At 40.0% G+C, this 230,686-nt stretch carries 190 protein-coding genes, 2 pseudogenes and 1 other annotated feature (2 of these 193 running past the window's edge); of the genes and pseudogenes, 152 read left to right on the forward strand and 40 right to left on the reverse strand.

Translation table 11 applies throughout. From position 1 onward, the window contains the following. From atpF to thrB, 20 genes are all read left to right on the forward strand, one after another. Nucleotides 1-34, forward strand: the 3' portion of a protein-coding gene (atpF, locus tag ORH16_RS11825; protein WP_265459044.1) for a F0F1 ATP synthase subunit B. 491 nt of this gene lie to the left of the window's left edge; the window shows 34 of its 525 coding nt (coding positions 492-525); the start codon falls outside the window, past its left edge; the stop codon is at nt 32-34. Then, nucleotides 21-563, forward strand: coding sequence for an ATP synthase F1 subunit delta (gene atpH, locus ORH16_RS11830; protein WP_265459045.1), 543 nt, complete (start codon nt 21-23; stop codon nt 561-563). The genes atpF and atpH overlap by 14 nt, the downstream gene beginning before the upstream one ends. Nucleotides 564-580: 17 nt before the next feature. After that, on the forward strand, nt 581-2,137 hold the full coding sequence (gene atpA, locus ORH16_RS11835; RefSeq protein ID WP_265459046.1) for a F0F1 ATP synthase subunit alpha: 1,557 nt from the start codon (nt 581-583) through the stop codon (nt 2,135-2,137). A 14-nt stretch (nt 2,138-2,151) separates the two neighbouring features. Continuing rightward, nucleotides 2,152-3,042 (forward strand): F0F1 ATP synthase subunit gamma, encoded by an 891-nt coding sequence (locus ORH16_RS11840; RefSeq protein ID WP_265459047.1) that lies wholly within the window; start codon nt 2,152-2,154, stop codon nt 3,040-3,042. Between the two features lie 22 nt (nt 3,043-3,064). Next, a complete protein-coding gene (gene atpD, locus ORH16_RS11845; protein ID WP_265459048.1) occupies nt 3,065-4,471 on the forward strand; it encodes a F0F1 ATP synthase subunit beta in 1,407 nt (468 codons plus the stop codon). Nucleotides 4,472-4,484: 13 nt separating this feature from the next. Next, the gene (locus tag ORH16_RS11850) at nt 4,485-4,910 is read left to right on the forward strand and encodes a F0F1 ATP synthase subunit epsilon (RefSeq protein ID WP_265459049.1); all 426 of its coding nucleotides are present in this window, start codon (nt 4,485-4,487) and stop codon (nt 4,908-4,910) included. A 593-nt stretch (nt 4,911-5,503) separates the two neighbouring features. Beyond that, nucleotides 5,504-6,223 (forward strand): MIP/aquaporin family protein, encoded by a 720-nt coding sequence (locus tag ORH16_RS11855; protein ID WP_265459050.1) that lies wholly within the window; start codon nt 5,504-5,506, stop codon nt 6,221-6,223. 356 nt (nt 6,224-6,579) lie between these two features. Next, a complete protein-coding gene (locus ORH16_RS11860; protein WP_265459233.1) occupies nt 6,580-6,816 on the forward strand; it encodes a DUF1146 family protein in 237 nt (78 codons plus the stop codon). A 60-nt stretch (nt 6,817-6,876) separates the two neighbouring features. After that, nucleotides 6,877-8,175, forward strand: a complete 1,299-nt coding sequence (gene murA, locus ORH16_RS11865) for a UDP-N-acetylglucosamine 1-carboxyvinyltransferase (RefSeq protein WP_265459051.1) — start codon at nt 6,877-6,879, stop codon at nt 8,173-8,175. A 15-nt stretch (nt 8,176-8,190) separates the two neighbouring features. Next, nucleotides 8,191-8,364: a DNA-directed RNA polymerase subunit beta gene (locus tag ORH16_RS11870; protein ID WP_265459052.1), complete on the forward strand. Its 174-nt coding sequence runs from the start codon at nt 8,191-8,193 to the stop codon at nt 8,362-8,364. Nucleotides 8,365-8,498: 134 nt separating this feature from the next. Next, nucleotides 8,499-8,774 carry a membrane protein insertion efficiency factor YidD gene (gene yidD / locus ORH16_RS11875; RefSeq protein WP_265459053.1) on the forward strand — a complete coding sequence of 92 codons (276 nt, stop codon included), beginning with the start codon at nt 8,499-8,501 and terminating at the stop codon, nt 8,772-8,774. 240 nt (nt 8,775-9,014) lie between these two features. Next, nucleotides 9,015-10,526, forward strand: a complete 1,512-nt coding sequence (locus ORH16_RS11880; protein ID WP_265459054.1) for an MDR family MFS transporter — start codon at nt 9,015-9,017, stop codon at nt 10,524-10,526. Between the two features lies 1 nt (nt 10,527). Beyond that, nucleotides 10,528-11,283, forward strand: a complete 756-nt coding sequence (locus ORH16_RS11885; RefSeq protein WP_265459055.1) for a DUF4811 domain-containing protein — start codon at nt 10,528-10,530, stop codon at nt 11,281-11,283. A gap of 163 nt (nt 11,284-11,446) precedes the next feature. Then, entirely contained in the window at nt 11,447-12,826 is a 1,380-nt protein-coding gene (locus ORH16_RS11890; protein ID WP_265459056.1) for a hypothetical protein, read from the forward strand. 71 nt (nt 12,827-12,897) lie between these two features. Continuing rightward, nucleotides 12,898-13,833 (forward strand): thioredoxin-disulfide reductase, encoded by a 936-nt coding sequence (gene trxB / locus ORH16_RS11895; protein ID WP_265459057.1) that lies wholly within the window; start codon nt 12,898-12,900, stop codon nt 13,831-13,833. Nucleotides 13,834-14,085: 252 nt separating this feature from the next. Beyond that, entirely contained in the window at nt 14,086-15,813 is a 1,728-nt protein-coding gene (locus ORH16_RS11900; RefSeq protein ID WP_265459058.1) for a phospho-sugar mutase, read from the forward strand. Nucleotides 15,814-15,831: 18 nt separating this feature from the next. Next, a complete protein-coding gene (locus ORH16_RS11905) occupies nt 15,832-16,116 on the forward strand; it encodes an ArsR/SmtB family transcription factor (protein WP_265459059.1) in 285 nt (94 codons plus the stop codon). A gap of 152 nt (nt 16,117-16,268) precedes the next feature. After that, a complete protein-coding gene (locus ORH16_RS11910; protein WP_265459060.1) occupies nt 16,269-17,567 on the forward strand; it encodes a homoserine dehydrogenase in 1,299 nt (432 codons plus the stop codon). A 2-nt stretch (nt 17,568-17,569) separates the two neighbouring features. Next, the gene (thrC, locus tag ORH16_RS11915; protein ID WP_265459061.1) at nt 17,570-18,628 is read left to right on the forward strand and encodes a threonine synthase; all 1,059 of its coding nucleotides are present in this window, start codon (nt 17,570-17,572) and stop codon (nt 18,626-18,628) included. Then, on the forward strand, nt 18,625-19,488 hold the full coding sequence (gene thrB / locus ORH16_RS11920; RefSeq protein WP_265459062.1) for a homoserine kinase: 864 nt from the start codon (nt 18,625-18,627) through the stop codon (nt 19,486-19,488). Before thrC ends, thrB begins: the two co-directional genes overlap by 4 nt. Before the next feature lie 172 nt (nt 19,489-19,660). On the opposite strand, the gene ORH16_RS11925 is transcribed toward thrB, so the two are convergent. Beyond that, nucleotides 19,661-20,503, reverse strand: a complete 843-nt coding sequence (locus tag ORH16_RS11925) for a pyruvate, water dikinase regulatory protein (protein WP_265459063.1) — start codon at nt 20,501-20,503, stop codon at nt 19,661-19,663. A 119-nt stretch (nt 20,504-20,622) separates the two neighbouring features. Here ORH16_RS11925 and ORH16_RS11930 point away from each other — a divergent pair, with 119 nt between their 5' ends. The 16 genes from ORH16_RS11930 to ORH16_RS12005 all read left to right on the forward strand — a co-directional run bounded on the left by ORH16_RS11930 (nt 20,623) and on the right by ORH16_RS12005 (nt 38,794). Then, complete coding sequence (locus tag ORH16_RS11930) at nt 20,623-21,054, forward strand: Fur family transcriptional regulator (RefSeq protein ID WP_265459064.1); 432 nt, start codon at nt 20,623-20,625, stop codon at nt 21,052-21,054. Nucleotides 21,055-21,207: 153 nt separating this feature from the next. Then, nucleotides 21,208-21,384 (forward strand): 30S ribosomal protein S21, encoded by a 177-nt coding sequence (gene rpsU, locus ORH16_RS11935; RefSeq protein WP_002356740.1) that lies wholly within the window; start codon nt 21,208-21,210, stop codon nt 21,382-21,384. A gap of 21 nt (nt 21,385-21,405) precedes the next feature. Further along, nucleotides 21,406-21,852 carry a GatB/YqeY domain-containing protein gene (locus ORH16_RS11940; protein ID WP_265459065.1) on the forward strand — a complete coding sequence of 149 codons (447 nt, stop codon included), beginning with the start codon at nt 21,406-21,408 and terminating at the stop codon, nt 21,850-21,852. Nucleotides 21,853-22,054: 202 nt separating this feature from the next. Next, nucleotides 22,055-23,032 (forward strand): PhoH family protein, encoded by a 978-nt coding sequence (locus ORH16_RS11945; RefSeq protein WP_265459066.1) that lies wholly within the window; start codon nt 22,055-22,057, stop codon nt 23,030-23,032. A 21-nt stretch (nt 23,033-23,053) separates the two neighbouring features. Then, nucleotides 23,054-25,252: an HD family phosphohydrolase gene (locus tag ORH16_RS11950; RefSeq protein ID WP_265459067.1), complete on the forward strand. Its 2,199-nt coding sequence runs from the start codon at nt 23,054-23,056 to the stop codon at nt 25,250-25,252. After that, nucleotides 25,253-25,732 carry an rRNA maturation RNase YbeY gene (ybeY, locus tag ORH16_RS11955; RefSeq protein ID WP_265459068.1) on the forward strand — a complete coding sequence of 160 codons (480 nt, stop codon included), beginning with the start codon at nt 25,253-25,255 and terminating at the stop codon, nt 25,730-25,732. Further along, nucleotides 25,716-26,222, forward strand: coding sequence for a diacylglycerol kinase family protein (locus ORH16_RS11960; protein WP_416207860.1), 507 nt, complete (start codon nt 25,716-25,718; stop codon nt 26,220-26,222). The genes ybeY and ORH16_RS11960 overlap by 17 nt, the downstream gene beginning before the upstream one ends. Nucleotides 26,223-26,250: 28 nt before the next feature. Continuing rightward, nucleotides 26,251-27,150 (forward strand): GTPase Era, encoded by a 900-nt coding sequence (era, locus tag ORH16_RS11965; RefSeq protein ID WP_265459069.1) that lies wholly within the window; start codon nt 26,251-26,253, stop codon nt 27,148-27,150. 70 nt (nt 27,151-27,220) lie between these two features. Continuing rightward, nucleotides 27,221-28,075 (forward strand): DNA repair protein RecO, encoded by an 855-nt coding sequence (gene recO, locus ORH16_RS11970; RefSeq protein WP_265459070.1) that lies wholly within the window; start codon nt 27,221-27,223, stop codon nt 28,073-28,075. A 314-nt stretch (nt 28,076-28,389) separates the two neighbouring features. After that, nucleotides 28,390-29,310, forward strand: a complete 921-nt coding sequence (gene glyQ, locus ORH16_RS11975; protein WP_265459071.1) for a glycine--tRNA ligase subunit alpha — start codon at nt 28,390-28,392, stop codon at nt 29,308-29,310. Between the two features lies 1 nt (nt 29,311). Then, complete coding sequence (glyS, locus tag ORH16_RS11980) at nt 29,312-31,384, forward strand: glycine--tRNA ligase subunit beta (protein WP_265459072.1); 2,073 nt, start codon at nt 29,312-29,314, stop codon at nt 31,382-31,384. A 135-nt stretch (nt 31,385-31,519) separates the two neighbouring features. After that, nucleotides 31,520-31,789 carry a hypothetical protein gene (locus ORH16_RS11985; protein WP_265459073.1) on the forward strand — a complete coding sequence of 90 codons (270 nt, stop codon included), beginning with the start codon at nt 31,520-31,522 and terminating at the stop codon, nt 31,787-31,789. A 149-nt stretch (nt 31,790-31,938) separates the two neighbouring features. After that, nucleotides 31,939-35,076, forward strand: a complete 3,138-nt coding sequence (locus tag ORH16_RS11990) for an ABC transporter ATP-binding protein/permease (RefSeq protein WP_265459074.1) — start codon at nt 31,939-31,941, stop codon at nt 35,074-35,076. Nucleotides 35,077-35,290: 214 nt separating this feature from the next. Continuing rightward, the gene (locus ORH16_RS11995; RefSeq protein ID WP_265459075.1) at nt 35,291-36,973 is read left to right on the forward strand and encodes an Hsp70 family protein; all 1,683 of its coding nucleotides are present in this window, start codon (nt 35,291-35,293) and stop codon (nt 36,971-36,973) included. Further along, nucleotides 36,970-38,172, forward strand: a complete 1,203-nt coding sequence (locus ORH16_RS12000) for a hypothetical protein (protein WP_265459076.1) — start codon at nt 36,970-36,972, stop codon at nt 38,170-38,172. Before ORH16_RS11995 ends, ORH16_RS12000 begins: the two co-directional genes overlap by 4 nt. Before the next feature lie 67 nt (nt 38,173-38,239). Continuing rightward, the gene (locus ORH16_RS12005; RefSeq protein ID WP_265459077.1) at nt 38,240-38,794 is read left to right on the forward strand and encodes an HD domain-containing protein; all 555 of its coding nucleotides are present in this window, start codon (nt 38,240-38,242) and stop codon (nt 38,792-38,794) included. Between the two features lie 51 nt (nt 38,795-38,845). Here the strand turns inward: ORH16_RS12005 and ORH16_RS12010 are convergent, their stop codons facing one another. The 4 genes from ORH16_RS12010 to ORH16_RS12025 all read right to left on the reverse strand — a co-directional run bounded on the left by ORH16_RS12010 (nt 38,846) and on the right by ORH16_RS12025 (nt 42,136). After that, nucleotides 38,846-39,787, reverse strand: a complete 942-nt coding sequence (locus ORH16_RS12010) for an AEC family transporter (protein WP_265459078.1) — start codon at nt 39,785-39,787, stop codon at nt 38,846-38,848. A gap of 212 nt (nt 39,788-39,999) precedes the next feature. Beyond that, entirely contained in the window at nt 40,000-40,932 is a 933-nt protein-coding gene (yidC, locus tag ORH16_RS12015; RefSeq protein ID WP_265459079.1) for a membrane protein insertase YidC, read from the reverse strand. A 210-nt stretch (nt 40,933-41,142) separates the two neighbouring features. Further along, nucleotides 41,143-41,682 carry an isochorismatase family protein gene (locus ORH16_RS12020; protein ID WP_265459080.1) on the reverse strand — a complete coding sequence of 180 codons (540 nt, stop codon included), beginning with the start codon at nt 41,680-41,682 and terminating at the stop codon, nt 41,143-41,145. A gap of 175 nt (nt 41,683-41,857) precedes the next feature. After that, nucleotides 41,858-42,136, reverse strand: coding sequence for an acylphosphatase (locus ORH16_RS12025; protein ID WP_265459081.1), 279 nt, complete (start codon nt 42,134-42,136; stop codon nt 41,858-41,860). Between the two features lie 144 nt (nt 42,137-42,280). Here ORH16_RS12025 and ORH16_RS12030 point away from each other — a divergent pair, with 144 nt between their 5' ends. The 4 genes from ORH16_RS12030 to ORH16_RS12045 all read left to right on the forward strand — a co-directional run bounded on the left by ORH16_RS12030 (nt 42,281) and on the right by ORH16_RS12045 (nt 44,643). Further along, nucleotides 42,281-43,051 carry a TrmH family RNA methyltransferase gene (locus tag ORH16_RS12030; RefSeq protein ID WP_265459082.1) on the forward strand — a complete coding sequence of 257 codons (771 nt, stop codon included), beginning with the start codon at nt 42,281-42,283 and terminating at the stop codon, nt 43,049-43,051. A 240-nt stretch (nt 43,052-43,291) separates the two neighbouring features. Continuing rightward, nucleotides 43,292-43,786, forward strand: a complete 495-nt coding sequence (locus ORH16_RS12035) for an HD domain-containing protein (RefSeq protein ID WP_265459083.1) — start codon at nt 43,292-43,294, stop codon at nt 43,784-43,786. Nucleotides 43,787-43,909: 123 nt separating this feature from the next. Beyond that, the gene (locus ORH16_RS12040; RefSeq protein WP_265459084.1) at nt 43,910-44,293 is read left to right on the forward strand and encodes a fluoride efflux transporter FluC; all 384 of its coding nucleotides are present in this window, start codon (nt 43,910-43,912) and stop codon (nt 44,291-44,293) included. Then, complete coding sequence (locus ORH16_RS12045) at nt 44,290-44,643, forward strand: fluoride efflux transporter FluC (protein WP_265459085.1); 354 nt, start codon at nt 44,290-44,292, stop codon at nt 44,641-44,643. The genes ORH16_RS12040 and ORH16_RS12045 overlap by 4 nt, the downstream gene beginning before the upstream one ends. 65 nt (nt 44,644-44,708) lie before the next feature. Here ORH16_RS12045 and ORH16_RS12050 read toward each other — a convergent pair whose 3' ends face one another. The 6 genes from ORH16_RS12050 to ORH16_RS12075 form a co-directional block, all read right to left on the reverse strand. Further along, a complete protein-coding gene (locus ORH16_RS12050; RefSeq protein WP_265459086.1) occupies nt 44,709-45,911 on the reverse strand; it encodes a YdcF family protein in 1,203 nt (400 codons plus the stop codon). A 374-nt stretch (nt 45,912-46,285) separates the two neighbouring features. After that, the gene (locus ORH16_RS12055) at nt 46,286-47,596 is read right to left on the reverse strand and encodes a serine hydrolase (protein WP_265459087.1); all 1,311 of its coding nucleotides are present in this window, start codon (nt 47,594-47,596) and stop codon (nt 46,286-46,288) included. A gap of 211 nt (nt 47,597-47,807) precedes the next feature. Beyond that, entirely contained in the window at nt 47,808-47,939 is a 132-nt protein-coding gene (locus tag ORH16_RS12060; protein WP_265459088.1) for a hypothetical protein, read from the reverse strand. A gap of 390 nt (nt 47,940-48,329) precedes the next feature. Further along, nucleotides 48,330-49,514: an ABC transporter permease gene (locus ORH16_RS12065; RefSeq protein ID WP_265459089.1), complete on the reverse strand. Its 1,185-nt coding sequence runs from the start codon at nt 49,512-49,514 to the stop codon at nt 48,330-48,332. After that, nucleotides 49,501-50,634, reverse strand: coding sequence for an ABC transporter permease (locus tag ORH16_RS12070; protein ID WP_265459090.1), 1,134 nt, complete (start codon nt 50,632-50,634; stop codon nt 49,501-49,503). Before ORH16_RS12070 ends, ORH16_RS12065 begins: the two co-directional genes overlap by 14 nt. A gap of 12 nt (nt 50,635-50,646) precedes the next feature. After that, nucleotides 50,647-51,579: an ABC transporter ATP-binding protein gene (locus tag ORH16_RS12075; RefSeq protein WP_265459091.1), complete on the reverse strand. Its 933-nt coding sequence runs from the start codon at nt 51,577-51,579 to the stop codon at nt 50,647-50,649. A gap of 111 nt (nt 51,580-51,690) precedes the next feature. Here ORH16_RS12075 and ORH16_RS12080 point away from each other — a divergent pair, with 111 nt between their 5' ends. Next, nucleotides 51,691-52,809 carry a sensor histidine kinase gene (locus ORH16_RS12080; RefSeq protein WP_265459092.1) on the forward strand — a complete coding sequence of 373 codons (1,119 nt, stop codon included), beginning with the start codon at nt 51,691-51,693 and terminating at the stop codon, nt 52,807-52,809. Next, nucleotides 52,806-53,429, forward strand: coding sequence for a response regulator transcription factor (locus tag ORH16_RS12085; protein ID WP_265459093.1), 624 nt, complete (start codon nt 52,806-52,808; stop codon nt 53,427-53,429). Before ORH16_RS12080 ends, ORH16_RS12085 begins: the two co-directional genes overlap by 4 nt. A gap of 112 nt (nt 53,430-53,541) precedes the next feature. On the opposite strand, the gene ORH16_RS12090 is transcribed toward ORH16_RS12085, so the two are convergent. After that, entirely contained in the window at nt 53,542-53,781 is a 240-nt protein-coding gene (locus tag ORH16_RS12090; protein WP_265459094.1) for a hypothetical protein, read from the reverse strand. Between the two features lie 125 nt (nt 53,782-53,906). Here ORH16_RS12090 and ORH16_RS12095 point away from each other — a divergent pair, with 125 nt between their 5' ends. Further along, the gene (locus tag ORH16_RS12095) at nt 53,907-54,911 is read left to right on the forward strand and encodes a nucleoid-associated protein (protein ID WP_265459095.1); all 1,005 of its coding nucleotides are present in this window, start codon (nt 53,907-53,909) and stop codon (nt 54,909-54,911) included. A 67-nt stretch (nt 54,912-54,978) separates the two neighbouring features. Further along, a complete protein-coding gene (locus ORH16_RS12100) occupies nt 54,979-56,763 on the forward strand; it encodes a glycoside hydrolase family 35 protein (RefSeq protein WP_265459096.1) in 1,785 nt (594 codons plus the stop codon). A gap of 165 nt (nt 56,764-56,928) precedes the next feature. Here ORH16_RS12100 and ORH16_RS12105 read toward each other — a convergent pair whose 3' ends face one another. Next, on the reverse strand, nt 56,929-57,282 hold the full coding sequence (locus tag ORH16_RS12105; RefSeq protein WP_265459097.1) for a YxeA family protein: 354 nt from the start codon (nt 57,280-57,282) through the stop codon (nt 56,929-56,931). 349 nt (nt 57,283-57,631) lie between these two features. Between ORH16_RS12105 and tuf the strand changes: the two genes are divergently transcribed. The 13 genes from tuf to ORH16_RS18905 all read left to right on the forward strand — a co-directional run bounded on the left by tuf (nt 57,632) and on the right by ORH16_RS18905 (nt 74,410). Next, on the forward strand, nt 57,632-58,819 hold the full coding sequence (gene tuf / locus ORH16_RS12110; protein ID WP_265459098.1) for an elongation factor Tu: 1,188 nt from the start codon (nt 57,632-57,634) through the stop codon (nt 58,817-58,819). A 175-nt stretch (nt 58,820-58,994) separates the two neighbouring features. Further along, complete coding sequence (rsxC, locus tag ORH16_RS12115; protein ID WP_265459099.1) at nt 58,995-60,320, forward strand: electron transport complex subunit RsxC; 1,326 nt, start codon at nt 58,995-58,997, stop codon at nt 60,318-60,320. Next, complete coding sequence (locus ORH16_RS12120) at nt 60,317-61,255, forward strand: RnfABCDGE type electron transport complex subunit D (RefSeq protein ID WP_265459100.1); 939 nt, start codon at nt 60,317-60,319, stop codon at nt 61,253-61,255. Before rsxC ends, ORH16_RS12120 begins: the two co-directional genes overlap by 4 nt. Then, on the forward strand, nt 61,245-61,793 hold the full coding sequence (locus ORH16_RS12125) for an FMN-binding protein (RefSeq protein WP_265459101.1): 549 nt from the start codon (nt 61,245-61,247) through the stop codon (nt 61,791-61,793). The genes ORH16_RS12120 and ORH16_RS12125 overlap by 11 nt, the downstream gene beginning before the upstream one ends. 18 nt (nt 61,794-61,811) lie before the next feature. Continuing rightward, complete coding sequence (gene rsxE, locus ORH16_RS12130) at nt 61,812-62,513, forward strand: electron transport complex subunit RsxE (RefSeq protein ID WP_265459102.1); 702 nt, start codon at nt 61,812-61,814, stop codon at nt 62,511-62,513. Continuing rightward, nucleotides 62,498-63,088: an electron transport complex protein RnfA gene (locus ORH16_RS12135; RefSeq protein WP_265459103.1), complete on the forward strand. Its 591-nt coding sequence runs from the start codon at nt 62,498-62,500 to the stop codon at nt 63,086-63,088. The genes rsxE and ORH16_RS12135 overlap by 16 nt, the downstream gene beginning before the upstream one ends. A 13-nt stretch (nt 63,089-63,101) precedes the next feature. After that, entirely contained in the window at nt 63,102-63,932 is an 831-nt protein-coding gene (locus tag ORH16_RS12140) for an RnfABCDGE type electron transport complex subunit B (protein ID WP_265459104.1), read from the forward strand. A 309-nt stretch (nt 63,933-64,241) separates the two neighbouring features. Beyond that, nucleotides 64,242-65,567 (forward strand): NlpC/P60 family protein, encoded by a 1,326-nt coding sequence (locus ORH16_RS12145; protein ID WP_265459105.1) that lies wholly within the window; start codon nt 64,242-64,244, stop codon nt 65,565-65,567. Nucleotides 65,568-66,501: 934 nt separating this feature from the next. Further along, nucleotides 66,502-68,847, forward strand: coding sequence for a hypothetical protein (locus ORH16_RS12150; protein ID WP_265459106.1), 2,346 nt, complete (start codon nt 66,502-66,504; stop codon nt 68,845-68,847). Continuing rightward, nucleotides 68,820-69,914: a SpaA isopeptide-forming pilin-related protein gene (locus tag ORH16_RS12155; RefSeq protein WP_265459107.1), complete on the forward strand. Its 1,095-nt coding sequence runs from the start codon at nt 68,820-68,822 to the stop codon at nt 69,912-69,914. Before ORH16_RS12150 ends, ORH16_RS12155 begins: the two co-directional genes overlap by 28 nt. After that, nucleotides 69,898-71,409: a SpaH/EbpB family LPXTG-anchored major pilin gene (locus tag ORH16_RS12160; protein WP_265459108.1), complete on the forward strand. Its 1,512-nt coding sequence runs from the start codon at nt 69,898-69,900 to the stop codon at nt 71,407-71,409. The genes ORH16_RS12155 and ORH16_RS12160 overlap by 17 nt, the downstream gene beginning before the upstream one ends. A gap of 5 nt (nt 71,410-71,414) precedes the next feature. Continuing rightward, on the forward strand, nt 71,415-72,983 hold the full coding sequence (locus ORH16_RS12165) for a SpaH/EbpB family LPXTG-anchored major pilin (protein WP_265459109.1): 1,569 nt from the start codon (nt 71,415-71,417) through the stop codon (nt 72,981-72,983). 221 nt (nt 72,984-73,204) lie between these two features. Beyond that, a complete protein-coding gene (locus tag ORH16_RS18905; protein WP_322597298.1) occupies nt 73,205-74,410 on the forward strand; it encodes a class C sortase in 1,206 nt (401 codons plus the stop codon). 59 nt (nt 74,411-74,469) lie between these two features. On the opposite strand, the gene ORH16_RS12180 is transcribed toward ORH16_RS18905, so the two are convergent. Further along, complete coding sequence (locus ORH16_RS12180; RefSeq protein WP_265459110.1) at nt 74,470-74,838, reverse strand: YxeA family protein; 369 nt, start codon at nt 74,836-74,838, stop codon at nt 74,470-74,472. A gap of 245 nt (nt 74,839-75,083) precedes the next feature. On the opposite strand from ORH16_RS12180, the gene ORH16_RS12185 reads away from it, so the two are divergent. Continuing rightward, a complete protein-coding gene (locus ORH16_RS12185) occupies nt 75,084-75,437 on the forward strand; it encodes a Spx/MgsR family RNA polymerase-binding regulatory protein (RefSeq protein ID WP_265459111.1) in 354 nt (117 codons plus the stop codon). A gap of 74 nt (nt 75,438-75,511) precedes the next feature. Here the strand turns inward: ORH16_RS12185 and ORH16_RS12190 are convergent, their stop codons facing one another. After that, a complete protein-coding gene (locus tag ORH16_RS12190; protein ID WP_265459112.1) occupies nt 75,512-76,228 on the reverse strand; it encodes a DUF554 domain-containing protein in 717 nt (238 codons plus the stop codon). A 19-nt stretch (nt 76,229-76,247) separates the two neighbouring features. Continuing rightward, nucleotides 76,248-76,604, reverse strand: coding sequence for a PaaI family thioesterase (locus ORH16_RS12195; RefSeq protein ID WP_265459113.1), 357 nt, complete (start codon nt 76,602-76,604; stop codon nt 76,248-76,250). A gap of 217 nt (nt 76,605-76,821) precedes the next feature. Here ORH16_RS12195 and menB point away from each other — a divergent pair, with 217 nt between their 5' ends. From menB to menC, 6 genes are read left to right on the forward strand one after another with little or no spacing between them, the layout of a single operon-like run. After that, nucleotides 76,822-77,637, forward strand: coding sequence for a 1,4-dihydroxy-2-naphthoyl-CoA synthase (gene menB, locus ORH16_RS12200; protein WP_265459114.1), 816 nt, complete (start codon nt 76,822-76,824; stop codon nt 77,635-77,637). Then, nucleotides 77,637-79,112, forward strand: a complete 1,476-nt coding sequence (gene menE, locus ORH16_RS12205; protein ID WP_265459115.1) for an o-succinylbenzoate--CoA ligase — start codon at nt 77,637-77,639, stop codon at nt 79,110-79,112. The genes menB and menE overlap by 1 nt, the downstream gene beginning before the upstream one ends. Beyond that, nucleotides 79,090-80,436 carry an isochorismate synthase gene (locus ORH16_RS12210; RefSeq protein ID WP_265459116.1) on the forward strand — a complete coding sequence of 449 codons (1,347 nt, stop codon included), beginning with the start codon at nt 79,090-79,092 and terminating at the stop codon, nt 80,434-80,436. Before menE ends, ORH16_RS12210 begins: the two co-directional genes overlap by 23 nt. Then, the gene (gene menD / locus ORH16_RS12215) at nt 80,433-82,157 is read left to right on the forward strand and encodes a 2-succinyl-5-enolpyruvyl-6-hydroxy-3-cyclohexene-1-carboxylic-acid synthase (protein WP_265459117.1); all 1,725 of its coding nucleotides are present in this window, start codon (nt 80,433-80,435) and stop codon (nt 82,155-82,157) included. The genes ORH16_RS12210 and menD overlap by 4 nt, the downstream gene beginning before the upstream one ends. Then, nucleotides 82,141-82,965 (forward strand): 2-succinyl-6-hydroxy-2,4-cyclohexadiene-1-carboxylate synthase, encoded by an 825-nt coding sequence (gene menH, locus ORH16_RS12220; RefSeq protein ID WP_265459118.1) that lies wholly within the window; start codon nt 82,141-82,143, stop codon nt 82,963-82,965. The genes menD and menH overlap by 17 nt, the downstream gene beginning before the upstream one ends. Nucleotides 82,966-82,975: 10 nt before the next feature. Beyond that, nucleotides 82,976-84,088 carry an o-succinylbenzoate synthase gene (gene menC, locus ORH16_RS12225; protein WP_265459119.1) on the forward strand — a complete coding sequence of 371 codons (1,113 nt, stop codon included), beginning with the start codon at nt 82,976-82,978 and terminating at the stop codon, nt 84,086-84,088. A gap of 75 nt (nt 84,089-84,163) precedes the next feature. Here the strand turns inward: menC and ORH16_RS12230 are convergent. Then, a pseudogene (locus ORH16_RS12230) lies at nt 84,164-85,687 on the reverse strand (AMP-binding protein). Nucleotides 85,688-85,862: 175 nt separating this feature from the next. On the opposite strand from ORH16_RS12230, the gene ORH16_RS12235 reads away from it, so the two are divergent. The 6 genes from ORH16_RS12235 (at nt 85,863) to ORH16_RS12260 (ending at nt 98,781) form a co-directional block, all read left to right on the forward strand. Then, nucleotides 85,863-86,741 carry a helix-turn-helix domain-containing protein gene (locus ORH16_RS12235; RefSeq protein WP_265459120.1) on the forward strand — a complete coding sequence of 293 codons (879 nt, stop codon included), beginning with the start codon at nt 85,863-85,865 and terminating at the stop codon, nt 86,739-86,741. A gap of 187 nt (nt 86,742-86,928) precedes the next feature. Beyond that, complete coding sequence (locus ORH16_RS12240) at nt 86,929-88,038, forward strand: ABC transporter ATP-binding protein (RefSeq protein WP_265459121.1); 1,110 nt, start codon at nt 86,929-86,931, stop codon at nt 88,036-88,038. A 994-nt stretch (nt 88,039-89,032) separates the two neighbouring features. Further along, nucleotides 89,033-93,529, forward strand: a complete 4,497-nt coding sequence (locus ORH16_RS12245) for a SpaA isopeptide-forming pilin-related protein (protein WP_265459122.1) — start codon at nt 89,033-89,035, stop codon at nt 93,527-93,529. Continuing rightward, a complete protein-coding gene (locus ORH16_RS12250; RefSeq protein WP_265459123.1) occupies nt 93,526-94,773 on the forward strand; it encodes a pilin N-terminal domain-containing protein in 1,248 nt (415 codons plus the stop codon). Before ORH16_RS12245 ends, ORH16_RS12250 begins: the two co-directional genes overlap by 4 nt. A gap of 27 nt (nt 94,774-94,800) precedes the next feature. Then, nucleotides 94,801-96,552, forward strand: coding sequence for a SpaH/EbpB family LPXTG-anchored major pilin (locus ORH16_RS12255; RefSeq protein WP_265459124.1), 1,752 nt, complete (start codon nt 94,801-94,803; stop codon nt 96,550-96,552). Nucleotides 96,553-96,765: 213 nt separating this feature from the next. After that, entirely contained in the window at nt 96,766-98,781 is a 2,016-nt protein-coding gene (locus ORH16_RS12260) for a class C sortase (protein ID WP_265459125.1), read from the forward strand. A 122-nt stretch (nt 98,782-98,903) separates the two neighbouring features. Here ORH16_RS12260 and glpO read toward each other — a convergent pair whose 3' ends face one another. Both glpO and ORH16_RS12270 read right to left on the reverse strand, forming a co-directional pair. After that, complete coding sequence (glpO, locus tag ORH16_RS12265) at nt 98,904-100,736, reverse strand: type 1 glycerol-3-phosphate oxidase (RefSeq protein ID WP_265459126.1); 1,833 nt, start codon at nt 100,734-100,736, stop codon at nt 98,904-98,906. Nucleotides 100,737-101,076: 340 nt separating this feature from the next. Beyond that, nucleotides 101,077-102,747 (reverse strand): annotated as a pseudogene (locus ORH16_RS12270) (oleate hydratase). 220 nt (nt 102,748-102,967) lie between these two features. Here ORH16_RS12270 and ORH16_RS12275 point away from each other — a divergent pair. The 5 genes from ORH16_RS12275 (at nt 102,968) to ORH16_RS12295 (ending at nt 109,385) form a co-directional block, all read left to right on the forward strand. Continuing rightward, nucleotides 102,968-103,669, forward strand: a complete 702-nt coding sequence (locus tag ORH16_RS12275; protein ID WP_265459127.1) for a GntR family transcriptional regulator — start codon at nt 102,968-102,970, stop codon at nt 103,667-103,669. Between the two features lie 195 nt (nt 103,670-103,864). Further along, the gene (locus ORH16_RS12280; RefSeq protein ID WP_265459128.1) at nt 103,865-104,986 is read left to right on the forward strand and encodes an amidohydrolase/deacetylase family metallohydrolase; all 1,122 of its coding nucleotides are present in this window, start codon (nt 103,865-103,867) and stop codon (nt 104,984-104,986) included. Beyond that, nucleotides 104,961-106,055, forward strand: a complete 1,095-nt coding sequence (locus ORH16_RS12285) for a DgaE family pyridoxal phosphate-dependent ammonia lyase (protein WP_265459129.1) — start codon at nt 104,961-104,963, stop codon at nt 106,053-106,055. Before ORH16_RS12280 ends, ORH16_RS12285 begins: the two co-directional genes overlap by 26 nt. 38 nt (nt 106,056-106,093) lie before the next feature. Next, the gene (gene dagF / locus ORH16_RS12290) at nt 106,094-106,834 is read left to right on the forward strand and encodes a 2-dehydro-3-deoxy-phosphogluconate aldolase (protein ID WP_265459130.1); all 741 of its coding nucleotides are present in this window, start codon (nt 106,094-106,096) and stop codon (nt 106,832-106,834) included. A gap of 352 nt (nt 106,835-107,186) precedes the next feature. Continuing rightward, the gene (locus ORH16_RS12295) at nt 107,187-109,385 is read left to right on the forward strand and encodes a heavy metal translocating P-type ATPase (RefSeq protein WP_416207861.1); all 2,199 of its coding nucleotides are present in this window, start codon (nt 107,187-107,189) and stop codon (nt 109,383-109,385) included. 115 nt (nt 109,386-109,500) lie between these two features. Here ORH16_RS12295 and ORH16_RS12300 read toward each other — a convergent pair whose 3' ends face one another. Further along, a complete protein-coding gene (locus ORH16_RS12300) occupies nt 109,501-109,680 on the reverse strand; it encodes a hypothetical protein (RefSeq protein WP_265459131.1) in 180 nt (59 codons plus the stop codon). A gap of 744 nt (nt 109,681-110,424) precedes the next feature. Here ORH16_RS12300 and ORH16_RS12305 point away from each other — a divergent pair. The 5 genes from ORH16_RS12305 (at nt 110,425) to ORH16_RS12325 (ending at nt 116,415) form a co-directional block, all read left to right on the forward strand. Next, nucleotides 110,425-111,519: a hypothetical protein gene (locus ORH16_RS12305; RefSeq protein WP_265459132.1), complete on the forward strand. Its 1,095-nt coding sequence runs from the start codon at nt 110,425-110,427 to the stop codon at nt 111,517-111,519. Between the two features lie 246 nt (nt 111,520-111,765). Beyond that, on the forward strand, nt 111,766-111,966 hold the full coding sequence (locus tag ORH16_RS12310; protein ID WP_265459133.1) for a cold-shock protein: 201 nt from the start codon (nt 111,766-111,768) through the stop codon (nt 111,964-111,966). 202 nt (nt 111,967-112,168) lie between these two features. Beyond that, entirely contained in the window at nt 112,169-113,026 is an 858-nt protein-coding gene (locus ORH16_RS12315; protein WP_265459134.1) for a helix-turn-helix domain-containing protein, read from the forward strand. A 232-nt stretch (nt 113,027-113,258) separates the two neighbouring features. Then, entirely contained in the window at nt 113,259-114,707 is a 1,449-nt protein-coding gene (locus ORH16_RS12320) for a PTS transporter subunit EIIC (RefSeq protein ID WP_265459135.1), read from the forward strand. Between the two features lie 16 nt (nt 114,708-114,723). After that, nucleotides 114,724-116,415: a glycoside hydrolase family 3 protein gene (locus ORH16_RS12325; RefSeq protein ID WP_265459136.1), complete on the forward strand. Its 1,692-nt coding sequence runs from the start codon at nt 114,724-114,726 to the stop codon at nt 116,413-116,415. 409 nt (nt 116,416-116,824) lie between these two features. Here the strand turns inward: ORH16_RS12325 and ORH16_RS12330 are convergent, their stop codons facing one another. After that, nucleotides 116,825-117,862, reverse strand: a complete 1,038-nt coding sequence (locus tag ORH16_RS12330; RefSeq protein ID WP_265459137.1) for a hypothetical protein — start codon at nt 117,860-117,862, stop codon at nt 116,825-116,827. A 227-nt stretch (nt 117,863-118,089) separates the two neighbouring features. Between ORH16_RS12330 and ORH16_RS12335 the strand changes: the two genes are divergently transcribed. The 4 genes from ORH16_RS12335 to asnS all read left to right on the forward strand — a co-directional run bounded on the left by ORH16_RS12335 (nt 118,090) and on the right by asnS (nt 124,057). Then, nucleotides 118,090-120,885: a helicase C-terminal domain-containing protein gene (locus ORH16_RS12335; RefSeq protein WP_265459138.1), complete on the forward strand. Its 2,796-nt coding sequence runs from the start codon at nt 118,090-118,092 to the stop codon at nt 120,883-120,885. Between the two features lie 64 nt (nt 120,886-120,949). Beyond that, nucleotides 120,950-121,453: a DUF5590 domain-containing protein gene (locus ORH16_RS12340; protein ID WP_265459139.1), complete on the forward strand. Its 504-nt coding sequence runs from the start codon at nt 120,950-120,952 to the stop codon at nt 121,451-121,453. A gap of 32 nt (nt 121,454-121,485) precedes the next feature. Further along, nucleotides 121,486-122,670, forward strand: a complete 1,185-nt coding sequence (locus ORH16_RS12345; protein ID WP_265459140.1) for a pyridoxal phosphate-dependent aminotransferase — start codon at nt 121,486-121,488, stop codon at nt 122,668-122,670. Nucleotides 122,671-122,758: 88 nt separating this feature from the next. Then, nucleotides 122,759-124,057 (forward strand): asparagine--tRNA ligase, encoded by a 1,299-nt coding sequence (asnS, locus tag ORH16_RS12350; RefSeq protein WP_265459141.1) that lies wholly within the window; start codon nt 122,759-122,761, stop codon nt 124,055-124,057. Between the two features lie 58 nt (nt 124,058-124,115). Here asnS and ORH16_RS12355 read toward each other — a convergent pair whose 3' ends face one another. After that, nucleotides 124,116-124,283: a DUF3042 family protein gene (locus ORH16_RS12355; protein WP_265459142.1), complete on the reverse strand. Its 168-nt coding sequence runs from the start codon at nt 124,281-124,283 to the stop codon at nt 124,116-124,118. 158 nt (nt 124,284-124,441) lie between these two features. On the opposite strand from ORH16_RS12355, the gene tsaB reads away from it, so the two are divergent. The 12 genes from tsaB to ORH16_RS12415 all read left to right on the forward strand — a co-directional run bounded on the left by tsaB (nt 124,442) and on the right by ORH16_RS12415 (nt 137,000). Further along, nucleotides 124,442-125,158: a tRNA (adenosine(37)-N6)-threonylcarbamoyltransferase complex dimerization subunit type 1 TsaB gene (gene tsaB, locus ORH16_RS12360; RefSeq protein ID WP_265459143.1), complete on the forward strand. Its 717-nt coding sequence runs from the start codon at nt 124,442-124,444 to the stop codon at nt 125,156-125,158. Then, nucleotides 125,142-125,681, forward strand: coding sequence for a ribosomal protein S18-alanine N-acetyltransferase (gene rimI / locus ORH16_RS12365; RefSeq protein ID WP_265459144.1), 540 nt, complete (start codon nt 125,142-125,144; stop codon nt 125,679-125,681). The genes tsaB and rimI (ORH16_RS12365) overlap by 17 nt, the downstream gene beginning before the upstream one ends. A 14-nt stretch (nt 125,682-125,695) precedes the next feature. Continuing rightward, nucleotides 125,696-126,175, forward strand: a complete 480-nt coding sequence (gene rimI / locus ORH16_RS12370; protein WP_265459145.1) for a ribosomal protein S18-alanine N-acetyltransferase — start codon at nt 125,696-125,698, stop codon at nt 126,173-126,175. Continuing rightward, nucleotides 126,154-127,170, forward strand: a complete 1,017-nt coding sequence (tsaD, locus tag ORH16_RS12375; protein ID WP_265459146.1) for a tRNA (adenosine(37)-N6)-threonylcarbamoyltransferase complex transferase subunit TsaD — start codon at nt 126,154-126,156, stop codon at nt 127,168-127,170. The genes rimI (ORH16_RS12370) and tsaD overlap by 22 nt, the downstream gene beginning before the upstream one ends. Before the next feature lie 60 nt (nt 127,171-127,230). Next, nucleotides 127,231-127,427: a binding site (T-box leader), on the forward strand. A gap of 74 nt (nt 127,428-127,501) precedes the next feature. After that, the gene (argS, locus tag ORH16_RS12380) at nt 127,502-129,193 is read left to right on the forward strand and encodes an arginine--tRNA ligase (RefSeq protein WP_265459147.1); all 1,692 of its coding nucleotides are present in this window, start codon (nt 127,502-127,504) and stop codon (nt 129,191-129,193) included. Between the two features lie 552 nt (nt 129,194-129,745). Continuing rightward, a complete protein-coding gene (abc-f, locus tag ORH16_RS12385) occupies nt 129,746-131,260 on the forward strand; it encodes a ribosomal protection-like ABC-F family protein (RefSeq protein ID WP_265459148.1) in 1,515 nt (504 codons plus the stop codon). A 374-nt stretch (nt 131,261-131,634) separates the two neighbouring features. Further along, entirely contained in the window at nt 131,635-132,432 is a 798-nt protein-coding gene (rpsB, locus tag ORH16_RS12390) for a 30S ribosomal protein S2 (RefSeq protein WP_265459149.1), read from the forward strand. Between the two features lie 117 nt (nt 132,433-132,549). After that, nucleotides 132,550-133,431 carry a translation elongation factor Ts gene (gene tsf / locus ORH16_RS12395; protein WP_265459150.1) on the forward strand — a complete coding sequence of 294 codons (882 nt, stop codon included), beginning with the start codon at nt 132,550-132,552 and terminating at the stop codon, nt 133,429-133,431. Between the two features lie 201 nt (nt 133,432-133,632). After that, on the forward strand, nt 133,633-134,352 hold the full coding sequence (gene pyrH, locus ORH16_RS12400; RefSeq protein ID WP_265459151.1) for a UMP kinase: 720 nt from the start codon (nt 133,633-133,635) through the stop codon (nt 134,350-134,352). Between the two features lie 2 nt (nt 134,353-134,354). Next, nucleotides 134,355-134,912 carry a ribosome recycling factor gene (gene frr / locus ORH16_RS12405; RefSeq protein WP_265459152.1) on the forward strand — a complete coding sequence of 186 codons (558 nt, stop codon included), beginning with the start codon at nt 134,355-134,357 and terminating at the stop codon, nt 134,910-134,912. A 481-nt stretch (nt 134,913-135,393) separates the two neighbouring features. Next, nucleotides 135,394-136,203 carry an isoprenyl transferase gene (locus ORH16_RS12410; RefSeq protein ID WP_265459153.1) on the forward strand — a complete coding sequence of 270 codons (810 nt, stop codon included), beginning with the start codon at nt 135,394-135,396 and terminating at the stop codon, nt 136,201-136,203. After that, nucleotides 136,200-137,000, forward strand: a complete 801-nt coding sequence (locus tag ORH16_RS12415) for a phosphatidate cytidylyltransferase (RefSeq protein WP_265459154.1) — start codon at nt 136,200-136,202, stop codon at nt 136,998-137,000. Before ORH16_RS12410 ends, ORH16_RS12415 begins: the two co-directional genes overlap by 4 nt. Nucleotides 137,001-137,058: 58 nt before the next feature. Here ORH16_RS12415 and ORH16_RS12420 read toward each other — a convergent pair whose 3' ends face one another. Continuing rightward, the gene (locus tag ORH16_RS12420; protein ID WP_265459155.1) at nt 137,059-138,795 is read right to left on the reverse strand and encodes an adenine deaminase C-terminal domain-containing protein; all 1,737 of its coding nucleotides are present in this window, start codon (nt 138,793-138,795) and stop codon (nt 137,059-137,061) included. Nucleotides 138,796-139,484: 689 nt separating this feature from the next. Between ORH16_RS12420 and rseP the strand changes: the two genes are divergently transcribed. From rseP to ORH16_RS12540, 23 genes are all read left to right on the forward strand, one after another. After that, entirely contained in the window at nt 139,485-140,756 is a 1,272-nt protein-coding gene (gene rseP, locus ORH16_RS12425; RefSeq protein WP_265459156.1) for an RIP metalloprotease RseP, read from the forward strand. 39 nt (nt 140,757-140,795) lie between these two features. Continuing rightward, nucleotides 140,796-142,505, forward strand: coding sequence for a proline--tRNA ligase (locus ORH16_RS12430; RefSeq protein ID WP_265459157.1), 1,710 nt, complete (start codon nt 140,796-140,798; stop codon nt 142,503-142,505). Nucleotides 142,506-142,637: 132 nt separating this feature from the next. After that, the gene (locus ORH16_RS12435; protein WP_265459158.1) at nt 142,638-146,990 is read left to right on the forward strand and encodes a PolC-type DNA polymerase III; all 4,353 of its coding nucleotides are present in this window, start codon (nt 142,638-142,640) and stop codon (nt 146,988-146,990) included. A gap of 326 nt (nt 146,991-147,316) precedes the next feature. Then, on the forward strand, nt 147,317-147,790 hold the full coding sequence (gene rimP / locus ORH16_RS12440) for a ribosome maturation factor RimP (RefSeq protein ID WP_265459159.1): 474 nt from the start codon (nt 147,317-147,319) through the stop codon (nt 147,788-147,790). 20 nt (nt 147,791-147,810) lie between these two features. Then, nucleotides 147,811-149,040, forward strand: coding sequence for a transcription termination factor NusA (nusA, locus tag ORH16_RS12445; RefSeq protein WP_265459160.1), 1,230 nt, complete (start codon nt 147,811-147,813; stop codon nt 149,038-149,040). A gap of 27 nt (nt 149,041-149,067) precedes the next feature. After that, nucleotides 149,068-149,361, forward strand: a complete 294-nt coding sequence (rnpM, locus tag ORH16_RS12450) for an RNase P modulator RnpM (RefSeq protein WP_265459161.1) — start codon at nt 149,068-149,070, stop codon at nt 149,359-149,361. Further along, complete coding sequence (locus tag ORH16_RS12455; protein WP_265459162.1) at nt 149,351-149,659, forward strand: YlxQ-related RNA-binding protein; 309 nt, start codon at nt 149,351-149,353, stop codon at nt 149,657-149,659. The genes rnpM and ORH16_RS12455 overlap by 11 nt, the downstream gene beginning before the upstream one ends. Nucleotides 149,660-149,672: 13 nt before the next feature. Next, complete coding sequence (gene infB / locus ORH16_RS12465; protein WP_322597299.1) at nt 149,673-152,576, forward strand: translation initiation factor IF-2; 2,904 nt, start codon at nt 149,673-149,675, stop codon at nt 152,574-152,576. A 27-nt stretch (nt 152,577-152,603) separates the two neighbouring features. Beyond that, a complete protein-coding gene (gene rbfA / locus ORH16_RS12470; RefSeq protein ID WP_265459163.1) occupies nt 152,604-152,954 on the forward strand; it encodes a 30S ribosome-binding factor RbfA in 351 nt (116 codons plus the stop codon). A gap of 146 nt (nt 152,955-153,100) precedes the next feature. Further along, nucleotides 153,101-154,012, forward strand: a complete 912-nt coding sequence (locus tag ORH16_RS12475; protein WP_416207862.1) for a cation diffusion facilitator family transporter — start codon at nt 153,101-153,103, stop codon at nt 154,010-154,012. Nucleotides 154,013-154,133: 121 nt separating this feature from the next. Continuing rightward, a complete protein-coding gene (truB, locus tag ORH16_RS12480; protein ID WP_265459165.1) occupies nt 154,134-155,072 on the forward strand; it encodes a tRNA pseudouridine(55) synthase TruB in 939 nt (312 codons plus the stop codon). 13 nt (nt 155,073-155,085) lie between these two features. Continuing rightward, entirely contained in the window at nt 155,086-156,021 is a 936-nt protein-coding gene (gene ribF / locus ORH16_RS12485) for a riboflavin biosynthesis protein RibF (protein ID WP_265459166.1), read from the forward strand. Between the two features lie 1,167 nt (nt 156,022-157,188). After that, entirely contained in the window at nt 157,189-158,196 is a 1,008-nt protein-coding gene (locus ORH16_RS12490) for an ABC transporter ATP-binding protein (RefSeq protein ID WP_265459167.1), read from the forward strand. Next, complete coding sequence (locus ORH16_RS12495; RefSeq protein ID WP_265459168.1) at nt 158,196-159,140, forward strand: ATP-binding cassette domain-containing protein; 945 nt, start codon at nt 158,196-158,198, stop codon at nt 159,138-159,140. The genes ORH16_RS12490 and ORH16_RS12495 overlap by 1 nt, the downstream gene beginning before the upstream one ends. Further along, on the forward strand, nt 159,141-160,103 hold the full coding sequence (opp4B, locus tag ORH16_RS12500; RefSeq protein ID WP_265459169.1) for an oligopeptide ABC transporter permease: 963 nt from the start codon (nt 159,141-159,143) through the stop codon (nt 160,101-160,103). A 24-nt stretch (nt 160,104-160,127) separates the two neighbouring features. After that, a complete protein-coding gene (locus ORH16_RS12505) occupies nt 160,128-161,030 on the forward strand; it encodes an ABC transporter permease (RefSeq protein WP_265459170.1) in 903 nt (300 codons plus the stop codon). Nucleotides 161,031-161,053: 23 nt separating this feature from the next. Continuing rightward, nucleotides 161,054-162,841: an oligopeptide ABC transporter substrate-binding protein gene (locus ORH16_RS12510; RefSeq protein ID WP_265459171.1), complete on the forward strand. Its 1,788-nt coding sequence runs from the start codon at nt 161,054-161,056 to the stop codon at nt 162,839-162,841. Between the two features lie 332 nt (nt 162,842-163,173). Further along, nucleotides 163,174-163,731 carry a GNAT family N-acetyltransferase gene (locus tag ORH16_RS12515; RefSeq protein ID WP_265459172.1) on the forward strand — a complete coding sequence of 186 codons (558 nt, stop codon included), beginning with the start codon at nt 163,174-163,176 and terminating at the stop codon, nt 163,729-163,731. Continuing rightward, nucleotides 163,724-164,776, forward strand: coding sequence for a S66 family peptidase (locus ORH16_RS12520; protein WP_265459173.1), 1,053 nt, complete (start codon nt 163,724-163,726; stop codon nt 164,774-164,776). Before ORH16_RS12515 ends, ORH16_RS12520 begins: the two co-directional genes overlap by 8 nt. Nucleotides 164,777-164,918: 142 nt before the next feature. Continuing rightward, nucleotides 164,919-165,791: a cation diffusion facilitator family transporter gene (locus ORH16_RS12525; protein WP_265459174.1), complete on the forward strand. Its 873-nt coding sequence runs from the start codon at nt 164,919-164,921 to the stop codon at nt 165,789-165,791. A 304-nt stretch (nt 165,792-166,095) separates the two neighbouring features. Continuing rightward, nucleotides 166,096-168,048 carry a hypothetical protein gene (locus tag ORH16_RS12530; RefSeq protein WP_265459175.1) on the forward strand — a complete coding sequence of 651 codons (1,953 nt, stop codon included), beginning with the start codon at nt 166,096-166,098 and terminating at the stop codon, nt 168,046-168,048. Next, nucleotides 168,049-168,732 carry an ABC transporter ATP-binding protein gene (locus tag ORH16_RS12535; RefSeq protein WP_265459176.1) on the forward strand — a complete coding sequence of 228 codons (684 nt, stop codon included), beginning with the start codon at nt 168,049-168,051 and terminating at the stop codon, nt 168,730-168,732. Further along, nucleotides 168,729-169,928, forward strand: coding sequence for an ABC transporter permease (locus ORH16_RS12540; RefSeq protein ID WP_265459177.1), 1,200 nt, complete (start codon nt 168,729-168,731; stop codon nt 169,926-169,928). Before ORH16_RS12535 ends, ORH16_RS12540 begins: the two co-directional genes overlap by 4 nt. A 214-nt stretch (nt 169,929-170,142) precedes the next feature. Here ORH16_RS12540 and ORH16_RS12545 read toward each other — a convergent pair whose 3' ends face one another. Next, nucleotides 170,143-170,463: a hypothetical protein gene (locus ORH16_RS12545; protein ID WP_265459178.1), complete on the reverse strand. Its 321-nt coding sequence runs from the start codon at nt 170,461-170,463 to the stop codon at nt 170,143-170,145. A gap of 243 nt (nt 170,464-170,706) precedes the next feature. Between ORH16_RS12545 and ORH16_RS12550 the strand changes: the two genes are divergently transcribed. The 10 genes from ORH16_RS12550 (at nt 170,707) to ORH16_RS12595 (ending at nt 181,917) form a co-directional block, all read left to right on the forward strand. After that, nucleotides 170,707-171,648, forward strand: a complete 942-nt coding sequence (locus ORH16_RS12550) for an AAA family ATPase (RefSeq protein WP_265459179.1) — start codon at nt 170,707-170,709, stop codon at nt 171,646-171,648. Between the two features lies 1 nt (nt 171,649). Further along, nucleotides 171,650-172,699, forward strand: coding sequence for a DUF58 domain-containing protein (locus tag ORH16_RS12555; protein ID WP_265459180.1), 1,050 nt, complete (start codon nt 171,650-171,652; stop codon nt 172,697-172,699). Beyond that, nucleotides 172,692-174,863, forward strand: a complete 2,172-nt coding sequence (locus tag ORH16_RS12560; protein ID WP_265459181.1) for a DUF4129 domain-containing transglutaminase family protein — start codon at nt 172,692-172,694, stop codon at nt 174,861-174,863. The genes ORH16_RS12555 and ORH16_RS12560 overlap by 8 nt, the downstream gene beginning before the upstream one ends. 13 nt (nt 174,864-174,876) lie before the next feature. After that, entirely contained in the window at nt 174,877-175,761 is an 885-nt protein-coding gene (locus tag ORH16_RS12565) for a LysR family transcriptional regulator (RefSeq protein WP_265459238.1), read from the forward strand. A 66-nt stretch (nt 175,762-175,827) separates the two neighbouring features. Beyond that, nucleotides 175,828-176,337, forward strand: coding sequence for a flavodoxin (locus ORH16_RS12570; protein WP_265459182.1), 510 nt, complete (start codon nt 175,828-175,830; stop codon nt 176,335-176,337). Nucleotides 176,338-176,358: 21 nt separating this feature from the next. Continuing rightward, nucleotides 176,359-176,763: a cupin domain-containing protein gene (locus tag ORH16_RS12575; protein WP_265459183.1), complete on the forward strand. Its 405-nt coding sequence runs from the start codon at nt 176,359-176,361 to the stop codon at nt 176,761-176,763. 33 nt (nt 176,764-176,796) lie between these two features. Beyond that, nucleotides 176,797-177,111: a carboxymuconolactone decarboxylase family protein gene (locus ORH16_RS12580; protein WP_265459184.1), complete on the forward strand. Its 315-nt coding sequence runs from the start codon at nt 176,797-176,799 to the stop codon at nt 177,109-177,111. 266 nt (nt 177,112-177,377) lie between these two features. Further along, on the forward strand, nt 177,378-179,081 hold the full coding sequence (locus ORH16_RS12585) for a hypothetical protein (protein ID WP_265459185.1): 1,704 nt from the start codon (nt 177,378-177,380) through the stop codon (nt 179,079-179,081). An 81-nt stretch (nt 179,082-179,162) separates the two neighbouring features. After that, nucleotides 179,163-179,906: a MarR family winged helix-turn-helix transcriptional regulator gene (locus ORH16_RS12590; RefSeq protein WP_265459186.1), complete on the forward strand. Its 744-nt coding sequence runs from the start codon at nt 179,163-179,165 to the stop codon at nt 179,904-179,906. A gap of 274 nt (nt 179,907-180,180) precedes the next feature. Beyond that, nucleotides 180,181-181,917 (forward strand): ABC transporter ATP-binding protein, encoded by a 1,737-nt coding sequence (locus tag ORH16_RS12595; protein ID WP_416207863.1) that lies wholly within the window; start codon nt 180,181-180,183, stop codon nt 181,915-181,917. Nucleotides 181,918-182,067: 150 nt separating this feature from the next. On the opposite strand, the gene ORH16_RS12600 is transcribed toward ORH16_RS12595, so the two are convergent. After that, on the reverse strand, nt 182,068-182,883 hold the full coding sequence (locus ORH16_RS12600; RefSeq protein WP_265459188.1) for an aldo/keto reductase family protein: 816 nt from the start codon (nt 182,881-182,883) through the stop codon (nt 182,068-182,070). A gap of 80 nt (nt 182,884-182,963) precedes the next feature. Next, nucleotides 182,964-184,127, reverse strand: coding sequence for a radical SAM family heme chaperone HemW (gene hemW, locus ORH16_RS12605; protein WP_416207858.1), 1,164 nt, complete (start codon nt 184,125-184,127; stop codon nt 182,964-182,966). Nucleotides 184,128-184,364: 237 nt separating this feature from the next. Here hemW and hrcA point away from each other — a divergent pair, with 237 nt between their 5' ends. The 5 genes from hrcA to ORH16_RS12630 all read left to right on the forward strand — a co-directional run bounded on the left by hrcA (nt 184,365) and on the right by ORH16_RS12630 (nt 192,380). After that, complete coding sequence (gene hrcA / locus ORH16_RS12610; protein ID WP_265459190.1) at nt 184,365-185,399, forward strand: heat-inducible transcriptional repressor HrcA; 1,035 nt, start codon at nt 184,365-184,367, stop codon at nt 185,397-185,399. Nucleotides 185,400-185,426: 27 nt separating this feature from the next. After that, nucleotides 185,427-185,969, forward strand: a complete 543-nt coding sequence (gene grpE, locus ORH16_RS12615; protein ID WP_265459239.1) for a nucleotide exchange factor GrpE — start codon at nt 185,427-185,429, stop codon at nt 185,967-185,969. Between the two features lie 54 nt (nt 185,970-186,023). Then, nucleotides 186,024-187,853, forward strand: coding sequence for a molecular chaperone DnaK (gene dnaK / locus ORH16_RS12620; RefSeq protein WP_265459191.1), 1,830 nt, complete (start codon nt 186,024-186,026; stop codon nt 187,851-187,853). A 253-nt stretch (nt 187,854-188,106) separates the two neighbouring features. Beyond that, the gene (gene dnaJ, locus ORH16_RS12625; protein ID WP_265459192.1) at nt 188,107-189,294 is read left to right on the forward strand and encodes a molecular chaperone DnaJ; all 1,188 of its coding nucleotides are present in this window, start codon (nt 188,107-188,109) and stop codon (nt 189,292-189,294) included. A gap of 407 nt (nt 189,295-189,701) precedes the next feature. Next, on the forward strand, nt 189,702-192,380 hold the full coding sequence (locus ORH16_RS12630; RefSeq protein WP_322597300.1) for a cation-translocating P-type ATPase: 2,679 nt from the start codon (nt 189,702-189,704) through the stop codon (nt 192,378-192,380). Between the two features lie 131 nt (nt 192,381-192,511). Here the strand turns inward: ORH16_RS12630 and ORH16_RS12635 are convergent, their stop codons facing one another. Together ORH16_RS12635 and ORH16_RS12640 are read right to left on the reverse strand one after the other, a co-directional pair. Beyond that, complete coding sequence (locus ORH16_RS12635) at nt 192,512-193,249, reverse strand: amino acid ABC transporter ATP-binding protein (protein ID WP_265459193.1); 738 nt, start codon at nt 193,247-193,249, stop codon at nt 192,512-192,514. A 3-nt stretch (nt 193,250-193,252) separates the two neighbouring features. Then, a complete protein-coding gene (locus tag ORH16_RS12640) occupies nt 193,253-194,695 on the reverse strand; it encodes an amino acid ABC transporter substrate-binding protein/permease (RefSeq protein ID WP_265459194.1) in 1,443 nt (480 codons plus the stop codon). Nucleotides 194,696-194,903: 208 nt separating this feature from the next. On the opposite strand from ORH16_RS12640, the gene uvrB reads away from it, so the two are divergent. Next, on the forward strand, nt 194,904-196,898 hold the full coding sequence (gene uvrB / locus ORH16_RS12645; protein ID WP_265459195.1) for an excinuclease ABC subunit UvrB: 1,995 nt from the start codon (nt 194,904-194,906) through the stop codon (nt 196,896-196,898). Between the two features lie 171 nt (nt 196,899-197,069). After that, nucleotides 197,070-199,895, forward strand: a complete 2,826-nt coding sequence (gene uvrA / locus ORH16_RS12650; RefSeq protein WP_265459196.1) for an excinuclease ABC subunit UvrA — start codon at nt 197,070-197,072, stop codon at nt 199,893-199,895. Between the two features lie 102 nt (nt 199,896-199,997). On the opposite strand, the gene ORH16_RS12655 is transcribed toward uvrA, so the two are convergent. Continuing rightward, a complete protein-coding gene (locus tag ORH16_RS12655) occupies nt 199,998-201,515 on the reverse strand; it encodes a helix-turn-helix domain-containing protein (RefSeq protein ID WP_265459197.1) in 1,518 nt (505 codons plus the stop codon). Nucleotides 201,516-202,409: 894 nt separating this feature from the next. Between ORH16_RS12655 and rapZ the strand changes: the two genes are divergently transcribed. Genes rapZ through whiA form a run of 3 tightly spaced genes read left to right on the forward strand, consistent with a single transcriptional unit; the run spans nt 202,410 to nt 205,247 of the window. Beyond that, on the forward strand, nt 202,410-203,294 hold the full coding sequence (gene rapZ / locus ORH16_RS12660) for an RNase adapter RapZ (protein ID WP_265459198.1): 885 nt from the start codon (nt 202,410-202,412) through the stop codon (nt 203,292-203,294). Between the two features lie 14 nt (nt 203,295-203,308). Next, nucleotides 203,309-204,301 (forward strand): gluconeogenesis factor YvcK family protein, encoded by a 993-nt coding sequence (locus ORH16_RS12665; protein WP_265459241.1) that lies wholly within the window; start codon nt 203,309-203,311, stop codon nt 204,299-204,301. A gap of 13 nt (nt 204,302-204,314) precedes the next feature. Continuing rightward, on the forward strand, nt 204,315-205,247 hold the full coding sequence (gene whiA / locus ORH16_RS12670; RefSeq protein WP_265459199.1) for a DNA-binding protein WhiA: 933 nt from the start codon (nt 204,315-204,317) through the stop codon (nt 205,245-205,247). 85 nt (nt 205,248-205,332) lie between these two features. Here whiA and ORH16_RS12675 read toward each other — a convergent pair whose 3' ends face one another. Next, nucleotides 205,333-205,854: a thioredoxin domain-containing protein gene (locus tag ORH16_RS12675; RefSeq protein ID WP_265459200.1), complete on the reverse strand. Its 522-nt coding sequence runs from the start codon at nt 205,852-205,854 to the stop codon at nt 205,333-205,335. Between the two features lie 406 nt (nt 205,855-206,260). Between ORH16_RS12675 and cdaA the strand changes: the two genes are divergently transcribed. Genes cdaA through glmM form a run of 3 tightly spaced genes read left to right on the forward strand, consistent with a single transcriptional unit; the run spans nt 206,261 to nt 209,673 of the window. Continuing rightward, on the forward strand, nt 206,261-207,148 hold the full coding sequence (gene cdaA, locus ORH16_RS12680; protein ID WP_265459201.1) for a diadenylate cyclase CdaA: 888 nt from the start codon (nt 206,261-206,263) through the stop codon (nt 207,146-207,148). Next, complete coding sequence (locus ORH16_RS12685; RefSeq protein WP_265459202.1) at nt 207,145-208,284, forward strand: YbbR-like domain-containing protein; 1,140 nt, start codon at nt 207,145-207,147, stop codon at nt 208,282-208,284. Before cdaA ends, ORH16_RS12685 begins: the two co-directional genes overlap by 4 nt. A gap of 30 nt (nt 208,285-208,314) precedes the next feature. Continuing rightward, on the forward strand, nt 208,315-209,673 hold the full coding sequence (glmM, locus tag ORH16_RS12690) for a phosphoglucosamine mutase (protein WP_265459203.1): 1,359 nt from the start codon (nt 208,315-208,317) through the stop codon (nt 209,671-209,673). Between the two features lie 139 nt (nt 209,674-209,812). Here the strand turns inward: glmM and glmS are convergent, their stop codons facing one another. Next, the gene (gene glmS / locus ORH16_RS12695; RefSeq protein ID WP_265459204.1) at nt 209,813-211,621 is read right to left on the reverse strand and encodes a glutamine--fructose-6-phosphate transaminase (isomerizing); all 1,809 of its coding nucleotides are present in this window, start codon (nt 211,619-211,621) and stop codon (nt 209,813-209,815) included. A 447-nt stretch (nt 211,622-212,068) separates the two neighbouring features. Between glmS and ORH16_RS12700 the strand changes: the two genes are divergently transcribed. The 5 genes from ORH16_RS12700 to yihA all read left to right on the forward strand — a co-directional run bounded on the left by ORH16_RS12700 (nt 212,069) and on the right by yihA (nt 217,128). After that, nucleotides 212,069-212,362: a hypothetical protein gene (locus ORH16_RS12700; protein WP_265459205.1), complete on the forward strand. Its 294-nt coding sequence runs from the start codon at nt 212,069-212,071 to the stop codon at nt 212,360-212,362. Nucleotides 212,363-212,434: 72 nt separating this feature from the next. Then, on the forward strand, nt 212,435-213,397 hold the full coding sequence (locus ORH16_RS12705) for a hypothetical protein (protein ID WP_265459206.1): 963 nt from the start codon (nt 212,435-212,437) through the stop codon (nt 213,395-213,397). A 266-nt stretch (nt 213,398-213,663) separates the two neighbouring features. After that, the gene (gene tig, locus ORH16_RS12710; RefSeq protein WP_265459207.1) at nt 213,664-214,950 is read left to right on the forward strand and encodes a trigger factor; all 1,287 of its coding nucleotides are present in this window, start codon (nt 213,664-213,666) and stop codon (nt 214,948-214,950) included. A 205-nt stretch (nt 214,951-215,155) separates the two neighbouring features. After that, nucleotides 215,156-216,403 carry an ATP-dependent Clp protease ATP-binding subunit ClpX gene (gene clpX, locus ORH16_RS12715; RefSeq protein WP_265459208.1) on the forward strand — a complete coding sequence of 416 codons (1,248 nt, stop codon included), beginning with the start codon at nt 215,156-215,158 and terminating at the stop codon, nt 216,401-216,403. 134 nt (nt 216,404-216,537) lie between these two features. Further along, a complete protein-coding gene (gene yihA / locus ORH16_RS12720; RefSeq protein WP_265459209.1) occupies nt 216,538-217,128 on the forward strand; it encodes a ribosome biogenesis GTP-binding protein YihA/YsxC in 591 nt (196 codons plus the stop codon). Nucleotides 217,129-217,218: 90 nt separating this feature from the next. On the opposite strand, the gene ORH16_RS12725 is transcribed toward yihA, so the two are convergent. Beyond that, the gene (locus tag ORH16_RS12725; protein WP_265459210.1) at nt 217,219-217,371 is read right to left on the reverse strand and encodes an SPJ_0845 family protein; all 153 of its coding nucleotides are present in this window, start codon (nt 217,369-217,371) and stop codon (nt 217,219-217,221) included. A gap of 160 nt (nt 217,372-217,531) precedes the next feature. Here ORH16_RS12725 and ORH16_RS12730 point away from each other — a divergent pair, with 160 nt between their 5' ends. Beyond that, the gene (locus ORH16_RS12730; protein ID WP_265459211.1) at nt 217,532-218,863 is read left to right on the forward strand and encodes a hypothetical protein; all 1,332 of its coding nucleotides are present in this window, start codon (nt 217,532-217,534) and stop codon (nt 218,861-218,863) included. A 14-nt stretch (nt 218,864-218,877) separates the two neighbouring features. Continuing rightward, entirely contained in the window at nt 218,878-219,297 is a 420-nt protein-coding gene (locus tag ORH16_RS12735) for a hypothetical protein (RefSeq protein WP_265459212.1), read from the forward strand. 46 nt (nt 219,298-219,343) lie between these two features. Here ORH16_RS12735 and ORH16_RS12740 read toward each other — a convergent pair whose 3' ends face one another. Genes ORH16_RS12740 through ORH16_RS12750 form a run of 3 tightly spaced genes read right to left on the reverse strand, consistent with a single transcriptional unit; the run spans nt 219,344 to nt 222,963 of the window. After that, nucleotides 219,344-221,284, reverse strand: a complete 1,941-nt coding sequence (locus ORH16_RS12740; protein WP_265459213.1) for a PTS fructose transporter subunit IIABC — start codon at nt 221,282-221,284, stop codon at nt 219,344-219,346. A gap of 12 nt (nt 221,285-221,296) precedes the next feature. Beyond that, nucleotides 221,297-222,214 carry a 1-phosphofructokinase gene (gene pfkB, locus ORH16_RS12745; protein WP_265459214.1) on the reverse strand — a complete coding sequence of 306 codons (918 nt, stop codon included), beginning with the start codon at nt 222,212-222,214 and terminating at the stop codon, nt 221,297-221,299. After that, on the reverse strand, nt 222,211-222,963 hold the full coding sequence (locus tag ORH16_RS12750; RefSeq protein ID WP_322597301.1) for a DeoR/GlpR family DNA-binding transcription regulator: 753 nt from the start codon (nt 222,961-222,963) through the stop codon (nt 222,211-222,213). Before ORH16_RS12750 ends, pfkB begins: the two co-directional genes overlap by 4 nt. 165 nt (nt 222,964-223,128) lie before the next feature. Between ORH16_RS12750 and ORH16_RS12755 the strand changes: the two genes are divergently transcribed. Further along, the gene (locus ORH16_RS12755) at nt 223,129-223,677 is read left to right on the forward strand and encodes a GNAT family N-acetyltransferase (RefSeq protein ID WP_265459216.1); all 549 of its coding nucleotides are present in this window, start codon (nt 223,129-223,131) and stop codon (nt 223,675-223,677) included. A gap of 100 nt (nt 223,678-223,777) precedes the next feature. Then, entirely contained in the window at nt 223,778-225,256 is a 1,479-nt protein-coding gene (locus tag ORH16_RS12760) for an alpha-amylase (protein ID WP_265459217.1), read from the forward strand. Nucleotides 225,257-225,420: 164 nt separating this feature from the next. On the opposite strand, the gene ORH16_RS12765 is transcribed toward ORH16_RS12760, so the two are convergent. Together ORH16_RS12765 and ORH16_RS12770 are read right to left on the reverse strand one after the other, a co-directional pair. Next, a complete protein-coding gene (locus ORH16_RS12765; RefSeq protein WP_265459218.1) occupies nt 225,421-226,296 on the reverse strand; it encodes a helix-turn-helix domain-containing protein in 876 nt (291 codons plus the stop codon). A gap of 56 nt (nt 226,297-226,352) precedes the next feature. After that, complete coding sequence (locus ORH16_RS12770; RefSeq protein ID WP_265459219.1) at nt 226,353-228,143, reverse strand: sensor histidine kinase; 1,791 nt, start codon at nt 228,141-228,143, stop codon at nt 226,353-226,355. Between the two features lie 46 nt (nt 228,144-228,189). On the opposite strand from ORH16_RS12770, the gene ORH16_RS12775 reads away from it, so the two are divergent. Continuing rightward, the gene (locus ORH16_RS12775; protein ID WP_265459220.1) at nt 228,190-228,894 is read left to right on the forward strand and encodes a response regulator transcription factor; all 705 of its coding nucleotides are present in this window, start codon (nt 228,190-228,192) and stop codon (nt 228,892-228,894) included. Here the strand turns inward: ORH16_RS12775 and citG are convergent. The 3 genes from citG to ORH16_RS12790 all read right to left on the reverse strand — a co-directional run. Next, a complete protein-coding gene (gene citG / locus ORH16_RS12780) occupies nt 228,891-229,748 on the reverse strand; it encodes a triphosphoribosyl-dephospho-CoA synthase CitG (RefSeq protein WP_265459221.1) in 858 nt (285 codons plus the stop codon). The genes ORH16_RS12775 and citG overlap by 4 nt on opposite strands. Beyond that, nucleotides 229,741-230,436: a GntR family transcriptional regulator gene (locus ORH16_RS12785; protein ID WP_265459242.1), complete on the reverse strand. Its 696-nt coding sequence runs from the start codon at nt 230,434-230,436 to the stop codon at nt 229,741-229,743. The genes citG and ORH16_RS12785 overlap by 8 nt, the downstream gene beginning before the upstream one ends. 221 nt (nt 230,437-230,657) lie before the next feature. Next, nucleotides 230,658-230,686 carry the final stretch of a CitMHS family transporter gene (locus ORH16_RS12790; RefSeq protein WP_265459222.1) on the reverse strand. Its footprint extends 1,318 nt past the window's final position, so the window shows 29 of its 1,347 coding nt (coding positions 1,319-1,347); its start codon lies beyond the right edge, outside the window — the gene reads right to left on this strand; it ends in the stop codon at nt 230,658-230,660.

Raw genomic sequence — 230,686 nt, forward strand, 5'->3', positions numbered from 1 at the left:
CGAAGGCCTAGGCTCAGCAAATGAAACTAGATAAATTTACAGTTGGCAAACGCTATGGCAAAGCCTTGTTCGAATTGGCGACAGAACAAAATGCTGTAGAAGCAATTTATCAAGACTTGCTTGAGTTACGCAAAGTCTATGAAATTTTGCCGGATGTCGGCAATATTTTAAGCGATGCCCGCTTGGAGCCTGACGGAAAAAGAAAAATTATGGATTCGCTGGTGAATAATTTCTCCGGAACTATTTATAATTTTTTGGAAATTGTCTATAACTACAATCGGATGAATGATTTACCCTTAATGATTGATGAATTTGAAAGACGCTATGATGAGATGCAGGGCGTGATTTTAGGAACGGTAACAACTGCTGTTCCCTTAAATGATGCGGATAAAGTCAAAATTGAAACGAAAATTGCGACGATTTTAGGATATCAAAAGGCGGAATTAACCGCCATTGTGAATCCCAGCATTTTAGGTGGCGTTGTCGTTGAAGCTGAACACAAAGTAATTGATGGCAGTATTCAAACGAGATTGGAAAACATCAAGAACCTATTAAGAAAATAGACACAGAGGTGAAAGAAATGGCCATCAAAGCTGAAGAAATCAGTGCCTTAATAAAAGAGCAGATTCAAAACTATCAGCACGAACTGTCAGTGGAGGAAGTCGGCACTGTCACCTATGTTGGTGATGGGATTGCCCGTGCCCACGGTTTGGAAAATGCCATGAGTGGCGAACTTCTTGAATTTTCAAATGGAAGCTACGGCATGGCACAAAACTTAGAAACAAATGACGTCGGAATTATTATTCTTGGCGATTTTGAAACCATTCGTGAAGGCGATAAAGTCAAACGAACAGGTAAAATTATGGAAGTACCAGTCGGCGATGGGTTAATCGGCCGGGTAGTAAATCCATTAGGCCAGCCAGTTGACGGCTTAGGAGAAATTAAATCTGACCGGACTCGGCCAGTAGAAGCCTTAGCGCCAGGGGTTATGCAACGGAAGTCCGTTAATGAACCAATGCAAACAGGTTTAAAAGCGATTGATGCTTTAGTTCCAATTGGTCGTGGCCAACGGGAATTAGTTATCGGTGACCGGAAGACTGGGAAAACTTCGATTGCGATTGATACAATTATCAATCAACAAGGGCAAGATGTAATTTGTATTTATGTTGCCATCGGCCAAAAAGAATCAACGGTCCGTTCACAAGTAGAAACATTGCGCAAATATGGTGCACTAGATTACACCATCGTTGTGACAGCCAGCGCATCACAACCAGCACCATTACTTTATATCGCTCCATACGCAGGTACTGCGATGGGGGAAGAATTTATGTATAACGGCAAACACGTTTTGATCGTCTTTGATGATTTATCCAAACAAGCGGTTGCTTATCGGGAATTGTCTTTACTATTAAGACGGCCACCAGGTCGGGAAGCCTATCCAGGAGATGTTTTCTATTTGCATTCTCGTCTATTAGAACGGGCGGCTAAATTAAGCGATGAACTAGGCGGCGGTTCAATGACTGCTCTACCTTTCGTTGAAACTCAAGCCGGAGACATCTCTGCTTATATTCCAACAAATGTGATTTCGATTACCGACGGCCAAATCTTCTTGGAAAATGATTTGTTCTATTCTGGCACACGACCAGCCGTTGATGCGGGACTTTCCGTTTCACGGGTTGGTGGTTCAGCTCAAATTAAGGCAATGAAAAAAGTTGCTGGTACGCTACGTTTGGACTTAGCCAGCTATCGGGAATTAGAAGCCTTCACGCAATTTGGTTCTGATTTGGATGCAGCCACTCAAGCAAAATTAAATCGTGGTCGGCGGACTGTGGAAATTTTGAAACAAAAATTGCACGCACCACTACCCGTTGAAAAACAAGTGGTCATTTTATATGCTTTGACCCACGGCTTTTTAGACAGTATTCCAGTCAATAAAATTTTAGAGTTTGAATCAGCTTTATTTGAATACTTCGATGCCAATCATGCAGATTTATTTACAACGATTCGAGAAACTAAGGATTTGCCGGAAGAAGCTCAGTTAGATGCAGCGATTAAGGAATATCGTGATATTTTCACCGCCTCTAATACGAAGACGCAGACAGCTGAAGACAAATTAAAATCAATTCAAAATTCATAGAGAGGTGAAAACAAATGGCCTCATTAAATGAAATTAAACAACGAATTGCTTCTACTAAAAAGACCAGCCAAATTACCAGAGCCATGCAAATGGTTTCGGCGGCTAAGTTAACCAAGTCGGAAGCCTCTTCGAAAAAGTTTCAAGAGTATGCTTCTAAGGTACGGGAAATTGTGACCCATCTATCTGCGCAAGCATTGACAGATTTAGGGGACACCTCCAGTGATACTGTAAATGCGATGCTCAATGCTCGGCCAGTTAAAAAGACCGGCTACATTGTCATCACTTCTGACGGTGGTCTTGTGGGCGGCTATAATAGTTCAATTTTGAAGCAGACGATGACGATGTTAAATGACGATCACGATTCACAGGATGAGTACGTTTTGATTGCCATCGGCGGAACCGGCGCTGATTTTTTCAAAGCCCGTGGCTATAATCTAGCTTACGAATTACGTAATCTAACTGACCAACCAAGCTTTGAAGAAGTGCGTAAAATTGTCTCAATGGCAACTAGCATGTATCAAAGTGAAGTTTTCGATGAATTATATGTCTGCTACAACCACCATATCAATTCTTTGACCAGTCAATTTCGTGTTGAAAAAATGCTGCCGATTTCCGATTTGGACCCGGGTGAAGCACAAAAATATGAGCAAGAATATATTTTTGAACCTTCAAAAATTGCCATTTTAGAAGAATTGCTACCGCAATATGCGGAAAGTTTAATTTACGGGGCAATTGTCGATGCCAAAACTGCTGAACATGCGGCTGGCATGACGGCGATGAAAACCGCCACTGATAATGCCTCAAATATTATTGGTGATTTAACAATTTCCTATAACCGTGCCCGACAAACAGCAATCACGCAAGAAATCACCGAGATTGTTGCTGGTGCGGCTGCCTTAGAATAACGTTTGGAATGGAGGATGAGTCATGAGCTCAGGAAAAATTGTCCAAGTAATCGGCCCCGTTGTAGACGTGGAATTTTCTTTGGATCAATCTTTACCAGATATTAATAATGCCCTTGTGGTCTATAAAAATGATGCAAATAAACAAAAAGTTGTCCTAGAAGTTGCCCTAGAACTAGGGGACGGCGTGATTCGTTCCATCGCCATGGAGTCCACCGATGGATTGCAGCGGGGAATGGAAGTAATTGACACAGGCAAATCAATTACTGTGCCAGTGGGCAAAGATACTTTAGGCCGCGTCTTTAACGTTTTAGGTGAAACCATTGACCTGCAGGAACCTTTTCCAGCAGACGCAAAACGAGATGGCATTCACAAAACGGCGCCAACTTTTGAAGAATTAAGTACTAGTAGCGAAGTTTTAGAAACTGGGATTAAAGTAATCGATCTGTTAGCTCCTTATTTAAAAGGTGGTAAGGTTGGTTTATTCGGTGGTGCCGGTGTTGGTAAAACCGTTTTAATTCAAGAATTAATTCATAATATTGCCCAAGAACACGGTGGGATTTCCGTATTTACCGGTGTTGGTGAACGGACCCGTGAAGGGAATGATTTGTATTATGAAATGAAAGACTCTGGCGTCATTGAAAAAACAGCTATGGTTTTTGGTCAAATGAATGAGCCACCCGGTGCCCGGATGCGGGTTGCTTTAACCGGTTTAACCATTGCTGAATATTTCCGTGATGTTGAAGGCCAAGACGTGCTTTTATTTATTGACAATATTTTCCGCTTCACGCAAGCTGGTTCCGAAGTTTCGGCCCTATTAGGTCGGATGCCATCAGCTGTTGGGTATCAACCAACCTTGGCAACTGAAATGGGTCAATTGCAAGAACGGATTACTTCAACTAAAAAAGGTTCGATTACCTCAATCCAAGCGATTTATGTACCGGCGGATGATTATACTGATCCGGCGCCGGCAACGGCCTTCGCCCATTTAGATGCGACGACAAATTTGGAACGTAAATTAACTGAACAAGGGATTTATCCAGCCGTTGATCCATTGGCTTCCTCCTCTAGTGCCTTGGCACCAGAAATTGTCGGTGATGAACATTATCAAACAGCGACCGAAGTCCAACGGGTTTTACAGCGCTATCGTGAACTGCAAGATATTATAGCCATCTTAGGGATGGACGAATTATCCGATGACGAAAAAGTTTTAGTTGCCAGAGCTCGCCGGATTCAATTTTTCTTATCACAAAACTTTAATGTGGCAGAACAATTTACCGGTCAACCCGGTTCTTACGTGCCGGTTGCTGAAACAGTCAAAGGATTCAAAGCAATTTTGGATGGACAATATGATGATCTACCTGAAGAAGCTTTCCGCAGCGTCGGCAAAATTGAAGATGTTGTTGAAAAAGCCAAAACTTTAGGCTACTAGAAAGAGGTGCCCCATGAGTGACAATTTTTTAACCGTCAATGTGGTAACCCCGAACGGCATTGTCTATGACCATCACGCTGTTATTGTCGTTGCCAGAACCACTGAAGGGGAACTGGGGATTTTGCCGAATCACGTTCCGATTATCGCTCCTTTAGCGATTGACGAAGTGCGGGTGAAGCGGACGGACTCTGATAGTCATGTGGACTGGATTGCCGTTAATGGTGGAATTTTAGAATTCCGTGACAATGTTCTCTCGATTGTGGCCGACAGTGCCGAGCGGGAGCGAGACATTGATGTTTCACGGGCTGAACGGGCTCGTCAGCGGGCTGAGAAACTTATCGAGGAAGCCAAGGCCCATGAAAACATCGATGAACTCCGCAGAGCAACGGTCGCTTTGCATCGAGCTATCAATCGGATTAATGTTTCAAAACATAGTTAATTCTTAATAAAACTGCTGCATCAGCTAAAATAAAATTGAGGTGCTCAACTTGTCAGTGTGTTTGACTTCTGATATTAGTGGGAATTGCTAAAAATTTTATTTTCAAAGGCTGTTGCAGTATTTTTTTTAGTTAATAATAAATTGTCAATCTGTTATCTTATCTTCTCAAATAAAATGATTTTTACAGCTATCTCTGAGATAAATTACCCCCTTCAAAAAATTCTTCTAAGAGAAAAAAGCTGTAGGGTAAGGGTTTGGTGACGAAGTACGGCTCATTTTGAAAAAAATAGTCCTCTGAAAATTAGAAAAAGACTGTTTTTTTTAAACAAATGAACTGCAAACGTTTTCAAAGGAGTGGAATCAATGCTATAATATTCTGGTAAGGACTGATGAAAGGCTAAAGGAAATCTCATCCATCAGGCAGGTAATTGGATTTGCAGTTAAAAAGGAGGAAAGGGAAAAGTTAATTGCCATTATTTCAATGGGTGTTTTCCGAATTTTCAAATGGGGGAGGCTTGCAGCAAAATATTCGTAACGGACTTTTTAGGTAATTTTTTGATGGAAATATTATTTAATTGAGGAGGTTATATATTATGAATAGTCCTGTATTTGGTGAATTTATTGGAACCTTTGTCCTGATTTTATTTGGGTCAGGCGTCGGAGCTTCCACATCTTTAAAGAAAACCTTAGCAAAAGGTGCAGGCCATGATTGGTTGTATGTGGCATTTGGCTGGGGGGTTGCCGTTATGTTAGGGGTTTATACCAGTGGCTTCTTCGGATCACCTGGCCATTTAAATCCGGCAGTAACCATTGGCTTCGCTGTTAATGGAACATTTGAGTGGGGACAAGTTGTACCATTTATTTTAGCTCAAGTTGCTGGAGCTTTCGTTGGTGCCCTCCTGGCAGCAATTCAATTCTGGCCACACTTTAAAGAAACCAAAACAGATGAAGGCAATAGTGTCGGTATTTTTGCAACTGGACCTGCAATTCCTAATACTTTATTTAATTTACTGAGTGAAATTATCGCAACTTTCGCCTTCGTGTTAAGTATTCAAATTTTACCTGCCAGTGATATGCCGGTGGGATTACAGCCGCTTGTGTTAGTCTTTGTCTTAGTCGCAATTGCGTTGTCATTAGGGACTACGACTGGCTATGCAATTAACCCTGCCCGTGACTTTGGTCCGCGGTTAATGTATGTGCTAATGCCGATTCCAAATAAAGGCGGTGCCAATTGGGGTTATGCTTGGATTCCAATTGTTGGTCCAATTGTGGGTGCCTGTTTAGCGACATTGTTAATCGCAGCACTTAGTTAGTCGAGACTGACAAGAAAAAAACTGCTGATTAACACTGGTATTGAGCAAGAATGCCCAACACAAAATCGGCAAATATCATTTGATTTATTAGCCCTTTTAACTAAGGGCTTTTTTATTTTCATAAGAAAGTTTAAATTTTTGTATAACGCTTCACAAATTACCTTCAATAATTTCTTGTAAAAAAACTGTAAAAAAGATAAAATACTGCTTCTCTTATCACAATTATTAAAATATTTGTGAATAATTTGTAGAATTATAGTGGAAACTATTAGGAGAAGAAACAATTTTAATTTTTTTCAATTTATGTTATTATGCTAATGTTAAAGTTTTTTAAAAGAGATTGAGGTGAGTCGATGTTGCAGGTTTACGGGATTGATGCGCTAGTGAGAATAATTTCCCATATCGCATTTATTTACCTGACTTTTTGGGCATTAGGTTCACTGAGAATCGATCATTTTTTTAAGGCTTACCAAACCACTCAAGTTAGAATGGTAATTGTTCTTTTTTCAATTGTCATCGGCTACCAAGCGAGCTTTTTTTTTCTAGAGGTCATTGCATTGTGCCGTAATATTTTTTTGAGTGGACTAAGTTAATTAAATTTGTTGCCAGAAATGGCTTAGATTCAGTGATGAGTCTCTTTGGAGGGAATTTAGATGGAACAAATTTTTGTTCAAGGTGGAAATCAATTAAAAGGTAATGTGAAAATCGAGGGAGCAAAAAATGCCGTGTTGCCAATTCTAGCGGCAACTTTGTTAGCAGAAGAAGGCCAAACGACTTTAAGAAATGTACCAATTCTTTCAGATGTTTTTACCATGAACCAAGTGATTCGTCATTTAAATGTGGATGTAGACTTTAACGAAGCTGACAATGAAGTAATCATTGATGCTAGCCGTCAATTAGAAATTGAAGCACCCTACGAATATGTTAGCCAAATGCGGGCTTCAATCGTTGTGATGGGACCTTTATTAGCTAGAAATGGTCATGCCAAAGTTGCTATGCCTGGTGGCTGCGCTATCGGCAAACGACCAATTGATTTACACTTGAAGGGATTTCAAGCCCTAGGAGCAAAAATTGTTCAAAAGAATGGCTACATCGAAGCCATCGCTGATGAATTAATCGGCAATTCAATCTATTTAGATTTTCCAAGTGTCGGCGCCACGCAAAACATCATGATGGCAGCTGTCAAGGCCAAAGGCACGACAATCATTGAAAATGTCGCTAGAGAACCAGAGATTGTTGACTTAGCGAATGTCTTAAATAAAATGGGGGCTCGCGTTTACGGCGCCGGTACTGAAACAATGCGGATTGAAGGCGTTGAACATTTACACGCAGTTCAACATTCAATCGTGCAAGATCGAATTGAAGCGGGTACGTTTATGGTTGCTGCGGCAATGACAGAAGGCAACGTCTTAATTGAAGGCGCAATTTCTGAGCATAATCGTCCACTGATTTCAAAATTAACTGAGATGGGTGCTTCAATTACCGAAGAAGAAGATGGCTTACGGGTCATTGGACCAAAAGTTATTAAAGCGACGGATGTAAAAACGATGCCTCACCCTGGTTTCCCAACTGATATGCAAGCACAGATGACAGCAATCCAACTAGTTGCTGAAGGTGTTAGCACAGTCACAGAAACTGTTTTTGAAAATCGTTTCCAACACTTAGAAGAATTGCAACGCATGAACGCTCATGTACAATTTGATGGCAATTCAGCCATGATTACTGGCGGACATCAACTGCAAGGGGCAGAAGTTGCTGCCACTGATTTAAGAGCGGCTGCCGCTTTGATTTTAGCTGGCTTGCGGGCTACTGGTGTAACTCGTGTGCGCAATTTAAACTATTTGGACCGGGGTTATTATAAATTCCACGAAAAATTACAAAAATTAGGTGCGAATGTTGAACGGGTGGATCTAGATGCACCGGCAACAACGAAAACAACGGTTACCGTCTAAGAATAGGAGTATCACATGAAAGTTAGAGGATATATCATCTCAACGCTATTGAAAATTATCTTAGTGATTGTTTTGATGGCTGTCTTTTTCGCAATAGGTGCCATGATTGGGTTTGGACCAATCGGCGGCAGAAATGCGACAGGAGTCTTCAGTGGAGATTTATGGAACCACATCCTAGCTTTTTTCTAAGCGACTTTTAGCTGTCTGCGGTCCCTGACTGATTTTAAAAGGCAAGCCTTCTATATATAAAGTAGAAGAGCGTGATTGCACATTTTGAAATTAGTTATAGGCGGCCGCAGTTTTTTTATGAAGAAGGGATTGCAATGAAAAAAATCTTAATTGCTTTAGTTCATGGCTATCAGCGATTTATCTCGCCGCTAACGCCGCCTAGCTGTCGATATTATCCGACCTGCTCTAATTATATGATTGAAGCAGTCCAGGTCCACGGCACTTTTAAAGGATTTTTGATGGGAATGTCACGGATTCTGCGGTGCCATCCTTTCCATAAGGCTGGTTTTGATTATGTTCCGCAAAAATTTTCCCTTAAACAAAACCTTGTTGATCGGGAACGTCCGGATTATCAGCAACACAAGCATTAACTCTCTGCAAAAATTGCAGAGAGTTTTTTTGGCCAATTTTTACTAGGGTCATTTAAAAAAAATTTCTGAGAGAGGCAAACTCAAAATAAAAATTCATCTTCTCGATAGGAGAAAAATAGTGAAAATTCTCCTGATTAAATAACGTTAGTTATAATAAGCGTTTAGGTTTTTATTTTCAGAAAGAATATGATATATTTTCATTTGTGACTTTATCGAGGAAAAGTGAAAGAAGGAATAATTTTGAGTTCAGAACTTAATTTAGATATTCATGGAAAACCGTATCGCAGAGGCATTATTCTTGCCTTGATTTTATTTGCGACGTTTTCTGGGGTATTGATGCAAACATCTTTGGGAACGGCGCTGCCGACTCTGATGCAGGATTTTGATATTAACTTGAGCACAGCTCAACAGGCAACGACGTGGTTTTTACTTGCAAATGGGATGATGGTGCCATTATCGGCTTATTTAGCAACTAAAATGTCAACCAAGTGGCTGCATTTTATTTCCTATGGAATTTTGATGGCGGGCTTAATTTTGACGGCCGTGACGCCAGCTGAAAAAAATATGTGGGTGATGTTTATTGCCGGTCGGGTACTGGCGGCAATCGCTGTCGGTATCATGCTGCCATTGATGCAAATTGTGATTTTGAATATGTTTAAAAAATCAGAACGCTCTGTTGCAATGGGCTTAAGTGGTTTAGTCGTCGGAATGGCACCAGCCATTGGACCGACTTTATCCGGTTGGATTTTAGATCGAGACCATACGATTCTCGGCTTAACGATTTCTAGTTCTTGGCGGACGATTTTTGTTGTACCACTGATTGTTATCGTGATTGCGTTTATTTTGACGCCCTTTGTGATGAAGGATATTATTCCCAATAAAAAAATCAAATTGGATATTTTGTCTTTAATTTTATCTGTCGTCGGTTTTGGTTTATTTTTATGGGGCTTTACCAATGTTGCTGGCGATGGCTGGACTGATTTCACTAATGTATTATTGCCGATTGGTGTTGGTTTATTGGTGATTATTATTTTTGGTCTGCGTCAATTAAAATTAGACGAACCATTTTTAAATATTCGCGTCTTTAAAAATCGCGATTTTACGATTCCTTCAATTGCGATTATTTTAGTAACGATGGCGATGTTTGGCGTGGAAATGATGCTGCCGACTTATCTGCAAAATGTTCACGGCGATTCGACTTTATCCTCTGGACTGACTCTCTTGCCTGGAGCTTTGATGATGGGAATTATGTCACCAATTGCCGGTGTTTTATATAATCGTGTGGGCATCCGTTCACTGGCTCTTGTCGGGTTTTCAGTACTGTTATTAGGAACAGTGCCTTTTGTATTTATTACTGAAACAACGCCGACTGCCTTAATTGTTGTGCTGTACGCTATTCGTATGTTCGGGATTGCCTTAACGATGATGCCATTGACCACCAGTGCCATGTCGGCGATTCCACTTGATGAAGTGACCCACGGGACAGCGGCGAATAATACTGTTCGCCAAATTTCTTCTTCAGTTGTGGTGGCCTTGTTGACCTCTGTAACACAAAATATTATTAACACCAATACACCGGCTGCTAGTTTGCAAACAGAAAATCCTTTGGCGTATGGCAGTAAAATTATTGCTGCTTCAATGGACGGTTTCCGAGCATCCTTTGCTATCGGTTTAAGTTTTGCAGTGGCAGGGGTGCTCTTTGCAATCTTCCTGCACAATAAACCAGGTAAAATCACCAAGGGGGCAAATTAATATGATATTAGTTTTATTAGTGGTCTTTACCTTAATGCTCTTTGGCAGCTGGCTATTGATTAAAGGCCAGCTGCTGCGGCGAATTGCTGGTATCATCAGCAGTTTGTTGTTAGTGGCGACAATTGTTTTGGTCGCTTTGCATCTTCAAAATCATTTGGGAATGAAAGAGGTAACCACTACAACCGAAAATGAGATTTACACGGCTGGTGATACAGCTTCACCTGCCAATCTTTTGATTGTTTCTGAAATTGGCACAGCTTCTGACAATTATGCGATTGTCTATCGCGATAGTGCTGACGCTGAGGCAAGTGAAACGCATTTTGTTCCAGATGAGTCGGATATCGTGAATGCTGTTAAACTAACAGCCAGTTATCAAACAGCCGATACTACCCAAGCAGTCGCTGAGACTAAAACGACCAAATGGGATTTTAGCTCTAATTTTTACAAGGCTTTATTCAGTTTTGAAAATCAAGCAGATGAAATTATTTCTGAAAAGGTAACCGTTACAGTGCCGGAAAAAACTTGGGTTGTCTTAACTAGTGACCAGGCGCAACAATTGCAAGACAGCCAAAGTTCCTTAACAGCTGAGGAACAAGCAGCAGCGCAAGCTAATCTGCAGGCGGCCGTTCAGACTGCTGTTAGTAATTATCTAATGGAAAATCCGACTGCGAGCCAAGAGGATATTCAAAATTTTACAACAGAAGCAACTGCTGAGGCGGCTGTTCAGGCAATCAAAGCACAGCTAGCAAATGCGTAAGCTCAAAACTTTAAGGAATAAGCAGCCCTTATTTCTTAAAGTTTTTTTCTGCGATTAATTTAAGCCGACTTGTTAAAAGACTGTAACGGTTTAGACATGCAGAAACTAAAATTTTTTTGTATACTTAGGGTTCTAAAAAAACAATTAACAGAAGGTAAGTAGCATGTTGACCTCCATAAAAAATTTCTTAAAGAACTTTACCACGACGACACCCTTTATCTTAAGCAACACCTTAATTATTGTACCTTACTTGCTTTTTTTACAATTAAGCGACGGTACTACGTGGCAAAGCGTGCTGCCCTTTGTCTTGTTTTATACGTTTCGCTTCACGGGGCTCTTTTTAATTCGTGGTCTCAGTACTCAGCTTGAAAGCTTTACTCTGTTGATGGCCGCCTTTTTACTAGGCGGCCTCGGCAGTGTCAGTGGTTTTTTGGGAATGCTTTTTCCTGGAGCCTATCCGTTGGCGGCGATTTTATTAGGCTTAAGTGCAAGTTGGCTCACACCGGCCAATATTACGGTCAATTATCAAGAAGCGCAACAGGGCTTTCACAATATGACCGCCAAAAAATACCCCTTTGCTTTGCTTGGCCTGTTGGGATTATTTTGGCTGATCAATCAAGATTTCCCCGCTTCAGTTACTGTGAGCCTAGTCTTAGCTTTATATGGGCTGTTTTTCGTAGCCGCCTATCACACATTGCGGCATTATCCGCATTTTGAAATAAATTTTGCCAGCACCTCAAAAAATTTTATCGCCTATCGTGAGCTAGTAATGTTCGCCATTTTCTTTTTGCTGCTGCTTTTATTACGCAGTGGTCGCCTCTTGTTTGATAGTGGGGAGATCGACATTGCTTTAATTGGCTTTATTCTGGTTTTCACCATTGCCATTTGGCTGTTGAGTCGCAAAAAAGCAAGTTTACAATTGCCCTTTTGGCTGAACTGGTTGAATTTTGTTAACGGTATGATTGGCAATTTTTTGTTTCTCTTTATTTCTTTGTACGTCAGTGGGACCAAAGGGATTGAGGCGGTTGCCAGTCAAGTTTATCTTCCTTATGTGTTAGGAATGGTAGCAGCGATGGTCTTAGGACCACTTTATTTACAGCACTTGACGAAAGTGGCTCCGGTTAGTAAACTGGTTTTTGGCCTATGCCTTAGTTTGTTACTGATTATCTGGCCGGCTACTTTTCTGCTGGGCTTTGCCCTGCTGTGCTTTTTTAAAAGTACGACTAGCTCATGGTTGAATCAGCAATATTATCAAAAAATCAGCTTTCCAGCTGGTAGTGGTGTACTAGCTAAATTTTCTTTGCAAAATAAAGGCAGTCTGACAGCACAATTTTTTATAATGGGTTTATTAGCCATTTTAGTTTTTGGTTTTCACGGAGATAATCGCCTTTTTTTAAGAATTCTGTCGAGTCAGGGAGTGTCGAGTAGTGGGCAGCAAATTTTAAATGACTGCCTGCTAGTTTTAGTCGGTCTGCTATTAATTTGCTTGGCAGCAGCTTGGTTTTTGTGGTGTAAAAATCCTTTACCAAAAACTAAAACTTAGGCAGAAAGATAGACTTTGTATAAGTTTCGCTGTAAAGTAAAGTCACTTGATAAAATGATGGAGGAAAGACTATGTATGATGTAATCGTAATTGGTGCAGGTCCTGCTGGCATGACAGCAGCCTTATACGCATCTCGTTCAAATTTATCTGTTTTAATGATTGAACGGGGAGCTCCCGGTGGCCAAATGAATAACACCGCTGAGGTAGAAAATTACCCTGGTTTTGAAACGATTATGGGACCTGAACTGGCTTATAAAATGTTTGAAGGTGTCACAAAATTTGGGACCGAAAATGCATACGGAATTGTCACAGATATTATCGATCACGGGACGCATAAAGAAGTCGTCTGTGAAGATAAATCTTACGAAGGTAAAACTGTTGTTTTAGCAACTGGCTGTGTACATCGTAAATTAGGTGTCAAAGGTGAAGAAGAATTCTCCGGTCGGGGAGTTTCTTATTGTGCCGTTTGTGATGGCGCCTTTTTCCGCAATAAAAAATTATTAGTTGTTGGTGGCGGCGACTCAGCAGTTGAAGAAGCGATTTATTTAACTCGCTTTGCTTCAGAAATTGTGATTGTTCACCGCAGAGACGAATTGCGGGCCCAAAAAATTATCCAAGATCGGGCGTTTGCCAATGAAAAAATTTCTTTCTTATGGGATTCTGTCTTAGAAGAAATCACCGGCAATGAAATGGCAGTGACCGGTGCTAAGGTGCGCAATGTTAAAACCGATGAAGTATCAGAAGTCGAAGCGGGCGGTGTCTTTATCTATGTTGGTTTGGATCCGTTAAGCGAACCCTTTAAAAAGGCTGGCTTAACTAATGCAGCTGGCTGGGTGGAAACAGACAATGATATGCGGACTTCAATGCCCGGCGTTTTTGCAGTAGGGGATTTGCGGGAAAAAACATTACGCCAAATTACTACTGCTGTCGGCGAAGGCGGAATCGCCGGCCAACAAGTCTACCTTTATTTAGAAGAAAATAATTTAACCGAAGCACCGACTGTTTAGTCGGTGTCAAAGTTTAAAAGAGTGTGCCGAAAGTGATTTGGCAGCTATGTGTCCATTTTTTTGATTGAGCTAGTTTGTGAGTTTAGCTAGCAAGATTTGATTTTATATTTGGATTCAGCTGCCTTAGCGCTTGCGGGCACTTTTTTTATTTTTTTCAAGATTCACTCGCGACTTTTATCAGTCTGCCTTTTATAAAAAAACTAAGAATGATATACTAATAAAGTACAAATTTCGAAAAAGAGGTGGCTAATTATGTCTTGGGAACAAGTCTATGAATTATGGAATAACGAAGAAAATCTAGATGAAGCCTTAAAAGCACAATTACAAATTTTAAAACAAAATCCTGTAGAGCTGGAAGATGCCTTCTACACGCAATTGGAATTCGGCACAGCTGGTATGCGGGGGATTTTAGGACCAGGCATCAATCGGATGAATATCTATACGATTCGTCAAGCAACAGAAGGCCTGGCTCGCTTTATGGACCAGCAAGATCCTGAGACCAAACGTCGCGGTGTGGCAATTGCTCATGATTCCCGTCACATGTCACCGGAATTTGCGATGGAAGCTGCCAAAACTTTGGCAAAACATAATATTCCGGCCTTTGTTTTTGAAAGTTTGCGGCCGACACCAGAGCTTTCCTTTGCGGTCCGCTATTTAAAAGCTTTTACTGGGATTATGATTACGGCTTCCCACAATCCAGCTGAATATAATGGCTATAAAGTTTACGGAGAAGACGGCGGGCAAATGCCGCCAGCGGATGCCGATGCGTTAACAAAATTTGTTCGTTCAGTTGAAAATCCTCTAAAAGTTGAAGTTCTATCCGAGGAAGAAGTTGAACACAGCGGCTTGATTAACATTATCGGCGAAGAAATTGATAGCGAGTATTTAAAAAATGTCAAATCAGTGACCATTAATCAAGCGTTGATTGATCAAATGGGCAAGGATTTAAAATTAGTCTATACGCCATTACATGGTACTGGAAAAATGTTGGGGGAACGGGCCTTAAAACAAGCCGGCTTTGAACAATTCGTCTTGGTGCCGGAACAAGCGATTCCCGACCCGGATTTTACCACGGTGAAATCTCCTAACCCAGAGGAACATTCAGCCTTTGAATATGCGATTCGCTTAGGAGAAAAAGAAGGTGCAGATTTATTAATCGCCACAGATCCGGATGCCGATCGCTTAGGGGCAGCTGTTCGTTTGCCGGACGGCACCTATCAAGTGCTGACAGGCAATCAGTTAGGGGCCTTGATGATTCAATATATTTTAACCGCCCATCAGACAGCTGGGACTTTGCCAGCCAATGCCACCGTGTTAAAATCAATTGTTTCCAGCGAATTGTCAACTGCGATTGCTAAAAAGTTTGACACCGATATGGTCAGTGTTCTGACTGGCTTCAAATTTATTGCTGAAAAAATTCAACAGTATGAAGAAGATCACACTAAGACCTTTATGTTTGGCTTTGAAGAAAGCTATGGCTATTTAGTGAAGCCTTTTGTAAGGGACAAAGATGCCATCCAAGCGTTAGTTTTATTGGCTGAAGTCGCGGCATATTATAAGCAACAGGATAAAACTTTGTATGATGGTCTGCAGGATATTTTTGAAGAGTTTGGCTATTATACTGAAAAAACAATTTCCGTGACAATGAGCGGTATCGAAGGCGCAGGCAAAATTGCAGCCTTAATGAAAAAATTCCGGGAAGAAGCACCATCTGAATTTGCCGGTGAGGCTGTCGTGCAAACGGAAGACTTCAAACTTTTAACCCGTGTTGGCTTAGATGGCCACTTGGAAAAATTAACAACCCCGCCATCTGATGTCTTGAAATACCAACTGGCAGATGAAAGCTGGATTGCGATTCGACCATCTGGAACGGAACCGAAAATTAAGTTTTATATCGCAGTTAAGGCTGAAAGCCAAGACGCAGCGAATCAAAAGGTCGTGGATTATGAAAACAGCATCAATGCAATAGTCAACGAATAAACTGGCAGGAGGAATTCAATGGAAGCGCAGGAAATAAAGGCTGTCAGTCAAATTTTTAAAGTTTTGAGTGACCCAAACCGCTTAAAAATTCTACTGCTTTTAAAAGACGGTGAAAAAAATGTTTCTACCCTGATTGAAAACTTAGGGATGGAGCAATCGGCTGTCAGTCACCAATTAAAGCTTTTGCGGGAGAATAAAATTGTTAAATCCCGCAAAGAGGGTAAAATCGTCTTTTATAGTTTGGATGACCATCATATTTTGGATATTTTGGAGCAAACCTTCCAACACGTTGAACATCGTTAGCGTTTAATGATAAAAAGATTAAAATGAAACTAGAACTTTTGGGGAATCTACCAGAAAGTTCTAGTTTTTTTTGTTGTTTTTCGTTATACTAGGGACATTATTAAAATAAAATGAAATGGATTTAATCTTTATATTATTTTTTGGAGGGCGTCATGGAAGAAGATAAGCTAAAAATTGGTTTGTTGGGCCTCGGAGTAGTTGGCTCCGGTGTGCCGATGATTTTAAAGGAACACGCAGAAAAAATTGCTCAGGTTACCGGAATGGATATCTCTGTTAAAACCGCTTTGGTGCGGGATGAAAATGAAAAAGCTCGCCAGGCAGAAAAATTTGATATTGAGTTAACAACAGATATTGATGATATTTTAAATGATGCCGAAATTCAAGTTGTCGTTGAGTTGATGGGAAAAGTCGAGCCGGCTAAAACTTATATTGAAGAAGCGTTGAAACGGGGCAAACATGTGGTCACCGCCAATAAAGATTTATTGGCTCAGCACGGCGGCAAACTTGTTCAGTTAGCCCAAGAAAATCATTGTGATTTATATTATGAAGCGAGCGTTGCCGGCGGAATTCCGATTTTGCGAACGATTGCCAATAGTTTAGCAGCCGACAATATCAATAAAATTTTAGGAATTGTCAACGGTACGACGAATTATATGCTGACTAAAATGGTTTCTGAAGGTTTGAGCTATGAGACAGCGCTATCGCAGGCTCAAGCGCTAGGCTTTGCGGAATCTGATCCCACTAATGATGTCGATGGCATTGATGCAGCTTATAAGATGATTATTTTGAGTCAATTTGGTTTTGGTATGAATATCAATTTAGATATGGTGACCATTAAAGGCATTCGTGGTTTGCCGATTGAAGATGTTAAGATGGCAGCCCGCTTAGGTTATGAAATCAAATTAATCGGTTCTGCAGAAAAACAAGGGGATTCAATTTATACTGAAGTCGGTCCGATGCTAGTCAAACGGGAGCATCCATTGGCTGCTGTGCGGGATGAATTTAATGCAGTCTTTATCGACAGCTCTGGCGTAGGAGAATCCATGTATTACGGCCCTGGTGCAGGAGCCAAGCCGACAGCCACCAGTGTTGTTAGTGATATTATTACCATCGCCAAAAATTTACGCTTAGGCACAACTGGACACATGTTTAATTCTTATAAACATAAAACGAAAATTACACCAGATAATCAAGTGATGGCCAAATATTATCTTTCATTAGAGGCGGCAGACCAGGAAGGGCAATTTTTAAAATTGGCCCAAATTATGACAGACGCAAATGTTGGTTTTGATCAGTTAGTCCAAAATCAAGAAAAAAATGAATCACAGACAGCACGAATAGTCGTGATTACCCATACTGTTTCAAAGGAACAGATGGCCGAAGTGATTAAAAATATTAAAGCAACAAGTGGTTTCAAACTATTAAATGTGATGAAAGTATTGGGGGATTAAACATGTACGAAGGCTTATTAAAACAATATAAAGAATATTTACCAATTACCGACAAAACGCCACAAATCGGTTTAGCAGAAGGTAACACACCCTTAATTCCTTTATATAATTTATCAAAGGAATTGGGCATTGAATTATATGGAAAATATGAAGGCTTAAATCCTACTGGCTCGTTTAAAGATCGCGGCATGGTGATGGCAGTTGCCAAAGCTGTCGAAGAAGGGGCTAAGGCAATTGTCTGTGCTTCAACGGGAAACACTAGCGCTTCAGCAGCTGCGTATGCAACACGGGTCGGTGTGAAAGCCTACGTGGTGATTCCTGATGGTAAAATTGCGATGGGAAAATTAGCTCAAGCGATTATGTATGGGGCGGATATTATTTCAATTCCGGGGAATTTTGACGAAGCTTTAAAAGCTGTGCGGGACATTGCTAAAACAGAAGCTGTTGCTTTAGTGAACTCAGTGAACCCTTATCGTTTAGAAGGCCAAAAAACCGCCGCCTTTGAAGTCTGCGAGCAATTAGGCAAAGCACCGGATGTTTTAGCAATTCCAGTGGGCAATGCCGGCAATATTTCCGCTTATTGGAAAGGGTTTAAAGAATGGCATGATGTGAAAGGGACGTTATTGCCAAGAATGCATGGTTTTGAAGCTGAGGGAGCCGCTGCGATTGTGCGGGGTGAAGTGATTGAACAACCAGAAACGATTGCGACAGCGATTCGGATTGGCAATCCCGCTTCTTGGAAATTAGCTGAAGCCGCCCGTGATGAATCCAAAGGCTACATTGATTCAGTCACCGATGAAGAAATTTTAAATGCCTATAAAAAAATTGCCGCTCAAGATGGTGTCTTTGTTGAACCCGGCTCAGCCGCATCGTTGGCCGGCGTTATTCAACATGTTAAAGCTGGCAAAATTAAACCAGGAGAAACAGTTGTCACAGTTTTCACTGGAAATGGATTGAAGGATCCTGATACAGCTATTAATGAAAGTGATGTGCAAATTTCTAAAATGAGTGACCTTGAAGCCATGCGTTTACATCTGCGTGAAGGAGTGGCAAAATTATGAAAATAAGAGTTCCTGCGACTAGTGCCAACTTAGGACCGGGATTTGACTCTTGTGGTATTGCTTTGTCTCAGTATTTGTACATTGAAGTCATCAAGGACAGCGATCAGTGGGTCATTAATCACAATCTCGGAGAAGATATTCCTAAAGATGAAAGCAATTTATTATTGCAGACGGCTTTAAAAATAGCACCAAAGCTGACGCCTAAGGTTTTGAAAATGACCTCGGATATTCCTTTAGCCCGTGGCTTAGGCAGTTCATCATCTGTTGTGGTGGCAGGCATTGAGCTGGCCAATCGGTTAGGCAATTTGAATTTATCTTTGCGGGATCGTGTACAAATTGCCACAGAAATTGAAGGCCATCCCGATAATGTCGCACCTGCGATTTGCGGTGACTTTGTCGTCGCTAGTTATGTTGACGGCGATGTCCGCTATGTCAAGCACCATTTTCCTGAGTGCGATGTGATTGCTTATATCCCCAATGAAGAATTGCTGACAACAAAAAGCCGCAGTGTGTTGCCGGAGACGATTCCTTTTCGGGAGGCGGTGGAGGCAAGTGCCTTAGCCAATGTTTTGATTGCCGCCATTTTAAATGGCAATTTACCATTGGCTGGTAAAATGATGGAAAAAGACAAGTGGCATGAAAAATATCGCCGCAGTCTCGTTCCTCACTTGGATCAAATTCGCACAATTGGTCATGAGGAAGGCGTCTATGGTGTCTATCTCAGCGGCGCCGGACCAACAGTTTTGATTTTAACACCAGCTGACGTTACCGACAGCATGGTCGCCCGCTTAAAAGAATATAATCACCAAGCCCGGGTGGATTTATTGAGTGTCGATCAAGAAGGAGTCCAGTTTTTTTAGAAAAACTAAGTCCAATTTTTAAACAAAATAGTAGCAAAATAAAACATCCTAAACTTCTTTTATCGTTTTGAAAAGACCCGTAAACGTTAGACTGAAAAGCTAACGTTTACGGGTCGCTTCATTTAAAAAAAGGTTTAGGATGTTTGTTGTAGATTTTTAGGAGTAAAGATTTTTATTCAACCGTTGTAAAATAACTATGGTCGACTAAATCCAAGGCGTCGAAAATCATCGAAGCTGTTTCTTCAATCGATAAAGAGGCAACGTTGATTACGACACAGCCAAGTTTTTCATAAAGGTCATTGGCGAAGGTCAATTCTTCTTTAATTTTATCAATGTCAGAGTAAGCGGTGTCGGGATTCATACCGTAGGCCCGCATCCGTTCTTTGCGGATATTGTTTAAAATTTCCGGGTCATTGGTCAGACCGACAATTTTTTTCGGGTCCACTTCAAAAATTTGTTTTGGAATATGGGCCTGAGGAATTAAAGGTAAATTGGCAACTTTAAAATTCTTATTGGCCAGAAAAAGACTTAAAGGCGTTTTTGATGTGCGGGAAACCCCTAATAAGACGATGTCGGCTTCTAAAAAGCCACGGGGGTCTTTACCGTCATCGTATTTCACAGCGAATTCCATCGCTTTAATTCTTTGGAAATAATTTTCGTTTAAATGATGTAAAGCACCTGGTTCCAGTGTTGGATCAATCCCAGTTCTGCGGGAGATTTCTCGCACTGGCGGATTTAATAAGTCCATATTAAACAAATCATTTTCATGGCAATATTGATCGGTTAATTTCGCCAAATCTTTATTGATGAGAGTATGGAGAATCAAGGCGTCTTCTAGCTTGGCATCCGCCAGAGCTTTCTTTAACGTATCTTCATCGTTGACAAAGGTGCGTCGGAAAATACAAAATTCCACACTCGGAAACTGAGCCATCGTCGCCTGAGCTAATTTTGACGCTGTTTCACCAGCGGAATCGGAAATCACAAAAATGGTGACAATTTGTTTTTCTTCACTCATTTTAAAAAACCTCACTTGCTTATTTTTGTAAATTATTATACCATAAAACAGAATTTAAAAATCGTAATGTTTCTGATTTACAAAAAACGAGTTGAAACGTTAAAAAAGAGGTGTGTCAGTTGGCTAAACAATCTGTCATTGAAGAAGCCCTGCAAACATTAAAGGAAAATGGTTTTAAATATACCAAAAAGCGGGCGACAATTATTGAGTTTTTAGCTAAAAAAAATCGCTATGTCTCTGCTCGAGAAGTGCATGAATTTATGAATCAGGAATTTCCTGGTGTCAGCTATGATACAGTTTATCGCAATCTGCATGATTTCAGTGACTTTGAAATTTTAGAGGAAACCGATTTAAACGGTGAAATGAAGTTCCGCATTCATTGTGGACATGGCGCTCATGAGCATCATCATCATTTTATTTGTACGGTCTGCGGCAAAACAAAAGAAATTCACATGTGCCCAATGGATTTTTTTGAAGGGCAGTTACAAGGGTGTTCGATTGAAGGCCATCGCTTTGAAATTTTAGGTCGCTGTGAAGATTGTCAAAAATAACAAAGAAAAATCGGGAGTTTTCAGATTTTTTTCTAGAACAGCTTGACGATGATTTTGCCATTCGATATAATGACATATGGACAGTGTTGTTTTTTGATGTATAGTCAATTGGCGAAACGGTTACTTTTAATGCTCGGAGGGAGGGGAATTATAATGTCAAAAACAGTCGTTCGTAAAAACGAATCTCTTGATGATGCTCTTCGTCGCTTTAAACGTTCCGTGTCAAAAGCGGGTACTTTGCAAGAATCTCGCAAGCGTGAATTCTACGAAAAACCAAGCGTGAAGCGTAAGAAAAAATCTGAAGCAGCTAGAAAACGTAAAAAATTCTAGTACTTTTGAGGAGCTGATAGCGTGTCACTACTGAATACGCTGAATGATGACATGAAAACGGCGATGAAGGCGAAAGACAAGGAGTCCTTAACTGTAATTCGCATGTTAAAAGCATCTATTCAAAATGAACAAATCAAAGTTGGCCATGAATTAAATGACGAAGAAGAATTGACTGTTTTAGCTCGTGAGATGAAACAGCGCCGTGATTCTTTGGCAGAATTTGAAAAGGCTGATCGCGATGACTTAGTCACAAAAGTTCAAGGTGAAATTGCTGTCGTGGAAAAATACATGCCGACCCAGCTGTCGGAAGCAGAAATCCGCGAGATTGTTCAAGGAGCGATTGCCAAAACCGGAGCCACTTCTAAAAGTGAATTTGGTAAAGTGATGGGGGCTGTGATGCCTGCTGTCAAAGGCAAAGCTGACGGCAATCAAGTCAATGCCATCGTAAAAGAGCTTTTAGCTGATTAATATTTTTTGAAAATTGAACTGTAGTTGGTTTTCCTGAGGGAAATCGGCTACAGTTTTTTGTTTGTAAAAAAACAAAAACTAATTTTCTGACTGGAACAAATTCTTTCCTGGGACAGTCACTTTACATAGTGTGCCTAATTTTTCCTTTTACTGATAGTATGGTAAAATACAATGAATGAAATACTGAAGGAGTGCGCAGCTTTTGCCAGATAACGAAACAACCTCAATTGAAATAAAATTGACGGAAACAGATGACGCCAGTGCTTTACTCGGTGCCCATGACAAACATATTAAATTTTTAGAAGATAACACCCACACAGAAATTCGTTCACGGGGTGAAATTATTCAAGTGATTGGAGACGCTGAAGAAGCAGAATTAGTGGTCTCTGTTATCAAAATGCTGCAGGCTTTAATTGCCCGTGGTATCAAAATTAATACACCAGATGTGGTGACCGCTTTAAAGATGGCCCGCAACGGTAATTTAGAGTACTTAACAGATATGTATAGCGAAGAAATTGTCAAAGATCGCAACGGCAAAGCTATCCGGATTAAAAATCTTGGCCAAAAACGTTATCTTGAAGCGGTGAAGCATCATGATGTTGTCTTCGGCATTGGACCAGCCGGCACAGGTAAAACTTTCTTGGCTGTTGTGATGGCGATTGCTGCTTTGAAAAAAGGTGAAGTACAACGGATTATCTTGACACGTCCGGCAGTCGAAGCCGGTGAAAATCTTGGCTTCTTACCAGGAGATTTAAAGGAAAAAGTTGCCCCTTATTTACGGCCGGTCTACGATGCTCTTTATCAAATTTTTGGTAGAGATCACACGAATCGCTTAATGGAGCGGGGCGTGATTGAAATTGCGCCGTTAGCTTATATGCGGGGACGGACTTTAGATGATGCCTTTGTTATTTTAGATGAGGCGCAAAATACTACTATCGCCCAAATGAAAATGTTTTTGACCCGTTTAGGTTTTAATTCAAAAATGATTATTAATGGCGATACGTCGCAGGTCGATTTACCTCGGGGCGTGACTAGTGGCCTAATGCATGCAGAACGAACTTTACGAAATATCAAAAAAATTGATTTTATCAATTTTGATTCCAGCGATGTAGTCCGCCACCCAGTAGTAGCGGAAATTATTGATGCCTATGAAAAGGATTCTTTACGGAGCGACACTTAATTTTGAATTGGGAGGAAAGAAATGCTCAGTAAATGGCTCACACAGTTTAGAGATGTTTTAGGGAAGTTCTTTTTCCCTGTAATTTTTGGTGTTTTTGGCTTAGCGGTTTTTGGGATTATTTTTTCCAGCGTGCAACAGCAATCTGTCGATTACCAAGAAGGACAAGTGGCTGAGGAAAATATCCGAGCGAATAAGACAGTTGAAAACACGACGGCCACCAATCAGCGGAAACAATTGGCTGCTGAAGCGGTGACACCGGAATACACTTATCAAGAAGATTTGATGACTGAACAAGTTGATACAGTCACCCAGTTATTTTCGTTAATTATTCAAACAAATACCGAAATCGACCAACAGTATCAAAAAGAAAAAGCTGCGGCTGCTGAAGGGGAAACCATCCCGCAGCCAACGATTGACGAACGAGTGGCGGCCTTAAAAACCAAATTTGAGTCCGCCACAGATGACCAACTGACTTTTTATCAAGATTTGCCTTCTCGTTTTTATGAAAGTATTTTTGCTATGACCAGCGATGAAATTCTGACAGTTCGTGACCAAGCGGTTGAAAGTATCGAAGGAGCCATGAATTCACGAATTCGTGACGATGATGTGGATGCGACTAGAGAAGAGGCTATCAGCCAGTTAACTTATTTGGATATCACTACCAGTCAACAGCAAGCCATTACTTATTTAATCAATGAAGGTATTGTCGCCAATGAATTTTTAAATGAGCGACGGACTGAGCAACTGCAGGCAGAAGCCGAAGCGGCGGTTCAACCGGTAATCATTTATCAAGGGGAAATTATTGTTCGTGAAGGTAATCAAATTGATACCGAAGCGATTGAAAAGCTTGATTTATTGGGGATGACCAGCTCTTCGACTTCGATTTTCCCAATCATTGCCTTGGCGATGGGGATTTTATTGCAAATTATTGTGCTGGTTTATTTTAGTCGCCAACTGGCAGAGCCCGTCAAAACGAATTTTATTATTTTCTATTCCTTTACGATGCTGATGAGCGTCTTGATGATTAAATTGTTCCAACTGTTTGACACGGGGGATTTGACTTATATTCCGCTGTTTTTCCCAGCGAGTTTTACACCGTTGTTGATGAGTTTCTTCTTTAATCGACGGGCGGGAATTATCAGCGCCATTTTCCAAGTGATTTTTACTCTTCTGATTTATTATGATTCTGCTGGCACCAACAGTTTAACAATTGTTTTGCTATTTTATGCCTTCAGTGGTCTTTTAGGTACTGTTGTCAAACGGACTCGAGTTTCTGAACAAGGCTTGCCTGCAACTATCTGGCTAATTGTTTTTCCAATGCTTTTAATGTTGACTCTAGTTGTCTACCAAGGGATGAGTTTTACTGAAGGGGCGACTTGGATGACGCTTTCTTGTGCTTTTTTCAGTTGTGCCTTAGCTTATTTATTATCAGTTGGTCTGCATCCTTACATCGAACAGTTATTTACAGATGACAGCGCAATTGTCTTAAATGATTTGAGCAATCCGAATCATCCGTTGTTGAAACAATTATTAGAAGAAGCACCGGGAACTTATCATCACAGTATGATGGTGGCTAATCTTTCGGCCAATGCCGTTGCTGAAATCGGTGGCCGCAGTTTGTTGACTCGAGTAGCTTGTTATTATCATGATATCGGGAAAATTAAACACGCTAACTTTTTCGTGGAAAATTTACCAGAAGGGGCCGAAAATCCCCATAATTTCCTATTGCCAGAAGACAGCTGCCAAATTATTTTTGGGCATGTTATTGACGGAGTTAGAATTTTAACAGAAGCTAAGATGCCGCAAATGATTATTGATATTTGCCAGCAGCATCACGGTACGACATTAATGAGCTATTTTTATATGAAGGCTGAGGAAAGAAATCCGGATGTTAAAGAAGCGGATTTCCGCTATCCTGGTCCCCGACCACAAACGAAAGAAGCCGGTGTAGTAAATATTGCCGACAGCTGTGAAGCAGCGGTGCGGGCGATGGATAATCCCACCAATGAAAAAATTCGTGAGTTTGTTCATAATTTGATTGAAACACGTATTAGTGATGGACAATTGGATGAAAGTGGCCTGACTTTAGGTGAAATTCGCATGGTGGAACAATCCTTAATCAATGGTTTAGCCAGCACCTTCCATTCTCGGATTAAATATCCGAAAATGCGTTCAGAAGCTGAAAAGATGAAAGAAGAACAAGAAAGAAGAGCAGAGTAAATGGATATTACCTTTATCGATGAAACAGCAGCGGTCACTCCTGAAAAAGTTCAGGAGATTGATGACCTGTTGCAGTTTGCGGCCGACTTTTTAAAATTGCCAGACAATACCGAAATGTCTGTGACCTTTATGGACAATGCTGCCATTCAAATTATCAATCGGGATTATAGAGGCAAAGATGCTCCTACGGATGTCATTAGTTTTGCCCTTGAGGAAGAAGGAGCCGATGAAATTCCGGTAGTCTTTGACGATGAAGAGTTGGCTGATTTTCCGAGGATGCTTGGCGATATCATGATTTCAACTGAAAGAGCCAAAGAGCAAGCCGCCGAATACGGTCACACGTATGATCGCGAGCTAGGCTTTTTGGCGGTTCATGGATTTTTGCACATCAATGGCTATGATCATATGACGCCTGAGGACGAAAAGGAAATGTTTGGTTTACAGAAAGAGATACTGGATGCCTATGGACTTAAAAGATAAGCAAGTAACTAAAAAAGGCCCAGCAAAAAAAGCTGAACAGGATGCCTTAAAGGTCTTTGATCCAGCCACGAAAAATTTGCCGGCTAACGATTCTGATGAGCCCAACATTAAAAAAAATCGCCAATTTATTTCTTCGTTAGAATTTGCGCTTCAAGGAATTCGTACTGTTTACAAAGAAGAAGCGAATATGCGCAAGCATACTTTATTAGGCACCTTAGCGATTTTAGCGGGAATTATTTTTCGGCTAAATGCTAGCGAGTGGCGTTGGCTGCTGCTGGTCATTTTTCTGGTAATCATTGTTGAAATAATTAATACGGCCTTTGAAAATGTGGTGGACATGGTTACGGATTTTCATTTTCATCCCATCGGAAAACGAATCAAAGATATGGCCGCCGGTGCAGTGTTAATTACGGCAAGCTTTGCAGTGATTGTCGGGGCCTTTATTTTCCTGCCAAAAATTTGGCAGCTTTTGCAAGCATGGTTCTTCTAAATTAATTTTATCTTGAAAGGATTTATCTATGTCTGAACATAAATCAGGATTTATTGCAATCATCGGCCGGCCCAACGTCGGCAAATCTACCCTCTTAAATCGCATCGTCGGTCAAAAAATTGCGATTATGAGTGACAAGGCGCAAACTACCCGTAATAAAATTCAAGGGGTTTATACAACACCAGATGTCCAATTGATTTTTATTGATACACCGGGAATCCACAAGCCAAAAAGTCGTCTCGGTGATTTTATGGTGGAGACCGCCTACAGTGCATTGAGGGAAGTCGATGCCATTTTATTTATGGTGAGTGCAGATCAAAAGCGGGGCAAAGGGGACGATATGATTATCGAGCGCCTGCGCCAAACAAAAGCGCCCGTCTTTTTAGTAATTAATAAGATTGATAAAATTCATCCGGATGAATTATTGGCGATTATTGATGATTATGCCAAGCAAATGGACTTCACTGAAGTAGTGCCGATTTCTGCGACTGAGGGCAATAACTTTGATAACCTGATGGCAGCCTTAATCAGCCATATGCCAGAAGGTCCTCAGTATTTTCCAGATGATCAGGTGACCGATCATCCAGAATATTTTATTGTCTCTGAATTAATTCGCGAAAAAGTTTTGTTTATGACCCGCGATGAAGTGCCCCATTCTGTAGCTGTGGTGATTGATTCCATGAAGCGAAATGAAAACGACAAGGTCCATATCCAAGCGACAATTATCGTTGAGCGGGATAGTCAAAAGGGAATTATTATCGGTAAAGGTGGCAAGATGCTGAAAAATATCGGTACTCAGGCCCGCAAAGATATTGAAAATCTTCTAGGCGACAAAGTTTTCCTAGAGCTTTGGGTAAAGGTCCAAAAAGATTGGCGGGATAAACAAACCTACCTGCAGGATTATGGTTACCGCAAGGATGAGTATTAAAATAACGAGTATCAAAATAAAGGTGAGAGTGACAGCTGCTGTTGCTCTTTTTTCTTGAGGAGGTGTTCAGATGGCAATTGCAGAATCCAAAGGCTTGATTCTTTTTGCCAGAGATTACAAGGAAAAGGATAAGCTGGTGAAAATTTTTACGGAATCAGCTGGGAAGATGATGTTTTATGTCAAAGGGGCCCATCGGCAAAACAATCCTCTGACACCGGCGATTCAACCCTTTACCGAGGCAGTCTATATCGGTCAATTCAAAAGCGACGGATTGTCTTTTTTAAACAGTGTCAAAGAAGTCCGCGCCTTTCGCAAAATCCGAGAAGATATTTTTATCAGCGCATATGGCACCTATATTTTAAGTTTGGTGGATGCGGCGATTGATGATCGAGTTTATGATCCAAACTTGTATCGTTTTTTGGAACAGTCCTTATCGATGCTGGAGGAAGGCTATGATCCAGAAATCATCACCAATATTTTTGAAATTCAGCTGCTCCATCGTTTTGGGATTTCACTGATTTGGGACCATTGTGTTATCTGCGGTCAAACCCAAGGCAAATTTGATTTTTCTTCGGCTTATAATGGTGTCCTTTGTGAAAAGCACTGGTACAAAGATGAGCGGCGTTATCATGCTGATCCTCGAGCGGTTCATTTTGCCCGGATGTTTTCCGCAATTGATGTTAAACAGATTGAAAATATTTCAATCAAAGCAGAGACTAAGGCGGCCATCAGGCAATTGCTAGACCAGCTTTACGAGGAATATGTCGGCATTCATTTAAAGAGTAAAAAGTTTATCGACCAGATGAAAAGCTGGGAGGATCTGCTGAAAATTCCTGAGAGAAAGCCAGCGGAAATGTCTTCAGAATTAGCACAAGATGTAAGTGCCGATGCAATTGAAAAGGACGAGGATTCACCAGAGTCTTAAGTGCTGACTTGCTTGAAAAAATTTTTTTTTGCAGAAAGAAGTTTGACTTTTCTTTTGTTTCAGACTATCATATAGCTAATCGAATCATACGTTTGAGCAAGCACAGTAAAAAATAGCGCAGTCAAAGCGAATCTGAGGCAGTGGAAGTCAGATACCAGCAATTTTTGAAGGGGCACTTGCAAGTATACTTAAATGAAGCTGCCGGAGATTTCCGGAAGTAGGGTGGAACCGCGAACTTATTCGTCCCTATGTCGTCTTAGTGATGGCATAGGGCTTTTTTGTTTTATTTTTTAAAATCGAAGGGAGTTTGACAGATGTCAAAAAAATTAACGATTCAAGAAATGATTTTAACCTTGCAAAAATTTTGGTCAGACAACGGCTGCCTATTAATGCAGGCCTATGATACAGAAAAAGGGGCCGGAACCATGAGCCCCTACACTTTTTTAAGAGCGATTGGACCTGAGCCGTGGAATGCAGCTTACGTGGAGCCTTCCCGCCGCCCTGCTGATGGCCGTTACGGTGAAAATCCTAACCGTTTGTATCAGCATCATCAGTTTCAAGTAGTGATGAAACCTTCACCAGAAAATATTCAAGAGTTGTATTTGGAAAGCTTACAACTTTTAGGCATTAATCCGTTGGAACATGACATTCGTTTTGTTGAGGATAACTGGGAAAATCCTTCAATGGGTTGTGCTGGTCTTGGTTGGGAAGTCTGGTTAGACGGTATGGAAATTACCCAATTTACTTATTTCCAACAAGTCGGCGGCCTACCTTGTAAACCAGTCACCTCAGAAATTACTTATGGTTTAGAACGTTTAGCTTCTTATATTCAAGAAGTCGAAAGCGTTTATGATTTGGAATGGTCGGCAGGCGTAAAGTACGGAGAAATTTTCAAACAGCCGGAATATGAACATTCAAAATATTCCTTTGAAATTAGTGACCAAGACTTACTTTTAGGCAACTTTGAACGCTTTGAAAAAGAAGCGAAGCGCTGTATTGCTGATAACTTAGTTCATCCGGCATATGATTATATTTTAAAATGCAGCCACACATTTAATTTATTAGATGCACGAGGAGCCGTTTCAGTTACTGAACGAGCTGGTTATCTGGCCCGCATTCGCAATATGGCCAAAGCGGTTGCCAAAATTTTCGTAGCGGAGCGGGAAAAATTAGGCTATCCATTATTAGACCGAAAAAAAGCTGAGGCTTTATTAGCGGCAAAGGGGGATAAATAAAATGACAGACTTTTTATTAGAGGTCGGCTTAGAAGAAATGCCGGCTCATGTGGTGACACCAAGTATCCAACAACTGCAAGCAAAAGTCACAACCTTTCTCGATGACAATCGCTTAAATTACGATTCTGTTTTAGCCTATGGCACCCCTCGTCGTTTGACTGTCAAAGTCCTCGGTCTGCCGGAAAAACAAGAGGACATCGAAGAAGAAGTCAAAGGTCCAGCCAAAAAAATTGCCCAAGATGCTGAGGGCAACTGGTCAAAAGCTGCCGAAGGATTTGTCCGTGGTCAAGGACTGACCACGGATGCTATCACCTTTAAAGAAATTAAAGGAGTGGAGTATGTTCACGTCACAAAACAGCTGGCCGGCAAGACAACCAAAGAAGTCCTGAGCGACTTGGCACCGGTTATTTTGAGTTTGACTTTCCCGGTGACAATGCATTGGGCAGATTATGATTTAGCTTATATTCGCCCTATCCACTGGTTGATTGCGTTGTTAGGAGAAGAAGTAGTACCCTTCAAGATTTTAGATATTGAAACTGGCAAAACAACTCGAGGACACCGTTTCTTGGGGGAAAACGTCACGATTAAGCATGTTGACGAATACGAAGAAAAACTTGCGGAACAATTTGTCATTGTTGATTCAACGAAACGCAAAAATTTAATTCGCCAACAAATTCAAGCGTTAGCTGAAAAAAATAATTTTGTGGTTGAGCTGGATGAAGATTTACTAGAAGAGGTCAATAATTTGGTGGAATATCCCACCGCTTTTGTCGGCAACTTCGCTGAAAAATATTTGGCTGTTCCAGAAGAGGTTCTGGTAACCTCGATGAAAGAACATCAACGATATTTTGATGTACGGAATCAAGATAATCAGCTATTGCCGCATTTTATCTCTGTGCGTAACGGTGACAGTGTAAAAATTGATAATGTGATTCACGGCAATGAAAAAGTTTTAGTTGCCCGTTTAGAGGACGCTGAATTTTTCTACAATGAAGATAAAAAATTAACGATTGCCAGCTGTGTAGAGAAATTAAAACAAGTCACCTTCCACGAAAAAATCGGTAGCATTTACGAAAAAATGCAACGAGTAGCGTTAATCGCCCAACTTTTAGGTAAACAAGTTGGCTTATCAGCAGAAGAATTAGCAGATTTACAACGATCTTCTGAAATTTATAAATTTGATTTAGTCACCAATATGGTGGGTGAGTTTCCTGAATTGCAGGGTATCATGGGAGAAAAATATGCCTTGTTACAGGGGGAAAAACCTGCTGTTGCGACAGCTATACGGGAACACTATCTGCCAATCAGCAGTGAAGGCGAGCTGCCTAAAACGGCTGTCGGGGCAGTTTTAGCTGTGGCTGACAAATTGGATAGCATCTTCAGTTTCTTTGCAGTCGGTATGATTCCAAGTGGTTCTAATGATCCATATGCTTTACGCCGACAAGCATACGGTGTGGTGCGGATTGTCGAAGCACAGGGTTGGAGCTTTCCATTGGTTGATTTACAAGCAGCCGCTGATCAGGCGATTAATGCGGACAAGCAAAAATTTGGTTTGTCATTAATCGATGGTCAAAAGGAAGCTGTCGACTTTATCAAAGGCCGTGTGCGCCAGTTCTTGTTAACAAAAGATGTGCGTCATGATGTGATTGATGCAGTTTTAGGTGCGAATCAAGCCGATTTAACCCGCTTATTTGGTTCAGCGAAAATTTTGAAGGAACATATGCAAGATGTTGATTTCCGACCAGCAATTGAAGCATTAACTCGGGTCTTAAATCTTGCCAATAAAGCGGAAGCTGCCGAGTTGACCGAAGTAAGTCCAGACTTATTTGAAAATGGCGCAGAGGATGATTTATTCCAAGCTGTTCAACAGGCCAAAGAAAAATTCTCAAATCAAACAATGGCGGAAAATTATGAAACATTGCGAAATTTACGACCATTAATTGAAACTTATTTTGACCAGACGATGGTCATGGCAGAAGATCCAGCTGTCCGCCGCAACCGATTAAATCAACTAGCACAAATTGCTGAGATGACTTTAGCATTAGGAAGTCTTGATAAATTAGTTGTGAAATAGATTCAGGAACTACCCTTGAGCTGCTCTTTTAAAAGGGCAGCTTTTTTATGTAATCATTTTTTTGAAAGAGTTTTCGCAAGACTTTTTTTAGCATCTAAGTATACTAGAGCTATCAAATGAAAAGGAAGTGGCGAGATGATTCATTTAAAAGATGTACAGGCGGCTTTGGCTGGCGGCGGCAAGCAGGCTAATCTACACAGTGAAAAGGGCAGCTACACATTGCGCTTTGGTGAGGATGCCAATACTGTGGAGGTGCTCAGTCCAGAAGGAGAAGTTATCGATACCTTCCACGGTAATTATGCGTTAGAAAATGCCGAGGATGTTCTCAATCACAAAAACCAAAGTGGCGCTGCCGATTTTATTACGACTCTAATCAATGATTATGAAGCGCAGCGTTGGCAATAAATAAGCAAATTTTAGAAAAGAAAATCCAATAAGGGTTTTCTTTTTTTATACCATTAATCTTTAAGGAAAGCGCCCTCAGCTAAATTAGAAACTGATATAATAAGGAGAACCCTGTAAAGTTTTTAAGGGAGTGGAAAAGGGGAAGGCTTATGTTAAAGCTAACAGATGTGCGGAAAGCATATAAGACAGTTGATTTTACGCAAACTGCTTTAGACGGTGTCTCAGTGGCTTTTCGGGATAACGAATTTGCGGCGATTTTGGGACCGTCTGGCTCAGGTAAAACAACTTTGTTAAATATTATCGGTGGTCTCGATCACTACGATGACGGTGATTTAGAAATTGACGGCATTTCTACTAAACAATATAAAGATTCAGACTGGGATACTTATCGTAACAATCGGATTGGCTTTGTTTTTCAAAGCTATAATTTAATTCCCCATCAAACCGTTTTAGCCAATGTCGAATTGGCTTTAACGCTAAGCGGAGTTTCCCGCAGTCAGCGGGAGGAGAGAGCAAAAAAAGCGTTGGCGGATGTCGGTCTGGCAGATCATATTCGCAAGCTTCCAAGCCAACTAAGTGGTGGACAAATGCAGCGGGTAGCGATTGCCCGAGCATTAATTAATGATCCGGAAATTTTATTAGCCGACGAACCAACAGGAGCGTTAGATACGACCACCAGTGAACAGGTGATGGACTTATTAACGAAAATTGCCAAAGACCGTCTGGTGATAATGGTGACCCATAATAATGAATTGGCGGAAGATTATGCCAATCGAATTATTGAACTTAAAGATGGGCAAATTCAAACCGACACCAATCCCTTTGATCCTGAAAAAGAAGAACAGCGGAGTGGGCGAGCGGCTAGAAAAGTCAGCATGTCATTTTTCACAGCAGTGGCTTTGTCTTTAAGCAATTTACTGACAAAAAAAGGCCGTACCTTCGTGATTTCCTTAGCTGGTTCAATAGGAATTATCGGCATTGCTGCTATTTTGGCATTGGCAAGCGGCATCAATGCATATATCAAAAATACTGAAGAAGAAACGATGAGCATTTATCCTTTGACCATTCAAGAAACCGGTCTAGATTTTTCCAGTTTTCTAGGGGATGGCGATGAGGCTGCAGAGGTAACGGTTGATTCAACGGCTGAAAGCAGTACAGAAGCTTCAAGTGAAGGACTGCGGGAACAAAAAATTGTCGAGACCCTATTCAACTACCGCAGTCAAAATGATTTAGCTTCGTTAAAAACCTATTTGGATGACCATCAAAGTCAGCTTACAGACTATGTAAAAAATGTGCAATATATTTACAATATCACGCCGCAGATTTATTTAGCAGATACGCAAGCTGGGGTCAATCAAGTCAATCCGGATACTCTATTAAATAGTTTTCTCGGTACCAGCAGCAATCTCAGTTCAATGTTTGGTTTTGGCTCAGGCTCTGGTATGAATGTGTTTCATGAAATGCCAGGCGAGATTGACATGTTCAGCGACCAATATGAAGTGCGAGCCGGTCGCTGGCCCCAAGCGGCAGATGAAGCTGTTTTAGTTGTCGGTCGTAACGATCAGATTTCCGATTACATTTTATATACGTTAGGTTTGCGAAATCGTGATGAATTGAAACGAATGCTGGAAATTTTTGCCAACGAACCAGACGCTGATATCGATATTGAAGAGGCGGGTCCTTTTGACTATCAGGATTTAATGGCGGCAAAATTAAAAGTCGTTAATCCTGCTGCCCGCTATGTTCACGATGAAACCTACAATATTTGGCTGGACCGTTCGGAAAATGCCGACTACATGAAGGAGCTACTTAATGACAGCATGGATTTAAAAATTGTCGGGGTTGTCAGAGCCCAGCAAGATGCCAGCGCAACTTCTTTGTCGATGGGCATCAATTACATGCCTGAGCTGATTACTCAATTGATGGAGGATGCAGCCAAAGAACCTATTATCAAACAACAGATGGCTAATCCTGAAGTCAATGTTTTTTCCGGCAAGACCTTTGTTGAAGAAAATGAGGAGAGTCAAAATGCGGCTATAGAATTTAGCGACTTTATTACGGTGGATGAAAGTAAAATTCAGGAGGCCTTCAATATTGATAGCTCCAAAATTAATTTAGATTTTTCTAACTTAGGGGCTTTTTCCGTTGATTTAAATAGTATTGCGGCACCCCAAATTGATTTAAATCAGTTGACCCAATCGCTGGAGGGACAGATTTCGATTCCGACAGATCAGCTGACAGGGGTGATTGTGACTGTTTTACAAAATTTTTTAGCAGAGGAAATTGCCAATGGTGTGACGGACTTTGAACAAATGGCTCAAGCCTTACCGGCCTATTTAGCTCGGGAAGATGTTCAGAGCACGATTACTGAAAACCTGAATCAAATTTTAGATGTCAGCCAATTGAACAACCAAATTAATACGGCTCTGCAAAGTTATATCCAAACGACTTTATCCAGTTATGTGACACAGGTGATGAGTAGTTTGCAGACACAGCTGACCACGCAGATTCAAAACCAGACGGCAAATCTACTGGCGCAATTGCCTCAGCAAATCCAAAATGCTATTTCGATTGACCAAACGGCGATTGCTTCAGCCTTTCAGTTGAACATGTCAGAAGACGACATTTTAGAATTAATGAACACAATTATGAATCCAATTCAAAGTACCTATGAGCAAAATTTGCAGCGTCTTGGCTATGCCGATCCGACAGCACCAGCTCAAATCAATCTGTATTCTCTGGATTTTAATGCCAAAGCTGAAGTCGAAAACTTTTTGCAAACTTATAACCGTCAGGTGGAGGCGGATGGCGAGAAAGAAAAAGTTATTCGATACACCGATTTAGTCGGGACGATGATGTCTTCTGTGACAGATATTGTAGATACAATTAGCTATGCATTGGTGGCTTTTGTTTCGATTTCATTAGTTGTTTCCTCAATTATGATTGGTGTGATTACTTATATTTCTGTATTAGAACGGAAAAAAGAAATCGGCATCTTGCGGGCAATTGGTGCCAGTAAACGGGATATTCGGCGGGTCTTTAATGCCGAAACGCTGATCATCGGCTTTATTGCTGGATTAATTGGTGTGACGGTCACTTATCTTTTAAGCATCGGCGCCAATCTGATTGTCTATGAGCGTATGGGTATTGAAAATATTGCCCAGTTGCCGATTGAAGCCGCGCTGATTTTAATCGGCATCAGTATGTTGCTGGCTTTTATCTCCGGATTATTCCCATCATCAGCGGCTGCCCGCAAAGATCCGGTGGAGGCTTTAAGAAGCGAATAGCGCACCTTTCAAGACTACCAAAAAAATACTGTTCAGACCTTGCTACTTCTGAGCTGGCGTTGGATTTTTCCATCATCAACAGAAAAAGTTGAGGTCTGATTTTTTACGCTGAAAAATTATTTTTTGTTTGAAAAAACAATGTTATACTTTTTTTGTAAAGCAATTGCTGGAAAATCAAAATAATTATTTAATATTTGAATAATGGGGTGGGGAAATGGCAGTTTTTGGCATTGATTTGGGCACGTCCAATAGTCTAATCAGTTTTTGGGATGGAGAAAAAGTACAAATTGTCCCTAATCAGCACGGCGAAGTTTTAACGCCTTCTGTTGTCAGCATTGATGAAAACGGGGAAGTCTTGGTGGGTGCGATTGCAAAAGAGCGCTTGATTACCCATCCGACGCAGACAGCCGCAGCCTTTAAACGATTTATCGGGACGCAAAAAAAATATCTGCTGGGGGAAAAAGAATTTAGCCCCGTCGAGCTATCGGCTTTAATCCTGCGCTCATTAAAGGCTTCAGCGGAGGCCTATTTGCATGAACCCTGTGAAGAAGCAATTATTTCTGTGCCGGCCTATTTTAATAATATTCAGCGGGAAGCCACGATGGAGGCTGCAAAATTAGCTCATCTCAATATCAAGCAGCTAATAAGTGAGCCAACAGCGGCAGCAGTAGCTTATGGCCAGCAGACGACAGATAAAATGATTTTAGTTTTGGATTTAGGCGGCGGCACCTTTGATGTTTCTCTGCTAGATTTATTTGATGGCATCATGCAGGTAGAGGCGATTTCAGGAGATAATTATTTAGGCGGTGAGGATTTTACTGAGCTGTTGATTAAAGATTTTCTGCAGGGCCATCCAAATTTAGCTTTAACACCAACAGAGCGAGGCGTTCTTTATCGCCGCATGGAAGCAGGAAAAAAATTACTCAGCAGTAACAGCGATTTTTCTACTGTCTTTCAATTCGGTGAAGAAGAATATATTTACCAGCAAACGCCAGCTGGTTTTCAAAAACTCTCAGAGCATTTGTTCAATCGCTTAAACTTGCCGATTATGCGGGTCTTAAAGGACGGCGGTATTAAGTTAAGTGATTTGGATCAGGTTATTTTAGTTGGCGGTGCCACCCGCAGTGATATGGTGCGGCAATATTTTGCCAAAATTTTGAAGCAGTTTCCCTTTAGTGAAATTAATCCCGATGAAGTTGTTTCTATAGGAGCCGCTATACATGGTGGAATAAAAAATCAAACCTTTAAAGAAGAGCTGATTTTAACAGACGTTAGCGCTCATTCCTTAGGCGTTGAGACTTCCCAGCAGACGGCAACCGGCTATCTCCATGATATTTTCTTTCCAATCATTGAAAGAAATACCACGATACCCGTTAGCATTCAACATCCTTTTGGTACCTTGAGGGAAAACCAAAAGACCATTCGTTTTGGAATTTATCAAGGGGAGAGTCCCAAAGCCAGTGAAAATTTGAAAATCGGCGAGCTAACGATTCCTTTACCAAAAGGGACGAGGGAGGACTATTTAGTGACTTGCCGTTTTACTTATGACAACAATGGTGTTTTAGAGGTTGTCGCTCAAGATCCAGCAACCGGTCGAGAAGTCACGACAGTGATTGAACAAAATCCTGGAAAACTTAGCGAAGCTGACATTCAAAAATCGTTGGAAAAATTTACCCAACTCAAAATTTTGCCACAGGACAAAGCAGAAAATCGTTTGCTAGTAGCTCGACTCGAGCGCTGGTATAGCGAAAGTTTAGGTGATGAGCGCCATTTTGTTCAGCAGATGCTGCTGGACTTTAACAGCGCCTTGATGGGGCAAAATCCGACCACTATTCGCAATCTTTATCGTAAAATCAGCAAAATTGTCGAAGAGTGGGAAGGAAGAAGTTTTCTATGACCGGCTGTAAAGATTGCTGGCAAATTCTTGAGATTGCCGCTACCACAGACGAGCGAGCTATCAAGAAAGCTTATGCAAAAAAATTAAAAGCAATCAACGTCGAGGAAAATCCGGATGAGTTTCAAGAGCTTAAAGCCGCTTTTGACGCTGCCCGCACGTATAACCCGACTGAAGAACTCGGTGAAGAATTTATCAACGAGTCTGATGAAATAATCGGGTTTACTGTTGAGAATTTTGAAGAACCTGACAATGCTGCCAACATTTCTTTGAGTGAGTTTGAAAATTTTCAAGTCGCGTTTCGAAGGTTTAAAGGCAATGAAAATTATTATCATGAGGTTATTTTTTGGCAAGTTTTTATTAAAGAAACTATGCCTCAGGAATTAGCCGCGATATCAAAAGTTCTCGAGTATTTAAGAAAATTTTTAGCAAGCGAATACTTGGTCTTATCGTCACCCGTTAGAAGATTTTTATTGAACCTGTGTCAAGATGTATCCGAAAAAAAGAACAAGCAGGCTGAACTTCAATGGAAGCAGGCTATTCTACATTTTCCTGATTTTGATTTCTCTTTTTATGCTGAGATACCTAAAAGTCAGCGATATTTATATGTTAAAAATCGCAGCCAGATTTATCTGCTATTTTCAGAAGAAAATCGGCTGGCTGAGATTGCTCAACTACTAACTGAGTGCCGAGAAATTTATGCTTGTGACTATCTATTAGAGGTCTATCAATGCTATTTATTACTTTTTGAAGACCACAGCTTTTTTAAAAAAAGTACATTTGATAAATTCTATCATCATTTAAAAAACTTGCCGGATTTTCCCGGCCGTAGACTAATTGTCGACTACATTCGCTACCATCATCACGGGGCAGCTCAAGATGTCAGCCGTCAGGAACGAGAAAAACAAACGAGAGCTTTTTTTCAGCCAGTTGTAGAGGAGCTACCAAAAACTATTTATGAACTTATTTTAGGCAGTGTTGCTTTTGAGAGTGATGACCGTCAGCGGGCAATTGCCTATCTTACACCCTTTAAAGATTATGACCCACCAGTCTTAACCAAATATGAATTAGCTTATTTAGAAGGCGGCAAACACCTTACAGGAGTTAGTGAACGAATACTACCAGAACAGTTTAAAAAAGGTCATCCCCTCCTGTTCTTTGGTGTACTCCTTCTTCTGTTCGTTATTTTTTGGTTTCTATAAAATAAAGAAATGGAGCAAAATTGTGGCGACACTTAATGAGTACCAACCAAAAGAAATTTTTCCTAACTTGATTCAAACGGTTGAAAAATATTTTTTTGAGTATAATAAACAAGAAATCTTTAAGCATTCCTGTGAAGTGGCAGAAACTGCTAAAGCTATTGCCGCAGACTTTAATTTGAATCCTACAGCCGCCTTTGAAACGGGGCTACTCCACGATATAAGCGGTGTGATTCCAAATGAAAAGAGACTTCAGATTGAAAACGCACTTGGTTATACTATTCACCCAGCAGAAAAGACTTTGCCGATGCTGCTCCATCAAAAACAATCCAGTTATTTAGCAGAAGCTTATTTTAATATAAGCAATCCTGCAACACTCAGTGCAATTGCTTGCCATACCACCTTGAAACCTTCAGCAACTCCATTTGATAAATGTCTTTTTATCGCAGATAAAATCAAGTGGGATCGTCCGCAGCCGGCACCTTATTTGACTGAGCTTGAAGCGGCTCTTAAAAATTCCTTAGATGCTGCTTGCATAGTTTATCTAGACTGGCTTTATGCAAATGATCTGAAAATTGAACATCCGTGGCTCAAGGCCGCTAAAGAAGAATTGATAAAAGCCTAAAAGAATAGCTAGCTTTCTGCGAATCTAAAAATGCAGAGAGCTAGCTGTTTTTTATAAAATAATTGCCAGTAAAATTGGGATATAAAACAGGTAAATCAGAACACTCCAGGTCATGCTACTGGCAGCGAACTCTGTATCGCCACCGTAGCTGCGGGCTAAAATCGGTACAGAATTTTGCACTGGCATGGAAGACTGCACAATGAAAACAGAGAGCATCAATGCTGGCACTTGGATAAAATGCCCTAACAAAATAACTAGTAAAGGAGAGATAACAAAACGGCCGATTAAAACGCCAAAGGTATCTTTAGTGAGACGAATATTTTTAATGCCGGTGAAGAAAATAATAATTCCAATAAAAAACATCGATAGCGGAGTCGTTAAATTACCCAGATAACTAAAAAAGGTCGTCGCCATTTGCGGTACCGGCCATTCTAAGAAAATCCAGAGTAAGCCAATCAGAAACCCCATTAACGGTGGCGTGAAAATCTTTTTTAAAGCGGCTGTCGGATGAAAAGAAACCGTTGCTGTTTCGATTTGTGGATTGTCTTTGGCAATCATAAACACTCCGATTGTCCAAAAAATTGTCGTGTTGACAATGTAATAAAGTAAAACATAAGGTACTGAGGCTTCTCCAAAAATAGCCAGATTGATCGGCAAACCAATAAAAATTGTATTGGAGCAGGTGAACATTGTCGAAAATGTTCCAAAGTGTTTTTTCTCAACCTTCATTATTTTGGCATAAAGCAAGCTAAAGCCGTAGGTAAGAAGCATTGAAAAAATCGGAATCACCATCCCCGAAAATAGATGTAGGAACTCTTCTCGGGAAAAACTACTCGTAATATTTAAAAACATATTGCAGGGGAGTCCGATATTTAAAATCAATTTAGAAAAGACATCCGCCGTTTGATTGTTAAACCATTGTTTATAAGACAAGAGATAGCCGATAAACATCAAAGCAAAAATAATCAAGATATTAACATATGCACTAACCAAAATTTTCAACCCTTTTCTACCAAACTGATTTTAGTTTAGCGGAAAATGAGGAGGGAGACAAGGGAAAACCAATTTTTAGCTGACGAATGGAAACTGAAGAAGGCTCCAAGAGTTCAATGCCGGATTTACCAAAATTGATATTTTAATTCAAAAAAAGCGCCGAAGACAGTAAGTCAACGACGCTTTTACAGTTTGCGTATGAATATAGTTTTTTACTTCCGCTGCTGCTTGCCAGCATTTCTGCCACGGCCATTCTTATCACTAGTGCCTGCATTGCGATTTTGAATCGGTTCTGCTGGTGTTGGCGTGACATCTTTTCTAGGTGTGACAACTTGTTTTGGCGGATTTTTCTTTAATTCTTCCTGAATTTGCGCTTTGATTTTTGGTCGCATCATTACATTGGTGATAAAAGATTGGATACAACTAAAGACCCCACCGACTACCCAGTACAATGTAACGCCGGCTGGAGCGCTGATAGACATAAAACCAATCATTAAAGGTGAAACAATCATCATTGAACGCATGGTTTTCTTTTGTTCTTCCGGCAAGCCAATCATCGAGATAAAGCTTTGGGCTAGATAAGAAAGGCCAGCAATCGCCGCTAAGACGTAACTAACGTCACCTAAATTAATACCGAAGAAAACAGAGCCGCTAATGCCCTCTGTATAACGCGCCGCAAAATATAGCGCAGAGAAAATTGGCATTTGAATAAGCAATGGCAAACAGCCGATGCCGCCAAACATACTCATGTTGTTGGCTTTGTATAATTCCTGCATTTCACGATTGGCTTCTAATTGTTCTTCTTGAGAAGTTGCCGCTTTAACTTTTGCGTTAATGGCATCCATTTGTGGTTTGATTGCTTGCATTTTTTCAGATTGAATCAATGATTTACGGGATTGATTGATTCCTAATGGCATGATGATAATTCGCACGATAATCGTGATAAAAATTACCGCCCAACCAAAGCCCCAGCCAAAATCATTGGCTAAGTATTGCATCAAGCTGCCCATCGGACGGACTAAGAAGCGATAAATTATACCGCTTGTATCGGGATTTCCATTTGAGTCTGTGCCGACACAGCCAGACAAAGCAAGTAGTAAAGTGACCATCCCGGAGCCAAGTAAGACATTTTTAATTCGATTCATTAGTTTCTTCCTCTACCTTAAATTTCACACTTTTTAACTATACTAAAAAAGTCGCCTGATTTCAATTCAACATTAAAAAATCAGGCGAAAGTCTTAGGTTTTTCTAAGAGTAGAAAAGGTGCAGGTTTTAATCTGATTTAAAACCTGAATTCGATTAATTAAACTATCAATTTTAATTGATGCAAACGGCGGACATTTTTCTATTCTTGACTAGTCTCCTAAAGAAGGAGGTAGAAACAAGCCGTCAAATTTGTATATTGAGCTGATTGCTGCTTTATACATTAGATAGCAGACCGTTGGATATATGACACGAATGCCTCGTTCCTTCAAGTCGGCTAATTTCTTTTCAAATTTTAAAGAATTTTTTATGCCAATACAGTTGAGGCGTAAGGTTACATCATACCCAAACTTAATTCCATCAACAGCACTGAAAGCTACACAAGAATTGCCATCCACTCCCACAATTTCAATCTGAGAAATATTGTTCTTGTTGAGGAGATTTATTAATTCGGCATTTGAGAAGGCACTTGGTTTTTCTTTATAAAAAATTTTGTCGGAAACGATCTTTAGAGTTTCAACAAAATCATAGGTTGTTGGCTCACTTCTTAGTTTTCTAACATTTTTAATGTAGATGACTAGCTCGTCATTTTCTGCAGCTTGCAGGATACTTCCGTTTATATCAGACATGAGAATCGACTCATATTGAGCCATGTATTCTTTTTGAACATCTATGACAATCAATGCTTTCATTTGCATGTTCCTTACGCTTCATCGTAATTTGCTTGATTTACGCTAACCTTTACAAATAATTTTACTGAGTATCAGCGCTATTAAGTGTTTGTTTTGATACAAATAATCTAAAGTAGTTGCCTTGATAGCATGTTGAATAAAATTTCCAAAAATAAAGACTGCTTACACCTAAAAACTATCGATAAGAAACATTAAATTTCTTTCCTTCTTTCAACTCAGGGGCTTCTTCCACGGTCATTTCAGAAACCTTGCCACTAGGGGAGGGGGAAGCTTTTAAGCGTTGCAAAAAAAGCTTCATCACAGCATCGTCTGCCACGGCTTCGATTGAAACGGAGCCGTCATCTTCGTTCCAAACGGCACCGGTCACGCCTAATTCATCGGCGACCATTTTGGTGGTATAGCGAAAGCCGACACCTTGCACACGACCTTTAATATTAATTTTTAATTTTTTCAAGGGGCACCTCTTTCTTAAAAAAGTTTTCTTGTTTCTATTATGAAAAAAAAGACTGTCGATTTCAAGTTTTTTAAAGGTAGGTCAGAAAATAATCTGCTTTTTTCTGGCAGGCCACTCATGCTATAATAACGCGAGGTGACGTTCATGAAGGAAATTTTATCCACTAAGAATACTTGGATTAAAGAATTAAAAAAATATCAAAAGAAAAAAGTGCGCCAAGCAGAAGGGAAATATCTGCTGGAGGGTTTTCATTTGATTGAAGAGGCCCAGAAAAATCAACAGGAAATATCTGCAGTTTTAGTCAATCAGCGGGGCCTGCAGGAATGGCAGGCTTGGCTAGCTGAATTCCCTACTGAGAAACTTTATTTTGTCAGTGATTCTGTGATGAATAGTCTATCAGAATTACCTACGCCTCAAGGAATCTTAGCGGTGATGGAATTAAAAAATAATCAGACCAATGATTTTAGCGGGCGCTGGTTATTATTGGCAGAGGTGCAAGATCCTGGTAATGTCGGCACAATGATTCGCACCGCCGACGCTGCTGGTTTTTCTGGAGTGATTTTAGGCGAAGGCACCGCTGATATATATAGCACTAAAGTTTTACGAAGTATGCAGGGGAGCAATTTTCATCTGCCGATTATTGAAAAACCAATTTTGGAAGCCATTGAGCTGTTTAAGTCAGCGGGTAGTCCTGTCTATGGGACGGAATTGAATGAGGCGGCTATCAGTATAACCGAGGTTAAGCCTTTAGAAAATGTGGCGTTAATCATGGGCAATGAGGGACAGGGTCTTCCTCAAGAAATCTTAAGTCAAACCAATCAAAATATTTATATTCCGATTTTGGGTCAAGCGGAATCCTTAAACGTAGCGGTCGCAGCCGGCATTTTAATGTATGCCTTAGCGCTGAAAAATTAATTTTTGTGAAAAGACTGTTGAAATAAAGTTGTAAAAAAATTTCAACTACAAGCTGAATTTTTACTGATTTAAAGCTCTTTACAAAAAGTTTAGTTCTATTTGCAGATTGATTTTCTTTACATTTTTCTTAAAAAGATTAAGGAATCTTAACAATCAAGACCGTTAGAAGTAATTTCATTGGGGGCGTGCTATACTGAATAAGTATTAGAATGATTTCAAAATTAAAGGTGGCCTTTGTGAATGACTTTAGCTTGGCAAGATGATAAAGAATATATGTCCTATGTGGAAGATTTATTAGCAACTGACGAAGTACAAAAACTGGCAACTTACAAACAACATGTGAATTCAACTCGTTTAGAACATTCTTTAAGTGTTTCATATTATAGTTATAAATTAGCTAAACGCTGGCACGGCGATGCTCGAGCAACTGCGCGGGCAGGCTTATTACACGATTTATTTTATTATGATTGGCGGACAACTAAGTTTGATGAAGGCTCTCATGCCTATATGCATCCACGGATTGCCGTCAAAAATGCTGAAAAAATTACAGAATTGTCTCCGCTAGAAAGAGACATTATTGTGAAACACATGTGGGGAGCAACGATTGCACCGCCTCGTTACAAGGAAAGCTACATTGTAACAATGGTTGATAAATACTGTGCAGTTAAGGAAGCTTCAGAGCCCTTTACGCAAAATATGCGGAGCAAGTGGCAGCACATTTTTGCCCGAAATTAAAAAGTTTACCGAGGAAAATCGAATGGGATTTTCCTCTTTTTTTCTATTTTGAAAATTCTTCCTTGAAAATTCCGATAAATAAGCTTAAGATGACGAAGAATTCAAAAGTTTGGAGGAATTATGGTGAAGCTTAATTATTTAATTGTGGCTGCTTTTGCCTTTATTGGCGGAAATGTGCGCTACTTAGTCGGCTTTATTTTCCCAAAAATTGGCGATTTTCCAATTGGCACATTGATGGTCAATCTTGTTGGCTGTTTTCTTTTTAGCTGGCTGGTAAAACATATTATGGTGGACCGAGATTGGAATGGTCGGTTAATCCTTGGCGTTGGCACCGGTTTTTGCGGAGCTTTGACAACTTTTTCTTCCTTTGCTTTAGATGCAGCACAATTATTGTCGGGCAATCATTATTTGTTAGCTGTGATTTATTTAGTGGCTTCAATTTTCGGGGGATTGTTGATGGCATTTCTCGGTGAATATGTGTATTCACCAAGGAGGCTTGCCCAATGAACTTTCTTTTAGTCGGCACTGGCGCTGCGATGGGGGCCTTGATTCGCTACAGTATTAATTTACTATTTGAAAAGCTGCCACATCCTTACCCTTTTGCTACCCAAATAATTAATCTTAGCGGTGCTTTTTTATTAGGTATTTTTGCAGGAATGAATTTGTCTAACAGCCTATATTTATTATTGGGAACTGGCTTGATGGGGGGCTACACAACTTTTTCGACGCTAAATTTTGAGCTGTTTATTTTATTAAAGGAAAACCGCAAATTATTTTATTGGTATTTTACGATTACGTATGTGGTGGGAATGGTCCTTTGCTTTGCCGGTTTAGTTGTTGGAAAAATCTTAGCTTAACATTTGAAAAATTTAAAAAACTAATCCCAGCTCGTATCAGATTCTTGATAAGGGCTGGGATTTTTTTATGAAAAGAGCAGACTGATAAGGGCGAAGAGTATGACGAAGGCTAAGAAAAATAAAAACACGATGATGTGGCGCTTTTTATGTAAAGCGACAATTGCGACAAATTCCCGCAAAAAAGCATTGGGGAGATAATAGCCAGCCGTTTTGGCACCGATGCCGTCTGCTTTAATTTTAGCTTGGCGGGCAAATAAACCCGCACGAAAAATATGAAAATTATTCGATGTGAAAATCGCATTGTAGGGCTGATCGGAACCAGCATCCATAATTTCTTTTGAGAACTTCATATTCTCCAAGGTTGTTCTTGAATTAGTTTCCATCAGGATATCTTCAGCTGCAATTCCTTGTTCAAGGGCATAGGCCCGCATCGCTTCAGCTTCTGAAACACTTTCATCACTGCCTTTACCCCCAGACATCAAAATCATTGGCGTCTTCATAGTCGCCCGCTTTTGAGCTTTATAAAACTGAATCGCCTTATCAATTCGCTTGGCTAATAGTGGCGTAACCGTTTTACCATCAATCAAACCGGCCCCTAAAACAATAATATAATCTTGATTGTATTTAGGACGGTTAAACTGATAAAGAACTGAAATTGTCAGGTAATTGTAAAAGACGACAAAGAAATAGCCCAGCATCAATGGCACAATGAAAAATAGAATCGCTAACCAATCTGGTAGATGGGAAAGAACAAAAAGTTCAATTAAAAGGTAAATTGTGAGACCAATTCCCAAAAGAAGCGTCAGCAGATTTGCTAAAGAAAAGGATTCTTTTTTTAAGACGAGATAGCTGTTCCAATATAAAAAGAGAATCAGGGCGTAAATACCAAAGGCTAAGGTAAATAAGATAGCCAAACCAATCACTGACAACAATCCACCGAGAAAAATACTTTGTGCCTCAAACATGACAAACAGCAGATAGCTACCAAAGCTCATCAAAAAAAAGTTGAAGAGCAGGCCGTTAATTAGTCGCCGTTTCTCCCTAAAATAGCTAATAGCAAAAATGCTGAAAAAGACTAGTGGCAGCAGAAAAAAATAGCTGCCCTCTCGATATTCTAAAAATAAAGTGTAGGCCAGCAGCGCGAGGCCTGAAAAAAGTAAAATATAAAAAAAGCTGCTATTTAATAGTTTCCTTCGCTGCCAAACATAAATGCCAATGACACCCAGCAGGTATCCGATAAAAAAGATAATTTCTAAATTAAAATTCATAACCAAGCTCCTGTACTCAATGAACTGACAAGCAGTTCTTTATCTGCTTTATAGTATAGCAAAAAATTCTTTGAAACGATAAAAAAGTGGTTGTGCTGCAAGTCTTTTTCCTGATGCCTTAACCTAAACGAATTGGCGGTATCTTTGTTACTGGAAATTTTGAAATTACATTCAGTGCTATTTGCCAAAACGTATAAAACTTGTTCGAAATTTTTTTTTAGTAGACTAGGATTAAGTCTTAGATTACAACTGCAAGGCCAACTAAATCTTCCGTGAAGTATTTAAGTTCTAGTGGCAAGGCAAAAAAACAGATAGCAGCTTATCAATCAAGCTTGCTACCTGCTTTCAATTTGTTAAAACTTAGTTTATTTCTTTTAACCAATTAAATCGTTGAGCCAGTTCGTAAGGCTGCGGGCGATTCTAATGAAAAAGTTTGCCTTAAGCACTTCTTGAGTGGTGACTAGTTCAACGGTTTGAACATTGTCCGCTTCGTTGAGATAACCAAGGGTGTCATCAGGGTTGCTAACAGTAGCAGTGCCGACTGTCAGGCCATTACTGACAGGAGCGGCTAATTCATTGTCAGTGACTAATGAGTCATCTAAGCTAACCTCATAAGCAACGTTACTTGAATCTGCGCCATTTTTTACCCATAAAGTTACGCTGCCTTCAACGGCAATCGGAACGGTCATTTCTTCGCCGTCAGGGACAGCCAAAGTTTCTAAGTCAGGAACTGTAGCATCTGCAAGACTTATTTCCTGACGGGACCAAGTGTTGTAGCAATAATCCATTAGCAGTCCCGTTTGAGTAAAACGGGCGCCGGTATCTGTATCAGTGCCACCGGCATTTAAAATGACGGTGATGACGCGAGTGCCATTTTGTTCCATGGTGCCGACAAAACATTCGCCGGCAAAATCAGTTGTCCCAGTTTTTAAGCCATCAACGCCGGCCTTTTCATATAAAAAGCCTGGCAGCATCCAATTCCAATTGGTCATTTCTGTTTCAGAAGCGGTGCCGGCGGAAAAAACCATTGAAGTTACCGAGGTGGTCTCTAAGACTTCCGGAAAATCATTAATTAAATGCTGGGCAACAATTGCCACATCTTTAGCAGACATCATATTTTCATCATCGGCAGCACTGCCGGGATAAATATTTTCTCCAAGATAAGAATTATTCAGACCTGAGCTGTTGACGATTTTTGCATCGTCAATGCCCCATTCTGTTAATTTTGCCTTCATCATGTCGACAAAATTCGACTCACTGCCAGCGATATACTCACCCATCGCGGCAACTGCGGCATTGGCCGAAGCGATCAAGCCCGCTTGATAAAGCTCTCGAACCGAATAAGTTTGATTGGTATACAAAGGAACATTTGACAGCTCCCAGTTTAAACTCAAGGCACCAGTGTATTCCGAAATCGGCACCTGATCTTCCCAAGAAATTGTGCCACTAGTCACACTCTCTAAAATTAAATAGGTACTTAAAATTTTCGTGACTGAGGCGATGCCCAGTGGGGTGTCCCCATTTTGATCATATAAAATTTTGCCGGTTTCGGCATCGATGGCAAGCGCAGCACCAGCATTGACGGAAAAATCATTTTCCTCCGCTTTGACAGCAAGCGGACTGACAAACAGTACCGTAACAAAGGCTAGTAACCAAGCAATAATTTTTATTTTTTTATGGGCCATTTCCAAACTCCTTAGACGAATCATGCCATTATTTTTTTTAGACAACGTACTTATTTTTAAAATACCGTTTTTAAGTGTATCAAAGCTGACAAGGCTAGGCAAGCCGTCAGAAGAAACTTAATAAAAAAGTTTGAGGGGGTGGGGGTAGAACACAAAAAAATCTGCAAATACGAGTAAAGCCGCATTTGCAGATTTTTATTCAATTTTTGTTTTAACGTTCATCTTTTTTAATTCTAACAGGTACTTTTTGACGTTGGCTTTCTTGATTGGTATACAGCACAAGTCCGAAAAGTGACAGGCCGCTTAACACAACTAAACTTAAGACACTAAAAATAATTTCCATAACTTTCCCTACTTTCTATCTTCCAGTGAATGCTTCACTAGTCCTTCATTTCTTATCTACATTATAACATGACTTTTGTTAACTCTATATGAATTTGCCCGTAATTTATGAAGAAAAAAGCGTTTTAACAAAATGTTAAGAATCCGTCTTAGAAAATAATTGTTACAAAAGAGATATTAAAGAGGCTAGCGATAGGATGGGTGCTAGCCTCAAAGGAAAATGAAAAAAGATAATTGGATTAGGTTGGGATTACCTATGTCAAAAGAATAAAACAAGGAGCTTAAATGAAACTTAAAATAAGTTAGTTGCGTAAAAATAATTCAAAAAAATTTTAAGGACAAGTATCCACCAAAAACTAGCGGGAACTTTTTATTTTTGAAAATGACAGAATTAAGCAACGTTATTCTTTAGGTTGGACCAAAGCTGCTGGTTTTTTTCCTTTTGCAACACACGGCTGATGACGACAAAGGCAATTGCAAAAGTGATTAAGATTAGACCATTGACGGCAGCGCCTTGATAAAAACTAGGACCATACTGACTGGTTTCGGCAATCTGACTGTTCAAATCAACAAACCAATAGGTCGGTGTGAACATCGCAATATTTTTGACAAAGCTTGGTAAATATTCCACTGGGACTAAGACGCCACTAATAAAACAGCTACCCAGAATATAGATATTGTTAACGATGGTAATTACCATATCTCTTTTAGAAAGCTGGGCAATTAATTGCGAGAAGGTGACCGCTGTTAAAAAGAACAGACCACTGCTTAAACAAAAAAGCAAAGTTGTGAAGGAAAATACCATACCAGTAATCACGAAGTTATAAGTTAAAAAGACTAATAGGGTAATCAGACTAAAGAGCAACAGGCCTTTTCCCAGCTGTCCATTAAAATTTTTAGCAGAGAGAGGGGCCAGTCGATTTCGTTCACGGATTTCTGGGCGGTTAAAACTTAAATAAATCGTAGCAATCCCAGAAAAGATTGTACCAAAAAGTCCATAAGCTAGAAGGTTATAAATATTGGCAGCAGTTTGACGCCAGTTGTTCTCAGCGTATGTCGAATCGCTGACCAGTGTTCCGGTAATTTTCAAATTTTCTGCTGTTTGCGTTAATAAAACAGAGAGTGTCTCCTCCTGCTGCATTTCATTGAAAGTTTGCAAAGTATTGAGATATTGATTGACTCGTGTTTCTAAAAGGCTTGTCCCAAAACTTCCAGGTTGCGTCTGGACTGCTAGTGTTGCATCAGTATTTCCCGACAGAAAGCTTTCACTAAAGTCGGCGGGAATCGTTAAAATATAATCTGTTTTTCCAAAATACAAAGCGTCATCACGGGCTTTTTGATTATCCGCCAAAGTAACTAGCCTGCTCTGGCTCGCTAGATAATCTGACAAGCTTTGGCCGATGTCTCCTTGATCGTGGTTATAAATGGAAATTTTTGAATTGGTTAAATCAAGGGTGGTATTGTCTGTAAAATTTCTTGCATTAAAACCAGAAATAGCCACATTGATTAAAACAATCAGCAGCAGACTCCAACGATTTTTTTTGATGATATAAAGCATGGCTTTAAAGATACTCATACTGTGCCCGCCTTTCAAAGAGAAATTCGCTGATGGAGAGCAAGGCTGCCAAAGCGATGAGGCAAAAGAGATTTATATAAAAGGAATCCAACGATTGATAGTAAAGCAATTGATAAAAGCTTTCGCTAATTAAGTTAACAGGGTTTAAATAGTTTAAAAATGGCAGATATTTGGCAATTAAATCCCGTGGATACGAACCGAACATACCGGCAAATAAGCTCATAAGCATTGTCAAGGCTAAGCCGACATTTTCTTGTTGAAGGAGGGGTATCTTCAAACGATTAGCAAGAAAGGCCCCTAAAACGAGGGCATTGTAGGAACCGAGAGCAGTAACCACTAAAATCCATTGCCAGCGGGAGCCAAAGTTGACTTGATAGACCAGATTGAAAAAGCCAATTACCAAAAGAATTTCTACAAAAAATATGGTAAAGGCAGCACAAGTGTTGGCAGTATTGACCAAAAGCTTATTGGCAGGAATTAGGGAAAAGCGAATGCCTCTAGCCGATTTATCGGCCTGCTCATCCACGCTATTCTTCAAGCCCCAGAGAAAGCCAAACATGCAGGCCATGCCAATCAAAGTAAAAAAGTAAAAACTTTTTTGGTCGTTGGCCGAAAGCTCCCCATCCGCCTGCAAATAATTTACTGGCTCCAAAAACTGAGCCAGCTGTTCATTAGAAAAAGTTTGACCAGTTGCGGTAATTTGTGCCAGTAAATCTTGTTGCTGCAAAAATTGATCTAAAAAAGCCTGCAGCAATTTTTGTGGTGTTTGATCGGAATTAATTTGCAGAGAAATTTCTTGATCAGAAAAATAATAAATCCCGCTGACTTCGCCTTCTTCTAAAGCTTGCAGCGCAGCTTTTTCGCTCATGGAAACCGGCTTGAACAATGCCGTCCCTTGATTGTCAATGCTGCCGAGGGCTTCAGCAAATTGGTTTTCTTCTGAGGTAGCTTGCCCGACAAAAGCAACGTCACTAGCAGTAACTACTTCAGCATTGTCAATATTACCAAAGGCCGCTTGGAAAAACCAACCGAGAATTAAGGGAAACATCAAAGTCCAAAACAGTAGGTCTCGTCGCTGTAATAAAATTTTTAAACGAAAGCGATATAAGTGCTGAAACATCTAATCCCCCCTTTAATCCCGCAAGGCTTTGCCGGTAATTTCTAAAAAGACATCGTTTAAAGTAACTTCTTGGGTATGAATACTGCCAAAATCCAGTTGCTGAGTGCTGAAAAAACTCAGCAGTTCCAATAAAGTTTTCTTTAAATGAGTAGTGTGTAACGTCAGAAAAATCTGGTCGTATTCTGTTTCGATAATATCAGGTTGGCCAGCTAAGTATTTTTTCAGTGAATCGCTGAAAAAGGGCAGCTCAATCACTAATTTTTCTGTGGTGCGAATCATTTGCTTCAGTTCTTCTTTGCTGCCTTCAGCAATAACTTCTCCTTGATCAAGAATCACAATATGATTGCAGAGGCTTTCGACTTCCTCCATATAATGAGTCGTGTAGACGATGGTCGCTCCTTGTTCATTTAAAATCCGAATGCTTTCGAGAATTTTATTGCGGCTTTGAGGATCGACAGCGACAGTCGGTTCATCTAAAAAAATTAATTCTGGTTTATGCACAATGCCACAAGCAATATTTAAGCGGCGCTTTAAACCGCCGCTAAGCTTAGCGGGAACAAAATTGCGAAATTCCTCTAAGCCGACTAACTCGATGACTTCAGCCACATGCTGTTTACGAGTTGCTTTATCCGCAATATAAAGCCCGCAGTAGTAATCGATATTTTGCTCGGCTGTCAGCTCTGAAAAAACTGCAACCTCTTGGGGAACCACGCCAATCCGTCGTTTTAAATCATATTTATCAGGGGCCATTTCTTCGCCAAATAATTTTATCGATCCCTTGTCGTAGCTTAAAAGCGAAAGCATACAGTTGATGGCTGTACTTTTGCCGCTGCCATTTGGTCCTAATAGACCAAGGCGTTCTCCTTTTTTGACCTTCAAGTTAAAATGGTTTAAAGCCATCAAAGAGCCGTAGCGTTTTACGAGATTTTCTACTTCAATAATCATTCGGCTGCCTCTTTTCTTTTTCTTGTTACTATGACTATAATAAATAAAATCAAGCTAGCCTAGTGTCTGTCGGCCAAACAGCAGGTGACAATTGTCACATTAAGGAGTCCTATGAAGCAGTTACCCTATCAAAATATTTGGGAAAATAGTTTTTTTCTGCTCTTTGCAGTTTTTCTATTAGTTGGACAAGTTGACGCAAGGGTCATTGTCCTGTGGTTGTTGGTAACCCTGATTCTTTGTGGACTAATTTATTTAAAGCCTGTGAACTTTCTAAAAGAAATTCTCGTTACTTTTTTTCTAGCAGTGGGACTTTTTTATCCGCTATTATTCGTTTTTTTGCCAACGGTGACCGGCTTTTATCTGACCGTCACTCCGCAAAAAAAATGGCAGCAAATTAGTCTTGTCCTGATTAGTGTTACAGTTTTGTTGGCCGATTTATCCAGTCAATTGAAAATTTTAGTTTTATTATTGATGGTAGCCAGCAGTTATCTAGCTTGGCACCGTTTGTTGCAAACAGATATGCAACAAAATTATTTACGGTTAAAAGACGACAGCTGGGAGCAACAGCATATCTTAACAGAAAAAAATAGCCAGCTGCTGTCCACCCAAGAACAGCTGATTGAATTGGAAATCACTAAAGAACGCAACCGTATTGCTAGAGATATTCATGACAATGTCGGCCACCTATTATCCAGTGCGCTATTGCAACTTGGAGCTATTCAGACTTTAAACCAACAGGAAACATTACAACAGCCCTTGTCATTATTGAATGACACAGTCAATCAAGGCATGTCTAGCATCCGCAATAGTGTGCACAATACTTATCAAATTTCTGTCACATTAGCTGACGGTCTACAGCTACTCCTGCAGGATTTTTATGGGGCTGAGGTGAAAGTTAGCGGCAATTTTCAAGATTTTCCGCAAGAGTATGCCCAGCCTTTGCTGATGATTATTAAAGAAGCTTTGGCCAATGTTATGAAGCACAGTAACGCTGACACAGTGAGGATTGAATTTAGTCAGCTGCCAGCGTTTTACAAGTGCACAATTCAAGATAATGGAACGCTGCAGAAAACGAGTCAGTCACAAGGTATTGGACTTTTGAGTATTCAAAAACGTTTGGAAGATTTTACCGGGCAACTGCATACTCACGCCAGTGAAAAAGGATTTTCGTTACAGGTTATCTTGCCGAAGCTGGATAAACCCAAAGAAAATGAGGAGGAAGTTGAATGATACAAATTGTGGTCGTTGACGATGATTATCTAGTCACTACTTCTTTAAAAACGATAGTTGAGGCTGAGGGCAAGATTCAGGTGGTAGCTAGCGGCCATTCTGGGCAAGAGGCTGAGGCGCTTTATCAAAAATGGCAACCAGATGTCCTTTTATTGGATATTCGGATGGCAGAAGGCAGTGGGATTCAAGCTGCTGAAAATATTTTGACTGCCAATCCGCAGGCAAAAATTTTATTATTGACGACTTTTTCGGATGAAGAATATATTCAAAAAGCTTTAGAAATTGGCGTCAAGGGGTATTTAATTAAACAAGATTTGTCCGCTATTGTGCCGGCAATTTTAGCTGTGGTCAATCAGCAGGTTGTTTTTGGTAGTCAGATTGTTGAAAAGCTGCCGAGTATTTTAAAACCGGCAGCGGCTAAACCTGATTTTTCTTTATCTGAACAGGAGGAAACAATTTTAATTCAAGTGGCCAACGGACTGAATAATAAAGAAATAGCCGCCGCCTTATTTCTCAGTGAAGGAACCGTCCGTAATTATATCAGTCGGCTATTGGATAAATTGAACTTGCGGGATCGCACGCAGCTGGCTGTTTTTTATTATCGAGAATACAGCAAATAAAAAAACACCTTAGAAATTTTACAAGACAGCGGACACGACCTCAACAGTGAGATAAAAAATCTAGCTGATTGAAGACAGGTAACTGCGTTGTAATTTCTGAGGTGTTTACTTGTTAGGGAACAATAATTTTGACAGTCTCGACTCCCGGCAATTCCACAATCCGGTAATTTTCCTTTTGGACAAAATGACCTTCCACACCAAAGCGCCTTTTTAAATCGCTCAAAATTTCTTGGTCGGTCCATTGGCGGGCGGGATAATGTTGGACTAAATTTTCATTGATAATAAAAACAAAGTCATGGTTTAAGGCAGTGGCAACTGCCTCAGGTAATTTTTCTAAGTAATTGGCTTGCATTGGACACCTCCATCTCAGTCTATTTTAACGGATATTTTTGCTTCTTGCACAAATTTTGCTGACAATCGCGCCTTTTTTCGGTACACTAGCTCTTAGGCAAAAAACAGAAAAGAAGGTCGTTCATTTTGGATATATATTTAAAAAAAGCAATTATGCATTTAATCGATAGAGAAAGTAATTTACCCGTGTTTTCTCAAGTTGAATTAGACTTGACCACCGAATATATTCGGGATTTTTTAACGAAAAAAATTACTAAGGTTTCTTCTGCCCAGACCAAAACTGGGATTTTAGCAGAAGACAGCGCAGTTGCAGAATTATTGCAAACTGTCTCAGAGGATTTTATCAGCGTCAGCGAAAAATTGACGGAGCGCTGGTTTGGCTTCTATGGACAGAGTGAAGATGGTCCCAGTGCCGATATTTTTGTCGTGCTCTATGAAGAAGACACTCAGCTTTATTTGGCTTTCTTGAAGGCCAACTATCACGAAGCTTATACCCATTATGTCGATAGCGAGACTGGGGCGATTGAAAATAAATTAATTTTAAATCGCGGTATATTGGGTTCCAAAACCCAAAAGGCGGATGAAGCGCTGATTGTCAACGTTAGCAATTTAAGTTTTGAGCTGATTGAAAAACGCTACACCTTTTCTGGCGAGAAAAAAGCCTATTTTTCGGAATCTGTGATTGAAACTCAACCAGCACCTTCCCTTGAAGAAAATACCGAAGTCATCAAAAAAGTTGCCAAGCAAATCGGTAAAAAATTTGACGAGGATGAATTTGAAATTTTAGCCGATGTCAAAGAAGCGATGTATGACAGCATCGAGGAAACTGGTTTTGTTGAAGCCGAAAAAATCGCTCAAAAAGTTTTCAAGGATAATATCTCTGCCCAAATGGCCTTCAAAGAAGAGGTTAAAGAGGCTGGCTTTGTTGAAGAATTACAGCCGGTCAAAGAGATTCAGGAAATTTCCGAAAAACGTTTTGGCAAACAAAAATTCAAACTCTCCAACGGAATTGAACTAATCGTGCCGGTGGATGTTTACCGCAATCCAGATTTCATTGAATTTATGAATAATCCAGACGGAACGGTTTCTGTCATGATTAAAAATGTGGATGAGGTTATTAATCGTTTGTAAGCAAAAGCTAGTTTGTTGTAAAAAAAAATTTTTATTTCATCAGGTCTGCTTGAGAAGGGGGATTAGCGTGGGAACATTTGAGATTAAAGAAGATTTTTTGTTGGATGGTCAGCCAATTAAACTGATCAGTGGGGCCATTCATTATTTTCGGATGACGCCGGGCCAGTGGGAAGACAGTTTATATAATTTGAAGGCGTTAGGGGCCAATACCGTAGAGACCTATATCCCTTGGAATTTACATGAACCGGTTGAAGGTCAATTTGATTTTTCTGGCTTAAAAGATGTGACGGCCTTTATTCAATTGGCGCAAAAAATGGAGTTGTTCGTCATCCTGCGGCCTTCGGCGTACATTTGTGCTGAATGGGATTTTGGTGGTCTGCCCTCTTGGCTACTAAACTATCCAGGAATTCGATTAAGATCAACAGATGCGATTTTTATGGAAAAAGTCAGCAATTATTTTTCCGTCCTTTTGCCAAAATTAGCGCCACTGCAAATTTCTGAAGGTGGCCCCGTAATTATGATGCAAATTGAAAACGAATACGGTTCCTATGGCATGGAAAAAGCTTATCTAAAAGAAACCAAAAAAATTATGACGGACAATGGTATCACAGTACCGTTATTCACTGCCGACGGAGATTGGCCAGAGGTTTTAGATGCCGGCAGCCTGATTGAAGAAGATGTTTTTGTCACGGGGAATTTTGGCAGTCACGCCAAAGAAAATGCTGCTAAAATCCAACAGTTTATGGCCAAGCACGGCAAAAACTGGCCAGTGATGTGCATGGAGTTTTGGGATGGCTGGTTTAATCTATGGGGCAATGAAATTATTCGGCGCCAGCCAGCTGAGGTTGCCGCCGAGGTGAAAGCAATGCTAGCAGTGGGCTCGATTAATTTTTATATGTTTCATGGAGGCACTAATTTTGGCTTTTATAATGGTTGTAGCGTCACTCAAGGAAAAGATTTTCCTCAAGTGACGAGCTATGATTATGATGCACTGTTGACGGAATGGGGTACGCCCACAGAAAAATATTTTGCAGTCCAAAAAGCGATAAAAGAAATTTGCCCGAATGTTTGGCAGGCAGAGCCCCGCAGTAAAACCTTTACTAATTTTGGTAGTTTTCCTGTGAAGGACAGTGTTTCCTTGTTTAACACAGTTACTGCGATGGCAACAGAGCAGCGTTCAGTTTATCCTTTAACAATGGAAGCAGCGGGCAGTGGCTTAGGTTATATCCTGTATTCTGCTGATTTAAAAAACTATCAGCAGGAAAATCGGCTGCAGCTAGTGGAGGCGAGTGACCGGGGACAAATTTTTATCAATAATCATTTTCATAGCACGCAATATCATGAAACGATGGGTGCAGAAATACGGTATCATAACAAGCAGCAAAAAGAGAGCACCAATGTAAAAATTTTGCTGGAAAATTTAGGCCGGGTTAATTACGGTTATAAATTAAATGCGCCCACTCAACAAAAAGGGATGCGGGGCGGATTAATCCATGATATTCATTTTCATCAAGGTTTTACTCAGTATGCATTGGATTTTTCTTTTGAACAATTGGCAAAAATTGATTTCACAGCCGCCGCTGATTATCGACAGCCTTCTTTTTATAAGTTTGAAGTAGAATTAGCTGAGCCAAAGGACAGTTTTATTGATTGCTCGGATTATGGTAAGGGGATAGTCGCTGTTAATGGATTCAATTTAGGTCGCTATTGGCAGCTTGGGCCGACTCAGTATCTTTATTGTCCAAAGGAGTTTTTGCAGCAGGGGTTAAACGAGATTATTGTTTTTGAAACAGAAGGAGTAAAAATTGACACCCTGAGCTTTAGCGACCAGCCAGTCTATGGAAAAGATTAATAAAAAAAGGCTGGTATGGTATTTTATTCTTCTTTTAGTAATAATCACACTAGGAAATTTTTGTCGTTTATTTTAAACCATGGAACTTTTTTGAGATAAATCAAACAATTGAAGGAAAACAAAAATGAGAGCTCCCACTTTTTTGGGTAGCTCTCATTTTTAGTATTAATTTAATTGTGTCAAAGCTTGATCCGGCACATCGTCTTGGCTGACTTCTTCCCAGCTGATAACGCCTTTGCGTTCATTGACTAATAATTTCAGGTAGGCATCTTTTCTTAACGGATTTTCCCGGCTTTCATGCAGGTTCACATCTTTTTCGGCACCATCTTGGTCGTAAGCCGCTTGATCATAATCGTAAAAGGTAAACGTTTCGCCGCTGTCGCTGGTTTCTGTTGATCTTTCACCATCTGTCACAATTTTCGTATAATAAGTATCGCCGCCGTAGTAGTAATTATAAGCAAAATAGCTGCCGCCAATAAAGACTGCTAAAATAGCGATAAAGCCAATTATTTTTTTCACATTCTTCACCTCGTACACTATTATAAACAAAGCATAGCGAAATGCCATCTTCTCAGCCTATTTTTGGCTAACAATTTTGTTAGATGAAAATAACTAAATTGTTTAGATTCTCTTATGGCGAAGGTCTTTAGTTTGTAGATTGGCGGCTTTGTGCTAAACTATGGACTGTAATCTTCTACTGTTGCTTTGAGGTTGTAAACGAAACAAAATTAGTGTCAGGTTTTGTTAAGAAGTCGTTTTAATTGACTCTGACTAGTTTTGACCTATAATAACATCATAAGCTTCATGTTACGGAGAGAAGCCAACCCTGATTCTTGAAGGAATCAATTTATAGGAGGTATTTTAGATCATGGCAAAAGAACATTATGATAGAAGTAAACCACACGTTAACATTGGTACAATCGGACACGTTGACCACGGTAAAACAACTTTAACAGCAGCCATCACGAACGCTTTAGCTAAAAAAGGTTTAGCGAGCGCACAAGATTACGCAAGTATTGATGCCGCTCCTGAAGAACGTGAACGTGGAATTACCATTAACACTGCCCACGTTGAGTATGAAACTGACAAACGTCACTACGCGCATATCGATGCACCAGGACACGCGGACTACGTTAAAAATATGATTACTGGGGCAGCCCAAATGGATGGTGCTATCTTAGTGGTATCCGCAACAGATGGCCCAATGCCACAAACTCGTGAACACATTTTGCTTTCTCGTCAAGTTGGTGTTAAATACTTAATTGTTTTCTTAAACAAAATCGATTTAGTGGATGACGAAGAATTAATCGACTTGGTTGAAATGGAAGTTCGTGAATTATTAACTGAATATGGTTTCCCAGGCGACGATATTCCAGTTGTAAAAGGTTCTGCTTTGAAAGCTCTTGAAGGCGATGCTGATTACGAAAAAGTTATTTATGACTTAATGGATATTGTGGATGATTACATTCCAACTCCAGAACGTGATACTGACAAGCCTTTATTATTACCAGTCGAAGATGTTTTCTCAATCACTGGTCGTGGTACAGTTGCTTCAGGTCGTATCGACCGTGGTGTGGTTAAAACTGGTGACGAAATTGAAATCGTAGGGATTGCTCCTGAAACTAAAAAAGCAGTTGTAACCGGTGTGGAAATGTTCCGTAAAACTTTGGATTACGGTGAAGCTGGTGATAACGTTGGGATTTTACTCCGTGGTATCCAACGGGATGAAATTCAACGTGGTCAAGTTATTGCAAAACCAGGTTCAATTACACCACATACTAAATTCTCTGCAGAAATTTACGTATTGACCAAAGAAGAAGGCGGACGTCATACACCATTCTTTAACAACTACCGTCCACAATTCTACTTCCGGACAACTGACGTAACAGGTAATATTATTTTACCTGAAGGCACTGAAATGGTTATGCCAGGCGATAACGTTACAATTGATGTTGAATTAATTCACCCAATTGCTGTTGAAAACGGAACAACCTTCTCAATTCGTGAAGGCGGCCGGACAGTTGGTTCAGGTATCGTTACTTCAATTGAAAAATAAAAATTTTTTATCCTGATTCCTTTATGGAGTCAGGATTTTTTTTGCCAAAAAGTAACAAATGTACTGCAAAATTTGTGAAATTATTTTTAAATTTTACTACTAAATCAGAAATCATAAGGATATAATAAAATAAAAGCGTTTACTCTTTTAAAAAAAGTTTGAAAGGGGTTTTAAGATGGGTAGTATTTTAAATACTCTGAAGATTTTTAAAGGCGGAGCAGCGGTTCCCCACAATAAAGAAACTGCAGAGTTTGCAACCCGTAAAATTGCGGCACCGGAGATGGTTATTCTCCCGTTACAGCAACATATTGGCGCAGCTTGTGAAGCAATCGTCAAGAAAAAAGATATCGTAGCTATTGGGCAAGTTATCGCCGAAAGTTCAGCGATGATTTCGGCACCAATCCATGCACCTATTTCAGGAAAGGTTAAACAAATTAAACCGATTTTATTAGCCAACGGTCAGAGCTGTGACGCCATTTACATCGAAAGTGATGGCGAAAATACTTTTTTTACTCCTGAACAACCGCAAAAAATCACAAACTTAGCTGAGCTACTCACCGCCGCCCGCAACAGCGGCATAGTTGGTATTGGCGGGGCTGGTTTTCCGCTCCATGCCAAATTAACAATTCCTAAAGAGCAGCAAATTGATTTTTTAGTGATTAATGGAGCCGAGTGTGAGCCATTTATTACTTCAGATTTTCGGGAAATGGTGGAGGCGCCAAACCAAATTATTCGGGGTATTGAAACGGTTTTGAAATTTCTTGAAATTCCCCAAGCAATTATTGGTATTGAAAAAAACAAACCGCAGGCCCTTGAGGAGTTGCAGGCGGCAGTTGATTTAGCAGGAGCCGAAAATATTTCGGTGATGGCTTTACCGAGCCGTTATCCCCAAGGGGCCGAAAAAATGTTAATCTACGTAACGACTGGTCGCAAAGTAGCGATGGGCAAGTTGCCCTCCCATGACGGCTGTCTCGTGTTAAATGTTTCCACCATCTCTCAGTTTCAACATTATTTAGAAACCAGTCAGCCCTTGACCAACAAGCGTTTGACGATTGCCGGTGACAATATAAAAAATCAACAAAATGTGCTGGTGCCTATTGGAATGAAGCTTGCCGATGTCATCGAAGACTGCGGCGGTATGTTGGAAGCAGAAGGCAAAATAATTCTCGGTGGACCAATGATGGGAATTGCTCAATATTCCTTGGAGTTGCCAGTGACTAAGCAAAATAATGCCTTGTTGGCTTTCAAAGAAAAATCCGCTGCATTACCGGAAGGATATCCCTGTATTCGCTGCGGTCGTTGCGGGCAAGCCTGTCCACTTTCTCTTTTACCAATGCAAATTGAACGAGCTGTCAAGCTCAAGGATGCTCCTGATTTGGAAAAATTACAGGTCGCAAATTGTATGGAGTGCGGTTGCTGTTCGTTTGTGTGTCCTTCCAATCGCAAACTAGTTCAATACATGCGTCAAGGGAAATTAGTGCAAAGGGAGGCGGTTAAATGAGTCAACTGCAAGTGTCAGCATCACCCCATATTCATAATGGCAGTTCGACCCCGACAATTATGCGGGACGTCGTGATTGCTCTCGTACCAGCCATAATTGCTAGCGGAATTATTTTTGGGCCACGGGCATTATTACTTATCGCTGTGACCGTTGCTGCCTGTGTGATTAGCGAATATCTCAGTCGCAAAATTTTAAAACGCAGTAATTCTATCAGAGATTTAACGGCGGTTATCACGGGAATTTTATTAGCTTTAAATCTGCCGGTCAGCTTGCCCTTGTGGATGGCAGCGTTAGGCGGTGTAATTGCAATTGTGATTGTTAAACAATTTTTCGGGGGCATCGGTCAAAATTTTGTCAATCCAGCGATTGCCGCTCGCATCATTCTCTTGATGTCTTTTGCCTCTCAGATGAGCGATTGGGTTGTTCCCTTTGAATATTCTCAACGAATCGACGTCACAACTACGGCGACTTATCTTTCGGGTGCAGAAAGTTCGTTGCCTTCGTTAATAGATATGTTCTTAGGTGTTCGCAGCGGTAGTTTAGGAGAAACTTGTGGGCTTGCGTTACTTCTCGGCGGGGCCTATTTGATTTTCCGCAAAGTAATTTCGCCGCTGATTCCCACAGTTTTTATTGGAACAGTTGCTCTCTTGAGTTTTTTATTGGGAGGCAATCCGCTCTATCATGTATTGGCTGGAGGTTTATTGTTGGGAGCCATTTTCATGGCGACTGATTATACCACATCGCCGGTCACTAGAAATGGCAAAATCATCTTCGCTGTCGGCTGTGGCGTAATCACCGTAGCAATTCGTTTTTTTGCCGCTTTGCCAGAAGGGGTTTCATACGCTATTTTATTAATGAATATTTTAGTGCCCCTGATTGAAAATCTGACGATTCCTAAGACCTTTGGACGGGAGGTAAAGCAGCGTGAAAACTAAAGACAGTAAATCAATTTTAACAGCCACAATCTGTCTGGTTACCATTTGTCTAGTGGTGACTCTTTGTGTCGCTGGTACTCGCTATGTTTTTGCAGAGCGCATTGCTGAACAGGAATGGCAGCAAAAACAAGCAGTGATGGCAGAATTAATTGCCGCATCTAGCTATGAAGAAATTATTTTAACAGATGGCGAAGTTGCCTATGAAGCCAAAAATGGTTCTGAGGTTAGCGGCTATCTTTTTGAAACCGCCGCTTATGGATATGGCAGTGATGTCTCCGTGATGACGGCAATTTATCAAGGTGAAGTATTAGGGGTTGCTGTCTTAGATGCCAGCAATGAAACCCCCGGGCTCGGTCAGAACGTCACAAATCTAAGTTTTTTAGAACAGTTTAATCAATTAAGCACCCGACCAGTTGTCACTAAGACTGGAAACGGCACTGCTGGCGAGATTGTGGCCGTGACAGGCGCTACAAAAACTTCAAATGCAGTGGTCGCTGCCGTTAACGAAGCTCTCGATTTATCTGAATTAATTCCCTAAAAGGGAGGAGGAAAGGTATTGGAAAAACAAAAATTATTTCCGATTTTTAGTAAAGGAATTATTAAAGAAAATCCTGTTTTAAAATTAGTTTTAGGTACTTGTCCTGCCTTAGCCGTAACAACCTCTGCATTTAATGGCTTGGGAATGGGAGTGGCGGCAACCGTTGTTTTATTAGGTTCCAATGTGGTAATTTCGCTGTTGCGGAAAGTTATTCCGCCGCAGGTTAGAATTCCCGCCTTCATCACAATTATTGCGGGCTTTGTGACAGTGGTTCAATTTTTAGTGAAGGCTTTAGCGCCTGCTTTAGATGCTACCTTGGGTATTTATTTGCCACTGATTGTGGTTAACTGCATCATTTTAGGACGAGCAGAAGCATACGCCAAAGACAATCCAGTTTTGTATTCGGCTTTAGATGGTCTTGGCATGGGGGTTGGTTTTACTGCAGCGCTCTTTTTAATGGGAGCCATTAGAGAATTAATCGGCAGCGGCACCTTGCTTGGCCTAACAATCGCAGCCAATTGGATTACGCCAATGACTATCTTATTGCTACCCCCGGGTGGATTTTTTGTTTTTGGGATGTTGGTGATGGTTGTGAATAAATACAGCAAATATCAAGCCCGCAAATTAGAATGTGCAAGTTGTCCGATTGCGGAAGTTTGCGATCCAAACGCGCTTCAAGAAAAACAGAATGGAGGGGATGACTCATGCAAGCCTTCGTAACGATTTTAGTAGCCGGTGTGCTCACGGATAATTTTGTCCTATCGCAGTTTTTGGGGATCTGTCCCTTCTTAGGAGTTTCCAAGAAATTAAATACGGCTGTCGGGATGTCGATTGCCGTGACTTTTGTCATGGTGATTGCTACACTCGCGACCTATCCGATTTACACCATGATTTTAGTGCCGGCCGGGTTAGATTATTTGCAGACAATCGTCTTCATTTTATTGATTGCCGCTTTAGTTCAATTGGTAGAGGTCATCTTAAAAAAATACATGTCTGCTTTGTATAATGCTTTAGGGATTTATTTGCCATTGATTACGACTAACTGTGCTGTATTGGGAGTATCGATTTTAAACTTCTCCAAAAGTTATAGCTATCTTGAATCCATTTTTAACGCCTTTAGTGCAGGTTTGGGTTTTTTAGTGGCGATGGTGATTTTTGCCGGTGTACGACAACGCTTAGAAGCAAATGATATTCCTGAAAACTTGAAGGGTCTGCCAATCACTTTGGTTTCAGCTGCTTTAGTATCCCTATCATTTTTAGGTTTCGCTGGTTTGGCGGAAGGATTATTCCAGTAGAGGAGGCTTGTCAATGTTTGAAAGTATTTTTTATCCGGTCATATTAGTCGGCCTGCTCGGTTTAATTGCTGGGGTTGGCTTGTCGATTGCCACGATTGTGTTCCGCACACCGGAGGATCCTAAAGAAACTGAATTGCGAGCGGCTCTGCCAGGAATTAACTGCGGTGCCTGTGGTTTTTCCGGTTGCGATGGTTATGCCAAAGCAATGGCAGCAGATGAAGCTGGTGGTGGTTTATGCACCCCAGGCGGAGCAGAAACGCAAGAAAAATTGGCGGCAATTTTAGGCGAAACGGCTGGCAGTTTCCAAAAGACCGCTGCCTTTGTTCGCTGCAATGGGCAGTGTCAATTTACCCAAACCAAGATGGATTATCAAGGGGCAAAAACCTGCTACGCTGCCAATCAAGTTTTCGGCGGTCAAGGGAGTTGTCAACAAAGCTGTCTAGGGTATGGCGATTGTCTTGTTAGTTGTGACTATGATGCCATTGAAATGATTGACGGTGTGGCAAAAATTAAGCCGAATAAATGTGTTGGCTGTTTGAAATGTATTAGCGCTTGTCCAAAGCTATTAATCAAAATGCTACCAGCCGAAAATACGGCAATTGTCACTTGCTCTAATACTGAGCGGGGCGGGGGCGTCAAGAAAATTTGTAGTGTCGGCTGCATTACCTGCAGCAAATGCGTCAAAGTATGTCCTGAAAACGCAATTGAAATCGTCGAGAATCTGGCGGTGATTAACCCTGATTTATGTACTAATTGCGGAGAGTGTGTGATCGCTTGCCCACAAAATTGTATTTTGCAAATGCAGGGGACAACTGCCGTCACAAAAGAAATTTTAGCTGGATAATTTGAAGGTCATTTTTTGCTCAATTTCTTTGTGAAGAAATTGAGCTTATTTTTTTGGCATTTTTTTCGCAAATGAAAATCTTCATCAATTTGAAAAGAAATTTTATTTTTTTGGGAGGAATTGTCTTAGGGAGGTCGATTTATTAAAATTTATTTGTGAATTTTTTAAGAAATTTTCATGACAGATTTGGTAAGATTTGTTATGAAATATGAATGTAATACTAGTTTTACTTTCATGACATAATGCTGTGATAGGGTTAAGTGTGTTCGTGAGAATGCAAAAATACAGTACATAAATGGAGGTAGGATTTTGAACAAAAAAGTTTTGTCAACTGTTATGGTATGCGCCGTTGCTTTATCAGTCGCTGCACCACTTGCGGCCTCTGCAGCAGACTATGATACGCAAATTCAAAATCAACAAGATTTGATTGACAGTTTATCTGATCAACAAACAGATATTCAATCACAAATTTCAACAGTACAATCTGAAGTGGATGATATTAATAGCCAAGCGGCAGATTTACAAGAGCAACAAACCGCTTTAACCCAAGAAGCTGAAGATTTACAAAATCAAATTGCTGATTTAGAAACACGGATTGAAAAGCGTCAAAGTACTATTGAAGAGCAAGCTAGAGATGCTCAAGTTAGTAATCAAAGCACCAGCTTAATCGATGCGGTGTTGGATGCTGATTCAATCTCAGATGCAGTATCAAGAGTAACTGCCATGACAACTTTGATGAGTGCTAATAACGATTTAGTCAACCAACAAAAAGCTGACAAAGACGCTGTTGAAGAAAAACAAGCGGAAGTTACAGCAAAGCAAACTGAATTAAACGAAACACAGGCTGATTTAGAAACCCAAAAAGGGAATCTTTTAAGCAAACAAGCTGAATTAGATGTTTTAACAACAACTTTAGCAGCTCAACAAGCCACTGCTGAACAGGACAAAGCTGCCTTGGAAGCTGAACAAGCTGCCGCAGAAGCTGCCGCTGCTGAATTAGCAGCTGAACAAGAAGCCGCTGCTCAAGCTGCTGCAGCTGAAGAACAAGCTGCTATCGAAGCAGCTGCGGCTACTGATGTAACTGCAACAGAAGATACAACTAGCTCAACTGCCGCAACTGATTCAACTAGTCAGTCTACAGGCACATCAACTGAGTCTAGCAGTTCAACTAACAGCACTAGTGAATCATCTGCTAGCAGTTCGACTAGCAATTCAACAAGCTCTTCTAGTTCATCAACAGGAAGCTCTAGCAGCACAAGCTCTGCTTCAACCTCAGAAGTGCGGAGTGCAATTGTTGCCTATGCCCAAACGTTCTTAGGAATTCCATATGTCTGGGGCGGTTCAACTCCTAGCGGTTTTGATTGCTCCGGCTTAACTTCGTACGTTTATTCAAATGCTGCCGGTATTAACATCGGTCGTGTGACGACTACCCAAGAATACGCAGGTACAATGATTTCTGTCTCTGAAGCACAACCTGGAGACCTAGTCTTCTTTGGTTCTCGTGGCGGTACGTATCACGTAGGAATTTATTTAGGTAACGGCCAGTTTATTCACGCACCACAAACAGGTGATGTCGTAAAAATTACTAGCACAGCTTATTACACACCAAGTTTTGCCGTGAATGTTTTAGGTTAAACCATTGGCAAATCATTTGGCCAAGCTAATATTACAGTAACATTTGAACAGCTTAATCTTTTCAAGGAGCCTTTATTAGTAAAGGTACAAGAGATTAAGCTGTTCTTTTTATTTTGAAAAAAACTTCTAAAAATGCTCTCTTCCCTTCGTCCTCTCTGAACTCATAGCACAATTTATTCTGCTGCTATGAACTCCTTCAAAATTAAATCAATGAACAAAAAATAATATTTCTGGTATATCTACTATATCGATTTGAAAGTGAGAGAAATCTCGCTTTTTTTTGCTTTTTAACAAATGATGTAGGTCTTTCGGTGATCGAAAGAATAAAAAATTCTTAATTTATTCACCTTTAAGTTAAAAAAAGTTAAAATTATGAAATTTTCGATGTTAATTATTAAGAATTCCTTAAGGGAAATTCTGGTTTTTTTAAGAATATCCCTTTCATTCATTCGTAAAGAAAATATTTTTAAGGGGATTTAGCAGAAAATAAGTTTCTTTTAAGTTAACTTTCATATCAGATAACGGAAAATTTGACGAAAATTCGGCAATTATCTATATCTAAGGATAACCATTTTAAGTAATTATAATTTGATAATCAAAATAAATTACTTTTCAGAGTTTCGTAAGTTGATAAGAGATTAGATAATTTTTTTCTACAAATAAAAATTAAAAAAGTCAGATTCGGTAAAAAAACTAGCTTTTCAAATTTAGTGTAGAAAGAAAATTTCATATTAAATAACGAATGTTCAATATTTTTAGCTACTAACAAAGTCCGATAAAAAAACAGACGAGTTATGCTGGTAAAGAGTCGAAAAAAATGAAAATAAAAATTGGTACGGTTGAATAGTTTTTTTGTGATCAGTAAAATAATCCACGAATTCATAGCTAGTTAAGGGTTTTGCGTTTTAGTTTTTGGTAGTTTGGAGGGGAATGAATGTTTAAAAAATTGCTACAATCTAGGTATTTAAATTTATTTTCTGTGATGATTATCCTGTTGCCTATCGGAATTTCAATGGTTTTTGGTTTGCAAGCCTTAGCAGTGGAAATCCCGGATAATAATCAAACGAAGTTATACAATGACGATGAAGGTAAAGGAACAATTTCTTATGAAATAACAGTTGAAAATAAAATTAATTGGACAATTAATTACACAACAACAGCATCAATTGAACAAAGGTTTGTAGGTTTTAGCCTTCTTGATAATCAAGGTAATTCAATTCAACCGACATTGGCAGAAGGAATGACGGATAATTTTTCCTATCAATTAACAACAGATGGTCAACAAACAGGTGAGCTGTTTCAAACGACTGCAAGCAGCATTGAAACAAAAGATGCTGTCTTAAAATTTACAACGGATTTTGTGTCAGATGTTCAGGTAGTCAGTGCCTTGTATCAAACTGATATTCAAGGCGGACAAACAAACTTACGAGAATCTGCAACACCGGTAACTTTGCAAATTGAAGCAACTACATCAACAACAGAATCTACCGATGAAACTAGTGGCGAAGACCAATCTTCAGAGCTGACTACCTCAGATAGTTCAACAACTAGCACCACATCAGAAAGCAATGTGGATTCAATTGATGAAGCGACTGAGAGTTCGACAGCTATTTCTGAAACGGAATCTTCCAACAATTTGATTTTGGGAGATGCCGGCGCCATCGACATGGGGAGCTTGATGGGAGAACAATTAGTTACAACTGCCGATGCAAGAAGTAATTTACGAGTTTATACTTCAGATGGTCTAGCTGGCGGCATTGACAAGGATGACTCAGATAGTTTCGCAACTGGCAGCAGCAGTCAAGGATCCAAGATTATTCCTTTAGTAACGACTGTGCCAAATGGCAATCTTTTTAACAATGCCAGCGAGTTTACTTCAAAACTCCGTAGTGTTTATATGGGGAGGAACGGAACAAATCCGAGTAATGGTATTTCGGTTATTTTCGGCTCAACCAAATTGACGAATCAAACGGTCCAAGTATTTTATGATAATGCTGGCAGTTTTATAGGCAGTGAGGTTTATGTGGATGCAAGTGGAGTAACTCAAACTAAACAAGTAACCCATCGCTTAGGGATTATGCTAACTTTATCAAACATTCAAACTAAGGGCAGCCAACCGCGGATTCAAGTCTCCAATAATTTTTATTCAGGGATTGAATACTATAATATTTCACAGATGTCTGCGGCCTTTAGCTTTTATGACATGAACGACACAGCAAATAACGGGAATTTTATTTCCTTAGCGGATATCACTGCAACTAATAATTCTTCACTGGCAGCCGCTATCAAGCAAGTTTTGCCTCAGCAAATGGCAATTAGCGACAGTAGTTCTGCTGCCTATATGACCTTTGCTTCTATGAATCATGCTACCGGCCAGTTGGAATACGTTGCTGCTGGAAATGGAGTTCAAGGAATTGTCAGTGACGCAGCTGGTGTCGGAACAAATATGAATTATTATGCCAACGGAATTGTTCCTGAAGGAAAAACTTCCTTCAATACTGGTGTGAAGGGTGTTTACGCTGCAACAATTAATGCAGCTTTCACCGATTACCTCGGTGGAGCGACTGCCGCCAAAAATGCTGTCTCTTTTGAATTAAATAAAGTTGGCAGCAGCACCAGCGGTTATTCTTTTATCTTAGGTTCTGAGTATGGTGAAGCATGGAGCACTTTTTCAACAAGTGCGATTTCTTCTCAGCAATCAGTCATTCAATCGGCTCCTACAAAAACAGTCGAAAGTTTAACAAGTTATACCTATGATTCAGCAACGAAAACCTACACTGAAAATAGCCAAACCACCAAGAATGCCAGTCATTATAACGATTTAGATCGCGCTTGGGATGCGGCTTATGGGACTAGTGACTGGGTTGCAGGACATTTTCCGACTAGCGAGGCCGCTGATGCTGGAATTGTTCCTCAAGCGGAACGTTATCTAACCAAAGGGGACAGTTTCTATTATTATATCAATCAAAAAATGATTGATTTAACCGGACAAAGTTTTATCACACCGACAGGAATCAGTCTGAGTGATGCTTGGCCCGCTGAAGTCGCTCTTCCCAGCAGCGAGGATATTATTGTTTATGATTTGCACGGGGCAGTTTTAGCTTCCAAATATTATTCAGTTAGCTTGCCTACTGAAAATAATAATCGACAATTGACGATTATGTTTACAACTGCTGGCGTGGCATTATTAAATGCCCAAAGCGGTGCCAAAGTGCTGGCAGTGACGATGCAAATCCGATTTATGGCGGTGAAGTGTCTGTTCAAATCAAGGCTCATTTAACTAGTGATGCACCGAGCTTGACGCCGATTACCAATACAGCAACTTCCGTCTTTTCCTTTGCCAGTGGAACAACTAGCACCTTAAGCTCCAATCAAGTTGAAATTCAAACGAAGGGTGCCTTCAATCTTGCTTTGTCAAAAGTCAATCAAGCCGGCAATCCTTTAGCGGATGCGACCTTTGCCATCTATCAAGGAACAACGGATGCAACTGATCCTCTAATTACTGCAAGCTCAAATGAGCAAGGCAGTTTAATTTTTAGTGGTGGTCTCTTGGAGATGGGCCAAAGCTATACTCTCAAAGAAATCGAAGCACCGACAGGTTTTGCTTTAGAATCTGCGACTTGGAAGCTAGAAATTACAGCAAATGGAGCTCTTTTAACGAACAATCTTAATGGCGAAACGAAATCATTAAGTATTTTTTCGGCTAGTGATGATCAGGGGGTTGTCACAATTTCAGCTGGAGAAAATGAAGATGGCACGCTGATGAATCAATTGAAAGCCTATCAATTGAACTTGACAAAGGTTGATGCCAATCAGGAAACAAGTTCTCTCGGCGGGGCCAATTTTGAACTCGGCACAGCAGTCGACAGTCAAGGGAAAGTGACCAATATTTTGGCGACGGCGACTAGCTCGGAAAGCGATGGGTCACTAGCGTTTATTGATTCGCAAACGCAACAGTCTTTCACATTGAGTTATGACACAGAGCTAGCCGAACAAAATCAAGGGACGATTTATTATCTAAAAGAAACTGCTGCACCTGCTGATTATCGACAATTACAAGGATATTTTGAATTAGTTATTTCTGCCGATGGGTCTGTTTCGGTGAGCTATGTCGGTGAAGATTATTCGGCTGGTTTTTCTGAAGCCCAAACCTCTGTAAGTTTGGCTGATAGTAAGAGGGCTACAAACACAATTGCTTTTACGATAAAAAATCAACGGAAGGTACCGTTACCGGCAACTGGCGGCAACGGAATTGGCATGTATCTAACCCTTGGAGTAATCAGTACGCTGGCTGCAGGAATTTATTTTTATCGGCGAGGGGGTGGCTCAGATGAAAAAATTAGTTAGGCTTTTGTTGATTTTGACAGTCGGTTTCTTTTTCTTCTTTGACAAATCAGCTGTCTATGCTGCTGAAGATGCCAATCAACAGGTGAACTTTGTTCTTCATAAAATTGTTTTTCCTGATGGGGCAGCTCCAGAATCGGAAATTTTGAATTCAGGTACCGAAGATGGTCAACTGGTCAATCTGTTGGAAGACTACCGCGGATTAAACGGGGTGACCTTTGACGTTTATGATGTCAGTCAGCAGTATTATCAACTGCGTTCACAGGAAAATCTAAGCGTAGCTGATGCCCAAAATCAGCTAGCCCAATTGGAGCCGACTACGATAACTTCTCAAAAAATTAGCTCAGGTGTTACGGCGACTGAGGACGGCCAAGATGGACTCGTTGAATTTTCATTACCAGCTAAAGCTTCTGATGGTACCGATAAAGTCTATTTATTTAATGAAAGTGCCCAACCGACTGGTGTTAAGACAACGGCTACTAACTTGGTAGTTGTGCTGCCGGTTTACGATGAACAGAACCAGGCTTTGACAACGATTCATCTATATCCTAAAAATGAAGAAACTGCTCACATCACGCCTGATTTAACCAAGACCATTACAGGGAAAAAAGATTATCAGTATGGCGATGCGATCGAATACACGGCAACCACGAGTATTCCGGCTGATATTTTAGATTATCAAAGCTATCAGATTAGTGATCAAGCCGGTGATTTTTTAGACTTAGATGAAGCTTCTTTAAAGGTCACGATTGATGGTCAGGATGTTTTGCCGCAGTTCACGCTGACCAAAAATCAACACGGCTTTAGTTTGACTTTGGCTAGTAATGCGGCGTTAAAATTTTTAGGTGCTGATGTTGGTAAGGAGCTGACTATTTCTTATCAGATGATCCTCAATAGCAATCAATTTGTTCCAGAAAATTTAGCGAATGTCGTGTATCTAAAAACCGATCATGAAAATCTGCAAAAAGAAGTAGACGCAGTCACCGGCGGCAAAGCTTTTGTTAAGGTGGATGCCAGTGATCAAAGTATTCCTTTGGCGAATGCGCAGTTTGAGGTGCTGAACCAGCAATCAGAATATTTAAAACAAACTGAGACAGGTTATGCTTGGACAAAGGATGCTGCTGATACGGGCATTGTAACTTTAACGTCAGGTGCTGATGGAGCCTTTGAAATCGCAGGCTTGGCCTATGACAATTATTATCTGAAGGAAGTTACAGCACCTACTGGCTACCAAATAAATAATGAGCTGGTGCCATTTACAGTGGATGCTTCAAGCTATTCAGAGGACCAAGCGCAGCAGACGCCATTAAAGGTTGTCAATATTAAAAATTCGACAACTACAACTAAGACGCCTGACACAAGCGGCAAGTCACCATTGCCGCAGACTAATGAGCTGACTCAAAAAAGCTTGATTGTGATTGGCGGGATTTTTCTTTTAGCATTTGGTTTTATCTTATACCGCCGCAAATCGGCAAAAAATAACTCGCATAAGGGATGAAGGATATGAAAAACAGCGTTCAGGGAAAAAAATTAGCAGTGATAAGTTTATTGACAGCATTTTTAGCAGTGATTATAGCATTTAGCAATGGGTCGGTTGTAAAGGCAGATGAGGCTGACGGCACCGCAAATATCACCCTGCACAAATTACAATACAGCAGTCAACAAGAGTCAGTTCAAAACACTGGTGGTCTTATGGAATTTGCCAACAGCACACCATTAAACGGCGCAGAATTTACTGTCTATGATGTGACAGCCGATTATTATAGTTTGCTGGCTGACAGCACAACGGATTCAAAAAATAAAGAAAAAGCCGCTATTCAAACTTTGGAAGATAAGTCAGCTACTTATGCCACTGCTGATAAAGTAGTGGGCGCTCCGCAGGTGACTGCTGATGAAGGAACAACCACCTTCAACAGTTTAGCATTGAAGGATGACACAGGTCGGGATAAAGTGTATTTAATTTTAGAAACGAAAACGCCCAATTCGCCAACTGTTACTGTCAAATCGGTTCCGTTAGTTGTTTCAATGCCTGTTTATCAAAACGAAAGCAATACAGCGATTAACTATGATATTCATTTATATCCCAAAAATATTGTAGCTACTGATAAAAAAGAAATTGATTTAAGTAATTTAACGGCTGTCGACGGTCAAGGAAATCATTATAGCGTTGATGGTACCAGTAAAATAAAATACAGCATCACCGTTAATGTGCCGGCGGATATCGAACTAAAGGATCGTTTTGATGTAATTGATGTACCCACAGAAGGTCTAAAGTATGTTGAAAAAAGCTTGGAGATTGCTGGTTTAACTGAGGGCACAGATTATACAATTTATGCCGGTCATCAATTGGCAGCTAACTTACCAGAAAACTATCAGACTTTGTATCAAGATGGTTTTGAAAATGGCTTCTATATAAAATTTAATAATAAAGATTCTGCGGCGATTCAAGCTTTAGCTGGAAAAGCTTTAGTCATCAGCTATCAAATGCAAATCGATAGCTCAATTGTGCCGGACCTGACTATCAACAATACCGCTTATGTCAGCTTTGACAATACAGTTGTACCCAACACGCCACTAACCCCAGGTGGAGAAATTGTTGTCGAAACCGGTGGCTATAAATTCCATAAAGTTGATTCTCAAACTGGCAAGTCTTTAGCTAAGGCCTCTTTTCTAGTAATCAATAAAGCTGGTCAATACGGCGCCTTTACTTTAACTAATGGCGAATATCTCTTAATTGATTGGAAAGATGCACTTGCTGAAGCGACAACTTTAGTCTCAACAAGTACGGATAAAAGCAATTTAGCTATTAAAGGCCTGAAGTACGGTGAGTATAAAATTCAAGAAACAGTTGCACCAGAAGGCTATGCGTTAGCAAAAGGCGCTGTCACCTTTGAAATTGCAGAAAATAGTTACACAGATGCTGGCCAAATTATGGAGATTGCCAACACACCTAAAGGTATTTTGCCATCAACTGGTGGTAGCGGTATTTATTTATTTCTAGCAGTTGGCGTTATTGCGATTGCCGGTGGAGCCTTTTACTTTACGAAAGGCCGTCGCAAGTTTGAAGCCTAGAGTTACGCTCTACTGAAAAGAAACAATAGTAGCCAAAAAATTTTTACTGAGATTGATTGTATAAATTGAAGTGAGATGAATGTTACTGTGGGCTAGAAAATTCGTGGTAAGAATTCAAGCCAATCAATGTAGTTTTATTGCAAAATATACAATAGTTTAAAACTAGATTTACTTTTTATGTTTAATTTTGACTTGAGAAGATTAGCAAAGGAGGCGAGGAGATGGCGGAAAAAAAGCAGCCCTCTTTTAAAAAGGGAAGACAAAAGCGAATTTTCCTAGATATTTTGATGATGCTTCTTTTAACAGTTGGTTTAATTTCCCTCGCCTATCCTTTTGTCAGTGATTCTTTAAATAATTTATTGGATCAACAGCTGATAAATTATTACCAAAAGCAGGCCAATCAAGAAAATCAAGCAGCTATTGAAAAGGCGCAAGCCGATATGACAGCCAGCAATCAAGAGTTGGCTGAAACGGGCAGCCAAATTGGAGCAGATCCTTGGTCAGAAAGTGATAATCAGACAACGACTAATGTTGACTCCAATTATTTTCAAGAGCATACGATTGCTGTCTTAAAAATTCCTAGTTTAAAGCTGGAACTGCCGCTTTTTGATACTACCAATGATTTATTGTTGGAAAAGGGGACGACCTTGGTCAACGGCACTTCTTTTCCGATTGGCGGGCCTTCGACTCATGCTGTAATTGCTGGGCACCGGGGCTTACCGGAGGCAGAATTATTTACGAATTTACCGGAATTGGCAATTGGAGATGTCTTTTATATTGAAATAAATGGCGAGACCCATGCCTATGAAGTTGATCAGACAAAGGTAGTTGAGCCGACAGAAACTACCGACTTACAGATTGTTGAGGGAGAGGATTTGGTTACTCTGCTAACCTGTACTCCTTATATGATTAATGACCATCGCTTGTTGGTGCGGGGGCATCGAGTGGCCTATGTTCCCGAACGAGATGATCAAGCGCTTGCTAGTGGCAGCACACAACGCTGGCTGAAAATTGCGGTGGTTCTTGGCGGAGCAGTACTGGTTGGGCTATTAGCTATCTATCTTTTTTACAAGTGGCTGCGAAATCTTATAGTGAGTGGCCGTAAATATCACCTTCATTTTGTTTTGCTATCTGAGGACGAAAAACCAATTGCCAATGCAAGATTTGAAGTGTATACCAAAAATGGCAAGCATCCGATTACCCGGGAGGGTATTGCAATCACCGCTCAAACCGATGAAACAGGAACTCTCCTCATTGAAGATGTTAAAGGTGGTGCGTATTTACTTAAAGGAGCCGATGGGAATCCACCACTTATTGCTAGAATAAAAAAAGTTCGCGGAACTGATTTTGCCCTTTTCTCCAAAAAAAGATTTTATTTCATTAAAAATGACGCTAAGCCGCCAATGGTTAAATTAAATAGCAAATAAAAACGATCCATGCTAGTCAGCGGATAATTCCGCTGGTCAACATGGACCGCTCTTTTTTTCTATTCCACTAATTTATCGGCGACGGTGTTAGGTAAATCACTTTCTTGAACTTCCTCCCAAGAGGTAACGCCTTTTTCATCGTTGACTACCATTTTTAAATAGGCACCGATTCTTAACGGGCTGTCACGATATTCCTTTAAATGAACGGTTTCTTCAACACCGTTTTCATCATAGGAAATTTGGTCGTATTCATAATAGGTCGAGCCGCTTTCAACACCAGTATTCACCGCATCTCCGGTAATCTTAGTGTAATAATTTGGGCCGCCATAATTTGTTTCCCAATATTTATCCATGGCGTATTTGGCGCCAAAACCAACAGCTAAAATAATAGCCAGAAAAGCTAGAACTCCGATTATAATTTTTTTCATATCACTCATCCTTTCAACACAGCTATCATAACGCAAAAGAGTTTTGTGGAAATCAAACTTTAGTCCTAGATAAAAATAACAGTTTTGTAAGTTCCTTGTAAGGCTAATTAAAAAACAGTTATCAGCAAACGTAGTTCTTTGAAAAACAGAAATTCTGTGAAATTTTTGTAAAAAATTAACCAAGAATGTTGCAAAAAAAGCCCTTGAGTGTCATGATGCATTCAATAACAAGAAAGAGGTCAATTATGATTACTTTATATACTAAACCAACCTGTAATCCCTGTCGCAAAGTGAAATCTTTATTAAATGAAGCTGATATTTCTTATGTTGAACGGGATTTTTTTTCAACCCCCCTTACTCCTCAAGAACTAGAGGACTTGATTGCGCTGACGGAAAACGGCGTAGAAGATTTGCTTCTAATCTACACAAAGATTCATGATAATCTTTATTTAGATTTTGAAGGTATGAGCACAGAGGAGTTAGCAACGGCGCTTGCTGAAAATCCCCGATTATTAAGACGACCGCTGATTGTTAAAGGTCAAGAATTGCTGATTGGCTTTGAAGAAATAAGCTGCAAGGCCTTTTGTGGGATTCACTAAAAAATAGTTATCAAATTTAAAACGGCTGTAATAGCTGCTCTTCTAAATGCTGAGCAACTGTTATAGCCGTTTCTTTAAAATAATGTTACCCAGAGCCAGCTAATCGGCATAACGAGAGCCATCGCCGGAATCATATCTGCTGTCGGAAACATTTTTAAGCACAACATGCGAAAACCAGTTGCTAACATCAAAACACCGCCACAGGCTCGAAAATCGTTAATCATGGCTGGTGTAGTTAAAGGGAAAATAATGCCTGCGAATAAAAAGAGAGTCATAAAAATGAAAAATTGCGGCAAAGCGATTACAGAAACTACATAGCCAAGATTACATGCAAAAATTGCTGCTGTAAAAAAATCCAGAATTGATTTGGCAATCAAAACGGAACTGTCACCGGTCATGCCAGCATCCAGGCTGCCGTAAATTCCGGTTCCGCTGGCACAAAATAAGACGATAATAGTTACCAGCTGACTTAAAAATTCATCGTGGGACAATCCCAAATGCTCAGATGAAACCAATTTGGCAATTGGTTTTTGCATCAAGCCGGCACCTTTATTAATCCATTCACCTAAGTGTAGGGCTAACCCTACTGATGTCCCCAAGACTACAGCAAAAATCACCGCTGCCATATTTTCCATTAAAATAATGGCGTTGACACCCATCGTCAAGGAACAAACGCCGAAAATCATCGTGATTTCCCGTTTGAAGTTAGCCGATAGTTTATTGCCTAAAAAGCCGCCACAAAGCCCGCCTAAAAAAACACTTGCGACATTTATAAAAATTCCACTCGGCACCTAATCACTCCTTTAATAATTACGATACAATCACTGTGCAGCGGCCCACCGCTGTTTTTTTCTCACCGTTAAAGATTTCCCCTTGCCAAACTTGAATTCGTCGGCCGACTTTGTCCGGGGTGGCAGTAACAATCAGACTACCGCTTGTGGCTGTCGCTAGGTGATTCACCTGTAAATCGACACCAAGAGCAGCTTTTCCTTCAGTCAAACTTAAATTGGCACCGACACCGGCAGCTGTTTCAATTAAAACACCGTTGATACCGCCGTGAACCACTCCAAAAGGCTGCATGACTTGTTCTGTGATTGGCATTTCTAAAATAACTTTATCAAGATCAGCGGCAATAATCTTGATTCCTAACTGTTCTACTAAGTTCATTTTGATTCCTCATTTCCTTTTTCTAGAGCTAGTATAGCAATTAATTTCTGAAAAACAAAACGGGTTCTTTTTTAAGAAGTTTTGTGTATAATTGTTGAGGATTATACTTCATTAACAGCAACTGATCAGTTTTATTTACTGGCGAAGTGATGCTGTTTTGGAGTAACCAGATGCCAGAGAAAATCTGACAAGTTTTTTAATATGAGGAGGCCTCTTAATGAGAGAATGGCAAACAATTAAAGAATACGACGAAATTTTATTTGAACAACACGGCAAGGTGGCAAAGATTACGATCAATCGTCCAGAGCGCCACAATGCTTTTACTCCTAAAACGGTTTTTGAAATGATGGATGCTTTTTCTATTAGTCGGGAAAAACAAGATGTCGGTGTCATCATCTTAACCGGAGCTGGTGATCAAGCCTTTTGTTCCGGTGGTGACCAAAAAGTCCGAGGCAACGGCGGTTACGTTGGCGAAGATCAAGTCCCTCGTTTAAATGTGTTGGATTTGCAACGTCTAATTCGAGTGATTCCTAAACCTGTGATTGCAATGGTCAAAGGCTGGTCAATCGGTGGTGGTAATGTGCTGCAATTAGTGTGTGATTTAACCATTGCCGCAGACAATGCTAAATTTGGTCAGACGGGTCCGAATGTCGGCAGCTTTGATGGCGGTTATGGCTCCGGTTATTTAGCTCGAGTGATTGGTCACAAGCGGGCCAAGGAAGTTTGGTTTATGACCAAGCAATATTCAGCTGAAGAAGCCTATGCAATGAATTGGATTAATACGGTCGTGCCTTTAGCTGAAGTGGAAGATGTGACGATGGAATGGGCTGAAGAAATGCTGAAAAAGAGTCCGATTGCTTTGCGCATGATTAAAGCAGCGATGAACGCTGATACTGATGGCTTAGCCGGTATTCAACAATTAGCCGGCGATGCGACGTTATTGTATTACACGATGGATGAAGCGCAGGAAGGCCGCGATGCCTTTAAAGAAAAACGGGAACCTGACTTCGACCAATTCCCTAAATTCCCATAATGACTAGCTGGTTAAAAAAACAAACGGCTTTACATCCTCAAGCACCGGCTTTGTATTGGCAAAATCAAAGCTGGTCCTTTGAGTTGCTCCTTGCTGAGGTGACCGCCTATCAAAATGAGTACCAAAAGCAATTTCAAAATTTTCCAGTTACACGAGTCGCCCTCTTTTCTGAAAACACGCCAGAAATGATTTTTACCATTCTGGCTCTTTGGGAAATGGGTTTAGAAATTCAATTTTTGAATACTCGTTTAACTAAAAGTGAATTGGCCTATCAATTGGCAGACGGTCAAGCAGAAGTTTTACTAAGTCAACCTGCAGGATTTTTAAAAATGAACCATGACAAGCTGTTGCCAATTCCTATGGCAACAGATATTAAGCGAATCCCATTAGAGGAAACTCCTGCAAGAGAGCCACAAGCTCATTATCAGCCAGAACAAATTGCTTCTATTATGTATACTTCTGGGACGACGGGTTTTCCTAAAGGCGTACCCCAACGATTTAAAAACCATTTTGCCAGTGCCCAAGCAACTGCCCAAAATATGCAGGTAACAGCTGACGATTGCTGGCTGTGTCCGTTGCCGTTGTATCATATCAGTGGCTTATCCATTTTACTGCGGAGCTTGGTGTTAGGAAATAGTCTAAAGCTCTATCCTAAATTCAGTCCAACCGAATTGACGACCGATATTGTAAACGGTCGAGGAACTGTGGCATCAGTGGTGACGAAAACTTTAACTGATTTGCTACCACTAATACCAGTTGAAGGATTCCCTAAAAGTTTTCGCTACTTTTTATTGGGCGGCGGACCAGTGACGACAGCAGTTTTACAAGAGGCGGCTGTAAAAAAAATTTCGGTCATCCAATCCTATGGAATGACCGAAACCTGTTCCCAGGTGATTGCTCTGCCACCGGAGGAAGCCTTTAGAAAAAGCGGCTCTGCTGGAAAGCCTCTGGGAGATACCCAACTGAAAATTTTATCAAACGGGAATGACTCAGCTGTGGGTGAAATTCTACTGAAGGGTGCTAGTGTTGTCGAGAGCTATTTAGCAAATCAGGCAAGTAGCAGCTGGGATTTGCAAGGCTGGTTTCATACCGGCGACTTGGGTTATTTAGATGAGGAAAAATATTTGTTTGTGGTGAGTCGGTTAAGTGAGCTAATCATTTCTGGTGGAGAAAATATTTATCCGGCAGAGATTGAAACACTACTATTGAGCAATCTGCAAATTTTAGAGGCTGCGGTAGTTGGTCAAACGGATTCCCGCTGGGGTCAAGTACCGGTGGCTTACTTAAAAATTACTCCGGAATTTGATGGAGCTGCTCTTAAAAAACTTATCGAGAAGGACTTAGCACGTTTTAAAAGACCGGCCGCCTTTTTCGTCGTTTCAGAGATTCCCAAAACCGGCAGCGGTAAACCTTTAAAAAGAATTTTTTTGACAGAGGAAAGAGTGAACTACATTGAGTACCAATTGGAATTATGAGACACCAAGGGAACAGCTACTTAGCTGGTCTTATTCCCTTGAGCAGCCTATAGATCTGCTAGAGCTTTTATCAAAAACCGAAATGTATCAGGGAACGCGCTTTTTTTGGCGTTCCGCAGATTTAAAGGAAAGTTTTTTAGGCTTAGGCACAGTATTAAGTATCAGTGAAACAGATTTTGCAAAAGTTTCAGCCTTTAAAAAGGCTTTAACCGAGCAGATTCAACTAGTTGACGATCAAAGTTCGGCACCAATTTTATTTGGCGGCTTTCCCTTTGATGTAAAGGGCAGCAAAGAAAGTTTTTGGAATAGCATGGAGGCCGGCTATTTTGTTTTACCGCAGATTTTATTTCAGCAACTGGATAATCAGTTGACTGTAACTTTAACAGTTAAAAAAACTGCAGAAAAACTTTTGAAAGAGCTGGCTAATCAAGTGGAAGAACTTTTGTCTGTAACGAATGAGCCTGCTGAAGAGGATAAAACGAGCTTTGAAAATACGGTGAGTTATCAAGAATTGCAATTACCGCAATGGTTGTCAATGGTTGAAACCGCAGTGGCAGAAATTAACAGTGAAGACTCAGCGCTACAAAAAATTGTCGCCGCGCGTCAGTTAGCAGTGACAGCTTCAAAAGAGTTTGTTCCTGCTGAGATTGTTGCAAATTTGGCAGCAGAACAACCGAATACTTATTTATTTTTACTTGAAAAAGGCGAGCATTTTTTTGTTGGTACTACTCCCGAACGACTGTTAAAAGCAGATGCCACAAAGTTTTACACTGCAAGTATTGCGGGAACGGCTCCAAGAGACAAAAATCCAAATACCGATAAGCAGCTTGGTCAAAAGCTGCTGGCTGATCCAAAAAACAGTCACGAGCATGGCTTGGTTGTGGCGGGTATTCAGGAGCAATTGGCAGAATTAATTGAAGGAGCTTTAGAATTAGGTGAGCGGCAGATTTTAAAAAATCGAGATCTGCAGCATATTTATTTGCCTTTAGCTGGTCAACGGAAAGCATCGATTTCCTTTTTGGCAGCTGTCCAAAAATTGCATCCAACTCCCGCTTTAGGTGGTCAGCCAAAAGCTCTTGCACTAGACTGGCTGGAGAAAAATGAAAAGCCAGGTCGCGGCTTGTACGGTGCGCCAATCGGTTGGCAAAGTTTGGCCACTGATGAAGGGGAGTTCGCCGTAGCAATTCGTTCAGGAATTTTTACAAGAAAACAGGGCTTGTTATACGCCGGTTGCGGGATTGTCGCAAAATCTGTGGCCGAGGAAGAAAGACAAGAGACGTGGAATAAATTTCAGCCGATGCTAAGGGGGATTCGTGGAAAATGAAAGAACAAGAATTGATGAGCCGCTATTTATTAGCATTTATTCATGGCTTGAAAAAAGCCGGGGTGACTCAAGCTGTGATTAGTCCCGGCTCCCGTTCAACTCCGCTGGCTCTTTTATTGTATCGAGATCCAGCAATTCAAACGCATATTCTAGTTGATGAACGGTCAGCGGGCTTTTTTGCCGTCGGTCTTGCAAAAAGCAGCAGTGAAGCAATTGCTTTAGTTTGCACTTCCGGAACAGCGGCTGCTAATTATTATCCAGCAATTTGTGAGGCCAAAGCCAGCAATCTGCCTTTGGTGGTTTTAACTACTGACCGGCCGCCGGAACTGCGAAACGTAGGGGCTCCACAAGCCATGGATCAACAAAATTTATACGGCAATCAGGTTAAACAGTTTAGCGAGTTGAATGTTCCAGAAGCCGGCGAGGATTTGCTGCGCTATAGTTATTGGCAAGGTTTTACCAATAGTTTAATTGCTCAAGAAGTACCAAAAGGACCAGTCCAGATTAATCTACCTCTGAGAGAACCGTTGTTGCCGGTGGAAGTCGAAATAAACGTTAATCAGTTTTCTACGGAAGTCTTTAAAAAGACTTCAGATAAAGTTGAATTAACGGGCACGCCTTTAGAAAAACTTTTCGAGAAAAAAGGCTTAATCGTAGTTGGTGGCAGCCAAACGATTGAAACAGCACAAAAGCTCTTGGCTTTAGCAGAAAAACTGAAGTGGCCGATTGTCGGTGACCCACTGACAAATTTAAATAATTGCGGCAAAATTAGTCGTCACTATCTGAAACATGCTGAGTTAATTTTCGATCAACTGGAAGCAACATTTGTTCCAGAAGTTGTTCTGCGCTTTGGCACTTTACCCGTGACGAAAAACGTAATGCTCTATTTAAAAAACTTAGCTGCTGAAAATATTTCTTGGCTCTATATTGATGAAAGTCACGAGAAAAAGGACCAGCTGCAGTTGACGAATTTGTTGATAGCAGCAACTGCTAGGGAATTTTGTGATGCGGTATTGAAGCTGTCTCTTCAATCAGTCAATGAAGCATGGTCTGAGGCCTTTTATCGGCGGGAGAAGCTAGCCATCAAAGCTCAACAGCAGACTTTTTTAAATACTGACTTTAGCGAAAGCCACGCCGCCAGAGAACTATCCAGTCATCTTGAGCAAGGAGAGCAGCTGCTAGTCGCCAATAGCAATGCCATTCGCTATTTTGACCGCTTTAGTCAGGTGTCTGAGAAAAAATATACAGTTTTTGGCAATCGGGGTGTCAACGGAATTGATGGTTTGGTTTCAACGACTGCCGGTCTTGCCGTCAATTCAAAGCAAACTTATTTATTAATTGGTGATTTGGCACTGTTTCATGATATGAATGGTCTACAGGCAATGCGTCAATTTAAGCAGTCAGTGACCATTATCTTATTGAATAATAATGGTGGCGGAATTTTTTCGCATCTTTCACAAACTCAATTGCCGCCAACTGAGTTTGATGCTCTTTTTGGCACACCATTGAATCTGGATTTTAAAAAAGCCGCAGCCCTTTACGATGCCAATTATCAAGCGGTTTCTACAGCTGCAGAATTTAAAGCTGCTCTTCAAAGGAGCCGCCAGCAGGGATTACAGCTGATTGAAGTTCAAGGTCAGCAAGCAGAGGGCTATCAGCTTTGGCAAAAAGTTTTAAAAACTTATCACGAGATGGTGGCTGCAAATGAAAAAGACAATTAAGGGTGCCGAGTATGCCTATCATTCGCTCAAACCGTATCAAGCGTCTTGGCCAACAGTCGTCTGTCTCCATGGTTTTACTGGTACTTCAGCGACGTTTAACCAAAGTCTAAAAACTACTGCTAAAATAAATTTTTTAACTATTGATTTAATTGGACATGGCAATTCAGCCGTCTATGTTCATCCCTACCGCTATCAGATGCCAACGTTGATTCGTGATTTAGAGGATTTAATGAAGGAATTGGCAATTCCAGATTATTTTCTTTTAGGCTATTCCATGGGGGGCAGGGTTGCTTTAGCATGGGCCTTAACTTTTCCTGAAAACAAACTGGGAATTATGTTAGAAAGTGCCTCGCCAGGCTTGAAGATATTACCAAAGAGAATTGCTAGAAAAAAGAGTGACCGCAAGCTAGCACTCCGCCTAGAACAATACGGCATTGAAAATTTTGTTGATTTTTGGCAGGAGTTGCCACTATTTGCTTCCCAAAAGAATTTAGCGCCGGAAATTCAAGCGAGGGTAAGGCAAGAACGACTGCAGCAAGCCCCTTTTGGTCTTGCTATGAGCTTGCTTTTCATGGGGACTGGAAGCCAAGCCAGCTATTGGACGGTATTGAAAAAAACCGACATCCCAATTTTATTTTTAGCGGGACAATTGGATTTGAAATTTAGCCAAATCGGTTTGCAAATGGCTCAGCAAGCTAAAAATTTCGCTTATCAAGTGATTCCAGCTGCTGGGCATTGTATCCATTTGGAGCAGCCGGAAAAATTCCAGCAAGCTGTCTTGTCTTGGTTAGCTGATCAGAAGGAATAGAGGAAAGCAGATGAAAATCAAAAAAATTGAAGCTTATCAAGTTCGTCTCCCTTTGAAGCAACTCTTCAAAACCAGTTACGGGCTTTTGCGGGAGAAGGCCTTTGATATTTTTATCATCACAAATGAACAGGGTCAGCAGGGGATTGGCGAACTGGTTCCCTTTGAAAATCCGGATTACATTGAAGAAACCCTAATGAATTCTCGGCAAATTATCGAAAATAATTTGCTTCCTCTATTAGTTCAGCAGGAAATTTTTGAACCTCAGACTATCACTGAAATTTTTAAAGTAGTCCAAGGAAACTATATGGCAAAGTCGGCTATAGAAACCGCCTATTGGGATTTATACGCCAAAGAAAATCAACAGAATCTCAGTTTTTATTTACACGGCAGCCGCCCAACGCTGCCTGTCGGTGTCAGTGTCGGGATGCAGCCATCGACCGAGCAATTGTTGGCGGTAGTTGCTGATTATCTGGAAGCGGGTTATCAGCGGGTTAAATTAAAAATTCAGCCGGGCTATGATTATCAGCCATTAGCCGCCCTTCGGCAAAAATTTCCTGAACTAACTTTGATGGCGGATGCTAATTCTGCCTATACGCTTCAGAACTTAGAGCAACTAAAACAATTGGACGAGCTGAATCTGACTATGCTAGAGCAACCCTTTAACCAAAGGGATTTTACTGAGCATGCTATTTTGCAAAAAGAAATGCAAACGGCAATCTGCTTAGATGAAAATATTCGCAGCTTAATGGATGTCAAAACTGCTGTCGCCTTAAACAGCTGTCGAGCAATTAATTTAAAGATTCCACGGGTGGGCGGTCTACAGGAAGCTCAAAGAATTTACGAATTTTGTCTTAATGAGGATATCCTTGTTTGGCTTGGGGGAATGTTTGAATCTGGGGTTGGTCGCAGTTTAAATCTGCAGTTTGCCAGTCAACCGGGTTTTAATTTCCCTGGTGACATCTCGGCTTCTGATCGTTATTTTGCTGAAGATATTGTCAAAGAGCCAGCAAAAATGATTGCTGGCAGTCTACCAGTTCCAAAGGGTGTGGGACTTGGGGTTGAATTGGATTGGGACCATTTGAAAAAATGGTCAACAGGCTATCAACTTTATTATAAAGCTTAAAAACTGCCGGCCATCTAGTCGACGATGCTCAATTTTTATTGGGCAAAAAACGACTAGATGGCCGGCAGTTAATTTTTATTTGTTTTTATAATCTCTTTCAATTTGCAGGCGTTGAACTTTCATGGTTGCCGTGCGGGGAATAGCGTCGTAATCCCAAATTTCTGGAGAATTCAGATGAGGTAAATCTGCAACTTTTTGCCACCAAGCATCCCAATTCATTTCTCTATTTGGTGCCAAAGCCAAGATTGGTTGCGGCATGTCTTCTTTGTCCCGAACAATTACAACTTCTGCTAAGAAATCCAACGTATCTAGTAAATAATCTTCAAGGGCCAGATTGCTATTAATATTTTCAATCAAATCGACTTGGCGATCCTTTAAAAATAAATGGCCTTGATCATTAATCATTCCCCAATCGCCAGTATCCCACCACGGACCATAAACATTTTCTTCAAAGCGAGCATCTTCTTTATAATAGGTTAAAGCTCGGCCCTTAGAAAGAAAATGAATGTGACCATCAACATTCTTACCTAAAACATTACCTTCAGGGTCGGCAATACGTGCTTGAGTCAGTCCTTCTAAACCAATGCCCATGTCTCTAGCATCATTAGTTTTTAAACTTTCTAAAGTGTGGGCCTTATAAATCATTGGACCGCATTCACTTTGACCGTAAATTTGTAAAAAGACTGGCCTTTCCTGTTGGGAGGCCTTCAAAAAAGTTGCCATCGTTTTATTATTAATAGCATCAAAGGTTGAATGCAAATAGCGAATGCTGGCAAAAGCTTCGGGGTGTTCTTCGGCAACAAAAGCCCATTGCACAAAATTATTTGGATGCGTTTCTAGAGCAATCGCTGGATATTGTTGCAGCATTTTCACAACATGGCTGCCAGAAGCATTCGCCAATGGCATCATCGGAAAGCCCATCGCCATTAATGAAGAAATACCGATGTTAAACCGAGAATGAACAGGTGAAATATGAAAAGCAATCAGTTCTTTAACCGGCAATTTTGTAAAGACTGTCCGCTGATAAAGCGTCCGCCAACCCATTGAGTGATAAGAATGGCAGATTAATTTTGGAATGCCAGTGGTGCCTGAGGTATGGGTCATATAGGCAATCTCATCATTGTCAAGCTCAACTTGTGGAACCGGCGCAGCTGTTTGCAAAACTAAATCCCGCACGGCAATCTGTTTTTCCGAGCTGCTGTTTTTAATTTTCTTCACACGACCTTCAGTGACTTCATCAAATACAATGAAAGGGTCGTCTAAGCGTTCGACAAAAACTTCCATCGTTGCTGTTGGAAAATGGTAGGAAATCATTACCGGCACAGCGCCTAAAAATGAAGCTGACACTGCTAAAAGATAGGTATCAAATTTGGGACTCTTAAAGATGATCACTTTATCACCAGCTCTGACTCCTAAGGCCGCCAACTGATAGGCCCGCTGTAAGATGGCAGTATGACTCTTTTGATAATTGCTTTCATAACCTAATTCTGGAAAAGCCGGCAAAATTTCATCGTGATAAATGGCCACGTCAGGCGTTGCTTGTGTGGCATCGCGAAAATTCGAATAAAGGTTTTAGGGCTGATAAACTAATGCTTCCAAAATAAAAATACACTTCCTTCGTCAAGATAAGTTACTTGGATATAATAACATATTTTAAAAAATATAGATGAACTTTTCACAATGAAAAAAGATATTTTCTAACCTTTTTAGAAAAATTAAAGATTGGCAATTTGGCTGTTTTTAGTTATGATAAAAAGGTAATGGAGGTCAAAACATGACACAGACAGATTTGAAAGCAATCTTTCCCACAGCGCAAATTATTGATTTCCCACCACAGGATTCGGGCTTTATCGGAGTGCCTTATCAAGAGAAGTTTCTGTGGCTGAAACGCAGCGAGCTGAGTGAGCGAGAGTTGGCTTTATTAGAGGCATTTCTACCGCAAAGTCAATTGGCTACTAGACAGATTCCTCATCAATGGTATGGTATTTTATTTGAAGGCACTCCATTGGCGCAAAAGGGTCAGCAGTTTCGGATTTTGCAAATCCGTGTGGCTTATCTGGAGGAGTTGAATGACTATCAAAAATTGTGGCAGGATAGCTTAAAAGAATTTTTCCCGAAGCTTGTCGATGGTTTTTTTATAACAGATCAAGAGTTTATCTTAGTAGAAGAAAAAAACAAAAATAGTTTTACATTAGATGAAATTGAAGGAGTTTTCACAACCTTAGATGATGACTTTTCACTAGAGTCGACGGTTTTTGTCGGTGAATTTTATCAAGACCAAGAGGATATTCCCGGACTTTTTAATGAGGAACGGCAAATGTTTTTAGAAGAGGTCCAGACAAAGCATGATCAACGCATTTTTCATTTTGCCGACGTAGCCCTGCATTACTACACTAAAGATAAGCTAGCGGTCAGTAAGCTTGCCAATTATTTTTCGAAACAAATGCTGCTGGCTGACGATTCATTTACTCAATTAGTTGAGATGATGTGGCGCTTTTCTGGCAATATTTCCTCCGTCGCAAAAGAAATGTTCACCCACCGCAATACGATCAACTATCGGGTGGAAAAGATTGCTGAGCAAAGTGGCATTAATTTAAAGAAGCCGGATGACTTGGCGTTCATGTATTTACTAACTTTAAAAAATCAAAAATAGCTAATGAAACTTCCCGTAAAAGCGCTTTTATGTAAAGTGCACAAAAATTGGGAAGTTTTTTTTGTGCACCTTTACATAGAATTGAAAGCGATTTTATCATAAACTGAATTCATCAAGAAGAAAGCTAATAAAACAACAAAAAAGTTTTCTTTAAAAATTGGACAGTTATAGAAAAGGATGAAGTGAAATGGTCGATATTAATTTAAAACACGTTTACAAGAAATATGACAATGCTGAAAATTATTCAGTAACAGATTTTAATTTAGATATTAAGGATAAAGAATTTATCGTTTTCGTAGGGCCTTCCGGCTGTGGTAAATCAACAACCTTACGGATGATTGCCGGCCTTGAAGATATTACAGAAGGCGACTTGGTGATTGATGGCACGGTCATGAATGATGTAGCACCAAAAGATCGTGATATTGCGATGGTGTTCCAGAACTATGCTTTGTATCCTCACATGACTGTTTATGATAACATGGCGTTTGGTTTAAAATTACGTAAATACGATAAAGCTGACATTAAAAAGCGGGTTGAAAATGCCGCTGAAATTTTAGGCTTAACCGAATATTTACAACGGAAACCAGCAGCTTTATCTGGTGGACAACGTCAGCGGGTTGCGTTGGGACGGGCTATCGTGCGGGATGCAAAAGTCTTCTTGATGGATGAACCTTTGTCAAACTTGGATGCCAAATTGCGGGTTGCAATGCGGGCTGAAATTGCTAAATTGCATCAATCAATCGGCACAACTTCAATTTATGTAACCCATGACCAAACAGAAGCGATGACGATGGCCGACCGGATTGTTATTATGAACGCTGGTTTCATTCAACAAATTGGTTCACCGTCAGAATTATACGATGAGCCAGTCAATGTTTTCGTTGCCGGCTTTATCGGATCACCTGCGATGAACTTCTTCAATGTTCAAATTAAAGACGGCTATGCTGTTGATAAAAATGGCCAGTTCTCTCTGAAAATTCCAGAAGGCCGCTATGCAGTCTTGAAGGATATGGGCTACGAAGGCAAAGATATGACCTTTGGTATCCGCCCAGAAGATGTTCACACAGAACAAATTATTTTGGATTCTAACCCTGAAGCAAAAGTAAGAGCAGAGGTTGTCGTATCTGAATTACTTGGTGCTGAAAGTATGCTGTATGTTAAAGTTGGCGCTCATGAATTTATTTCAAAAGTTGACGCCCGTGACTTCCACCGTCCTGGTGAAGTTGTTGAGATGGCCTTTGATATGAATAAGAGCCATTACTTTGACAAAGAAACTGAACAACGCATCACCTTTTAAACTTGTTTCTTCTTCGTTTTACCTCTAAATAACAAACCGAAAAAGAGTCTTTCCTTTTGGAGAGACTCTTTTTCGGTTTTTAAATGGTTTGAACTGAAACATTGATTTAAATTAGTCCAATTTATTCTCCGGCAGCCCAATAAAAAATCCTCAATATCCTCCTACAAAATTTTGGGAAATTTTGCCTTCATACACTTGCTCGTTAATTCCTCACTTTAAGCTTTCTAGATGGTAGGGATATTTTTAGAATTAAGCAAATATCTCTTTATAAATTATTCTATTTTTATGAAAACATTTATATTCACCTGATATAAAACAATGAAGTTAATTTTATTCCATTTTTATTATATGTTATTTTATAAATCGAATTGTTTAATTAAATAGCTATTTAAAAACTACTTTTCACTTTCGTTTTTCCATTTTGGAAATTTTTTTTTTAAAATTATAAATTTAAAATTGTGAAAAAATTAATTATAAGAGTCTGTAGCCATTGATAATAAAGAGATGTTCATTTTTTATTTTGATAAAAATACATATGTTTTTTTAAATTATCTATACTGATAAATAAAATTTCTTGTTTTTTGAAAAAAATGTATTGATAATTGTGAATGCGTAACATATAATTATTTTATGAAAAATAACTTAAGAATTTTGTTTAATTAATTCTTTTTAATGGTTACGAACTTCTAAAACGCTATTTTTGCGTAAAAATTACAAATTAATAAAGAAAATTTGTTGAGTTTGTTTTTCAAATTATAGTTATTACAAAAAAGTTCTATCATCGACGGCACATATCTGAAATATATAAGTTGAAGAAAATTGACGAATTAAAATGTGAGTGAAGATGTTTTTGCGTAATATATATTTGTGAAGAAAATGATTATAATGGTTCTTTTCATTATAATCTCAAAATTTTGTGGATTTTTTCGATTTTTGTTTTTTTATATTGTGGTAAATTGTTTGGGAGATTTTTCAGAAACAAAGGGGTGAGGGAATGAAAAAACGAATAGCGGCTTTTCTTTTAATTTTTGCTATCTTTTTACCTTATAGCCAAGGGATTGCTTCGGTAGTTTCCTATGAAAGGACTATTGCTGAAGAGCAGCTGACAATTCAAGTCGATTCGTCAGACAGTCAAACAGTTTTAGATGAGGATTACGCAACTGTGACCGCTTCTTTTATCGAGACAAAGACTGACTATCAATGGACAGTTGAGTTTGAAAAAAAGGCATCTAAAACTGCAGGTCGACTGCGGATAGCGATTGATAACAACGCCTTAGCAGACAGCGGATTTGGGTCAGTATCAAATATCCGTGGTGAAGGATTGATGACAAGTCAAGAAGATCATGAGCAGTTGGCAACGATGAAAGCCGCAAATGATGAAAGTGATTTAGATTGGTATTACAGTGAGGGATTTTCAACACTTACCAAAAAAGGCAAATTATATTTCACTTTAAGTAAAACGGTGACGGAAGGTGAATTACCTTTAGTAGTGGCAGTTGATCAAGAAGAAAGCCAGGTTGTAAAAGAATCTAAAACGGCAAGCACAGTTAAAGCTGAAACAACTACTGAAACAAAAGAAGATGAAACCCAGGTTGAAGGTCAAACGAAGTCTAGCATAGAAAGCAGTAGCGACCAAAATATTCAGCAAGATTTACAACAAAATTTAATTTTACCAACTAACTTGGCGCCATTTTCTGAGAGCGATCCTTTTCCATATCAATATGCTGAAGACGAGGGCAACAAGCAGCGACGCTATCCTTTGATTTCAACGAATAATTATGACACAGCAAATGATTTTAGCAAAGATGGGACTTATACAGGTATTCAAGGGGAGTTGTATAACATTCTAGGAGATATTGTCAGTGATGAGGACAGTATCACTGACAATACAATAGTCGCTGGCGGAGCAAATTGGCGAAACTATGATTATACAGCTAGTCAAGAAGCTGAAACAGCCAATGGTTTTGCCAAAAATATTCAACTGTGGGGTAGTGAGCAGACTTTTTCCAATAGCTATCTAGACTATGGCGGAGCTTACATGAAAAAGTGGGTTGAACCGATTACTGACCATGTCGCAGGTAATCAAGATGATACAACTATTTACAATGTTTATATCGATATTATCGGCGGTACCATCAAAGAACAGCTGCCAATTGATGTTGTTTTTGTTTTGGACCGTTCCTCCAGTATGGCGACAACCATTAACGGTGTGAGAAAAGATAACGCTATGAAAACGGCTCTCACTTCGACGATTACGAAACTTTTTAATACAGCTGGTTTAGATATTCGCGTGGGCTTAGTGGATTTTGGTAGTGAAGGAGTCGACAGGGTCAAATCATCAGAGCTGGCTTTAACCAATAACAGAGAAACTGTTTTGAAGTCTCCTGTTTTGACGAATCAAGCCTATAATAATTCAGGGACACCACTATCATTAGGAATCAATAAAGGCTATGAAGTTTTGTATCGGGACAATGGCTCAGCTGGTCGAAATCCAGAAAAAGTTTTGATAGTCGTTGGCGATGGTACACCAACTTTTTCTTACAGCGGGTTTCGAACAAATACCAGTAGTTCAGCTAGTTTTGATAAATGGACTGTAGCTGCGCAAGCGGCAAACTATTGGACCAATGATACTGGTAACAGTTTTATCAGAAATTATGAAACCCAAGCTAATAATAACTTAACCTCAAGTTTTGCAGCAAATGAACTTTATCCAACAGAGTTTGCTACCTCAGAAAGACCTAGTAATACCAATCGCCGGTATTATCGCTATGGAGAAGAAACAAACACTACGGTCTCCGGCTACTGGTACGGAAGCGGTAATGCCACTACTAATTCCTATAACAAAGCAAATGCCGTTCAGACCATTGCTTATCACCATTGGAAACGAGACAAAATGGCGGAGGAATATGGGATTACCCCTAGAGTCTACAGTATCGGAATTGGCTTAAATGGCAATCAATCTGGAGACAGTGGGATACAGGATGCGCTAGGATGCAATGTTTTGAAAAATATTGCTGATCTAAAACCCGAATCTGAAGTGACTAATGCCAGTGAGAACTCTTATTATTATGGAGCTGATTCGCAAGAGGAGTTAGTTGATGCACTAACACAAATTGTCTCAAAGTTTGAGACAACCATCACTAATGCTACTTTATATGATGCCACAGGTTTAAATGTTTCCTTGTACAACCCCGGTAATGCTTCTGAGATTACTTATTGGCATTTAGATGAAAATGATAACAACGGCGAAACGACAAAATACAAAGAACCAGTCGAATGGGTTGAAAGTCAGCACGGCATCCAACCAGATGTGGTTGCCCATCCCACCGCATATGAACCTGAAGGCTCAATTGAAAAAAATCATGCCTATCGATTTGATGGAATTTCATTAGGAGAAGGTGACATGGTGCGTATCAGGTATCAAGCGAAGCTTGATGACAGTGCCCAAAATGGTAATTTTTATACCGTTAATGATGAGGCCTATCTCGTGAATGAAAAAGATTATCAAAATGAAGAAACACAAAAGACTAATCGTATGTATATTCCGGCGCCGTCAATTCGCTTTATCGGGAAAGAACGGAACTTACATCTTAAGAAAACGGATGAACACGGCAATGGTATATCTGGTATTACTTTAGGCCTTTACGAAAAAAATGAGAAGGGTGAATACGAACTAATTGAATATATGCTGACAGACACTGAAGGTTTGGCCAGCTCAAAGAAACAATTTAGCTCAGAGGACAATCAAATTTATCCCACTTATTATGTGAAGGAAATTTCTGGTCCGGCTTATTATCAATTAATGGATGATTACCTAGCCTTTACCATTCGCAAAGAAATAGCTAGTGAAGGGGAAGTCTTAAATCATTTTGAGCTAGTTGAGCCAACTTCTGGAGAGTATGGCGAAGACGAAAATTCAGAAAATGTCTGGAAAGGTTACTACCAAGGTGACAATCATACTTTTACGATTGTTCAAACTTTGACAGATCCCACAGAAGGCGGCTATCAAGAGTTTGATCATTTGTATGTCAATTTGGATTTAGTTAATCAAATGAAACCGATTCAAATTGAAATTAATAAAGTGATTGAGGGAACTAATACTGGATTGCCAAATGCTGAGTTTGAGTTACTACAGGAAAATAAGGAAACTGGGGAATACAAGGTAATTGGAAAAGGAATCTCAGATGATCTTGGTAAAGTGACTTTTTCCAATGAGAATCAACCAGTTTATCTTAAAGAAGCTTTGAATGAAAAATTTACAAATTTCAGAATTGTGGAAACTAAAGCACCAGACGGCTATGCCAAACCGGGGCCGGATGATTATTGGAATGTTCGCTTGAATTATCAGGATAAACAAATTGAATATCAACAAAATGGTGCGGGTGAGAACGAGTGGGAAAGATCTAAATACGCAGATTTGCTTAATGAAGACGAATCACTGATTCAACTTAATTTTGATATTTCCAATCAAATGACTAATCGTGATTTTAAAATTCGTAAAGTTGATCAAAATGGCATAGCGATTACAGGAGTCGGCTTTGAGTTGGTGCGTAAAGAAGATGTTAATCAAGAATATTTCAAAGCCTATAGCGGAATCAACGGGTTTGATGATAGCAGTGGCTTAATACTCAATGAAACAGGAACAGGAGTTTTCTATGCTAAAAATCGTGAGACTGCCGAAAAGTATCGAGATTTAAATTTTGAAAGAAGACTTCAATTAATGCCTGGAACTTATACAGTTACAGAAGTTGATGGTCTCTTGGGCTATACGGTAGCCCAAACCGAATTTGAATTTACCTTAAATACAGACGGGACGTTTACTTTTAACGGAGACGCGACGCTTGGAGAGGGTTATCAGTATGAATTATCAACAGTAGAAGAGGAAAAAATCTTAACCCTCTCAGTCAAAAATGAGCTTCAGCTAGCCCTTGAATTTCAAAAAATTGACAGTCATACCCAACGACCTCTGGAGGGAGCAACCTTTGAATATGTCAGACTGACAGACAGCAATGAAGATTTAGGTAATCCGTCTCGCTTAACTAATCCGCCAGAAAATTCAGCCTTGCACCAATTGGAGCCGCTGGAACTTGGTAAATACAAAATTTACGAAGTGGCGACACCAGAAGGCTACCGAAGTGTTCCTGGTCATATCGTTTTAGAAGTGAGCCAACAGGAAAGTAATAAAATAGTTGACGGTGAACTTGTTGAAAAAGGTCAAATTAGTGGCAAGCTAACCTATTTTGATGACGCTGGCCTTGAAATCGAAAATAGTCAGCAGCTAGTCAATTTGACGGAGGTCACTGATGAGGTAGGTAATATAACTAAGTTAGTAGTTAGCTTTGATGTGGAGAATGATCCGACGTTCCCATTACCGGCTACCGGCGGAAACGGCAGGACAATATTTACCTTGATAGCTGCTAGTTTGTTTGGAGTAATGCTGCTGATAGGACTGTATTATGTGTATCGGAATCAAAGGAGGAGACGCTCATGAAAAAAATTCTTCGTTTTCTTTCCGTTTTGCTACTGAGTTTGACTATCCTTGGTGCTAAAGAAGCCATAGCTCAAGCAACCACAAATTATGATCAAGTGGAACTGATTTTGCATAAGTATATTGCCAGAGATATTGTTTCTGATGAGATTTCCGATTATCAAAACGATGGTCTGCCCATTGGTGAAGAGGATTGGGAAAGTGTTGATGTGGTGACTAAAGCCACACCTTTAAATGGGGCTAATTTTTTAATCTACAATTTAACCGATTATTACTATCAAGATGCTGATTCAGGAGCTGATTTTGTCGAAAAAATCAGTGGTTTAAATCAAAATCAAGTTCAAGCACTGATTGAAACCGAAAATCTGCAGCAAGTAATCGGTAGTCCAGTGACGACTGTTACTGATGATGAATATGGTCGGGGGACAGGCAGAATCTTTTTATCAAAAAAAAGCGGCGACTTAGATTGTGTGTATCTAGTTGTTGAAACAAAAGTTGATGCCAGTGTTGGCTTTAATGTCGACATTGATGCTAGAGCAATTCCGATTGCAGTTATATTGCCAATTATGGATCCCCGTGATCCACTAACAGAGCTTCAAGAAATTCACATTTATCCTAAAAATGTTGGCTATATTCGTGATCCTTATTTTTTTAAATTGGGACGGACTGCCGGCAGTGATGTCTTGACTCCGTTAGAGGGAGTCACTTTTGCACTTTATCAACTGGTAGATGGAAATAAGCTTTATCTCCAGCAAAGTCAAGTTAGTGATCTTCATAATCAATGGCTTGCTTCAAGTGATCCATTAACAGATTCTGAAGTGACAAAATTTATCTCAGATGAAGATGGAGTAGTAAGTACTAATGAACGCTATCTGCCTTCGGGGACTTATTATTTTGAAGAACTGACGACGGCTGCTGGTTACGAAATAACAGCTGCCGATAAAGAAATTGAAGTCGTCATTCCTGAGAGTTGGCAGGATGAAGAAGGAAATCCCTTATATGTTACTGTTAACGGTTATTCAATGGATGAATTGGCTTCGGGAAAAGTTCCCGATAGTGCCTATCAAAAGCTAGAACCGCGAGTTTATAACGAAAAAACGGTGATTCCACCAACAGAAGATGGTGGGAAACTACCAGATACTGGAGCAGTTAAATCACTAATGAGTATCTTTGGGATAATGTTGCTTGGTGTTGCTTGTTTTTTGAAGAAAAGACCAACTGGTATTAGAGATTCAAAAATAAAATAGATTATTTATCCATGAGGGGGAAAAGAGATGAAAAGAAAAAAATTATTGGGATCAATTGCTGCGTTTTTAGTGGCAGCACCGCTATTGGCGGGAATTATTGGGGCAGGGGCAACGACAGCCGAAGCGGCTGCAGTGACGGAAAAGCCAAGTGAGATTTCTTTTACACTGCATAAAAAAGTTTGGGATACTGAAACAGGAATTCCGTCCTCAACGCCAAACACCGGCTTAGAAATGGATTTTAGTGGTGCCGGCTTAAACGGAGTTGATTTTACTTTATACGATGTTACCAATATTTACTATAATGCTTTGCAGGACGATCCACAAACAGAAGCAGCGGGTGATGGCTTAAGTTCAGCAGATGCACTTCAAGCTATTCAAGATAATTGGAATGCTTCATGGGTAGTCAACGGGGCCACTGCACTAGAAACTAAAACGACAGCTAATGTCAATGGCGAAGATGGTCTGGTTGAGTTTACCAATGTTAGAACAACTGATGGCCTTAATCGGGATAAAGTATTGATGTTTGTCGAAACCTATTCTCCGGCAGATATTTCAATTATTGCTACGCCAATGGTCATTTTGTTACCAGTGATGATGCCAAGTATTACTGAAGGCAGCGCTTGGGATGGTTCGTTTTTAGATACCTTCAATAATGAAGTTCATCTTTATGCGAAAAACCAACAGCAAACACCAACCAAGAAAATTGCCGTTGACCCTAGTGAAATCACTGAGATTCAAGTGAAAGAGGGAGAGGGGACAACAACAGTTAAAGTCGTTGATTTAGAAAAAGGTGTGGTACTTCCTTATGAAATTACTTCGCCAATTCCTTATTTCATTCGAGATGTAAATACCGACCAGTCACCAGTCATCACTAATTTTACAATTGTCGATGTACCAACAGAAAACTTGAAGTACGTGACAGATTCATTAGAAGTCGTTGATACGACTAGTAATACCAAATTAGTGTTGAACACTGATTACATTATTACAGAAGAAAATGGTGGGTTCCTCTTAGAAATCTTGACTAAAAATGCTGAGACTGGATTTGCGAATACTGACACGCTAGCAAAATTAACTCCTGGTAGTACCTTAACCTTGAGTTATAACATGGTTTTAACGGCAACAGTTCAAGCGGATATGCTCCATGATAACCAAGCAACCATCACCATTGGTCGTGAAGGCGAAACTGGCTATCAAAAAGATATTATTCCAGAAGAAAAAGTTTTAACCGGTGGTCGTAAGTTCCAAAAAATTGACGGTTCTAGTCAAGACAATTTAGCAGGAGCAGAATTTATTTTATGGAATACTGATAGAAGCAAATATGCTGTGTTTTATAATGGGGCTGACGCAATGGAAAACTATTCTTCTGCTGCGACGAACATCAGTTGGAATGACCGAGGGACTGATGAAGATCCAGCTCCGAATGCTACTCATTTTATGGCAACAGCTTTTGATACAGGAAGTGGTAAGGACTGGTCCTTTGATGTAGTCGGCCTAGAATATGGCAACTATCAAATGCAAGAAGTTGTTGCCCCTGAAGGCTATGCTTTACCAAATGGCGAGAGTGCATATACGAACTTCAACGTTGCCTGGGGAACCTATGATAAAGAAGCTGTCAGCGTTGAAAAGGCTGAGAACGTGACTATTTCTAATACCAGAAAAGGGACTTTGCCATCTACTGGTGGCGCAGGAATTGTGGCCTTTCTAGTCATTGGAACAGGTATGATGATTGGCTCTTACCTTTGGTTTAAAAATTCTAAAAGAACCGTCAAAGCTTAAAAATAAACTTTAAGATAAATAAAAATTGAATGAAAACCGATAACCGGTCCAAAGGCGCAGAGCAAAGCTTGGACCGGTTATTTTTAAATGACAAACGAGCAAACGGAAGTCGTACATAGAATAAGTGAGACAATTTAATTTTCAGAAAAAAATTAAGTTTTGCCTAAAAATATGAAATGACAGTTAAAAGTTTAAAACACGGGAGGGTAGCTGATGAAAAAAGACGCTTCGATTAATTTCATTCTAAAATTATTGATGGCAGTGCTATTTTTATCAGGAGCTGCAATATTTGCTTACCCCTTTGTAGTGGATTCCTTGAACAATTTTATTGATCAGCAGCGGATTACTCAATATCAAAAAGAAGCTGAAACAAATCGGGAAGAACAGGCTGCCAAATTAGCTGAGCTGCAGAAAAAAAATACTGAGAATGCCAAGACCGCCGTGCCGGGACTCGGTTTGGTGGAAGACCCCTTTGAGGCGATCGTCAGCAAGATAGAAAACCCTGATAAAAGTTATTTAGAAGAACATTCTTTAGGCGCAATTTATATCCCGGCAATAAAGGTCAGTCTGCCGATTTTTGATGAGACTAATGAAACATTATTACAACAAGGTGCTACTCTGCTGCAGGGAACTTCATATCCCATCGGTGGGGTGGGCAACCATTCGGTGATTACCGGACACACTGGTTTAGCGGAAAAAAAATTATTTACGGATTTAGAGAAGCTGAAACAAGGTGATTTTTTTTACATCGATGTTTTAGGAGAACGCCTTGCTTATGAGGTAATGAATATCAAAAAAGTTGAGCCTACAGAGTTTACGGATTTAGAGATTGTTGAAAATAAAGATTTGGTAACCTTGTTAACCTGCACACCTTATGGAATAAATAGCCATCGCTTATTAGTCACTGGTTCTCGTATCCCTTATCAAGTGGAGATGAATCAAGCGATTCAACAGACGCAAAATTATCATCGTTATCGCTTGGTTTTAATTTTTCTGTCAATTTTGGCATTTCTTAGTCTGTTTGGCTGTTGGCTCTGGCGCAAAATTATTTTTTACCGGTCCGCGAGCCGCTGTTATAATCTGCGTTTTTTTGTTAAAAATAAGCGCAAAGCCATTTTTTTACTGACTGATCGTAAAGGACGTGTTCTACCAATTCCAGCGGCTCAGCAACGGATCAATTCCCAAGGTGAAGTGTTGTTTACTGAAATCCCCGGCGGTAAGTATTGGGTAGCACTGCAAGGAAAAAAGGAAACGCGACTAATCTTAAAAGCGAAAATAAGAAAGTTAGCCGATCAGGAATTTACTTTAAAGGGCAAACCTAAAAAGTATCTTGAAATAAAAAAAGGCTTACCACTTAAATATCTTTTACAGCAGGCTGCCTTCAAACAGGAAAAGGCCAGCTCTGTTAGATTCAATTTGCTGAAACAATTAGGAATTGGGCTGATATTTTTCACAGGCTTATTGGTGGCTTGCTATCCTTTTTATTCAGATGCTGTCAATAATCTGATTGATCAGCAACGTTTGGCCCGCTATCACAGTCAGCTTTCAAATGAACAAGAACAGCTGAATAAATTAGCAAAAGTGAATCAACGTTTAGCTGAAGAGGGCAATAATCCAGATAGTGACCCGTTTACAGCTGCTGAAAGTGGTAGTCAAACTGTTTATCAAAAACATTTATTAGGCACCATTTCGATTCCTAAAATCTCTGTGGAAATTCCGTTATTTGACACAACTAGTGATTCTTTATTAGACATTGGTGCAACGGTTTTGGGAGGTACCTCTCAGCCGGTTGGTGGAATCAATACTCATGCAGTCATCTCGGCTCATCGAGGATTGCCACAAAAAAAATTGTTTACCGATTTGCCGGAGTTGGTTGAAGGGGATGTCTTTGTCTTAAAGGTTTTAGGTGAAAAATTGGCTTATCAAGTTAATCAGATTGAAACGGTTTTGCCTGATGAAACTGAAAGCCTCCTGATTGTCCCGGGAGAAGATATAGTTACGCTAGTTACTTGTACGCCGTATATGATAAATTCCCACCGCCTTTTGGTCCGTGGGCATCGTGTACCTTATACTGAAGAAGTGGCTACCACTGTTGATAGTGCTACACAATTTAGACAAGCCAAAAATTATTTGTTAGTCGGCTTCTTAATTGTAGTGACAGTTGTATACTTGTATTTTATTTGGCGAACATGGCATAATTATCTGCTGCGAATTAAAAATTTGAAGTAGTCAGCCGACAAAAAAATTTCAAAGATACCAAAAAACCCAAGTACTTTATAATAGAAGAAATTCGTAGCAAGGATTATCTTCTATATAAAGCACTTGGGTTTTATTTTTAGTTCATTTAATTTTTAATTATTGGCTTTTAGTTCCTGTAAATCGGATTCAGCAATCACTGCGGAAAGTTCATCCTGATAAAAATTTTTTTCTTTTTCAGTCCAGTTAAAGTAGTCCGTTAGTGCATTTACTACTGGCTCAATTAACGCATCTAAGCTGTCCCGCATAAAGAGGATGTGGTTAGTACGCCGCAAGAGAAAATCAACTGGAGTTAAGACGGCTTCTTCCGCTAGAGCATAACGCAGGCTGATACTTTCTCTGCGATTTAAACCAGGAAACAGGTCGCCGTCATAGCTGAGGACAGTTTTCAGATTAGAGCCGTACAAATTAGCTAAGTAATTAGCATCAGCTGAAGAAAGGCCAATTTTTCCACCTAACTCCGCCAATTTTTCTAAATCCTCGTCAACATTTGCTGGGTCAAGCTGACCGCCGGACACTGGATAGTGAGTGGAATCAATTAATTCAACCGTTTGTTGATATTTTTCCTGTAGAATTTTTTTTATTAATTTCAAGGCGCCTTCAGCCATCAGTCGGTAATCAGTAATTTTGCCTCCGGATAATGTCACCAAACCATCTTCGGCTTCTGTCAAGTCACTGCCTCTAGATACCGCCGAAGGATTATCGCCGGCTGCGGCTTCACTTTCTTTTCCGTGGGCATCTTCCACGGCTTTTTCAACTAAATCACGTTTTTGTTGATCTTTTAAATAGGCTTCTACAGCTGAGACAACTGCTGTTAAACTTTCGTCGGACAAATGATTTTTAGTGCCGCCGTTATAATCAGAACTTCCATTGGCTGAAATGAGCGGCCGCAAGCCTGCCCAACTGCTTTCAATATCATGAATGGTTAAATCAGCATGGGGATAACGTTGGTTGACTATTTCTAAAAGATAGTCAACATCTTCTTGGGTGACAGTCGGATGGGCAAAGTCTCCGTGATAATCTGTATCGGTTGTTCCAAAGTAAGTTTTTTCTTCCCGGGGAATTACGAAGACCATCCGGCCATCATTTTTACCAGTATCAAAATAAGTTGGCTGAGGCACATTTAATTTTTCCCTATCAACAACTAAATGCACACCTTTAGTTGGTCGCAGGTGGCTGATTTTTTCAGCCTTGTCATCCAAATGACGCACTAAATCTGACCACGGTCCTGCTGTGTTGATGACAATTTTGGCGGTAATCTTAAATTCTTCTTTCGTCAAAATATCTTGAACAAGCGCGCCATCTACTTGACCGTTAGCATCATGGGTAATGCTTAGGACTTTAACTTTGCTGAGCAGATGGGCACCGTCTGCTGCGGCTTGTTTAATATTTTCAATCACCAGGCGCGCGTCATTGTTACGATAATCCAGATAGACGCCAGCGCCTAAAAGATTTTTGTCATTTAATTGTGGTTCACGTTTTAATACTTCAGCTTTGTCAATCATATAATTTTCATACTTTGTGCCAGTTACATTGGCCAAGCGGTCATATAAGTCCATCGCAATTTTAACAGAAAACATCGAAAACGTTGCATTGGGTTCATCATAAATCGGTAAAATCATCGGGTCGGGTTTTGGAATATGCGGGGCAATTTGTTGGACAATTGCCCGTTCCTTTACAGTATCTGCGACAACTTCTACATCAAAAGTTTTTAAATAGCGAATGCCGCCATGAACAAGTTTGGTAGAGCGGGAGGAGGTGCCTTCAGCAAAATCCTGCATCTCGACTAAAGCAGTATTGATTCCCGCCGCAGCTGCCTGAATTGCGACACCGGCACCGGTAATACCACCACCGATAATTAATAAGTCAACGGGATGTTCTTTTAAATAAGCGATTGAATCTGTTCGGGTCTTCTTTGAAAAAGCCATTACTATTCCGCCTTTCTAAAATGAAATCGTTTTCTATAGTGTAATACTTGCAAAGGATTGGGACAACTAATCGGCTTTGGTCTGAGAAAGTTTTTATAAAAAAAGTATCAGTGAATCAAGAGAATCTGCAACTGAATAGTTTTTTTAAACTGTTTAGCGACAGATTCTCGTTGAAAAACTGATACTTGACTAGCAAAAGCAAGCTAGTTTATTCATTTAACGAATCAAAATATTTTTTTGTCAAGACGGCGATGGTGATGGTCATGGCAGAACCAATGACTAGTGCCTTTGAAACGATTGCCAATTTTTTCATTTGGACACCTACTTTCTGAGAAAAAGTTTAACGGAACATTGTTTTTGTGGCCCGGGCCAAAATTTTTGGATCTTTTTCATAGTGATGAAGGGTTGTCAACTGACTTAACGGAATGCCTAAAAAAGTATACACGGCAACCTGTGCTGCTCGGATAGAATATTGTTCAGTAAAGACCATGTCAAAGGGCATTTCCACAAATTGACTGATAAAAGCCAAATTTTTCGAGTGAGTCGGCACGACAGCCGGACGATCACCGACGGCCCTTTGGTTGAAGAGGGCACTGGCATAAGGCATCATCACAGGAATCACATTGACGACTGAGTTCCAAATTTCTTCTTGATGGTTGCGTAGATTATCATTGCTGGGATCCACTGCAGCTAAATGGCCTAATAATTCCGTCAGCATTTCCCGACCAGTCATTTCAATGACTGGTTTTTACACATAATCACCGTTGCGACGAGGGTACATAAAGTAACCCCAAAAAACTGTTTCATTTGGCTTTTGCGCTTTAAAATGCGGTTGATGATGGACGACGATTGAAAGAAGCGGCGTACTATGGATAAAGGTATTCAGAGCATTACCAGGTTCTTGTTGGGTAATCCGGGAAATTTGATCAACGAGAAAATGATTATCGGTCGTTACAGTGAAACTCATCCATTCACTTTGGCTGCGGTCATTGAAAAATTTATCCGGTTGTCCTAAAGAATAAAATTTTTCAGTGGCTTTTTTCCAAAGCATAGCGCTTGGCGCATATTCAAAATTTTCTTTTACGGGAGTCTCTAAATCACCAATTGAAGAACTATCCGTAATTGAACCGTTTGTATCAAAAACCAAGTCAGTTTCAGCTACTGGAATTATTCCTGTTTCGCCATCGTCAACTTTTTGATAATGTAGGCCGGTCACGATGATATCATCCTGCAGTGGGGTATCCTTGAAATCCCAATCAGTAATTTTAATATTATTGACAAAGGTAACGCCCCGGTCTGTCAAATAGCTGCGCATTGGCAAAATAATACTTTCATATTGATTGTAAGGCGTGCGGGTGACGCCGGCTAATGTATTGATGCGGCTGAATTCTAAAATCATTCGGTTCATATAACGCCGCAGTTCCATGGCTGAGCTAGCCCGTTTAAAGGCAAAGGTCGTTTGCCACATATACCAAAAATTTGTTTCAAAAAAATGGGGAGAATTTTTAAACCATTCGCTGATGCTGATATTGTTTAAGGTTTGTTCATTGCTTTCAGGCATTAACATCAGCTTTGTCAGCAATGCTCGGTCCTTATTATTAAATTGCATGTGTTCATAATTATCTTTATTTGGTTTAGTCCGCGGACCAAATTGGTCAATCAAACGAGCCACATCATGGGTTGGATGAGCGTGATCAAAATTCAAAATATCATCTGTGACACTTTGACCGGGATGGTCTAAAGAAGGGACAGAGCGCAAAATATCCCAGAGATTTTCATAAGTTTCTTCGTTTAACATGCGGCCGCCCTTAGCTAAATAACCACGATTGTTGCTTAACGCTGAGTTGCTATATTCAGCTTCATAGGCCGCCACTGTGTTGCCATCATTAGCGCCATGGGTTTCCAACCCGTACATTGTAATTTGGCTGCCTTGAAAGCCGCCATCACGAATTAAATAAATGCCAGCTGCTAAATTTCCGATACCTGTTCCAATCATCAAAGCTTTTTGCATAAAGCATCCTTCTTTCTCTGATTCACTTAGATCATTGTCAGCAATTTTCTTTTGCTAAGTTAAGAGTAGTCCTGTGAGCATTTTATGGCAAATGATAGCCTTGTTGATTTTGACATATAGACCAATCTGTCAAAAAAATAAATTTTGAGAAAAATTTTGTGCAAGTTAAGGAAGATATTGTTATAATCTTTTATAAAGAAAAGAAGCTGGAGGTAAGCCGATGAAGCGCAATCGCGTTTTATATTTAGAAATTGCAGATGAGCTGCGGGAAGCCATCTATGCCGGAGTCTATCCTTTAAATAGTATGTTGCCGACTGAAACCGAGCTGGAAAAAAAATATCAAGTCAGTAAGATTACCATTCGTAAGGCGATTGAACTGTTGGCCGCCGATGAATATGTCGAAAAGAAAAGCGGTAAGGGCACGACCGTCATCAATAATCGCCCCTATAATAAATTGTCACGGGCGGCGAGCTTTACCGATATTTTAGAGCGTTCAGATAAAAATGTTGAAAAAAAGACGCTGGACTTTGAAACTTTAAAATTGACGAAAGACGATTCGCTGTTTCAATATTTTGGTGCCAAGGCTCTTTATCTAAGCCGGACTTATGCTATTGATCAACAGCCGTTTATCTACATCCAGCATTTTTTACCAGGCAATGTCAAAAAAATAGATCAGAAAAATTTTGCTGATTTTTCTTTGTATCGATTACTCCACAGCAATGGCTTTGAAATTGAACGCTTTAAAGATAGTTTTTCTGCAATTGTTTTGACGGAGGAGCAAAAAAAGATTTTGCAAACCGACAGCCAAATCGCTCTGCAGCGTAACCGCCAATCAATTGACTTTGACGGCAAAATTGTAGAATACTCCTTAGCAATTTACGATACGACGGCTTATCCTTATGAAATCGAATACGAAACCTAATCAGATACTATCCCATAATATTTTTTGGGATAGTTTTTTCTCGCTAAGATTTTCGCAATTTTAAGTAATAATTAAAATTTTTTCAGATTGCAAAACGTTTACAATCACAAAAAAATATGCTAAGCTAATAGCGTTGAAAGATTATAATGTTATAGAATTTTGATTTCTGGGAAAGCTGAAAGGAGTAAGTGACCCTTGCTAGATTTAATTATAAAAAATGCGCGGAATATTCATGAAGAAACAGTTGAAATTGGTGTTCAAGCAGGAAAAATTGCAACTGTTGCCAAAGAAATTACAGAGCCGGCGCTTCAAGAACTGCATCTGTCAGAAAATGAATATATTTCTGCTGGCTGGATAGATGACCATGTTCACTGCTATGAAAAAATGCAGCTCTACTATGATTACCCCGATGAAATCGGTGTGACTCAAGGCGTGACGACGGTAATTGATGCTGGTACAACCGGAGCAGAAAATATCGGTGATTTTGCGGAGCTTGCCAAGTGCACCAAAACAAATGTTTTTGCTTTATTAAATATTTCAAAGTGGGGCATTGTCGAGCAAGATGAATTGGCTGATTTAAGTAAAGTTCAGGCCGATTTGATTAACGAAGCGCTGGAAAATTATCCAGAATTTATTGTTGGGATTAAGGCTCGTATGAGTAAAACCGTCATTGGTGATAATGGGTTGACCCCTTTACAGATGGCCAAAAAAATTCAAAAAGACCACGCTCCTTTGCCATTGATGGTCCATATTGGTTCAGCGCCGCCGGAATTAGACGAGATTTTTTCTTTATTGGACCAAGGAGATGTAGTGACACATTGCTTTAATGGAAAAGCAAATGGAATTTATGACTGGCAAACCGGAAAAATTAAAGCTTTTGCTTGGGAGACCTTTAAGCGGGGAATTATTTTTGATATTGGTCACGGGACAGATAGCTTTAATTTTACGGTAGCTAAAGAAGCCTTTCAAGAAGGGCTGAAGGCGACGTCGATTAGTACAGATATCTATATTCGCAATCGTAAAAAAGGACCCGTCTTTAATCTGGCGACGACAATGGAAAAATTGCGAGTAGTCGGCTACAGCTGGCCAGAGATTTTAGAAAAGGTTACCGTTGCTCCAGCTAAAAATTTTAATTTAAACAGTAAGGGCGCCATCAAAGAAGGTTTGGATGCTGATTTTACGATTTTTAAATTTGTCGAGGCTGAGAAAGAATTAATTGATTCGAATGGCAATCAAGAAATTGCCAGTGAGCAAATCGTGCCGGTCAAGACAGTAATAGGAGGTCAGGTGTATGACAACGAGTTATCAAAAGTTTGATTTAAAGGAAGTAATCAATGCCTCCGGGCGGATGACAATCCTTGGCGTCTCAAAAGTTTCTGAAAATGTGTTAGCAGCTCAGAAATTTGGCGGTGAACATTTTTTTGAAATGGCCGACCTTAGCGAAAAAACCGGTGCCTACTTAGCCAACTTGCTAAAAGTGGCAGATGCTCAAATTGTTTCGTCGGCTTCTGCGGGCATTGCCCAAAGTGTTGCTGCTGTGATTGGTCAAGGTAGCCTATACCATATTTATCATCCTTATACAGAAAAAATTACGAAAAGAGAAATCATTTTACCTAAAGGTCACAATGTTGACTACGGTACACCAGTTGAAGTGATGGTTGCCCAAGGTGGCGGCCAAGTTGTTGAAGCCGGTTATGCTAATATGTGTACGCCAGAGCATCTGGAAATGATGATTTCAGAGAATACTGCGGCAATTTTATATATTAAAAGCCATCATACGGTTCAAAAAAGTATGCTGACAGTTGCTGAAGCTGCAGAGGTTGCCAAGCGCCATCAACTGCCATTAATTGTTGACGCTGCTGCTGAGGAAGATTTGTTTAAATACAGTGAAGCAGGGGCTGATTTGGTTATTTACTCAGGTGCCAAAGCAATTGAAGGGCCGAGCGCTGGTTTAGTTATCGGTGAAAAGCAATTGATTGAATGGGTCCGCCTGCAAGGGAAAGGAATTGGCCGGGCGATGAAAATTGGTAAAGATAATATTTTGGGCTTTACTCAGGCCGTTGAAGATTATTTGACAATCGGCTCGGAAGATGGTGCTTCGATGCAGGCTCGTTTAACGCCTTTCGTTGACGAATTGAATCAGATTCAAAATATCAACGCAAAAAGTGTGCAGGACAGTGCTGGTCGAGAAATTTATCGGGCGAGTGTAAAAATAACTGGACCAAAGAATGCTAAAGAAGTAATTAGCGAATTAAAAAGTCAAAGTCCGGCGATTTATACCCGTGAGTATCAGGCCAATAACGGCATTATCGAATTTGATATTCGTTCTGTTAATGCCCTTGAAATGAAGAAAATTATTCAGCGGCTGCAGGAAATTATGGCTTAGTGAAGCTTTAAAAGTTTAAACTTGAAAGGAAAGAAAAAATGTCATTACAACCCAATTATTTAGAAAATCGTTTGTGCTTAAATGTTTTAGCCAACTCAGTTGAAAATGCGCAGGCTTGTTACGAAGCAGCAGAAGGCCATGTGGTTTTAGGTGTGCTGTCAAAAAATTATGCCAGTGATGAATTGGCTATTGAAGATATGAAAAAATATCAAGCTGCTACAAATAACGCTTTGTCTGTCGGCTTAGGCGCCGGTGATCCTAATCAAAGTCAAATGGTTTCAAGAATTTCTGCTGTTTTGCAGCCTCAACACGTCAATCAAGTTTTTACTGGTGTCGGCACTTCCAGAGCACTCTTAAACCAAGAGGAAACCATCGTCAATGGCTTGGTTTCGCCAACAGGTAAAGTTGGCTTTGTTAATATTGCAACAGGTCCCTTAAGTTTGGCAGCGCCAGAGGGGATTGTTCCTATTGAAACAGCAATCAAATTATTGAAGGATATGGGAGGTAGCTCAGTAAAATACTTTCCGATGAAGGGCTTGGCCCACAAAGAAGAATATATTGCAGTCGCTGAAGCTTGTGCAGCCTATGACTTTTATTTAGAGCCAACTGGCGGAATTGATTTGGAAAACTTTACTGAGATTGTTCAAATTGCTGTAGATGCTGGCGTCAAAAAAATTATCCCTCATGTTTATAGTTCGATTATTGACAAAGAAACGGGCGATACCAAACCAGAAGATGTCAAAGCTTTATTAGGAATGATGAAAAAAACATTGCAATAAAATTTTTACGTAATTGAGTTTTAAAACTCTTGCAAATTTTGTTGCAAAAAATAATAGCTAAGCACCTTTATGACAGGCTAAAAGCCTAAAAGTCATGAAGGTGTTTTTGTGTTGTAAAAAATTTAGCAGTTTCTCAGTCGCTTTTATTTGACAGAAAAAATCTGCTTCGGTACACTGAAAAATGTAAAGATTACATTTGTAAACGAAAAGAGGAAAAATAATGAATAAAGCGGATGAAACGAAAAAAATGTCCAGCACTGAGCAACCTGTTGACAATGCTCAGCTGCAAAAAAATAATTTTAAAAATAATCTTGATGTCGAAATGCAAAAAGACATGCAAAACATGCAGGGAATGAATCATGATGATCATTCCAGTGAGCTGTCTAAAGATAATCACGAAGATAATAGCATGTCCATGCATCATCACATGCATCATGACGCAACAGAAAAAAATGCTAGCGTCTCTGCAGCAAAGGAAAATTTAGAAATGGATCACAACGCTCATCATCACGATATGAACGCAATGAATCACGCTGGTCATAAAATGAGCCATATGCATCACGGGGAAATGGCGATGGATGATATGGGGGGCATGGATCATTCAATGCACATGGGAAATTTTAAACAAAAGTTTTGGCTCTCGCTGATTATTGCTATTCCTATTCTTATTTTGTCTCCAATGATGGGGGTAACACTACCGTTTCAATTTACTTTTCCCGGTTCCAATTGGGTAGTGATGATTTTAGCCACTATTTTATTTTTCTATGGCGGCCAACCGTTTTTAAGTGGCGCCAAAATGGAATTGCAAATGAAAAGTCCCGGCATGATGACCTTGATTGCCATGGGGATTTCCGTTGCTTATTTTTATAGCATGTATGCTTTTGTTGTTGAATTAGTAACAGGGCAAATGTATATGGACTTTTTCTGGGAGTTGGCAACCTTAATTGTGATTATGCTGTTAGGCCACTGGATTGAAATGAGTGCCGTCAGCAATGCCGGCAATGCTTTACAAAAATTAGCTGAGTTGTTACCGAGTTCGGTAAAACGACTATTGAGTAACGGTCAAACGGAAGAAGTTCCACTAACGGCTGTCCACAATGGCGATATTTTATTAGTTAGCGCCGGCGACAAGGTGCCAGCTGATGGAGAAATTACCTCTGGCTCCACTAGCATTAATGAATCAGCTTTAACTGGTGAATCATTAGCCGTCGAAAAGAAAGTTGGCTCTAAGGTAATCGGCGGTTCTGTCAACGGCAATGGCGTTTTCCAAATGAAAGTTGCAGGAATCGGCCAAGACAGTTATCTGTCGCAGGTAATGGAAATGGTAAAAAAAGCCCAAAGTGAAAAATCCCGCTTGGAAAGTATTTCAGATAAAGTTGCCAAATGGTTGTTTTATGTTGCACTGGCTGCCGGTATTTTAGCCTTGATTATTTGGTGGATTGTCAGTGATTTTAGTATAGCATTAGAACGAATGGTGACAACCTTTATTATCGCTTGTCCCCATGCTCTTGGCTTAGCAATTCCTTTAGTTATTGCCCGTTCCACATCAATTGCCGCTAAAAATGGTTTGCTAATTAAAAATCGGAATGCCTTAGAACAAGCCAGTTCAATTGATATGGTTTTGTTAGATAAAACCGGTACCTTAACTGAAGGTAATTTTTCGGTGACAGGAGTCGAAATTTTTGCTGAAGATTATTCAAAAGAAGAAGTATTGAAGTATGTTGGAGGCTTAGAAGCGCAATCGAACCATCCGCTAGCAGAAGGGATTATGGACTACATTAAAAGTCAAAGCATTGACATCTATAGCGGCGGCACAGCGCAAGTTATAGCAGGTGTCGGGCTAAAAGGAGTCATTAATAATAAAAATGCCGCTATTGTCAATCAAAAAGAATTGGCAAAACGAGCTTTAAATGTGGATGAAACAGCTTTGACAGGTTATTTGAATCAAGGCAACACCATAAGCTTCTTGTTAATTGATGATCACTTGATTGCAGCGATTGCTCTAGGCGACACGATTAAACCGACTGCTAAAAACTTCATTCAACAGCTGAAAGCAAAAAATATTACGCCAGTGATGTTAACTGGCGATAATCAAAAAGCTGCAGCGGCTGTGGCAACTTATTTAGGTATGGATGTTTACCATAGTGAGCTGCTGCCAAATGACAAAGAAAAAATTGTCGCTGACTACGTTAAAGAAGGAAAAAAAGTGATGATGGTGGGAGATGGGATTAATGATGCACCAAGCTTAACCAGAGCAACCATCGGAGTAGCCATCGGTGCCGGAACCGATGTAGCGATTGATTCTGCTGATGTAGTTTTGACCGCCAGCAATCCGGACGATATTTTACGGCTTTTGGATTTATCAAAGAACACCCATCGGAAAATGGTGCAAAATCTTTGGTGGGCCGCCGGCTATAATATTGTGGCGATTCCTTTAGCGGCTGGTATTTTGGCGCCAGTTGGTTTCTTACTTAGTCCGGCGGTGGGGGCAATTATTATGTCCTTGAGTACTGTCGTTGTGGCTATCAATGCGCTATTGTTAAAATTATAAAAAGCAAAAAAAGCTGTAGACAACGTTTGGGCAGAAAGAATCTGCTTGAGTAGTTTCCAGCTTTTTTTGTAGATAAGGAAAAGAGAGTGATTAAGCACGTTGTAAGACCATGAAATTATTCAGGGTGTTTCAAACGGAGTTTAGCAACAGTTTTAAAAAAATATTCTTCAGCTTCTTCAAAGGTTAAAAACTTATAGCAACAATACTCTTCATCGGAAAAATGCACGACTAAATTTTGTAAACGAAGCAAAAAGACTGCTTCTTCATCTGTTTGAAATTCTTGAACTTCTTCCATAGGTCTCACCTCAAGGATTAGTTTAAGGCCTTAGCGAAAAAGACTCAATCTGCTCAATTTTCAAAAAAGTTAGAAATTTATTTATTTTTGAATAGATTAAAAAAGAATAAAGTAAGCCTCCAAAGAAAATTGATTTAACAAGGCTTTTCCAGTATGGTTTCTGTAAAAAAACAAATTTTTAAATAATTGCGGATGTTTAAATCCCAAAAAGAGTTGCCATAAAATTCTCCAGCCGCTAAAATTAAAAGTTTGTCAAAAGAGCTAAATCTGTAAAAAGTATTTGGCATTACTGTTAATAAGTTGAGTTAGATAATTTGAGACTGATTACAAATTTTTTCACTATCATGCATAAAGTAAATTGGCTTTCAAGTAATCGACAAATTTTTCAATTTAAAAGCTTCCGTCAATTGCAGCGAGTTTCTCGCTAAAAGGAAATCTTGGAAAAAGAAAATAAAAAAACCACCACATGGGAGTGTGGTGGAAATGAAGGTTGTTATTTACTCTTGTAGGAGTAAGTATGAAAAACCAATTCGGGATAATTGGTTAACATAACTATACAATAGAACAGCTGTGGAAACATTAATGAATAGTTTTGTTTCACTAAGTTTTTTATTAGAAAAGAATGAAAACGATTTTATGGATTTGAGATATTCCTCCAAAATAACAACCAAAACGTTTTAAGGATTCCCGAGACTGTGCTAAAATTGAGTTTGTAAGAGAATAATCATGAGGAGGTTTTTGTTTATGACAAAAGTTGGAAAAGAATTACTGGCTCAATTGACTTCTGGTGCGGTGGCGGGTCCTTTTGTGACCATCATGTTAAACACCCATGTGTCTCATCAAGATGTTGAGAAGGATCAATTGAAGTTTAAAAATTTTGCAAAAGATGCAAAAAAGAAATTCTTGAAGAAATATCCTGAAAAAGATTGGGGTATCTTCCAAGATAAGATTGATAGAATTCTTGCTGACAGCTCTTTTTGGCGGAGTGCCACCACGAGTGTGGCTGTCGTTTTAACTGAAACGGAAGATTTTGTCTATCGCTTATCAATCAGAGTCGACGACCAATATTATGTAGGCGATCGGGCTTACTTATTGGCGATTATCAAAAATGCTCAGTTTAATTATAATTACAAATTATTGGCTTTAACCCGTGATACCATGAAACTCTATGATGTTAACAATAAAGTTGTCTCTGAAGTAGCTCTACCTGCAGGTGCGCCAATTGATGTGGTCACGGCTTTAGGCGACGAATTGACTGGTGGCAGTATTAATTACAGCACGGCATCAGGTGTCTTCCATGGCGTTTCAACAAAAGATGAAGAAGTTGAAATTGACTGGGTAAATTATTACCAAGCGGTGGATGATTTCTTGAAGGGCTTTTTGGTTGACGATAAAACGCCGTTATTTGTTTATGGCTTACCAGAAAATCAAGCGATGTTCAAAAAAATCAGCAAGCTGAGTTTTTATGACCCTTCTGTGGCTATTACTGGCTCGCCAGTACAGGTAAACACGAAAGACTTGGCTGTGGAAACAGAAAAGATTACAGCAGCTTTAAAAGAAAAAGAAGTGGCAGCATACAATAAACTATTAAATCGGAAATTTATCGATCAATTGGTGGACATTGACCAAGCATCGACTCAAGGAAAAATCTCCCATCTCTTTATTTCCACTAGCAATTTAATTGATGGCTTTGGCGAAGACCCTGATACTGAATATGATCGGCGCCAAGTTTTAAATGATATTGCGTATAACACAATCAGTGGCGGCGGTGAAGTATTCATTTTAGACCAACAAGATGCGCCAGATGAAAAGAGTCTGGCAGCCATCCTCCGTTATTAATTTTTTAAAGGAAAAGTTTGTTTTTTATTATTTCTGAACTGTAATTTTTAAGAAAGTTAATTAAATGAGACTTTCCACATAATTTCTGTAAGCCTTTAGATTTTGCCTAGCCTTTGCAGGGTAGCTGTGTTACAATTTAAGTCGTAGTTTGTGTTAGGTAATTATGGTAGTTTGTTTCCTTTTAAACATCTCCTATATTGACTCAGCATGGAATTGCAAAAACATCTTTTAGGAGGAATTTTTTTCATGGAAACAGGTACAGTAAAATGGTTTAACGCAGATAAAGGGTTTGGATTTATTACAGCAGAAAACGGTAGCGATGTATTCGTTCACTTTTCAGCTATCCAAACTGACGGCTTCAAAACTTTAGAAGAAGGCCAAACTGTTAACTTCGACATCGAAGAAGGACAACGTGGACCTCAAGCAGCTAACGTTACTAAAGCTTAATTCAAGTAAACCTTTCAACCGGCGAGATTTTTCTCGCCGGTTTTTTAGTGTAAAATAAAGACGATAATCCAAGTTTTATCTTTTGAAAAAAATTACCTATAACCAAAAAAATAAAGTTAATTTATGCTTGGACATAAGCTTTACTTAGTCCGCAATATGCAAGTCTAACAGCTAGACTAAACCTATGGGAGGAGAGGTTAAAATGAAGGGTAAATATCAATATCATCAAATGAAAAAAAGTTATCCAATTGATGTGATTCCCCATGAAATTTTTTTAGAAGAAGGGCGCTCACATGAATCCTTGTCATTACATTGGCACCGCAGTATTGAGTTAGTCTTGGTTCAAGGCGATCCTATGACAGTCTGGAAAGAAGGAAAACATTATCTACTATCAGACGGAGATTTATTATTTATTAATAGTCAGGAAAGTCATGAGTTTATTATCGAAAAAGACCGAGATTATCACGGTGTCACGGTGATTGTAGCTTATGATTTTTTACAGCGGCAGATTGCCGATTTAACTTCTTATTATTTCTCATTTGCAGTGGATAGTTTAGTTCTGGAAAAAGTTCGCACGAATTTATGGCAGCTATTGAAGACCTTTCAGAATAATCAAGAGTGGAACACTTTTCAGTTGCATAGTTTAGCAGGTGAGCTGCTGTTTACCATCTTTTCTGACTGTATTTTCGATCGACAGTTTAAAAAATCTGATGAGGAAGAAAAGTATTCGAACCGCTATAAAACGGTTATTCGCTACATCAATGAGCATTTTTTTGAACCTGTGACCTTATCGGAAGTGGCCGAATTAGTACATTTAAATCCGGATTTTTTCTCCCGCAATTTTAAACAGTATATTGGAGTTTCCTTCAAGGATTACTTGAAAAAAGTTCGCTTGAATTTTGCGATTAATCTGATGTTGAGTGGTCAGAAAAATCTAGCGGATATCGCTCTGGAAAGTGGTTTTCCCGATCAAAAATCATTTATCAAAGCCTTTAAAGAAAGTTATCAGGAAACCCCAAGTAACTATCGTAAGAATTTTGGAAGTAAAAAAAAGGAATGAATTTCACGATAACAATCTAAAATAAATTGAATAAAGTAAGAAATTGGAAAGTTTAATCTCGAAAAAGGGAAAGACTTTCCTTCTTTGTTCCTCTATAATGAGAGCGCATTCAACTTGTTGTTTCGATTTAAAAAAAAAGTTTAATGAAAGCCGGCTAGACTTTTTTAAAATTTGAGCTACGCAGTTGTAACGCATTGGGCTGTTACTGACAAGCAACAAAGGAGGAAAATAAATGGCGACCAATTATAAAAATTTAGCCAAAATCATTATTCAAAATATTGGGGGTAAGGAGAATGTTCAATCCTTAACCCACTGTTTTACACGTTTACGTTTTGTGTTGAAAGACGAAGCGAAAGCCAACACAGATATTTTAAAAGGGACCGATGATATTGTGGATGTTATTCAACAAGGCGGACAGTATCAAATAGTAATCGGCATGAAGGTGGAAGAAGTTTATAACGAAATTATGCCGCGTTTAGGTTTGGCGGAGCAGGATTCTTTAGACGCAGAAGAGCAGCAGGACAAATCAGGCTTTAGTCGAATTATTGATACCATTTCAGGAATTTTTATGCCATTATTGGGTCTCTTAACGGCCTGTGGGATTATTAAAGGATTATTAGCAGTTTTAAGTGTCTCTGGACTCCTGCAAACAACTGACGGTACTTATGTCATCTTGAACGCAGTGGGTGATTCGTTATTCTATTTCTTCCCTGTTTTTCTTGGCTATACTGCGGCTAAAAAATTCAAGATGAATGAATTAGTCGGAATGGCTGTCGGAGCTTCTTTAATTTATCCGACAATTATCAGTTCTATTTCAGAAAATCCAATCAGCACTCTATTTAGTGGAACAATTATTGAATCTGGCGTACATCTGACCTTCTTGCAAATTCCAGTGTTGTTGTCTAATTATTCGTCAACCGTGATTCCTGCAATTTTAGCTGTTTGGTTTGCTTCAAAAATTGAAAAGCAGGTTAAAAAAATTGCCCCAGCTTCAATTAGAAACTTTTTTGTGCCATTATTCACTTTATTGATTGCTGTACCAGTGGTCTTTATTGTCGTAGGACCAATTGCGACTTGGGCCTCTGATATTGTCGGTGCTTTTGTTCAAGTGTTGTATAGTTTCAGTCCAGTTTTATTTGGAGCTTTTGTAGGTGGTTTCTGGCAAATTTTTGTTATGTTGGGTATTCATCAAGGCATGATTCCAATTGTTATCAATAATCTAGCGACATTGGGTTATGATACAATTTTTGCGGCCACTTGTACCGCTTCATTTACACAGTTGGCAATTTTAGTCGCAATTGTATTGCGAACGAAAAATAAACGCTTGAAAAATACAGCGACTGCCGCCATTTTCCCAGCGATTTTTGGAATTACTGAACCGGCGATTTACGGAGTTACTTTACCCCTTAAAAAACCATTCGTTATCAGTTGTGTGTCATCGGGTATCGGTGGTGCTTTAGCAATGGTCCTCGGTGTGAAATTTTACCAAATGGGTGGTCAAGGGATTTTTTCATTCCCTTGCTATTTAAATCCTGAATCTGGTAACTTTTCTCAGATTTTGATGAGTATTATTGCCATCGTGGTCGCAATGGCGATTTCGTTTATAGCAACTTTATTCTTATATCGAGACAAGCAAGCTACTGACGATAAGGTTGAACAAAAAGCCATTATTGAAAATTAATAGTCGAGGAGTCAATATGATTAATTTAACAGCAAAACCTTTTAACTTAAGTAAAGTTGCCGTAGCAGAAGTTAAACATTTAGTAGCCAATTTAACGATAGAGGAAAAAATTGGCCAATTATTTTGCCTCCACGGTGATTATCAAAATGAATCTGAAATTCGTGAAGTGATTCAAAATTATGCCCCGGGGGCAATTATGTATCGACCAGGAGACAGTCGTGAAATTCAAGAAATTCATCGCTTATTGCAGTCCTTCAGTAAAATTCCTTTATTGTTGGCCGCTAATTTAGAAGCGGGGGGCGATGGAATTGGCAATGATGGCACTTTTTTTGGTCGAGCCATTCAAGTTGCAGCGTCTGAAAATCCAAAGCATGCCTTTCGCTTAGGCAAAGTGGCGGCTGTTGAAGGTGCGGCTGTCGGATGCAATTGGTCTTTTGCACCGGTGATTGATATTAATTTCAATTTTGCTAATCCAATTACAAATGTCAGAACGTTCGGCTCAGATGGTCAGCGAGTGGCGGATTTAGCAACGGCCTACACAGAAGCTTGCCAAGCAGAAGACGTCGCTGTTTCAATAAAACATTTTCCCGGTGATGGCGTAGATGATCGTGATCAGCATTTACTGACCTCAGTCAATCATTTATCAACAGAAGAATGGGATGCAACCTTTGGTAAAGTTTATCAGCAATTGATTAATGCAGGAGCGAAAACGGTAATGGCTGGGCATATTATGCAGCCAGCTTATTCTAAAAAAATTAATCCAAATTTAGTGGACAATGAAATTTTACCAGCGTCATTATCCAAAGAATTACTGACGGATCTTTTGAGAAACCAATTAGGCTTTAACGGGCTGATTGTGACAGATGCAACCAATATGGCTGGCTTTAGTGCTTGTGGCAAGCGAGCTGATTTATTGCCACAAGCAATTAATGCTGGCTGTGATATGCTTTTATTTACACGAAATTTAGCCGAAGATTATCAGATTATCCGGCAAGCTGTCTTAGATCAAGTAATATCAACAGAACGCTTAGACGAAGCTGTGTTAAGAATTTTGGCCACGAAAGCGTCATTAAAACTGTTCACGAAAGCTGAGTTAGTGCCAACCGAGAGTGCTTTAAAAAAACTTAAATCTGCCGAGCATAAGCAGTGGGCCTATGAATTAGCTGATGAATCGATTACCTTGGTGAAAGACACACAAAAATTGTTACCTCTTACACCAAAAAAATATCCTAAAATTTTATTAATCGTTTTGGGGGATCTCGTTAGTGCGAGTGGCAAACCGCCAGTTAGTCAAAATTTTAGACAACATTTAGAAAAAGCTGGATTTTCAGTTGAAGTTTTTAATGAAAAGGACCATAAGGAGCTCTTCTTGAAGGGGACCGTTGCCGAGTTAACGGCTGCATATGATTTGATTCTTTATTTTGCCAATATTAAAACAGCTAGTAATCAGACAACCGTCCGTATCAATTGGATGCCACCGATGGGCGTGGATGTTCCTTGGTTTGTGGAGGAAATCCCGACAATGTTTATCTCTGTGGCCAATCCCTATCATTTACAGGATGTGCCAATGATTAAAACTTATATTAATGCCTATACCGCCAATGAGTTTAATCCTGAAACTTTAGTGGAGAAGATAACTGGCAAAACGCCATTTAAAGGTAAGAGTCCCGTGGATGTCTTTGCCGGTTATTGGGATGCAAAATTTTAACTGATTGGAATTTCTAAGTCTTAGGCTAGTATCGCATAGTTTTTTGATTCATGATTTTATGTAAAAGCATATACGAAATTACTCCGCCATTTAACTGAAGATGGCGGAGTATCTATTTTTAGTTGGAATATCATAAAGAAGTAAGAAAGTTGATTGCTAAAACTAGACAAATGAAAGTTTTTTTTCTGAAATATCTTTTTCTATTGACTATGTGGTCAGAGTTAGGTTTTAGTGAAACATGATGGAATAATTTTAAGCATCTCGAGTTTTCTTTTATGATCTTGCTTAGCATCTCAAATGGAAACTCGAAATGTTTATCTGTGCAAGAAAAAAAAGACTGATAGGATTTTTCCTATCAGTCCTAGATATGCAGAGCCTTGATAAACTATTTACTAAACCAATAGCTGATTTATGGGAAGCACTTTGCACATGGGGTTAAACCACGGGCTAAAGCCTCATCCAAGGTCGCTTCTGAATAATTGCCGTTCCCGCATTTATGGGTATGATATTTTTTGCCGGTGGGTGTCACCATTACCATTTGAGCGGTCGGCGTTTGGGCATTTGCATTTTCCTCTGCGGCCGCTGCGGCTTCGGCGGCGGCCGTTGCAGCCGCTTCTTCCGCAATTCTTTGCTCTTCTGCTTTTTTATTCGCAATCGACTGATTGACTTGTTCAATTCGATTTGTTAAGTCTGTATTAGTAGTTGGTAAGGCAGCCAACAAAGTGACTGCTTGATTATAATCCTCATCATTTAAAGATTGTTCGGCCTTTTCGACAGCAGCAAGGGCATCGGCAGTCTGCTTCTCTACTTCTTCTTTTTTAATCACATTTTCTTCGATGCTGGTAACACGACTAGTTAGAGCTGATTTATTAAGTGTTGCTTGCTCTAATTTTTCTTGAGCAATTGTTAAATTTGTTCTTGTCGGATCAGTCTCGGCAGCTTCAATCGCTGTAATAATCGGCAAATGCTCTTCAATAATCGCAAGTCGCTCACTAATATCTGAGTATTCTTTACTAAGACTAGCAATTAAAGTAAAGGCTTGGTCGTAATTTTTTTGATTTGGATTTTTCTCCGCTAATGCAAGCACCGTTTCGGCATCGGCTCGTTCAGTAGTTTCAATGAAGGTCGAAGAAGGGCGAACCAGGACTTCTTTTTTTAGTTCATCGCCGTTAAAGTCGATGGTGACGACAACATTTTTATCGGTTAAACTTGTTAAACTAATTTCATGGTTGAAGCTTCCATCGTCTGTTTCAATTGTTTTCTCATCAATTTTTACAGTGCTGTCAGGATTAGTTTCCCCACTAATCGTGGCAGTGCCGGCTTCACTCGTTGTGATGGAAGCTTTTTCTATCGTCAAAAAAGCTTCTTCGGCATTACAGCCAGTTAGTAAAGCTAAAAAGACAATCATCCCTAACCAAAAACTTTTCTTTCCCAAAATCTTTTTCATGACAGTTCCTCCCTTATTAAAAAATTTCCGCTTAACTTTTTTATTTTTGATAAATAGTTCTGCAATAATTATATCATTTAGAAGTAAACGTTTGCACAATATACTGAAATAAAAAGTCTTAAAATGATGAGTTGCGTAACTTAATTAAGAAAAAACTCTAGTCGTCTCCCTCTTACAATTTTTGATTTTTATAGTATAATTTTTGAGGATAACTAGGGAGGTTTCTGATGAAGTCAAGAACATATGCGGTTGTGGATATTGAAACAACCGGCACAGATCATAAAACAGATCGCATTATTCAATTTGGCTGTGTCTTAGTTGAGGATGGGGAAATTGTCTCCCGTTTTGCCACGGATATTAATCCGGATCAAAAAATTTCCAAACAAATCCAAAGTTTGACTGGCATTACAAATAGCCAGGTGCAAAAAGCGCCTTATTTTGAAGATGTTGCCTTAACAATTTATAACTTATTGGCGGATACCACTTTTGTGGCCCACAATATTTATTTTGATTATAACTTTTTAAATGCAGAATTAGTCCGCTGTGGTCTTCCGGAATTAGCAATTCCCGGCATCGATACCGTGGAGCTGGCGCAGATTTTTTTGCCGACCGAAGCGAGTTTTCGTCTCAAAGATTTATCCGATTCTCTCGGTTTGGTCCATGAAAATCCTCATCAAGCAGACAGTGATGCGGAGGTGACCGCCCAATTATTTATAAAGATTACTGAAAAAATCCGTTCGCTGCCGGTTGTGACCTTGCAGAAAATTTCCGAATTAAGTTCATTGACTGGGATGGAGACTAGTCAGTATATCAGTGAGTTAGCAGCTGATGTAGAAAATCAGGAACCTGAATTAGCAGAACATTTGGAAATTGTTGCCGGCATTGCCTTGCGGAAAAAAACGGTGAATTTATTTTCCTATAATCTTTTTGGCCAGCAGGAGTATCCTAAATCCAATGCCGCAAAACGAAAATTATTTAATCAGGATTTAGAATTGCGCAAAGATCAAGGCGTTTTGATGAATCAGGTCTATCGTCATTTCACAGATAAAGATAGTGAGAAAAATTTACTGGTGGAAGCCGCACTAGGTATGGGAAAGACGATTGGCTATTTATTGCCGTTGAGTTTTCTGGCAACACCGGAAAATCCAGCAATTATCAGTACAGCTTCCATTGTCTTGCAACAACAGATAATGGATAAGGATATTCCTTTGCTGAATCAAGTTTTACCCCAAGAGATTCAAGGGACTTTGGTTAAAAGTCCCCGCCATTTTTTAAATCTGCAAAGTTTTCAGGCGACCTTGGCATATCCGGTTTCACAAAAGCAATATGCCCTTTATCAGATGGCGGTGTTGGTTTGGCTGACTGAAACGGCGACCGGCGATTTTGAAGAGCTGCAGATGACGAATTTGAATCATGCTTTTTGGGAAGACGTGGCTCATCAAGGACTTAATTATTTAGCTGAAAGTCAAGAGCTCTATCAAGAGGATTTTCTTTTGCATCTGCATCGCAAAATGGCTCAAAGTAATTTTTTAATTGTCAATCATGCTTATTTGTCCTATGAGTCTTTAAGAAATTATTTCCAACTACCAAAAAGTTCGTATCTTCTAATCGATGAGGCCCATCATTTAGGCGATGATTTAGAAAAGGCCAGTCAGCAACGGCTATCACTGGGTTCCTTTCAGAAAAAAGCCCATCATCAACTTGCAGAAGGCCAATTTTTTGATGAGCTGCAAAAGCTGATTGCCAAAAGTCCAAGCTTTGCTGAGGCCGATCGGGATGTCTTTCAGTTGTATCGTCAAAGTGTTGAAGATTTGTTGGAGGAACAGCAGGATTTTGCTAAGGAATTGCTGCGCCTCGTTAAACGGCCGCAGCAGCGCTTTGCGGTTGAAGAAGTTATAACAGAAGAAGATTTTGAATTGCTGTCTGATTTTGGCTTTAGTAAATTGAAGTCTCTAAAGGCTCTTTATCAAGATATTTTACTTTTGCAGCAGCGTTTAGAAACCATTTTGCAGGACAATCTTGAACATTGGACTCTCTATCAACGGAAACTTTTTAGCACACTCGCTAATTTTTTTCAGCGGATTAAACAGCAGACTGAATTTTTTACCCTTTGGACGGAAAATTGGCAGGGGCGTTATGTTCACTGGTTGATTCGTGAGAAAAATAATAGTTTGAGTTTAATGCTTTATGATTATCAAGCGGCAGTTTTAAAAGAAACCAAATGGTACGAACGCTATCAAAAAATTCTTTATATCGGCGGAACAATTCGCGTCGGCAGTGATCGCCAATACTTTCCCAAGCGCTGGGGCTTAAACGATGCGAAAGTTAAAATTATTAAAAGTCCATATGATTACAGCCAGCAGGCCCGCTTGTTTGTGCCTAAGGAAGCTGTTTTTGCTAATCAGATTGAACAGGTCGATTTTATTAATTTTCTAGCAGAAACGTTATTGGAAATTGCCGACAATCAGCAGGAACGGATTTTAGTCTTGTTTACCTCCCATGAGGTTTTACAGCAGGTTTATTTCCGAATCCAAGGCCGCTTGTTAGATAAAGGGCGGGAATTATTTGCCCAAAATATTAATGGTACCCGGGAAAAATTATTGAAGCGTTTCTTTTTATCTGATTCTGGAATTCTTTTAGGGGCAGATAGTTTTTGGGAGGGCATTGATTTGCCTGGAGATACCTTGAAATTATTAATCGTTACTCGGCTGCCCTTTGATAACCCACGGCGGCCTTTGACCAAGGCCCGCAATCAGTATTTAGAGAGTCAGGGGATTAATCCTTTTTATCAGGAATCGCTGCCGAAAACCGCTTTAAAATTGAAGCAGGCTTTAGGGCGGTTGATTCGCTCTAAAAAAGATTACGGCGTGATGATTGTACTGGATCGCCGCTTGGTTTCTGCTAGCTACGGGAAACGGATTATCAAAGTTTTGCCGGAGGACTTGCCAATTGAAGAGTTGGCTTTGACGGATTTATTAAGTGCAACCAAGGATTTTCTAGAAAAAAAGAGTAAAAATTTCTAAAGCGCTAAAACTCCAGAATTTTTCTGGTATAATGAAACACAATTAAGCATTGAGGAGTTTTCTTTTGGAAGCAAAAATTAAACGTGATCGAAAAATTAACGGCATCGTCTTTAGCCTGATTCTACTCTTAATTTTATTTTTAGTTTTAGGAGCGATTTTTTTCATTCGGGCAACAAGACCTCAGCGGCAAGCAAAAGCGGAGGCGGCAGCCATCGCTCAAACTTATGCCAATGTCAGCACCGTCGATACCTTTTACTGGTTTACCTGGGGTGAAAGTTATTTCACCGTGCTGGGAGAAGATGCGGATAGCCAAGCGGTGGCCGTCATTATTTCGCAAGACGGTGGCAACGTGAAAGTCGTCAATCAAAGCGACGGCTATTCAGAAATGGAAATCCGTTCGATTGTCCAGCAGGATTACAATAATCCAACCATTTTAAAGGCCAATTTAGGCATGTATCAAGACCAAGTCGTCTGGGAGGTTATCACCCGCGACAGTTCACAGCAGTTAACTTATTATTTGCTAGATTTTACTACGGGAAGTGAAGTCAGTGTTGTCGCTGACGTTTAATTTCGAATAAAAAATTGAAGGGGACATGAGTTATGTTATCAAAACGTGCGGAGCAATTAGAACCATCCGTGACTTTTGCGGCTTCAGCTAAGGCTAAAGCGCTGAAAGCCGAAGGGAAGGATGTATTGAGTCTGACTGTGGGAGAGCCAGATTTTCAAACACCAGAAAATATTAAAACAGCAGCGATTCAAGCGATTAAAGATGGGAAAACGCATTACACACCATCAGCGGGAATTCCAGAATTGCGTCAAGCAATCGTTGACCATGTAAAAACTTATTATGGTTTGGAGTATCAGACAAAGGAAGTTATCGTAACCGATGGCGCAAAATTTGCGTTGTACGCTCTTTTTCAAGCCATCCTCAATGATGGCGATGAAGTGATTATTCCAGCACCTTATTGGGTGAGCTACGGTGAGCAGGTGAAATTAGCAGCCGGCAAACCAGTTTTTGTTGAAGGCCTCCATGAAAATTGTTTTAAAGTGACTGTTGAACAGCTGGAGTCTGCTAAGACTGAAAAAACCAAAGCGCTGATTTTAAATTCACCATCAAATCCAACGGGAATGATTTACACGAAAGAAGAATTGACGGCCATCGGATTATGGGCTGTTGAAAATAATGTCTTGATTATCGCAGATGATATTTACGGCCGCTTAGTTTATAACGGCAATCAATTTACACCGATTGCCACTTTAGGCGAAGCCATCCGCAACCAAACAATTATTATTAATGGCGTGTCAAAAACATATGCGATGACCGGCTGGCGCATTGGTTATGCAGTGGGTGATCAAGAAATTATTGCAGCGATGATTGATATCGCATCGCAATCCACTAGTAATCCAACCGCAATCAGTCAGTATGCTGCTTTAGAAGCTTTGACTGGACCACAAGAAACGGTTGAAGTGATGCGGGAGGCCTTTGAAGCCCGTTTAAATGAAATTTATCCACTGGTAGCCGCTTTACCTGGGGTGAAACTGGAGAAGCCCCAAGGCGCCTTTTATCTTTTTCCAAATGTGAAGGAAACTTTAGAAATCTGCGGCTATGACAATGTCACAAAATGGGTTGATGATTTATTAGCGGAAGGCTATGTTGCCTTAGTAACCGGCGAAGGCTTCGGCGCACCGGAAAATGTGCGGATGAGTTATGCCGCTGATTTAGAGACCTTGAAAAAAGCTGTCGAACGAATGGCAGCCTTCATCGAAAGTAAACGACAAAAGTAAGTTTTTAATTTTAGCTAAAAACAATTCGGGATAATTGTAGACTAGTTGAAAAGTTGAATTCATTTGACTTTGAAGAGGAGAGACAATCGTGAAACAAATATCAATTATTGATTCAAAAGATCACGTAGGAGAAACAGTCCAAATCGGAGCCTGGGTCGCCAATAAACGTTCCAGCGGGAAAATTGCTTTCTTGCAATTGCGGGATGGCACAGCTTATTTCCAAGGAATTGTTGTGAAGAGTGAAGTGCCGGAGGAAGTTTTCCAACTGGCAAAAAATCTGAATCAAGAAACTGCCATTTTACTAACCGGTGAAGTACGGGAAGATACCCGTTCAAAATTTGGTTATGAAATTGGGATTTCTGCTATTGAAGTCGTCGGCGAAAGTCATGACTATCCAATTACACCGAAGGAACACGGCACTGATTTTTTGATGGATCATCGCCACTTATGGCTGCGTTCATCAAGACAGCATGCCATCATGCAAATTAGAAATGAATTAATTCGGGCGACTTACGAATTTTTCAACAGTAATGGCTTTACCAAAATTGATCCACCAATCTTAACTGGTTCAGCAGCTGAGGGCACAACGGATTTATTTGAAACTAATTATTTCGATCAAAAAGCCTACTTGTCTCAAAGCGGCCAATTGTATATGGAAGCAGCTGCTATGGCCTTTGGTAAGGTTTTCTCATTCGGGCCAACCTTTAGAGCAGAAAAATCTAAAACGCGCCGTCATCTGATTGAATTTTGGATGATTGAACCAGAGATGGCCTTTATGCATCAAGAAGATAGTTTAGAAGTCCAAGAACAATATGTGGCCTTTTTGGTTCAAAGTGTGTTGGACAATTGTGATTATGCTTTAGATGTTTTAGAACGGGACAAAGAAGTCTTGAAAAAATACACTCAGTTGCCCTTCCCACGAATCAGCTACGATGAAGCAGTTGAATTATTACAAAAAAATGGCTTTGAAGATATCCAATGGGGGGATGATTTTGGTTCACCTCATGAAACATTTATCGCCAACTCCTTTGAGCAACCTGTCTTTATTTTAAATTATCCAAAAGCAATCAAACCGTTTTACATGAAGCCGCATCCAACAAGGGATGATGTTGTGATCTGTGCGGATATGATTGCTCCAGAAGGCTATGGCGAGGTAATCGGCGGCTCCGAGCGGGCAACCGACTTTGAATATTTGTTAGAACAAATCAAAGCCCATGGTTTAGATGAAGAAGAATATCAATGGTATTTAGATTTAAGAAGATATGGTAGTGTGCCTCATTCCGGTTTTGGCTTAGGCTTAGAACGGGCGGTAACTTGGATTGCCGGCATCGAACATGTCAGAGAAGCGATTCCGTTCCCACGTCTATTAAATCGGATTTATCCATAACAGAAAAAAGTGGAAACTCTCACCTTTGAGGGTCTCCACTTTTTTATTTTAAGAAAAATTAACGAGCTGAACTTTTACGGCGGGCTTTCCGACGATTTTCTTCAATCATCGCCTCTTTTTCAGCGATTGGATCAATGACTGTTTTTTTCACACTAGCTAAAAAGCCAGCTGCGACAGCCACTGTAGTTAAGCTGCCAAGGACAACGCCAGTTACAAATTTTTTCATAGTTCTCACCCTTTCAATTATTCTAGACATCTTTATTATGAAGGAAATCTAAAAAAAATACTAGTGAAAGGCAATTCGTAAGAAAAAAATTCTGAGAGCTTCTTTAAAAAAAGCAGATGTGCTACAATTAGCTGAATAACAAGAAGAAGGGGTCATTTATGATTACTTTAGGGATTGATACAGCCAATCAGCCCTTGGCAGTTGGGCTGATTCAAGACGGAAAAATTTTGGGAGAAATTCAAACAGCAGTCAAAAAAAATCACAGCATGACATTAATGCCAGCAATTGAAGAATTGACGGCTGCAGTTGGTTTGAAACCCGCAGAGATAGATCGGATTGGTGTAGCGCAAGGACCTGGTTCCTATACAGGATTAAGAATCGGTGTAACCATTGCCAAAACGTTAGCTTATACATTAAAAAAAGAATTAGTTGGCATCTCCAGCTTAAAAATAATTGCAGCCAATTGCCACAATGTAAAGGGCTGGCTAGTGCCATTATTTGATGCCCGTCGGGAAAATGTCTATGCGGGAATCTATCAGTGGCAGCAGGGAGAATTAATTGAAGTTTTAGCTGATCAACACATTGCTTTAGCGGAACTTTTGGAAAAAATTCCAGTAGAGCAAGAGGTTTATTTTGTTGGAATGGATACCGAAAAATTTTTAGGCAAGCTTGAGGGCAATCCCTTTTGGACTATAAATACCATTGCAGAATGGGATTTACCCAGAGGGACCGTAGCAGCCGCCTTGGCAGCAGCGGGAGAACCGGTAACAGATATCCATGGTTTCTTACCCGATTATTTGAAACGGGTAGAGGCCGAAGAAAACTGGTTGAAAACCCATCATGAGAACGGGGAAAGCTATGTTGAAAAAATTTAAAGAATTTCTTCAACTCTTTTTTTCCACACGGGAGCCACTGACTTATCCTGAGCAGCAGGTAACCATTCATGGGCAACTTTATTTAGCACGTCAACTTGAGGTTGTCGATGTGGATCAAGTTTTTGCTTTGGAGGGGGACGTTTATTTTAATGAGCATCCTTGGACACGAGGTACTTATATCCATGAGCTGCGCCAAAGCAAGAGTAAACTGTATTTAGGTTTATTTTTAGACAGCCAGCTATTAGGCTTTGTTGGTTGTCGGGTGGCCAGCGGTGATTGCCATATTACCAACGTTGCAGTCAAGCCAGCTTTGCAAAGTAACGGCTTGGGCTCTTGGCTGATTGACGAAGTCGAAAAATTTGCTATAATGTGGCAATGTGAGAGTATGAGTTTGGAAGTTAGAGTTAGCAATCTCAGCGCTCAGCGGTTGTATCGACGCAAAGGGTTTGTATCAAGAAAAGTTAAATACAATTACTATGATGACAGTGCTGAAGATGCACTGGACATGGTGAAATATCTTTAAGTGAGGGATTGGCAGTGTTAGTCAATAAACATTTTCTGCCGGCAGAAAAATTAGCTTCTAAGTTATGGCAAATGGCAGAAGCCAGCTATCAATTTGGAGCGCCGTGGCAGGAAAATGAATTTCTAGCTGATTTAAGTTTAGATCACAGTGAGTACGTAATCTTGGTGGAGGATGATGTGATGTTAGGTTTTCTCGGCTATCATTGGGTCGTTGAAGAAGCGGAGATTACTAATTTAGTTGTCAATCAAACAGAAAAGCATCAGGGTGTCGGCAATCGTTTAATTTGTGAGCTGATGGATCAGGTGGGCAGTAAAGGTGTCGAGCATGTCTATTTAGAAGTGCGGGCCTCCAATGAAGCCGCTCAGAAATTATACAAGAAAAATAAATTTGTTGCTGTGGGCAAACGAAAACACTATTATCAAAACCCTCAGGAAGATGGAATTGTGATGTCAGGAAAGGTGCGCATTGAAAAATGTCAGAAGTTAAGAGTTTAATTTTGGCGATTGAAAGCAGCTGCGATGAAACCAGCGTCGCCGTTGTCGAAAACGGCGAAAAAATTTTAGCCAACATTGTCGCATCGCAAATAAAAAGTCATCGCCGTTTTGGCGGCGTCGTGCCAGAAGTAGCTAGTCGTCATCATGTGGAGCAGATTACTTTGTGTATTGATGATGCGTTGGCGGAGGCAGAAATTGAACCGCAAGATTTATCAGCAGTCGCTGTAACTTATGGCCCCGGCTTGGTAGGCGCCTTACTGATTGGCGTGTCAGCTGCTAAAGCTTTTGCTTGGGCATATGATTTGCCGTTAATTCCAGTCAATCATATGGCAGGGCACATTTATGCGGCAAAATATGTGCAGCCGTTAAAATTTCCGCTTTTAGCTTTACTAGTCAGCGGCGGGCATACCGAATTAGTTTATATGGTTGAAGATGGTTCTTATGAAATCATCGGCGAGACCCGTGATGATGCCGCCGGAGAAGCCTACGATAAAGTCGGCCGCATTTTAGATCTGCCTTATCCCAGCGGAAAAGCTTTGGATGAATTGGCTCATCAAGGAAAAGATACTTATCATTTTCCACGGGCAATGCTGCAAGAGGACAATTTAGATTTTAGTTTTAGCGGTTTAAAGAGCGCCTTTATCAATTTAGTTCACAATGCGCAGCAACGGGAAGAAATGTTAATTCCTGAAGATTTAGCAGCCAGCTTTCAAGCCAGTGTGGTCGATGTCTTAGTCGGCAAAACTAAAAAAGCTTTAGCTAGCTATCCCGTCAAGCAATTAATTATTGCCGGCGGTGTTGCTGCCAACCAAGGTTTAAGAGCAGGCATGACTGAAATGATGGCTGAAAATTATCCGGAAATTGAACTGTTGATTCCGCCATTGCGTTTATGCGGTGATAATGCGGCTATGATTGGCGCTGCTGGCTATATTGAATTTAAAAAGCAGCATCTAGCTAATATGGCTTTGAATGCCAAGCCAAGTTTGACATTTTAAATTGAATGCTGCGGTTTTTCTAGAAATTTCCGCAGGAGTCTGCTATAATTTTGGCAGTTAAAAAAGTCTGTTACGACAAAAGAGTAACGATTACAGATTTTCACAGCGAGTTTAGATTTGGTGGGAGCTAAACAAAAATGTAATGGTGAAACGCCCTTGTCAGATTCTATTTGCAGACGGTAGCTACCGTTATCAGCATAAAGTTGGCCGCAATTGCGGCAATCAGAGTGGTACCGCGGGAAATTCTCGTCTCTAGTTCTGTCAGTTTTAGAGCTGACAGTCTTAGAGGCGTTTTTTATTTACTTATTTATTTTGTTAAGGGGAGAATTTTATGAACAATCAAGAAATCGTGGCAAAGGTCATCTTTGATGTTATCAAAGAACATTTGTCATTGGCAGAAGTCCAAAAATTATTGGAAACACCCAAGTCAGTTGATCATGGCGATGTAGCCTTTCCAGCCTTTGCTCTAGCCAAGGCTTTTCGCAAAGCGCCGCAGCAAATTGCTGCTGATTTAAAAGAGCAGATTAACGGGGAAGCCTTTGAAAAAATTGAAGTCGTGGGACCTTATTTAAATTTCTTTATGGACAAAGGCCAAGTCACTGAAAAAACGTTGAAGGCCGTGATTGAAGCCGGTGAACATTTCGGCGACAGCACAATTGGTGAAAATGGCAATGTCACGATTGACATGTCATCGCCAAATATTGCAAAACCAATCTCAATGGGTCATTTGCGCTCAACGGTTATCGGCAACTCCATCGCCTTAATCATGAAAAAAATCGGCTACAACCCGATTCGGATTAATCACTTGGGAGACTGGGGCACGCAATTTGGCAAATTAATTGTGGCTTATAAAAAATGGGGTAGCGAAGAGGCAGTGCGGGCAACACCGATTACGGAGTTGCTGCGTCTTTATGTACAATTCCACGAAGAAGCTGAAACAGATAAAGCGTTGGAAGATGAAGCGCGGGCTTGGTTTAAACGCTTAGAAGAAAACGACGAAGAAGCGTTGCGTCTATGGCAGTGGTTCAGAGAAGAATCTCTAAAAGAATTCAATAAAATTTATGACATGTTGGAAATTTCTTTTGATTCTTTAAACGGAGAGGCCTTCTACAATGATAAGATGGCTGAAGTTGTTACTTTGTTAGAGGAAAAACATCTATTAAAAGAAAATCAAGGAGCAGAAATTGTTGATTTGTCTGCCTATGACTTAAACCCAGCCTTAATCCGTAAATCTGATGGGGCAACTTTATATATTACTCGAGATTTAGCGGCGGCTATTTATCGTAAACGGACCTATGATTTTGCCAAGTCGTTGTATATTGTAGGGAACGAACAAAGCAATCACTTTAAACAATTAAAAGCCGTTCTCAAAGAGTTAGGCTTTGATTGGTCAGATGAGATGGTCCACGTGCCCTTTGGTTTAATTACTCAAGGTGGTAAGAAACTATCCACCCGTAAAGGTAAAATTGTTTTATTAGAAGAAGTTTTAAACGAAGCAATTGCGTCTGCTAATGAACAAATTACCGAAAAAAATCCTGACCTTGCTAACAAGGATGAAGTGGCCAAACAAGTTGGTGTTGGAGCGGTAGTTTTCCACGACTTAAAAAATGATCGTTTAAATAATTTTGATTTTAATTTAGAAGAAGTTGTCCGCTTTGAAGGAGAAACCGGTCCTTACGTGCAATACACTTATGCTCGGGCAATGAGCATTTTACGGAAGGCTGACTTTGTCGCAGATGCTGAGAAGTCATATACCTTGGCTGACCCTGAAAGCTGGGAAGTCGTAAAATTATTACAAAAATATCCTGAAACAGTTTTACAGGCGGCTAACAATTTTGAACCGTCAGTGATTGCTAAGCATGCGATTAAATTAGCGCAGGCTTTTAATCGATACTACGCCCAAACTAAAATCTTAGTCGATGACAATGAAAAAGAAGCTCGTCTAGCACTAGTTTATGCGCTGACAACCTTATTAAAAGAAGATTTGCGTTTGCTGGGTGTTCATGCACCGCAGGAAATGTAGGACATTGTTCAAGAGCGGAATATTCCGCTCTTTTTTGTATGAAAACAATTTCAAAATTCCTGCCCAGAATCTTCATAAGTTTTTCAAAAATTTTGTTTAAATTATTTTTAAGAAGACTGACGCTAATGGGAGTGGTGAGAATGACCAAATTAGAAATTCTTCAATTAATTGTGGCGGTTTTATTATCCGGTGGGATTATTTTAAAAATTAAACAGCTATCAGCTTTTTTAAGTGATATTTTTGAAAAAAATCGTTAACAATGTTTTACCATTGCTTTTTTAGGGAAAATCCGCTAGAATTTAAGTAATCAACAAAGGAGGTCTTCAGCCATTGAAATTTTAAGCCAATTTTTTAGAAGAGAACAGAAAATAATTGCTCCCTTTATAGGAGGAGTTTGTTCTTTTTCAGGATTGGTCTAAAGATGGGATGAAGACATCGCTTAATTTTTTGAGCAGTTTTTTAATCAACCCCTCAACCGTCTTGAATAGGCGGTTTTTTCACGTCTGCCTACAAAACTCTTACTTGAGCTGGGGCACAAGGAGGAGTTTTTTTATGGCAACAATTGAAATAAAAGACTTAAATTTTGCCTATGACGGCAAGGAACCACTTTTTGAGGATGTCAATTTGACGATTGACAGTCATTGGAAATTAGGAATTATCAGTCGTAATGGTCGAGGAAAAACCACTTTAATGAAGCTCTTGTTAGGTCAAGAGGAATATAACGGGCAAATTATTCATCAACAACAATTCGTGTATTTTCCTCAAACGGTCAATGATCCGACTAAATTGACGTATTATGTGTTACAGGAACTATCTGATTTTGAAGATTGGCAGGTTTTGCGGGAGCTGCATCAATTAGGGTTGGACGACTCTATTTTTTGGCGGCCCTTTGATACCTTAAGTGGCGGCGAGCAAACAAAGATTTTGCTAAGCCTGCTGTTTTTAGAAGAAGGCTATTTTCCGTTGATCGATGAGCCGACCAATCATTTGGATTTAGCTGCTAGAGAACAAGTCGCCGGATATTTGAAGAGAAAGAAAAATGGCTTTATCTTAATCAGCCATGATAGACAATTTGTCGATGAAACGGTGGACCATATCATTTCGATTGATAAAAATCGTTTGGTTTTGTATCAAGGAAATTATTCGACTTACGATGCTGAAAAAGAGCGGGAAGATAATTTTGAGCAGCAGCAAAATCAAAAGCTCAAGGGAGAAATTTCCCGTTTGAAAAAAACGGCCAAAGAAAAAGCTCAATGGTCACAAAGTCGTGAGACAGACAAATATGGCAAGCCGAATCAAAAAGGCAGCGGCGCCATTGGAGATACTGGCTTTATCGGTGCTCGGGCTGCTCGGGTGATGAAGAAGTCCAAGAATTTGGAACGGCGGATGGATAAAAACATCGCCGACAAGGAGCAGCTGTTAAAAAATATCGAATACATTGATCCGTTGACCTTAAATTATCAACCGGATTATCATCAGCGTTTTCTGACCTTAGAAAACGTTAGCTTAAATTTTGGCGCTGAGCCCCTTTTTGAAGCGGTCAATGTCGATTTGTTAAAGGGCCAGAAATTAGCGATTACGGGTGAAAATGGTTCTGGTAAATCCGCTCTATTAAAAGCGATTTTAGGGACCTTCACTGGTGAAATCAATGGGAAAATCAATTTGACGCAGGGAATTAAAATTTCTTATATTAAACAAAATTACGAAGCGAATCAAGGATACTTGAAGGATTTTGCTGAGACGGAGGGCTTAGATTACGAAAGTTTCCTGAGTAATTTAAAAAAATTAGGGATGGAACGTGATGTCTTCACCCAAAAAATTGAGACGATGAGTATGGGGCAAAAGAAAAAAGTGGAGGTGGCCAAATCCTTTTCTCAACCGGCGGCTTTATATGTTTGGGATGAGCCTCTAAATTATTTGGATGTCTTCAATCATAAACAATTGGAGGAACTGATTTTAAGTGTTGAGCCGACCTTGATTTTAGTCGATCACGATCAGCGTTTTATTGATGAAATTCAAGTGGACCACCAATTAAAACTAAAAAGAGTCTTGAAAACAGCTAAATAGGATTTTTCGAATTGAAGCTAAATTTTGAAAATAACAATATATGGTTGAGCATTATCAAGTGAAACAACTGCCATGAAGACTGTTTTTCGCAGCGTAAATGGCAGTTATTTCATTGGGGAATTACTTTTTTAGAAATTTTATACTTGTTTTACAATTAGATTGTAAAACAATCACAGTAAATACATGGGAATCAGTGATTTTCTATTGACTAATTACCTGTTGTACTATAAACTATTCAGAGTGTGTCAGGTAGACACAACTATCTCACATTCAAACATGTTTTTTAAAGTGGTGCTTTCTTTACTAGAGAGTTCTTTAAAAAGTTAAGTGTTTGGAGAGGGAAACAAAAAACCAAAAATTGGAGGAAACACAACATGGCAGTAATTTCAATGAAACAATTGCTAGAAGCCGGCGTTCACTTTGGTCACCAAACTCGTCGCTGGAACCCGAAAATGAAGAAATACATCTTCACAGAAAGAAATGGTATCTACATCATTGACTTGCAAAAAACAGTCAAATTAGTAGATGCAGCATACGACTACATGAAAGCTGTTGCTGAAGAAGGCGGCGTTGCTTTATTTGTCGGAACTAAAAAACAAGCACAAGAAGCAATCAAAGACGAAGCTATTCGTTCAGGTCAATACTATGTAAACCACCGTTGGTTAGGGGGAACTTTAACTAACTGGGATACAATCCAAAAACGTATTTCTCGTTTGAAACAAATCAATACGATGGAAGAAGATGGCACTTTTGAAGTGTTGCCTAAAAAAGAAGTTGTTGGTTTGAATAAAGAACGGGAACGTCTACAAAAATTCTTAGGCGGTATCGCTGATATGCCGAGAATTCCTGATGTAATGTACATCGTAGACCCTCGTAAAGAACGCATCGCTGTTCAAGAAGCTCACAAATTAAACATTCCAATCGTGGCAATGGTTGATACAAACTGTGATCCAGATGAAATCGATGTAGTGATTCCTTCAAATGATGACGCAATTCGCGCCGTTAAATTGATTACTGCGAAAATGGCTGATGCCTTTATCGAAGGTAACCAAGGGGAAGACCAAGTGATTGAAGAAGATTTTGTCGTTGAAACAGATGCAGACGGCGCAACTTCAATCGAAGAAATCGTTGATGTAGTAGAAGGCGACAACGCTGCTGAATCAGCTGAATAATTTTTAAAAATCGGAGCTGTTTCAAAGGCTAGGCTACAGGCCGCACTCTCCTTTGAAGCAGCTTTTTTTAGAGAAAATGATATCCAATAAAATTTATCATCAGGAGGAATTACTAAGATGGCAGATGTAACAGCTAAAATGGTAAAAGAATTACGGGAAAGAACTGGCGTTGGCATGATGGACGCTAAAAAAGCATTAGTTGAAGTAGAAGGCGATATGGATCAAGCAATCGACTTATTACGTGAAAAAGGGATGGCCAAAGCTGCTAAGAAAAATGACCGGATTGCAGCAGAAGGTTTAGCTTCTGTGGCTGTTAATGGTAACGTTGCAGCGATTGTTGAAGTGAACTCTGAAACTGACTTCGTTTCTAAAAATGAAATGTTCCAAGACTTAGTTAAAGAAATCGCTGAAGTAATTGCAGCAAACAAACCTGCTGACATGGATGCAGCAATGGCTTTAGAAACTTCTAAAGGCAAAATGGACGCTGCTTTAATCGAAGCAACACAAGTTATCGGTGAAAAAATCAGCTTCCGTCGTTTTGAAATTGTTGAAAAAACTGACGATGCTGCATTTGGCGCATACCTACACATGGGTGGCCGGATTGCTGTATTAGCTTTATTAGAAGGCACAACTGACGAAAACGTAGCCAAAGACGTTGCAATGCACGTTGCGGCTATCAACCCTCGTTATGTGAATGAAACTCAAATTCCTCAAGAAGAATTAGATCATGAAAAAGCAATCTTAACTGAACAAGCTTTAAATGAAGGCAAACCAGCTCAAATCGTTGAAAAAATGGTTGAAGGCCGCTTGAAGAAATTTAAAGCGGAAATTGCTTTAGTTGACCAACCTTTCGTTAAAGACCCTGACATGACAGTGGAACAATATGTTGCTTCTAAAGGCGCAACTGTTAAATCATTCACTCGTTTTGAAGTCGGCGAAGGTATTGAAAAACGTGAAGATAACTTTGTTGAAGAAGTTATGAGCCAAGTGAAAAAATAATCTGTTTATGATAACAGATGGGAACCCATGGAAATGGGCTCCCTTTTTTTGCAGTCAAACAGCCCCATGATAGCAAAAATTTCAATTATTTTACACAGACAGATTTTTTTATATTAAAAAATAACTGAAACTAAGAGATACTTTGGCAGTTGGTCCAAGACTATGATAAAATATCTGTTAGAAAGAGTTGGAGGAATACACATGAAACCGAAATATCAACGAGTCGTATTGAAACTTAGCGGAGAAGCTTTAGCTGGCAACGAAGGTTTTGGTATTAAGCCGCCGGTCATCAAAGAAATTATCAACGAGATTAAAGAAGTCCATGAATTAGGTGTTGAAATGGCCATCGTCGTTGGTGGCGGAAATATTTGGCGGGGGCAGATTGGTGCTCAAATGGGGATGGAAAGAGCCCAAGCGGATTACATGGGTATGTTAGCAACGGTGATGAACGCACTAGCTTTACAAGACACGTTAGAAAATGTCGGCGTACCAACCAGAGTGCAAACTTCAATTGAAATGCGACAAATCGCTGAACCGTATATTCGTCGTCGGGCAGAACGCCATTTAGAAAAAGGTCGGATTGTGATTTTCGCCGGCGGAACCGGTAATCCATATTTTTCAACGGATACAACAGCCGCATTAAGAGCAGCTGAAATTGGCGCAGATGTCATTTTAATGGCCAAAAATAATGTCGATGGTGTTTACTCGGCGGATCCTAAAGTCGATGCAAATGCTGTCAAATTTGAAGAGTTAACACATTTAGAAGTTATTTCTAAAGGCTTACAAGTAATGGATTCAACTGCAAGTTCGTTGAGTATGGACAATGATATTCCATTAGTCGTCTTTAACCTAAACGAGACTGGTAATATTCGCCGGGCAATTTTAGGAGAAAATATTGGAACAACTGTGAGGGGGAAATAATCATGGCAGATGCAATTATGGACAGTGCCAAAGAAAAAATGAAAAAAGCTGAGGAAGCTTTACAAAGAGAACTTGGACAAATCAGAGCAGGCCGGGCAAATGCCAGCCTCTTGGATCGTATTCAAGTAAATTATTATGGCGCACCAACGCCAGTTAATCAAATGGCTTCAATCAACATTCCTGAAGCACGGGTTTTAATGATTACGCCTTTTGACAAAACTACTCTTGGCGATATCGAAAAAGCGATCATGGCCAGTGACATCGGCATTAGCCCAACCAATGATGGCAATGTGATTCGTTTGGTAATTCCGCAATTAACAGAAGAACGTCGGAAAGAATTAGCCAAAGAAGTAAAAAAAGTTGCTGAATCAGCAAAAATCGTAGTCCGCAATGTGCGTCGTGATGCCCTTGATGACTACAAGAAACAACAAAAGAGCGGCGACTTAACTGAAGATGACTTGCGGGATATGGAAAAGCAAGTCCAAACTTTGACAGACAACAGCATCAAACAAATTGATCAAATCACTGCTGACAAAGAAAAAGAATTACTAGAAGTTTAATTTTAAGCAGACGAGCAGGCAAGCGCTGTGGCGCTGGTCTGCTCTTTTTTCGTCGTAAATTTTTTAAAAAGCAGTTAAGGACTGGTAAAACTCACGAATATTCATAGGCAAGGCCGCCAGTTATTGATATAATATTTGGGAATCTAGGAATGATAGGTAGAAAGTTCTTACTGCATCTTTAGAAAGATTAAGTACTTGAGATGAGTCAGTTCGTCAGTTCTGCTTTTCGCAGCAAACAATGAAGAAAAGTCTGTTCTGGTCTTGAACAAATTTAACGACACCAATGTATAGCAGAATGATATACGAATGAAGCTACTGACAGAGAAGGGAAGATTTCTCTGGAGGTCTTTATTTGAAATCTAAGTTTGTCAGTACGCATACGATTCGACTAATTGAAATTGTTTGGTTAAGTCGAACTCTCAAATCAAACTAAATTTCTCTAGAGAAATTTATTACCTTAGTACGAAGTAGGAGGAAAATCATGTTACGCTTTTTTCCACAAAAGAATAAATTTGTTCAGCCGGAAAGTGAGCAGATTTTTGATAGAGCCGGATTGATTCCAAATCATGTGGCGATTATCATGGATGGCAATGGCCGTTGGGCACAAAACCGCCGGCTGCCGCGGGTAGCTGGTCATAAAGAAGGCATGGAAAATGTGAAACGAATTACCAAGCACGCTTCACGAATTGGTGTCAAGGTGCTGACGCTTTATGCCTTTTCGACGGAAAATTGGAAACGTCCGGACTCTGAGGTTAATTTTTTGATGCAGCTACCGGTTGATTTTTTTGATAAATTCGTACCGGAATTAATTGAAGAAAACGTTAAGGTTGAGGTGATGGGCTATCGGGATGCTTTACCAGAGCATACCAAAAAAGCCGTTGCCGATGCCATCGAGCAGACAAAAAATAATACGGGCATGATTTTGAATTTTGCTTTAAACTATGGCGGTCGTGCCGAAATTTTATCGGCAGTTCAAGCGATTGGCGAAGAAATTGCCAGCGGTGAGCGCTTAGTGATGGAAATTACCGATGAAGCCATTGCAGATCATTTGATGACAGGCGTTTTACCAACGGACTACCGCGACCCTGAATTAGTGATTCGAACTAGCGGCGAAGAGCGAATCAGCAATTTTCTGTTGTGGCAAATTGCCTATAGTGAATTATTTTTTACTGAGGCTTTGTGGCCTGATTTTAACGATGAATTATTGGAACATGCACTCGCTTCCTATCAAAATCGCAATCGACGCTTTGGCGGTTTGGATGAAGCAGCAGACGAGGAGGATGAGCATTGAGACAAAGAGTGATCACTGCTGTAATTGCCCTGATATTTTTTATTCCAATTATAGCCTATGGGGGATATCCCTTAGATATAGTTGCGGCAGCCTTAGCGGTTGTTGGGGTTTATGAATTATTTAGAATGCGGGGGCTGACACTGCTAAGTTTAGAGGGTGGACTGTCAGCACTAGGCGCAATTTTGTTAGTGTTACCGGTGGAGCGTTGGTTCTTCTTTTTACCAAGCGGCATCAGCAATTTTACTTTATATTATTTAATTGTTATGGTTCTTTTAGGAATTGGGGTAATCTCCAATAATTCTTACACAATTGACGAAGCCGGTTTTCCCGTAATTGTTTCATTGTATGTTGGTGTTGGGTTCCAAAATTTAGTTGCGGCCCGTTCCCATAGTGTTCAAATGGTTATTTTGGCCCTATTTATTGTTTGGGCGACAGATATCGGCGCTTATATGATTGGTCGTCAATATGGCAAGCGCAAACTTTTACCAAGCATTTCACCGAATAAAACTGTTGAAGGTGCGTTAGGCGGTATCGGCTGTGCCATGTTTATCACGTTAATCTTTACGTTATTGTATCCAGCACAGCAATATTTTAACCACGGCTTATTGGCAATGATTATCTTTGCGGCTTTCTTCTCAGTCTTTGGTCAGTTTGGCGATTTAGTCGAATCGGCCATCAAGCGTCATTATGATGTGAAGGATTCCGGAAAAATTTTGCCTGGACATGGCGGCATTCTAGATCGCTTTGACAGCCTGCTATTCGTTTTTCCAATCATGCACTTATTTGGATTATTTTAAAAAGCTATCAAAAAAACTGCGGCCGACAAGAACTATTCTTGTCGGCTGTAGTTTTTTATTAACGAGGAACAGAAGGAATTAATAGCTGGTTTGCTTTCACATCGAAAATTCCCTTTGGTGTAATCCGAATAAACGGCAGGTGTGTCGCTGCTAAAAACATCAGAGCAAAACCAATGTCAGCAAAAGCAAATCCGTGGTCGGCCATTATTTTTTTAAGCTCTTTATCCTTTTGAATCAATTGTTCCATCGGTAACAAAGACATGCGACCGTCTAATTCTAACGGTAGTTCAAAAATGATTTCACCGTTATCAACTAAGACAAGGCCGCCGCCAATTACTTTTAAACGCTCAAAAGCTAGTGTCATGTCCTGCTGATTTTTACCGATTAATAAAAGATCCATCGTGCCAGAATAAGTGGTGGCCATGTTGCCCAAGGAATTGACAAATCCTTTAATGAAGGTGCTGACCCGCCATTTTCCTTGTTTGTCTAGTTTTACAATCAGCGCTTCATCAGCATCTAATTTCGCTTGACTAAAGGTGCCGGAAAATATTTTTTCATAAGGACGAGTAATTACATTGTTGATGACATGAATACCGACAGTTGTCTCTATGTCAAAATCATTTGCAGTTAAATCCCAATCCATTTTCGCTGGGCCGAAGCCAAATTCAGCCCAATTGAAATTCTGATAAGCCGTGGTTGTATCGGTACCTTTTTTAACCCACTGGCCCTTTGCTAAGACATGGACTGGTGTAGGATTTTTTTTATCCTGCAAGAAATTGATGTTGGCAATTCGACCAGTTGCCAGTGAGCCATATTGATCTTCAATATCATAATAGCTGGCTACGTTAAACGCCGCCATGTTATAAGCTTGAGTCTCAGGAATGCCTTTAGCCAAAACCATTTTAATTAAACGATCCGTGATGCCATTTTCATAAAAATAAGGATGACCACCATCTGTTGTCAGCATAAAGCGGCTAAATTCGTTGACACCCGCTGCAAGTAAATCGTCTAATAATATATCTAAATCCGGACGAATCGAAGAATCCCGCAAAGTCACCATGTAACCGTTCTGAATTCTCGCCATAACTTCAGCTCCAGTCATGGCCTCATGATCAGCATCAGCTCCCAGCAATTTAAGCTTTGCTAAAGTTTTTGCCGAAGAGCCGGGAAAATGCCCTTCAACTTTTTTGTTACGCTTTTTGGTTTCCAACATCCAACTAAGTAATTCATCATCGCCTTTTAATAGGCGGGGCCATGCGGTTAATTCTCCTGCTTGAATGACGTGTTCATTATCCAACCAATCCAGAATCATTTCTGTATTAAACAACTTGTCGCTTGGCAAAAGCTCTGTCTGGCTATCTAAACGTGACCACCAAAAAGTGGTTGTTGGTAGCTGACTAATCGATTCCATCATCGCAAACAAGTTTTTTGTTGGCTGTGTCATCAAGAAAAATAAATTGTCATTAATCAGCATTGTAGTCCCAAGTTTGGCTGCATATTCTGCCAGCGAAACGGGATTGTAAAATTGACTTGGATGGATATGTGGTTCAATATAGCCTGGGACTAAAAAAAGATCTGTACAGTCCATGATTTCGACATCCGTTAATTCTTCTGGCATTTCCTCACCGACATAAATTATTCTATCCTGATAAATCCAGAGATTACCTTGGTCCCACCGTCTCAAGTAAACATTTAGATAAGTCGCATTTTTTAACACCAAATTTGGTGAGCCTTGCCCATCTAATAGCGCAACTTGCTGCCGTAATTCATCAATAATTGACCAACGATTGTTCACAGTATTGCCTCCTTTTAAATAAGCGCTTTCATTAATTTTATTTTAGCATATTTCCGTATTGAACAAGTCACAGTTGATTCATTCTGTTTATCAGTTCCTGTTATGGCTACTATCAGAATTTTTTAGAGGCAAAGCTGAAAAAAAGTTTCAAACTAAACCGCTTATTTGAATTAGTTTTGTATTGTTTGAGGCAACTAAAAAAATAGTGATCAGATTAACACGAAAAATGATTTCAGAGTTGCAGAGAAGAAATCAAGCCGATTGGAATAAAAAACTGATTTATTCTGTAACAATAATTAAAATAGTCAGAAAGATTTTTCTTAGAAAAGTTTTAGGTGCCACTGTGATGTTGAGTCTTTTTATTTTCTTTTCGCTGAGACTGGAAAACTTTTAGTCTTTTTGTGAAATGCTGGCGTTACCTGTAGGGTTTTTGCATAGTGGCAAGGCTCATGCTAAGCCTTAGTAAATGACTCTAGACAAACCTGCCAGTTTTTTTAAAAATTTTAAAATTTCACAAAAAATTTAAAAGACTGATAGACCAATAAAAAACTGTTGGTTTTTGAGAGAAAATGGTCAGAAGCCCGCTAGTATGCTAAAATTAAGCTTGTTTTATAGAACAAACTTAGTGTAAACTCCTTACAAGGTTGAGAAAACTTTGTTAGAAAATGAAAACAAAGGAAGGATTTCAAATGAGAACAGTTATAACCTTTATTATTGTCTTTGGCGTAATCGTCTTAGTTCATGAGTTTGGTCATTTCTTTTTCGCAAAGCGCTCGGGAATTTTAGTCAGAGAGTTTGCGATAGGTATGGGACCAAAGATTTGGGGGTACCGGGATAAAACCGGAACTACCTATACATTGCGCTTGCTACCAATTGGTGGTTATGTGCGGATGGCTGGCAACGGCGAAGAGGAAGTTGAGATGACTCCTGGCATGCCGATTTCAGTTGAGCTAGATCAACACAATAAAGTTGTCAAAATCAATACCAGTAAAAAAGTTCAATTAACCCACGGCATTCCCTTAGAATTGACTGAGCATGATTTAGTGGATGCTTTAACGATTTCTGGTTATGTCAATGGTGATGAGTCTGAAGTGGTGACTTATAAAGTCGACCACGATGCGACAATTATTGAACCCGATGGTATTGAAATTCGAATTGCCCCACGGGATGTGCAATTTCAATCAGCAAAATTATGGCAGCGTTTATTAACGAACTTTGCCGGACCGATGAATAATTTTATTTTAGCGGTGATTTTATTTATTGTGGTTGCTTTTATGCGGGGTGGTGTCTATGATTCCAATTCAACAACCCTTGGAGACATTCAAGCAGATAGTGTTGCTGCTAGCGCCGGTTTGCAATCCGGCGATACAGTTTTATCAGTAGACGGAGAAGCCGTGACAACTTGGTCAGAAATGCAGACCGATATTCAAGCTAGTCCAGATGAAGAAATTTCGCTTGAAGTTGAACGAGCTGGCGAAGAACTGACAATTAATTTAACACCAGCAGCGACCGTCTCTGGTGATGAAACTTACGGCATGATTGGGGTGAGTCCAGCTTTAATTGAGACTAGTGTCTTCGATAAAATTGCTAGCGGTTTTTCTGCGACAATTGCCAATTCATTGAATATTTTTCAAGCTCTTGGTCGTCTGGTAACTAATTTTAGTCTAAATCAATTGGGCGGACCAGTTGCCATTTTCCAAATGTCTTCTGAGGCAGCTAATTCTGGTTTAATCACAGTCATTAGCTTTATGGCGATGCTATCAGTTAATCTGGGCATCATGAATCTATTGCCGATTCCGGCTTTAGATGGTGGGAAAATTGTCTTGAACCTGATTGAAGGAATACGAGGCAAGCCAATTAGTCCTGAAAAAGAAGGAATTTTAACTTTGATTGGTTTTGGTTGCTTAATGCTTTTAATGATTTTTGTAACCTGGAACGATATTCAACGCTTTTTATTTTAGCTAGTTGATGAACCAATCGTAAGACGAGGAGATTTAAAAATGAAACAGTCAAAAATGTTGATTCCAACCCTGCGGGAAGTTCCAGCAGATGCTGAAGCACTGAGTCATCAAATGCTGTTGCGGGGCGGTTTTATTCGCCAAGTGTCAGCGGGAATTTATTCCTACTTGCCTTTAGCCAATCGGGTCTTGGAGAAACTAAAGGGCATTATGCGGGAAGAATTTGCGAAAATCGATGCGATTGAAATGCTGATGCCGGCTTTATTACCGGCAGAGTTGTGGAAGGAATCAGGCCGTTATGAAACCTATGGGCCAAGTTTATATCGGTTAAGCGATCGCAATCAGCGGGATATGATTTTGGGTCCCACCCATGAGGAAGCCTTCACGGAATTAATCAGGAATGAAATCAATTCCTATAAACGTTTGCCTCTTTCCTTGTATCAAATCCAAACAAAGTTTCGGGATGAAAAGCGACCCCGTTTTGGATTATTGCGGGGACGGGAATTCATTATGAAGGACGGTTATTCTTTTCACGATTCTGAGGAAAGTTTAAGCGAAGGCTACAAAAGTTATGAGGCTGCCTATCATAAAATTTTTGAGCGCTGCGGCTTAGAGTTTCGGGCGATTATCGGTGATGGCGGAGCGATGGGGGGCAAAGACTCCAAGGAATTTATGGCGATTTCTGACATCGGTGAGGACACGATTTGCTATTCGACGGAAAGTGATTATGCAGCCAATTTAGAAATGGCTACGAGTGAATACTCGCCCAGCATCTCTAGGGAGTCTTTAAGCGAACTTGAAAAAATTGCGACACCAAATGTTAAGACGATTCAAGAAGTTGCGGACTTCTTTGAAGTTTCGCCAAAGAAAATTATCAAATCTGTTTTGTTTATGGCAGATGGTCAACCAGTCTTAGTTTTAGTCCGGGGAGATCACGAAGTTAACGAGATCAAATTAAAAAACTTTTTAAAGGTCGATTACTTAGAAGAAGCGGCGGAAGCAGACGTCAAAGAAAACTTTAACGCTGACTTTGGTTCGATTGGGCCGGTGGACATTGCTGAAAACGTGAAAGTCTACGCTGATTTATTTGTACAGGATATCTCCAATGGGATTGCTGGCGCCAATGAGACGGATTTCCATTACAAGAATGTTAATTCTGGTCGGGATTTTTCTGTTAGTGAGTATGCTGATTTGCGTTACGTGAAAGAAGGCGATCCTTCACCGGATGGTTCTGGTGCCTTAGCTTTTACCAAAGGAATTGAAATCGGCCATATTTTCAAACTTGGCACCCGCTATAGTGAAGCGATGGATGCAAAAGTCTTAGATGAAAATGGTCGAGAAAAAACAGTCACGATGGGTTGTTACGGTATTGGTGTCAGCCGGTTATTGGCGGCCATCGTTGAGCAAAATGCCGATGAAAAAAGTATTCACTGGCCAGCGGGAATCGCACCGTTTGATGTGCATATCATTCAAATGAATGTCAAAGATGAATATCAAAGCCGCCTAACCGCTGAAGTCGAAGAAGCGATGAAGCAAGTCGGCTATGAGGTGTTAGTGGATGATCGCAATGAACGGGCTGGCGTGAAATTCACCGACTCTGATTTAATCGGTTGCCCGATTCGAATTACTGTTGGTAAAAAAGCAGTCGACGGTGTCGTTGAAGTAAAAATTCAAAAAACTGGGGAAATGATTGAAGTCAGAAAAGATGAGTTGGCTTCAACTTTAAATATTTTATTAAATCCTAGTGAATAAGTTTTGAGAGAACATCAGCTGCCAGCTGGTGTTTTTCTCTTGTCCCAAAAATCCCCAAGAGTTTTTAATGAAAAAAACGACTAAAAAGGGTATACTGATAAGTACTGAATTTCAGATGAGAGAGGGATTATTTTGTCAGAAAAACGTGAATTATTTGAAAAATTATTAGGACAAATGCAATTGGATGCTGCAACCTTAGCGGAGCCGTTAATCGCTGCCGGGGAAATCGAAAGTGTTGTTGTCCATAAAAAATCCCGTCTGTGGGAATTTACGCTCCGCTTTCCTGCTATTTTGCCGGTGGCCCTCTATCAAAACCTGCAAACCAATTTAGCTTTAGCCTTTCAAGATATTGCAGCAACAACTTGTACAATTGTTGCTGATGATGCAAATTATACAGAAGAATTGCTGCAGGCTTATTGGCCTTTGGCATTGGCGGCCCAAGAAATTGACAGCCAGCTGGCCAAAAAAGTTGTCTGTAATCAGCTGCCGGTTATTCAAGACAAAAAAATAATTTTGCCGATTGAAGCCGTGGCGGTTGTTGATTATTTGAAACAGCAATATTTTCCCAAAGTTCAACAACAATATGAGAATTTCGGCTTTCAAAAATTCCAAATTATTCCTCAGATTGACGAGGAGCAAGCTCAAAGAGTGCAGAGTTTATTTGAAGCACGTCAACGGGAACAACAGGAAATTTTCCAACAGCAAGCAGCTGAGAGCCTAGCCAATCACGAAGAAAAACGCAAAGAGCAAAAATCTAAGGTTGCCGAGTTATCTGGACCAATCCAATTGGGTCGTAATATTCCAAGTGATGAAGTTGTGACGCCGATGGTGAATATTCAAGAGGAAGAACGACGGGTGACTGTTGAAGGTCTAATCTTCGATAAAGAAGTTCGCGAACTGCGGTCAAAACGGAAAATGCTTTTAATTAAAGTGACCGATTATACCTCTTCCTTTAGTATTAAAAAGTTTTCCAACAACGAAAAAGACGAACAAGTTTTTGATGCTATCAGTGTCGGCAGCTGGGTTAAAGTGCGGGGCAGCATTCAAGAAGACAGCTTTATGAAGGACTTGGTGATGAACGGCCAAGACTTAATTGAAGTTAAACACGCTCCTCGAAAAGATTATGCCCCTGAAGGCGAAAAAAGAGTGGAGCTGCATTTACACAGTAACATGAGTACGATGGATGCTACCAATAGTGTCAAGGACTTAGTTGCGCAAGCTGGAAAATGGGGTCATAAAGCAATTGCCATCACTGACCATGCTGGAGCACAGGCTTTTCCCGATGCCCACGCTGCTGGAAAAAAAGCTGGCGTTAAAATTTTATATGGAGTAGAAGCCAATGTTGTTGATGACGGTGTGCCGATTGCTTACAACGATGCTCATGTAAATTTAAGTGATGCCACTTACGTTGTTTTTGACGTGGAAACCACGGGGCTTTCTGCGGTTTATGATACGATTATTGAGTTAGCCGCAGTAAAAATGCACAAAGGAAATGTGTTAGAAACCTTTGAGCAGTTTATCGATCCCGGTCATCCGCTTTCCCAAACGACGATTAATCTAACTGGGATTACCGATGAGATGGTAAGGGGATCAAAATTAGAAGAAGAAGTGCTGCGGCTCTTTATGGAATTTTCTAAGGATACGATTTTAGTGGCCCACAACGCCTCCTTTGATATGGGCTTTTTAAATACAAGCTATGGCAAATACGAGATTCCCGAAGCCGCAAATCCGGTTATTGATACGCTGGAACTCGCCCGTTATTTGTATCCTGATTTTAAACGTTTTGGCTTGGGTGTCTTATCAAAAAAATTCGGCGTTAATTTGGAACAGCATCACCGCGCTGTCTATGATGCGGAGGCAACCGGACATCTAGCGTGGATTTTTGTTAAAGAAGCGATGGAAAATCATGAAATGTTTTTCCACGATCAATTAAATGAACATATCGGCGAAGGGGATTCCTATAAGCGGGCCCGACCTTTTCATGCGACAATCCTTGCTCAAACGCAGGCAGGTTTAAAAAATCTGTTTAAATTGATTTCGATGTCAAACGTCAATTATTTTGAACGGGTTCCGCGGATTCCCCGTTCCCAATTAAATAAATTACGAGAAGGCTTATTAGTTGGCTCCGCCTGTGACAAAGGCGAAATTTTTGAAGCGATGATGCAAAAAGGGATTGAAGAGGCCAAGAGCCGGGCAAAATTTTATGATTATATTGAAATTATGCCAAAGCCGGTTTACGCACCATTACTTGAACAAGAAATGATTAAATCTGAAAAAGATTTAGAAGAAATTCTCAGCAATCTCATCAGAATTGCTGATGAGTTGGATAAACCCGTGGTGGCGACCGGTAATGTCCATTATCTTGATCCAGAGGATGCCATTTATCGTAAGGTCTTAATAAATTCAATGGGGGGCGCCAATCCATTGAATCGCCACAGTCTACCGCAAGTTCATTTTAGAACAACGGATGAGATGTTATCCGAGTTTCAATTTTTAGGAACTGAATTAGCGAAAAAAGTTGTCGTGGAGACTCCAAATCAGATTGCTGAGATGTGTGACGAAGTAATTCCGGTTAAAGATGATTTGTATACGCCAAAAATTCCCGGCTCAGAAGAGGAAATTACAAATTTAAGTTATAACCGAGCGAAGGAACTGTATGGCGATCCCTTGCCGGAGATTGTCGAAAAGCGTTTGAAAAAAGAATTGGATTCAATTATCGGGAACGGCTTTTCGGTAATTTATCTAATTTCGCAAAAATTAGTGCATAAGAGTATGGAAGACGGCTACTTAGTTGGGTCTCGGGGGTCTGTTGGGTCAAGCTTTGTGGCAACGATGACCGGAATCACTGAGGTCAATCCATTAGCCCCTCACTATCATTGTCCAAATTGTCAGTACTCAGAATTTTTTGAAGATGGAACGTACGGCTCTGGCTTTGATATGCCAGAAAAAAATTGTCCGAATTGTGGACACCGCCTCTTTAAAGACGGTCACGATATTCCCTTTGAAACGTTTTTAGGTTTCCACGGGGATAAAGTTCCCGATATTGATTTGAACTTTTCTGGTGAATATCAAGCTGAGGCCCATAATTATACGAAGGTTCTGTTTGGTGAAGAATATGTTTTCCGGGCAGGAACTATCGGCACGGTTGCGGATAAAACAGCTTACGGATTTGTTCGGGGCTATGAGCGGGACAATAATTTACATTTGCGCAATGCTGAGATTGATCGCCTATCGAAAGGCGCAACCGGAGTCAAGCGGACAACTGGGCAGCATCCAGGGGGGATTATTGTTATCCCCGATTATATGGATGTCTACGATTTTACGCCGATTCAATTTCCAGCCGATGATCAAAACGCCGAATGGAAAACGACCCATTTTGATTTCCATTCAATTCACGATAATGTTTTGAAGTTGGATATTCTCGGACACGATGATCCGACAGTGATTCGGATGCTCCAAGATTTATCCGGCATCGATCCGAAAACTATTCCCACCGACGATCCCGAGGTTATGCGGATTTTTGCTGGACCGGATGTTTTGAATGTAGCCAGTGAACAAATTTTTTCAAAAACTGGTACGTTGGGAATTCCTGAATTCGGGACGCGTTTTGTTCGTGGCATGTTGGAAGAAACCCATCCGTCAACATTTGCTGAGCTGTTACAAATTTCCGGACTTTCCCACGGTACCGATGTTTGGTTGGGGAATGCGGAAGAATTAATCCGCCGAGGAGATGCCACGCTAGCTGAAGTAATTGGCTGTCGGGATGATATCATGGTCTATTTGATTCATGCCGGTTTAGATGACGGCATGGCCTTCAAAATTATGGAAACCGTGCGTAAAGGTCTCTGGAATAAAATTGATGATGATGTGCGGGACACCTATCTTAAAGCAATGCGGGAAAATAATGTTCCAGAGTGGTACATTGATTCTTGTTCAAAAATTAAATACATGTTCCCGAAGGCCCATGCGGCGGCCTATGTATTAATGGCGTTGCGGGTGGCATATTATAAAGTTTATTTCCCAATTCTTTATTACTGTGCGTACTTTTCTGTGCGGGCAGATGATTTTGATTTAGTAGCGATGGCGAAAGGCAAAGAGGCTGTCAAGGCCCGTATGAAAGAAATCAACGAAAAAGGTTTAGATGCCTCCACGAAAGAAAAAAATCTGTTAACGGTTTTAGAAATCTGTAATGAAATGCTAGAGCGGGGCTATCAGTTTGGTATGATTGATTTGTATAAATCAGACGCCGAAAATTTTGTAATTGATGGCGACACCTTGATTGCACCATTTAGAGCTGTGCCAAGTTTAGGCGCCAACGTGGCGAAGCAAATTGTTGCCGCTCGTGAAGAGCAAGCCTTCCTATCTAAAGAAGACTTGGCCAATCGCGGAAAAGTTTCTAAAACTTTAATCGAATACATGAATGACAATGGAGTCTTAAAAGATTTACCAGATGAAAATCAATTGTCCTTGTTTGATATGCTGTAAGTCTGGTTTTTTAAAATTTTGAAAAATGTTGCGGTGGCCTCAAGCGTAAGATGTTTAATCTAAGTCTTGAGGCTACTTATTTGAAGCTCTGCAACATTTTTCCTTACTAAATGTCAGATTTTTTCAATCCTGCAAGCACTTAGCAGAGCGGCTTTCATTAATTTTGAGGTTTTTCTAATGAAAAAGGGTGTAATTACGGTAAAAACTTGAAAATACATGAAAATCATGTTATATTATCTGTGGTAATGATACTTAGTCGAGTGAGGGATTTTTTCCCTCACTCTTTTTAATGGATTGAGTAACCCAAGTTGAAGGAGGCTGTGCAGTTGAGTAGCGTTGTGGAAACAGTAACTGATTTAGTGTTACCAATTGTTGACGAACAACATTTTGAATTAGTTGAAGTTGAATTTGTAAAAGAAGGAAAAAATTGGTTTTTAAGGGTCTATATTGACAAAGAAGGCGGCATTGATATCGAAGAATGTGTCTTTGTCAGTGAGCAGCTAAGTGAAAAATTAGACACCTTGGATCCTGATCCAATCCCCCAAGCCTATTATTTAGAAGTATCATCTCCCGGTGCGGAACGTCCATTGAAAAAAGAAGCTGACTATCAAAAAGCTGTTGGGAATTTTATCCATGTGAATCTCTATCAAGCAATCGACGGCAACAAACAAATAGAAGGAACCTTAGTGTCCCTTGATGAAGGCCAGCTGATTTTGAGTGTGCCAATTAAAACCCGCAAAAAAGAATTGACAATTGATCGAAAGAATATTGCCAAAGCTCGTTTAGCAATTCAATTTTAGATCGGTGGAGGAAAAATAAAATGAGCAAAGAAATGTTAAATGCCTTAGATGCTTTAGAAGCAGAAAAAGGAATCAGCAAGGAGATTGTCGTGGAAGCCTTAGAAGCAGCGTTAGTTTCTGCCTACAAACGCCACTACGGTCAATCACAAAATGTTGAAGTCGAATTCAACATGAAAAAAGGCGATATTCATGTCTATTCTGTTAAAGAAGTGACAGAAGAAGTGATGGACTCGCAATTAGAAGTTTCATTAGAAGAAGCCATCAAGATTAACGCCGCTTATGAATTAGGCGATAAAATCCGTTTTGAAGTCACGCCAAAGGATTTCGGTCGGATTGCTGCTCAAACGGCAAAGCAAGTTATTTTGCAACGGGTGAGAGAAGCTGAACGGACGATTATTTATAATGAATTCAGTGCCTATGAAAAAGATATTATGCAGGGGATTGTTGAACGGCAAGACCATCGTTATATCTATGTCAACTTGGGTAAGATTGAAGCTGTGTTATCTAAGCAAGATCAGATGCCAAATGAATTTTATCAAGCCCATGATCGGATTAAAGTCTACGTTTCTAAAGTGGAAAACACTTCAAAAGGGCCGCAAGTCTTTGTGAGCCGCAGCCATCCAGATTTATTGCGTCGCTTGTTTGAACAAGAAGTACCAGAGGTTTATGATGGAACTGTTGAAATTGTCAGCATTGCTAGAGAAGCAGGCGATCGTTCAAAAATTGCGGTGCGTTCAAATGATCCTAACATCGATCCAGTTGGTACCTGTGTAGGGCCAAAAGGTCAACGGGTACAAGCGATTGTCAACGAATTAAAAGGTGAAAATATGGACATTGTCGAGTGGGACGAGGATGCAGCAGTCTTTATTGCCAACTCTTTAAATCCCGCGCAAGTCATTGACGTTATTTTCGACGAAGAAAATCCGAAAGCTTGTACGGTTGTCGTGCCGGACCATCAATTGTCTTTGGCAATTGGTAAACGGGGTCAAAATGCTCGTTTAGCAGCTAAATTAACAAGCCACAAAATTGATATTAAGTCTGAAACGGATATGGCAGATTTCTATGCAGAACTAGATGCGGAAGAATATGCCGATGAAGCTGTTGCAGAAGAAATTTATGACGATGAAGTTCTTTCTGGCGCTGATCAATTAGAAATTGATCCAGAAGAAACTTTTGTGGAAACAGAAGCGGCAACTGAGGATGATGCAGTCGAAGTCGTTGAAGAAATTATTAACGAAGAAGACGAGTAGCTTTACTTAAAAAAGGAGGCGAGCCAGATGAAACAACGGAAAATTCCTTTAAGAAAATCAGTCGTCTCCGGTGAAATGAAACCGAAGAAGGAACTGATTCGCATTACCCGTTCCAAAGAGGGACAAGTTTCAATTGATCCTAGTGGAAAATTACCCGGCCGTGGCGCTTATGTGGCGATTGAGCCCGCAGAAGTTCAACAGGCTTGGGATAAACATATTCTTGATCGCGTCTTAGAGACGACTCTCGACGATGCCTTTTATCAAGAACTATTAGATTATGTGAGTCATCAAAAAGCAAGGAGAGAATTGTTTGGCAACTAATCAACAAGCGATTTTAAATCTCCTGGGCATTGCGATGCGTGCGGGAAAACTGGTGACAGGTGAAGAATTGGCGGTGAAAGCCATTCAAAAAGGTCAGGCAAAACTTGTGTTTGTAGCGGCCGATGCCAGTCAAAATACCATGAAAAAAATTAAAGACAAAAGTCTATACTACCAAGTTCTTGTGAATGATACATTTGACATGCTGACTCTCAGCAGCGCAATTGGCCGTAAGCGGTCAGTAATTGTCGTGGCTGACGAGGGGTTTGCCAAAAAATTTACAGAGCTAATCAAAGGTTAGGGAAGGTGATTGCATGGGGAAAAAAAGAATTTATGAACTTGCAAAAGAAATAGACAAAAGCAGTAAGGAAATAGTTGATAAGGCCAAGAGCTTAGGGATGGATGTGCAAAACCACATGAGTTCAATCTCAGAAGGTGATGAAGGAAAACTGAAATCAGCTTTGAACACAACAAAAGCGCCAGCTGCACCGAAAGCAGCAACCGCTCCAAAAGCACCAGCCCAAGCAACAACTAATCAAGATGCAAAACCAGCGAATCCCACAAACCCGCAAAGTCAAGGCGAAAAGAAAAAAATGAGAGGTCGTAGTTCTCTGAATAATCCAAATTTTGTTAATCGTAACCAACCAAAACCAGGAGTAGCTGGACAACAAGGCAATCAAAACCGCAATCAGGGCAACCGCGGTAATGATCAACGCTCTGGTCAAGGCAATACCAATAATAATCAAGGCGGTCAGCGTCAAAATCAAGGACAACGCCCGCAAAATAATCAAAACCGGACGGATGCGAATCAAAATCGCAACAACCAAAACCGCAGTCAAAATCCAAATCAAAACCGCAACAACCAAAATCGTGGCCAAGGTAATAATCCCCGCCAACAAGATCGCAATCCTAAAGTATTGCATGGTGGCGGTGCAAGTGCCTCAAGAATTGGTCAAGATAAATTAGCGGCAACCAAAGCAGCGATGAATGAAATTGCCAATGAAAAACCACAAATGCGTCAAAATAATCAAAATCGCAATCAAAGTCAAAACCGTAATCAACAAGGCGGCAACCGTCCGACTAATCCTAATCGGCCAGCTGGTAATAATACTGGTGGCAATCGCCCAACCGGCAATGCTCAAGGCGGACAAACGCAACAACGTCCGCAAAATCAAAACAGCAATCCAAACCGCCCGACGACTAATACTCGTCCGGCTGCGCAACAGCCAGCTGCAGATACAACACGGCAAGAAAATAAAAAACCGGAACGGACCAAAGTCTTCACGAAGGCTGATGCGGCTCCGGCTAATCAAAGAAATCGCGGCAAAGGCAATAATTATCGTGACGGCGGCTTTGGTAACAACCAAAATCGCAATCGCAATAAAAAGGGCAAGAAGGGCAGACAGCAACAAAATACGACGCCTAAAGCACCAATGCCACAACGTAAGTTTAGAGAATTACCAGAAGTGTTGGAATACACTGAAGGCATGAACGTAGCTGATATCGCTAAAAAAATCCATCGGGAGCCAGCAGAAATTATCAAAAAATTATTCCTGCTGGGTGTAATGGTCAATCAAAACCAAAGCTTAGATAAAGATACGATTGAATTATTAGCGACTGATTACGGTATGGAATCAGAAGAAAAAATTACTGTCGATATTGCTGACATTGATAAATTCTTCGAACCAGAAGAAGTCAACGAAGAAAAATTAGTGCCAAGACCACCAGTTGTCACAATCATGGGTCACGTTGACCATGGTAAAACAACATTACTAGATACCTTGCGTCATTCTCGAGTAACTAGTGGTGAAGCCGGCGGGATTACCCAACATATCGGGGCCTATCAAATTGAAATTGACGGCAAGCCAATCACTTTCTTGGATACACCAGGACATGCGGCCTTCACTAGCATGCGGGCTCGTGGTGCCAGCATCACTGACATTACGATTTTAGTTGTCGCTGCTGATGATGGTGTGATGCCGCAAACTGTTGAAGCAATCAACCATGCCAAAGCTGCGAAGGTGCCAATTATCGTTGCTGTCAATAAAATTGATAAACCAGGAGCGAACCCACAACATGTGATGCAGGAATTAAGTGAACACGAATTAATTCCAGAAGCTTGGGGTGGCGATACTATCTTCGTTGAAATCTCAGCGAAGTTTGGTCAAAACATTGAAGAATTATTAGAAATGATTTTACTAGTTGCTGAAGTGGAAGATTTGAAAGCTGATCCAACACAAAGAGCAATCGGGACAGTTATTGAAGCTCGTTTAGATAAAGGTAAAGGGCCAGTTGCAACATTATTAGTGCAAAACGGAACTTTAAACGTCGGTGATCCAATCGTTGTCGGCAATACCTTTGGTCGTGTGCGGGTGATGGCAAATGATTTAGGCCGCCGCGATAAAACAGCGGGACCAGCAACTCCAGTTGAAATCACTGGTCTTAGTGATGTACCGCAGGCCGGTGATCGCTTCGTGGTCTTTGAAGACGAAAAATCTGCCAGAGCAGCTGGTGAAGAAAGAGCGAAACGAGCATTGCTGGAACAACGGGCGATTACTTCTCGGGTTACTTTAGACAACTTGTTTGAAAGCTTGAAGGAAGGCGAACTGAAAGAAGTGAACGTCATCATCAAAGCTGACGTGCAAGGTTCTGCCGAAGCTTTAGCAGCTTCACTACAAAAAATTGATGTCGAAGGCGTTCGTGTTAAAATCGTTCACTCGGCAGTTGGTGCCATCAACGAAAGTGATGTTACGTTAGCTGCGGCAAGTAATGCGATTATTATCGGCTTTAATGTCCGGCCGACACCGCAAGCTCGTCAACAAGCGGAAGCAGAAGAAGTGGATATTCGTTTACACCGGATTATCTATAAAGCAATTGAAGAAATTGAAACAGCAATGAAGGGTATGTTAGACCCTGAATTTGAAGAAAAAATTACTGGTCAAATGATTGTCCGGGAATTATACAAAGTTTCAAAAGTTGGAACGATTGCCGGCTGTTACGTAACAGAAGGCTTGATTCAACGGGATAGCGGTGTCCGGGTAATCCGTGACGGTATCGTTATTCTAGAAGGTAAACTAGCCAGCTTGAAACGCTTTAAAGATGACGTTAAAGAAGTCCGCATGGGTTACGAATGCGGTGCGATGATTGAAAGCTTCAACGACTTGAAAGTTGATGATATCATCGAAGGCTTTGTTATGGAAGAAATCAAAAAAGACTAAATGAAAAAATTAAAGGAGGCCGTTCTGATGGCTAACTATCGTGATCGCAGAGTCGGTCAAGAAATTTTAAAAGAGGTCAATCAAATTTTACGTAAAAAAGTGCGTGATCCCCGGGTGCAAGACGTGAACATTACGGATGTTCACGTTACCGGCGATTTACAGCAGGCGACAATTTATTACAGCGTCTTGTCTGACTTAGCTTCAGACCAAGAAAAAGCTGCTGAAGGCTTGGAAAAAGCGAAGGGCTTAATTCGCCGGGAACTTGGCCATGCCTTAAGTTTGTATAAAACGCCCGAATTAATTTTCGAAGTAGATCAGTCGGTTAAATACGGCAATCACATTGATGAATTATTACGCAACTTGAATAAAGAAGATTAAGATTGATATCAAGCCGGCTGGAAAAGCAAATTCCAGCTGGCTTTTTTCTTTTGTAAAAGAGGCTCAGCTTTGCTTTTCCTAGTAAACTTTTCTATAATAAATTGTTGATGAAAGAAGGAATCTATTTGGAAGCAAAATCACAAGGCATGACAGCGGTCTTAGCCGCTTTAGCTGCGAATATTTTAGTGGCTATCAGTAAATTTGTCGGCTATATTTTCAGCGGCAGTGCTGCGATGTTAAACGAGAGCATTCACAGTGTGGTGGACTGCGCCAATCAAATTTTATTACTCTTTGGCGATAAAATAGCCAAGCGAGGTCAAAGCACCCTGCACCAGTTTGGGGAAGGTCGCGCAAAATATTTTTTCAGCACTTTAGTTGCGACGATGCTCTTTTTTGGTGGTGGCGCTCTCGGTGTGATGGAGGCGCTGGAAAAGATTTTTCATCCTAGTCATGAAGTTGAAAGTCTTTGGTTAGTGATGGGAATTTTAATCTTTGGGATGCTAGTTGAGGGCAGTTCACTGCGGGTCGCTATCAAAGAAATTAATGAGTTGAATACTGAAAAGCTGCCATTATTTAAATACCTGCACGAATCCCGCCACAGTGAGGTCTTGATTATTTTTACTGAAGATTTTTGTGCGATAATTGGCCTCTGTTTAGCTTTTGTCGGCACCGTGCTAACGGCAATCACTGGCAATGCGATTTTTGATGCAGTTAGCGGCTTGTTAATCGGTTTATTGCTAATGGGTGCGGCAATTTTCTTGGCCAAAGAATTTTATAGCTTATTAATCGGCGAAAGTGTCACAGAGCAGGACTTAGCCAAAATCCGGCAAGCCTTTCAACGGCCGGAAATTGCACATCTCTTGGATATTAAAACTGTTCATCTGAGTGCAGATGAAATCATGATTGCTGCTAAAATTGATATTATTCACGATTTAGAGGGAGAAGGCTATTTAATTATCAATGAGATTGAAAGAACTATTCGCCAAGCCTTGCCAGATAAAAAATGCTATATCTATATTGAAACTGATGAGTTTGATCCAAATTATCAAACGCACTAAAAGCATCCATTGATTCAACAGCAGAAACTGCCGGGTCAATGGATTTTGTGTTATAATGTTTAGGTTGGTTTACAATAAACAATCTAAAAAACGAGAAATTTTTAAAAAGCGGAGGGACTTCATGGAAGGGATTTTACCTTTGTGGAAGGAACGGGGCATGACGAGTCATGACTGCGTTTTTAAATTGCGTAAAATTTTACAGACAAAAAAAGTCGGTCACGGTGGCACGTTAGATCCTGATGTAGACGGTGTTCTACCGATTTGTGTCGGCAAAGGCACTAAGGTCATTGAATACTTGACAGATTCCGGCAAAACTTATGAAGGAGCCATTACACTAGGTTTTTCGACAACGACTGAAGATGCTAGTGGCGAACAGGTGGCTGTTGAAAAATTAGTGCAACCTTTTTCTGATGCAGAAATTGATCAGGCAATGGCAGCTTTTGTTGGTGAAATTACTCAAATTCCGCCGATGTATTCGGCAGTCAAAGTCAATGGCAAACGCTTATATGAATATGCCCGCAACGGTGAAGCTGTCGAGCGACCTGAACGCAAAGCGCTGATTGAAACTTTTGAGCGAACGAGCGAACCTTTGTTTGATGAGGTTGCTGGGACTCAAACTTGGCGCTTTAAAGTGGTTTGCGGTAAAGGCACTTACGTTAGAACTTTAGCTGTTGATACGGGAAAAAAATTAGGTGTACCCGCCCACATGTCGGATTTAACCCGCACAGCTAGCGGCGGTTTTACAAAAGAGCAAGCTTTAACTTTAGCACAGGTGCAAGAGTTGGTCAGCGAAAATCAGCTTGCAGCGATTTTTTTACCAATCGAAGCTGCCGTCAGCCAGTTTCCCCGTGTCGATTTAACGGATGAATTATGGGAGCAAGTAAAAAATGGTGTACCACAAACAAAAAAAGACTTTCACATTCCGTCAGAGTACCATGAGGAAGTTGCGGTTTTTTATCGAAAAAAATTAGTTAGTATCTATAAAGAACATCCCAGCAAACCATTTTTATTAAAACCAAGCAAAGTGATTCGCAATCAATTGAGCGAAATTATTGAATAAAGGACTGTCAATCATGGAAATTATTAAAATTCGTCACCCCTATCAACCAGAACAAATTCCTCAAGCTGATGTTGTTTTAGTTTTAGGGTTTTTTGATGGGGTTCATCTAGGACATCAAGCTGTTATCAATGAAGGCCGCAGATTGGCTGATCAGCACCAACTAAAATTGGCTCTCATGACATTCAATCAGCATCCGTCAATTGTTTTTCAAAAGATTGAAGCCGAGTCAATGAAATACTTGACCAGTAGCGAGCAAAAAGAAAGACTGATGGAGGACTTAGGCGTTGATTATCTTTATGAAATTGAATTTACTTCAGCTTTTGCCAGCTTGAAGCCACAAGACTTTGTCGATCAATATATTGTTGGCCTCCACGCAAAATATGCGGTTTCCGGCTTTGATTATACCTATGGTCCAAAAGATATTGCCAATGTGCAACATTTGCCGTTGTATGCAAAAGGTCGCTTTGAAGTTGTGACTATCGGCAAGCAGGAAAAAGATGGTGCAAAGGTCAGCTCAACTCGCATTCGGGAAATGCTTGACCAAGGAGATATGGAAGAAGTTACTCGCCTCTTAGGTTATATTTATGAAATTGACGGCACTGTGATGCATGGTGATGCCCGAGGTCGTGAGCTGGGCTTTCCCACTGCGAATATTAAATTGCGCAGTTCAGTCCGGTTACCTAAAGAAGGTGTTTATGTCTGCGAATTGCGCATCGGTGATAAATGGTATCCAGCTATGGGTTCAATCGGCCATAATGATACCTTTGGTGCAGGCCGGGGCTTGACAGTGGAAATTTATATTTTAGATTTCCATCAAGATATTTATGGCGAACAAGTATCTGTCCGTTGGAATCATTTTATTAGAGACCAAGTGGCCTTTAACGGAGCGGACGCTTTAATCACACAATTAAAGCAGGACGAATTAACCACTGCAAATTATTTTAAATAGACAATCAGCAGAGCCGAGGAGTAGGTGAAGTCTATGAAAGGTAAAAAGACTTTCAAAAGACTTTAGCAACCCCTGGGCTCTTTTTGTGTACAATTTACTAAAACAAAAAATTTTGTTTAAGACTCGTCAACCTCATTTTTATTTCTCTCTCCGTTCCCCTTGAAGAAGCGCTATGCTATTGCACACACTAGCTCTCCTTTTATGCTTATCACCAAAGTGCATCATCTGATATTGTTCTTAACATTATAGTCTGTTCAAAAGCTCTAACTATAAAAAAGAGTTTTCCTTTTTAACGTCCAAAATTCGACTTTTAAATTCGTTTTCAGGAAATGCTTGAGACTATTTTTAAATTAATTGAAAATTTGCAAAAAATTATAAATAGAAAAAAATTTTGAAATTAACAAATTCGTGTTAGGTTTCCAAATATTATTTTAGCTTTTTAATAACAACTTCTAAAAAGAAAAATTCAATAAATTTCCGAGTTTGTGGGACCAGTTTTTTTTATATGAAGGAAAAAAACTTTATTTAGTCACCTAACATGATATTCGTAAAAACCAATTGAATGTAACATTCCCACGGAAGGATTTATAAAATTATAAGAGCGCTCTTTTATTTTGAAGAACTGCTGGAATTGAGAAGATTTATAGCATTCAAATCTAAAGTGAGCAACTAAAATTTTTAAATCGATTTTGGTATACATAAAAAATTAATGAAAGTAGTAAGTTAGGTTAAACGAAATTGATACTTTAGAGGGGCTAAAGTTGAACTTCTTTGTGGGGATTTTTTATCGATTATCATTGATTAGAGTATGTGGAATTATATTCAAAAAAGAACAAGGGATATAAATAAAGTGACAAAAAAATTCAGATTCAATATCTAATAAAACCTGATAACAGTGAAAATAATGAGAAGATTATGAAAATTTATTTTACATTAAGCGTAACAAAAATCAAATTACATGGGCTTGTAACCGATGAAATTAAATGTGTTTGCAATTATTCTCGATTAGGTATTGAAATTTTCGAAATGTTTATGTAATATTGACAAATAAGTTATTAAAATTCTCTAATAGATTTTTAAGGGTTTTTAGTTGAATGAAGAGATTAATAACCGGCTAGAATTCCATTGATTTGCTGATTTTTAATAATGGAAGAAGGGGAGTAAGAAATGGAAAAGGAAGAAGTATTGTTAGATGTTACTCACTTACATACTGGTTTTCGAATCAAAGATGATTATTTTGATGCAGTGGATGATGTCTCTTTTTTACTGCAAAATAATGAGATATTAGCAGTTGTTGGCGAATCTGGTTGTGGTAAAAGTACATTAGCTACCACAATCATGGGTCTTCACGATGCCGATAATACTCGTATCACCGGAGAAATAATTTACCAGGATTTAGATTTAACCACTTTTAATGAGACACTTTATAATAAAGTTCGCGGAAACGATATTGGAATGATTTTTCAAGATCCTTTGTCGGCATTGAATCCGTTAATGCGTATTGAAGATCAGATTAAAGAAAGTCTGACTTATCATACAGATATGAACAAAGAGCAAAAACAAGCTCGTGTAATCGAGTTATTAACTCAGGTTGGAATTCCGGCTCCTGAGCGAGTGGCTAAGCAATATCCCCATGAGCTATCAGGAGGAATGAGACAAAGGGTTATTATAGCAATTGCGATTGCCTGCAAGCCACCGATTATTATTGCTGATGAGCCAACAACGGCTCTAGATGTAACCATCCAAGCACAAATTTTAGATTTGTTAAAGGACTTACAGGAAGAAACAAATGCAGGCATCATTTTAATTACGCATGACTTGGGTGTTGTTGCTGAAATGGCAGATCGAGTTGCCGTGATGTATGCAGGTCAATTTGTGGAAGTTGCAACAGCTGAAGAATTATTTACGAATCCTAAGCATCCGTACACTCGCTCTTTATTGCAATCGATCCCACAAGAAAATTCTGAAAACTCTGAACTGCATGTGATTGAAGGTGTCGTTCCTTCATTAAATAAGATGATTCGCAAGGGGTGCCGATTCGCTCCGAGAATTCCTTGGATTCCACAATCAGATCATGAAGCCGAGCCAGAATTACATGAAGTATCACCAGAGCATTTTGTCCGCTGTACCTGTTATCAGCATTTTCATTTTAGAGATGAACAGGGGGATATGTGATGACAGAGATTATTAAGATTAAAGACCTGAAAATTCACTATCCTATCCGAAGCGGTTTTTTCAATCGAGTTACTGATCATGTGCTAGCGGTAGATGGTGTTGACTTCATTATTGAAAAAGGTAAAACATATGGTTTAGTTGGTGAATCAGGCTCTGGTAAAACAACAACCGGAAAAGCAATCGTTGGCTTAGAAAAAGTGACGGGTGGACAAATTTTATACGAAGATCAAGACGTGACGAAAGCTCGTAATAGAAAATCGATTCAATATAACAAAGATGTTCAGATGATTTTCCAAGATTCGATGTCCAGTTTAAATCCAAAGAAACGAGTCTTAGATATCATTGCAGAACCTATTCGAAATTTTGAGCGACTAAGTGATCAAGAAGAAAAGAATAAAGTAAAATCATTATTGGATATTGTTGGGATGCCTGAAGATGCTATCTATAAATATCCCCATGAGTTCTCTGGTGGACAACGGCAACGCTTAGGAGTTGCTCGAGCTGTTGCAACGAATCCTAAATTAATCGTTGCAGATGAACCGGTATCAGCGTTGGATTTATCTGTCCAAGCGCAGGTACTGAACTTCATGAAAAATATTCAACAGGAATACGGCCTAAGTTACCTATTTATCTCTCATGATTTAGGGGTAGTGAAACATATGTGTGACAACTTAGCCATCATGTACAAAGGCCGCTTTGTTGAAATTGGGACAAGAGAAGACATCTATAATAATGCTCAACATATTTATACTAAGCGGTTGTTATCAGCGATTCCACAAATTGATGTAGCTCATCGGAATGAACATAAAGCTGAACGACGTAGAGTTGAAAAAGAATATATAGAACATCAAAAAGATTATTACGATCAACATGGCCGGGTTTATGATTTACAAAGCATTAGTGAAACGCATCAGGTAGCGTTGAAAAAAGGGGGAGACATCTAAATGTGGAAAACAATATTACGGCGGGTCTTGCTGATGATTCCGCAGATTTTTATCCTCAGTGTCTTAATTTTTTTATTAGCTCAAATGATGCCAGGAGATCCCTTTACTGGGTTGATTAACCCCAATACTGATCCAGCTGTGATTGAATCTATGCGGGAAGCAGCAGGTTTAAATGATCCTTGGTACACCCAATATATTCGGTGGATTGGTAATGTTTTCCAAGGGGACTTTGGTCAAAGTTTTATTTATAAGTTACCTGTAGCTAACTTGATTGGCAATCGAGCTACGAACACTATCTTGCTGTCACTATTGACCGTAATTATTATGTATGCAATTGCATTACCTTTAGGCTTATTAGCTGGTCGCTATCAAAACTCTATTTTAGATAAATTTGTAGTTATCTATAACTTTGTGAGCTTTGCGATTCCAGCATTTATTTTTGCTTTGGTTTTACTATTTATTTTTGGTTATCGTTTAGGATGGTTTCCAACAACCGGATCTGTCTCTAATGGTTTAGAGCCAGGGACATTCGCCTATGTTTGGGACAAATTTTACCACTTAATTTTACCGGCAATTACACAAGCAATTTTGACTACTACAATTACAATTCAGTATTTAAGAAATGAAGTAATTGACGCAAAGTCACTCGATTATGTGCGGACAGCTCGCTCCAAAGGAGTACCGACAAATAAAGTTTTTACCAGACATATTTTCAGAAATGCTTCTTTACCGATTGTCTCTCAACTAAGCTATGAAATAACTGGTTTAATCAGTGGTTCTGTTGTTATTGAGACAATTTTTGGATATCCAGGTATAGGTAAATTGTTTATTGATTCAATTGGCCAGCGGGATTACGCAGTCATTACTGCTTTAGTTTTAATCCTTGGTATTGCAACGTTAATTGGGAATCTAGTCTCCGATATTTTAATGAGTATCGTGGATCCACGGATTCGTATTCAATAATCAAATTACTCTGGAGGGATAAAAATGACGCAAAAAAAAGAAAATTTAGCTCTGAGTAATGAACATGTCCCACCAATGGGATTCAGAATGATTATCAGAGAGTTTAGAAAAGATAAATTGGCGATGTTCTCGTTAATTTTACTTATTATTATTTTATTGACAATATTTATCGGTGCAGTTGTGATTGACCAAAGTGAAATCATGAGGGTCAACATTTTAGATAGATATCTTCCACCGGGAGGGAATTACCTTTTAGGGACTGATGAGGGTGGTCGTGATGTCTTTGGTCAGTTAATCATCGGGGCGAGAAATTCGGTTGTCATCGGTTTTGCGATTACAATTATCACATCAATTATTGGTGTGAGTGTTGGGATTATTTCTGGCTATTACGGTGGAATGCTAGATAACATTATTATGCGTATTGTGGATTTTATTATGATCTTGCCTATCATGATGATTATTATCGTGTTTGTAACAATCATTCCAAACTACACAGTATTTTCATTCGTCTGGATTATGAGTGCCTTCTATTGGGTGGCAAAGGCTCGATTATTCAGAAGTAAAACTTTATCTGAAGGACGGCGTGATTATGTTAGTGCTTCAAAAACCCTCGGAACAAGTAATTTCAAAATTATGTTCCGAGAAATTATGCCAAACTTAAGCTCACTGATTATTACCAATTTAACGATTAATTTTGCTGGTAATATCGGAATTGAGACGACATTAACCTTCTTAGGTTTTGGTTTACCAACAAGTGTTCCAAGTTTGGGAACATTGATTGGTTATGCAAAGAGCGGGGAAATCCTTGCGAATAGATCATGGATATGGTTACCTGCATCATTACTAATTTTAGTCATGATGTTAAGTATAAATTATGTTGGCCAAGCGTTTAAACGCTCTGCAGATGCGAGACAGCGTCTAGGCTAAAAAACTGGGGAGGAAGAAGAAGTATGAAAAGAAGTAAGCATTTTGGTTTGCTGACCACTGCGGGAGCATTAACATTGCTATTGGCAGCTTGTCAGGGCGGGAACACGACAGATTCAGGGAGCCAAGAAAGTAACTCAAATGAAAACATCACCGAAAGCTTTACACAAACAGTTGTCAATGATGCTGACGCAATCGAAGGAGGAACCTTGGATGTTGCTGTAGCTTCTGATACACAATTTGTTGGATTATTTTCAGAAACATATTATACAGATGCGTATGATAATTATTATATGACACCATCTCATGAACCAATTTTTTCAAATGATGATGACTTTGTAATTACCGATGATGGTGTTGCAACGTTAGAGTTAGATGAAGAGAACAATACTGCTACAGTTACCTTGACAAAAGAACCAGTCTGGTCAGATGGTGAGCCTGTGACATCTGAAGACTTAGCTTATCCTTACGAAGTAATTGGTCATCCTGATTACACAGGTATTCGCTACGATTCTACTTATTCAAATATTGTAGGAATGGATGAGTATCATGCAGGAACAGCGGATACTATTTCTGGACTTACAATAGTTGATGATAAAACGATTCAAATCACATTTAAAGAAATGAATCCTAATATGTTGCAGTTAAGTGGTGGGATCAATGCTAGCGCAATGCCAAAACATGTTTTTGAAAGCATTCCAGTTGCAGATCAAGAACAAAGTGATGCAGTACGTACAAATCCAGTTACCTTTGGACCGTATTATATGAGCAGCATCGTAACAGGTGAATCTGTTGAATACTTACCAAATGAGTACTATTACCAAGGAACACCTAAATTGGATAAACTTGTGTTTACAAATGTATCAACTTCTTCAATTGTGGAGTCATTAAATTCTAAGACCTATGACTTAGTTTATTCAATGCCAACAGATAATTATCCAGATTACAGTGAAACAGATGGTTACCAAATGTTAGGTCGCGAGCAAATGGCTTATACTTACATCGGATTCAAATTAGGAACCTATGATACTGAAACTGGTGAAAATATTACTGATCCTAATGCTAAAATGTCAAATGTGAACTTACGCCAAGCGATGGGATATGCTGTAGATAACGATGCGATTGGTGAACGTTTCTATCACGGATTACGCTCTGGGGCCTCTACTCTAATTCCACCAGTTTTCCAAACTTTACACGATTCTAGTATTACAGGCTATACGTATGATCCTGATAAAGCCAATGAATTGCTAGACGAAGCAGGTTATGTTGATGTTGATGATGATGGAATTCGGGAAGATCCGGATGGTGAAAAGTTAACGATTAACTTCGCTTCAATGTCTGGTGGCGAAACAGCTCAACCATTAGCAGATTATTACATCCAACAATGGGAAGCTGTCGGTTTAGATGTTGAACTTACTTCTGGTCGTTTAATTGATTTCCAAGCCTTCTATGATCGTCTTGAAAATGATGACACTGAAATTGATGTGTTCCAAGGTGCTTGGAATACTGGGACAGCTCCATCTCCAGCTGGGTTATATGGCAGAACGGCTGCCTTTAACTACACTCGTTTTACTTCTGATGAAAACGATGAGCTTTTAGCTGCGATTGATTCACAGGCTTCGTTTGATGATGACGCCCGTGTTGATGCCTACTCAGCTTGGCAAGAATACATGGTAGAGCAAGCGGTTGTTATTCCAACGCTTTATCGTAACGAAATCTTACCAGTAAGTAACCGTGTTAAATCTTATACTTGGAACTACAATGAAACTGAAGATTACTTCACTATGGAACTAACTTCAGAAACACGCGACTAATCTATAATCTTTCAAATTCTAAAAGCTCGAAAGGAAATTTCTTTCGAGCTTTTAGTCTGCTCGGATAAGAAAAATCTGTGCTGAAGTATCAGTTGTTCTCGCATTGAAAAAAAATTAAAGATGTGTTGAAAATTCTCTGATTGATATTGAAAATTTTATAATCTAATATCGCTAAGTAAGATTTACCTAATATTTACAACTTTTGATTCAAAGCTAGTTGAACAAAAATCAGTAGAGATAGACTTGGATCACATACCTAAAAAAGAATCTCACAAGCTGCTGTTTAATCTTTAAACCAAGATAAAGTTCTTATGCTAAAAAGGAGAATCCCCATGTTTACCATAAAAATTGATAATGAGCTTACCTTAAAATTTCCTGACAAAAGTGATGCGGGCGGTTTGTTTGCCGTGGTTGAAGAAGACCGGCAAGAGTTGGGCCGCTGGATGCCTTGGGTTGCTGAAACTAAAACAGCAGCCGATGAGGAAAACTATTTAAAAATGTCTGCAAAAAAAATGATTGATGGCGAACTGTGGCTGGCGATTATTTTGGTGAATAATCAGCCGGTAGGCACTATCGATATCCACGGAATTGATTTGGTCAATCGCCAAGGGGAAATTGGCTACTGGCTTAGTCAAAAGGAGCAAAATCGCGGCATCGTCAGCCGAGCTTTAACCAAGGTCTGCGAAATTGCTTTTACCGAATTACAGTTACATCGTTTAGGGCTTATCACAGAAGCTGGCAATCTAAAAAGTCAAAGGGTCGCAGAAAAAAATGGCTTTGAATTGGAAGGAACTCTGAGAGGATTTATAAGAAATGAAACAGGCTTTGTCGATGCCCAATTGTTTTCAAAGATAAATTCTTTAGCGGTGGTGGTAGATGCGGATGCGTAAGCCTCAGCGCTTAAAACAAGGGGATAAAATTGCAATTGTCAGCTTGTCCTTTGGCATTTTAGGTGAACCAGAAGCAACTCAGCGGGTTGCAATTGCCACTGAGCGTTTAAAACAATTTGGTTTGGAACCGGTTTTTATGGAGCACGCCCTTAAAGGAATTGACTTTATTCAAGCTCATCCTGAAAAGCGGGCCGTCGATTTAAAGGCAGCCTTTGCAGAACCTTCTATTAAAGGGGTAATCTGTGCCATTGGTGGCGAAGATACCTTTCGGACAGTTCCCTTTTTACTAGAGGACGCAGAATTTAAAGAGTTAGTCACCAATCAGCCGAAAATTTTTTGTGGTTATTCTGATAGCACAATTAATCATTTGATGTTTTATAAATTAGGTCTGGAGACGTTTTATGGTCCGAGTTTCCTGAATGACTTAGGCGAAGAGACACCTGAGATGCTATCTTATACAAAAAGATATTTTAAAAACTTTTTAGCGGACTTTCCTGAAAGCAAAATGATTGAGCCCAGCCCAGTCTGGTATCAGGAGACCGATCCTAAATTGATAGAGCAAGCTGATTCCAAAGGCTTTGAGCTGTTACAAGGGGCAAAAAGTTTTTCTGGTAAGCTGTTAGGTGGCTGCTTGGACAGCTTAGCTGATTTAATCACAGGTGCCAATCAAGCCGAAGAAGCGGTTGTTAATCAAACTTATCAACTTTTTCCCGAGCTAAGAGAGTGGCAGGGGAAAATTTTATTTATTGAGATAGCCGCTGGTCAACCGAATCCCCAAGTGTTCACAGAAAAATTACAGGTACTCAAAGATTTCGGTCTGTTTCAAGTAATTGCGGGGGTGATTGTCGGTAAGTCGGCAAATGAATTTTTTTACGAAGAGTATCAAGCAAGTTTGAAAAAAATTGTCGCAAATCCGAAGCTACCGATTGTGACCAATGTCAACTTTGGTCATTGCGCACCTCGATGTGTTTTGCCATACGGGTTAGCGGTGAAGGTGGATACAGAAACGCAGAAAATTAGTTTTTTAGAAGAGACGTTTCAATAAAAACAGGTTTCCCAAAATTTTAATTTTAGGATGCCCAAAAAAATTTTTCTGAAAGCCAAAATGATTATATTTTTCAAATTTTCAACACTTGTTTCCAAAAAAGTAATACACTCTTAAAAGTTACTTTTTTTGGAGGGATTAGATGATTGAAGAACGCTCACGGGAATTGAGGCAGGCTGAGAAGGGTGCGATTATTAGTATTATCGCCTATATATTGGTCTCGATTGTCAAACTGGCAGTTGGAAATTTAGCAAATTCGGAGGCCTTACGAGCTGACGGTTTAAATAATGTGACGGATATTATTGCTTCGGTGGCGGTTTTAATCGGTCTGCGCTTAGCCCAAAAGCCAGCGGATGAGGATCATCGCTATGGCCATTGGAAGGCAGAAAATGTGGCTAGTCTAGTCACCTCGTTTATTATGCTGATGGTGGGGCTCGAGGTTTTTTATTCTTCCATCACTAATTTACTTTCTGGGAACACGCAAGCGCCAGACTTTGTGGCGGCAATTGTCGGTGTGGTCTCGGCTGTCTTTATGTATGGAGTTTATTTTTATAATAAAAAGCTTTCGCAAAAAGTTAATAGCTCGGCACTTTTGGCAGCGGCTAAGGATAATCGCAGTGATGCTTGGACAAGTATTGCAACAGCTGTGGCCGTGTTAGCCGCAACTTTTAATTTAGGTTGGATTGACAGTTTAGCGGCTGTTGGGGTAGCTGTTTTAATTTTAAAAACGGCCTTCGATATCTTTAAGGATAGTGTCTTTTCCTTATCTGATGGTTTTGATCAGACATTGCTGACTGATTATACCGAACGAATTGAAAACATTGTCGGGATTGAAGAAGTCTTGAATATTCGCGGTCGGTCTTACGGAGCCAATATTTTCTTAGATATCGTTGTGGCAATGGACCCGCAGATGACAGTGGCCCGCAGTCATCAAATCACGGATGAAATTGAAGAAATGCTGCGGCTAAACTGCGGTGTTTTTGATACAGACATCCATGTAGAGCCTTCAGAATAAAACTATAGATAACGATGAACTTGCTAGAGTGTGGAAAGTCTGTCAAGAAACTAGATTCGCAGTTTCTTGATAGCCCACTGCTCTAGCAATTTTTTTGAAAAAAATCTTAACACAATCAAACGACAACATAGCACAAAAAAACTAATTCCATGAAGAAAAATTTTCCTTGTAAAGTAGTCTACATTAAAAAAAATCTTTGGATCTGCTTTATTTTGTTGAAATTTTTCAGGAAAGATTGTTTTTTTAAAATAAAATGATAGGCTATAGGAGAGGGTTTGGAAAAAGCGTTTATTGGAGGAGAAAAATGAATCATTCAGAAAAGGTAGAAAGGTTTTTTAAGAAGACTAAAACTTGGAATATGGTGCTGTTAATTATTGTTGGTCTAAGTGCAATTATGGGAATTGCCAATATACCAACAACCTTAAATCCCCAAATGGCGGACATATCCAATCTACCAGAGGAAACCGTAGCTATCAGCGAGCAATTATTTGCTTTTCAAGATAGTCTTGTGGTAAAAGCTTATGCCATCATAACTTTATTAATCGATATTGCAGTTGTTGTGCTGCTGTTTAAAAATAATCGTAAACTAAATCAAGAAAAGTTGCCGAATACCATTCCTTATTATTTGCAGTTTGCTTTGGTCGTGGTGAATGTCATCTACACTTTAGTTTTAACTCCGCAAATTGATTTAGGAGATCCCAGCTTGAGTGGAGTCAGCAGTGTCTTGAGTATTTTTTCAGCAATTGGGGTTATCATTGGGTCTTTATTTGTGCTTGTCCCTGCCTTGATGGCTTTATTAAATTTGCGCAAGGTCAAAGGGGCTATTTTAGAAGCGGATATTTCCCGAGCTGAGCTAGAGGCTGAAAAAATTGTTCCAGAACCAGCGGCAGTTGTCGCAGCAGAAGAACTAAATGATGAGCTGAAAGCAGACGACAGCGTAACAGAAATTGTAAAAGAGTCTCAAGTAGAAGTTAAAACTGATGAGAAAGCGTCAGAACTAGCGGCTAAGACTAAACCAGCGAGCTCTCTAGCTGCGACTAGCGGAACTCGCAAAAAAGAGCCGCGTTTTTCGAAAAAGCAAAAAATAATTTTTGGTGTTTTGGCAGGAGTAGCTGCTATTGCGTTGCTTGTCGGTGGGATGATGGCTTTTATGGCTTCTCAAAATAATGAGGCTTCAGCGTTACCAAGTTATACCACCGCCGAGGTCACAATGGCTGACCCGTTAACCTTTAATGGGACTGTCGAGGCTGAACAAACTAGCGATGTTTATTTAGATGCAACTAAAGGCCGGATCAGTGAAATTTTAGTGGCAAATGGCCAAGAAGTTGCTGCTGGTACGCCCATCCTTTCTTATCAAAGTGATGAAGTGGCAGAACAAGTAAAAACAGCAGAACAGCAATTAAGTACTTTAAATTTACAAGCAACAAATGCGTCTGCTAGTCTGCAAAGTGCACAAACGCGAAAAAATGAAATTCAAGCTAATTTAACAACAGCCCGCAATCGTTTCAATGGGGCTGATGCGAATTCTCCTGAAGGCCAAGTGACTCGCCAAGAACAACAGGCTTTGATTGATCAATATACACAATCGATAACTGCTCAAGATGATGTCATTCAACAAGCGCAACAAGCAGTTGACGCTGCCAATTTAGAAGTCAGCAACGCGAACAGCAACGTCGAAGATTTGCGCAGTCGTGTAGCCACACAAGTCACTGCTGAAATTGACGGCATTGCGATTGTCAATGAAGAAGGTCAAATGAGTGCTACAGTACCTGTGATTCAAGTTGTCAGCAAGGCAACTGTCATTAAGACAACCGTTTCAGAATATGATTATCATCGGATTGTTGTTGGTAGAACAGTCACTGCTCGCGCTGTTAGCAGCGACCAATCGGTCAACGGTACAATTACCCAAGTTAATTTATTACCTGATGCAGCCGCGGCAGCCGCAGCTACGGGAGCGACTACCACAACAGCCAATTATACCTTCACGGTGAAACCAGAGAGTGACATGCAATATGGCTACAGCTGTCAAGTGACGTTACCGTTAGAAGAATTACGCATCCCTGCTTCAGCAGTTGTCACAGAAGGTGAGATGCAATTTGCCTATCAAGTGGTAGACGGTCAGGCAGTCAAAACGGCTATCACCGCAGAGGATCAATCTGGTGTGACTGTGGTCCGGGAAGGGCTAGAGCAAGGCGCACAAATTATCACCAATCCAGATGACCAGCTAACGGATGGTCTGGAAGTGATGGTGAATTAAATGATTGATTTAATCAATGTAAATAAATATTATAAAACCGACGAGGAAACACTCCATGTTTTAAAAGATATTAATCTACATGTTAACGCCGGTGAGATGATGGCGATTATGGGGCCTTCTGGTTCCGGAAAATCGACGTTAATTAATTTATTAGGTTTTATTGACCGGAAATTTGAAGGGGAGTACTTGTTTGAAGGGCAATCGTTGCTCTCGTCATCTGATGATGTCTTGTCAAAGGTTCGCAATCAGACAGTCGGTTTTGTTTTCCAAAATTTTAGCTTAATTGAAAATAATACGGTTTTTGAAAATGTTGAGCTGCCACTTTTATACAACGGCTATGGGCTGCATCAAACAAAGGAAAAAGTTTTGGCGGCTTTAGACAAAGTCGGCTTAAAAAATAAAGCCGACAAACATCCCAAACAACTTTCTGGTGGGCAGCAGCAGCGGGTAGCGATTGCACGAGCACTGATTAATCAGCCGAAATTTATTATTGCTGATGAACCGACGGGGGCTTTAGATACCCACACTTCAGCTGATATTATGAATTTATTCGTGGATTTGAATAAACAAGAGCAGTCCACGATTATTTTAGTCACCCACGACCCAGAACTAGTACCTTATTGCGATCGATTAATCAGCATTCGTGATGGTGCGATTATTGAGGATAAGGAGCTGATTCGATGAAATTTTACGTGAATTGGCGGACTGCCACCAAAGCGATTTTTAAAAATCGCAAACGCAGTATTTTGACGATGTTTGGGATTATTATCGGAATTGCAGCGGTTATTGCCATTTTAGCAATTGGTCGGGGCTTTGAGCGGGACACGATTCGTAGCCTGCAGGGCAATGATTCTGATCAGGTGACAATTCAAGTCAATTTTACTGCGACGGATGAAAGTATTTACAATAGCAATCTGAGTTTTTTTAATGACCAAGATCTCACGTTGATTGATAGTGTAGAGGGAGTTGCATCGGCAAAATTTCCTGAGCCGGATTATTCAATGATGCAGCAAAATTTAATGATTCAAAATGAAAGCCAATATAAAATGATTTCCTTAACGGAAGACAACAGCCGACCAGTCGAATTTGGCCGCAGCTTAACAAGCGAAGATGATCAAATTCGCAATAAAGTGCTAGTTGTTGATTCTCAAACTGCTGAGGATTTATACGGTAGTGCTGAAAATGCCGTAAACGGTGGAGTTACGATTAACGGTCAAGTCTTTACAATTGTCGGAGTCTTTCAAGCGGCGGAAACTGAAAGCATGTTTTCAATGATGGAAACCAATTTAGAAATTCCCCAAAGTAGCTATCTGTATTATTTTCCAGAAAATACAGATGCTTATGCGGTGAATGTCATCTTAGAAGACGGAGCAACTCCGGGAACTGTCACAACAGATGTTATCAAGCGTCTAGAAGACAGCGGCACGATGCGGCAATACGGCGACTATCAAGTTTTTGATACCGCCTTGCTGACAGATGGCGTTGGCCAAGTTTTAGGCACAATTACTTTATTTATTTCTGCTGTCGCCGGTATTTCTTTATTTATCGCCGGTGTGGGTGTTATGAATATGATGTATATTTCAGTCTCAGAGCGGACCAAAGAAATTGGGATTCGTCGAGCTTTGGGAGCCACCAAAAGATCCATTCGGATGCAATTTTTGTTGGAGGGGATGTCGCTAACCTTAGTTGGCGGGATTATCGGTTATATTATCGGGATTCTTTTGGCTTATTTAATCGGGTCATTAGTTGGGGTTTCGGTTTCGGTCGATTTATTTACCGTCACTTTGGCGGTAGGTGTCTCCAGTGCTATCGGCTTAATCTTCTCTGTGATGCCGGCTTCAGAAGCGGCCCGCAAAGATTTGATTGATATCTTGCGTTAATTCAAAAAAACTATGGCAAACAATTTTTCAAAATACTTTAACACTTGCTAGAAGATAATTTTTATTAGTAATGAAAATTATTACAAAACCACGCTAGCAGAGCTGACTTATGAGCTCTTTGTCAACAAGTTATTGAGGTATAAATTCAATAGAATCATGTAAGCGGCTAGTCAGCTTTGTTGCCTAGCCGTTTGTTTGTCCTTAGTTATAATCTTTAATTTATCTTAGCTAAAGTTTTGACACTGATGCTGCCTGGATGGCTTTGAAAATAGCTGTAAATAAAATTTTTCAACAGGCGCTCGTTCGCTGCATTTTGATATTCCGGCAGAAAAACCACTTGGCGAATATGGACAAAATTACCGGCATAGAGCTGAAGTGTCACTGCTGCAATCACCTTTTGTTCTTCTATAAGGGCAAAGGTCTGATACTTAGCTTCCCGATAAAAGTTTATCGGCTGGTGGAGGAGTTGCTTTCTTAAGGCAATAGCGGCAAAAAATTCTTGACTGTGGGGCTGACATTGAAGGGCGGTAATCATATGCATTCCTCCTCGCTAAATTAGTTTGTAGCTTAAAAAAATGGTACAGAACTTCCATGAAGAAAATAATGGTCAGACTTGTTTTTTCTATGAAGCTGCCTTAAGTTTTTCTAAAATTAAACCGTTATCGCTAATTTAATAAAAAATTATCGTCGATTTTTAGTTTATTAGTTGACTTAGAGTGAGGTTCATCAAGTAAAATAGAAGAGAAGAATTAATTCTGGGGAAATAGGGGGCGTTCGAATGGATGAGCAGATTTTTGATAAAATTCAGCAGTTAATTAATGAAGTGGAGAAGGTGGTCTTTGGTAAGCGGGAAATTATTCAAATGACGGTGGCTGCGTTACTGGCTGGTGGCCATGTACTATTTGAAGATATACCCGGCGTAGGAAAAACACAGTTGGTGAAGGCCTTGGCCAAGGCCGTTGAAAGCGATTATGCCAGAATTCAGTTTACTCCGGATTTATTGCCGAATGATATTTTAGGGGTTTCGATTTTTAATTCAGAAACCCATCAGTTTGAATTTCGTAAAGGCGCCATTTTTACCTCGATTTTATTAGCTGATGAAATTAACCGTACTACTCCTCGGACACAGGCCGCTCTGTTGGAGGCGATGTCTGAAGGTCACGTCACGATTGACAATCAAACCTATCCATTAAGTCCCCACTTTTTTGTTTTAGCAACGCAAAATCCAATTGAATATGAAGGTACCTTTCCTTTGCCAGAAGCACAACTGGATCGCTTTTTATTTCGTTTACATATTGGCTATCCTGATTATGAGAATGAGCTGCAGCTATTGTTAGGGGAAAAGCAGCAGTCTGTTGAGGATATCCGTCCGATTTTATCTGACCGAGCGCTGTCACAATTAAAAGAAACCGTTAAGCAAGTCTATATTGATGAGCAGGTTGCCCGTTATGCTCTTGATTTAGTTCGCAATAGTCGGCGCCACAATGCAGTGGAGCTCGGGATTAGTCCCCGTGGAGCGATTGCTTTTATTCAAGGTGCCAAAGCCTTTGCCCTGACCCAAAGCAGAATGTTTGTGACACCAGCGGACTTGCAAAAAATTATGCCTGCGGTCTTCGGTCATCGCCTTTTACTAAAAGGCGGGCTAGCCGCCAGCTCTGAAAAAAATGCTGAGGTGATGGAGCAAATTTTACAGCAGACAGCCGTTCCAGTGAGGCGCTAGTATGAAGTGGCTCAGGTTTTTCTTCAAACTGATTTTGACGCTGCTGCTTTTTGCTTTCTTGATTTTTTACGCAGCCGCCTTCAATACTCAAATCGGCTGGAGCCTGCTCTTTTTCTTTGGGCTATTGTTTTTGATTAATCTGTTGACGATTTTACCCTTTCTCAGAAAAATTACTTTCATCAGCCATGATTCAGTTTACAGTTACCGATTTCAGCCTTTAAAAATGGAAGTGCTCATCGAAAAAATGGGCAGTCGTTTGCTACCTTTTGGAAAATTGTTTATTAATTTTCCTGAGTGGAGTGATCAAACATGGCGAATCGTTGGCTACCGAGGTAAAAGACAACAGCTTGAAGTCACCATTCAAGCGAAAGAACGGGGAGTCTATCATGAGCTGCCCTTAAAAGTAACAGCGACCGATTTAGTTGAATTGTTCAGCAAGACGCAGCGCATTCAGATGAAGCAAGAATTAATTGTACTGCCGGAGGTTAAAGCAGAAGCGTATTTGTTATTACGCAATTTTAAAACTAGCCAAAAGTTGAGTCTGATTGGCGAAAATAATTTTTCCATCAAAAGCTATCGGGATTATCGTCCCGGGGATCCTTTAAAAAATATTGATTGGAAACTTTCCAGTAAAGAGCGCACCTTGGTTTATCGGGAACAGGAAATGGAGCGGCCCAGTGAGGTGGTCTTAGTTTTTTGGGGCCAAGCAGCTGCTGAGTTTGAGGAAAGCCTCAGCTGGTATTATTCGTTACAAAAATTATTGGCGCAAAATGCCAATTTTTACCAGATTATCGTCGGTCAGCAACTAAAAACCGGTACCTTAATTGAGACGGAAACATTTGCGACTATCAAGCCCTTCACTGAAACACCAGTGCTGCCAAAATTTAAAGGCAGCCAAGTCTTAGTCATCACGCCAGTTCAGACGCCTGAATTAGTGGCTTTCCTGCAAGAAAATCAGCGGCGGAAAAAAATTCAAGTCTTAGATATTAAACAAATCCAACAACTGACTGCAGTAGAATTACCAGAAAAAGGGGGCGAGGCCCGTGGTTAGATCCCGTTCCATCTTTGTCAACGGCGAAAAGCTAAAAGCAGATGGGCTCTTGGCTTTTTTAGCTTATTTAAGTGTTGCTACTGCCTTCACGGTTTTTTTACAGGCTTATTCCTTATCAGATAATTTTTTCGCTTTTACTTTTTTTGCAGTTGTTGCTGCCATGCTACTGCTGCTGAATAAAGTCTGGTTGAAATCTTTACTGGTGCTGGCAGCCCTTTTGTTTGGCTATCATCATTTTTTTCCTTACAATCTGCCAATTGGACTTACTTGGCTGATTCGTTTTAAGGATGGCCTTGACCAAGGCGTTGAACAGCTGATAAACTCTGGGGCCTATATTGGTGAAATTTTAGCGATGCTGCTCTTATTATTGCTTTCTATTTTACTTTTAGTATTATTCATTCATTTTAAAATTTTTTTCTTTGGTTACAGCCTGATGATTGGGTACCTTTTAATGACCAGTCTCTATCATCCTGGTTTAAATTTTACGCTGCAGGCCTTGATTATTGCCAGCTGCGGCATTCTTTCCGTTTTTTTAAAGAATAATTATTGGCAGGGGAAATACAAATTAACGTTGCTGTTGACCGGCATTGGTTTGACTTTGGTTATCTTTGCAGTTGCTGAGTATCTGCCTTCCACAGGCATCCGCAATTCATTAATGCTGACGACTGCAAATTTTCGGACGCAGCTGAATGCTACGGGATTTTATGATTTTGTCGGCAGCCAAGGAACTGCCAGTGTGTCCCGCATGGGTTTTAGTGAAGACGATAGCTCATTGGGAGGGCCGTTATTAGATGACAATGCAGAAATTTTTACAGCTCGCCAAGCTAGCAGTCATTATTGGCGGGTTGAAAGCAAAGATTTTTACTCAGGAGCCGGCTGGTTTGCCACTGAGGCTGAAAATGCCACTCATGTTGATCCCGCCAATTTATCGGTAAGCGATTATGATTATCAGCAGACATACGCTGAAGCGCAAACCATTGAACTTTCGTATACAAGCCAAGCCAGTTATCTAGCTCTACCCTATGGTGCCAATACTATTGCAATATCTAATCCAGGGGCGGCGGCCTATGTTCAAGAAGAAATTCGGAGGGTGGATGTTCAAAATTTAGCAGCACCGATTGCGGCAACAATCAACTGGCAGGATTTTTCATATAATGCCAGTGATTTAGAAAATGTTCATATTCAAACGCCTACAGATACTGCAGTTGATTATCTTCAGCTGCCGGAAAATTTGCCGAGTCGTGTTGGCGAGCTGGCCACTCAAGTGACGACTGATGTCTTTGGCTTATACAATCAAGTGCTTGCTGTGGAGGATTATTTAAAAAATTCCTCCACCTTCCGCTATTCAAAGGTCGATGCGGCAGTCATTGAAGAAGGGCAGGATTATGTCGATCAATTTCTTTTTGAAACACAGGTGGGCTACTGTGATAATTTTTCCAGTTCGATGGTCGTAATGCTGCGAACATTGGGGATTCCCGCCCGTTGGACCAAGGGCTTTGCTCCCGGTAGCCGCAGTCGTGATGGTGAAGATTATCTTTATACAGTAACCAATAACAATGCCCATTCATGGGTGGAGGTTTATTTTTCCGGTTTCGGTTGGCTGCCTTTTGAACCGACGCCGAGTTTTAGTAATCCAGATCGGCCGACAATAACAGAGGAAGCTGAGACACCAGAAAGTTCCGCTGAAGCAACACCTTCAGCCAGTTCCAGTAGCACGCAAGCAACAACTTCTACAACAAGTAGTCAAGTCAGTTCAGAAGAGTCAACGGAGGAGACAGCAGCGTCAAGCCAAAGAGATTATACTGATTTAGTTTATCTGGCAGCTGCTTTACTTTTGACGTCACTTGTAGCCTTGATTATCAGTTTTAATTGGTTGCTAATTCGACTGCGTCTTGTTTTGAATAAACCGCAGGCGCTGCTTGAAGGGTATCCATGTATTTTGAAAAAAGCTGAGAAAAAAGTTCCTCGTGAGCCATCAGAAACACTAATGGCTTATGCACAGCGTTTTGCTGAAGAAACGCAATTAGCAGACTTCGCCGTTGTAACTGAAGCATACGAAGCAGCATTATACGGTAGCGGGATAGAAAAAACTTCGCCAGAGACACGGCAATTATTATGGCAAGTTGCCAAGAAGTTAACCTATCCAAGAAAAAATAAAGAATAGCAGGTAAAGCATGATGGAGTTGAGAAGTTATCGGTATTTTTTAGCTATCGCCGAACAGGGCAATATCTCTAAAGCAGCTAAAAATTTAAATATTACCCAACCGACCTTGAGCCGCCAGCTAAAAGAGCTGGAGGAGGAATTAGGTGTCGAGCTGTTTCAAAGAGAACACAAGCAGTTAGTACTGACAGAGGCCGGGATTTTTTTACGGGAACGGGCCCAAGAAATTATCCAGTTGGCGGATAAAACGCAACAGGAATTTTTAGATCAGCGGCAAACGCTCTTTAGCGGAAAAATTTCGATTGGCTGCGTTGAGGCGGATAATTCCGATACTTTAGCGCTGATGCTGGAGGAATTTGTCGAAGATTATCCTCAGGTCAGCTTTGAAATCTTTAGTAGTACTGGTGAAGAAATTATCGAGAAGTTGGATTTAGGCCTACTGGATGTCGCCATCTTACTCAACCCGATTGCAACGGAAAAATATCACAGCGTTCTGCTGCCTAGAAAAGAAGTTTGGGGATTGCTGGTGGAAGGGACAAGTTTTTTAGCCAGTAAGAATACAATCACTCCAGAAGATTTAATTGGCGTGCCGCTATTAGTCAGTCGCCGCAGTGAAGTTCAGGAAATGGTAGCCAATTGGGCACATACTAAGATTAGTCAATTGAACATTAAGGGCGTGTACAATTTAATTTTTAATGTGATTGCCCTTGTTGAAAATCGAGTGGCCTCAGCGTTGGTGATTAAAGGCGCCACTAGCTATCACCATTCCGACGAGGTGAAATTTATTCCCTTGTCACCAAAAATTGAAACTGAATGTGTCTTCGTCTGGCGCAAGCATAAAGTGCAAGCGCCAGTCGTCAAAGAATTTATTCAACGGATGAACTATGCTTTCAAAGCATAGTTCTTTTTTTATGAAGTATTAGACCAAATGAAGATAGGAGACTATCATAAAGGAGTAGTAAGGACAATGGGAAATGGAGGTGATGTAGTCATGAGTGTGGTCATTTATTTTTCTAAAAGCGGCCATACAGCTGAGTTGGCCCAAAAGATTAGCCAGCAATTGTCAGCTGAAATTGCCGAATTAAAACCGGTTAAACCGTATCCTGAAAGTTATTCAGCGACAACTACAATTGCCGAAGCCGAAAAAAAGCAAAATTTACGGCCGGCCTTTCAACCTTTGCCGATTGATTTGGCCGAGCATCAGGAAATTTTTCTCGGTTATCCCATTTGGTGGGGCACCTTTCCGATGGTGGTGACGACTTTTTTAGAAAAAATGGTTTCCGCTAATCAGATTATTTATCCCTTTGCCACCCATGAAGGCAGTGGCTTAGGTGCTAGCATTGAAAATCTGCAGCAATTGCTTGCCGCCAGTCAAATCAAAACCGGTCTCGCCATTCGTGGCAGTAACGTCAGTCGCTCAGATCGGGCAATTGCCAATTGGCTGCATCAGTACCATTCAGATTGTTTTAAGAAATAAAAAATTTCGGAGGTTATAGTAATGAAAAACGAAGAAGTCAAAGACGGTATTATTTTTTCAGCAGGAGAACCCAACGATGCTTACGCCCAATATTTTATTGGCCAAAGTTATTTAAATAATTTAGTTACAGATCCCGATGTCAGTGTCGGCGTCGGCAATGTTACGTTTGAACCCGGCTGTCGCAATAATTGGCATATTCATAAAAATGGTTTTCAAATTTTATTAGTGACTGGCGGCGAAGGCTGGTACCAAGAAGATGGCCAGCCGGCGAGAAAATTAGTGCCGGGAGATGTTGTCGTTACCCATGATGGGGTTAAACATTGGCATGGCGCCGCTAAGGATAGTTGGTTTGAACATTTGGCTATCACTGCTGGTCAAGCAGAATGGTTAGAACCAGTTACGGATCAAATTTACGATGCACTTTAAGCAGATAGTTCAATTAAGAGAGGATGATTGATTATGGAAAAACAAACAGCAGGTAGAGATAATTTAGGTGAATTTGCACCGCAATTTGCAGCATTAAACGACGACGTACTATTTGGTGAAGTCTGGGCAAGGGAAAGTCAAATGTCCCCCCATGACCGCAGTTTAATTACCGTGGCTAGCTTGATGACCCAAGGTGTTCCCCAACTAGAAGCCCATTTAAATATTGCGAAGAAAAATGGTGTGACCAAAGAAGAAATCGTCGAATTAATTACCCATTTAGCCTTTTATACTGGCTGGCCTAAAGCCTGGTCTGCCTTCAATTTGGCAAAAGAAATTTATCAAGACTAAGTTAAATAATTTGCGCAACAAGATACAAAAAAATCGGAGAGTCGTCTGTAAGCAAAAATCATGTTACAGATTCTGGTAACTTCATGGTGCCAGTAGATTTTCTTAAACTATTTCAAGCCGGCTACTCGTCGGCTTTTTTTGTATGAAAAATAGTTTACCAATTGTTTATATTTTCCCATCTTTTTATTTAATCTCCCTTGTTAGACTAATAATGGACTATCAGTTAAGCTGTAGTATTCCATAGCTTGTTGAAAAGAGGTGGGCAAATGCAAAAGGGCCGGCGAAAAATTTTCTTAGTTTTTTTTATTTTTTCAGTGTTGTATGTTTTACCGGCTTTTGACTGGCAGCATCTTCAAATGGTAATTTTGCGGGGAGATGATTATGCTTTTCATTTTGGACGGATTTTTAGTTTGTTAGAGCAATTAAAAGCGACTGGGTGGCAACAGGAAGTAGCGGTTTTTGGTCATAGTCAGATTTTTTATGGTGTGAATCTTTTTTATCCACCGCTGACTTCAGTGGTACCGATTGCGGTCTTATCAGCTTTATTTCATTCAGTAATCACAGGGCTTTATCTGTATGTCATTCTGCTAACTTTTATCACTTTTTTAATCGCGTATTACACCGCCTGCTATTTGACTAAGCAGGCATTACCCAATTTGAATCGGCAGGCTAGACTTTTTGTGCCTTACATATTTTCACTGTTATATGGTTTTTCCCATTATCGTTTGATTTGTTTTTATGAACGGATGGCGCTGGGAGAATTTGTGGCACTCAGTTTTTATCCGTTAATCTTTGCTGGATTTTATAGCATTTTAAAAGACAACGGTCGTAAAAAACATTGGCTCGTGCTGGGAATGGTGCTCTTAGCATATACACACATCTTATCGTTAATTTTGGTTTCGTTAGTCTTAGGCTTAATGTTAATTTTTTACGGATGTAAAAAACAAGTCAATAAAAAAGTTATCAGCAATTTTATCCAAGCGGCATTGCTGGCGGGATTATTATCATCAGCCAGTCTAGTTCCGATGGTTTATCAAATGCTGACCATTGGAATTAATTCCGTTAAGACCTATGATTTGCAGCAGCAGGCCTATAATTTGTGGACGATTCTAGCCAATTCTTTGGATAATTATCTTGGTTATATGAGCTTTGGTCTAGTAATTTCAGTAATTTTAGGTAGTTGTCTATGGAGTTATTTCAAGAGCCCGACAAATATTTTGCGGCAATCTAGCTTTCTTAAAAATTGTTTCGGCTGGTCGCTAGTTTTTTTCATCAGTTTGACGACCTTCTTTCCGTGGCAGTTTTTTCAAAATACGCCACTAATTTTAATGCAGTTTCCGTTTCGTTTGATGCCCTTTTTAGGGATTTTTAGTTATTATTTAGGAGCGGTTCTCTTGTCTGATTGGCTTGTAAAACGACACTCAGCAACACGGCGCCTGCCAGTTCTACTGGCGACGCTCTTAGCAGTGCTGGCGATTGTCAGCGTCGAAAATTTGATTCAAATTCGCGATCCGGCTAATTTAATGTTGTCACAAAAGCAAGTTGAGGCGTCACAACATTATCAAGACTATCAAAATCGTGATTATCTGCCGAAGGACTTAAATAAAACCGAAAAAAGGAATATTTTAGAGAAAGTTGGTTTTATTAATCAACAGGAAACTGTGATGGATTATCAAGGTAATGCAAGCGGGATTGAACTAGATTTAACTTTGACAGCGACAAAAAACTATGTTGTTACACCGGTGATTGCCTACAGCGGCTTAGTAGTGATTGATCAGCATCAGCAGAAGGTCAAGACGGTTGTCTCTGACAGCAAAACAATTGGCTTTGATTTACCAGCAGGCCAGTATCAATTGCAAATCAGCTATCAAGAACCCTGGATCCATAAAGCAAGCGAAGCAATTTCTGTGCTTACTTTAGTTGGCTATAGTTTTTATCTTATAAGAAAAAGAAAAAAAGAAATCCCTTGACAAAAGTTCGGTACCTAACTATAATCATTTTAGATTTAAGTTAGGTGCCGAACTTATTTAAATTGAAAGAAGGAATTTTTGATGAGTAAATTAACCGATCAACTAATGAAACAGCTGCGCTTTGTTGGCTTAGCGAGTAATCAATTTGTCAGTTTAAAGGAAGAAAATCTCTCCGGACAAAAACGAGTGCTACAGATATTGTCTGAAGAAGATGGTTTAGTTCAAAGCCAGTTAGCCGAGATTTTAGATATTCGTCCTAGTTCATTAGCAGAAGTCTTAAAGAAAATGGAAACCGCCGGCGATATTTACCGCCAAGAAGATGAGCAGGATAAGCGAATCAAGCGAGTCTATTTATCTGAGGCGGGTCGCAAAAAAGCAACCGCCGTTACCAATGGACAAAATCGCAGTGAAGCCTTTTTTAAAGGCTTGAACGAAGCGGAGCAATTAGAATTTCAAGAGCTGTTGGAAAAAATTCCAGAAGGCTGGGAGGAAAAATTTCAACGAGAAGCGCCCCGTTTTATGGACCCACTGGATCGTTTGCAGATGATGCAAAATTTCCGTCAGCAGTTTGCAGACCAATGGGGACAAGATTGGGACCAACTGAGCCCGGAAGAATTTCGTAAATTACGAAAAAATATGCGTCATGAGATGAAGCAACAGGCCTTCCAGCATCGTCGAGAAATGAAAGACTTTGGCCACAACTTCGGTCGTCAATTCCCAGGTAATTTCTGGGGCAACCCAGAGGATTGGCAAGAATATTCCGGTTCATTTGATAAGAAGAAACCTGTGGACAAGGATTCCGACGACGAGTGGCAAGATTTTTAAGAATTTGAAGAAAAGCTGTGATGGAATCCTTGAGAGTATTTTTCGGCTATTGGAGATTAATTTAAGATTCATTAATTATTGAAGGGAATTACTTTGTGTACTAAAAATTAGAAAGTCTTTCAGCCTTTTCAAAATGAATTTTGGTAGAATCTCTTAATCGAAAAATTAGTTCTAGGCTTTAATGTGCAGTTTCAGGTCAAGCGGCAAAAAAGCAGCTTGATTGACTAGGAGGATAAGTAAAATGGCAGACAGAGGAATTGTCGTAAAGGAAGAAATGCCAAAGGAAAAAGTCATTAAGATTGGTGATTTTTTAAAATTTATTAACAGTGTCAACCCACGAAAATCTTTATTTCTACTAGGGATGCTCTTAAGTTTGGTGACTTCCGGTGCCAGTCTAATAGTACCCCAGCTGACAAAAGGTTTGGTCGATACCAGTGTCTTAACTAGAATTGATACAAAAATGTTGATGACACTTTTGCTGGCCTTTGTTGCTCAATTAGGCTTTGGGACTTTAGGAGGCTTTTTCCTCCGTTATGTTGGAGAAGAATCTGTCAAGAAGTTGCGGGAAAATTTGTGGGACCATTTGTTGCGCTTGCCGGTAGGCTATTTTGATGAAAATAAATCCGGTGAGAGTAGCTCCCGCTTAGTGAATGATACTTCCGTTATCAAAGATTTAGTGACCTCGCAATTTCCTAATTTTATCACCGGTGGCATTCAATTGGTGGGCTCATTAATTATTTTAGTCTGGATGGATTGGAAAATGGCGGCTTTAATTTTTACCGCAGTTCCGCTAATCGCCTTAATTATGTTGCCAATTGGCCGGATGATGTCAAAAATCGGCCGGCAATTACAAGCTGCTACAGCGGAGTTTAATGGCGAGGCCAGTGAAAAATTATCGGAGATTCGTTTAATTAAATCTAGTAATGGTGAAACTTATGAAGAACATAGCGGTCGTCGTTTTATCGATAAAATTTTTAAATTAGGGATTAAAGATGCCAAGATAGAAGCCGTTTTGCAACCGATTATGATGACTGTGATGTTGGGGCTATTTGTCGGAATTCTTGGTTATGGAGCCGTCAGAGTACAGGCCGGCACATTAACCAGTGGTGAACTGGTGGCATTTTTACTGTATCTCTTTAATATTATTGCACCAGCCACCAGCTTTGCCTTATTCTTTTCTCAATTGCAAAAAGCGATGGGAGCCACGCAAAGAATTGAACAAATTTTACACACACCGCTAGAACCAGTCGGTGCTGGTGAAGATTTTGATGTGGTTGGTCAAAAATTGCAAGTCAAAGATTTATCCTTTTCATATGATGCACTGCATCCGGTTTTAGAAAATATTTCCTTTGAAGCCAAGCCCAATACAGTGGTCGCTTTTGCAGGGCCGAGTGGCGGCGGTAAGTCGACGATTTTTGCTTTATTGGAACGATTTTATCAACCTACCAGTGGTACAATCTTAATCGGTGATGAAAATGTGGCGGCCCTTGACTTGACAGATTGGCGCTCGCAAATTGGCTACGTTTCACAAGACAGTGCGGTTTTTGCTGGCAGTATCCGTGATAATTTACAATATGGTTTGGACAAAGAATTGTCAGAAGAGGAATTATGGCGGGGCCTAGAGCTAGCCTATGCCGATCAATTTGTCAAAGATTTTCCTGAGCAATTGGAAACAGAAATCGGTGAACGGGGCGTTAAATTATCCGGTGGTCAAAAACAACGAATTGCCATCGCCCGAGCCTTTTTACGAAATCCCAAAATATTGATGTTGGATGAAGCAACTGCCAGCTTAGACTCCCAGTCTGAAGAGAAAGTTCAGCGAGCTTTGGATTCCTTGATGGAGGGGCGCACAACTTTAGTAATTGCCCATCGCTTGTCTACCATTGTAGATGCTGACCAAATCTATTTCATTGAAAAAGGGCAAGTCACAGGACATGGCACTCATACAGAATTAATAGCCAGTCATCCCCTTTATAGCACATACGTACAAGAACAAATTGTTAATGCATAAAAAAGGTTACAACATAAAGTAAGCCAGAATTTTTCGAAGCAGCCTTGACTGGACTGCTTCGCTCGTAAATTTGCGATAAAGAATTGCTATCCGCAAATTTATAAGCGAAATCGAAAAATTTTATCAATCTACTTATGTTGTAACCTTTTTTTAAAACTTATCTAATGTTGCCATATCTTCAGGGGTGATTTCAAAATCGACTTTGGCGTTGTCGATAATATATTTTTCGTGAACTGATTTTGGTAAAGGTAAGATATTTTTTTCCAGTAGGTAACGGATTGCTAACTGAGGAATACTCTTGTCATACTTATCGGCAATGGCTTGTAATTCAGTATTGCCTAACAAACGGCCAGTGCCAATTGGTGAGTAGCCTTCAACTAAGACATCATTGTCTTGGCAAAAAGCCACCAGTTCATCATCCGTTCGACCAATGTGATAGATAAATTGATTGGCCATTGGCTTCATCGTGCCGTGGTCAAAAATATTTTGCAAATCATCAATACTAAAATTAGAAACGCCGATTGCTTTGACTTTGCCATCTGTGTAAGCTTCTTCTAAAGCCCGCCAAACCTCTAAATTTTCTTTTTTAAAATCATTGTCACCGCTGTCCCGCATCAAAGACCAAGGGCGAGGGGCATGAATCAAAATCAAGTCAATATAACCAAGGTCCAATTCCTTCAAAGAATTATCAATGCTTTTCACAGCTTCTTGATAAGTTTTTAATTCAGCAGGTACTTTAGTAGTGATGTAAACTTCTTCCCGTGGTAAACCAGATTCTCTTACCGCTTTACCGACTGCGTCTTCATTGTGGTAAGCTGCCGCTGTATCAATGTGGCGATAACCGTTTGCTAGAGCAATTTTTGAAGCTTCATAGGCTTCTGCTACACTGGACTGCCAAGTGCCTAAAGCCAGCTTTGGAATTAAGTTTCCATTGGCTAAACGAAAATTTTCTGTTAAGACTGTCATATAAATCCCTACTTTCAATTTTAGTTACAATTTAAGTATAAAACTTAGAGTGGGCTATAAGTCAATTGTTTTGATTGGATTTAATCATCTAATAAGAACCGCTCAAAGACATCATTCCCCAAAAACAAGCCTTCCTCTGTTAGAGCCAGATAATCCTCTCGTTGCATTAATAAATTTTCTTGAATTAATTCTTCAATCACCAGTCCATAAACTGAATCCAGTGACACTTGAAATTTTTCAGCGAAATGCGCTGGTGAAATGCCTTGGCGTTTTCGCAATCCTAAAAACATTTCTTCTTCCATCTGGTTAGTGCGACTCAACTTTTCTTCTTCACGAATCGGTAGCTGATTGTCTCGTAAAGGCGCTAAATAGTGCTGAATCGGGCCGTGATTTTTATAGCGGATATTGCCGAGATAACCACTGGCACCTGCTCCCAGACCGAAATAATGTTCGTTGTTCCAATAAACTAAGTTATGCTGGCTTTCCTTGCCGGGAATTGCAAAATTACTAACTTCGTATTGTTGCCGATTGCCACTTGCCATCAGTTCAATCGTCTCGGCAAACATTTGACTTTCAATATCTTGATCTGGCAATTCCAGCCGACCTTGCCGTACCCAATTCATAAACATGGTTTTATTTTCTAAAATTAAGGAATACAAGGAGTAATGGGGCAAATCCAATTCAATTGCCCGCTTTAAGGTATCACGAAAGCTTTCCAAGGTTTGTCCCGGCAGCGCATAAATCAAATCGATGCTAACATTTTCAAAATTTTCCTTTTCTAAAAAGGCCATCGTTTCATAGACATCAGCAGCGGTGTGTTTGCGACCAATTTTTTTCAGTAATTTATCATCAAAGGTTTGTACGCCCATCGATAAACGGTTGACGCCGTAATTTTTCATCACCTGTAATTTTTCTTGAGTTAAATCACCCGGATTAGCTTCAACAGTAAATTCATTTTGATCATTGAAGGGCAGCAGCTCTCGCACACCGGATAACAAGCGATCCAATTGTTTTGCTGAGAGGGAAGTAGGCGTTCCGCCACCAATATAGAGAGTAGCCATTTCTTCAACAGGGAAGCGCGCTTTCGTCAATTGAATTTCTTTTAGTAATGCTTCAATATATTCATCAACTGGCTGGCCCTCTAGAAAAACTTTATTAAAGTCACAGTAATAGCAAATATGCTCGCAAAAAGGAATATGTAAATAGGCCGAGACCGGTTGTAAAATTTTTTTTGTTTCCATCATTTGGACTCCTCGTGGTTCAATTTCTTTGTAAATAGTATCATACTTTATTTAGACTTAATATAGAAGAAACTTTTCCAATGATAGAAATGTTCTGAAAAAAAGCAATTAGCACTCGGATAAAACAAGTGCTAATTTTTGCATCGTTTTCCTTGACTTCTCTGGAGAATATGGTATATTAATACTTGTGTTAGCACTTGATAGTGAAGAGTGCTAAAACAAATGATGAAGGTGATTGAGATGTTAACAGACAGACAAAAAAATATCTTACGGCTCATCATTCAGAATTATACCGAAACTGGATTACCCGTCGGCTCGAAAAAGTTGATGGAGGAGGGCATCTCAGCCAGTTCTGCAACAATTCGCAATGATATGAAGGCATTGGAAGAGCATGGGTTATTACAAAAGACCCATTCATCTTCAGGAAGAATTCCTTCCTTAGCCGGCTATCGTTATTATGTGGATTATTTGTTGGAACCAACTCAAATTGCCAACAATGATGTCTTGAAAATTCGTCAATCCTTTAAAAAGGAATTTCACGAAATCAATGAAATCATTGAAGGTTCTGCTGATGTTTTAGCCCAATTGACCAGCTATACGGCATTTTCTTTAGGTCCTGAAGTCAAGGAAAGGAAATTGACCGGTTTTCGGATTGTCCCTTTAAATGATCGCCAAGTCATTGCTTTGATTGTGACGGACAAAGGCAATGTCGAAAACCAAATTTTCAAAATTCCTGAAGGAGTTACCGGTGAGGATTTAGAAAAAATTGTTCGAATTATCAATGATAAATTAGTCGGCGAGCCTTTGTTGACGGTTTACCATCGGTTGCGGACAGAAATTCCGATGATTCTTCACAAGTATTTCCAAACAACGGATGGATTGGTCAGCTTATTTAATAGTATGCTGGGTCAAGCCTTTGAAGAAAAAGTTTACGTGAGCGGTCGGATGAATTTGTTGGATTTTAATCCTAGTCAAAATTTGACAGAATTTAAATCAGCCTATTCATTTATGAAGGATTCGGATGAATTGAGTCAGCTTTTTGTACCAGCAGAGGGCGGGATTTCAATAAAAATTGGTTCTGAAATCGGAAATAATTTATTAGACAATCTAAGTCTGATTCAAGCGACCTATGATATTCAAGGTCACGGTCGGGGCATGATTGCATTATTAGGACCGACGAGCATGCCTTATTCGAAAATGTTCGGCTTAGTGGATGTCTTCCGCCAAGAACTTGCCGATCGTTTGGAGGATTACTACCGGGAATTAGACGGTTAACCAATGAATAGAAGGGAAGTTTATACGATGGCAGAAAAAGACGAAGAATTAAAAGAGCAACCTGAAAATCTTGAAGAAGCGGATGCCAATCAAGAATTAGTCGAAGAAGTCGAAGTTTTGACAGAGCTGGAAAAATTAAATGCTGATCTTTCTGATATGGAGGATAAGTTTTTAAGAGCTCGGGCGGAAATCGCCAATATCACCAACCGCAATCGCAGCGAAAGAGAAACGATGCAAAAATATCGTTCCCAAGACTTAGCAAAAAAAGTCTTGCCATCTCTAGATAATTTAGAGCGGGCTTTAGCAATTGAAGTGGATGATGAACAGGGTGCCAGTTTGAAAAAAGGCATTATGATGGTTTTGGAAAGTTTGCAAGTTGCGTTGAAGGAAGAAGGCATCGAAGAAATTTCTGCAATGGGAGAAACCTTTGATCCTAATCTACATCAAGCTGTTCAAACGATTCCAGCCAATGATGACGCTCCTAGTGAAACGGTTGTTGAAGTTTTGCAAAAGGGCTATAAATTACATGACCGCGTGTTAAGACCAGCGATGGTTATCGTGGCTCAATAAAAAAGCTATTCTAAAAATAAAAGATAAAAAAGTTACAGTGAGGAGAAATTAATTATGAGTAAAATTATCGGTATTGACTTAGGTACAACAAACTCAGCAGTTGCAGTTCTTGAAGGCGGCGAAGCAAAAATTATCGCCAATCCAGAAGGCAACCGTACAACACCATCTGTTGTTTCATTTAAAAATGGTGAAATTCAAGTGGGTGAAGTAGCAAAACGTCAAGCAGTAACTAATCCACATACAATTGCTTCCATCAAACGTCACATGGGTGAAGCAGGCTATAAAGTTGAAGCAGAAGGCAAATCTTATACACCACAAGAAATTTCAGCAATGATTTTACAATATATCAAAGGTTTTGCTGAAGATTACTTAGGGGAAAAAGTAGAAAAAGCTGTTATTACAGTTCCTGCATACTTCAACGATGCCCAACGCCAAGCAACAAAAGACGCTGGTAAAATTGCCGGTTTAGAAGTTGAACGGATTGTCAATGAACCAACAGCAGCCGCTTTAGCTTATGGTTTAGATAAAACAGATAAAGATGAAAAAATCTTAGTCTTTGACCTTGGTGGTGGTACCTTTGACGTTTCCATCCTTGAATTAGGCGATGGCGTCTTTGATGTATTGTCGACTGCTGGTGACAATCACCTAGGTGGCGATGACTTTGATAATAAAATTATCGACCATATGGTTGCAGAATTCAAAAAAGAAAACGGTATTGACTTAGGCAAAGATAAAATGGCTTTACAACGGTTAAAAGACGCTGCTGAAAAAGCTAAAAAAGATTTATCCGGTGTCACTAGCACACAAATCAGCTTGCCATTTATCACAGCTGGCGACGCTGGACCTTTGCACTTGGAAATGACTTTAACCCGCGCTAAATTTGATGAATTAACTTTAGATTTAGTTGAAAGAACCAAAGTACCAGTGCGTCAAGCATTGAAAGATGCTGGCTTGTCTCAATCTGAAATTGATGAAGTAATTTTAGTCGGTGGTTCAACTCGGATTCCAGCAGTGGTTGAAGCAGTCCGCAAAGAAACGAATAAAGAACCCAATAAATCAGTGAACCCAGATGAAGTAGTTGCAATGGGGGCTGCTATTCAAGGTGGTGTCATCACTGGTGATGTGAAGGATGTCGTGTTATTAGACGTAACTCCATTATCATTAGGTATTGAAACAATGGGTGGAGTCTTCACAAAATTAATCGACAGAAATACAACGATTCCAACTAGTAAATCACAAGTCTTCTCAACAGCGGCTGACAACCAACCAGCAGTTGATATTCATGTGCTGCAAGGTGAACGGCCAATGGCAGCAGACAACAAAACTTTAGGACGCTTCCAATTAACGGATATTCCACCAGCACCTCGTGGTATTCCACAAATTGAAGTATCATTTGATATCGATAAAAATGGTATCGTAAATGTTTCTGCGAAGGACTTAGGCACGCAAAAAGAACAAACAATCACGATTAAATCTTCTTCAGGCTTATCCGATGATGAAATCGAACGGATGGTTAAAGATGCTGAAGCAAATGCCGATGCTGATAAAGCTCGTAAAGAAGAAGTTGATTTACGTAACGATGTGGATGCTTTGTTATTCACAGTCGATAAAACCTTGAAGGAGCTTGAAGGCAAAGTCGATGCTGACGAAGTCAAAAAAGCGGAAGATGCCCGTGATGAATTGAAAGCAGCCGTTGAAGCGAACAATATTGAAGAAATGAAGACTAAACGGGATGCGCTAAACGAAATCGTGCAAAACTTATCAGTAAAACTTTATGAACAAGCAGCACAACAACAAGCAGAAGCTAACCCAGAAGCAGCTCAAGGCGGTGCTGATGATGTTGTCGATGCAGATTTTGAAGAAGTTGACGGTGACAATAAATAATGTTTAACCAGCAGCTAGTCTGCTAAGTTGTTTGAAAAGCCAAAGCTTCTGCTTTGGCTTTTTGATTGGTATTCGTCTGCTTAAGAGCCACCAATATTTTTAGGAGAATGCAGTGAAACTGTTCAGATTCTCTAATAAATATGGTATGATAATTTGGATTCGTAAGACGGATTTAATTGAAACAATTAGGAAAAATAATGAGTGAAGCGTAAATCGAGGATTTGTAAGCAGATTTACGTCAAGGAGGAAGCCGATGGCAACGAAAAGAGATTATTATGAAGTGCTCGGACTGACCAAAGGGGCAACAGATGATGAGATCAAAAAAGCCTACCGAAAACTTTCTAAACAATACCATCCCGACATTAATAAAGAAGCGGATGCCGAAGACAAGTTTAAAGAAATTTCTGAAGCCTATGAAATTTTAAGCGATCCTCAGAAAAAAGCAGCCTACGATCAATACGGTCACGCAGGAACTGATCCAAATTATGGTGGCGGCGCTGGCGGTTTTGGTGGCTTTGGCGGTTTCGGTGGCGGTGGCGGCAGCTACAGCAGTGGCGGCTTCGGCGGTTTTGAAGATATTTTTGATTCTTTCTTTGGCGGCGGTGGTCGCAGCGTTGATCCCAATGCCCCAAGACAAGGAGCGGATTTACAATACACGGTTGATTTAGCTTTTGAAGATGCGATTTTTGGGACTGAAAAAGAAATCAAATACAATCGTGAAGAAGTGTGTCACACCTGTAACGGAAATGGTGCTAAGCCAGGTACGCAGCCTGTGACTTGTCATAAGTGTCATGGTTCAGGTTCAATTAATGTTGAACGCCAAACACCACTAGGCCGGGTCATGAGTCGTCAAACCTGTGATGTCTGCCATGGAACTGGTAAAGAAATTAAAGAACCATGTCCAACTTGTCATGGTTCTGGTCATGAAAAACAAGCCCATTCTGTTAAAGTGAACGTACCTGCCGGTGTAGAAGATGGACAACAAATGCGTCTGCAAAACCAAGGGGAAGCCGGTACCAATGGCGGACCTTATGGCGATTTATATGTGGTCTTCCGTGTCGAAGAAAGTGATATTTTTGATCGGGACGGCGGCGAAATTTTCTATGATTTGCCTTTGAGCTTTGTTCAGGCAGCTCTAGGAGATGAAGTCCAAGTACCGACAGTTCACGGAGATGTGAAAATGAAAATTCCCGCCGGCACTCAAACTGGCAAGGAATTTCGTTTAAGAGGCAAAGGAGCACCGAGATTACGGGGCAATGCCAACGGTGATCAACATGTGACAGTACGGATTATTACGCCGAAAAATTTAAACGACAAGCAAAAAGAAGCGTTACGAGCATTTGCAGATGCTGGTGGCGATTCCCAAGTCAGCGAACAGCAAGAAGAGGGCTTCTTCGACAAAATGAAGGACGCTTTTGGCGGCGGCAAAAAGAAAAAATAATTTTTGTTAAGAATTTCCTGGATAAGCTCAAAGAAGTTTTGCTAGTGAAGAAGCTTAAAATTTTTTTCTCTAGATAAAATGTCTTTTGACTTGCAGCAATAATAATTAAACTGGCGGCACAGCAGCTTTTGAAGTAACTCCTTCAAAAATTCTGTGGTTGAAAAAAAGTTGACAGGCTGCATCAGTTGCTTTTGGCCACTAACTTCGTTATGATAACGAATATAGAAATACGTCCTTAGGGGAGTAATCGGTGGTCGCTAGTGGCCGCGGTAATATCAACAGTTAGTCAAAATTTTTTGGCTGGTATTAACCTGAAACGATGAGACTTAAGATAAACCTATTTGGTTTGTCTTAAGTCTCTTTTTGTCTCTAAGGAGTGATTTCAATAAAAAATTTGGAGGAAACAATTGAAAAAAACAGCTTATCAAGAGGAAATAACAAATTTATATGAGACATTAGCGACGAATCCCACTGGCTTAACCAATCAAGAGGCGGTAGAACGGCTCGCCAAAGATGGCTTGAACCAACTACCGGAAGCGCCGAAAAAATCGGTTATCAAGTTATTTTTAGAAACCTTTAAAGATGCGATGGTGATTGTTTTACTGATTGTTTCCTTCGTGCAGGTCTTGATGGGCGCCCATATAGAAGCGATTGTTATCTTCGCTGTCTTAATGCTGAACTCTTTAGTCAGTGTCATTCAAGCAAAAAAAGCGGAAGGATCACTGGAGGCTCTGAAAAAACTTTCGGCGCCTGTGGCCAGCGTGATGCGGGAGGGTAAAGAAGAACAAGTTCCCGCCAATAAAATTGTTGTCGGTGACATTGTTAATCTAGAGGCCGGTGATTATATTCCGGCGGACGGCCGTTTGATTGAGGAAAACAGTTTAAAAGTCGACGAAGGGATGTTGACAGGTGAATCCGTACCTGCTGAAAAAATGGTGGGTACTTTAGCTAATAAAGTTGCTATCGGCGATCAAGATAATATGGTTTTCAGTGGTACGATTATCACAAATGGTCGAGGAAAATTTTTAGTAACGGCGACTGCTGGGGCCACTGAGATCGGTCAAGTAGCAGCCCTATTGGAAAATACTACGGAAAGTAAGACGCCTTTACAACGAGGCTTAGATCGTTTCAGTAAAAAATTAAGTATTTGGATTTTGGTTTTATCGCTGACAATTTTAGGAATTCAACTAGCTCGGTTATTTTTGGGCGATAGCGGAGCAGTTGCCACAGAAGATATTGTCAATGCTTTTATGTTCGCGGTGGCGGTGGCAGTAGCCGCCATTCCCGAGGCGTTACAATCGATTGTTACCATTGTCTTGTCTTTGGGCACAAAGAAGATGGCCAAGGAAAATGCAATTATCCGCAAGCTGGCAGCCGTAGAAACATTAGGTTCCACGAGTATTATTGCCACGGATAAAACCGGAACCTTAACCCAAAATAAAATGACAGTGGTCGATTTTTATTTACCCGTTGGCAAAACTGGTGAATTCACCATGGATGCGCAAAACTGGACAGTCGATGAAGAACGATTATTGCAAATTTCTACTTTGACCAATGATGCCATTATTACCGAGGCCGGCCAAAAATTAGGCGACCCAACAGAGACTGCCCTAGTAGATTTTAGTCAGCAGCTAGCATTGCCAACTGCTGAGTTGCGAAAAAAATATCCCCGCAAAGGTGAATTACCCTTTGATTCTGCAAGGAAATTAATGTCGACGCTCCATCAGATTGACGGTCAGGATTTACTTTTAGTCAAGGGGGGACCAGATATTGTTTTTGGTCGCTCAAGTAAAATTTTATTGAACGGTCAGGTGCAACCTTTAACTGCTGATTTGCAAAAACAATTACAGCAGCAAAACGAAAAATTTTCTAAACGAGCATTGCGGGTGTTAGCCTTCGCCTATAAGCCAATTGCTCATACCGAAATCACCTTAGAAGATGAAAATGAATTGATTTTGGTGGGGCTGCTGGCGATGATTGATCCACCACGAAAAGAAGTCTATCAAGCAGTCAAAGACGCCAAGTCTGCTGGTTTGAAAACAATTATGATTACCGGCGATCACAAGACGACAGCTGTGGCAATTGCTAAAGAAATCGGCATTTTCTCAGAAAATGACACTGCCTTAACGGGGACGGAATTAGATGAGTTATCTGAGGATGCTTTGATGGAAATTTTAGATACAGTGACTGTTTATGGTCGGGTGTCACCAGAAAATAAAATTCGAATTATCAAAGCGTGGCAGTCTAAAGGAAATATTTCGGCGATGACCGGTGACGGTGTCAATGATGCACCGGCTTTAAAGCAGGCGGACATTGGTATTGCCATGGGAACTGGAACAGATGTAGCAAAAGATGCAGCCGCCATGGTTTTAGCGGATGATAATTTTGCCTCCATTATTAAAGCGGTCAAAGTCGGGCGTAATGTTTTTGACAATTTGAAAAAGGCGATTGCGTATCTGTTTGCCGGTAATTTAGGGGCAATTATTGCCATTCTCTTTGCCTTAATTATGGATTGGAGTAATCCTTTTACAGCTATTCAGTTGCTTTTTATCAACTTAATTAATGATTCTCTGCCGGCGATTGCATTAGGAACGGAAAAAGCGGAGCCGGATGTTATGCAGCGGGCACCCAGAGATCCTAATGCCGGCATTTTAAGCGGCAAGACTTTTGTCTCAGTGGCCTATCGAGGAATTTTAATTGGATTGGCTGTGATTATTGCTCAATATATTGGAATGCAATATTCTGAAGGGGTTGGTGTGGCGATGGCCTTTTCAACGCTAATCTGGAGCCGGACTTTCCAAACTTTAGCGGCCCGTTCCAATATTCAAACGTCTTGGCAGGTTGGCTTCTTAACCAATAAAATGGTCGTGTTGGCGATGAGCCTCTGTGCTGTTTTATATAGCGTAACTTTATTGCCGGGAATTCGGGAAGTATTTGATATTCCGACAGATTTCAGTTTGCTACAGGTTGGTTTTTGTATTGCATTAGCAGTTGTTGCCACCTTTTCAATGGAGATTACCAAACTGGTGTTGGGCTATCTTAACCGCCGTCAAGAAGCAGGCGTCAAGAAATATTCAAAAGCTTAACAGACTGCAAAGTAAAACTATCGTATAAATTGTTTTATAAAAGAAGCGCCCGAGGACCGACAGGACCTCAGGCGCTTTTTACTGTTATTGTTCGGGTGCTTAACTTTTCTGTAAAAGCTCGCCCTTATAAATTAAATATTTAAAACTTTATCCAAGAAATCTTTGGTCCGTTCGTTTTGCGGATTTTCAAAGATTTGTTGCGGAGTACCATCTTCTAAAAAGTTGCCGCCATCGATAAACATTACGCGATTCGCCACCTCTTTGGCGAAGCCCATTTCATGGGTAACAATCACCATAGTCATTCCTTGCTTGGCTAGTTTCTTCATAACATTTAAAACATCACCGACCATTTCCGGATCTAGTGCTGAGGTCGGTTCATCGAAGAGCATAATGTCCGGCTTCATGGCTAAGGCCCGGGCAATTGCCACCCGTTGTTTTTGACCACCGGATAAGCTGTCAGGATACACGTCTTTTTTATCAGATAAGCCGACTGTTTCCAATAATTTTAAGGCCCGTTTTTCTGCCTCAGCTTTGGTTTCTTTTTTGACATCGGTTGGCGCTAAAATAATATTTTGCAGCACCGTCAAATGAGGGAACAAATTAAAATGCTGAAAAACCATACCGATATGCTGGCGGACTAAATTGATATTGGTATCTTTAGCCAACAGATGGGTGCCGTCAATCACGATATCACCGCTAGTTGCTTCTTCAAGACGGTTCAAACAACGAAGAAAGGTACTTTTTCCTGAGCCTGAGGGACCGATGACGCAGACCACGTCACCGTCTTCAATCGCAACGTTGATATCATTGAGAACGGTATTTTCACCGTATTTTTTAATTAAATTACTTACTAGAATTTTTTCTGCCATTGTTTACACCTTCTTTTCTAGACGTTTTGCCAATTTGGTTAAGGCGGTAATCACAATCAGGTACATCACAGCGATGATAAAGTAAACTGGACCACCTTGACCGTTACGGGCCACGATAATTTTACCAGTTTGTAGCAACTCGATGACACCGATAACAGAAATAATCGTCGTATCTTTTAGCGAGATAACAAACTGATTGACGAAGGAAGGAATCATAATCCGAATCGCCTGCGGTAAAATAATTTTTTGCATGGTTCGCGTATAAGGTAAACCTAGACTGCGGGAGGCCTCCATTTGACCAATCGGTACCGCATTAATTCCGCCCCGAACAATTTCCGCTATATAAGCACTGGCGTTTAAAGTCAGGGTGATGATGCCAGCGATAAAATCTGGAATGGTGAATGGCAGGCCGAAGAAAATAAAGTAAGCCAAGACCATCATTGGAATACCACGAATAATATCAACATAGACACCAGCAAACATTCTTAAAGGTTTAACCGGCGAAACACTGAACAAGCCGATAATAATGCCGACAATCATCGCTAAGGCGAAGGAAACAATTGCTAACCAAATTGTTTGCCCCAGGCCTTTTAAAAGGGCCGGATAGTTATTTTGAATTAATCCCCATAAAGTTGACTCATCTGCCGTGGTACCTGAGGTTGCAACATTTACTTCGCCATCTTCACCAGTTGAGATATAGTTAGCGACAATTTCATCGTATTCTCCGTTGGCTTTTAATTTTGCTAAGCCTTCATTGAACATCGTCAGCAACTCTTGGTTTTCGCCTTTTTTAACGGCGAAAGCATAGGAATTACTTTCTTGACGATCGCCAACAAGTTTAAAATCTTGGCCGTTTGCAATAGCGTAGCCTAAAACTGGATAATCATCAAAAATTGCCTGTAGGGTGCCATTGTTGATTGCCCCGTATAAAGCATCAGAGGCATCGTACAGCTTGATTGAATAGCCATATTCATCGGCATTATTTTCCAAGAAAGTTGCGCTCTGGGTTCCAATTTTAGCACCGACGACTTTTCCATCTAAATCTTCGTAATCGGAAATTTCGTCATCATCCCCTAAAACGGCCATTTGAATACCACTGTCAAAATATGTATCGGAAAAATCAAAAACCTGCTGGCGTTCTTCGGTAACGCTCATGCCAGCGATCATACCGTCCAGCTGACCAGCTTGCACACCTTGAACAGAAGGATCAAAGCCCATCGGTCTTAAGTCATAAGTGAAATCTTCTTCTTCGGCGATGGCTGCCAGTAGCTCAATATCAATACCGACATAATCCCCTGAGTCATTTTGAAATTCAAAGGGTGGGAAAGTGATATCAGTTCCAATTTGATAATGATTGCTGGCAGCTTTAGCTGTTGTCCCGCCAAAGAAAGCCCCCAACGCCAACAACAACATAACGAAACTCAATAAATATTTTTTTCTTTTCATGTCTAACCTCCAAAATTTCTACATCTGAAAAATTATATGCTATTTTTAACAAAAAAAAAAGTCGCTGGTCCCAGAAAATTTTCAAACTTGAAATTTTTTCGTAAGACTGGGGGATTTTTCTTAAAAATCATAGCTTAAAAATGGCGAAAGTATGTTCGCTATGATATACTATTTCCAGTGAAAATTTCTATTTTGAGGAGGCAGAAAAATGTTGGAGCGAGATACCTCCCGTCAGTTTAATTTGGTGTCAAAATATCAACCGGCTGGCGATCAGCCTGAAGCAATCAGCCAATTAACTGAAGGCATTATTAATGGAAAGAAAGCCCAAGTTCTTTTAGGGGCGACTGGGACCGGCAAGACCTATACAATTTCGAATTTAATCAAGGAAACCAATAAACCCACTCTAATTATCGCCCACAATAAAACTTTGGCGGGCCAATTATACGGCGAGTTTAAAGAATTTTTCCCTGACAATGCCGTGGAATATTTTGTCAGCTACTACGATTATTATCAACCGGAAGCCTATGTGCCCTCCAGTGACACTTATATTGAAAAAGATGCCAGCATCAATGATGAAATTGATAAGCTGCGGCATTCGGCCACCAGCTCTTTACTGGAAAGAAATGATGTGATTGTTGTTGCGTCAGTTTCTTGTATTTTTGGTTTGGGTTCACCGATTGAATATAGCCAACAGGTTGTTTCCTTAAGAGTTGGGATGGATCTGGAACGCAATCAGCTTTTGACGAACTTAGTGGATATTCAATTTGAACGCAACGATATTGATTTTCAGCGGGGTCGTTTTCGAGTTAGAGGAGATGTTGTGGAAATTTTCCCAGCATCAAGAGATGAACGGGCACTACGGATTGAATTTTTCGGTGATGAGATTGAACGGATTCGCGAAGTCGATGCATTAACCGGCGAAATTTTAGCCGATACAGAACACGTGGCAATCTTCCCGGCAACTCACTTCGTTACCAATGAAGAACACATGCAGGTAGCAGTCAATCAAATTAAAGATGAATTGGCGGACCGCTTAGCGATTTTACGGAGTGAAAATAAGTTATTAGAAGCCCAACGCTTAGAACAACGAACCAATTATGATATCGAAATGATGTTGGAGATGGGCTACACTTCGGGAATTGAAAATTATTCCCGCCATATGGACGGTCGTAAAGAAGGCGAACCGCCTTATACTTTAATCGACTTCTTCCCGGATGATTTTCTCATCGTGATTGACGAGTCCCACGTGACGATGCCGCAGATTCGGGGTATGTACAACGGCGACCGGGCCCGCAAACAAATGTTAGTGGACTACGGCTTCCGTTTACCTTCAGCTTTAGATAATCGGCCGTTACGTTTAGAGGAATTTGAAGAACACGTTAATCAAATCGTTTATGTTTCGGCGACACCGGGTCCTTATGAAGCGGAACAAACCGATACAGTAATCCAGCAAATTATTCGCCCGACCGGCTTATTAGATCCTGTAATTGAAGTGCGGCCGATTATGGGGCAAATTGATGACCTCGTGGGTGAAATCAATGAACGAGTTGAGAAAAACGAACGGGTCTTTGTCACGACACTGACGAAAAAAATGTCGGAGGATTTAACCGACTACTTTAAAGAAATGGGTATTAAGGTAAAATATCTTCACAGTGATATTAAAACGTTGGAACGAACGGAAATCATTCGTGATTTGCGCTTAGGTGAATTTGATGTGCTGGTGGGAATCAACTTACTAAGAGAAGGTCTGGATGTCCCAGAGGTCTCCTTGGTTGCCATTTTGGATGCGGATAAGGAAGGCTTCCTGCGGAGTGAGCGGTCATTGGTGCAAACGATTGGCCGGGCTGCCCGTAACTCTGAAGGTAAAGTGATTATGTACGCCGATAAGATGACGGATTCCATGCAGCGGGCGATTGATGAAACGGCCCGCCGTCGCAGTATTCAAGAGGCTTATAATGTCGAGCACGGAATTGAGCCAAAAACAATTATTAAAGAAATTCGTGATTTAATTGCCATCACGAAGGTCGCTGAAGAGGTGACGGGTTATGATACGTCAGTTTCTCTAGCAGATATGAATAAAGAAGAACGGGAAATGTTCTTATTGAAACTTGAAAAAGAAATGAAGGATGCTGCTAAGGCCCTTGATTTTGAAACAGCCGCCAATCTGCGGGATACGATTCTGGAGATTAAAGCTGACGAATAAATACGCACCGCCGACATAGGAAGAAATGTTGCGCTTGCTTCCTGTGTCGGATCGTTTTTGCGTGTCAAACAGTCGCAACTAGTTAAGTTCAGAAATTAAAATTTTTTTCTGATGAGTGCTACAATGATGAAGATGCTTTGCAGGAATTTTTGGAAATGGAGAAGTGATACCATGGCAAATGATAAAATTGTCATCCACGGCGCCCGCGCCCATAATTTAAAAAATATCGACGTAACGATTCCCCGAGATAAATTGGTGGTGGTCACCGGTCTTTCTGGTTCAGGGAAGAGTTCCTTAGCCTTTGACACCCTTTATGCTGAGGGGCAACGCCGCTATGTCGAAAGTCTGTCATCTTACGCACGGCAGTTTTTAGGTCAGATGGATAAACCGGATGTCGACAGCATTGATGGCTTGAGTCCTTCAATTTCGATTGACCAAAAAACCACCAGCAAGAATCCTCGTTCAACGGTCGGCACGGTCACAGAAATTAATGACTACCTGCGGCTCTTATATGCTCGAATTGGTCATCCCATTTGCCCTAATGATGGGACGGAAATCACCAGCCAATCAGTTGAACAGATGGTTGATCAAGTGTTAGAACTGCCAGAACGGTCACGGATTCAAATTTTGGCGCCAGTGGTTCATGGAAAAAAAGGCCAGCATAAAAAAGTTTTCGAAATGATTCAAAGAGAAGGCTATGTGCGGGTTCGCGTTAACGGCGAAAATTACGATGTTAGTGAAGTTCCCGATTTAGAAAAAAATAAAAAACACAATATTGAAATCGTGATTGACCGGATTGTCATCAAAGAAGGGATTCGTTCCCGCCTGTTTGATTCCTTTGAAGCAGCATTGCGCTTAGCAGATGGCTATGCAGTGGTGGATGTGATTGGCGAAAAAGAAATTCTCTTCAGCGAACATTATTCTTGTCCTTACTGTGGCTTTACGGTTGGCGAATTGGAGCCCCGTTTGTTTTCATTTAATGCCCCGTTTGGAGCCTGCCCTGAATGTGACGGACTAGGCATGAAATTGGAAGTCGATATTGACTTAGTGATTCCGGACCAAGACAAGACTTTGCGGGAGGGCGCCATTTTACCGTGGAACCCAATTAGCTCGCAGTATTATCCGGAAATGTTAGCCCAAGCAGCAGAGGGCTTCGGGATTGATTTAGACATGCCTTACAAAGATTTACCGGAAGAACATCGGAATATTATTTTAAACGGCTCTGGTGATGACATGTTCCATTTCCATTATGAAAATGAGTTTGGCGGCGTGCGGGATGTGGAAATGCCTTTTGAAGGCATTTTGCGGAATATTTCCCGGCGCTATGAGCAAACTGCCAGTGATTTCACCCGCAATCAAATGCGGCTGTATATGACGGAATTAGCTTGTCAATCTTGTAAAGGCTATCGCTTAAATCCACAGGCGCTTTCGGTGAAGGTTAATCAAAAAAATATTGGTGAAATTAGCGAACTGTCGGTGACAAAAATTTTAGATTTTGCCCAAGGCTTAACCCTTAGTGAGCAAGAGGTGATGATTGCCAAACCGATTTTAAAGGAAGTCGACGATCGGCTGACCTTCTTAAAAAATGTCGGCTTGGATTATTTAACCTTAAGTCGGGCTGCTGGCACGTTATCCGGTGGGGAAGCGCAACGGATTCGTCTGGCGACGCAAATCGGTTCCAATTTATCCGGAGTGCTTTATATTTTAGATGAGCCTTCCATCGGCTTGCATCAGCGGGATAACAATCGGCTGATTGATTCTCTAAAAAAAATGCGAGATTTAGGCAATACCTTAATTGTCGTCGAACACGATGAAGATACGATGATGGCAGCCGATTATCTAATTGATGTCGGTCCCGGAGCTGGAGAACAAGGCGGCCAAATTGTCGCAGCGGGTACACCGGCAGAGGTTGCTAAAAATCATGAGTCTATCACTGGGCAATATTTATCTGGCGACAAAGAAATTGCCGTGCCGAAGAATCGCCGTAAAGGTAACGGCGGCAAAATCCGTATTACCGGTGCCGCTGAAAATAATTTGAAGAACTTAAGCGTGGATTTTCCGTTAGCAACATTTACGGCAGTGACCGGGGTTTCTGGTTCAGGCAAATCAACCTTAGTCAATCAAATTTTGAAAAAGGCTTTGGCGCAAAAAATCAATCGCAATACCAACAAACCCGGGAAGTACAAAACGATTTCCGGCTACGAAACTATTGAAAAAATTGTTGACATCGACCAAAGTCCGATTGGCCGCACACCTCGGAGTAATCCCGCCACTTATACCAGTGTCTTTGATGATATTCGGGATTTATTTGCTAAAACCAATGAGGCCAAGGTCCGGGGCTATAAAAAAGGACGCTTCTCCTTTAATGTCAAAGGCGGCCGCTGTGAAGCTTGTCGTGGCGATGGAATCATCAAAATTGAAATGCATTTTTTACCAGATGTCTACGTACCTTGTGAAGTCTGCCATGGGAAACGTTATAATTCTGAAACGTTAGAAGTGCATTATAAAGGGAAGAATATTGCTGAAATTTTGGAAATGACAGTTGAAGAGGCGGTCGAATTCTTTCAACATATTCCTAAAATTCACCGGAAGCTGCAAACCATTCTGGATGTTGGTCTAGGATATGTGACTTTGGGACAACCAGCCACAACTTTATCTGGCGGGGAGGCCCAACGGATGAAATTGGCCAGTGAGCTGCACCGAATTTCAAACGGCAAGAACTTTTATATTCTAGATGAACCAACCACCGGCTTGCATACCGACGATATTGCCCGCTTACTACAGGTTTTACAAAGATTAGTGGATGCCGGCAATACAGTCTTAGTGATTGAACACAATCTAGACGTTATCAAATCAGCCGATTACATCATTGACTTAGGTCCAGAAGGCGGCGATGGCGGCGGCACAATTTTAGCCACCGGCACTCCGGAAAAAATTGCGAAGTCTAAAGATAGTTATACTGGTTATTATTTGAAAAAGGTTATGGAAAAAAACTAATGTAAGAAAATAAAAATGCTACCCGAATTACCATACTTTTCATCAGTATTCGCTAATCTCTTAGCGAAAGCTGATGAAGTAAATCTGGTAATTCGGGTAGTTTTATGCTGAATACCGCCGGCTTTGATTGGTAGTATATTCAATTAAAGATTTTTGAACATTCGCCTTGCGCTGCTTTTCTATTTCGATTCGCAATCCGGCAATATTCCTATATGTTGGAATATCTTCAATGATTACCAATTTTTCTGGAGGAACATTTGACATTTGATAATTAGCGGCATAAATATCAAAACTGGGAACATCGCAAGGTTTCGCTGCAAAATAGTCACTATTCATGACTTCCATGTTTGCCCGATTAATAAATAAGCGGCTTAAGTAATTGGCAATAGACTGCGCATGGACTTTTCCTAAGTCACTAAATACACCAATTCTAACTGTGTCCCGCTGTCCTTCAATTAAAATTGGTAAATTTTCCCATTCAATCATCAGCTTCGCCAAAATTTCATCATGATAATTTGAAATCCAGGTAATCCGATGACTTTTTTGTAGCTCCTGTAGACAATTTTTAAAGACAGAAGAGAAAAAAGGATAGGCAGTTTCAATGGAGAGCCTTGAAAAGTGTGAGCGATTATACAACATAAATTTTGGACCTTGATAGATTTTGTGACTGAGATAGGCACTCAAAAAACTGTTCTTAACCCGGTGACGGCTAAAGTCATCGATAGGGATATCACTTTCGTAAGAGACTTGATCGATTAACTGGTTGGCGGCTCGGCGTATACGATTCGCCTCTTCTTGATTATCCCAAGCGAATTTCCACCACAGAATCGTTTGAATAAAGTCATCTCTACTACGGGAACCTTTGTTAAAAAGCTGACGATAGTCGCTAGGGAGCTGCTGAATATAATAATCAAACAACTCTTGGTACTCACTCAAGCCTAATTGTTCTGGAGTATATTTGTGGGTGACAATGTGCCCCTGTTGGGTTCGGATTAGCATGACGGCTAAGCGGAAACTATAATCATAGACTTGGATTTCATTAATTTCTAAAGAAAAATCGGCGGAGATTTGGCGAACTAAGGTCAATAATTGGCTTTGCATAAAATCAAACGGCCAGCGTTTAACACCATAAGCTTCCGAAAAATAAATTTTAAAAAAATTACGAAATTGTTTTTCATCAGTAGCAACAAGATTATAGGGATTTTTTTGCAACAAGATACCATGGTTTTTTAATACTTTTTCCATTCGCAAACTCATCCTATATAAACTCGACGTGCTGATAAAAAGCTGTTTCTCCCAATATCTACCACTTTGATTGGGATTGAAAAATATTCCCTCCAGTAGTTGAAACTCTAATGAATCCTGCAGAAAATCAGTATAAATAGATTGAATTGTTTGATTTTTGGCCTCTGTGAGACTAATGCCAGTGGTCGTATTGTAATCAATTGAGACAATCTCGGGCCAATTTTCTTGGAAAAACTCAATGTCTGTCAACACTGTCTTTTTTGAGGTATGAAGCCGCTGGGCCAAACTCTCTAAATCAATTTTGTCTAACATAACAAATAGTAGATTTAATAATGTAATACGCCGTCTTGAAGTACTGCTTAACATTTCTTTCATAAAAATATTCCTTTCCCTAACCAAGGGGTGACGAACAGGGACCTGTTTAAAAGTTGAATAACTTTCAGCATTTTAAACGAACTAACAACAACTTTTTAAAATAACCAGTAGCTATAATACGAAGATAATATGTAATTTTTCTTAAGTAATAGCTTTTATAAAAACCAAATCTGCAAAATTTTTTTCTCAAATTTTGAGATTGGGAGTTTTAAAACTTTATTTATTTTGGACCGACAAAAACACAATTGGATTTTGCTGCACTAGTAAGGGCTACATGTGTAGACTACTGGCAGACTCAACAAGATACTCTGATTTTTTTGGAAAAGTTTTTCAGTAGAACAGAAGTTTTTGTATATATAGAGCATTTTTTAACAGAAAGTCTCTGATTTTTTCCTACAAAGAGATGAAGTAAATGTAGAGTTGGAAATTATTTTTAAAAGCATAAAAAAATAACTTTTTTTTGGAGAATAAAGGAGTATTTGCTGTCCGTCAAATTATAAATTTATCGTAGGCGTATTTTTTGACATATTGGAAAAAGTTTATCTCATCCATAGGATTTTTGTGGAAATTTGTTAATGGGATGTATGAAAAGTGGATTTTTTTAAAACCTATAATCTCAAGGTATTTAGCTCTATTATAAGTTTGCTCAAGTAGAGAATATAAGCTAAGCATTACAATTCGTGTGAAAAATTATTAAAGCAGTCGTGGTTTTTTATGAAAAAATTATAATTGTCAATTTTATTTTTTTCTGACTGGAAATTGACCTGCTAAGAGATGAATATTGCAGAAGGAAAATCGTACTTCATTTTTTGAAAATAAGCCGCAAGTAAAAAGATGGTAGTGACACGCCAGGAATGATATAATAGAAAAGTTGAAGAGAAAGGAGTTTCGAGTATGGCAGAGAATTTACAATTGGTAATTATTACAGGAATGAGCGGTGCCGGTAAAACTGTGGCGATTCAAAGCTTTGAAGATATGGGTTATTTTTGTGTCGACAATATGCCGCCGAGTCTGATTCCAAAATTTTGGGAACTCCTCAAAGAGAGCGGCAAGGTTCATAAAATTGCATTAGTTGTTGACTTGCGTTCCCGCAGTTTCTTTGATGAAATTCAAAGCATGCTGGTTGAAATAGAGAACACTGATTTTATTGAAACAAAAGTATTGTTTTTAGACGCTTCCGATGAGGAATTGGTTTCCCGCTATAAAGAAACACGTCGAGCTCATCCGTTGGCAATGGATGGTTTAGTGACAGAAGGTATTCGCAAGGAGCGGGCCATTTTAGAGGATTTAAAACCTAAAGCGAATATTGTGATTGATACCACCACATTAACGCCACGGCAGCTGCGGGAAAAAATTATTCAAGAATTTAAAACATCGGAAACAAGTGGCTTTCGAGTGGAAATGATTTCCTTTGGCTTTAAATATGGATTGCCGATTGATGCAGATATTGTGATGGACGTGCGTTTTTTACCAAATCCCCACTATATTCCAGAATTGCGGCCCTTAACCGGCATGGACAAGCCGGTCTATGATTATGTCATGTCGTTTCCAGAAACAGAAACTTTTTATGAGAAGTTTTATGATTTGCTGGCGACCATTATGCCGGGATACATCAAAGAGGGCAAAAGCAGCTTAACAGTAGCCATCGGCTGTACTGGCGGACAGCATCGCTCCGTCGCGTTGACTGAACGGGTTGGACAAGCGTTGAAAGCCGATTATAAAGTTAATATCACTCACCGGGATAAAGACAAACGCAAAGAGACGGTGAATCGCTCATGAGTAATGACAATAACATGAAAACCTATCGCATCCGCAAACCCAAAATTGTGGTGATTGGTGGCGGTACTGGCCTACCGGTAATTCTAAAAAGTTTGCGGAATCAAGGAGCTGATATCACAGCGGTGGTGACTGTCGCTGACGATGGTGGTTCTAGCGGTGAAATTCGCAATTCGGTGGCAATGGTGCCCCCGGGGGACATGCGCAATATTTTGGTCTCCTTATCAGATATGCCACAGCTGTATGAAGATATTTTTCAATATCGTTTTAAAAAAGATGATAAATTTTTGGCGAATCATTCAATTGGCAATTTAATTATTGCCGCCGTTTCAGAAATGCGGGGCAGCACCTATGAAGCCATTCAATTATTATCGAAAATGCTTCACGTTGACGGCCACATCTACCCTTCATCAGAGCAGCCGCTTGTCTTACATGCGGTTTATAAGGATGGCACATCACAGGCCGGGGAATCTAAAATTGCTTTAGACCGCAAGACAATCGATCACGTCTATGTCACCAATGTAGATAACGATGAGGTACCAAGAGCGGCCCGCAAAGTCGTCAATAGTATTTTAGCGGCTGACATGGTGGTCTTAGGCCCAGGTAGTTTGTTCACCAGTATTTTACCAAATCTGGTGATTCAAGAAATCGGTGATGCCCTTTTAAAAACCAAGGCAGAAACTGTCTATATTTGTAATATTATGACGCAAAAAGGCGAGACGGAACATTTCAGCGATGCTGATCATATCCGCGTGCTCCACAATCATTTGCAGCAAAAATTTGTCGACACTGTTTTAGTAAATGTTGAACCCGTACCAGAAGGATACATGGATTTTGAATTATACGATGAGTATCTAGTTCAAGTGACCCATGATTTTAAAGGGCTGCGGGAAGAGGGCTGCCGAGTTATTTCAGCAGACTTTTTAAAATTGCGGAACGGCGGCGTTTTTCACGATGGCGATAAGGTCGTGGAGGAATTGATGCGCCTATTATATGGCGTAAAAATGTAAAGGAGGGAATTCAATGTCCTTTGCAGCAGATGTAAAAAAAGAATTGACTGGCCTTGAGGTTCATCGGGAACATGCCAAAGCAGAATTGGCTGCCCTGATTCGCATGAACGGCTCTTTGAGTTTGACAAATCAGCAGTTTGTTTTAAATGTTCAAACCGAAAATGCCGCCATCGCTCGTCGGATTTTCAGCCTCTTAAAAGACCATTATCAAGTCAAAAGTGAGCTGTTAGTTCGTAAGAAAATGAAATTGAAAAAAAATAATGTCTATATCGTGCGCTTAAAGGAGCACACCAAAGCGATTTTAGTCGATTTAGATATTATGGATGGCATGATGTTTAACGGCCATGTCTCTAATGAAATTATGGGCAATTCCCAGAAGATGCGCTCTTATTTAAGAGGAGCTTTTCTGGCCTCTGGTTCTGTTAATAATCCGGAAACCAGCCGCTATCACCTGGAAATTTCTTCGACCTATGAGGAACACAATGAAGATGTCTGCAAGATGATTAATTATTTTGATTTGAACGCCCGCACCTTGGAGCGAAAAAACAGCTATATCTGCTACTTAAAAGGGGCTGAGAAAATTGCTGATTTTTTGATTCTAATTGGGGCCACCAATTCAATGTTAAAATTTGAGGATGTCCGCATCGTGCGGGATATGCGTAATTCAGTTAACCGGCTGGTCAATTGCGAAACGGCGAATATGAATAAAACGATTGACGCTGCCTCTAAACAAATCGAAAATATCCACTTTATTGAAAATACTGTGGGCCTGCAATCTTTACCAGAAAAGCTGCAGGAGATTGCTGAGCTGCGCTTAGAACACCCAGAAGTTAGCTTAAAGGAACTAGGCGAGATGATTCCCTCTGGAATTATTTCAAAATCCGGAATCAATCACCGCATCCGCAAAATTAATGAATTTGCGGACCATCTCCGTGAGAGCGGCTAGTAAAAATAAAAAATCCACAATCAATCTTGACCAGCTGCGGCAAAACTGCCAAGCTATTGTCAAAGATAAATTGTGGATTTTTTGTTTACATCAAATCTAATATGTTTCTTAATTCTTCAGGCTGAATATTTTCATCAAAGATTGCCTTCTCCACGACACAGGTCGGAACAAATTTAATGTTGGCGCTATTGGCTTCAGCAATAATCTGGTCGACTAAAACTTGGTTTAATTGTTCCTTTAAGCCTAATTCTTCTTCAGCATATACCGCAACCTCGTCTAAAGATAACTGCCCCCAGTCTTCTTGGGTATCATAAATTTTTTGAATTTCTCCCAGCGCCTTTTCAGGTTCACTCCAGCTGACATAATGGTGCATCACATTGCCCCGTTGCAAACTCTCTTTTTCCTTATCAAATAGTTTTATAATTCGTTGAACCTTACCTTGGGCGACAGCTTCAACTAACAGCTCCTTTGATTCTTCAAACCATTGTTTAGAATACGGGCAACGCAGGTTCATAAATTCCACAATTTTTTTTGGTGCACTGTCTAAACCGATTTTAATCCCATTTTCAGTGGTCACTTTTTTTGCATCAATAACTGAAATATCCATAATAGCCTCCATTTTTTTGTCGCATTTAATTTACGACTGACTTTACTTGATTACCCTCATAATAGCGTATTTTGAAAAAATTTCACATTGATTTGTTTGAAACGCAAGCATGTTCAAAATTTGTGACATCAGGTAAACTAAATTGAACGATATGAATGGAAACATTATCAAGCGAGCAGTCACTAACCCGTTTTTATTTTTAATTTGACGGATTGCAGCACGGTGACAAATACAATTTTGATTAAAATTCATCTGAGAAAAAGACTGATGTTAGTTTTCCTTATTTTGTAGATATCTAGTAATTTGTCTTTAGAACTCGTTAAACTTCCCTAAGTTTTCCATGAAGCTTTAAAATTATGTTATAATCACAAAGAAATCTTAAAATGAAATGGAGAAGAGGCGTGTAATGTCATTTCAAATCAGTGACCTTCTCAGCTTAACTTATTGGCAGGATCTTTTTAGTGGCAATATTCTTACGTTAAGCTTTTGGATAAATATATTAGATATTTTAGTTGTCTGGTTTCTAGCTTACAAATTAATTGAGCTAGTACGAGGGACAAAAGCGGTACAGTTGATTCGGGGAGTAGCCCTTTTTATTTTAATCAGAATTCTTGCGGAGTTTATTGGTCTGCACACCTTGTCTTGGCTGATGAACCATGTCATCACATATGGTGTGATTGCGGCCGTCGTAATTTTCCAACCGGAAGTTCGTAGAGGCTTAGAACATTTAGGTCGTCAAACATTTTTCACGCAAACTAAAAAAAGTGAGCGGGAAGAAGAACGAGTCATTTCGGCCTATGATAAAGCCATTCAATATATGGGCCGACGAAAAATCGGCGCCTTAATTAGTATTGAGCGCAATACCGGTTTGGATGAGTACATTGAAACCGGCATTCCTTTAGATGCTGATATTAGCGGCGAGCTGTTGATTAATATTTTTATTCCGAACACCCCTTTACACGACGGAGCTGTTATCGTTAAAAAGAATAAAATTGCGGTAGCCTCGGCTTATTTGCCACTGTCAGAAAGCATGTTGATTCCAAAAGAATATGGTACAAGACACCGAGCTGCGATTGGCTTGAGTGAGGTCAGCGATGCTTTGACGATTATTGTTTCAGAAGAGACAGGACATGTCAGTATGGCAGTCAACAATGAATTTTTAACAGATTTAAATCAAGAGGAGTATCTGGTTGTTTTACATCAGTATTTAGCTACTGAAGAGGAATCAACAACTACTCAAGGTCTGCGGGGCTTCTTAAGCGACTTCTTTAAGTCAGGAGGGAAGCACAAATGAAAAAATTAGTGAAATTTTGGCAGGATAAAAATTTAACTTATCGTCTACTGGCTTTGGTTTTTGCTCTGATTTTATTTGTTAATGCAAATAATGATTCTCTACAAAGTATTTTTTATTCTCAAACCGATACCTATACCGAAACGGCTAGCAGCGTGCCAGTGGAACTGATTTATGATAGCGATGAATATTATGTTTACGGCTATCAAAATACTGTTAGTGTTACCTTATCCAGTTTCAATCGGGTGCAATTGGATGCCGAATACAACGAGGATACCCGGAATTTTCAAGTCGTTGCCGATTTATCTGATTTAGGTGTGGGGACCCATGAAGTCAATCTGCGGACTCAAAATCTTAGCAGTGCGGTGTCGGCAACTTTAGAGACCACTAGCATTACCGTGACCATTGAAGAAAAAGTCACTCAAACCTTTAGTGTCACCCCAACACTGTCCAGTTCGGCCTTAGCGGAAGGATATACGTCAACGCAAACTGCTTCACCGAGTTCTGTTGAAATTACAACAGGAGCGGATACTCTCGCAAGAATTGATCGAGTGATTGCTTTAGTGAGCCCGACGACAGCTCAAATGGAGAATTTTTCTCAAGATGCTGTGGTGACGGCCCTAGATAGTTCAGGAGAAACTTTGAGTATTTCGGCTAATCCAGATACAGTTTCCATTGCAATTGAAGTCACGGCACCAACTAAGGACGTTACCATTGAAACCACTCAGGAGGGGGATTTGCCAGATAATGTTGAAAGTTATACAATTAGTCTTTCAACTGATACGGCAACCATTAGTGGTCCTCAATCAGTGATCAATAATATTGATGTCATTTCCTTACCGATTGACATATCCAATATTACCTCGGAAACAGTGCAGACAGTGGCCCTCGGAACGGATGATTACACATCCAATCCGGAAAATGTTCGGGTGACAATCACACCAAATTTTAGTACAACAACTTCTAGTTCAAGTTCTAGTGGAGCAACAAATAATGGTGGGACCAGTAACAACGGTTCCTCCAGCAGCTCTTCATCTAGTTCCTCTAGCTCAAGCAGCAGTACACAGACCAGTAGTACTCTAAGCTCAGCAGAAACTAGTGGTGATGAAAATGCAACAGTAGACAGCGTTGATTCGTAAAAAGAAAACAAGTAAGGAGATTCAAATTAAATGGGTAAATATTTTGGTACAGATGGAGTTAGAGGGATTGCGAACAAGGAGTTAACTCCTGAATTAGCATTTAAATTAGGTCGTTTCGGCGGTTTTGTTTTAAGCCAGCACGAAGATTCTGAAAAACGTCCGCGGGTATTAGTTGGCCGTGACACTAGAATTTCTGGTCAAATGTTGGAGCAGGCTTTAGTTGCAGGTTTACTGTCTGTGGGAATCGAAGTTTTTCAATTAGGCGTGATTTCAACACCGGGAGTAGCGTATTTAACAAGAGTTCAAAAAGCTTCTGCGGGTGTCATGATTTCAGCTTCCCATAATCCGGCTGAAGATAATGGTATTAAATTTTTCGGAGCTGATGGTTTCAAATTGGTAGATGAACAAGAATTAGAAATTGAAGCACTGCTTGACGCAAAGGAAGACACCTTGCCTCGACCATCGGCTGCCGGTTTAGGTACCGTTGATGAATTTCCAGAGGGCTTATTGAAATATTCACAATTTTTGGTACAAAGCATTCCTGGTGATTTAGAAGGCATGCGGATTTGTATTGATGCAGCAAACGGCGCCACTTATTCTGCAGTTAATCGGGTCTTTGCTGACTTGGAAACTGATTTTTATACAATGGGTACGAAGCCAGACGGATTAAATATTAACGATGGTGTTGGTTCGACTCATCCAGAGGCTTTATCGGCCTTTGTTTTAGAGAAAAAAGCCGATGTTGGTTTAGCCTTTGATGGCGATGGCGACCGGATTATTGCTGTTGATGAGCTAGGTAATATCGTTGACGGTGATAAGATTATGTATATCTGTGCCAAGTACTTGAAGGCCAACAATGCCTTGAAAAAAGATACAATCGTAACGACAGTCATGAGTAATTTAGGCTTCCATAAAGCAGTGGAAGCGGCTGGGATGCAAGATGTTATCACGCAAGTTGGCGACCGTTACGTTGTCGAAGAAATGCGCAAAAATGATTACAATTTTGGTGGCGAACAATCCGGCCACATGATTTTCTTAGATTATAATACCACCGGTGATGGCATGCTTTCAGGCATCCAATTGTTAAATGTTATGAAGGAAACCGGCAAAAAATTATCCGAGTTAGCTAGTGAAGTCACCATCTATCCACAGGAATTAGTAAATATTCGCGTCTCGAATAAAGACGGTGCCATGGAAGTACCAGCCATTAAAGCCGTAATTGAAGAAGCAGAAGCGGAGATGAATGGTGAAGGACGTATCCTAGTTCGACCTTCAGGAACTGAACCATTACTAAGAGTGATGGCTGAAGCTCCCACCCATGAGCAGGTTGATTATTATGTTGAAAAAATTGCTAAAGTTGTCAGAGAAGAAATTGGCTTAGAAAACTAATTTTGTAATTGACGAAGAAAGCTAAATCAGTTCATTTGAGCTAAAATCCATTTCAATTTTTCAGTTGAAATGGATTTTTTTTATAACTAAACAAAAGAGGTTCAGCTATTTTGCCGAACCTCTTTACATTAATTATTTGCTATTCAACTGTTACAGACTTTGCCAAATTTCTTGGTTTATCAACATCATAACCTCTTTGTAAGGTTGCATAGTAGGCAATTAATTGTGCCGGTACAACGCTGACTAATGGTGTTAATAACGGATGAACGTTTGGTAAAATAATTTGGTCGTCAGCTTTGCTGACGGATTCACTGGCAATCACTAGGACGTTTGCACCACGGCTTTCAACTTCCCGGACATTTCCTCTAGTATGAGCCGCTGTCGCAGCATCGGTGATAAACGCCATCACAGGAGTGCCTTCTTCAATCAATGCAATTGTGCCATGTTTTAATTCGCCAGCTGCAAAGCCTTCAGTCTGAACGTAAGAAATTTCTTTTAATTTTAAAGCGGCTTCCATTGACACATAATAATCCACACTACGACCGATATAAAAGGCGTTGCGGGTCTCTTTTAAATAAGCTTGAGCTAGCTCATCGATTAAATGTTTTTCAGAAATCATCGTTTCCATGCCAGTTGCCACTAAACTTAATTCGTGTAATAAATTAAATGCAAAGGCTTCAGGAATTTCTTTTTTCTCGCCAAGGGCTTTAGCTAATACTGTCATCACAGCAATTTGAGCTGTGTAAGCCTTAGTTGAGGCCACAGCAATCTCAGGACCAGCGTGAAGTAATAATGTGTATTGCGCTTCTCTGGAGAGAGTAGAGCCCGCCACATTAGTAATCGTCAGGCTCGGATAGCCTAGCTCATTAATTTTAACTAAAACTTGGCGGCTGTCAGCAGTTTCACCGCTTTGGCTTAAAAAGATAAAAAATGGTTTTTCTGAAAGTAATGGTAGATTGTAGCCAAATTCACTGGATAAATGAATTTCCGTTGGGACCTTGGCTAAGCTTTCAAAAATCTGTTTGCTGACCCAACCGGCGTTAGCGCTTGTACCACAAGCGACGATGTAAATTCGGTCGCTTGCTTGCATTGTTGCTAATAAGTTAGCGTCAATAGCGAATTCACCGGAATCAGTGACATATTCTTTTGCGATGCGGCGCATAACAGCAGGCTGTTCGTCAATTTCTTTTAGCATGTAAAAAGGATAGGTTCCTTTTTCGATATCAGCCAAATCGATTTCAGCAGTGAAGGCGCTGCGTTCCACTTTTTCGCCAGTCGCTTTTTCAATGCCAACACTGTCAGCGGTTAGGGTTACTAGTTCACCATCTGCAATTTCTAAAAATTGTTTTGTTTGGTCAATCATCGCCATTGCATCGCTACAGATTACATTGAAATCTGCTCCTAAACCAATTAGTAAAGGACTTTTATTTTTTGCGACATACAAGGTATCTGAGTCAGCTTTATCGACTAATGCAAAGGCATAAGAGCCTTCGATGACAGCCAAAGCCTTTTTGAAGGCTTCTTTAACTGATAAGCCATCTTCAGCGAAGCGGGCAATTAACTGCACCACAATTTCTGTATCTGTTTCACTTTCTAAAGCAATACCAGCTAGATAAGTATCTTTTAATTCTTGATAATTTTCAATCACACCGTTATGCACTAAAACAAATTTTTGATTAGTTGAGGTATGAGGGTGAGCGTTAATTTCAGTAGCGGGTCCATGAGTTGCCCAGCGAGTATGGCCAATCCCGAGGGTTCCTGTTAACTCAGTTCCAACTTTTTCTCTTAAATCTTTAATGCGGCCTTTAGTTTTAACTAATTGGTTGCTGTTTGTATCTGCGACAAAAATACCGGCTGAATCATAACCGCGGTATTCTAATTTCTCCAAACCTTTTAATAAAATTTCAGTTGTGTTGGGGTTACCAACAATTCCTACGATTCCACACATAATCAAATCCTACTTTCGACTGTTCTATTCATTGTATTTGGTTTCCGCTGCGGATAAAGTTTTTGTTTTTTTCTCACGAAAAGGTTTTAATCTTTATCTGTAGAGTGCAGTCCCTAGAGCCACCCGCCGAAAACTTCGATAAGCTCTTTCCTCGTCACCTGAAAATAGGTCTGGCGCTATCCTTAATTGGTCTAACCAATCCTCCTTGTTATTATTTTCGGAAACACTAATGATTCTATATGTTTGTTAATTATTTGTCAAATATTTTTTTATAAATGGTCTACTTGTAATGAAAGTTTAATATACTGAAATATTTCTTTTTCTTTTTCTAAATCCATTAGATGGGAAATATTTTATAGAGGAAAAAAAAAAAAAGCCAGAAAATTTCTATTTAAACATTTTTTTCTCAGTTATTTTTAGGTATACTAGCTGTAGAAAGTCGAGGGGATGCAGGTGCAGGAAGTACCGGTAATTACATTGAAAGAATTAAAAGCAGCGATTGCTCAGTTGGAAAAGGAGCATCAGCTTGCAGAGGATACTAAAGTTTTTTTGAATACTGGCTGGGACAGCGTGCAAGAAATTGCACCAGACGCCTTAAAAGTTGCCAAGGTCCAAGCTTTTACTGTTGAAGATCCCTTATCTGGAGAAGAGTTTGGTGGCCATTCGCTTTTAACGAAAGCGGAAGCAATGAAGGCCCAAGGTAAAATTGAAACAGCGATTATTATCAATAATGTTTACTAAAAACTTGAGCAACAGCTATTTTTAGTTGTCTCAAGTTTTTTTCATAAGAAAACAACGTCTGGAGAGAAGGCAATGGCAATTTTCAATTTTCCAAATTCCCGAGAAGATTTTATCCGCCTGGGAAAAGAGGCCTTGGAGCAAGGAGAACAACAAAAAGGGCTAAAACTATTTCATGAAGCCTATGAAATGGAGGCCGACTTTTCTTTAAATCTTCTGATTGTTCATTTAATGATGGAAACTGGCGACCATCAACAAGCATTGCGCTTAGCTCAAGACTATTTGTCAGATTATTTAAAGGAACGGCAATACTTTGATTTATTTTTCCAATTGTTGCTTTTAAATCAACAATTTCTAAAAGCTCACGAGTATTTAGCACAATTTGAAGGCCATCAAGATCAGACTTGGCTAGATTTGTTACATCAGCAGCTAACTCAGTTAGAGGATTACCTGAGTCAACTGGAGCAACAAAAGCTTGCAGATTTACGCAGGACCTTGAGCACTATCAATCAGTTGACAATGCAGCAGCAGGCTGGCTTTATTGAAACGCTAATAGCAACCCCGCTAAATTTCTTTTTAGAAATGGCGGCTTCTATTTTAACTGACGTCCAAATAAATTATTTCAGCCGTTTAAAAGTTTTGGAGGAGTTAATCAAACTCAAAAGAAAAGAATCCTTCACTTTCCGGTGGTTTAACGAAAAAGAACAACAGGTTATCCCAAGTCAGCTGGGATTGGTAGAAAATTCAACTGAGCTGGCCAAGATAGAATTGTTTTTAACTCAGCAATTGGAACATCAGCAGCCAGATCTTTTACAGGCTCTCTTAGAAGAGGTTCGGTTGCATCTGACGATTTTATTTCCATTTGAAACGGAAACTATTACAGCTTTGGGGGGCGTGCAACTGTTTGCTGAAAGCTATCTAGTTGAATACAGCGAAGGGTATTCAGAACAGTTGGAGGAATCTGTCGAATTCAATCGTATTCAAGAGTTAAAGCAAAATTTGCGGCAGTTTATTTGGCAATTGATGGAGAGAAGTTAGTATTTAGAAAAAAATGCAAAATTCGCCTATCTTCTTTTGCGAATATGTTTACAATCCTTGGTGCTTAGTGTAATATTTAAAAGGTATGTGGGGCAGTAGATAGCTTAAAAAGGCTTGTAGGAACTACCCGAATTATTGCTAAAAGGTTTTTGCTTGCGTCGTGAACTTATACGAGCTTAAGAGAAAACTCAGCTGTAATTCGGTTATTTCAATGCCACAGCTTAGACTGCAATCCCAGTAATAATAGATATTTCGGAGGGAATCAAATGACAGCAAAATGGGAAAAAAAAGGCACCAATGATGGTGTGTTAACCTTCTCTATTGAACGTGCTCAAATCGAAAAAGGCTTAACCATCGCTTTTAATAAAGTGAAAGGTAATTTAAATGTTCCTGGCTTCCGTAAAGGAAAAGTATCACGCCAAGTGTTTAACCGCATGTACGGCGAAGCAGCTTTGTATGAAGATGCTTTGAACGCTGTTTTACCAGAAGCTTATGAAGCTGCTGTAAAAGAAGCGGCAATCGATCCAGTTTCTCAACCTAAAATTGATGTTGAGAGCATGGAAGAAGGCCAAGACTGGGTAATCACAGCAGAAGTAACTGTGAAGCCAGAAGTTAAATTAGGCGAATACAAAGACTTAGTTGTTGAAAAACAAGACCGTGAAGTCAGCGAGGAAGATGTTGATGCACGGATTCAGCGGGAACAAGAAGCGCAAGCAGAATTAGTTGTCAAAGAAGACGCTGCTGCTGAAAATGGCGACACAGTTGTCATCGACTTTGAAGGCTTTGTTGACGATGTTGCTTTTGAAGGCGGCAAGGGTGAAAACTATTCTCTTGAATTAGGATCAAACTCATTTATCCCAGGCTTTGAAGATCAATTAGTTGGCCATAAAGCAGAGGAAGAATTAGATGTTAACGTAACTTTCCCTGAAGATTATCAAGCTGAAGATTTAGCTGGCAAAGAAGCAATCTTCAAAGTGAAAATCCATGAAGTGAAAGCGAAAGAATTACCAGAATTAGACGATGAATTTGCTAAAGATGTCGACGAAGAAGTTGAAACCTTAGCAGAATTAAAAGAAAAATATCGCAAAGAATTAACTGAAACCAAAGAACAAGCAGCAGTGGATGCTAAAGAAGAAGCAGCAATTAAAAAGGCTGTCGACAATGCAGAAATCCTAGATTTACCGCATGTAATGGTTCATGATGAAGTACACCGGGCGATGGATGAATTCTTAGGCAATATGCAACGCCAAGGCATCTCACCTGAAATGTACTATCAATTGACTGGTTCAACTGAAGCTGATTTGCACACGCAATTTGAAGGTGAAGCTGAAACCCGGACTAAAACAAATCTAGTTATTGAAGCAATTGCAGAAGCTGAAAAATTTGAAGCAACTGACGAAGAAATTGAAAAAGAATTGCAAGATTTAGCTGATACTTACCAAATGCCGCTAGACCAGGTTAAAAACTTGTTGTCTGAAGACATGCTAAAACATGATATCGTGATGAAAAAAGCTGTTGATTTAATCACTGGCACAGCGAAAGAAGAAGCATAATTTTTTATTCATATCATAAAAGATGAACGTGGGGCATTCTTTACGGATGTGCCACGTTTTTATTTCGTTATGATTGCAGAATGATGAAGATAAGTTTTAGTTTCGCTTGCCACTCTTTTTAATTTAGGATATTTGTGATATGATACCTTTAGTTTGGGGAAACCTCTAACTAAAAGTATGTACGAGAAATAAATGAGGTGAAAAGATGTACGATAACACAGATAGTACAGATACAGTTCGTTGTTCTTTTTGCGGGAAGACCCAAGAAGAAGTACGCAAAATCGTAGCTGGCCCAGGTGTTTATATTTGTAACGAGTGTATCGAGTTGTGCAAAGAAATTATTGATGAAGAGTTTTATGATGAAGCTGTTCGTGATGTTCTTGACGTGCCAAAACCTCGTGAAATCTTAACTGTTTTAGACGAATATGTAATTGGCCAAGAACGGGCGAAACGCGCCCTGTCCGTCGCTGTATACAACCACTATAAACGAATCAATCACGGTGTTGAAAATTCTGACGAAGTTGAATTGCAAAAAAGTAATATTTGCTTAATCGGACCAACCGGCTCAGGGAAAACTTTCTTAGCGCAGACCTTAGCCCGCACGTTAAATGTGCCTTTTGCGATTGCCGATGCGACTAGCTTAACGGAAGCCGGCTATGTCGGTGAAGATGTCGAAAACATCTTATTAAAACTATTGCAATCTGCTGATTACAATGTCGAACGGGCAGAAAAAGGGATTATTTACATCGACGAAATTGATAAAATTGCCCGCAAGAGCGAAAATGTTTCAATTACCCGAGATGTTTCCGGTGAAGGGGTTCAACAAGCCCTCTTGAAAATTCTTGAAGGCACAGTTGCTAGTGTACCACCGCAGGGCGGGCGCAAGCATCCCCATCAAGAATTTATCCAAATTGATACCACCAATATTTTATTCATCGTGGGCGGCGCCTTCGATGGCATTGAAACGATTGTTCGCAATCGTCTTGGTGAAAAAACAATCGGTTTTGGTGCGGACAACAAACGACTTGGGGAAAACGAAAGTGTAATGCAACACATCATCCCTGAAGATTTGTTGAAATTTGGCTTGATTCCTGAATTTATCGGCCGCTTACCTGTGACAGCTGCTTTGGAAAAATTATCTACCGAAGACCTCGTGCACATTTTGACCGAGCCGAAAAATGCTTTAGTAAAACAATATCAAAAACTATTAGCGTTGGATGATACAGATTTGGAATTTGAACCGGATGCGCTGCGTTCTATTGCGAATAAGGCCATCGAACGAAATACTGGTGCCCGCGGCTTGCGTTCAATCATTGAAGACATTATGATGGACATTATGTTTGATATTCCATCAGATGAATCGATTGAGAAAGTTGTGATTACCAAAGCAGCAGCTAACGATGAGGCTGAACCAATTGTGATTTACAGCAATGATTCTAAAAAAGCTGGCTAATATCAATTGAAATATAAAACGGAAGTTTGCGGAGGAGACAAGCCTGAATCCCTGAACTTCCGTTTTTTTGAAATGTAGCTACCTTAAAATTTACCAAGAAAAAATTTACACAACAGAAATAAAGGAGAAAAAGAATGGATGTACATAATGCAGAGATTGTCATTAGTGCGGTAGAGCCCAAGCAATATCCAGAAGGCGGTCTGCCAGAAATTGCACTGGCGGGGCGGTCTAATGTTGGGAAATCTTCATTTATTAATACGTTAATCAATCGGAAAAATTTAGCCCGCACCTCTGGCAAACCAGGAAAAACTCAGACGCTAAATTTTTATTTGATTGAAAATGCTCTACACTTTGTGGATGTGCCAGGTTACGGTTATGCGAAGGTTTCTAAAACTGAGCGGGCCAAGTGGGGCCAGATGATTGAAACTTATCTGACAAATCGGGATAATTTGCGGGCTGTGGTCTCGTTGGTAGATGCCCGTCATGAGCCATCAAAAGAGGATGTGCAGATGTATCAATTTTTAAAATATTATGAGCTTCCAGTGATTGTGGTGGCGACAAAAATTGATAAAATTCCTCGTGGTAAATGGAATAAACACGAAAGCATGATTAAAAAGGCACTGGACTTTGACAAGAATGATGATTTTGTCTTGTTCTCTTCTGTTACGAAAGAAGGAAAGCAGCAAGCCTGGAATGCGATTGAAAGTTATTTAAAAGGAAAATAAAAAATTTGCACCAGCAGGTCTAATGGTAGACTTACTGGTGCAAATTTTTTTGTTAAACAAAAGCAACTGACAAGCTAGTCAGTCTGAAACTTATTTTTTAGTTTTCTTTTCGTCTTCTTTTTCGTTTTTTGGTTTCAAAAAACGATCAATATCTTCTTTAGGCGCAACCTTTTTTTCAGGGTCAACTGCGAAATTTTCAAACAAAGTATCTAAATCGTCGGTTTTTTCAAATTTGAGTCCCATTGTGAACACCTCCAGCTTCATGATTATTTTAGCATGATTACCGACAAAATAAAATACTTGTGTTTGAGGTTGGCTGAATTGTAAATTATTCGTTATAATAATTATAGATAGAAAAATGCGAAGGAAAGTGGATAAAAAAACAAAAAGGAGGCTTGGGAATATGCAAAAAGAAGAGCAGATTTATTTGGTCAATCAATTACGGATAACCGATCAGCAGGATTTTGCGGCGGTGGTCAACGACTGGGCCCTTCTCAGTCGCCTGTTGATTGAAGCGACTTTTATACAAATTGACTTCAAAGATATGATGGATTATCATCCGGATATTATCCGGGAGTTTTTTGCCGACGTGGCAGACAATCAATATTTTACTTTAACTGTTGGTAATCCCAATAATGTTTTGATGCTGCAACGCTCGAAAGCCAACCTGCTGGAAAAAATTATTATTGATAAAGATATTTATCAAAATCATCAACAGATGATTGATGATTATCAGGTGCGGAGCTTGGAAAAATGGGGTATTTATGGATATACCCGCTCCTATGATGAATATTTATATAACAATACTGAAAATATCGAAAAGCGCAAACTCTTTGAGACAACCGAAGAAATTCAACAACTGCCGAAGATGTTAAATGACAAAGGGGTTACCCAAATTGATACCAATCAATTAGCCGGCTGTGATTTATTTTATGACGGGCTCTGTTTAACGGCCTGCTGGCGCATGTTTTTTTCTAAATATTATTTTCGGATTATCCTAAAGCAAATCTTATTAGATATTCAGCAGGTGGAGGCGATTCAAGAGCATGCCAATGACCTGATTGAAATCACGCTTTTTAAAAAGTCTCTGAATTGGGATTTGCCGGCTAATTTAAATTACCAACAGCTTTTTCGCGACCAGCTGGGGATTGATCAATTGGTTTGGACAAATGGGGTCGGGGTGTTGAAGGACCCGTTTATCGAATACTCCTACTACAAGCACACGATTCAAACGGTGCAGTATCAGAATAACCGGCTGCAGCCAACAGAAAAAAAGCGGGCCACCCATTTTGTCACCCGTTATTATGATTTACTAAAGCAAACCTATAAAGAGCGGCGAGTCAGAGGACTCTTGAATTCACAGGCTTATTTTCCCCTGATGGATGAAATGAAGTCAACAATGATGAATTATAAAATTTTGAACCCGTTACTGACGATGGATGAAGGGCTGGCGGCCTATGAATTTTATATCCGCAATTACTTGGAGATCAATGTCAAAGACGAGAATTACCAAAACTATTTGGCAGTCTTAAAATTTTATATTCCCAATGAGGCGCTGCAGCATGTCCCGGTGGCTGAGCTGCGTCATCAGATGAAGGACATTAAAATTGGCCGTGTCCGCAAAAACAAAGGGGACCTTAGAGTGGACTTAAAAAAAGGGACCAATCATTTGCGAGTGGTCTTTGCTAGCCAGCAAAAGTTGGAGGAACAAAAATCAAATAGAGCATTGTCATAGAAGGGTTTGATTCAATGAAGGATTCCGTTGATTTAAAAACATATTACTTAATTATTATTCCGGCTGTCTTGGTGATTATTGTAGCTTTTTTGTCACCGGGCTTTGAGTATAAAGCGCAATTTGCATTCTTTATCGTGGGGGTCAGCTTAGTCAGTCTATTTGTTTTAAATTATTTTGAAGGAAAAGGGCGGAAAGAACAGCCCCAGCAACAGTCTTCTCCGGCTGATGAAACAGATGAAGCGAGCGGGAGTGCTGAAGAAGAGATGACAGCTGCTGCTGAGTCAGCCGAAAAAATTTCAGAAGAGGCGGCGGCTGCAGACAAGGAGATTGCTGCTCAAGCTGATGAATCAGCAGAAGCGCAAAATGAAAACGAGCAGCCGGAAGAAGCGACTCAAGTTTATTCAAATGAAGATACAAAATCTGAAACAAATTAAAAAGAATCACCAACCTTGTTACAAAAGGCTGGTGATTCTTTTTAACTTAAGCTAATTCTGTTGTTTCTACTTTGCTTTTTTTCAAGATTCCGAAGAGTACGCCAGAAATCGCCGCACCTAATGCGATGAATAATAAGTAAAGTACTGGACGGTTTAATAACATCACAACGAAGATACCGCCGTGGGGAGCCATTAAACGAATACCAAATTCACCAACTAAAGCACCGGTGATTGCTGAGCCGACAACAAAACTTGGAATAGCTCTCAATGGGTCAGCCGCTGCAAAAGGAATGGCGCCTTCGGTTACAAAGGACAAGCCCATCACGATATTAGTTAAGCCTGAATCTCTTTCTTCTTTGGTAAATTTATTTTTAAATAAACGAGTTGCAATGAAAATTGCTAACGGCGGTACCATACCACCGGCCATTACAGAAGCCATGACGACAGAGCCGCCTTCAGTTAGCGTAGTAGCCAAGGTAGCAGTCCCGAAAACATAAGCAGCTTTATTTACTGGACCACCTAAGTCAACCGCCATCATGCCGGCTAATAATGCGCCTAAAAGAAGGGCATTTGTTCCGTCAAGACTAGTTAGAAAATTATTTAAAGCAGTGTTAATGGCACTCATTGGTACGTTGACCAAGAGCATTAAGAAACCAGTGATTAAAACACCAAAGACCGGATAGAATAAAATGGCTTTAATTCCCTCCAACGATTTTGGCAGACCGGCGAAAATTTTTCTCAGAGCAACAATCACGTAACCTGCGATGAAACCACCAACTAAAGCGCCTAAGAATCCAGCACCGCCGGCATTTGCTAAAGCACCAGCTGCAAAACCAGCAACCAAACCAGGACGATCGCTAATACTAGAAGCAATAAACCCAGCTAAAACTGGTAACATAAAGCCAAAGGCAGCACTACCGATTTGGTTGAACCAGCTAGCTACTTCATTATAATTTCCCAGACTAGCCAGTTGATCTGTTGGCACGCCGATAAATTGGTCAATCATAAAGGAGAGGGCAATCGCAATCCCGCCGCCGATAACAAATGGCAACATGTGAGAGACACCGTTCATTAAATCTTTGTAAATTCTTTGACCGATTGAACCATCGGCAGAAGCTTCATCACTTTTTGCTGCGCTGCCATCACCATGGAAAACAGGAGCATCGCCACTTAAAGCGATATTGATTAATTCTTCTGTTTTACGAATTCCATCGCTTACAGGACGATTGACTAATTCTTTGCCGCTGAAACGATTCATTTCAACTTTTTTATCGGCCGCTACGATAACGGCATCTGCTCGGGCAATATCGTCAGCGGTCAATTTATTTTTAATACCTTCTGAGCCGTTTGTTTCAACTTTAATCTCAACGCCCATTTCCTTAGCTTTTTTCTTTAAAGCATCTTCTGCCATATATGTGTGGGCAATCCCTGTTGGGCAGGCAGTTACTGCTACAATATATCGACGATTGAAGTCTTTTAGCTCTTCTTTGTTGGCAGCTTCTGCTTGTTCCGCTTTTTCTTCCGCTTCTTTAGCATCTTCAGCTGCTTGGAAAAGATTTTGGACATCATCAGGCGTTTGAGCTGTTTTTAATTTTGCGACGAAATCTGGGTCAATTAGCAAGCGAGACAAAGCAGCCAAGGCTTGTAAATGCGTATCGTTGGCGCCTTCTGGAGCAGCAATCATAAAGAATAAATAAGTTGGCTGACCATCTAGCGCTTCGTAATCGACACCTTTATTGCTTTTCGCAAATAAAACAGTTGCTTCTTTGACTGCTTTATTTTTGGCATGAGGCATCGCAATGCCGTCTCCAAGGCCAGTGGAAGTCTGAGCTTCCCGTGCTAAAATACCTTCTTTATAGGTATCGATATCCGAAATACGGCCAGCTGCATACATCTTGTCTACCATTTCATCAATGGCACCTTTTTTATCGGTAGCTTGTAAATCCATAATCATTGCATCTTTGATTAACAAGTCTTTGATATTCATAAAAAAATCCCCCTATTTTTCCACTTCTATAATTTTTACTTCCGGTAGCAACAATTCAATAAATTCTTGAGAGGCCAAGTCGTCAGAGAAGGCCGTGGCACTGCCACAAGCCACGCCCCAACGGAAGGCTTCTACAGCATCTTGAGTTTTGGCAAAGGTTCCAACAAAGCCGGCAATCATTGAGTCACCAGCACCAACAGAGTTTTTTAATGGCCGTTTTAAAACATTTGATTGATAGACCTTGTCGCCACTAAAGAGCAAAGCGCCATCGCCGGCCATTGAGATAATTACATTTTTGGCTCCAGCTGCTAGCAATTTTTTTCCGTAAGGTAAAATTGCGGCAACAGAATCAAAGCTAGTATGATAAAGTTCAGCAAGCTCGTGATTATTTGGCTTCACCAACAAAGGTTGATGAGCTAAGGCATCTAGTAAATCTTCTCCTGTCGTATCAATCACAAATTCAGCTTCCTTATCATTAATAATTTGAATCAACTCTTGATAGAAGCCTTTGCGCAGGCTGGCAGGAGCACTGCCGGAAAGAATCACAACATCATTTTTTTCAACTTGGCTTAAGGCTTGTTTTAGTTCTTGAATTTCTTCATTAGTTAAAGCTGGCCCCGCTCCGTTAATTTCAGTTTCCGAATCTGATTTCAATTTAATATTAATCCGGGTGTCATCAGCAATCTTTGTAAATTGGCTGGTGATGCCTTCTTCCTTAAGCCAGTCATTGATAAAGCCGCCAGTGAACCCACCGAGAAAGCCAAGCGCAGTAGAATGACTGTCAATGCGTTTTAAAATTCTTGAAACATTAATTCCCTTGCCGCCAGGTAGTTTGAAATCTTGAGAAATCCGATTTAAATCCCCTAATTTCAATTGATTCACATGGACAATGTAATCAATCGAAGGATTTAGCGTTACCGTATAAATCATTTTGTTGCCTCCTTGATGGTAGTCAGCTGTTTTAATGCTGGTAAATATTCAGCAGGGCAGTAGTTGGTTAGGATAGTGGCACTGCTGACGTCCGCCACTTTAAAGAAGGACGTTTTATTAAATTTGGAATCGTCTGCCAGTACGAAAACTTTTTCCGCTTGCGCCATCGCCATCTGCTTTAATGCGCCTTCTTCTGGGTCAGGTGTGGTCAACCCAAATGTTTCATGAATACCATTTATTCCCATAAATGCACAGTTGAAACGCATTTGCTGCAGCTGAGCCATCGCAAAATTTCCCAAAACCGCATTGGTGGTCAGTTTAATACTGCCACCGAGAATAATCGTTTCAATATTTAAATCCACAAGCTCATTTGCATGTCGGACTGAATTTGTCACTACGACAATTCGCTTGCCTTTTAGATAGGGAATAAATTCTAGCGTGGTGGAGCCAGCATCCAAGTAAATAATGTCATCTTCATGGATTTCCGCAAGAGCCATTTGAACGATTACTTGTTTCTCGTGAAGGTTCTTGAATGTTTTTTCATTCAGATTTGGTTCTAAGCCCAAGGGTTCAATTATTTTCGCACCGCCGTGAATTCTGGTTAATAGACCAGCGTCTTCTAATTCCTGCAAATCTCGGCGAATAGTTGATTCAGAAGCGCTTAATTGATCCATTAAGTCCTGTGATTTGATTAGTTGCTGACGGTCTAATGCTTCGAGAATTTTTTGTCGACGTTCATCTGTAAGCATTTTCATCCCTCTCTTCAACATGTAGTGTAACACAATCTTTTTTACAGTTCAATCAAAAACCGTCACAAACGACCAAAAACATTCAAATTGTTTTCTTGAAAAATTTTTACTAATTGGACAACTTGTTTTAAAATGAATGAAAGCAGTCTCAAGGAGGTTTTAAAAATGATTGAGTTTCAGACGAAGAGGTTAATCATTAGAGATCATCAATCAGAAGATTTAGCTTCCCATCATCAGTTATTTAGTAACCCACAGGTGATGTATTATTTACCGGAACTACAAACATTTTCTTTCGCTGAATCACAAGCAAATTTGCAGTGGGCCATCGAAGAGAGTAAAAAAGAGAATCGAGAAAATTATTTCTTTGGTATCTTTAGCCATTCAAAAGAGCGAATTGGGGAGATTGGCTACAGTTTGATAACAGATACCCCGTTGGGAAAACATGTTGAGGTAGGCTATTTTTTACAAAAAGAGTTTGAGGGCTTCGGCTATATGACGGAGGCCTTCAAGGAAGTTTTACGTTTTGCTTTTTTTGAAAATGATGTTTATCGAATTTTTTGCGGTTGTTTAAAGGAGAATATCGCTTCTGAAAAAGTCATGCAAAAATGCGGGCTAATAAAAGAAGGAGACTTTAAAAAGTTTCAATGGCATCAAGGAGCCTTTAAAGATCGTTTGCAATATCGTTTATTAAAAGAGGAGTTTCTAAAACTTTAAAATCAAAGTTTTCTGAAGGTAAAGAGTAGAATAAATATATCGAAAATTTTCATAGTAATTCTTTCATACTTTAAAAACGGAAATAAAAAGGAGCAGGCTTATGACAAATCCAACAATTTTACAAGGTTTTGAATGGTATTTACCGGCTGACAGTACCCATTGGAAAACTATCAGTCAAAAAGCAGATGAGCTAAAAAGATTCGGATTCTCTGGTGTCTGGCTACCACCGGCTTATAAAGCGGCGCAAGGAGTCAATGATGTTGGCTATGGTACCTACGACCTTTATGACTTAGGGGAGTTTAACCAAAAAGATACAGTGCCGACAAAATATGGGACAAAAGAAGAATATCTGCAGGCGATAAGAGATTTACACGCCCAAGAAATTGAAGTGTATGCTGATATTGTTGTCGATCATTTTATGGGAGCCGACGAAGAAGAAACCGTGTCTGCTGTCAAATACAGCGGAGACAACCGCAATCAACCCATTAGTGACGAACAGGAAATTTCTGCTTGGACTAAATTCACTTTTCCTGGACGGGGTGGTACGTACAACGATTACGTGTGGACTTGGCAAAATTTTTCTGGTGTCGATTATGATGCACGACGCCATGATCATGCCATTTTTAATTTTGCTGATAAGGGCTGGGATCCCGAAGTCGACGATGAAAACGGCAATTACGATTATTTGATGGGCTGTAATTTAGATATGGAAAATCAAGAGACCGTTGAGCAGCTTGACAAGTGGGGCAAATGGTATCAAGAAACAACGGATGTCGATGGCTTTCGTTTAGACGCCGTCAAACATATTCAATTTGATTATTTTGTCGATTGGCTCTTGCACCGCCAGGAAGAAAAACAGGCGGATATGTTTGTGGTTGGTGAATATTGGAGTGATGAGTTAGATAAATTAGTCGATTACATTGACTCTTCAGGAAATTTAATCAATCTCTTCGATGTGCCGCTGCATTTTAATTTGCAGCAGGCTTCTAATTCAATGGGAGCTTATGATATGCGGGATATTTTTAAAGGCACGTTGGCAGAAGAAAGAGGCGATTGGGCAGTTACATTTGTCGACAATCACGATACCCAAAAAGGTCAAAGTCTTGAATCATGGGTCGAAGGCTGGTTTAAAGCCCAAGCCTATGCGTTAATTTTATTGCGGGAAGCCGGCACACCAGTTGTTTTCTGGGGAGACTTATATGGAATTCCTTCACAAAATGTTGATCCAGTTGGTGAAGATTTAACCGCTCTTTTAAAAATCAGAGAACAATTGGCCCACGGTAGTCAAGTGGATTATTTTAATGGTCCTGATGTTGTCGGCTGGGTTAGAACCGGTGATTACGAGCACGAAAATTCCGGTTTGGCGGTAGTATTAACGAATCACACTGGCGGCGAATTAGAGATGACAGTCAGTGCCACCCATGGAGAAAAAGTGTTTGTAGACCTTTTGAAAAATAATCAGGCTAAAATCCAATTAGATGATAACGGTAAAGGTACATTCCCAGTAAATGACGGCAGCATTTCCGTCTATGTAAACGAAGAGGTTGCTGAAAAAATCTGGGCTATGTTGGAAAACTAAGTAACTTTCCAACAAGCAACGGGTAAAAATATTTTCCGCTGATTTACTGAAACCTAATTTTAGTCAGAAAAAAAAGATTCCAATTCAGTTGCTTTTTAAACTGAACTGGAATCTTTTTTTACGGGAAGAAAGGCGAGTTTCAAAACTTTATTTAAACAGAAAAATTATTGGCGATTATTGTTTAAAATCAGGTCAATATATCTTTCGGTGCCTTGGGCATACTGCTCATAGCCCATATGATGACGAAAAAAATGCACCATTTCTCGGCATATTTTTTCCCCTTCAGAATTATTTTCAAGGGCCAAAACCAGGCCGTTAATAATCCGATTCATTGTCGAGTGACTAAGGTTTTGCATAATTTTTTCTGGCTGCTGGTAGCGTTCGTAGGTAGCGATGATATCTTTTGCTTGCTCAATCTCTTGATCTAAAAGGGCATGGAGACAAATATGTAGATAAAAATCTTGACTGTAGCGTCTAGTTGTCAAAGCTTTAATTTTTTTCTTCGCCGACTGCTGCCATAAAAAAGAGCGCACTTCCTTCGACATGGAGTGGCAGCTGTAGGTTGCCAAAAGAAACTCAAATTCTCCCCAGGTTTCGACACTTTCCAAATATTGCCAGAGGGGTGTCATATCGAAGTCGAAATGTTTATGAAACAAACGATTACCATAATCCATCAAAATTAAGGCAATAAAATGATTGGCTTCTTTGCGGGCGTCCCCTAAAATTCCAGCAGCGCTTTGGGTTTGTGCAAGCCACTTGCGCCAGCTTTCTTCGTCTTTTTTAATAATGATTTCATCGATAATTTCTTCTAGGCGACGAACTGAGACAAGCTGAGTTGTTTCATTATACTCAAACATGAATTCTTCCACAGAAACATTGATTCGTTGTAAAAGTGCAAAGAGTTTTGTAATCGTGATATCATTTTGATCCTTTTCAAAGCGTCTTAAAAACTGCGGACTGACAATCTCAGCGGCAGTCTGATTTAACGGATAGCCTTTTTGCAGGCGGAATTTTCGAAAGAGAGCTCCAAATTGATTCATATTATCCTCCTAAGCAACAGCAGCAACATTAGTCTGCTGCTGTTTGGTTGCGAGTTTTAAAATGGAATTGCTAAAATAAAAGTGGTGCCTGCAGGGCTGCTTTCAACGTTTAAAAACCAGTCATTTTTTTTCACGATTGAAGAGACTGTAAATAGTCCCAGACCAGTACCACCATCAGTCGATTTTGTAGTAAAAAAGGGCGTAAAGATATGCTCTTCAATGTCTTTTGGAATCCCGGGACCGTCATCGGTTATTTCTAGTAGAGCAAAGCTTTTTTTCTCAAAGACGTGACCGGTTTTTTGGTAGGCAGCATTTTGAGCTGCATCAGCGAGACTGAGTTTTACTGAAATCGCACCAGTTTGGTCAATGGCTTGATAAGCATTGGTAATTAGATTGTATAAAATCACCTGCAAATCATCTTTTTCAAAGTAAGCACTCTGATTTGTGTTCAGTTCATAAGTGAGAGTGGCCGTTTTAGGAATCAGCAACTTAAGTGTATCCAGGGCTTCCTTTACAACCTCGTCAATTTGCTGATTTTTTTTCTGGCCTTGATTGACTTTGGAAAAACGCAAAACGTTGCTGGAAAGTTGTTGACCTTTTTCGGCTGCTTGATAAACCTCTTTCAAATCATCCACTAGTAGCTCATCATCTTGATGCTCCTCAATTAAAAGCTGCAGATTGCCAATCATTGGTGTGAGAAAATTATTCATATCATGGACAATCGTCGTCGTTAATAGACCAATGGTTTCTAATTTTGATTCTTGGAAAATAGATTTTTCCATAGCATGCTTTTCTTCTAAGGAGCGCTGCCGTTCCTTTAAACGCAAATTTTCTTGATAATTACGATTTTTTCGGGTGTTGTTAATATAGATAAAGCCTAGCAAAACTAGCACAACAAAGAGGATAATCAGTAGACCTAAGCTCATCATACTCCCTTCGATAACTAAGCCGTTCCATTCATTAAAATCAGAGTTGCTAGCTACCACCAAACGGGTAGCACCAATTGTAATCCATTGATACGCAGCAATTTTTAATACTCGAGTTGGGTTTTCTTCTGTCCACCAGTAGGAATAATAGCTGAGGGTCCCTTTTTGATTAGCCAGCTGTTCTGTTTCAAGCCGCTTTAAATCAGTATAATCTAAATCGGGAAATTCCTGTTGCCGGTCCTCCACAATGGTCAAGCCGACTTGTTCAGTGGAGGGGTGCATAGCGACTTTCATATCTTGGTCTTTAATCATGGTGTAGCCTTGAAAATCATTTTGCAGAGGATCAAAATTTTCTTGATAAAACTTTTCCAAATCAATTGTCAAAATTAAGATTGCCTGATTTTGACTACTGTCGGTAACTTTTTGATAAAAATTTAAATAAGAACTAGTATAGTCATAAAAAACTTGGCCATTTTCCTGACCACTAGTTTTAACACCAGTCGGATAATCTGGGTCAGTCATCACATAACGGGGAAAAGTTTCAAGAGCCTCTAATTGTTGCCCTTTTTTCTGCCAGCCTTTTATCAAAAGGCCGTTGTCTGTGACTAAACTGAGAGTCGCCATACTGGAAAGGGCATGAGAAAGCTCTTTGTCAAGCAGCTCATCATTCAAATTTTCAAAAGATGCTGTTAGTTCTTCACTACGGGAAAGATTTTCTAAGTCCTCTCGATAATTTTCTATTTGCAATGTTAAAATTTTAATGGCATCATTGTTTATAGTTGTTAGATGCTCTTCGGCAAGCTTCATGCTATGACGTTGCACCGATGAATAGGTAAATATCGACAGGGTTAATCCGACTGCCGTAATAATTAAAACGCTGATAAAGCCAACGTAAATCCATTTGTTTGATGGTTTTCTCATAGTTTGTCCTTTCAAATGAACATCTAAATAGTACAGGGGGAAAAAAATGCGTAATGAAAAAATACTAATTGTTGACGATGACCCGGCGATTCGCAGGTTAATCTGGAAATCGCTGCAATCTACAGGTATTTTAGTTTATCAAAGTGATTCTGTGGAGGCGACAATTGATATTGTCTCACGAATTAAGTTTGATTTATTTATCTTAGACGTCGGCTTGGAACATGAAAATGACGGCTATCATCTCGCTCAAGTCATTCGCGAGGCAGACCCTTTTGTGCCAATTGTCTTTTTAAGTGGCAAAACTAATGAAGAAGACATTGTCACTGCTTTAGAAAATGGTGCTGATTTCTACTTGACCAAGCCTTTTTTGCCAAATATTTTAAAGGCGCAAGTTTTAGCTACGTTAGAACGGCGGAAAATAATTAAAAATCAAGAACAAAAAGTGACCAATGAAATTATCCAAGGGCCTTTCCGTTTTGATAAAGCTCGCTATGAGCTTTTCAAAGGGGCAGAGCCGATTAAAATGTCCTCTAAAGAAATTAAGTTGATGCAATTTTTTATGGAGAATCCTGATCAAGTTTTTTCAAAAGAGCAAATTTATCATAATGTTTGGGAAGATGGCAAGTATGATGCCAATACTATTATGGTCTTTATCAATCATCTTCGCAATAAAATAGAAGACAATCCTAAAGAAGCGAAGTTCTTGAGGACTGTCTGGGGTATCGGCTATACGTTTAATCCGGCAGATTAAAATAAATCTTCTAAAAACGCCAAATAAATACCTAATGCTATTAAATCGGCGGAGCCGCCAGGGCTTAAATTACGATCAATCATTTGTTGATCGTATTTTTTTAGGCTCAAAATCAATTCATCAGGTGTTAAATCCGCTTGATGAAGTGTCAAGCTTTCATCTTTAACTTGTTGCCAGGCTGTCAAGCCACCACGATGCAGTAAATTACCATCTTCAACAAAACTCATCAAGAAGACTAAAGCTCGCAATAACTTAATTTCTGTATGTTCATCTTTTTGATTGCGAAAAAAAGGCAATAGTTGATTTTTTAAGATGGGGTAACCCGCAATTGCTTCGCCACGAATGCCCATCAACCCTTTTTCTAAATAAAGTTTTTCCCCATAAGAAAGGTCTGTTTTAGCAGCTAAATCAGTAAAGTCCTCTTGCACTATTTCAGCAATGGCTGCAACAATTTTTAAAATTTCATTGGTATCCTCTGATGTAAAGGGGAAGATAGTCTTTTTTTGCATATAAAAACCAGTGGCTCCCAACAATAAAGCAAATGAAAAATTGGCACCTTTGTGGGTATTGATACCTTTAGTAGCTTTCATCATAGCCTTTTCTGCGTCGATTCCAATCAGCCGCAACTTTTGAAAGAGTTCAGAAAAAGAGCCGTTGTGTTGAAAACCTGCCTTGAGATAATCTGAAAAAAAAGGTCGCAGACTGATAATGCTGTCCACAAAGGAAAAAAAATCCATATCTTGATGGGCACCGTTAGAAAAACGGTCTACCAGACCAGGCTTCGGCGTTAAAGAAACCTCGTAGAATAGAGCTTTTTCCGCAAAGTCAGCGACAGTCGAAAGAGAATCATTCAATTTTTCTTCGCTCCATTTCCACTAAAATAAAGTTTAATGAGCGATCTAAATGCTCATGGGTAATCATTTGAATTTGTTCACGGTTGTTTGTTTTCATTCCACGATAGATTAGCCAATGTTCCTCTAAGGCTTTGTCACGACGATCCGAAGAACGAATGGCAATGTCCCGAAAATAAACAAGATAAGCCTGTAAATTTGTCACAATTGATTTTAAGCGGAGCATTCTGCTTTTTTCGTAGATGAAAGCATTGAAATCAGAAAAGCTAACCAATAATTCATCGACTCGATCCTCATCATTGAGTTGATTACTGTGTTCTAAAAGAGCCTTCAGCTCTGCAAAATCGGCCTCATTCATCAATTCCATTGCTTTAATAGTTGCCAAGGTATCTAAGGCTTTACGAATATCATAAATTTCATACGCATCTTGAATGCTGATTCCTTTGACTACAATGCCCACACGGGGAACATGCTCAACCAAGCGTTCTTCCACCAAACGCTGCATAGCGTAACGAATCGGAGTCCGGGAGATGTTTAACACCTCAGAGAATTCTTTTTCATTGATTCTAGAGCCAGCCGGAATATCACTTAAAATAATGGTTTTACGGAAGGCCTCGTAAAGTAAAATTTTCAAGGTCTTATTTTGAGAAAAATCCAAATTTTTTCGAACGGCTTCAATAATCGGATTCACAGTCATGTTCCTTCCTATATTTAATTTGTCTAGTTGAAACCAATTCTAAACAAATCTGACGGAAAAAGCAAAAGGGATTGCCAGATAATTTTTTAACAAAAAAGAGACTGTCCTTCAGCAGATTATTTGCAAAATTATCCTGAAATGATTAGTAATCAACACAAGGTTGTTAATCGGGATTTTTTGCAGAGTCAGCTGTTTAGACAGTCTCTTTAGAAAAATTATTGTGGAATATACAGTGGCATATGAC

The organism is Enterococcus sp. HY326 (assembly GCF_026157065.1).
Taxonomy (GTDB): Bacteria; Bacillota; Bacilli; order Lactobacillales; family Enterococcaceae; genus HY326.

Bases quoted from the DNA above. Each gene is read 5' to 3' on its own strand.
- dnaJ (WP_265459192.1), top strand. From the start codon at position 188,107: ATGGCAACGAAAAGAGATTATTATGAAGTGCTCGGACTGACCAAAGGG.
- rpsU (WP_002356740.1), top strand. From the start codon at position 21,208: ATGTCAAAAACAGTCGTTCGTAAAAACGAATCTCTTGATGATGCTCTT.
- yidD (WP_265459053.1), top strand. From the start codon at position 8,499: ATGAAAAAAATCTTAATTGCTTTAGTTCATGGCTATCAGCGATTTATC.
- ORH16_RS12655 (WP_265459197.1), bottom strand. From the start codon at position 201,515: ATGAAAGAAATGTTAAGCAGTACTTCAAGACGGCGTATTACATTATTA.
- clpX (WP_265459208.1), top strand. From the start codon at position 215,156: ATGTACGATAACACAGATAGTACAGATACAGTTCGTTGTTCTTTTTGC.
- ORH16_RS12580 (WP_265459184.1), top strand. From the start codon at position 176,797: ATGGAAAAACAAACAGCAGGTAGAGATAATTTAGGTGAATTTGCACCG.
- ORH16_RS12045 (WP_265459085.1), top strand. From the start codon at position 44,290: ATGAACTTTCTTTTAGTCGGCACTGGCGCTGCGATGGGGGCCTTGATT.
- ORH16_RS12515 (WP_265459172.1), top strand. From the start codon at position 163,174: ATGTTTACCATAAAAATTGATAATGAGCTTACCTTAAAATTTCCTGAC.
- yihA (WP_265459209.1), top strand. From the start codon at position 216,538: ATGGATGTACATAATGCAGAGATTGTCATTAGTGCGGTAGAGCCCAAG.
- ORH16_RS12585 (WP_265459185.1), top strand. From the start codon at position 177,378: ATGCAAAAGGGCCGGCGAAAAATTTTCTTAGTTTTTTTTATTTTTTCA.
- trxB (WP_265459057.1), top strand. From the start codon at position 12,898: ATGTATGATGTAATCGTAATTGGTGCAGGTCCTGCTGGCATGACAGCA.
- ORH16_RS12550 (WP_265459179.1), top strand. From the start codon at position 170,707: ATGGATGAGCAGATTTTTGATAAAATTCAGCAGTTAATTAATGAAGTG.
- ORH16_RS11885 (WP_265459055.1), top strand. From the start codon at position 10,528: ATGATATTAGTTTTATTAGTGGTCTTTACCTTAATGCTCTTTGGCAGC.
- ORH16_RS12240 (WP_265459121.1), top strand. From the start codon at position 86,929: ATGGTCGATATTAATTTAAAACACGTTTACAAGAAATATGACAATGCT.
- ORH16_RS12635 (WP_265459193.1), bottom strand. From the start codon at position 193,249: ATGGCAGAAAAAATTCTAGTAAGTAATTTAATTAAAAAATACGGTGAA.
- ORH16_RS12080 (WP_265459092.1), top strand. From the start codon at position 51,691: ATGAAGCAGTTACCCTATCAAAATATTTGGGAAAATAGTTTTTTTCTG.
- ORH16_RS12530 (WP_265459175.1), top strand. From the start codon at position 166,096: ATGAATCATTCAGAAAAGGTAGAAAGGTTTTTTAAGAAGACTAAAACT.
- ORH16_RS12185 (WP_265459111.1), top strand. From the start codon at position 75,084: ATGATTACTTTATATACTAAACCAACCTGTAATCCCTGTCGCAAAGTG.
- ORH16_RS12475 (WP_416207862.1), top strand. From the start codon at position 153,101: ATGACAGCGGTCTTAGCCGCTTTAGCTGCGAATATTTTAGTGGCTATC.
- ORH16_RS12565 (WP_265459238.1), top strand. From the start codon at position 174,877: ATGGAGTTGAGAAGTTATCGGTATTTTTTAGCTATCGCCGAACAGGGC.
- ORH16_RS12320 (WP_265459135.1), top strand. From the start codon at position 113,259: ATGGCGACCAATTATAAAAATTTAGCCAAAATCATTATTCAAAATATT.
- ORH16_RS12535 (WP_265459176.1), top strand. From the start codon at position 168,049: ATGATTGATTTAATCAATGTAAATAAATATTATAAAACCGACGAGGAA.
- ORH16_RS11950 (WP_265459067.1), top strand. From the start codon at position 23,054: ATGCTCAGTAAATGGCTCACACAGTTTAGAGATGTTTTAGGGAAGTTC.
- ORH16_RS12595 (WP_416207863.1), top strand. From the start codon at position 180,181: ATGCCAAAGGAAAAAGTCATTAAGATTGGTGATTTTTTAAAATTTATT.
- uvrA (WP_265459196.1), top strand. From the start codon at position 197,070: ATGGCAAATGATAAAATTGTCATCCACGGCGCCCGCGCCCATAATTTA.
- yidC (WP_265459079.1), bottom strand. From the start codon at position 40,932: ATGAATCGAATTAAAAATGTCTTACTTGGCTCCGGGATGGTCACTTTA.
- ORH16_RS12000 (WP_265459076.1), top strand. From the start codon at position 36,970: ATGACCGGCTGTAAAGATTGCTGGCAAATTCTTGAGATTGCCGCTACC.
- ORH16_RS12325 (WP_265459136.1), top strand. From the start codon at position 114,724: ATGATTAATTTAACAGCAAAACCTTTTAACTTAAGTAAAGTTGCCGTA.
- ORH16_RS12315 (WP_265459134.1), top strand. From the start codon at position 112,169: ATGAAGGGTAAATATCAATATCATCAAATGAAAAAAAGTTATCCAATT.
- ORH16_RS12070 (WP_265459090.1), bottom strand. From the start codon at position 50,634: ATGTTTCAGCACTTATATCGCTTTCGTTTAAAAATTTTATTACAGCGA.
- ORH16_RS12050 (WP_265459086.1), bottom strand. From the start codon at position 45,911: ATGAATTTTAATTTAGAAATTATCTTTTTTATCGGATACCTGCTGGGT.
- ORH16_RS12495 (WP_265459168.1), top strand. From the start codon at position 158,196: ATGACAGAGATTATTAAGATTAAAGACCTGAAAATTCACTATCCTATC.
- pfkB (WP_265459214.1), bottom strand. From the start codon at position 222,214: ATGATTTATACGGTAACGCTAAATCCTTCGATTGATTACATTGTCCAT.
- ORH16_RS11905 (WP_265459059.1), top strand. From the start codon at position 15,832: ATGGAAGCGCAGGAAATAAAGGCTGTCAGTCAAATTTTTAAAGTTTTG.
- ORH16_RS12160 (WP_265459108.1), top strand. From the start codon at position 69,898: ATGAAAAAATTAGTTAGGCTTTTGTTGATTTTGACAGTCGGTTTCTTT.
- ORH16_RS12760 (WP_265459217.1), top strand. From the start codon at position 223,778: ATGACAAATCCAACAATTTTACAAGGTTTTGAATGGTATTTACCGGCT.
- ORH16_RS12305 (WP_265459132.1), top strand. From the start codon at position 110,425: ATGACAAAAGTTGGAAAAGAATTACTGGCTCAATTGACTTCTGGTGCG.
- pyrH (WP_265459151.1), top strand. From the start codon at position 133,633: ATGAAACCGAAATATCAACGAGTCGTATTGAAACTTAGCGGAGAAGCT.
- ORH16_RS12600 (WP_265459188.1), bottom strand. From the start codon at position 182,883: ATGACAGTCTTAACAGAAAATTTTCGTTTAGCCAATGGAAACTTAATT.
- ORH16_RS12060 (WP_265459088.1), bottom strand. From the start codon at position 47,939: ATGGAAATTATTTTTAGTGTCTTAAGTTTAGTTGTGTTAAGCGGCCTG.
- cdaA (WP_265459201.1), top strand. From the start codon at position 206,261: ATGTCATTTCAAATCAGTGACCTTCTCAGCTTAACTTATTGGCAGGAT.
- ORH16_RS12300 (WP_265459131.1), bottom strand. From the start codon at position 109,680: ATGGAAGAAGTTCAAGAATTTCAAACAGATGAAGAAGCAGTCTTTTTG.
- ORH16_RS12085 (WP_265459093.1), top strand. From the start codon at position 52,806: ATGATACAAATTGTGGTCGTTGACGATGATTATCTAGTCACTACTTCT.
- ORH16_RS12035 (WP_265459083.1), top strand. From the start codon at position 43,292: ATGACTTTAGCTTGGCAAGATGATAAAGAATATATGTCCTATGTGGAA.
- ORH16_RS12765 (WP_265459218.1), bottom strand. From the start codon at position 226,296: ATGAATCAATTTGGAGCTCTCTTTCGAAAATTCCGCCTGCAAAAAGGC.
- ybeY (WP_265459068.1), top strand. From the start codon at position 25,253: ATGGATATTACCTTTATCGATGAAACAGCAGCGGTCACTCCTGAAAAA.
- atpA (WP_265459046.1), top strand. From the start codon at position 581: ATGGCCATCAAAGCTGAAGAAATCAGTGCCTTAATAAAAGAGCAGATT.
- ORH16_RS11850 (WP_265459049.1), top strand. From the start codon at position 4,485: ATGAGTGACAATTTTTTAACCGTCAATGTGGTAACCCCGAACGGCATT.
- ORH16_RS12030 (WP_265459082.1), top strand. From the start codon at position 42,281: ATGAAGGAAATTTTATCCACTAAGAATACTTGGATTAAAGAATTAAAA.
- ORH16_RS11890 (WP_265459056.1), top strand. From the start codon at position 11,447: ATGTTGACCTCCATAAAAAATTTCTTAAAGAACTTTACCACGACGACA.
- ORH16_RS11995 (WP_265459075.1), top strand. From the start codon at position 35,291: ATGGCAGTTTTTGGCATTGATTTGGGCACGTCCAATAGTCTAATCAGT.
- ORH16_RS11870 (WP_265459052.1), top strand. From the start codon at position 8,191: ATGAAAGTTAGAGGATATATCATCTCAACGCTATTGAAAATTATCTTA.
- menD (WP_265459117.1), top strand. From the start codon at position 80,433: ATGAAAGAACAAGAATTGATGAGCCGCTATTTATTAGCATTTATTCAT.
- rbfA (WP_265459163.1), top strand. From the start codon at position 152,604: ATGGCTAACTATCGTGATCGCAGAGTCGGTCAAGAAATTTTAAAAGAG.
- ORH16_RS12065 (WP_265459089.1), bottom strand. From the start codon at position 49,514: ATGAGTATCTTTAAAGCCATGCTTTATATCATCAAAAAAAATCGTTGG.
- ORH16_RS11960 (WP_416207860.1), top strand. From the start codon at position 25,716: ATGGACTTAAAAGATAAGCAAGTAACTAAAAAAGGCCCAGCAAAAAAA.
- ORH16_RS12730 (WP_265459211.1), top strand. From the start codon at position 217,532: ATGCAAAAAGAAGAGCAGATTTATTTGGTCAATCAATTACGGATAACC.
- ORH16_RS12150 (WP_265459106.1), top strand. From the start codon at position 66,502: ATGTTTAAAAAATTGCTACAATCTAGGTATTTAAATTTATTTTCTGTG.
- ORH16_RS12735 (WP_265459212.1), top strand. From the start codon at position 218,878: ATGAAGGATTCCGTTGATTTAAAAACATATTACTTAATTATTATTCCG.
- ORH16_RS12505 (WP_265459170.1), top strand. From the start codon at position 160,128: ATGACGCAAAAAAAAGAAAATTTAGCTCTGAGTAATGAACATGTCCCA.
- ORH16_RS12590 (WP_265459186.1), top strand. From the start codon at position 179,163: ATGAGTAAATTAACCGATCAACTAATGAAACAGCTGCGCTTTGTTGGC.
- ORH16_RS12545 (WP_265459178.1), bottom strand. From the start codon at position 170,463: ATGATTACCGCCCTTCAATGTCAGCCCCACAGTCAAGAATTTTTTGCC.
- grpE (WP_265459239.1), top strand. From the start codon at position 185,427: ATGGCAGAAAAAGACGAAGAATTAAAAGAGCAACCTGAAAATCTTGAA.
- ORH16_RS12090 (WP_265459094.1), bottom strand. From the start codon at position 53,781: ATGCAAGCCAATTACTTAGAAAAATTACCTGAGGCAGTTGCCACTGCC.
- glpO (WP_265459126.1), bottom strand. From the start codon at position 100,736: ATGGCTTTTTCAAAGAAGACCCGAACAGATTCAATCGCTTATTTAAAA.
- rimI (WP_265459144.1), top strand. From the start codon at position 125,142: ATGTTGAAAAAATTTAAAGAATTTCTTCAACTCTTTTTTTCCACACGG.
- rapZ (WP_265459198.1), top strand. From the start codon at position 202,410: ATGGCAGAGAATTTACAATTGGTAATTATTACAGGAATGAGCGGTGCC.
- ORH16_RS18905 (WP_322597298.1), top strand. From the start codon at position 73,205: ATGGCGGAAAAAAAGCAGCCCTCTTTTAAAAAGGGAAGACAAAAGCGA.
- glmS (WP_265459204.1), bottom strand. From the start codon at position 211,621: ATGTGTGGAATCGTAGGAATTGTTGGTAACCCCAACACAACTGAAATT.
- ORH16_RS12285 (WP_265459129.1), top strand. From the start codon at position 104,961: ATGACAACGAGTTATCAAAAGTTTGATTTAAAGGAAGTAATCAATGCC.
- infB (WP_322597299.1), top strand. From the start codon at position 149,673: ATGGGGAAAAAAAGAATTTATGAACTTGCAAAAGAAATAGACAAAAGC.
- hemW (WP_416207858.1), bottom strand. From the start codon at position 184,127: ATGATGGAAACAAAAAAAATTTTACAACCGGTCTCGGCCTATTTACAT.
- ORH16_RS12410 (WP_265459153.1), top strand. From the start codon at position 135,394: ATGTTACGCTTTTTTCCACAAAAGAATAAATTTGTTCAGCCGGAAAGT.
- ORH16_RS12665 (WP_265459241.1), top strand. From the start codon at position 203,309: ATGAAAACCTATCGCATCCGCAAACCCAAAATTGTGGTGATTGGTGGC.
- abc-f (WP_265459148.1), top strand. From the start codon at position 129,746: ATGGCAACAATTGAAATAAAAGACTTAAATTTTGCCTATGACGGCAAG.
- ORH16_RS12540 (WP_265459177.1), top strand. From the start codon at position 168,729: ATGAAATTTTACGTGAATTGGCGGACTGCCACCAAAGCGATTTTTAAA.
- ORH16_RS12575 (WP_265459183.1), top strand. From the start codon at position 176,359: ATGAAAAACGAAGAAGTCAAAGACGGTATTATTTTTTCAGCAGGAGAA.
- ORH16_RS12310 (WP_265459133.1), top strand. From the start codon at position 111,766: ATGGAAACAGGTACAGTAAAATGGTTTAACGCAGATAAAGGGTTTGGA.
- ORH16_RS12330 (WP_265459137.1), bottom strand. From the start codon at position 117,862: ATGAAAAAGATTTTGGGAAAGAAAAGTTTTTGGTTAGGGATGATTGTC.
- whiA (WP_265459199.1), top strand. From the start codon at position 204,315: ATGTCCTTTGCAGCAGATGTAAAAAAAGAATTGACTGGCCTTGAGGTT.
- ORH16_RS12740 (WP_265459213.1), bottom strand. From the start codon at position 221,284: ATGAATATCAAAGACTTGTTAATCAAAGATGCAATGATTATGGATTTA.
- ORH16_RS12675 (WP_265459200.1), bottom strand. From the start codon at position 205,854: ATGGATATTTCAGTTATTGATGCAAAAAAAGTGACCACTGAAAATGGG.
- glyS (WP_265459072.1), top strand. From the start codon at position 29,312: ATGACAGACTTTTTATTAGAGGTCGGCTTAGAAGAAATGCCGGCTCAT.
- ORH16_RS12260 (WP_265459125.1), top strand. From the start codon at position 96,766: ATGAAAAAAGACGCTTCGATTAATTTCATTCTAAAATTATTGATGGCA.
- ORH16_RS12520 (WP_265459173.1), top strand. From the start codon at position 163,724: ATGCGTAAGCCTCAGCGCTTAAAACAAGGGGATAAAATTGCAATTGTC.
- ORH16_RS12750 (WP_322597301.1), bottom strand. From the start codon at position 222,963: ATGCTTACAGATGAACGTCGACAAAAAATTCTCGAAGCATTAGACCGT.
- ORH16_RS12180 (WP_265459110.1), bottom strand. From the start codon at position 74,838: ATGAAAAAAATTATAATCGGAGTTCTAGCTTTTCTGGCTATTATTTTA.
- murA (WP_265459051.1), top strand. From the start codon at position 6,877: ATGGAACAAATTTTTGTTCAAGGTGGAAATCAATTAAAAGGTAATGTG.
- ORH16_RS12120 (WP_265459100.1), top strand. From the start codon at position 60,317: ATGAGTCAACTGCAAGTGTCAGCATCACCCCATATTCATAATGGCAGT.
- ORH16_RS12135 (WP_265459103.1), top strand. From the start codon at position 62,498: ATGCAAGCCTTCGTAACGATTTTAGTAGCCGGTGTGCTCACGGATAAT.
- tig (WP_265459207.1), top strand. From the start codon at position 213,664: ATGACAGCAAAATGGGAAAAAAAAGGCACCAATGATGGTGTGTTAACC.
- ORH16_RS12295 (WP_416207861.1), top strand. From the start codon at position 107,187: ATGAATCATGATGATCATTCCAGTGAGCTGTCTAAAGATAATCACGAA.
- tsaD (WP_265459146.1), top strand. From the start codon at position 126,154: ATGTCAGAAGTTAAGAGTTTAATTTTGGCGATTGAAAGCAGCTGCGAT.
- rnpM (WP_265459161.1), top strand. From the start codon at position 149,068: ATGAAACAACGGAAAATTCCTTTAAGAAAATCAGTCGTCTCCGGTGAA.
- ORH16_RS12570 (WP_265459182.1), top strand. From the start codon at position 175,828: ATGGGAAATGGAGGTGATGTAGTCATGAGTGTGGTCATTTATTTTTCT.
- ORH16_RS12245 (WP_265459122.1), top strand. From the start codon at position 89,033: ATGAAAAAACGAATAGCGGCTTTTCTTTTAATTTTTGCTATCTTTTTA.
- ORH16_RS12510 (WP_265459171.1), top strand. From the start codon at position 161,054: ATGAAAAGAAGTAAGCATTTTGGTTTGCTGACCACTGCGGGAGCATTA.
- atpH (WP_265459045.1), top strand. From the start codon at position 21: ATGAAACTAGATAAATTTACAGTTGGCAAACGCTATGGCAAAGCCTTG.
- menH (WP_265459118.1), top strand. From the start codon at position 82,141: ATGAAAAAGACAATTAAGGGTGCCGAGTATGCCTATCATTCGCTCAAA.
- ORH16_RS12640 (WP_265459194.1), bottom strand. From the start codon at position 194,695: ATGAAAAGAAAAAAATATTTATTGAGTTTCGTTATGTTGTTGTTGGCG.
- ORH16_RS11910 (WP_265459060.1), top strand. From the start codon at position 16,269: ATGGAAGAAGATAAGCTAAAAATTGGTTTGTTGGGCCTCGGAGTAGTT.
- ORH16_RS12345 (WP_265459140.1), top strand. From the start codon at position 121,486: ATGTTATCAAAACGTGCGGAGCAATTAGAACCATCCGTGACTTTTGCG.
- ORH16_RS12075 (WP_265459091.1), bottom strand. From the start codon at position 51,579: ATGATTATTGAAGTAGAAAATCTCGTAAAACGCTACGGCTCTTTGATG.
- ORH16_RS12235 (WP_265459120.1), top strand. From the start codon at position 85,863: ATGACACAGACAGATTTGAAAGCAATCTTTCCCACAGCGCAAATTATT.
- ORH16_RS12255 (WP_265459124.1), top strand. From the start codon at position 94,801: ATGAAAAGAAAAAAATTATTGGGATCAATTGCTGCGTTTTTAGTGGCA.
- ORH16_RS12775 (WP_265459220.1), top strand. From the start codon at position 228,190: ATGCGTAATGAAAAAATACTAATTGTTGACGATGACCCGGCGATTCGC.
- ORH16_RS12140 (WP_265459104.1), top strand. From the start codon at position 63,102: ATGTTTGAAAGTATTTTTTATCCGGTCATATTAGTCGGCCTGCTCGGT.
- glmM (WP_265459203.1), top strand. From the start codon at position 208,315: ATGGGTAAATATTTTGGTACAGATGGAGTTAGAGGGATTGCGAACAAG.
- atpD (WP_265459048.1), top strand. From the start codon at position 3,065: ATGAGCTCAGGAAAAATTGTCCAAGTAATCGGCCCCGTTGTAGACGTG.
- uvrB (WP_265459195.1), top strand. From the start codon at position 194,904: ATGTTGGAGCGAGATACCTCCCGTCAGTTTAATTTGGTGTCAAAATAT.
- ribF (WP_265459166.1), top strand. From the start codon at position 155,086: ATGGAAATTATTAAAATTCGTCACCCCTATCAACCAGAACAAATTCCT.
- ORH16_RS12275 (WP_265459127.1), top strand. From the start codon at position 102,968: ATGAAGCGCAATCGCGTTTTATATTTAGAAATTGCAGATGAGCTGCGG.
- ORH16_RS12755 (WP_265459216.1), top strand. From the start codon at position 223,129: ATGATTGAGTTTCAGACGAAGAGGTTAATCATTAGAGATCATCAATCA.
- thrB (WP_265459062.1), top strand. From the start codon at position 18,625: ATGAAAATAAGAGTTCCTGCGACTAGTGCCAACTTAGGACCGGGATTT.
- ORH16_RS12430 (WP_265459157.1), top strand. From the start codon at position 140,796: ATGAAACAGTCAAAAATGTTGATTCCAACCCTGCGGGAAGTTCCAGCA.
- dagF (WP_265459130.1), top strand. From the start codon at position 106,094: ATGTCATTACAACCCAATTATTTAGAAAATCGTTTGTGCTTAAATGTT.
- ORH16_RS12020 (WP_265459080.1), bottom strand. From the start codon at position 41,682: ATGAAAGCATTGATTGTCATAGATGTTCAAAAAGAATACATGGCTCAA.
- ORH16_RS12165 (WP_265459109.1), top strand. From the start codon at position 71,415: ATGAAAAACAGCGTTCAGGGAAAAAAATTAGCAGTGATAAGTTTATTG.
- ORH16_RS12555 (WP_265459180.1), top strand. From the start codon at position 171,650: ATGAAGTGGCTCAGGTTTTTCTTCAAACTGATTTTGACGCTGCTGCTT.
- ORH16_RS11985 (WP_265459073.1), top strand. From the start codon at position 31,520: ATGATTCATTTAAAAGATGTACAGGCGGCTTTGGCTGGCGGCGGCAAG.
- ORH16_RS12490 (WP_265459167.1), top strand. From the start codon at position 157,189: ATGGAAAAGGAAGAAGTATTGTTAGATGTTACTCACTTACATACTGGT.
- ORH16_RS12700 (WP_265459205.1), top strand. From the start codon at position 212,069: ATGCAGGTGCAGGAAGTACCGGTAATTACATTGAAAGAATTAAAAGCA.
- tuf (WP_265459098.1), top strand. From the start codon at position 57,632: ATGGCAAAAGAACATTATGATAGAAGTAAACCACACGTTAACATTGGT.
- menC (WP_265459119.1), top strand. From the start codon at position 82,976: ATGAAAATCAAAAAAATTGAAGCTTATCAAGTTCGTCTCCCTTTGAAG.
- thrC (WP_265459061.1), top strand. From the start codon at position 17,570: ATGTACGAAGGCTTATTAAAACAATATAAAGAATATTTACCAATTACC.
- glyQ (WP_265459071.1), top strand. From the start codon at position 28,390: ATGTCAAAAAAATTAACGATTCAAGAAATGATTTTAACCTTGCAAAAA.
- ORH16_RS12335 (WP_265459138.1), top strand. From the start codon at position 118,090: ATGAAGTCAAGAACATATGCGGTTGTGGATATTGAAACAACCGGCACA.
- ORH16_RS11925 (WP_265459063.1), bottom strand. From the start codon at position 20,503: ATGAGTGAAGAAAAACAAATTGTCACCATTTTTGTGATTTCCGATTCC.
- ORH16_RS11855 (WP_265459050.1), top strand. From the start codon at position 5,504: ATGAATAGTCCTGTATTTGGTGAATTTATTGGAACCTTTGTCCTGATT.
- frr (WP_265459152.1), top strand. From the start codon at position 134,355: ATGGCAGATGCAATTATGGACAGTGCCAAAGAAAAAATGAAAAAAGCT.
- ORH16_RS12055 (WP_265459087.1), bottom strand. From the start codon at position 47,596: ATGGCCCATAAAAAAATAAAAATTATTGCTTGGTTACTAGCCTTTGTT.
- ORH16_RS12355 (WP_265459142.1), bottom strand. From the start codon at position 124,283: ATGAAAAAATTTGTAACTGGCGTTGTCCTTGGCAGCTTAACTACAGTG.
- menE (WP_265459115.1), top strand. From the start codon at position 77,637: ATGACTAGCTGGTTAAAAAAACAAACGGCTTTACATCCTCAAGCACCG.
- ORH16_RS11840 (WP_265459047.1), top strand. From the start codon at position 2,152: ATGGCCTCATTAAATGAAATTAAACAACGAATTGCTTCTACTAAAAAG.
- nusA (WP_265459160.1), top strand. From the start codon at position 147,811: ATGAGCAAAGAAATGTTAAATGCCTTAGATGCTTTAGAAGCAGAAAAA.
- ORH16_RS12685 (WP_265459202.1), top strand. From the start codon at position 207,145: ATGAAAAAATTAGTGAAATTTTGGCAGGATAAAAATTTAACTTATCGT.
- recO (WP_265459070.1), top strand. From the start codon at position 27,221: ATGGCAATTGCAGAATCCAAAGGCTTGATTCTTTTTGCCAGAGATTAC.
- ORH16_RS12250 (WP_265459123.1), top strand. From the start codon at position 93,526: ATGAAAAAAATTCTTCGTTTTCTTTCCGTTTTGCTACTGAGTTTGACT.
- menB (WP_265459114.1), top strand. From the start codon at position 76,822: ATGAGAGAATGGCAAACAATTAAAGAATACGACGAAATTTTATTTGAA.
- tsf (WP_265459150.1), top strand. From the start codon at position 132,550: ATGGCAGATGTAACAGCTAAAATGGTAAAAGAATTACGGGAAAGAACT.
- ORH16_RS12195 (WP_265459113.1), bottom strand. From the start codon at position 76,604: ATGAACTTAGTAGAACAGTTAGGAATCAAGATTATTGCCGCTGATCTT.
- dnaK (WP_265459191.1), top strand. From the start codon at position 186,024: ATGAGTAAAATTATCGGTATTGACTTAGGTACAACAAACTCAGCAGTT.
- ORH16_RS11990 (WP_265459074.1), top strand. From the start codon at position 31,939: ATGTTAAAGCTAACAGATGTGCGGAAAGCATATAAGACAGTTGATTTT.
- ORH16_RS12770 (WP_265459219.1), bottom strand. From the start codon at position 228,143: ATGAGAAAACCATCAAACAAATGGATTTACGTTGGCTTTATCAGCGTT.
- argS (WP_265459147.1), top strand. From the start codon at position 127,502: ATGAACAATCAAGAAATCGTGGCAAAGGTCATCTTTGATGTTATCAAA.
- rpsB (WP_265459149.1), top strand. From the start codon at position 131,635: ATGGCAGTAATTTCAATGAAACAATTGCTAGAAGCCGGCGTTCACTTT.
- truB (WP_265459165.1), top strand. From the start codon at position 154,134: ATGGAAGGGATTTTACCTTTGTGGAAGGAACGGGGCATGACGAGTCAT.
- era (WP_265459069.1), top strand. From the start codon at position 26,251: ATGTCTGAACATAAATCAGGATTTATTGCAATCATCGGCCGGCCCAAC.
- ORH16_RS12525 (WP_265459174.1), top strand. From the start codon at position 164,919: ATGATTGAAGAACGCTCACGGGAATTGAGGCAGGCTGAGAAGGGTGCG.
- hrcA (WP_265459190.1), top strand. From the start codon at position 184,365: ATGTTAACAGACAGACAAAAAAATATCTTACGGCTCATCATTCAGAAT.
- ORH16_RS12725 (WP_265459210.1), bottom strand. From the start codon at position 217,371: ATGGGACTCAAATTTGAAAAAACCGACGATTTAGATACTTTGTTTGAA.
- tsaB (WP_265459143.1), top strand. From the start codon at position 124,442: ATGATTACTTTAGGGATTGATACAGCCAATCAGCCCTTGGCAGTTGGG.
- ORH16_RS11900 (WP_265459058.1), top strand. From the start codon at position 14,086: ATGTCTTGGGAACAAGTCTATGAATTATGGAATAACGAAGAAAATCTA.
- rsxC (WP_265459099.1), top strand. From the start codon at position 58,995: ATGGGTAGTATTTTAAATACTCTGAAGATTTTTAAAGGCGGAGCAGCG.
- ORH16_RS12705 (WP_265459206.1), top strand. From the start codon at position 212,435: ATGGCAATTTTCAATTTTCCAAATTCCCGAGAAGATTTTATCCGCCTG.
- rseP (WP_265459156.1), top strand. From the start codon at position 139,485: ATGAGAACAGTTATAACCTTTATTATTGTCTTTGGCGTAATCGTCTTA.
- opp4B (WP_265459169.1), top strand. From the start codon at position 159,141: ATGTGGAAAACAATATTACGGCGGGTCTTGCTGATGATTCCGCAGATT.